Raw genomic sequence first — 207,952 nt, forward strand, 5'->3', positions numbered from 1 at the left:
GTTCAGCTCAGGTGCAGGTGCTGGCCCGGGTAGATCAGGTCGGCGTCCTTGACGATGTCCTTGTTGAGCGAGAACAGCTTGTGCCAGCCGCCGGACACGTGGTGCGCGGCCGCGATCTTGGCGAGGCTGTCGCCCTTGACCACGGTGTACTCGCCGTCGCCCTTGGGGATGGCGGTCGGCACGGCGTGCCGCGGGGTGCTGCGGGTGCTGTGCGTGGTGCCGGTGTGCGCGGTGGTCGAGGTGCCCGACGTCGACTTCGGGGTGGACGTGCTCGACGAGGACGTGCTCGACGAGGAGGTCGAGGACGACGACGAGCCGGACGGGTTGATGTCCGGGGACGGGCCGCCGGCGGTCAGGCCGCCGGCCGACGCGCAGGACCAGGCGCTCGGGCCCTGGAGGGCGAGCAGCTTCTCGGCGACGGCTATCTGCTGGTCCTTGGTGGCCAGGTCGGCGCGGGCCGCGTACTGCAGACCGCCCGCGGCCTCCCAGCTGGACTGCGAGAACTGCAGCCCGCCGTAGTAGCCGTTGCCGGTGTTGATGGACCAGTCGCCGCCGGACTCGCACTGGGCGACCTTGTCCCAGGTGGCGACCGAGGCGGCGGAGGCGGACGTGCTGGCGATCAGCGGAACGGTGATCGCGGTGCCGGCGACTCCGGCGAGCGTGGCGATGCGGACAAACCTCTTCGAGGCACGACGGTGCTTACCCATGTTGATATCAGCCCTCACCGACGCCTACGAGGTGAGCTGTCGGGTTCGGACGTGAGTTGCCCGGCCGGGCCGCCCCAGGCGGCGTATCGGCTTCACCCCGAGCCGGACCGTGCTGCCGCAAGGGCCGCGACGGTTGCTGTCCGTCGCCGCGGCGTGCGGCCGGTCCGGCGGAAGACCTTGGGTCCCCCGCTCCTGCCTGCGGCGCTTTCGCGTCGACCGTTCCCGTCGGGCGGCGGCAGGACTCGGCGTTCCGCTCCGGACGGGGCCCGCTGTGGCGAGCGGTAAGACGGTAAGCACACCGCGGCGGGTTCTTCAAACATTCCGATGCTGAGCGCCAACTGTGCCCGCGCGCTCGGCCGGTGGACATCGGCCCAGGTCGGAAGGGTGGCATTCGCGAGTTGACGGACAGCCGCCCGCCGCGGGGCGGGAGACCCTTGTCACATCGGCGGCGGCGGCCGGGAGTTGATACGTCCGGTTTGTCTTCCGGCCGCCACGCGCCTTTGCCTCACGCGAGGTTGAGGATCTGTCCCGGTTTGATGAGGTTGGGGTCGTCGCCGATGAGGTCGCGGTTGGCCTCGTACAGCGCCCGCCAGCCGCCCGCGACGTGCTCGGCGGAGGCGATGCCGGAGAGCGACTCGCCGGAGCCGACCCGGTAACCGCCGGCGGCCTTCCCGCCCGATCCGCCCGACCCTGCGTCCCCTGCGTTCCCGGACGACTTGGCGCGGTGGCCGCTCTTGGCGCCGCTGCCGGTCGCGGCGCCGACGGTCGAGAGCACCTCGGTCCGGGTCGCCCGGTCCTTAGCCGCCAGTTCCTCGTCGGTCGGGTCGTACGGCTTGCCGTGCCGGCCGGAGCCGGTGGTGGCCGAACCGTCGGTGGTGGTGGGGGTGGGGGTGGCGCTGGGGGTGCCGGAGCCGGTCGGGTCCGACGGGGTGGCCGGGTCCGAGGGGGTGGCCGGGTCCGAGGGGGCGGTCGAGCCGTCGGTCGTGGTCGGCGTGGGTGTCGCGGTCGCCGTGCCGGAGTCGGTCGGCGCGGTGGTCGAACCGGCGCTGGGCTGGATGCCGGTGGGGCCCGAGGGGTCGGGCGCCGGGGTGGTGCTCGGGTCCACGTCGGGGGTGGAGGTGTCGAGGAGCAGGCCGGTGGTGATCTCGCAGCCCGGCCAGGCGTTGGCGCCGAGGTCGCCGAGGACCTTCTCGGCCACGGTGATCTGCTGGTCGCGGGTGGCGAGGTCGGGACGGCTGGCGTAGGCGTCGCCGCCGTACTGGTCCCAGGTGGCCTGGGTGATCGCCAGGCCGCCGAAGAAGCCGTTGCCGGTGTTCGCGCTCCACGCCCCGCCCGACTCGCACTGGGCGACCTTGTCCCAGGTGCTCGCGCTGGCCGCCTGGGCGGAGCCCGCGCTGATCAGCGGAAGCGCGATGCCGACACCTGTCGCGGCGGCGGTTGCCACGGTCACCACTGCCGCCGGGGCCTGCCGGGGGCGTCGGTGCCGGCCGTTACCGGACGAGAGCATGCGGTCGCCTTTCGTTCAAGCCGTAGGCCGTTCGCTGCGCCCGGCCACGCGTCGTGCCATGGGCCGCGCCGTGAACGTCCTTGCGTTGACCGCAGAACGTAGCGGCCTTGGCCATGCGTCACAAGTCGATGTAGCGCTCATCACGTCGCGATCACGGCACTGACGCGGCGTCACTTCTCTTGCGGCGCCGCCGGGGTGAACTCCACCGGCAGCGTACGCAGCCCGCGCATGATCAAGCCGCCGCGCCAGCGCAGCTCGGCCGGATCGACGGCGAGCCGCAGGTCGGGCAGCCGGGTCAGCAGCGCGGCGAACGCGGTGCGCGCCTCCAGCCGGGCCAGCGGAGCGCCCAGGCAGTAGTGGATGCCGTGGCCGTAGCCGAGGTGCGGGTTGTCCCGGCGGGCGAGGTCGGGGGTGTCCGGCGCGGTGAACCTGGCCGGGTCGCGGTCGGCCGCCGCCAGCACCACCAGGACCGGGTCGCCCGCCGCCACGGCCCTGCCGCCGATCTCCAGCGGCTCGGTGGCGTACCGCCAGGTGGCCATCTCCACCGGGCCGTCGTAGCGCAGCAGTTCCTCGACCGCGGTCTCCAGCAGGTCGGTCTCGCCGGCGGCCAGCGCGTCCTGGAGGGCGGCGCGCTGGGCGGGGTGGGCGAGCAGGGTGTGCACGCCGTTGCCGATCAGGTTGACGGTGGTCTCGAAGCCCGCGAAGAGCAGGATGAACGCCATTGCGGCGGCCTCGTTCTCCGTCAGGTGCTCGCCGTGGTCGCTCGCCCGGATCAGCGCCGAGATCAGGTCGTCGCCGAGGTCGCCGCGCTTGCGGTGGATCAACTCCACCAGGTAGGCGCGCATCCGCTTCACCGCCCGGGCCACCCCGCCGCGCGGTCCGCCGCCCTGGCCGGGCACGGCGTGACGCACCATCATCCCGGCCCAGTCCCGGAAGTCGTCCTGGTCCTCCCGCGGCACCCCGAGCAGGTCGCAGATGGCGTAGATGGGCAGCGGGAAGGCGAACTCGTGGATGAGGTCGGCCTGTCCGCGGCCGGCGAAGGCGTCGATGAAGCCGTCGGTCAGCTCGCGCACCCGGGGTTCGAAGAGCGCCACGGTGCGCGGGGTGAACGCCTTCGACACCAGCCGGCGCAGCCGCGTGTGGTCGGGCGGGTCGATGTTGAGCAGATGCGTCGTCAGCTCGGCGGTCCGCTCCCCCGGGATGCCGGTCCGGCCCTTCGCCCCGGCCTCCCCGGCGTGGTGCACCGGGTTCTTGCTCAGCCGCCCGTCGGCCAGCGCCTGCCGCGCGTCGGCGTACCGCGTCACCAGCCACGCCTCCACGCCGCTCGGCAGCGTCGTCCAGCGCACCGGCGCGTGCTCCCGCAGCCACGCGTACGCGGGGTAGGGGTCGGTGGCGAACTCCCACGAGAACAGGTCCGGCGACGGCCGCGTCATATCGCTCACCCCCTGACGCTACCGGGGTGCCCGTCAGCCGGCGCGCCCCGGTACGACCCGGGCGGACGCCCCTGCCGCGGTCGCGTCACCGCAGGTCAGAGCGGTTCCCCGAGGAGGGATTCACCCTTTCGAGTGATCGATCTTCTTTTCGTCTGGGTACGCTTCTGGTACGCGCCACAATCCGTCGCATGGGAGCGCTGATGAGTACCGCAGCCGAAGGCGATCAGAGCACGGGCTTCACGTGGCCCATGCCTCCGTCCGGTGGGTGGACCGCGGATGACCTGGACAGCATTCCGGGCCTCCCGTCACACACCGAGATGATCGACGGAGGGCTGTTCTTCGTGAGTCCGCAGACCGATTTCCACATGGCTACGCTCTGGCTGCTGGAGTACGCCCTGCGAACACACGTACCGGAGGACCTCTACGTCGTCCGGGAGATGACAACGAAGCTCGGCGAGCGGGACCGACCGGAGCCGGACCTGATGGTAGTGCCGAGAAGTGCGCGGACCGGATCGAACCAGACGTCGTACGACCCCAAGGATGTCGTCCTTGCCGTTGAGGTCGTGTCCTCGGAGTCAGTGGACCGGGACCGCATCGTCAAGCCGCGCAAGTACGCGCGTGCGGGCATCAAGAACTTCTGGCGGGTCGAGCGCGACCAGAGCGGGGACCAGCCGATGGTCTTTGTCTACGAGTTGGACCCGAGCACCCGCACCTACGCGGTCAGCGGCATCTTCCACGACCAGTTGAAGGTGACCGTCCCGTTCCCCATCGCGATGGACCTCAAGCTGCCGTAGCCCGTACGAGGGGTCATGCCGTCGGCTCGCAAAGTGCCGCGCGCAGCGCCTCGCGGCTGAGGTGGTCGGCCTGGCGGGTGGTCTCCGGGAGGCGGTAGCGGGGGGCGAGGTCGAGGACGCGGGCGCAGGCGGTGGGCAGGTCGATGAGGTGGCCGGTGGAGACGTAGACCGGCTTGACGCCGGTGCGGGTGCGCAGCGCGCGGCCGACGACCTCGCCGTCGTCGAGCAAGTCGGCGTGGGCGCCGCGGTGCCCGGCGAGGGCGGCGGGGTCGTGGCGGCCGGTGAAGGGGGTCTTGGCGACGCCCGCGGTCGGCAGGCCGGTCAGCACGCCGAGGTGGCAGGCGAGGCCGAAGCGGCGCGGGTGCGCCCGGCCGTGCCCGTCGCACAGCAGCAGGTCGGGGACGGCCGTCAGCTCGCGCAGCGCGGCGACGAGGGCGGGCAGCTCGCGGAAGGCGAACAGGCCCGGCACATAGGGGAAGGTGGTGGCCGCGGTGGCGGTGGCGCGCTCGACCACCTCGAGGGTGGCGCTGTCGACGACCACGACGGCGGCCGCGACGAGGTCGCCGGTGCCGCGCCCGTCGCCCGCGTAGGCGACGTCGAGGCCCGCGACGAGACGGGGTGCGGCAGGGCCGGGGCCGCGGTGGTCGGCGAGCGGCCGCAGCCGGGCCTGGAGGGCCAGCGCCTCGGCCTCGTCGGCCGGCCAGGCGTAGGGGACGTCCACGCGCACCGGCGTCAGCCGCTCTCGGCGGTACGGTCCCGCGGTCCCGCCGCCTCCTGCGCCGCCCGCGCCGTCTCGGCCTCCTGGGTCGCCGCCCGGTAGCGGCGGGCGGCCTCCCGCAGCGCGCGCTCCGGGTCGAGGCCGGCCGCCTGGGCCGCGGCGGCCAGCGCCAGCAGCTGCGCGCCGAGCGCCTCCTCGCCGTCCGGCACGGGCCCTTCGGGCGCGGCGGGCAGCGGCAGCCGCGCCGCGCCCGCCCGGGCGGCGAGCTTCGCGGCGAGCGCGAGGGCGGGCTGCGCGAGCGGCACGCCCTCGGTGACGGACTGCCGCCCCTTCTCCGCGTGCTTGCGCCGCATCCAGATCTCCCGCACCTCCTGCGGGGTGTGCGCGGTCTCGTCGCCGAAGACGTGCGGGTGGCGGTGGACCAGCTTGGTGATCAGGCCGGCGGCGACGTCGTCGATGTCGTACGGGTCCTCGGGGTCGTCCGCGGCGATGGCCGCGTGGAAGGCGACCTGGAGCAGCACGTCGCCCAACTCCTCGCGGACCGCGGTCCGGTCGCCCTCCTCGATCGCCTCGACGAGTTCGTACACCTCCTCGACGGCGTACGGGGCGAGGTCCTCATGGGTGCGCACCGAGCTCCACGGGCACTCGGCCCTGATCCGGTCCATCACCTGCACCAGGTCGAGCAGGCGCGCGCCGGGCAGGTCGTACGACCCGGGCAGCAGCTCCAGTTCGGGCATCGCGACGCGGCCGGAGCCGCCCAACCGGGCCAGTTCGTCGGTGACGGCCCGGTCCGCGCCGGCGTCGGGCGGCAGGTACGCCACGGTGCGGCCGCCCGCGGTGGCGTCCACCAGCTGCTGCCCGGTGGGCGTCGCCGTCTCGACGGCGATCCCGGCCTGCCGCAGGTAGGGCAGTTGGGGGTGCTCCGGGTCGGCGCACAGCACGCGGTCGGCCGCGCGCAGCACCTGCCAGGCGGGCCAGGACAGCAGGCCGGGCGCGACCCGGTGGCTCATGGTGAGCAGCACCAGGCGTCCGGCGGGCACGGCGTGGGGTTCTTCGGTCACCCCACGAACGTACCTCGCGGCGCCGGGCGGACGGCGGGCGGCCCGTCAGGCGAGGCCGGTGGCCGCGGCGGTGTCCTCGGTGCCCGCCACCGGCGTCTTGTCGACCACCCAGGGGTTCTTGACCTTGCCGATGGACGCGCTCTTGCCGTCCCAGGCGCCGTACCGCGGGTTGATGTGCACATGGAGGGACTTGGCGGTCGTCACCATGTAGTCCTCCAGCGCCTTCTCACCGCCGTCGCTGCCGGGTTGGTAGCCGAGCGCCGAGATGATCTTCGTGATGCCGATCTTCTCGCGCAGGTAGCTGTCGATCTGGTCCGGCGGGGTGCCGTACTGCGCGAGCATGCCCGCCTCGTAGCTCTTGCGGCTGCCGCCGGCGAGTTGCCGCACCTCCGCGTCGTACTCCCGCTGCACCTCGCCCGCGGTCACCGTCAGGTGCTTGCCGGCGAGCGCCTTGTCGACGACCTGGTTCTGCACCATGACGTTGAGCACCTGGGTGGGCAACTGGGTGGCGGCGGCCACGGCCTGGGCGGCCTGCGGGTCGCCGCTCGCGGCCGTGCGCAGGTCGGCGACGCGCGCCTGCACGCTGGAGACGGCGATCCGCTGGTCGCCGACGACCGCGGCGGCGCCCGTGCGGTTGGGCCCGGACCCGCACGCGGTCAGGGCGGGCGACGCGAGCAGCAGTGCGACTGCGGCGGTGGAGACGGCGGCGGTGCGGCGGCGGACCATGTGTGCCTCCCGGCGGGTGACGGCGGAGCGCCGCGGGGAGGTCGTCCCCGCGTCCCGCGTCTCGCGTTCCTGGCGTGACGGATGATCGGGCACGAGGATATTGACCAACTGCGGCCGATATCCAGCACTGTGCACAACGTGATCCACGCCGGGAGGTCACCGCCTCGCCCGCCGGGCGCCTTGTGCTCCACCGTCCGGCCGCCGCTCAGCCGGCGGGCAGCGCCTCCTTCGGGCAGGTGCCGAGCACCTTGCGCATGGCCGCCTTCTCCGCCGAGCTGACCCACAGCCCGTACTTCTTTTTCACCGCGACCTGGCGGGCCACGTACGGGCAGCGGAAGGCGGTGTTCGGCGGCAGCCAGGTCGCGGTGTCGCCGTCGCTCTTGCGGCGGTTGGTGGACGAGTCGACGGCGAGCAGGTTCAGCGGGTCGTTGGCGAACTGCTCGCGGCGGTCCTTGGACCACTGCTGCGCGCCCTTCTGCCAGGCGTCGGACAGCGCCACCGCGTGGTCGATGTCCACCTTGCTGGCGCCGCGCTTGTAGACGATCCGCGTACCCGTGTACGGGTCGGCGAGGGTGCCGCCGGTCACGATGCAGTCCTTGGTGCCGACCCGGTAGGTCCGCTGGGTGAGGTCGCGGGTCAGTATGTCGTCGCGGGTGTCGCAGTGGTTGTGGTCCACGTCCGCCCAGGCGGGGCCGAACTGCTCGCGGGAGTAACCGGTCTTCGGGGCGCGGCCCTTGACCGTCAGGGCGTCCGCGGCGGCCAGTGCGCTGCCGGGGGCGGCGCTGGTGGCGGCGCTGCCGGTGGCGGTGGTGCCGCCGGTGGGGTCCGCGCCCTGGGTGGTGGCCTTGCATCCGGCGACCGAGAGCGTCGCGGCCGCCACCGCGGTGCAGGCCAGCAGCGCCTGCGTCGTACGTATCCCCATCACACACCTTCGAAGAAGTCGTCGGGGCGCCAACCGCCCCTGCCACCATGTCCCTTACCCCTGGACATGCCCCAACCAGGCGAGGGTACGGCGGACTTCCGCCGGGAAGGGGTGGTGGGGGCCGCGCACCCGCTCGGCGTCGTACAGCAGGCGGGTCAGCACGTCGTGGGCCGCCCGCCGGTCGCCGACGGACAGCAGCAGGTGCGCGATCCGCCGCCGGATCTCCAGCGGCGGCCCGGGGTCGGCGGACGCCCAGCTCTCGAAGTACGGCAGCAGGACGCGGTACTCCGACAGCGCCGTGGCCGCCTCGCCCAACTGCTCCAGGCACTGCGCCGCTTCGTAGCGGTACTGCAGGGCGGTGCGGTCCGCGCCGCCGTACTGCGAGGCGAACTCCTGGGACAGGCGGCGCAGTTCGGGCAGCGCGCGGCGGTACTGGCCGTCCTCCATCAAGGTGGCGGCGTACTGCCGGCGCAGGCTGCGCAGCACCGTGGAGTGCTCCCCGTGCTTCTCGGCGGCGGCCGGCAGCAGGGCGCCGAGCACGTCGACGGCCTGGGTGATCCGGCCCGCGGCCAGCAGCCGGCGCACCTCGTCGACGGCGGTGGCCAGGTCCGGGCCGGCGGACGCCACCGCGGGCGGGTGGGCGGGGCGTTCGGGCAGCGGCGCGGGCGCGGGCCGGTCCGGCCAGGGGGCGTGCGGGCGCAGGAACGGCCGGGTCGGGTCCATCGGGCCGAGCGGCGCGGCGCGGTCCCCGCCGGGCGGCGGCACCAGGGCGGCGAGCTGCCGGAAGGCGTCCTGGGCGTCCTGCGGGCGGTCCTGGGGGTCCTTGGCGAGCAGCCGCAGCACGAGGGACTCCAGCGGCTCGGGCACCTGGGAGCGGATGCGGCGCAGCGGCGTCGGGGGCTCGTAGAGGTGGCCGTGCAGCACGCCCAGCGCGGTGGGGGCGTTGAAGGGCACCTCGCCGCTGAGGAGTTCGTGCAGGACCGCGCCGAGCGCGTACAGGTCGGTGCGCGGGCCGACCGCACCGCCCATCGCCTGCTCGGGCGCCATGTAGGCGGGGCTGCCGATCGGGGTGCCGGTGTGGGTCAGCCGGGTGGTGTCGGTGTCCATCACGGAGGCGACACCGAGGTCGAGCACGGTGACGGTGCCGTCGGTCCTGATCATCACGTTCCGCGGTTTGAGGTCGCGGTGCACGATCGGGACGGCGTGCACCGCCGCCAGCGCCGCGCACAGCTGCGCGCCGACGGCGACCGCCCACGGCCACGGGTAGGGCGTGTGCCCGGCCAGGTGCGCGCCGAGGTCGATGCCCTCCACGAACTGCATGACGAGGTACAGCTCGTCGCCGTCGGCGCCGGCGTCATGGACGGTGACCAGGCCCGGGTGGTCGACCTGGGCGGTGACCCGGCACTCGCGGTCGAAGCGCTGCCGCAGCTCGGCCACGTTCTCCCCGCCGGCCACCTTGTCGGGGCGCAGCAGCTTGACCGCGACCCTGCGGTCCAGCCGCCGGTCGTACGCGGTCCACACCTGGCCCATGCCGCCCTGGCCGATGACCGCGGCCAGTTCGTACCGCCCGGCGATGAGCCGACCGGTCATCTGGCCGCCCCGCCCTCACCGCTGTCCTGGCCGGCGTCGCGCTCCTTGCGCAGGAAGTCGCTCAGCTCGTCGAGCTCGGCCCGCACCTGGTCGATGCGGGGCGCGGGCGGCGGCGTGGGGTGCGCCGGGCCCGGGGCGGGCGCCGGCGGCGGGGTCGGGACGTGCGTCGGCACGGGCGTCGGGGGCGGGGTGTTCGGGCGGTTCGTCGGCGGCGGGACGGCCGTGCCGACGGCGGGACCGGGGTACGGCTGGTGGGCCGGGTAGCCCTGCGCGTGCGGGGCCGGTATCGGGCCGGCGCCGCCGAAGCCGGTCGCGTACGGGTGCTGCGGCGGATAGCCGGCCGGGCCGGGCCCGCTGCGGCGGGCGGCGCTGTACCGGACGATGTCGGCGATCAGGAAGTACACCGCGCCGCCGAACATGCAGATCAGGATGAGGGTGGCGCCGAGGTCGGAGGCCATGTCGTCGTCATCCTGGGACACCCCGAAGCAGACGACGGCGAGCACGGCCATGGCGGCCGCCACCGCGAGGACCAGCCAGTCGGCGAAGCGCTTGCGCAGCACCGCCAGATACAGCATCGAGACCCAGGCGAGGAAGCCGAGGGTGATCACGGGCACGGCGGTGAGGATCACCCGCAGCACGACGGCGACCGCGGGGGCGGCGGGCTTGGGCCGCTGCGGCACCGGACCTGGGCCGTACATGTGGCTGCTCCTGGTTCGTCGGGTCACGGACGGCGGGCGGGGTCGCTCGACGTCCGCCGCCGCACGGGCAGCGGTGCGCCCGTGCGCCCACCCTTCCGGCGAACACCCTGTGAGCGTATCGGCCGCGGCGCGCGGCCGTCCCCCGCCGGCCCCGGACCTGTGGACAACTTCCCGCGGCATTGCTCAAGGGCGCGCTCGCGAGCGCGCGGGGCGGCGCCGGCACAGCGTCGTCCCGTATCTTTTCCGGCAGACCCGACCCACCCCGCTGCCGCTGGAGGACGACCATGGACAGGGCCGAGGCGGTCATCCCGGCACAGGGGGCCGACAGCGCCGCGCCCGGCGAGGCGCGGACCGGTGCCGCCGCCCGGCTGCGGCAGCACCTGTCCGGCGGCGGGGCGGACCCGTACGTGCTCGCGGTCGTCTTCTTCGCCGCCTACACCGCGCTGTCGGTGACCCGCTACCGGCAGCTGCTGACCATGTCCTGGGACCTGGGCATCTTCGAGCAGGCCGTCAAGTCCTACGCCCACCTGCACGCGCCGGTCGCCGACCTGAAGGGCCCCGGGTTCAACATCCTCGGCGACCACTTCAGCCCGATCACCGCGCTGCTGGCGCCCTTCTACCGGGTCTTCCCGACCCCGGTGACGCTGCTGGTCGCGCAGGCGCTGCTGTTCGCGGTGTCGGTGATCCCCGTGACGCGGGTCGCGGGGCTGCTGCTCGGGCGCGGCCGCGGGATCGCGGTCGGGGTGGCGTACGCCCTGTCGTGGGGGGTGCAGAAGGCCGTCCAGTTCGACTTCCACGAGATCGCCTTCGCGATGCCGCTGCTGGCGTTCTCCCTGGAGGCGGTGCTGCGTAGGCGGTGGGCGGCGGCGATGTGGTGGGCGGTGCCGCTGGTCTTCGTCAAGGAGGACATGGGGGTGACGGCCGCCGCGATCGGCGTGATCGTGTGGTGGCGCACCAGGAGCGGTGCGCACGCGCCGGACACGGGGTCGGGCACCGCGCCGGGCGGCGTCCCGGAGGCGACGGCGAGCGCGGCCGAGGACGGCAGCACGGGCGACAGCGGCGCGCAGGGCTCCCACGGGCCGCTGCCCGACTCCCTGCGCTTCGGCCCCTGGGCGCTCGGCCTGGCCGGCTTCGGCGTCGCCATGTCCGCGCTCGCCTTCGCCGTCATCATCCCGGCGTTCAACTCCACCGGCGGCTACGACTACTGGAACAAGCTCAACGGGAACGGCGCCCCGATGCCCGGCCACATCCCGTTCGACACCGCCCTGCACACCCTGCTGTGGATTCTGCTGCCCACCTCCGGGCTGCTGGCGCTGCGCTCCCCGCTGATCCTGGCCGCGCTGCCCACCATCGGCTGGCGGTTCGTCTCCCACGACGACCACTACTGGGGCACCGACTGGCACTACAGCGCCGTGCTGATGCCCGTGGTGATGCTGGCCCTGGTGGACGCCGCCGCCTCCGCCCGGCGCAGCCCGCGCCCCTGGCTTCGCTCCTACGCCTCCGGGCTGCCGGCGGCCGCGGCCGGCGCCGCCCTGGCGCTGACCATGACGCTCCCCCTGGAGTCGCTCGCCCACACCGCCACCTACAAGGTCGACGCCCGCACCAAGGCGATCGAGCACACCCTCGACAAGATCCCCGACGGTGCCACCGTGGAGGCGAACGTCGGCCCGATCAGCCACCTGGTGCACCGCACCACCGTGTACTGGGTGGGCGACACCGAGGGCGTCACCCCGCAGTACATCGCCCTCGACAACACCTCCGGCTGGGCCGGCGACCCGCTGACGTACGCCAAGCAGCTGCACCCGGCCGCGACCTACACCCTGGTCGGCGAGGACCAGGGGTACGTCGTACTGGCGCTGGCCGCGGGCACGAAGTAGCCGCCCCCGCGCGGCCGGTCAGTTGTCGAGCACCGTGGTCAGGAACTCCGCGGTCCACTGGAGCAGTTCGCGGCCCACCACCGGCTTCCCGCCGATCCGGGCGGTCGCCGGGCGGGGCACCAGCACCTGCTTGGTGGCCTGCCGGACGACCGAGCGCGGGTAGACCCGGCTCAGCCGCAGCTCCTGGGACTCGCGCAGCTCCACCGGCCCGAAGCGGATGTTGGCGCCCTGGAGGGTGATGTCGCTGACGCCGACCTTGCGGGCCAGTATCCGCAAGCCGGCGACCAGCAGCAGGTTCTCCACCGGCTCGGGCAGCTTGCCGTAGCGGTCGGTGAGCTCCTCGCGCACCGCCGCGATGTCCGCCTCGCTGGTGACGGCGGCGATCGAGCGGTACGCCTGGAGGCGCAGCCGCTCGCCCGGCGCGTAGTCGTGCGGGACGTGCGCGTCGACCGGCAGCTCGATCTTCACCTCCAGCAGCTCCTCCTCGGCCGCGCCGCCGTTCTCCATCGCGTTGCGGTAGTCCGCGACCGCCTCGCCGACCATCCGCACGTACAGGTCGAAGCCGACCCCGGCGATGTGCCCGGACTGCTCGCCGCCGAGCAGGTTGCCCGCGCCGCGGATCTCCAGGTCCTTCATCGCGACGTACATGCCCGCGCCCATCTCGGTGTGCTGGGCGATGGTGGCCAGCCGCTCGTGCGCGGTCTCGGTGAGCGGCTTCTCCGGCGGGTACAGGAAGTACGCGTAGCCGCGCTCCCGGGAGCGGCCCACCCGGCCGCGCAGCTGGTGCAGCTGGGAGAGCCCGAAGGTGTCGCCGCGCTCCACGATGAGGGTGTTGGCGTTGGCGATGTCGATCCCGGACTCCACGATGGTGGTGGACACCAGGACGTCGAAGCGCTTCTCCCAGAAGTCGACCACCACCTGCTCCAGCTGCGACTCCCCCATCTGCCCGTGCGCGGTGGCGATCCGCGCCTCGGGAACGATCTCGCGCAGCCGCGCGGCGGCCCGGTCGATGGACTCCACCCGGTTGTGGATGTAGAACACCTGGCCCTCGCGCAGCAGTTCACGCCGGATGGCGGCGCCGATCTGCTTGTCCTCGTACGGACCGACGAAGGTGAGCACCGGGTGGCGCTCCTCGGGCGGGGTGGTGATCGTGGACATCTCGCGGATGCCGGTGACCGCCATCTCCAGGGTGCGCGGGATCGGCGTGGCCGACATGGTGAGCACGTCGACATTGGCCCGCAGCTTCTTCAGCTGCTCCTTGTGCTCGACGCCGAACCGCTGCTCCTCGTCCACGATGACCAGGCCGAGGTCCTTGAACTTCGTCTCCGACGAGAACAGCCGGTGGGTGCCGATCACCAGGTCCACGCTGCCGTCCCGCAGCCCCTCCAGCACCGCCTTCGCCTCGGTCTCGCTCTGGAAGCGGGACAGGGCGCGGACGTTGACCGGGAACTGGGAGTAGCGCTCGGTGAAGGTGCCCATGTGCTGCTGCACCAGCAGGGTGGTCGGCACCAGGACCGCCACCTGCTTGCCGTCCTGGACCGCCTTGAACGCGGCCCGCACCGCGATCTCGGTCTTGCCGTAGCCGACGTCGCCGCAGATCAGCCGGTCCATCGGCACGGACTTCTCCATGTCCGACTTGACCTCGGCGATGGTGGTGAGCTGGTCGGGCGTCTCCGCGTACGGGAAGGCGTCCTCCAGCTCGCGCTGCCAGGGCGTGTCGGGGCCGAAGGTGTGGCCGGGGGCGGCCATCCGCGCGGAGTACAGCCGGATCAGGTCGGCGGCGATCTCCTTGACGGCCTTCTTCGCCCGCGCCTTGGTCTTCGTCCAGTCCGCGCCGCCCAGCCGGTGCAGCGAGGGCGCCTCGCCGCCCACGTACTTGGTGACCTGTTCGAGCTGGTCGGTGGGGACGAAGAGCCGGTCGCCGGGCTGGCCGCGCTTGGCCGGGGCGTACTCCACCACCAGATACTCGCGGGTGGCGCCCTGGACGGTGCGCTGCACCATCTCCACGTAGCGGCCGACGCCGTGCTGCTCGTGCACGATGTAGTCGCCGCCGGTGAGCGTGAGCGGGTCGATGGTCTTGCGGCGGCGCGAGGGCATCCGGCCCATGTCCTTGGCGGTGGAGCGCTGCCCGGACAGGTCGGTCTCGGTGAGCACCGCGACCTTCAGCGCGGTGTCCACGAAGCCGTGCTCCAGCGAACCGGTCGCCACGTGCACCACCGAGGGCGCCAGCTGCGCCGGGCCGGCCAGCTCCGGGTCCAGCCGGGCCGCGATCCCCTCGCCGCCCAGCACCTCCACCAGGCGCGCGGCCGGGCCGTGGCCCTCGGTGACGTAGACCGCGCGCCAGCCGTCGGCGAGCCAGCCCTTGGTGTCGGCGAGCGCGCGGGCGGTGTCCCCGCGGTACAGCTCCGGTGCGTGCATGCCCAGCCGCAGGGTGTCGCCGAACTCCGGCTCGGCGCCCCGCGCCGCGTCGCCGTACGCCCCGGCGGCCGCGCCCTCCTCGTCGGCTGCGAAGGGGCTCACCGACCACCACGGGGTGCCGAGCGTACGGGCGTGCTCGCGCAGGTCGGCGATGGACCACAGGGAGGCGGCGCCCAGGTCGATCGGCGCGGCGCCGCCGCCCGCGGAGGCGGCCCAGGACGCCTCCAGGAACTCCCGGGAGGTCGCCACCAGGTCAGCGGCCCGGGTGCGCACCCGCTCCGGGTCGCAGACCACCGCCATCGCGCCGGCCGGCAGCACGTCGAGCAGCAGCTCCATGTCGTCGACCAGCACCGGGGCCAGCGACTCCATGCCCTCGACCGCGATGCCCTCGGCGATCTTGCCGAGCAGCTCCTCCAGTTCGGGGTGCTCGGCCGCCAGGTCCGCCGCGCGCGCCCTGACCTCCTCGGTGAGCAGCAGTTCACGGCACGGCGGCGCCCACAGGCCGTGCTCGGCGACTTCCAGGGAGCGCTGGTCGGCGACCTTGAAGTAGCGGATCTCCTCGACCTCGTCGCCCCAGAACTCCACCCGCAGCGGGTGCTCCTCGGTCGGCGGGAAGACGTCCAGGATGCCGCCGCGCACCGCGAACTCGCCGCGCTTCTCGACCAGCTCCACCCGGGCGTAGGCGGCCGCCGCAAGCGCGTCGACCACCTCGTCCAGGTCCGCGGTGCCGCCGCTGCGCAGGGCCACCGGCTCCAGGTCGCCGAGCCCCTTGACCTGCGGCTGGAGCACCGACCTGATGGGTGCGACCACCACCTGGACCGGGTCGGCCGCCACGTCGTCCGCGTCCGGGTGCGCCAGCCGCCGCAGCACCGCCAGCCGGCGGCCCACGGTGTCGCTGCGCGGGGAGAGCCGCTCGTGCGGCAGCGTCTCCCAGGACGGGTACTCCACCACCGTGTCCGGCGGCAGCAGCGAGCGCAGCGCGGCGGCCAGGTCCTCGGCCTCGCGGCCGGTGGCGGTGACCGCGAGCACCGTACGGCGCGCGCGGGCGGCCAGCGCCGCGACCACCAGGGGGCGCGCGGCGGGCGGGCCGACCAGGTCGACCTGCGGCCGGTTGCCCGCGGCGGCGGACTCGACCGCCTCGGCGAGAGCGGTGTCCTCGACGACGACGTCGACCAGACCGTTCAGACTCATCAGGGTTCCGTCCCGAAAGGTGAGCAGAGCAACGCGAAGCGCCCGACACGTCGCACGGGCCGGGGGTCCTTCCAGCGTACGACGTACCGGTGACAGCCACCGCCCGACCGCTGCCGTCGGCGCCGTCCTGAGGGAGGGGCCTGCTACGTTGCGTAGCTTCGGGCCCGGCAGACCGGGCCCGGACAACCGAACACGGTGGGGAGGGACCTTGAGGAAGTCAGATCAGGGACACCGAAGAGGGTCACGGGGGGCACGCAGCGCGGCGGTGGCCGCGCTCGTGGCGGGCGCGCTGTCGCTGTCGCTGTCCGGGGCGGGGGCCGCGCAGGCCGAGCCGGGCGGCGGCAGGGCCGCGGGCAGCACGTCAGGCGCCGCGCACGGGACGCTCCAGGAGGACTTCGCGCGCGCCGCGCAGGAGTTCCACGTACCGCAGGGCCTGCTCATGGCGGTGGCGTACCACCAGTCGCTGTGGGACACGCACGCCGGAGCGCCCAGCACCACGGGCAACTACAACGTCATGGGTCTGACCCATGTGGACACCGCCGCCCTCCAGGCGGCGGGGACCGCGCCGGACACCGACGAGCGCGGCGCGGGCGGCAGCTCCGCCCCGGCCGCCACGCGCGCCAAGGCCGCCACCCAGAAGGCGAGCGGCCCGACGGCCGCCTACCGCACCCTGGACGCGGCGGCGAAGCTGACCGGCACCTCGCAGGCGAAGCTGCGCACCGACGCGGCGCAGAGCGTCCGCGGCGGCGCCGCGCTCCTCGCGCACTACGAGCGGCAGCTCGCCGGCACGCTGCCGGCCGACCCGGGGGCCTGGTACGGCGCCGTGGCGCGCTTCAGCCAGTCCACCGACGCCCAGGGCGCGGGGCAGTACGCCGACCGCGTCTACAGCACGCTGCGGGCCGGCGTGACGCGTACCACCGCCGACGGCCAGCAGGTCGCGCTCGCGGCCGAGCCGTCCGTGGCGCCGCAGACCTCAAAGCTGGCGGACCTGGGGCTGCCGTCGGCGACCGCGGAGGCCGCGCAGGAGACCCGGGCCGCCACCAAGGTCGCCGGTGCGCCCGCCGCAGCCGCGGCGAACCCGACGCCTGAGTGCCCGTCCGGCCTGACGTGCAACTACGTGCCGGCCGCCTACGCGCAGACCGACCCGAGCGACAAGTCGAAGTACGGCAGTTACGACCTGGCGAACCGCCCGGCCGACGGCAACACCATCAAGTACATCGTGATCCATGACACCGAGGGCAGCTACAGCAGCGCGCTCGGGATATTCCAGGACCCGAACCAGTACGCCACCCCGCACTACATCGTGCGCTCGTCCGACGGCCTGGTCACCCAGGTCGTGCAGACCAAGAACGTGGCCTGGCACGCGGGCAACTACTACGTCAACGCGCACTCGATCGGCATCGAGCACGAGGGCATCGCGATCTCCGGCGCGTCCTGGTACAGCGAGTCGCTGTACGAGTCGTCGGCCGCGCTGGTGCGCTACCTGGCGAACCGGTTCGGCGTGCCGCTGGACCGCCAGCACATCCTCGGCCACGACGACGTGCCCTCGCCGCAGACCGCCCAGCTGACCAGCATGCACTGGGACCCGGGCCCGTACTGGAACTGGTCGCACTACCTGGACCTGCTGGGCGCGACCCCTGGTGGCGGCGGCACCCCGGTGGTGGGCGGCGAGATCACCATCGACCCGCCGTTCACCTCGGCGAACGAGCCGGCCGTCACCGGGTGCAGCCCCGACCCGTGCACGGCGCAGCCGACCAGCTTCGTCTACCTGCGCACCTCGCCGTCCACGACGGCGGCGCTGATCGGCGACCCGGTGCTGGCGGCCGACAAGGTCGCCAACGGCACCACGCAGGCGGCCGACCTCACGGACAAGGCGGTCGCCGGGCAATCCTTCGTGGTGGCCGGCGTCCAGGGCGACTGGACGGCGATCTGGTACGGCGGCCAGAAGGCGTGGTTCTACAACCCCGGCGGCCGGTTCGCCGTCGCGAACGGCAGCACCGCGCGGCACGTGGTCACCCCGGCCGGCAGCAGCGCGGTCCCGGTGTACGGGCGGGCCTACCCGGAGGCGTCGGCGTACCCCTCGGTGATCGCCGACGTGGCGAGCCAGGCCACCCAGATCGTGGCGCCGCTGGGCTACACGATCCCGGCCGGGCAGTCCTACGTCGCCGACGACCCGGTGAACGCCGACTACTACTACGCGAAGAACATCGACCAGAGCGCGCCGGGCGACCAGACGCGGGTGGTGGGCAGCACCGTCTACTACCCGATCCGCTTCAACCACCGGCTCGGGTACGTCAAGGCGAGCGACGTCACGGCGTCCTCGGCGGTCACCCCGCCGGCCGGGACGTTCACCCCGGCGGGCCCGACCCGGATCATGGACACCCGCAACGGCACCGGGGTCGCCAAGGGCGCGGTCGGCGCCGGGAAGACGATCAGCCTCCAGGTCGCGGGCAGCGGCGGGGTGCCCAGCAGCGGGGTGACGGCGGTCGTCATGAACGTCACCGCGGTCAGCCCCACCACCACGGGGCACCTGATCGTCTACCCCGACGGCACCACCCAGCCGGGCACCTCAAGCCTCAACTACCCGGCCGGCCGCACGATCGCGAACCTGGTCGTGGTGCCGGTGGCGGACGGCAAGGTGGACTTCTACAACTCGGCCGGCAGCGTGGACGTCCTCGCCGACGTCACCGGCTACTACACCTCGTCGACCGGTGGTTCCCGGTTCGCCCCGGTCGGGCCCGCGCGGCTGATGGACACGCGCAACGGCACCGGCGGGGTGACCGGTCCGGTGGCGGCGGGCAAAACCGTTTCCCTCCAGGTCACCGGCGGCTCCACCGGTATCCCCGCGGACGGGGTGACGGCGGTGGTCATGAACGTCACCGCGGTCAGCCCCACCGCGACCGGGCACCTGATCGTCTACCCCGACGGCACCACCCAGCCGGGCACCTCAAGCCTGAACTTCCCGGCGGGCACCACCATCGCCAACCTGGTGACGGTGCCGGTGGTCGACGGAAAGGTCGACTTCTACAACTCGGCCGGCAGCGTGAACGTCCTCGCCGACATCACCGGCTACTACACCTCGTCGACGGATGGTTCGCTCTTCCACTCCACCGGGCCGACCCGGCTGATGGACACCCGCAACGGCACCGGCGGCACCAAGGGCGCCCTCACCGGCGGCAAGACCCTCACGCTGCCGCTCGCCGGGCACGGCGGGCTGCCCGCGAGCGGGGTGACGGCGGTGGTCATGAACGTCACCGCGGTCAGCCCGACCACCACCGGGCACGTCATCGTCTACCCCGACGGCGCGACCCGGCCGGACACCTCCAGCCTCAACTTCCCCGCCGGGCAGACCATCCCCAACCTGGTGGTGGTCCCGGTGACGGACGGCAAGCTGGACTTCTACAACTCGGCCGGCAGCGTCAACCTGCTGGCCGACATCACCGGCTACTTCACGTCCTGACCGCCCAGACACGCACGACACGGCGGCCCCGGCCACGCGAGGAAGGTTCGCGTGTCCGGGGCCGCCGCTTGGGGTGCCGTCCGGGGTGCGGGCCGGCGGGTCGCCGCCGGGCCGCCGCCGGGTCGCTCAGTCGGTGGCGATCGCGTTCAGCACGTTCATCCGCGCGGCCCGGAAGGCCGGCAGCAGCGCGGCCAGCAGGCCCACCACCGCGGACGCCAGAAAGACGATCACGATGGTGCTCCACGGGATGCGCAGGATGTGCAGCCCCTGGGTGGCCAGCACCTGCTGGGCGGTGGAGCCCCAGCCGAGGCCCAGGCCCAGGCCCACCAGCGCCCCGAAGAGCGAGATGACCACCGACTCCAGTCGGATCATCCGCCGCAGCTGGCGCCTGGAGGTGCCGATCGCCCGCATCAGGCCGATCTCCCGGGTGCGCTCCACCACCGACAGCGCCAGGGTGTTGACCACGCCGAGCACCGCCACGATGATCGCCAGCGCCAGCAACGCGTAGATCATGTAGAGCAGCTGGTTGACCTGGCTCTTGATCAGGTGCTTGTAGTCGGCCTGGTCGCGCACGTCGATCTGCGGGTAGGCGTGCGTCTTCGCCTTCAAGGACGCGTACGCCTCCTTCTCCTTACCGGAGACGGCCTTGCCGAACATCATGAAGTCGCCGGGCATCTTGTCGGCGGGCAGGTAGGCGCGCGCGGTGTCGATGCTGGTGAACAGGCTGCCGTGTTCCAGGGCGGTGTCGTCGCTGGTGACGGCGGCGACCTTCAGGTGCGCGGTGCGGCCGCCGACCAGGGCGACGGTCAGCACGTCGCCGACCTTGATGTGGTTGTCCTTGGCGAAGCCCTCCGGCACGGACATCGCGTCCTTGCCGTAGGCGTCCTGGAGCTTGCCCTGGGTGGTGGCGAGTTGTACGTCCTGCGGGTAGGTCGGGTCCGCGGCGCTGAGCTTCTCCTTGACCTGCTTGCCGGAAGGCGTGGTGAGGGTGGCGCTGACGAGGGTGTACTCGGTGAGGTGGTCGAGGTCCTTCGCCGATTTGATCGCCTTGGCGGCGGCCGGGGTGATGGGCTGCGAGGCGCCGCCCCCGACCTCGACGATGAAGTCCGCGCCGACCGACTTGTCGAGCTGGTCGGTGGCGGAGGCCACCATGGAGGAGCCGACCACCGACATCCCGGCCACCAGTGCCAGTCCGATCATCAGCGCGGAGGCGGTGGCGCCGGTACGGCGCGGGTTGCGCAGCGCGTTGCGCTCGGCGAGCCGCCCCATCGGGCCGAAGAAGCGCAGCACCACCGCGCTGACGGCGCGCACCACCACGCCGGCCAGCAGCGGGCCGACGACCACGAAGCCGACCAGGGACAGCAGCACGCCGATCCCGAGCAGGCCGCCGCCGGAGGACGCCTTGTCCGTGTGCGCGGCGGCGACCAGGGCGAACGCGCCCGCGGCGCACACCAGTACGCCGAGCGCGGCCCGGACCTTCCCGGCCCGGCCGTCGGCCGGGGTCCCGGCGTCGCGCAGCGCGGCCATCGGGGAGATCTTCCCGGCGCGGCGGGCCGGGATGTAGGCCGAGACCACCGTCACGACGACGCCGACGACCAGGCCGACGACAGGGGTGGTGGCCTTGATGGTCAGCTCCGAACTGTCCAGCTTCAGGCCGGCCTTGCCCATGAGCTTCATCAGCCCGACGGCCAAGCCGATGCCGCCGCCGATGCCGGCCACGGAGCCGACGGTGCCGAGCATCACCGCCTCGATCAGCACCGACCGGTTGACCTGGCGGCGGCTGGAGCCGAGCGCCCGCATCAGGCCGATCTCCCGGGTGCGCTGGGCGACCAGCATGGAGAAGGTGTTGACGATCAGGAAGACGCCGACCAGGACCGCGATCCCGGCGAAGCCGAGCATCGCGTACTTCATGAAGTTCAGGAAGCCGCCGACCTGGTCCTTCTCCTTCTTGGCGGTCTCGGCCGCGGTGTCGATCGTGTAGTTGGGCCCGATCGCGGCCTTCACGTTCGCCTTGAGCTGGTCGTTGGTGACGCCCTTGGCGGCGGTCAGGCCGTACCCGGTGTAGGCGTCGGTGCGGCCGAGCAGCTTGGCCTGCGCGACGGCGGTGTCCGTGTAGACCACCGCGGCGCCCGGGTTGGTCTCCTTGAAGGAGACGATGCCGGTGATGGTGACTTTGAACTCGCCGGGCTGCGCGATGACGCGCAGGGTGTCGCCGATCCTCAGGTGCTTGGCCTTGGCGGTGTCGGCGTCGATCACCGCGTCGTGGTCGGTGGCCGGCAGGTGGCCGGAGCTGAGTTCGACCGCCTTGGTCTCGGTGGTGTCCCAGTTGCTGACGATCGTCGGGGCGCCGGACGACGGGCTGATCTTGTTGTTGTGCGCATCGGCGACGGTGACTTCCTCGCTGGTCACGTCGGGCACCGCGGCGGCGACCCCGGTCACGTGCGCGAGCCTGGCCTGGAGGGAGGCCGGCAGGGTGTCCGGGATACCGGTGTCCTGCGCGTTCTTGACCTCCTTGGCGCTGACGGTGACGTCGGAGGCGGAGTTGCCGAAGAGCTTGTCGAAGGTGGCGGTCATGGTGTCGGTGAAGACCAGGGTGCCGCAGATGAACGCCACCGACAGCAGCACCGCGACACCGGACAGGGCCATCCGGCCCTTGTGCGCGAAGAAGTTGCGCACCGATGTCCTGAAGACGGTCACGAGGTCCTCCCGCGACCGTCGAAGGACTTCATCCGCTCCAGCACCGAGTCGGCGGTCGGGTCGGCCATCTCGTCGACGATCCGGCCGTCGGCGAGGTAGAGCACGCGGTCGGCGTAGGAGGCGGCGACCGGGTCGTGGGTGACCATCACGATGGTCTGGCCGAGGTCGTCGACCGAGCGGCGCAGGAAGCCGAGCACCTCGGCGCCGGCCCGGGAGTCCAGGTTGCCGGTCGGCTCGTCGCCGAAGATGATCTCCGGCCGCGCGGCCAGCGCCCTGGCCACCGCGACGCGCTGCTGCTGGCCGCCGGACAGCTGGGTCGGGCGGTGCTTGAGCCGCCCGGCCAGGCCGACGGTCTCCACCACCCGGTCCATCCACTCGCGGTCGACCTTGCGGCCGGCGATGTCCATCGGCAGCGTGATGTTCTCCGCCGCGTTCAGCGTCGGCAGCAGGTTGAACGACTGGAAGATGAAGCCGATCTTGTCCCGGCGCAGCCGGGTGAGCTTCTTGTCCTTCAGGTCGGTGATCTCGGTCCCGCCGATCCAGATGCGGCCCTCGCTGACCGTGTCGAGCCCGGCCAGGCAGTGCATGAGGGTGGACTTGCCGGAGCCGGAGGGGCCCATGATCGCGGTGAAGCGGCCGCGGGCGATGTCCACGTCCACCGCGTCCAGCGCGACCACGCGGGTCTCACCGGAGCCGTACGCCTTCGTCACTGCCCGGCCCGCGGCGGCAACGGCCGTGCGTTCTCCGCTGCCCCCGGCTGTGGGAACCGTCGTAGCCGTCGTCACTTCTGTCTCCCGTTGTTTGTTCTCGCTGGTGCGCGCGGCCGGCGTGGTCCGCGCGGCCGTCGGTCGCGGTGCGCCGGGCACCGGTCGCCTGATGCCCTTGAGCCTGCCGGAGCCGGTGTCGGCGGACAATGGTGGAACTATCCGTTCGCGGGGTGGGGTTATCCCCACCCCGCCGCGACGGCGAGGGGGTTCCAGCCCGCCCTTCGACGGTAGACAGCGCGGACGGCGCGATCGTCATCCGGCGGTACGAACCGGCGGGCGCCGCAAGTAGGTGTGTCCCCCTAGGGGTCTGCTACCCGAGGGGGACATGCGGCTCAGGGTCGGTGGCGCGGACCTGCTCCGACGGCCCGTCAGGAGTCGGCGCGCAGGGCCGAGACGCCCAGCTCGAGGGCGGCTTCGAGATGGGTGGTCCGGCCGGTCTGGAGCAGGATCGCCACGCCGCCCTGGACGCCTGCGAGCAGCGCCGCGGCGGCCTGTTCGGGGTCGGTGCCGGGCGCGGTCGCGCCCTGTTCGCGCATCGCCCGGATGCCGTCGGCGAGCCTGCGCTGCCACTGCTGGAGCAGCCGTGCGGTGACCTCGCGGGAGGCGGGCGTGGTCCGGGTCAGCTGCGTCATCAGCGTGCCCAGCGGGCAGGTCATGCCCTGCTCGCGGTAGCGGGCCAGCACCGCCTCGCGCCAGGCGTCCCATGCCGCCCAGGACGTCAGGTCGCTCAGGAACGGCTCCTGGTCGTGCAGCACCCGGTCCGCCTCGTACTGCGCGACGGCGTACATCAACTGCTCACGGCCGTCGGGGAAGTAGTGGAAGAGCTGGCTCTTGCTGGTCGCGGTCGCCCGGCACACGTCCTCCAGGGTGGTGGCGACCACGCCCCGGGCGCGGATCTCGGCGGCGGCGCCCTCGACGATGCGCTGCCGGGTGGCCCGGCCCTTCGCGGTGAGTTTCACCGGCTGCTGCGTCATGCCTCCAGCGTCGCACAGCACGGCGCCATTTGTGGACTTGCTGGTCCATTTTCTGGGTGCCACTCTCGACCACGCCGCCAGGGGGCACCGCCGGACACCGCGGAGCCCCGGGCGCGCCACACGACAGCGGCACCCAGGAGGAGAAGGTCATGGAACGGCGATTCGACGGCAGGACCGCCCTGGTCACGGGCTCGACCTCGGGCATCGGAGCAGAGGTGGCCCGCACGCTGGCCGCGCAGGGCGCGCTGGTCGTGCTCAGCGGGCGGCGGGCCGAGCGCGGCGAGGCGGTGGTGGAGGAGATCGAGGCGGCCGGCGGCCGGGCGGTGTTCGTGGCAGCCGACCTCGCCGCCGGCGGCGCGGCCGTACGGGGCCTGGCCGACGCGGCACTGGAGGCGGCCGGCGGCCGGCTGGACATCCTGGTCAACAACGCGGCGCAGCTGCTGGGCCTGCTCCCCACCGAGCAGACCGACGAGGCGACCCTGGACACCGCCTTCGCCGTCAGCGTGAAGGCCCCCTTCCAGCTCACCGGGCTGCTGGTGCCGGCGATGGCCGAGCGCGGCAGCGGCGCGGTGGTCAACATGGGCTCCATCAACGGCTCGGTCGGCATGGCCGACTCCGCCCTGTACAGCATGACCAAGGCAGCGGTGCACTCGCTGACCAAGTCCTGGGCGGCGGAGTACGGTCCGCGCGGCGTACGGGTCAACGCGGTCGCCCCGGGCCCCACCGAGACCGAGGGCAACGCCGCCCACGCGGACGTCATCGCACCCCTGCTGGCGGCGAGCCCGGCCCGCCGGATGGGCCGCCTGGACGAGGTGGCCGCCGCGGTGGCCTTCCTCGCCAGTGACGAGGCGACGCACATCCACGGGGCGATCCTGCCGGTGGACGGCGGCTTCACCGCGGTGTGAGCGGCGCGGGAGGCGCCGACAGCACAGGAGGTGCCGGCGGTGCGGGCCGCGCACGCGGGGCCGGGTCGTACGGGTTTCAGCCCATCGTCAGGCGCACCGGGCGTACCCCGCCGAGCAGGGCGGCCAGCGCCCGGTCGACGTCCGGGCCGACGTACCAGTCACCGGTGTGGTCCACCGCGTAGACCCGCCCGTCGGGGTCGATGGCCAGCAGCGCGCCGGACCCCGGCTCCTCGCCGAGCGGGCTGATCTCGGTCTCCAGCGCCCGCCCGAGGTCGCCGAAGGTACGGGCCAGGTGCAGGCCGCGCAGCGGGTCGACGACGACGGCGGAAGGCGCCACCTGGCGGCCGGGACCGGCCGCGGGCGGGATCTCCAGACCGCCGAACTCCGCCCACGCCTCGACCGCCGCCGGGAAGACCGCGTGCCGGTGGCCGCCCGGCGAGAGGTGCCCGCGCAGCCGGTCCGCCCACACCTCGGCCTGCTTGATGTCCCAGCGCCCCGGCTGCCAGCCGGCCGTGCGCAGCGCGGCGTCGACGCCCAGCGGGAAGCGGGTGCCGCCCGCCGTGCCCGCGCTCACGCGCCCGCCGCCGCGGGATCGAAGGGCCGCACCCCGAAGTGCGCGAGCAGGGGCGCGCAGGAGCGGCACGGCGGTGCGTAGCTGCCGTGCGCGGGGTCGCCGTCCTCGCGTATGCGGCGCGCGGTGAGCTTGGCGCCGCGCAGCGCCTTGCGCGCCTCGCCCTGGGTCAGCGGCCGGCGCGAGGCCCGCTTGCCGCGGTTCGCCTCGACCGCCGTCAAGTGCCGTGAGAGGAGCACCGGTTCCGGGCAGCGGCCGGTGAACCGTTCACGCTGGGCGACCGGGAGCGCGTCCAGGAAGTCCTGCACGATCGGGTGGAGCACGGGCGGCTGCTCGCCCTTGGCGCCGGTGCAGGTGAGCACCTCGTCCCGGATGGACAGCGCGGCCGCGATCGCGGGCAGGATGCCGTCCCGGCGGTGCCGCAGCACCGGGGCCGCCATCCCGTCGCGGGCAGCGCTCCAGCTCAGCCTGGGGTCGGCGGTGTCCGCCGCTGGTAGCCGAGTTGTCATATCCTGCCCCGTTCCGTCGTTCACCCGCCCCAAGGCGGCAGCTCCCCCGTCTGCCGGATCAGAGTGCCAAAGACGCCATCCGGGAGGGAAGCGGATCACGATGTGGCGACCCTTCTGTGTGGGCCATGTCACCGTCCTGTGACGTCACCGCCGTGCTTCGAACACGGAGCGCACACATCCGCCGCCGCGCCGTCGCCGTCGCGGGGCGGCCGTGCATGGCGGGAACGGGTGCGCCGCCGCGGGGAGGTCCGTACGGCGCCGCGGGCGCGGGGCGGTTCGCGCGGCGCCGGGCTGACGGGGCTTCATCGTGACCGTGCGGTGACCGTGTTGTGAGCAGCGCCATAGGCGGCGGGGCGGGCCTGGTGCCGTAGAGTCGCGCGGCAGCGGGCGGACGCCCGCGAGGGCCGGGCCGGGACGCCACGGACCGGACGCGGCGCGCGGGCAAGGGCGGCGCCGCGGCGCCGGGCCCGCACACGACACAGGGGAAGCCATAGATGCGGATACGCCCACGCCGTCGCCTACTGACCGGTAGCCGCAGGGTGCTGCCCGTGGCCGTCCTGGTGCCCGCGCTGGCACTCACCGCGGCCTGCGGCGGCGGCAAGAGCAAGGACAGCGGCAGCGCGGCGTCCAAGAAGCTCACCGGCTCGGTGATCACCGCGAAGGACGTGGACCATCTCAAGGTGGTGCCCGCGACCGATGACAGCCAGCTGCTGGGCGCCGAGCAGACCACCGATCCCGCGGCGTGCCAGCCGGTGGCCGACCAGTGGAGCCTGGAGCCGAAGCTCGCCAGGACCGTCTACACCGGCGCGCTGGTCACCGACACCGCGGCCGCGGAGGCGGGCGCGAAGACGATCTCGCTGGAGGTCGTGGCCTCCTACCGGGCCGGGCGCGCGAAGCAGGTGCTCGACCAGTTGTCGGCCGCGGTCGCCCAATGCTCCGGCTACAAGGTCACCCGCAACGGCCGGACATCGACCTTCACGGTCAAGAGCGTCCCCGCGTCCGCGGCGGTCGGCGGCACCTTCGGCGACCAGCAGGTGACCTACACCGTCTCCGACCCCGCGCTCGGCGCCTCCGGGATGGCGCTGGTCACCGTGGTCCGGGTCGGCGACTTCGTGGCGGCCTTCGAGACGGTGCGCGCGGACCACAAGACGGCGGCGCTGCGGGCGGAGATCGCGAGCAAGCAGGTCGACAAGCTGCGGGCGGCGGCCGCCACGAAGTGACCCCGGGCCGGGTCGGACAGGCCGCGCAGGCCGCCCCGCGGCCACCCCGGTCCTCCCCGGTCTGTCCCGGTCCGCCCCAGCTGGCTGCGCCGAAGCGGGCGATCGGGGCGAACCGGGCCGCGGGGAGCGAGTTATCCACAGGCGCGAGGACGGGACCCGCGGGGCTCTTGCACGACCCCCTAGGCTGTCGTCATCAGCTCAGACGCAGCAGGGGGCAATCGCCATGACCACAGGCCCGCAAGGGCTGGGATCACCTCCCGGACCCGCAGCCGCCGCGCGCACCGCGCCGCCCAACGCGGCCTACGCCGGACAGGTCGTGCACTTTCCCGACCCGATCCGGGCCGCCCGCCACCCGCAAGGCGTGTGGGTGGACGACGCGGGCTACCCCGACTTCTCGCCGTACGCCCGCGCGGCGGCCGAGATAGCCGAGCCGCCCGAGGGCTTCGGCGTGGACGAACTGCGCCTGACGGACTACGTGTCGGCCAACGCGGCGCTGCACGCCTCCGGCCACGAACTGTGGGGCAGCCTGTCGCCGGTCGCCACCCCGCACGGCTGGACCTGGCACCACGTCCACGGCAGCCGCCGGCTCGAACTGGTGCCGGTGGAGGTCAAGGCGCTGCTGCGGCACCACGGCGGCCTGGCCGCCTCCGTGGCCGACCACGCCAAGCGCGGCACCCGTCCGCTCCAGGAGACCCGCCCGGTGCACTTCGGGCTGCCCAAGGAGCCGGTCGCGGTCACCGAGCAGCAAGTGCGGGACGTCGAGGAGGAGTTGGGGTACCGCCTGCCCGGCTCCTACCGCACCTTCCTCAAGGCGGCCGGCGGCTGCGCCCCCAAGGGCGTCGCCCTCGACCCCGACCTCGGCCTGCTGCTCGACCAGCCGTTCTTCACCGTCCGCGACGAGGCGGCGACCAACGACCTGGTGTACGTGAACAAGTGCCTGCGCGACCACCTCACCAAGGACTACCTGGCGATCGGCTACATCCAGGGCGGCCTGCTCGCGGTGCGGGTGAAGGGCGAGGGCGCCGGCTCGGTCTGGTTCCTCGGTTACGACGACGCGCGCGACGGCGACCGCTGGGCCACCCCGGCCGAGCGGGTGGCCGAGCTGCTGCTGCCCTGCGGCGACTCGCTCGACGCCTTCCTGCTGAGACTGGTCGGCAATCCGCCCGAGTTGGACACGGTCGCGAATCTGATGGTCGACGGCGGCTTCGCCAGCGCCGCGGCCGTGGAGGGGTGAGACACATGGTCACTTTCGCGCAGGCACAGGAGCGCGCCGAGCGCTGGGTCAACGCGGACGTCCCCGCGTACGCGGCCCGCGAGGTCCACGTCCGCGAGTTCGACCTCGGCTTCGTGGTCTGGTCCGAGGCCCGGGAGGACGGCCCGTCCTCCGACGACGGAGCGGTCCGCGTGGTGATCGCCCGGGACAGCGGCGAGGCCACCTTGTGGCCGGCCCTGCCCATCGGCGAAGTCATCCGCCGCTACGAGGAGGAGTACGGCCAGGTGGCCAACGACGCGGTGCCCGAGCCGCCCCAGCGAGTCGACCTCGAGGCGACCTCGTTCCTGCTCAGCCCACCGCAGTGGCTCCAGGACGCCGCCGACCGGATGGGCATCCCCGACCGCCGGACGTCCGGGTCCGAATCCGGGTCCGGGTCCGGGTCCGGCTCCGCCAGCGGTGCCTCGGCCGACCCGGCACCGGCGCCCGCCGACGCCGCCCCCGCGGCGGGTGAACCCGAGCCCGCGTCCGTGCCCGCGCCTGCTCCGTCATCGGGTGGCCGCGTCGACTACCGCCGCCCCGACGACAGCGGTGCTCCGAACACCGGTTCTGCTGCTGGCCCCGCGGCTCCCGCGGCCGACGCGGCGGGCCCTGGCGGCTCGGAAGCGTCCGGCGGGTCGGGCCGCATCGACTACCGGCGCCCCGGCGACAGCGGTGCTCCGAACACCGGTTCCGCGGCCGACGCCCCGGCTCCGGCCCCGGTGCCCGCGCAGAGCTCGGGCGGCGGCAGTTGGGCCGGCAAGACGGTCAGCGACTCCGGTGAGGGCCAGTCCGTCCCGGTCCCCGAGACCGTCTTCGCGCCGCCGATCAGCGACGCCGACCTGCCCGACCGACAGCCGGCCGGTGCCGAGGCCAGGACGGAGCTGCTGCCCGGCGGGAGCGGGCTGCCGCGCACCATGCTCGCCCCCCAGCAGCAGGAGCCGCCCGCGCCGCCCCGGCCGGGAGTGCCGCACACCATCGGTGGTTCCGAGTTCCCGCCGCCCGGCGGCCCGTCGGTGCCGCTGCCGCCGCCGAGCGGGCTGGCGGGCCCGGCCGGCCCCGCCCCACTGAGTCCCGGCGCCGCCGACATCGCCGACCTGGAGACGTCGCGGGCCATGCCGCCCGGCCGCGGCCCCGCGCCGAGCCAGGGCACGCCGCCCCCGCCCCCCGCGCCGGCTCACAGCACCCCGCCCCCGCCGCCGTACTCCGGTCCCCCCGCGCCGGGCCAGGGCACCCCGCCGCCCCCGCCGTACTCCGGTCCCCCGGCGCCAGGTCAGGGCACCCCGCCGCCCCCCGCGGGTGGCAACCCGCACTACGCGGCCACGATGCTCGCCAGCCCCGGGACGCCCCCGCCCGGCGCCGGCGCGCCGCCCCCGCCGCCCGGCGCCGGCACTCCCCCGCCCGCGAGCAGCGACCCGCACTACGCGGCCACCATGCTCGCCGGCCCCACCCTGCCCCCGCCCGGCGCCGGCGCGCCGCCCCCGCCGCCCCCCGGCGCGGGCGCACCGCCGCCCGCGCCCGGCCCGGCCGCCCCACCGCCCCCGGCGGGCAACGACCCGCACTACGCGGCCACGATGCTCGCCGGCCCCGGCATGCCGCCGCCCGGCATGGGCACCCCGCCCCCGCCGCCGCCCGGCATGGGCGGCCCGGCGATGGGCCCGCCCGCACCGCCCGGATACGGCTATCCGCAGCAGGGCGCGGTGCCCACGGTCGGCCCCGGCTACATGGCGGTGCTGCGCTACCGCGGCCAGGACGGCAGCGAGCAGCAGCTCATCCGGCGCTCGGCACCGGGCACCCCGCACCCGGAGTGGCAGATCCTGCACGAGCTGCGGTCGTTGGGCATCCGTCCCGAGCAGGTGCTCGAACTCCACACCGAGTTGGAGTCCTGCGACCTGCCGGGGGGCTACTGCACCCGGATGATCCGGGAGACCTGGCCGCAGGTGCGGATCAGCCACACCGCGCCGTACGGGCGGGACCACGCGAGCCGCCGCCAGGGTGTGCAGCACCTCCTCACCCACCAGGGCGAGCTGCATCAGGTGGCCGGCGCGCCCGCCCGCCCGCAGCCGCAGCGGGTGCCGATGCCCGACCCGCACAGTGTGCTGCGGGTGCCGCCGGTGGGTCTGGACGTGATCGGCCAGGAGGTGGCGGGCGCGTTCGGCCCGCAGGGCGTGTTCCGGTTCGACCAGCGCGCGGTCTCCCGGCAGGGCGTGCCGGACATCGTGGCCCAGACGCTGGTGTGGGCCGGGCTGCCGACGGACTTCTCGCCGTTCTTCTGGGCGCAGGCCCAGCCCGGCCAGCCGGTGCCGACGCTCGCCGAGCTGGCCGCGCAGCGCGGGGTGCAGCCGGCCGCCGACGCCGGCTCGTACCTGGTGATGGGCAACGACTTCGGCCGCCAGCTGTGTGTGCAGTACGGCACCGCGCACATCGTCGCGGTGCCGTTGGAGGCGGGCCCGGGCGGGCAGCCGGCGCCGCCGCAGTTCGTCAACTCCAGCCTGCCGGAGTTCGCCCGCTGCATGGCGCTGCTCGGGCGGATGTGGCGGCTGCGGATCGGCCTGACGCCGGAGCAGGCCGGGCACTGGACGGTGGACTTCCAGGCGCAGTTGGCCGCGCAGGACCCGGCGGCGATCGCCTCGCCGGACAACTGGTGGTCGGTGCTGATCGAGCAGATGTGGGACGGGCTGCTGTAGGGGCCGTTCGCGCAGGGCGGGGAGCGGGTCGCTGAGGTGGCCCGTTCGCGGCCGTTTCGTGCGGGCCGGGTGGAAGGTGCGCCTTCCACCCGGCCCGTCCGTGTTTCCGGGGTAGAAGACAGTCCGGGCGGCGGAGACCGTCGGAGTGTCGAGGACCGTACAATTCGGTCATAAGCGATAAATGGGAACACGGGAACGGCCCGACGTCGCGAGGGGCAGTGGCCATGAGCAGTGATACGTCCGCATCGACGCAGAGTCCGGCGCGACCGCGCGAGCGGGAGGGGTTCGCGGCCGCGCGCGGCCGGGGCTACCGGCCGGACCAGGTGGACCGGTTCCTGGACGAGTTGTCGGAGGACCGCGACGCCGCGTGGGAGCGGGCGGCCCGGCTGACCGTCCTCGCCAACGAGATGGAGGCCGAGTGCAAGGCCCTGCGCCGCCAGGTCGCCGCGCTCGGGCCCACCGACTTCACCCGGCTCGGCGCCGGCGCGCAGGAACTGCTCCAGATGGTCGAGGAGGAGGCCGCCGCGGTGCGCGAACGCGCCGAGGTCGAGGCGCAGTACGCGAAGGACGCCGCCGACACCGCCCGCCGCACGCTCCAGGACGAGGCCCGCGCGGCCGCGTCCGCCCGGCTGGCCGCCGCCGAGGACCAGGCCCAGCAGGTCCTGGACGAGGCGTGCGGGCGCGCCGCGGAGATCCTGGGCGCCGCCCGCGCCGAGGCCGACGCCGTACGGGGCGAGGCCGGTGCGGCGCTCGACGCGATGCGGCAGCAGGTGGACCGGGACCGGGCGGCCGCCGAAGCGGAGCAGCGCGAGCGGACGGCGGGCATGGAGCAGGACCTCGCCGAGCAGCAGGCCGTGATCGACAGCCGGCTGTCCGGCCTGCTCGCCGACGCCGAACGGCGGCTGGCGCAGGCGCAGCAGGAGCGGGCCGACGCGGAGGCGGCGCTGCGGACGCAGCAGGCCGAGGCGGAGGCCCGGGCCGAGACGCTGATCGCGGAGGCCCGCAGCCATGAGGATCGGGTGCGCCGGGACGCGGAGCGGGTGCTGCGGGAGCACGAACTGCACCGCGACGAGGTACGCGCGCACCTCGCGCACATCCGCGCGACCCTCTCGGACCTCACCGGCCGCCCCTGACGCGCACCACGGCCCGCCGTTCCCGACCCGCACCGCGGTCCACCTGTTCGCGCCCCCGCCCGGGTGCCGCGGGGAAACGCCATACGAACCGCCGCACGAGCCGCCGCACCAACCGCCGTGCCGCGTCAGCCCGCCGTCGGGACCATCGCGGAGACGCGGAAGCCGCCGTCGGGCGTGGGGCCCGCGGCGAAGCCGCCCCCGTGGGCGGTGACCCGCTCCCGCATGCCGGTCAGCCCGTGCCCGCCGCCGGGGATCGCCGCGGCGGCCTGCTCGGCCGGGCCGTTGACGATGAGGACGGCCACCTCGGCCTCGCGGTAGGCGAGCCGCACCTGCGCCGTCGCCCCGGCCGCGTGCTTGCGCACATTGGTGAGCGCCTCCTGCACCACCCGGTACACCGTCGCCTCGATCCGCCGCCCGCACGGCCGCTGCTCGCCCTCGACCGACAGCTCGACGCCCATCCCGGCCGCCCTCGACTCCTGGACGAGCTGCGCGAGTTCGGCCAGGCTCGGCCCGGCGTCGGGCTCGTGGTCGGCGCCGGCATCCGCACCGGCCACCGCACCGGCCACGGGCGGCGCGGCGGGGGGCGCCGCGGACGGCCCCGGCTCCGAGCGCAGCACCCCGAGCATCTGCCGCAGCTCGGTCAGCGCCTGCCGCCCCATCTCCCCCACCAGCTCCGCGCTCTCCGACGCCTTCCGGCCGTCCTTGAGCGCCACCGCCTTCCACGCGGTCGCGTGCACCACCATCAGGCTCACCCGGTGCGCGACCACGTCGTGCATCTCCCGGGCGATCCGGGCCCGCTCTGCGGCACGGGCCCGCTCGGCCCGCTCCGCGGCCTTCTCGGCCAGCAGCTCGAGCTCGCGTTCCAGGCCGTCGGCCCGGTCCCGCAGGCTCTCCACCAGCCGGCGGCGGGCCCGTACGTACAGGCCGAAGAGCACCGGCGGCGCGATGAGGCCGGCCGCGACCAGGATCGAGATGGCCAGCACCAGCGGCAGCCCGAGCCGGCTGCTGGAGTGCCGGACGCTGGACTCGATGCTCACGAACGCGACGAGCATGGTGCCCAGGCCGCACATGCCGGCCAGCAGGGCCGTCAGCCGGCGCGGCACCTCGGACGCGGCCAGGGTGTAGAAGCCGACCAGCGACAGGATCAGGCCGGTCTGCGCGGGGGTGACCGCGATCGCCACCAGCACCACCGCGATCGGCCAGCGGCGGCGCAGCACCAGCGTGGCGCCCACCAGCAGCCCGACCAGCGCGCCCAGTCCGGTGGGGATGCCGACCTTCGCGGTGAACTCGGCGCCCTCGAAGGCGGACTCCAGGGCCGAGGCCGCCGCCAGCGACACGTCCAGCACGACACTGCGCCGCCTGGACCACCACCACAGGCCGGACCAGGCCCGTGCCTGTCCCGGCTCGGCCTCCTCGCCCGGTACGCGCGCCCCCGTCGTACTCATGGCGTCCAGCGTAGGCGGTGAGCGGGCGGTGGAGCCCGGGCGCCCCGAGTGTCCGCCTGATGGGCCGGGCGTCTCGCCGAGCGCCCCGAGACCTATCCTGGAGCGGTCGGACAGCGCGGTCCGCGAGTCCCCGTACCCCGAGTTCGTACCCACTCGTATCCCAAGCCGTCGCCCATTCCACTGCACAAGGAGCCGCACCTGTGAGCAGCGCCGACACCCCACCGGCCAGCAGCACCGCCCTGCGCGCCGACATCCGACGCCTGGGCGAGCTGCTGGGCGGCACGCTCGTCCGGCAGGAGGGCCAGGAACTTCTCGACCTGGTCGAGAAGGTACGCGCACTGACCCGCAGCGACGGCGAGGCCGCCGCCGCCCTGCTGGGCGAGACCGATCTGGAGACCGCGGCCAAGCTGGTCCGCGCCTTCTCCACCTACTTCCACCTGGCCAACGTCACCGAGCAGGTGCACCGCGGCCGCGACCTGCGCGCCCGCCGGGCCAACGAGGGCAGCCTGCTCGCCCAGACCGCCGACCTGCTCAAGGACGGCGACCCGGAGCACGTGCGCGAGAGCGTGCGCAACCTCAACGTGCGGCCGGTCTTCACCGCGCACCCCACCGAGGCCGCCCGCCGCTCGGTGCTCAACAAGCTGCGCCGGATCGCGGAGCTGCTGGACGAGTCCCCGGTCTCCTCCGGCGACCGGCGGCGCGCGGACCTGCGGCTGGCCGAGAACATCGACCTGCTGTGGCAGACCGACGAGCTGCGGGTGGTCCGCCCTGAGCCGGCCGACGAGGCCCGCAACGCGATCTACTACCTCGACGAGCTGCACGCCGTCGCGGTCGGCGACGTGCTGGAGGACCTGGCCGCGGAGCTGGAGCGGGTCGGTGTGCCGCTGCCGCCGCAGACCCGCCCGCTGACCTTCGGCACCTGGATCGGCGGCGACCGGGACGGCAACCCGAACGTCACGCCCGAGGTGACGTGGGACGTGCTGATCCTCCAGCACGAGCACGGCATCACCGACGCGCTGGAGCTGGTCGACTTCCTGCGCGGCGCGCTGTCGAACTCCATCCGCAACTCCGGCGCCAGCCAGGAACTGCTGGACTCGCTCTCCAACGACCTGGTGGCCCTGCCGGAGATCAGCCCGCGCTACAAGCGGCTGAACGCCGAGGAGCCCTACCGGCTCAAGGCCACCTGCATCCGGCAGAAGCTCGTCAACACCCGCGAGCGGCTGGCCGGCGGCACCGCCCACGTGCCCGGGCGGGACTACCTGGGCAGCACCGAGCTGCTGACCGACCTGCAACTGATCCAGGACTCGCTGCGCGCCCACCGCGGCGGCCTGATCGCCGACGGCCGCACCGACCGGACGATCCGCACGCTGGCCGCGTTCGGCCTCCAGCTGGCCACCATGGACGTGCGCGAGCACGCCGAGGCGCACCACCACGCGCTCGGCCAGCTCTTCGACCGGCTGGGCGAGGAGTCCTGGCGGTACGCCGACATGCCGCGCGACTACCGCCGCAAGCTGCTCGCCAAGGAGCTGCGCTCGCGCCGCCCGCTGGCGCCGAGCCCGGCACCGCTGGACGCGGCGGGCGCGAAGACGCTGGGCGTCTTCCACACCATCCGCGAGGCGTTCGAGCGGTTCGGCCCGGAGGTCGTGGAGTCGTACATCATCTCCATGTGCCTGGGCTCGGACGACGTGTTCGCCGCCGCGGTGCTGGCCCGCGAGGCCGGGCTGATCGACCTGCACGCCGGGGTCGCCAAGATCGGCATCGTGCCGCTGCTGGAGACCACAGACGAGCTGAAGATCGCCGACAAGCTGCTCGACGAGATGCTCTCCGACCCCTCCTACCGGCGGCTGGTGTCGCTGCGCGGCGACGTGCAGGAGGTCATGCTCGGCTACTCCGACTCCTCGAAGTTCGGCGGCATCACCACCTCGCAGTGGGAGATCCACCGCGCGCAGCGCCGGCTGCGCGACGTCGCGCACCGGCACGGGGTGCGGCTGCGGCTCTTCCACGGCCGCGGCGGCACCGTCGGCCGCGGCGGCGGCCCCTCGCACACCGCGATCCTCGCCCAGCCGTGGGGCACCTTGGAGGGCGAGATCAAGGTGACCGAGCAGGGCGAGGTGATCTCGGACAAGTACCTGATCCCCTCGCTCGCCCGGGAGAACCTCGAACTGACGGTCGCGGCCACCCTCCAGGCGTCGGCGCTGCACACCGCGCCGCGGCAGTCCGACGAGGCGCTGGCGCGGTGGGACGCGGCGATGGACATCGTCTCCGACGCCGCGCACACCGCCTACCGCGAGCTGGTCGAGGACCCGGACCTGCCGCCGTACTTCTTCGCCTCCACCCCGGTCGACCAGCTCGGCGAGCTGCACCTGGGCTCGCGCCCGTCCCGCCGGCCGGACTCCGGCGCGGGGCTGGACGGGCTGCGGGCCATCCCGTGGGTCTTCGGCTGGACCCAGTCCCGGCAGATCGTGCCGGGCTGGTTCGGTGTCGGCTCCGGCCTGAAGGCGGCGCGCGAGGCGGGCCTGGACGCGGTGCTGGAGGAGGCCCACGGCCAGTGGCACTTCTTCCGCAACTTCCTGTCCAACGTCGAGATGACGCTGGCCAAGACGGACCTGCGGATCGCCCGCCACTACGTCGACACCCTGGTGCCCGACGAGCTGAAGCACGTGTTCGCCACGATCGAGGCGGAGCACGAGCTGACGGTGCGCGAGGTGCTGCGGCTCACCGGCGAGTCCGAACTGCTCGCCGGGAGCCCGGAGCTGGCGCAGACGTTCCACATCCGCGACCAGTACCTGGACCCGATCTCCTACCTCCAGGTGACCCTGCTGGCCCGCCAGCGCGCGGCGGCCGCCCGCGGTGAGGAGCCGGACCCGCTGCTGGCCCGCGCCCTGCTGCTGACGGTCAACGGTGTGGCAGCGGGGCTGCGCAACACCGGCTGACCGCCCGGCGCGCGGCCTCGCCCCGCACCGGCCCGGGCGGCGGGCGGGGCGGGGCCGCGACCAGCGGCACTCCGCCTTTCCCGGGTGACGCGCGTAGCTAAAAATGCCGACCGGTAACTTCGGTCAAGGCGGCTCCATAACCCGGATGAGCCCCTACGCTTTTCAACAACGCCGGTGGGGGCCGGCGGGTATCAGGGGGCGAGACGCACGGGGTCCGGCGCCCGGGCAGGGACGGCGGTCCATGTCCGGGCGCCGGGCTCCCCGCGAGGCGGTTGCCCACCGCCACTTGGGGGAGCGCCGTGAATCGGGAGTGGTGTCCGTGGGTCGTATCCGGGTCCTCGTCGTCGACGACCATCGTATTTTCGCCGAGTCGCTCGCAGCCGCGCTCGCGGCCGAGCCCGACGTCGATGTGTCCGCCGCCGGCAGCGGTGCCGCGGCACAGCGCTGCCTGGACCGGGCGGCCGCCGACGGGCGGCGCTACGACGTCCTGCTGGTCGACGCGGACCTCGGCGCGGGTCAGCCCCCGCCGGTGACGCTGGCGGCGGTGCCGCCGGCCGTGCCGTCGCAGCCGCGGCCGCTGGAGCCGCGTGATCCGGTGCTCGACGGCCTCGCGCTGGTGGAGCGGATCAGGGCCGCCTACCCGGGGACCCGTACCGTGGTGCTCGCCGAGCGGGACGACCCGGTGCGCGCCGCGCGGGCCCTTCAGTCCGGCGCGTCCGGCTGGGTGGCGAAGGACTGCTCGCTGTCGCGGCTGCTCGCGGTGGTCCGCGGGGTGCTGCGCGACGAGACGCACCTGCCGCCGGCGCTGCTGACCGGGGTGCTGCGGGAGCTGACCGCGGCGCGCCGGCACCGTACCGAGAGCGAGCAGCTGGTGGAGTCGCTGACGCCGCGCGAGCAGGAGGTGCTGCGCTGCATGGTGGCGGGGCTGGGGCGCAAGGCGGTCGCCGAGCGGCTGTTCCTGTCCCCGCACACGGTCCGCACCCATATGCAGAACGTGCTGGGCAAGCTCGGGGTGCACTCCACGCTCGCCGCGGTCGCGCTGGCCCGGCGGGCCGGGGTGGGGCCGGTGGAGCTGCTGCCGTCAGCCGGGGACGTTGTCGAACGGCGCGGTTAGCTGCCGCAGCAGCCCGGCGAGTTCCACGCGCTGCCGGTCGGTGAGGTCGCCCAGGATCGCGCGCTCCTGGGTGAGCAGTCCGGCCAGCGAGCGGTCGGCGCGGTCCTGGCCCTGCGGGGTGAGCCGGACCAGCACGCCGCGCCGGTCGTTGGGGTCGGGCCGCCGCTCGACCAGCTGCTTCTTGGCGAGCCGGTCGATCCGGTTGGTCATGGTGCCGGAGGTGACGAGGGTCTGGGTCAGCAGCTGCCCCGGCGAGAGCTGATACGGCTCGCCGGCCCGGCGCAGGGCGGTCAGCACGTCGAACTCCCACGGCTCCAGCCCGTGTTCGGCGAAGGCGATCCGCCGGGCGCGGTCCAGGTGCCGGGCGAGCCGGCTGACCCGGCTGAGCACCTCGAGCGGCTCCACGTCGAGGTCGGGGCGCTCTCGGCGCCATGCAGCGACCAGCCGGTCGACCTCGTCCTCCATGCGCTCAGTGTAGTAGGTCTGTCGACATGAAGTCTCTTGACATCAAGATATCTCTGGGAGCAGTCTGAAGGTGAAGGGCAGAACCTTGCTCTCCGTTTTCGCCGGCTCCGCACCATCCAGGGAGTACGAACGATGCCAGCAGCTCCGACGTGGGACCCGTACCAGTATCTCCGGCACTCCACCCATCGCACCCGCCCCTTCCTCGATCTTCTCGCCCGGATCACCGACGTGCCCGGCGGCGACGCGCCCCGGATCGCCGACATCGGCTGCGGGCCGGGCAACGTGACGACACTGCTCGCCGACCGCTGGCCCGGCGCGCGCATCACCGGCTTCGACAGCTCGCCCGACATGCTCGAAGCCGCACGTGAACACGCCGGCCCGACCCCCGGCGGCGGCGCACTCGACTTCCGGCGGGCCGACGCGGCGGTGTGGACACCCGAGGAGCCGTTCGACCTGATCGTGTCCAACGCGGCGCTCCAGTGGGTGCCCGGGCACGCCGACCGCTTCCCCTCCTGGCTCGCGCACCTGACCCCCGGCGGCGTGCTCGCCTTCCAGGTGCCCGGCAACTTCACCGCGCCCAGCCACGCCCTGCTCGCCGAGCTGTGCGACACCCCGCGCTGGCGCGCCCGCCTCGAAGGACACGGCCGCCGCTACGTGCACATCCTCTCCCCCGCGGAGTACCTGGAGCGCCTGACCGAGATCGGCTGCACCGACGTGGACGCCTGGGAGTCCACCTACGTCCAGCTGCTCCAGGGCGAGGACCCGGTGCTGGACTGGACGAAGGGCACCGCGCTGCGCCCGGTGCTCACCGCGCTGGAGGACGACCCGGCCGCCGCCCGCGAGTTCGTCGCCCAGTACCGCGACCTGCTGCGCAAGGCGTACCCGGCCGGCCCGCACGGCACGGTCTTCCCGTTCCGCCGGATCTTCGCCATCGCCCGCGCCGGCGCCCCGGAGGCCACCCGGTGATCGTCGGCCTCGACCACGTCCAACTGGCCGCGCCGCCCGGCAGCGAACCGCGGCTGCGCGCCTTCTACACCGGCGTCCTCGGCATGACCGAACTGGCCAAGCCCCCGTGCTCGCCGGGCGCGGCGGCTGCTGGTTCTCGGCGGGCGGCGCGGTGCTGCACCTGGGCATCGAGGAGGAGTTCCGGCCGGCCCGCAAGGCGCACCCCGGCCTGCGCGTCGACCGCGTCCACGACCTCGCCGCCACCCTCAAGGAGCACGGCGCGCCGGTCGTATGGGACTACGACCTGCCCGGACACCTGCGGTTCCACACCGAGGACCCGGTCGGCAACCGGCTGGAGTTCCTGGAGCCGACCACCGTCTGAACCCTGACCGCTCCCCCTCCGGTCCGGCCCGGGCCGCCGCCGTGCGCGACGGCGGCCGGGCCGGGGCCGGTACGGGGGGTCAGTTGTTGTAGCGGCTCTGCGCGCGCTCCAGCCCCTCGGTCACGAGCTCCTCGACCGCGTCGGCGGCCCGGTCCACGAACCAGTCCAGCTCCTTGCGCTCGGCCGAGGAGAAGTCCTTGAGGACGAAGGCCGCCACGTCCATCCGCCCGGGCGGACGGCCGATCCCGGCCCGCACCCGCAGGTAGTTCGCGCCGAGCGACTTCGTGATGGACTTCAGGCCGTTGTGCCCGTTGTCACCGCCGCCGAGCTTGAGCCGCAGCGTGGGGTAGTCGATGTCCAGCTCGTCGTGGACCGCGATGATGCGGTCGGTCGGCACCTTGTAGAACTCCTTGAGCGCGGTGACCGGCCCGCCGGACAGGTTCATGTACGACATGGGCTTGGCCAGCACCACCCGCGCGCTCGCCGGGCCGGGCGGCCCGATCCTGCCCTCGACCACCTGCGCCTGCGCCTTGTGGGCCCGCTTGAACTTCCCGCCCATCCGCTCGGCGAGCAGGTCCGCCACCATGAAGCCGATGTTGTGCCGGTTGCCGGCGTACTCCGGCCCCGGGTTGCCCAGGCCCACCACCATCCAGGGCCCTGTGCTGTCGCTCATCCACATCTCCGAAAGCAGTCGCCGTACACCGTAGAACCGTAAGGGGCGCGCACCCTGGCCGGCGGTCCTTACACACCGCATGGACGCCGCATGGACACCGCACGCAAACGGCCGCCGCCGCACCCGGAGGTACGACGGCGGCCGACGCGATCTGGTTCAGCTCTCGTCCGCGGCGGGCGCCTCGGCGGCACCCTCGCCCTCGGCCTCGGTCTCGCCCTCGGCGGGCGCCTCGGCCTGCGCGGAGACGACCTGGATCACCACGGCGTCCTCCTCGGTGACCAGCGAGGTGCCCTTCGGCAGCGCCACGTCCTTCGCCAGGATGGACGCGCCCGCCTCCAGACCCTCGACGGAGACGGTGAACGCCTCGGGGATGTGGGTCGCCTCAGCCTCGACCGACAGCGTGTTGAGCACGTGCTCCAGCAGGTTGCCGCCCGGGGCCGGCTCGCCCTCGGCGGTGACCGGCACCTCGACGGTGACCTTCTCGCCGCGCTTGACGGCCAGCAGGTCGACGTGCTCGATGAAGCCCTTCAGCGGGTCGCGCTGCACGGCCTTGGGGATGACCAGCTCGGAGGAGCCGTCGATGTCCAGCGCGATCAGGACGTTCGGGGTGCGCAGCGCGAGCAGCAGCTCGTGGCCGGGGACCGTGACGTGCCGCGGGTCGGCGCCGTGGCCGTAGACGACCGCGGGGACCTGGTTGGCGCGGCGCACCCGGCGGGCGGCGCCCTTGCCGAACTCGGTACGCACCTGGGCGGGGATCTTCACTTCAGCCATGGGAATCAGCTCCTCGTAAGGGCGGGCAGTACGGTCGCCCGGCCGCGACGGGCCGATCCTGCACGAGGAGCGCGTCGATAACGGAGGTGCGGCGGACATGCGTCCGGGCCCTTCCCTCGCCGAGCAACCTCGACAGCGTAACGGTGGGAAGGGCCCGGAGCGAAATCCGCGGGCGCCCGGCAGGCGGGACGACGCTGTGCAGCGGCGACGGACTAGTGCGCGTCCTCGAAGAGCTTGGTGACCGAGCCGTCCTCGAAGACCTCGCGCACCGCGTTGGCGATAGTCGGCGCCATCGACAGCACGGTGATCTTGTCGAGGTCGGTCTCCGCCGGCGTCGGCAGCGTGTCGGTGAAGATGAACTCGCTGACCTTGGAGTTCTTCAGCCGGTCCGCGGCCGGACCGGACAGCACCCCGTGCGTGGCGGTGACGATGACGTCCTCCGCGCCGTTGGCGAACAGCGCGTCCGCGGCGGCGCAGATGGTGCCGCCGGTGTCGATCATGTCGTCGACCAGCACACACACCCGGCCCTTGACGTCGCCGACCACCTCGTGGACCTTCACCTGGTTGGCGACGTCCGGGTCGCGGCGCTTGTGCACGATCGCCAGCGGCGCGCCCAGCCGGTCGCACCAGCGGTCGGCGACCCGCACCCGGCCGGCGTCCGGGGAGACCACGGTGAGCTTGGCGCGGTCGACCTTCGCGCCGACGTAGTCCGCCAGCACCGGCAGCGCCATCATGTGGTCCACCGGGCCGTCGAAGAAGCCCTGGATCTGGTCGGTGTGCAGGTCCACGGTGAGGATGCGCTCGGCGCCCGCGGTCTTGAACAGGTCGGCCATCAGCCGGGCCGAGATCGGCTCGCGGCCGCGGTGCTTCTTGTCCTGCCGGGCGTAACCGTAGAAGGGCACGATCACGGTGATGCTCCGGGCGGAGGCGCGCTTGAGCGCGTCCACCATGATGAGCTGCTCCATGATCCACTGGTTGATCGGGCTGGTGTGGCTCTGCATCAGGAAGCAGTCGGCGCCGCGGGCCGACTCCTCGAACCGCACGTAGATCTCGCCGTTGGCGAAGTCGAAAGCCCGGGTGGGCACGAGCTCGACCCCCAGCTCGTGTGCCACCGCCTCCGCCAGATCGGGGTGGGCGCGGCCGGAGAAGAGCATCAGCTTCTTCTCACCGGTCGTCTTGATCCCGGTCACTGCACCGTCTCCTTGGTGTTCGACTGGTGTTCGGCACAGCGCCGCCCAGTGTCGGACGGGCTGGCGGAATTGTGTGCACCACACACGGTACGCCCCATCCGGCGCACCTGTGCACCTCACGTCCGGCCGATGAGACGACCCTCACTCAGTCCTGTGCGCCGGGCTCCTCGCCCTGCTGCTGTGCGCGTTCGGCCGCCTGCGCAGCGGCACTGCCAGGGCGCTTGCGGGCCACCCAGCCCTCGATGTTGCGCTGCTGGCCGCGGGCGACGGCCAGCGAACCGGAGGGCACGTCCTTGGTGATCACCGAGCCGGCCGCGGTGTAGACGCCGTCGCCGATCACCCGGGGGGCGACGAACATGTTGTCCGCGCCGGTCTTGCAGTAACTGCCGATGACGGTGTGGTGCTTGTGCTCGCCGTCGTAGTTCACGAAGACGGTGGCGGCGCCGATGTTGGTGTGGTCGCCGATGGTCGCATCGCCCACGTAGCTCAGGTGCGGCACCTTGGTGCCCTCGCCGATGGAGGCGTTCTTCATCTCGACGTACGTGCCCGCCTTGGCCTTCGCGCCCAGCTTCGCGCCCGGCCGCAGGTAGGCGTACGGGCCGACGGACGCCCCGGCGCCGATCTCGGCGTGGTCGGCGACCGCGTGGGTGACCCTCGCACCCGGCCCCACCGACGTGTCGGTGAGCGTGCACTCCGGGCCGACCTCGGCGCCCGCCGCGATGCTGGTGGCGCCCAGCAGCTGCGTGTTGGGGTGCACCAGCGCGTCGGGCTCCAGGGTGACGGTGACGTCGATCCAGGTGCTGGCGGGGTCCACGACGGTGGCCCCGGCGCGCATGGCCGCCTCCAGCAGGCGGTCGTTGAGCGCCCGGCGGGCCCGCGCGAGCTGCACCCGGTCGTTGACCCCGGCGATCTCGTGGTGGTCCGCGGCGACGTAGGCGCCGACCCGGTGGCCGGCGTCGCGCAGGATCGCCAGGGTGTCGGTGAGGTATTCCTCACCCTGCGCGTTGTCGGTGGTGAGCTTGCCCAGCGCCTCCGCGAGCAGCCGCCCGTCGTAGGCGTACACACCGGAGTTGATCTCCTTGACCGTGCGCAGCGCCTCGGTGGCGTCCTTCTGCTCGACGATCGCGGTGACCTGGCCGTCCGAGCCGCGCACGATCCGCCCGTAGCCGGTCGGGTCGGGCACCTGGGCGGTCAGCACGGTGACGGCGTTGCCCTCGGCGCGGTGCGCGGCGGTGAAGTCGGCCAGCGTCTCGGCGGTCAGCAGCGGCACGTCGCCGTAGGTCACCACCACGGTGCCGTCCACGGCGCCGCCGCCGCGGGTGAGTTCGGCCAGGCCCACGCGCACCGCGTGGCCGGTGCCGAGCTGCTCCTCCTGCACGGCGGTCAGCGCCTGCGGGTCCTGCTCGGCGAGGTGCGCGGTGACCTGCTCGCGCCCGTGGCCGACGACGACCACCAGGTGCTCGGGGTCCAGCGCGCGGGCCGCGGCGACGGCGTGCCCGATCAGCGAACGGCCGCAGATCGAGTGCAGGATCTTGGGGGTGGCCGACTTCATGCGGGTGCCCTCACCCGCGGCGAGGATGACGACGGCAGCCGGGCGGTTGGGGCTCACGCGGAGACTCCTCGGCTTGTGGGCTTCGGGTGGCGGACAACCGCAGCTTACCGAGGGGTGGGGGACTTCTCCCGATCCGCTCCGCCGCCAGGACTCGAACCCGGACTTAAGGCACCAAAAGCCCCAGTGCTGCCAATTACACCACGGCGGATCAACTCGACGCGGCAGCCCCGCAGTCGGGGCCCACCGGGCCGTACCGCACCCATCATGCCGTACGACACGGGGTGGACGCGACGCCGTTGTGGGGTAAAGATCCATTCTCAGGACCCCGCGAGGGAAGGTAACCCTTACCCGACCGGTCCTGTCGCCCGCCGGGCGCCGCTGCAATACTTACGGCGGCGTAGGTTGTGCGGCACGCGGCCCCCGCGCCGTGCAAGCGACTTTCCGACAACCTCTCCCACCAGCCCCTTTCAGTCCCCCTCCTCTGCACAAGGGACGCATATGACCACACAGACGGACGTGATCACCGAGGCCCGGGAACCCGGGCCCGCAGGACAGGGATCGCCGCTGCCCAGTGCCACCCGCGGCGGCGAGAGCAAGCGGTCCATCGAGCAGATCACCCTGCTGCTCTTCATCTGCATCCCCTTCGTGGCGCTCGCCGCGGCGGTCCCCCTGGCGTGGGGACGGGGGATGAGCTGGCTGGACGTCGGGCTGATGGTCGTCATGTACTTCCTCGGCTGCCACGGCATCACCATCGGCTTCCACCGGCACTTCACCCACGGCTCGTTCAAGGCCAAGCGCCCGCTGAAGGTGGCGCTGGCCATCGCCGGCTCGATGGCCGTCGAGGGCCCGATCGTGCGCTGGGTCGCCGACCACCGCCGACACCACAGGTTCAGCGACGCCGAGGGCGACCCACACAGCCCGTGGCGGTACGGCGAGACCGTCCCCGCGCTGCTCAAGGGCCTGTGGTGGGCGCACATGGGCTGGCTCTTCGACGAGGAGCAGACCCCGCAGCAGAAGTACGCGCCCGACCTGATCAAGGACCCGGCGATCCGCCGGATCTCCCGCGACTTCTGGCTGTGGACGGCGATCTCGCTGCTGCTGCCGCCGCTGGTCGGCGGGCTGGCCACCATGTCGTGGTACGGCGCGTTCACCGCGTTCTTCTGGGGGTCACTCGTCCGGGTGGCTCTGCTGCACCACGTCACCTGGTCGATCAACTCCATCTGCCACGCGGTCGGCAAGCGCCCGTTCAAGTCCCGCGACCGCTCGGGCAACGTGTGGTGGCTGGCCGTGCTGTCCTGCGGCGAGTCGTGGCACAACCTGCACCACGCCGACCCCACCTCCGCCCGGCACGGCGTGCTGCGCGGCCAGGTCGACTCCAGCGCCCGGCTGATCCGGTGGTTCGAGCTCGCCGGCTGGGCCTCCGACGTCCGATGGCCGGACGCCGCCCGGATCGCCGCCCGCCGCCAGGAGCCGGACCGCCAGGACGTCGACGCAGCGGCATGATGACCAGGTGAGCGACGGCGAGGACGGAAGAACGGCCCGGCACCCGGGTGCGGCGGCGGGGGCACGGCGCGCCCGGCGGGTGCGGATGACCGCGAAGGAGCGGCGCGAGCAGCTCCTCAGCGTGGGTCGGACGCTCTTCGCCGAACGGGGGTACGAGGGCACCTCGGTGGAGGAGATCGCGCACCAGGCGGGGGTCTCCAAGCCGGTCGTCTACGAGCACTTCGGCGGCAAGGAGGGGCTGTACGCGGTCGTGGTCGACCGCGAGATGCGCCGCCTGCTCGACATGGTGACCGGCGCCCTCACCGGCGGGCACCCCCGCGAACTCCTGGAACAGGCCGCGTTCGCCCTGCTCGACTACATCGAGCAGCACACCGACGGGTTCCGGGTGCTGGTCCGGGACTCCCCCGTCGCGCAGTCCACCGGCACCTTCGCCTCCCTGATCAGCGACATCGCCACGCAGGTGGAGGACATCCTCGGCCAGGAGTTCGACCAGCGCGGCTTCGACCCCAGCCTCGCCCCGCTGTACGCGCAGGCCCTGGTCGGCATGGTCGCGCTGACCGGCCAGTGGTGGCTGGACGCGCGCCGCCCGCCGAAGGCCGAGGTGGCCGCACACCTGGTGAACCTCAGCTGGAACGGCCTGTCCGGCCTGGAGCAGCGGCCGCGGCTGATCGGCCACCGCAAGAGCTGACCGCCCGCCGGTCCGGGCGGCGCGCACGGGCGGGCGGCGCCGTCAGCCGACGGTGCCGCCCGCCCGTGTGCGCGGTCCACGTGTCAGGGCGTGTCCCGCGTGCTCTGTGTTCCCGGGTGCTCTGTGTTCCCGGGTTCCCCGCGCTTCCCCGGGTTCCGCGCGTTCCCCCGAGCTCCCCCCGCTACCAGAGGCGGCGGGCCCCCGCCGACGGGGAGATGGCGAAGTGCCGCGACTGCGGGAGCGCCGCCGCCACCGCGTCGGTGACCCGCTCCAGGTCGCCCGCTTCGAGCAGCACGATCGCCGAGCCGCCGAAGCCGCCGCCGGTCATCCGGGCGCCGAGCGCGCCCGCGGCCAGCGCGGTGTCCACCACGAGGTCGAGTTCCGGGCAGGAGACCTGGAAGTCGTCGCGCAGCGAGACATGGCCGGCGGTGAGCACCGGGCCGATCTCGCGCACCCGGCCGGCGTCGCACAGCGCGAGCACCTCCTCGACCCGCTGGTTCTCGGTGACCACGTGCCGGGTCAGCCGGCGCAGCCGGTCGTCGGGCAGCGCCGCGAGCGCGTCGGCCAGGCCCTCGAAGGGCACGTCGCGCAGCGCGGGCAGGCCGAGCGCCGCGGCGGCGGCCTCGCACCCGGCGCGGCGCTCGCCGTAGGCGCCGTCGGCGTGCGCGTGCTTGACGCGCGTGTCCACCGCCACCATGGCCAGGCCCGCGGCGGCCAGGTCCAGCGGCACCTGCCGCTGGCCGAGGCCGCGCACATCCAGGTGGAGCGCGTGGCCGTCGGTGCAGCAGGCCGAGGCGGTCTGGTCCATCACGCCGACGGGCGCGCCCACGTAGGTGTTCTCCGAGGACTGGCACAGCAGCGCCAGGTCCTGCCGGGACATGCCCCGCACCCCGTGCAGTTCGGTGAGCGCCAGGGCGGTGACGACCTGGAGCGCCGCGGAGGAGGACAGGCCGCCGCCGACCGGGACGTTGCTGTCGTAGAGCAGGTCGGCGCCGCCGACGTCGTGGCCGGCCTGGCGCAGCGACCACAGCACGGCGGCCGGGTAGCGGACCCAGCCGGGGGTGGTGCCGGGGGCGAGGTCGGCGACGGCGAGTTCGACGACGCCGTCCTCCATGTCCGCCGAGCGCAGCCGCAGCAGGCCGTCGTCGCGGCGGGCGACCGCGGCGCGGGTGATGTGCGGCAGCGCGAACGGCATGGCGAGGCCGTCGTTGTAGTCGGTGTGCTCGCCGATCAGGTTGACCCGGCCGGGCGCCGCCCACCCGCCTTCGGGGGCGCGCCCGAAGGTGTCCTTGAACGCGGCCTCGAACGCGGCGGCGTCCGGCAGTGCGGAGTCGGTCATCGTATGTCGCCCTCCCCGAGCGATTGAGCGAAGTTCCATGCGTCGCGGACGATGCCGGCCAGGTCGGCGCGGCTCGGCTGCCAGCCCAGGCGCTCGCGGGCGCGGTCGGCCGAGGCGACCAGCACCGCCGGGTCGCCGGGGCGGCGCGGCTGCGAGACGGCCGGGATCGGGTGGCCGGTGACCTGGCGGACGGTCTCGATGACCTCGCGGACGGAGAACCCGTTGCCGTTGCCGAGGTTGCAGATCAGGTGCTCGCCGGCCGGTGCCTTGTCCAGCGCCAGCAGGTGGGCCTCGGCGAGGTCGGCGACGTGGATGTAGTCGCGCAGGCAGGTGCCGTCGGGCGTCGGGTAGTCCTCGCCGTAGATGGCGACGGACTCGCGGCGGCCCTGGGCGACCTGGAGCACCAGCGGGATGAGGTGCGACTCGGGGTCGTGGCGCTCGCCCTGCCGGCCGTAGGCGCCGGCCACGTTGAAGTACCGCAGCGAGACCGCTGACAGCCCGTGGGCGGCGCACTCGCCGGTGATCATGTGGTCGACGGCGAGCTTGGTGGCGCCGTAGGGGTTGGTCGGGGCGGTCGGCGCGTCCTCGGTGATCGGCACCGTCTGCGGCTCGCCGTAGGTGGCGGCGGTGGAGGAGAAGACGAGCTTGCGGACCCCGGCGGTGCGCATGGCGGCGAGCAGTTCGAGGGTGCCGGCCACGTTGTTGCGCCAGTACTTCTCCGGGTTGGCGACGGACTCGCCGACCTGGGAGGAGGCGGCGAAGTGCAGCACCGCGTCAAAGGAGCCGTCGAGCACCTTGCCCGCGTCCTGGATGCGGCCCTCGACGAACTCCGCGCCCTGCGGCACGCCCTCGCGTACGCCGGTGGACAGGTCGTCCAGCACCGTCACCTGGTGGCCGGCGTCGAGCAGGTAGGCGCCCACGACCCCGCCGACGTAGCCGGCGCCTCCGGTGACCAGCAGCTTCTTGGGGCGCGGGGTCCCGGTGGATTCGGTCACTTGGTGGCCACCTCTCGCAGTCGCTGGGCCGCGGCCTCCGGCGGCACGTCGTTGACGAACGCGCTCATGCCGGACTCGGAGCCCGCCAGGAACTTCAGCTTGCCCGAAGTCCGCCGGATGGTGAAAAGCTCCAGGTGGAGCGCGAACTCCCGGCGGTCGGGCGCGCTGAACGGCGCCTGGTGCCAGCCGGCGATGTACGGGGTGGGCGGCTGGTCGGGGCCGAAGATCCGGTCGAAGCGGCGCAGCAGCTCCAGGTACACGTACGGGAACTCCGCGCGCGCGTCCTCCTCGAGGCCGAGCAGGTCCGGCACCCGGCGGTTGGGGTAGAGGTGCACCTCGTACGGCCAGTGCGCCGCGTAGGGGACGAAGGCCGTCCAGTGCTCGCCGGCCAGCACGATCCGGCTGCCGTCGGCCCGCTCGTCGGCGAGCACGTCGTCGAAGAGGTTGCGGCCGGTCTCGGCGCGGTGCTCGGCCAGCGAGCGCAGCATGAGCGCGGTGCGCGGGGTGACGGACGGGTAGCCGTAGATCTGCCCGTGCGGGTGGGCGAGGGTGACGCCTATCTCCTCGCCGCGGTTCTCGAACGGGAAGACCTGCTCGACGCCGGGGTGCTGGGACAGGTCGCTGGTGCGGTCGGTCCACGCGTCGAGCACCAGGCGGGCGGCCTCGGGGGTGAGCTTGGAGAACGACGAGTCGTGGTCGGAGGTGAAGCACACCACCTCGCAGCGGCCCTTGTCGCCGGCGAGCGACGGGAAGCGGTTCTCGAAGACCGCGACCTCGTAGTCGGTGTCGGGGATCTCGGTCTGCCGTCCCTCGCGCGAGGGGCACAGCGGGCACTGGTCGGCCGGCGGGTGGTACGTGCGGCCCTGCCGGTGCGAGGCGATGGCCACGGTGTCGCCGAGCAGCCGGTCGAACCGGGTCTCGGAGGTGGTGGCCACCGGGTCGAGCGGGCGGTGGTCGACGGCGTCGCGGACCACGGCGTCGGTCGAGTCGTAATAGATCAGCTCACGGCCGTCCGCGAGCCTGGTCGACGTCTTCTTCACCTACGGCACCTCTTGCCACGATCACTCAACGCTTCCAACAGAACCGAACACAATGAATCACAACACAACAGCACAGTCAATGCCAGGGGCCGATGAACTCACACAGGTTCGTCTTCATGGGCGCGTGGGCTCGGGGCGGGGCACCGCGGGGCACAACCAAACAAAGCCGAACAGATCACGACGCAAAACGGCGAAACGACCGACGGGCAGGGGGCGTTCGGCGCCGGTCCGTACGGGTTTCCGGGCGTGACGGGCTGCGCGGGCGTTCTGCGTGCGGGCCTTTCGGGTACGGGAGCTGCGGGCGCCGGTGCTCAGGCGCCGGGCGCGCTCAACGCGCGGGGTCGTCCGCCGCGCGCTCCAGCAGCCCGGTCCGCGCCGCCAGCGCCGCCGCCTCCAGCCGGGAGCCCACGCCCAGCTTCATCAGCACCCGCTGCACATGCGTGCGGGCGGTGCTCGGCGCGATCCGCATGCCCGCCGCGATCACCCGGGTGTCCTCGCCCTCGGCGACGCGCACCAGCACCTCGACCTCGCGCGGGGTGAGCATCTCCAGCAGCCGGGCGCCCTCGTCGTCGGGCTGCCGGGCCGGGTTGAGCAGTTCGGCGAACGCGCCCTGGAGCAGCTGCTGCGCCACCGCCACCTCGCCGGTCCTGGCCTTGGCCATGGCCCGCTCGACGCCCTCGATCCGCTCGTCGTGCCGGACGTAGCCGGACGCGCCGGCGGCGAAGGCCGCGGCGATGCCGCGCGGGTCGGGCACCGGGCCCAGCACCACCACGGCCACCGTCGGCCGCTCCCGCTTGATCCGCGCGACCGTGTCGAAGGCGCCCGGCTCCGCGGGCGCCGCGGTGCCGAACAGGCAGACCTCGGGCGTCCTGCTGAGCACCAGGTCGGCAGCGCCCGCGGCCGGCGCCGCGGCGGCCAGCACGCGGTGCCCGCGCAGCCTCAGCGCCGAGGCCAGCGCCTCGGCCAGCAGCCGGTGGTCGTCGACCACGACGAGCCGTACACCCATCTCGGGTCTCCCCCATCCCCCGCGGCCCCCACGGCCGCCGGTACCGGTCCCCAGTCCATACCGCGACCGGGCCGGTCCCAACCGCACCCCGTGGTGCGGAAGCACGGGCCGCCGCGGGAACACCCGGTCGGCCGGCGCGCCCGGACGAGCCGGGCGCGCGTCGGTCAGCTGTACGTCACCAGGTATTTCTGGCCGGACTCGCCGGCGTAGACGGTCTTCGAGGCGAGGTAGAGGACGCCGTCGTGCCACACCAGGTAGCGGGAGTCGCCGACGGACTCCAGCCGCTGGTAGGCGTCGCTGCCGAGCGTGGCGTAGGTGCTGATCGCGCCGCTCGACGGGTCGAGGGTGACCAGCCGGCCCGCCTTGTCGTACTGCGGCTCCTCGTAGCCGAGGACCTTGCCGTCCTGGAAGCCGATGCCGGTGATGTCGTAGTTGCCGGTCGGCTTGGCGACCCACTTCTGCTTGCCGTCCGACAGGTTGAACGCCGCGATGCCGCTGAGCACGTTGCCGGAGCCGGAGGTGGCGCCGTCGAGCGTCAGGTAGACGGTGTCCTTGTCGACGAGCACGTTGTGCACGGACTGCACCTCGATGCCGTCGTCGTCGACGTGGTACTTCTTCGTGCCGAGCGAGACCCGCGACTGGAGCTTGCCGTCGACGAGCGAGGCCACGTCGGTGTAGGTGGTGTCCTCGGTGCCGAGCAGCACCACCACCGGGTCGGTGGAGACGACCGCGCTCACCCGCAGCCCGTCGGGCGCGTTCCAGGTCCACTTCGGGGCACCGGACTTGGCCGGGTCGACGACCTGCACCTTGTACGCGGCGTCGTAGTCGCAGTCCAGGACCGCGACGAACTGCGCGCCGCCGGCGTACCCGGAGTCGCGGCAGTTGTCGCCGCTGTCGCCGTCGCCGGCCTGCCACAGCTTCGTCTGGTCGCTGAGCTTGTAGCCGACGGAGCCCTCGCCCCAGGTGATGCCGACCGCGTCGCCGCTGACGGCCATCTCGGCGTAGGTGAACGTCGAGGTGGTGCCGGGCAGCGTCGCCGTCCACAGCGACTTGCCGGTGGCCAGGTCGATCGCCATGATCTTGTCGCACTTGGCGCCGTACTGGATGGCGGTCATGTCCTGGTAGGAGTCACGCGCCGCGGTGCAGTCCGAGCCGCCCGCCGCGGGGATCGTCCACGCCTGGGCGCCGGTGGTGGCGTCGTAGCCGACCACCTTGCCGATCTGGTTCTTCACCACGTACTTGTCGGTGAACCAGATGCCCAGCGAGTCCTTGAGGTTGTCCTTCTCCGCGACGGTGTCGGCGTCCTTGTCCCACTTGAAGTCCAGTTCGGACTTGTGCGCCGCGGTGGTCGGACCGCCGCTGGGGCCGCTGGAACTGGCCTGCGGGTCCGGGTTGTCCTTGCCGCCGCCCCTGGTCGCGAGGTACACGCCGCCGCCGATCACCAGCACCGCGGCCACCACGGCCGCCACGATGACGAACAGCTTGTTCTTCGACCCGCCGGTGCCGGGCCCGCCCGGCTGCATGCCGTACGGGGGCTGCCCGCCGTAGGGCTGCTGGCCGTACTGCGGCGGCGGGGCCTGCTGCGGGTAGCCGTACGGGCCCGGCGGGGGCTGCTGGCCGTAACCGGGCTGGCCGGGCGGGGGCTGCTGGCCGTAGCCGGGCTGGCCGTAGCCCTGGCCGGCGGCGGGCTGCTGCGGCGGCGGGCCGGGGTAGCCGTAGCCCGGGGCGGGCGCCGCCGGGGGCGGCGGGGGCGGGGGTTGAGGCGCCTGCTGCTGGGGGAACGCGGGCTGGGTCGGCGCCGCGTACGGGTTCTGGCCCGGGGGCGGCGGCGACGCGTAGGGGTTGTCCGGCTGCGAAGGGGGCGGCGGCACTGCCCCGCCGGAACTCCCGTACGGGGGCGGGTTGCCGGGGGGCGGGGGCGGCTGCGACATCAGCAGGTCCTTCTTCGGGCCGGGCGAAAGGGCGTGCGGGCTGCGGGCGTGCGGGGCGCGAAGCGCGGGCCATCCGCTCCGGTGCGGTCCGAACGGACACGGCGGCGACGGCCGCGGTCCGGGCGGACGCACTTCGGGCGAATGCGCTTCGGAGGAGCGGAAACTCTTTCTATCACCCGGCCCACTTGACGCCGCGGGCCGCCGCTGTTCCGTTATCAGCCCGCTACACGTCCCCCACCGATGCGGCAACTCCGGCCCGCTCCCGGGCACCCCGCGCGCCCGGCTACGCGTCCTCGGCCAGCTCCAGCCAGCGCGTCTCCAGGTCCTCCCGCTCCTCGCGCAGCGCGCGCAGTTCCGCGTCGAGCGCGGCGACCTTCTCGAAGTCGGTGGCGTGCTCGGCGATCTGGGCGTGCAGTTCGCCCTCGCGCTCGCCGACCTTGTCCAACCGCCGCTCCACGCGCTGGAGTTCCTTCTTCGCCGCGCGGGTGTCGCGGGCGGTGGCGCCCGCACCGGCGGCCGCGCCGGAACCGGCGGCGGCACCCGGCGCCGAACCGGCGCCGCCCGAGGGCCGGTTCGCCTGCTTCTGCCCGGCTGGCGGCGGCGCCGCGGCCGCCAGCAGGGCCTGCCGACGCTCCAGGTACTCGTCCACACCGCGCGGCAGCATCCGCAGCGTACGGTCGCCGAGCAGCGCGAACACCCGGTCGGTGGTGCGCTCCAGGAAGTACCGGTCGTGGCTGATCACCAGCATCGAGCCGGGCCAGCCGTCGAGCAGGTCCTCCAGCTGGGTCAGCGTCTCGATGTCGAGGTCGTTGGTCGGCTCGTCGAGGAAGAGCACGTTCGGCTCGTCCATCAGCAGCCGCAGGATCTGCAGCCGGCGCCGTTCACCGCCGGACAGGTCGCCGACCGGCGTCCACTGCTTCTCCTTGCCGAAGCCGAACCGCTCGCACAGCTGGCCCGCGGTCATCTCCCGGCCCTTGCCGAGGTCGACCCGCTGCCGTACCGACTCCACCGACTGCAGCACCCGCTGCGCGGGGTCGAGTTCGGCCACCTCCTGGGAGAGGTAGGCGAGTTTGACGGTGCGGCCCACCACGACCCGGCCGCGGGCCGGCTGCCGCTCACCGTCGCTGGCCGCCGCCTCGGCAAGGGCGCGCAGCAGCGAGGTCTTGCCCGCGCCGTTCACCCCGACCAGGCCGATCCGGTCGCCCGGACCGAGCTGCCAGGTGATGTGCTCCAGCAGCGTCTTGGGGCCCGCGGTGATCGTCGCGTCCTCCAGCTCGAACACGGTCTTGCCGAGCCGGGAGTTGGCGAACCGCATCAGCTCGGCGCTGTCGCGCGGCGGCGGCACGTCCTCGATCAGCGCGTTGGCCGCCTCGATCCTGAACCGCGGCTTGGAGGTGCGCGCGGGGGCGCCGCGGCGCAGCCACGCCAGCTCCTTGCGCATCAGGTTCTGCCGCTTGGCCTCCTCGGTCGCGGCGATCCGCTCCCGCTCGGCGCGCGCGAACACGTAGTCGCTGTAGCCGCCCTCGTACTCGTAGACGCTGCCGCGCTGCACGTCCCACATCCGGGTGCAGACCTGGTCCAGGAACCAGCGGTCGTGGGTGACGCAGACCAGTGCGGCGCGGCGGGCCCGCAGGTGGCCGGCGAGCCACGCGATGCCCTCCACGTCCAGGTGGTTGGTGGGCTCGTCGAGGACGATCAGGTCCTGCTCGCCGATGAGCAGCTTCGCCAGGGCGATCCGGCGCCGCTCGCCGCCGGACAGCGGGCCGATCACGGTGTCCAGGCCGTCCTGGAAGCCGGGCAGGTCCAGCGCGCCGAACAGTCCGGTGAGCACGTCCCTGATCCGCGCGTCCCCGGCCCAGTCGTGGTCCGGGCGGTCCCCGACGATCTCCTGGCGCACGGTCGCGGCCGGGTCCAGCGAGTCGTTCTGCGTGAGCACGCCCAGCCGCAGGCCGCCCTGCTGCGTCACGCGCCCCGAGTCCGGGTCCTCCAGGCGCGCCAGCATGCGCACCAGCGTCGTCTTCCCGTCGCCATTGCGGCCGACCACCCCGATCCGGTCCCCCTCGGAGACCCCGAGCGACACCCCTTCGAGCAGCATGCGCGTCCCGTAGGTCTTGCTGACGCTTTCGACATTGACGAGGTTGACGGCCACGGACGGCTCTTCCTTGGGGACGGTACGGGGGGTCTATGGGTGCGGGGCGGTGAGAGGCGGGGGTTACGGGGGGTCTGTGGGTGCGGGGGGCTCAGAGGCGGGGGATGCGGGGGTCTATGGGTGCGGGGACAGCGGGGTCAAGGGTAATGCGGGTGAGGGGCATGCCCCCGGGCCGGTCACGGGAGGACGGTGGCGCCCGGAGCCGGAGCGGCGGCGACCCGCGCGGACGTGCCGAGCGCGTCGGCGATCTTCACCGCGCCCGCCTCGTCCGCGGCGAGGAAGGCCACGGTCGGCCCGGACCCGGAGACGATCCCGGCCAGCGCCCCGGCCCCGCGCCCTGCGGCGATCGTGTCGGCCAGTGCCGGACGCAGGGACAGCGCCGCGTCCTGGAGGTCGTTGACCAGCACCCGGGCGAGCGCATGCGGGTCCCCCGCGGCCAGCGCGGCCACGAGCGCCGGGTCCGCGGCGGGCTCGGCCACCTCGCCGGCCAGATCCCCGCTGCCGCCCGCCCGGCGCAGCCGGTCACACTCCCGGTACACCTCGGGCGTCGACAGCCCGCCGTCGGCCAGCGCGAACACCCAGTGGAACGTACCGCTGACCTCCAGCGCGGTCAGCCGCTCCCCGCGCCCGACCCCGAGCGCGGCGCCGCCGAGCAGCGGGAACGGCACGTCGCTGCCGAGCTCCCCCGCGATCCGCAGCAGCTGCGGGGTCGGCGTGTCCAGCCCCCACAGCGCGTCGCAGGCCAGCAGCGCGCCCGCCCCGTCGGCGCTGCCCCCGGCCATCCCCCCGGCCACCGGGATGTCCTTGGCGATGTGCAGATGGACGTCCGGCTCGATGCCGTGGAGTTCGGCGAGCGCGATCGCGGCCCGCGCGGCGAGGTTCGTACGGTCCAGCGGGATGCCCTCGACGTCCCGCCCCTGCGCGGTGACCGTCAGCCCGTCCGCGGGCGCCGCGGTCACCTCGTCGTACAGGCCCACCGCGAGGAACACGTTCGCCAGGTCATGGAAGCCGTCCGGCCGCCGCCCGCCGACGGCGAGCTGCACGTTGACCTTGGCGGGCACACGGACGGTCACGGCGGTCACGATCAGATTCTCCTCGGTTCGTACGACATTCGAAGTTCGCGTCGGGCGGGGCGGGTCGGGTCGGGTCCGGGGCAGGTCCGGGGGCGCGGGGCCGTCACACCGCGCGGTGCTCGGCGATCGCCGCGAACTCCTCCACCGTCAGCGCCTCGCCGCGCGCCTGCGGCGGCACCCCCGCGGCGACCAGGGCCGCCTCCGCGGCCGCCGCCGACCCGGCCCACCCGGACAGCGCGGCCCGCAGCGTCTTGCGGCGCTGCGCGAAGGCCGCGTCCACCACGGCGAACACCTCCGCCCGGGTCGCCGTGGTCTTCGGCGGGTCGCGCCGCACCAGGGACACCAGGCCGGAGTCGACGTTCGGCGCGGGCCAGAAGACGTTGCGCCCGATCGAGCCCGCGCGCCGTACCTCCGCGTACCAGTTCGCCTTCACCGACGGCACCCCGTACACCTTGTTGCCGGGCGTCGCCGCGAGCCGGTCGGCGACCTCGGCCTGCACCATCACCAGCGTCCTGCGGATGCTCGGGAAGGTGGCGAGCATGTGCAGCAGCACCGGCACCGCCACGTTGTAGGGGAGGTTCGCCACCAGCGCGGTCGGCGGTGGGCCGGGCAGCTCGGCGAGGGCCATCGCGTCGCTGTGCACCAGCGTGAAGTCCCCGGCCCGCGCCGGCAGCCGCGCGGCGACGGTCGCGGGCAGCGCGCCCGCCAGCACGTCATCGATCTCGACGGCGGTGACCTTGCCCGCGGTCTCCAGCAGTGCCAGCGTGAGCGACCCGAGCCCCGGTCCGACCTCCGCCACCACGTCGTCCGGCCCGACCTCCGCGGTGCGCACGATCCGCCGTACGGTGTTCGCGTCGATCACGAAGTTCTGGCCGCGCTGCTTGGTCGGCCGCACCCCCAGCGCGGTGGCCAGCGCGCGCACGTCGGCCGGTCCGAGCAGGGCGCCGGGCGCTTCGGGGTCTGTCGTACTCACACCCGCAAGGCTATCCGCAGCCGTCAGTACCCGAAGACCCGCGCCGTGTTCCGGGCCACCGCCGCCGCCACGGTGTCCTCGTCCTCGCCCCTGGCCGCGGCCATCGCGCGCAGGGTGACCGGGATCAGGTAGGGCGCGTTGGGCCGCCCGCGGTGCGGCACCGGGGTGAGGAACGGCGCGTCGGTCTCCACCAGCAGCAGGTCCAGCGGTGCGGCGGCCACCGCGTCCCGCAGGTTCTGCGCCGACTTGTAGCTGACGTTCCCGGCGAAGGACATGTAGTAGCCGCGCTCGGCGCACAGCCGCGCCATGGCCGCGTCTCCGGAGAAGCAGTGGAAGAGCACCGTGTCGGGGGCGCCCTCCTCCTGAAGGATGCGCAGTACGTCGTCGTGCGCCTCCCGGTCGTGGATGACCAGCGCCTTGCGGTGCCGTTTGGCGATCGCGATGTGCCGGCGGAAGGAGTGCGCCTGGGCCTGCGCGCCGTCGGGCCCGGTGCGGAAGTAGTCGAGCCCGGTCTCGCCCACGCCCCGCACCTGCGGCAGCGCTGCCAGGGTGTCGATCTCGTCGAGCGCCGCTTCCAGGGCCGCCGTCCCGCCCGGCTCCCGGTCGCCCTGGCGCGACCAGTGGTCGGGGTCGCCGTGCACGATCCGGGGCGCCTCGTTGGGGTGCAGCGCCACCGCCGCCCAGATCTGCTCGTACTGCGCCGCGGTGCGCGCCGCCCAGCGCGAGCCCTCCAGGTCGCAGCCGACCTGGATCAGGGTCCGCACCCCTACCGCGGCGGCCGCCTCGAGTGCCTCCTCCACGGTGCCCGACTGCATGTCCAGGTGCGTGTGGGAGTCGGCGACCGGGACGCGCAGCGGCTCGGGGGCGGGCGCGGGCTCGGCGTTGTTCTTCGTCGGCATGCGTCCGATCCTAGGGAGCCGCGCGGCGGGCGGTCCGCGGCGGGGCGGCGTGCCCGCGGTGCAGCAGCGCGAGCAGCGACCAGTGGCGTACGTGCGGTGCGGCGGGCGGCTGCTCCTGCTTCGCTTGCGGGTGCGCGGCGCCCGGCGTGTGCGGGGCGCTCGACGTGTGCGCGGAGCTCGGCGTGTGCGTGTGCGTGTGCGTGTGCGCGTGCCAGCGCGACACCGCCTCGTCGACCTGGCCGGCGCGCATGATGCGCACCAGGTGGCCGCCGCAGTTCCCGCAGCTGGGCCGGGTCAGCGGCGAGGGGACCGCGGCGCCGTCGGCCAGGTACGTCACGTAGGGGCGGCCCGAGGTGTCGACATGGTGCTCGATCTCGTACGCCTGCTCCCAGCCGTGCCCGCAGCGCATGCACGCGAAGGAGTACGCCTCCCTGACGTTGGCCGGGTCCGTGCGCCCGGCAGCCCACCCGGCCGTACGCCCGTTTGCGGGCCCGCTTCCGATTCCGCTTCCGCTTCCGCCGGTGTCGCTCATGGCCACTCCTGGGCCCGCCGGACACCCTGCCCGACCGGGACTTCCCACCTACCAGCGAACGCCCGGCCGGGCCCGGCCGCAGCACTCCGAGACGAGACTTGGGTCAGATTTGGCGTGTTTGTGGGAGATCGGCGGGGTCGTCTTGCCCGGCCCTTCGTGTCAGCCGGGCCGCACGCCGGGTAAGCGCCGTATACGTCACCGGCGTGCTCGTACCCGCAGGTTCTTTAAGAGGCGGACCCGTGTCCGCGGGTTCTTTAAGGAGGCGGGCTCGTATCCGCAGGTTCTTTAAGGAGGCGGACTCCGCCCGCCTTCACGTCTTCGCGTGCTTGGCCGCCACCACCGCGTCGAACACGTCCCGCTTCGGCACGCCCGCCTCCACGGCGACCGCCGCGATCGCCTCCTTGCGGCGCTCCCCGGCCGCCTCCCTGGCCGCGACCCGCCGTACGAGCTCTTCGGGTGCCACGTCGCCCGGTTCCGGGGCGGGGGCGCCCTCGACCACCACGGTGATCTCGCCCCTCACCCGTTCGGCGGCCCAGCGCGCCAGCTCCGCGAGCGGGCCGCGCCGCACCTCCTCGTACGTCTTGGTCAGCTCCCGGCACACCGCGGCGCGCCGCTCGGCGCCGAACACCTCCGCCATGGCCGCCAGGGTGTCGTCGATCCGGTGCGGCGCCTCGAAGTACACGAGCGTGCGGCGGTCGGCCGCGACCTCCTTGAGCCTGGCCAGCCGCTCCCCCGGCTTGCGCGGCAGGAAGCCCTCGAAGCAGAACCGGTCCACCGGCAGGCCCGAGACCGCCAGCGCGGTCAGCACCGCCGACGGCCCCGGCACCGCCGTCACCCGTACCCCGCGCTCCACGGCGGCGGCCACCAGCCGGTAGCCCGGGTCGGACACCGACGGCATGCCCGCGTCCGTCACCAGCACCACCCGCGCGCCACCCTCCAGCGCGTCGGCCAGTTCGCCGGTACGGGCCGCCTCGTTCCCCTCGAAGTACGACACCACGCGGCCGGCCGGTTCCACGCCGAGCGCCTGGGTCAGCCGGCGCAGCCGCCGGGTGTCCTCGGCCGCCACGACGTCGGCCGCGGCGAGTTCGGCGGCCAGCCGGGGCGGGGCGTCCGCGACGTCGCCGATCGGCGTGCCGGCCAGGACCAGGAGGCCCTGCCCGGGGGCGGCCTCGGGCCGGACGACGGGGTGGGCCGGGCCTTCGGACGGGTCTTCGGCCCGGTCTTCGGACGGGCCTTCGGAGGGATCTTGGGACGAATCTTCGGAGGAGCTGGTCACGGACCGAGTCTAGGTGCGGCCTCGTACGCGGCCCGGCCCGCCGGCCCGCCCCGCGGACCCGGCAGACGGACCGGCGCGCGGATCACGCACACGGATCGCGCGCTCGGATTACCGGACAAAGCCGCCTCCCGGTGCGTACAGCTCATCGCAATCTCAGACGCTTTCCCTACGATGGCCCGGTGACGAGTGAGACCGTGGCGCAGGACCGTGCGCAAAAGGGCGTCCGGGCAACGGCGGAGCCGAGCGCGTGGGCGCGGCGGCTGCGGGGGTTCGGGCACGTCGGAACGCCCCGGACCGACACCCGCGAGCGCCTGGTCCCCCCGTTCCCCGAACCCGGGACCAGGATCTGGCAACGGCTCGGGCTGAGCCCGCGCCTGGCCCACCTGGCGGCGAAGTGGTCCGGCTGGCTCGGCCCCCTCCTGGTCGCCGTCCTCGCGGGCGGCCTCCGCTTCTGGCACCTCGGCAGCCCGCGCGCAGTCGTCTTCGACGAGACGTACTACGCCAAGGACGGCTGGTCGATGATCAAGTACGGCTACGAGGGCACGTGGCCGGACGGCAAGGTCTCCAACCCGCAGATCCTCGCGCACCCGCAGGTCATCCCGCTGTCCAAGATCGGCAGCTATGTGGTGCACCCGCCCGCCGGCAAGTGGCTGATCGGCGCGGGCGAGTGGGTGTTCGGCCTGAACCCCTTCGGCTGGCGCTTCATGACGGCCGTGGTCGGCACCCTGGCGGTGCTCCTGCTCTGCCGGATCGGTCGGCGGCTGTTCCGCTCCACCGCGCTCGGCTGCATCGCGGGCACCTTGATGGCGGTCGACGGGCTCGAGTTCGTGATGAGCCGCACCGCGCTGCTCGACCTGTTCATCATGTTCTTCGCGCTGGCCGCGTTCGGCTGCCTGCTGGTCGACCGCGACTGGTCCCGCGCCCGCCTGGCCGCGGCCCTCCCGGTGGACGGTGACGGCTTCGCCGGGCCCGACGACGCCGTCGGCTCCCGCCAGGGCATGGGCTGGCGCCCCTGGCGCGTCGCCGCGGCCGTGCTCCTCGGCCTCGCCGCTTCCAGCAAGTGGAACGGCATGTACTTCCTCGCCTTCTTCATGATCCTCACGCTGCTGTGGGACGTCGGCTCACGGCGCGTCGCCGGCTCCCGCAGCCCGTACCTGGCCGTCCTGCGCAAGGACTTCGGCTGGTCGGTGCTCACGATGCTGCCGATCGCCGTGGTCACCTACCTGCTCACCTGGACCGGCTGGTTCCTGTCCAGCGACGGCTACGACCGGCACTGGGCCGACGGCCGCGGCGGACTCTGGTCCTTCATCCCGGCCCCGCTGCGCAGCCTGTGGCACTACGAGCACGACGTGTACAAGTTCAACGTCGGCCTGCACACCTACCACCCCTACCAGTCCAACCCCTGGAGCTGGCTGGTCCTGGGCCGGCCGGTCTCGTACTACTTCGAGTCCCCGAAGATCGGGCAGGACGGCTGCACCGCCACCGAAGGCTGCGCCCGCGAGATCCTCGCCCTCGGCACCCCGCTGCTGTGGTGGTCGGCCTGCTTCGCCCTCGTCTACCTGCTCTACCGCTGGATCGCCCGCCGCGACTGGCGCGCCGGCGCGATCCTCTGCGCCGCGGGCGCCGGCCTGCTCCCCTGGTTCCACTACCAGGACCGCACCATCTTCTACTTCTACGCCGTCGCCTTCGTGCCCTACCTGTGCCTCGCGGTCACCATGATGATCGGCGCCTTCCTCGGCCCACGCGAAGCCACCGAGACCAGACGCATGTGGGGCGCCGTCGGCGCCGGCACCCTCGTACTCCTCATCATCTGGAACTTCATCTACTTCTTCCCGATCTACACGGGCATGACGATCCCCTACCACTCCTGGCAGGCCAGGATGTGGCTGGACTCCTGGATCTGACCGGCATCAGGTCATGACCTCTCCCCCTCCGGTCCTCAAGTCCTCTTGAGGACCAGAGGGGAAGAGGTGCTGAGGTGTTCAGATGCCGAGGTGCTGAGGTGCTGAGGTGCTGCCCTACTCGTCCGCGAGGGCGTTCGTGAAACCCGGGTTGCTGGGCAGGATGCCGCCGTCCACCGGGAGGGTGACCCCGGTGATCCAGGAGGCGTCCCGCGACGCGAGGAACGCGACGGCCGCGGCGATGTCGGCCGGCTCACCGATCCGTCCCAGCGGATACACCTCCGCGGCCTTGGCGAGCGATGCCTCGCGCCCCGCCCACGCCGGGGTGCGGATCGTGCCGGGCGCCACGAGGTTGACCCGCACCCCGTCCGGCGCCGCATGCACCGCGAGGGTGCGGGTCAGTGACACCAGGCCGGCCTTGGCCGCGCTGTAGGAGTGGTTGCCGAAGTACGACAAGCCGTTGACCGAACCGATGTTGACGATCGCGCCGCGCCGCCGGGGCGCGTTCATGAGGTGCGGAAGAGCGGCGCGCGAGCATCTCATCGCACCGCTGAGGGTGACATTGAGGTCGTGCTGCCACGACTCGTCAGTCTCAAGGGTGAAGTCGTCATGGTGCTCACCGCACGAGTAGGCGTTGTTCACCAGGACATCCAGGGTGCCGAACACGTCGACCGCGCGGGTGATCGCCGCGTCCACCGAGGCGCGTTCCGCGACGTCGCAGCGCACCGCCTCCGCCCGGCCGCCGTCCGCCCGGATCGCGGCGGCCGTACGCGACGCCGCCACGCCGTCCAGGTCGGCGATGAGCACCCCCGCTCCCTCGTCGGCGAATCTGCGCGCCGTCGCCTCACCGATGCCGCGAGCCGCCCCGGTCACCACCACGCCGTACCCGTCAAAGCGTCCAGTCACCCGTTCAGCGTAGGCACTGGCGAACCGCCCTGGCCAGAGCCTGGGCCCGGGGGTCCGCGGTGACGTTGCGCTGCAGCCCGTTGGTGACGTACGCGAAGCCGATCCCGCTCTCCGGGTCCGCGAAACCGAGCGACCCGCCGCGCCCCGGGTGCCCGAACGACCCCGCGACCAGCAGCGGCGAGGCCGGCCCGTGCAGCATGAAGCCCAGCCCGAAACGGGTGTTGACGACCAGCACCCGGTCCGGCCCGTCCGCCTCCATGGTGCGCGCCGCCGCCAGGGTGTCAGGGTCGAACAGCCGCCGCCCCACGCCCGTGGCCAAGCCGCCGCCGGCCCCGCCGTCCGCCGCTTCGGTTGTCGCTTCGGTTGTCGCTTCGGCCGTCACGTCGCCGAGCAGCGCCGCGTAGCAGCGCGCCAGCGACCGCGCCGTGGTGATGGTGCCCGACGCCGCCAGCTCGCCGGCCTGGTAGCCGGGGTCGTTCTCGTCCGGCGGCGGCGTGATCGCGGCGAACGCCCGGCTGGTGAGCGACTCGGGGTCGCCGTAGGCGTCCTTGACGCTGCGCTTCGGGCGGGCGCGCAGCCCGCCGGACGCGGGCGGCTCGGGAGTGCTGACGGGGCCGATCCGGCCGACGCGGTGCGCCTGGTCGTCGGGCAGTCCCATCCACAGGTCGAGGCCGAGCGGCCCGGCCAGTTCCTCGGCGACGTACCGGCCGATGCTCCGGCCGCTGACCCGCAGCACCAGTTCCCCGACCAGCCAACTGAACGTCTGCGCGTGGTAGCCGTGCTCGCGCCCCACCGGGAACAGCGGCGCCTGGGCGGCGACCGCCCGCGGCCCCGACACCCCGTCGACCGCCTCCTGCGGCGTGAGCGGCGTGTCCAGCGCGGGGACCCCGGCCCGGTGCGCCAGCACGTCCCGCACCGTCACCCGGTCTTTGCCCGCCGCCTTGAACTCGGGCCAGTACGTGTACACGGGCGCGTCGAGGTCCAACTGCCCGCGCTGGTGGAGCAGCAGCAGGCACACCGCCCCGACCCCCTTGCCCGCCGACCTGACGACCTGCGCGGTATCGCGCCGCCACGGCCCGCCGCCGTCGAAGCCCGTACGCCCGGCCCACAGGTCCACCACCGGCCGGCCGTCGTGGTAGAGCGCCACGGCGGCCCCGACGTCCCCGCGCCGCCCGAAGTTCTCCGCGAAGGTCTCCCGCACCGGCTCCCAGCCGTCCGCGACCGCCCCATGCACCGTCGTGGCGCCGTCCGCGCCTTCGTGCCCGCCGTACGCGTCCTGCGCGCCCTCGCCGCTCATCCTCCGTGCCCTCCCGGAACACACCCCCGCCCACCTGCCCCGTACCCCCCGATCGTACGAACCGGCGGCGGGCGGCACGCGACGGGCCCGCGGCGGGGCCGTCCCGGTCGTGGTGACCCGGGAGCGGCCCCACCGCGGGCCTGGTGGGGGGATTCGCCGCCTTACCTGCCGAGGACGGTCAGGAGGCTACGACAGCGGCGGGTACGCGTTCTGCAGGAGCTGGTGGAACTGTGCCGAGAACCAGTGGCCCGCGAGCGGCGAGTCCGGCAGGGCGCCGGTCGGGTTGTTGCCGTTGCGCGCGTTGCCGCCGTAGGTCGGGTCGCACATCTGGTCGAAGCCCTTGCCCTCGTCGTTGGCGATGGCCTTGCTCGAACCGTCCGACTCACCCGGGGGCTTGATCCACACGTAGGCGTCCAGCCCTGCGGCCGGGGCCGCGGTCGGGCGCTCGCCGATGCCGGCGCCGGACTGGTTGCACCAGTTGCCGGCGTGGATGCGCCGGTCGATCCGGCCGCCGTCCACATAGGTGTCGACGCTGGTGGTGGCACCCGGACCGGTGGGCCGCGCCGATCCGCCCCAGCCATTGCGGCCGGTGTCGATCAGCATCCCTATATTGCTGTCGAAGCCGACGCTGACCAGTTCGGTGCGCAGGGCGGTGGCGTACGACTGCTCGTCGACGTAGTTGTTCCAGTCGACCCACTTGGACTGCCGCACGGTCGTGCCGTTGACGCTGTCGGTCACCTTGAAGTTGGGCTCCACGGTGGCGCTGTAGTTCGCCGTGTTGGTGATGAAGCCCTGCACGTCGTGGACGGTCGCGCCACTGGTGGTGGCGGCCTTCAGGAACTCCTGCGCGGCGGGGACGAAGTTGCTGTCCCAGCCGAGCCACGCGTGGTGGCCGGCGTCGATGTAGTTGTAGGTGTTCGGCAGCGCGCCGAGCTTGGCGAGCGCGTAGCCGACGCCCTTCTCGTAGTTGCCGTTGGCCTTCATGGTGGCGCAGGCGGCCGTCGAGCCCGCCTCACCGCTGGCGTTGGTGACGATGTTCGGCAGCGAGTCCGGCTCGATGATGTTGACGATCCGGAGGTTCGCGTACGCCGGGTCCGACATGATCGACGTGATCGGGTCGATGTACTGCGTCTCGTACGTCGACAGGTCGTCCGGGCCCAGCTCGCCGTTGGAGGCGAGCGCGGAGCAGTCGCGGCCGGGCAGGTCGTAGATGACGAACTCGACCGTCAGCGGCTGGCCGCCCGCCTGCGCGACCGCCTCGTCGAGGTGGTCCTTGAGGCCCATGGCGCCGTCGGCACCGCCGATCGCGGCGATCCGGTCCAGCCAGACCGCGGTCGACTGGCCGGCGATCGCCGAGCCGCCGTCGGCGGACGCCTCCGCCGACCACTCCGGGTTGACGTACCCCTTCGCACCCACGTACGGGTTGTCCACCCGCTGGCCGTCGCCGCCCGTCGGCGGGGGGGTCGTGCTGCCGCCAGTGGTGCTGCCGCCGGTGGTGGTACCGCTGGTGGTACTACCGCCAGTGGTACTGCCTCCAGTGGTGCTGCCGGTGGTGCCGCCGCTGCCGGTGCCGCACGCGACGCCGTTCAGCGTGAACGCGGTGGGCACCGCGTTGGTGCCGCTGTACGACCCGTTGAAGCCGAAGCTGACCGTGCCGTTGGCGGCCAGCGCGCCGTTGTACGACAGGTTCGACGCGGTGACGGCCGCGCCGCTCTGGCTGATGTCCGCGCTCCAGCCCTGCGTCACCTTCTGGTTGCCGGCGAACGACCAGCCGACCTTCCAGCTCGTGGCCGCCGCGCCGTTGTTGGTGACCGTCACGGACGCGGTGAAGCCGCTGTCCCACTGGGACGACACGGTGTAGTCGACCGAGCAGGCGCTGGACGCCGCTTGGGCGGTGGTGCTGCTCAACGCCGCCGCCACAGCGCCGGAGGCGACGACGAGCGCCCCTGCGGCCAGTGCGGCCGTTCTCCTTCGAATGATCGGAACTGCCATGCGAACGACCCTCCATTGGGGGGATGGACCCTCGACACTCCGTCGAAAGGTCATGGGAGGTGGTGCCGTTGGTGCGTGGTGCAGTTACACGCTCTTAACGTGGGAGCGCTCCCATAGTGAGGAGCCTCCCTATCCCTGTCAATGCTTGAAACACAACCCGGGCACAGGCTCCGCAAGACCCCCAGCTCAGGGTCGCGTTGCTGCGGCGGGCGCGCACGGGCGATGTCGCGCACTCCGACCACCTGCCGTTGACATGCCGTCAAGTGATGTACAGAACCGCTTATTGACGTGCCATGGTGCTTCGACTGCTCGTACGGGTGACCGCTGGGGCCGTACAGGTGAGGTCGCAGACGCTGGGCAGCGGGCAGCGGGCACCGGGCGGCGAGGCGCAGTCACCTGAACGGGTGAGGTCGCATGGGGTGCGGGGCGCGGCAGCGCGAAGGGGGCGGGAGGGTGAACGCACATTCACCTGCTGTCGGGGCGGCCGTCCGCCGCCTTGGTGCTGCTCGCCGGGGAGGCCGGGGAACCGGTTCGTACGCAACCCCTTGCCGCGCCGACACGGTCGCGTAACGTGCTCCCCTGAGGTTCTACCGGCGAGTAAGGATGACCGAGGGAGCGGGCCGATGGCGCTGGACGCGGACGTCGTGGTGGTGGGCGCGGGGCTGGCCGGACTCGTGGCCACGGTGGAACTGGCCGAGGCGGGCCGCAAGGTGATCCTCCTCGACCAGGAGCCGGAAGCGTCCCTGGGCGGGCAGGCCTTCTGGTCGTTCGGCGGGCTGTTCTTCGTCGACTCCCCCGAGCAGCGCCGGATGCGCATCAAGGACAGCGCGGACCTCGCCTGGCAGGACTGGCTCGGCACCGCGGGCTTCGACCGCCCCGAGGACCACTGGCCGCGCCGCTGGGCGGAGGCCTACGTGCACTTCGCCGCCGGCGAGAAGCGCGCCTGGCTGCACGACCGCGGCCTGCGGGTCTTCCCGGTGGTCGGCTGGGCCGAACGCGGCGGCTTCCTGGCGACCGGCCCCGGCAACTCTGTGCCGCGCTTCCACATCACCTGGGGCACCGGCCCGGGTGTCGTCGCGCCCTTCGAGCAGCGGGTGCGCGACGCGATCGCCCGCGGCCGTGTCGAGTTGCGCGTCCGGCACCGGGTGACGTCCCTGACGAAAACCGACGGCGCCGTGGACGGCGTGGCGGGCGAGGTGCTGGCGCCGAGCGGCGTGGCCCGCGGCGTGGCCAGTTCCCGCGAGGTCGTGGACGACTTCGAACTGCGCGCCCAGGCCGTGGTGGTCACATCCGGAGGCATCGGTGGCAACCACGACCTGGTGCGCGCCGCCTGGCCGAAGCGTCTGGGCACCGCACCCGCCAAGCTGCTGTCCGGCGTCCCCGCGCACGTCGACGGCCTGATGCTCGGCATCACCGAGGCCGCGGGCGGCCGCCTCATCAACGGCGACCGCATGTGGCACTACACCGAGGGCATCGAGAACTGGAACCCGATCTGGGCCCGGCACGGCATCCGCATCCTGCCCGGCCCGTCCTCCCTGTGGCTGGATGCGACCGGCAAGCGGCTGCCGGTGCCGTATTTTCCCGGCTTCGACACCCTGGGCACCTTGGAACACATCATGAGCACCGGGCACGAGTACACGTGGTTCGTCCTCACCCAGAAGATCATCGAGAAGGAGTTCGCGCTGTCGGGCTCCGAGCAGAACCCGGACCTGACCGGAAAGAGCGTGCGCGAGGTGTTCAAGCGGGCGCTGCCGGGCGCCCCGGGGCCGGTCGAGGCGTTCAAGCAGCACGGTGTCGACTTCGTCGTCGAACGCGACCTGGGCGCCTTGGTGCGCGGCATGAACGCGATCACGGGCGACGGCCTCATCGACGAGGCCGCGCTGCGCGGCGAGATCGAGGCCCGCGACCGGGAGATCGCCAACACCTACACCAAGGACCTCCAGGTCACCGCGATCCGCGGTGCCCGCAACTACATCGGCGACAAGCTGGTGCGCACCGCCGCCCCGCACCGCCTGCTCGACCCGAAGGCCGGCCCGCTCATCGCGGTCCGGCTCAACATCCTCACCCGCAAGTCGCTGGGCGGCCTGGAAACCGATCTGGACGGCCGTGTGCTGGCCGGAGCCGCCCCCGGCGGCGAAGAGGGCGCGGCGGGCCGGGGCGAGCCTCTGGCGGGCCTGTACGCGGCCGGCGAGGCGGCCGGGTTCGGCGGCGGCGGGATGCACGGCTACCGGTCCCTGGAGGGCACGTTCCTCGGCGGCTGCCTGTTCTCGGGGCGTACGGCGGGGCGCGCGGCGGCTCGCGCCACGGCGTGAGCGCAAGTGCGTCCGTGCGCCGGGCGCGAGGCGATCCGCGCCCGGGCGCGCGGTATCCGTGTGGGGCGTACTGGTGCAGGGCGGGGGCGCGCGGCGGCGTGAAAAGTTGCCCGCCCCGCGGGCGCCCCGAACCATGGGAGGGGTGAGCGACGGCGCGTACCTCCGGTTCCCCCACCTGCACGGCGACCTGCTCAGTTTCGCCGCGGAGGACGACATCTGGGTGGCCCCGCTCGGGCCGCCGGGCAGCGCTCCCGGGCGCGCGTGGCGGGTGACCGCCGACCGCACCCGGGTCGGCGTGCCCCGCATCTCACCCGACGGCGCCTCCATCGCTTTCACCACCTGGCGCAGCCTGGACCCCGAGGTGTACGTCGTCCCCGTGGACGGGGGCTCCCCGCGCCGCCTCACCTACTGGGGCAGTTCCGACACCCGGGTGTGCTCCTGGACGCCTGACGGCCACATCCTCGCGGTCTCCTCACACGGCCAGCCGTTCGCCTATCACACCTGGGCGCACAGCGTGCCGACAGAGCACGAGCCCGGCGCCCCGCTGCCCTGGGGGCCGGTCTCCGACATCGCCGTGCACGACTGCGAGGACGGGGAGCGGCGCACCCTGCTGCTCACCGGCACCCCGCCGCACGAACCGCACGCCTGGAAGCGCTACCGCGGCGGTGCCACCGGCCGCCTGTGGCTGCACGGCGAGCGCCTGGTGGCCGAACTCGACGGTCACCTGTCGTCCCCGATGTTCGTCGCCGGACGCATCGCGTTCCTCTCCGACCACGAGGGCATCGGCAACCTGTACTCCTGCCGCCCCGACGGCAGCGACCTGCGCCGCCACACCGACCACGCGGACTTCTACGCCCGGTCCGCCGCCACGGACGGCAGCCGCGTCGTCTACCAGTGCGCGGGCGCCCTGTGGCTGGTCGACGACCTGTCCGCCGACGCCGCCCCCCGCCGCCTGGATGTGCGCCTGGGCGGGCCGCGCAGCGGCCGCCGCCCCTACCAGGTGCCGGCCGCCTCCAACCTCGACGGCCTCGCCATGGACCGCACCGGGCGCGCCAGCGCCGTCTGCGTGCGCGGCAGCCTGTACTGGCTCACCCACCGCGACGGCCCCGCCCGCACCATCAGCGACGTCCCCGGCGCCCGGGTGCGGCTGCCGGAGATGCTCGGCGACACCGGCCTGGTCGCCTACGTCACCGACATCGAGGGCGAGGACGGCATCGAACTCGCCCACCTGCCGGGGCACGCCTCCCGCGCCCTCACCCGCGGCCCCGAGAGCGTCGGCGACATCCCCGGCGACTATGCGGCCGACCTCGTCTTCGCCCCGCGCAACGGCGTCAGTGGCGACATCGCCGCCGATGTCGTCCCGGTCGGCGGGCCGGCCGTCACCGGAGCGGTCCGCTGGATCAGCGACCTCACCCGTGCGGGTGGGTCGGCGGGCGCGAAGGTGACGCCGGGCGAAGTCACCCGCCCGGGTGATACGGGCCCCCAGTCCTACGCCCCTGCCGGCGGCGACAGCGACCGGGGCGACGGCACCGACGGCGCCACAGGCCCGAGCCCCTTCGGCGACGCGCCCGACACCCCGCACGCGCGCTTGGCGGTCGGCCGCCTGGGGCGCGTCACGGAACTGGTCTCCTCGCCCGACGGCGCCGTCCTCGCCGTCGCCGCCCACGACGGGCGGCTGCTGCTGGTGGCGACCGGCGAGGGCGACCCCGACGACGAGTACGGTCCGCCCCGCCCGCCCGTCGCGACAGGCACCGTCGACGAACTCGTCCGCTCCACCAACGGCCCGGTCCGCGACCTCGCCTTCTCCCCCGACTCCGCGTGGCTGACCTGGTCGCATCCAGGCGTCGGGCGCTCGCTGCGGTCCATCAAGATCGCCCGGCTCACCGACCACACCATCATCGACGTGACCAACGGCCGCTTCGAGGACGAGCAGCCGGTCTTCACCCGGGACGGCCGCTACCTGGCCTTCCTGTCGTGGCGCGGCTTCGACCCGGTGTACGACGTGCACACCGGCGACCTGTCCTTCCCCCTGGGCTGCCGCCCCTACCTGGTGCCGCTGAACTCCGCGACGCCCTCGCCGTTCGCGCTGCGGGTCGACGGCAGCCCCGTCGGCAGCGGCCTGGACCCGGGCGAGGGCGGCAGCGACGGACCGGTCGTGGTGGAGGCTGAGGGGCTTCCCAGCCGGGTGACGCCCTTCCCGGTCCCCGCGTCGAAGTACAGCGCTCTGGAGCCCGTCCAGGGCGGTCTGGTGTGGCTTCGGTGGCCGATCTCGGGTGCGCTCGGCGAGACGTTCGTCAATCCGACCGACCCGTCGGCCCGCCCGAGCCTGGAGTACTTCAACCTCGGGAAGTCCAAGCGCGTCGAGCTGGTCCGCCACATGGACTGGTACGCCGTCAGCGGCGACGGCCAGCGCCTGGCCGTCTTCGACGAGGGCGAACTCGCCGTGCTGCCCGCCAACGAACGGGGCGACGACGACTCCACCGTCTACGTCGACATGCGCCGCATCCTGCACGAGGTGGAGCCGACCGCCGAGTGGCGCCAGTCGTACGCGGAGGCCGGCCGCCTCATCCGCGACTTCTTCTGGGCACCGGACATGTGCGGCGTCGACTGGCCCGCGGTCCTCGACCAGTACCGGCCGCTGGTCGAACGCGTCGCCACACCCGACGAGTTCGCCGACCTGCTGCGCGAGGTGCTCGGTGAGCTGGGCACCTCGCACGCCTACGTGCAGCCCGCCCGCCGCAACGAAGGCCCCCCGCACTACCAGCGGCCCATCGGGCTGCTCGGCGCCGACTTCCAGCGCACCAAGGAAGGCGACTGGGCGGTCGCCCGCATCCTGCCCGGCGAGTCGTCGGACTCCAAGGCGCGCTCGCCGCTGGCCGGCACGGGCATCCGCGAGGGTGCCGTCCTCACCCACGTCGACGGCCGCCGCGTCGACCCCCAAGCGGGCCCGTACCCCCTGCTGTCGGGCGCGGGCGGCACCAGCGTGGAACTCACCTTCTCCCCGCCCGGCGGCCGCGGCGCGCCCCGCCGCATCGCCGTGGTACCCCTCGTGGACGACCGTCCGCTGCGCTACCAGCACTGGGTGGCCAAACGGCGCAGCGTCGTCCGGCACCTCAGCGGCGGCCGCTGCGGCTACCTGCACATCCCCGACATGGGCGGCTCGGGCTGGGCACAGTTCAACCGCGACCTGCGCAAGGAAGTCGCCTACGACGCCCTGCTGGTGGACGTACGCGGCAACGCAGGCGGCAACATCAGCGAACTGGTCATCGAGAAGCTCACCCGCACGGTGCTCGGCTGGGACGTCACCCGCAACGCCCAACCGGTGTCCTACGCGGGCAACGCCCCGCGCGGCCCGGTCGTCGCGGTCGCCGACGAGGCCACGTCGTCCGACGGCGACATGATCACCGCCGCGTTCAAACTGCTGCGGCTCGGCCCGGTCGTCGGCCTGCGCACCTGGGGTGGCGTCGTCGGAATGACCGGCCGCCACCGCCTGGGTGACAACACCGTCATCACCGTCCCGATGAACGCCGCCTGGTTCGACGCCTACGGCTGGTCCATCGAGAACCATGGCGTCGCACCCGACATCGAGTGCCTGCGCACCCCGCTGGACTGGGCGGAAGGCAGGCACGGCCAACTCGCCGTCGCTGTCCGCGAGGCACTGTCGCTGCTCGGCGAACACCCGGCGGCGGTACCGCCCGACCTGTCGTCCCGCCCCAACCGCGCCCGCCCGCCGCTGCCCCCGCGCTCCTAGGGTGCGGACCAGCAACGCAGAAGGGGCGCCCGCAGGGGGCGCCCCTTCCGTGTCACGGCGTCCGCGCGCTGCGCGACGCCGGTGTCAGCTCAAGAACGTCAGGCCTGGTCGTCCTGGCTGCCGTCCTCGGACTCGCGGCCCATGCGACGCGACACCTGGTCCTCGAGGTCGGAACGGCGCTCCTGCGCCTCCTGGCGCATGCCGCGCTGGGCCTGCTCGGGGTTCTGAGCATCGGCGGACTTGTCCCGCCGGTCGCCACGCGCGCCCTTGGCCTGCTCGGCGTAGTCCTCAGCCTTGTCCTTGAACTGATCGAAAGCACCCATGGTGACTCCTCCTGTGGAGTTGGGGAATGGGGCCTCGACAAGAGTTACATGACCGGACACCCCTCGCATCCTGGACAAATAACCTCAGGTCAGCGCGCGGTTACAGCTACGGAGCGGTGTGGGCGGACGTCCTCGCCGACTCGTCCGCGGCGCCTCCCTTGCCGACCAGTCCGCGCCGTGCCCCCGGCGCGCGGTCCAGCGCCGCGCCGGCCCGGCGCATCTCCCGCTGCCCCAGCGCGCCGCCGATCACCGACGGAAGATAGCCGCGCACCGGTTGCATGCCGCGCAGCCACCACTGCGCGTACACGTGAGGCGAGCGCCGTACGATCCCGGCGACCAGCCGGTCAACCGCCGGTTCCAGGGGATACGTTCGGTTCGTCGGCCAGGGAAGCCGCGCACGCATGGTGCGCAGGGCGTCGTCCTCGTCGGCGCCGCGCACCATGTCGGTGTCGGTCCAACTCAGGTACCCCACTCCGACCTTGACACCCTTGGGGCCCATCTCGGCGCGCAGGCTGTGCGCGAACGCCTCGACCCCCGACTTGCTCGCGCAGTAGGCGGCCATCAAGGGTGCGGGGGTGATCGCCGCGAGTGATGCGATCTGCAGAAAATAGCCGTGCGAGTCGACGAGCGCCGGCAGGAACGCCCGCGCGGTCGAGATGCTGCCCAGCAGGTTGACCTGGATCACCCGATCGAAGGCATCGGGGTCGGACTCGAGGAACGGCCCTCCGGTGGCGACGCCCGCGTTGGCGACGGCGATGTCGATCCGCCCGAAGTGTGCGCGGACCTCCGCGGCCACTTCGGCCATCGCCGCCCGGTCGGTGACATCGGCGGTCCAACTGGCGGCCTCTCCTCCCAGTGACGCGGCGACGTTCTTCAGTTCGTCGGGCTCCAGGCCGACCAGCGCCAGCCGGGCGCCGCGCGCGGCGAGTTTGCGGGCGAGCAGTTCACCGACGCCGCGCGCCGCGCCGGTGACCACCACCACCCGGCCGTTCAACGACGTTGCGCTCATGCGCTCTTCTCCTCCACGCCGTCGGCCGCCACCCGGCCGGCCTCCACACCTTCGGGCGCCGCGGCGCCCGTCAGGTGATCGGACGCCATGCCACGTATCGCCGCTTCCACGCTGCCCGCGTCCTCCAGCGGCGTCATGTGGCCGCGGCCGGGCAGCTCGGTCACCCCGACGCAGTGCGGCAGCGCGGCGGCGATGCGGTACGTGTGCACCTTGGGAGTCAGTTTGTCGACAGTTCCGACGATGACGGCGGTGGGCGCGGTCAACTTGGGCACCTGGGTGTCCAGGTCCAGCGCGGCCAGCACCTTGCCCCACTCGGAACGCTGCCGCGGCCGGCAGGCGTGCACCATGCGCGCACAGGACGTCACCTGTTCGGGTGACGACCCCGGGCCCATCACCCCGTATTTCAGCGCCGCCTTGGCAGCCGGCGTCACCGGGCCCAGAGGCAGCCTGGAGACGAGGATCTGGCGGTGCAGTACGTCACGCAGCCAGCGGGCGCTCAGTCGCGGCGGCAACACCTGCGTCGTGCGGACCAGCCGGCTGCCGCCGGTGCTCACCAGCAGCACCGCGGCGGCGTGCTCGCGCACGGCGGGGCGGTCGGAGGCCGCCATGATCGTCATGCCGCCCATGGAGTGGCCGACGAGCAGCGCGCGCTCGCCCTTCGACAAAGTCGTCTCCAGTACGGCTTCCAGGTCGTCGGCCAGCATGCTCGTGTCGTAGCCCTCGCGCACCGCGGACGAGCCGCTGAGGCCGTGGCCTCGCTGGTCGTAGGCGATCAGCCGGAAGTCCGACGCCAGGGCGCGCACGACCGGCGCCCACAGCAGTGTCGAGCACGTCCACCCGTGCGCCAGCACCACCGGGGGCGCGTCGCTGCGGCCGTACTCCTCGACGTTCAGGCGGGTCCCGTCCGCGGATACCGCGGTCAGGGTCCTGCGCGGCTGGACCGCCTCGTACAGCGTCGTCATGACGCCACCTCCACAGCTCGCCCGGACGCGGGCCCGGCGATCGGCCGGCCCGCGGGTGCCAGTAGGTCGTACTCGGAGAGTTTCAACTGCTTGGTGGCGCGCCGGAACTCCGCCGTGGTGCCCGGCCAGGCCGTCGTGTTGCGGCCGTTGGCGTCCAGGTACCAGCTCTTGCAGCCACCGGTGTTCCACACGGTGCGCGCCGCACGGCGCTGCATCTCCTCGTTCCACGCGGCGACCGCCGCCGGTTTCGCATCCAGGGCGGCGGCGCCCGAACGCTCCAGCGTGCGCATGTAGTCCGCGACGTAGTTGAGGGACGACTCGATCATCAGGATCATCGAACTGTTCCCCAGGCCGGTGTTCGGCCCGATGATGAACAGGAAGTTCGGGAAGCCGTCGACGGTGCAGCCGCGCAGGGCGGCCATGCCGTTCTTCCAGTGCTCCTTCAGGCTGAGGCCGTCCGCGCCGATGACGCGGTCGCCGATCGGCATGTCGGTGACGTGGAACCCGGTCCCGAAGATGATCGCGTCGACCTCGCGCTCGGTGCCGTCGGCCGTGACCACCGACGACCCCCGCACCTCGGCGAGCGCCGAGGTGACCACCTCGGTGTTGGGCTGCGCGAGCGCCGGATAGTAGGCGTTGGACAGCAGGATGCGCTTGCATCCGATGGTGTAGTCCGGGGTGAGGCGAGCGCGCAGCCCAGGGTCCTTGACGGACCGCCTCAGGTGTCCGCGCGCGATCCGCTCGGCAGCCTTCATCAGCTTCGGCTGCTTCACGAACGCGCCGACCTGGAACTCCCGGATCAGCCACAGCACCGCCCGGCGCATCTTGGCGGTGCCGGGCACCGTGCCGTGCAGCCACCGCTCCGCCGCACCGATCGGACGGTCCACCCGCGGCATCACCCACGGCGGGGTGCGCTGGATGACAGTCAGCTTCCCTACTTCCGGCTGGATCGACGGCACGATCTGGATCGCCGAAGCACCGGTGCCGACCATGGCGACGCGCTTGCCCTTGAGGTCGAAGTCGTGGTCCCAGCGCGAGGAGTGGAACACGTTCCCGGGGAAGCTCTCGATGCCGGGCACATCGGGGATCTTCGGGTCGGACAGCGGGCCGGTCGCGGAGACCACGACATCGGCGGTCAACTCGCCGCGGGCCGTCTTCAGGTGCCAGTGCCGCGCCTCGGCGTTCCAGCGCGCCAGCTGCACCTCCGCGCCGAAGCGCAGGTGCTGCCGCAACCCGAAGGTGTCGGTGACCCGTTCGAGGTAGGCGCGGATGTGCTCCTGACCGGAGAAGGCCCGTGGCCAATCGGGGTTCGGGGCGAAGGAGAACGAGTACAGGTGCGACGGTACGTCGCAGGCGCAGCCCGGGTAGCTGTTGTCGCGCCAGGTGCCGCCCACCGCCTCCGCCCGCTCGAGGATCACGAAGTCGGTGATCCCCTCCCGACGCAACCTGACCGCGGCCCCCAGGCCGCCGAAGCCGGACCCGATCACCGCCACCCGCACGTGCTCGATGTCGTCGTCCATGGCACCGCCTCCCACGTCGCCAATCGCGCCAGCAATCACTGGCACAGTTGGACTGTAGGGCACCTACCGTTACCTCCGGTAGGGGTAGGTCCGGATTTCGCCCGCCCGGATCGCCGCGGAAAACCCCCGAAGCGCGCCTTGAACGCCGACTGGACGCCCGCAGGGCGTGATCCCGTCCAGGAACACCGCTGCCGGGCAACAGAAGGCGAGAGGGCTGCTCAGGGCGTTTTCCGCGCACCCTAGGCTGACCACGTGGACGACAACGAGACCGGGCCGCGCGAGTACCGCGTCGAGGAACTGGCCGAAGCAGCCGGCATCCCCGTCAGGACGCTGCGGTTCTACCGCGAGCGGCGCCTTCTTCCACCCCCGCGCCGCGAAGGGCGGATCGCCTGGTACTCCGAGGACCACCTCGCGAGGCTGCGCACCATCTCCGCCCTCCTGGAACGCGGCCACACCCTGGGCGGTATCGCCGAGCTGATCGCCGCCTGGGAGCAGGGCCGCACCCTGGACGGGGTCGCCGAACGCCTCGGGCTGGAAGGCGCGCTCACCTCCCCCTGGTCGGAGGAGACACCGGTAAGGCTCAGCCCCCAGGAACTCGCCGATTACTTCGGCGAAGACATCAGCCCGGAGAACCTGACCAACTCCCTGGAGATCGGATACATCGCGGTCGACGGTGAGTACGTCGTGCATGTCAGCCGCCGCCTGCTGGACGCCTCGGCCGCACTCGTCCGCGAAGGGGTGCCCCTGTCGGCGGTGCTGGCCGCCGGCCGCGAGGTACGCAGCCACGTCGACGCCATGGCCGACCTGTTCACCCAGGTGATCAAAACGCACGTCATCGGCGACCTGGGCGCCTTGACACCTGACGACGCCCACCGCATCACCGAGTCCTTGCACCGCCTTCGCCCGCTGGCCAAGAACATCGTCGACGCGGAGATGTCGCTCGCCATGGACCGCAGGGTGCGCGCGGAGATCGACACCTGGATGCGCAGCCACCCCGATCCGGCGGTCGGCGAGCATCCCGCCCCCGACCCCGCCGGCCAGGAGGCCTGACCCGGCCCCGCGAGCGTCGTACCGTACGACCTGAGAGAGTGGATAGGGCCCATCAATCAGGAGGTGCCCCGTGCAACAGCCTCATGACGCCAATGCCGAGCAGGCCATCCTGGGCCGCATCAGCAAGATGGTCTCCGATGAGAAGGCCCTGCGGGACCTGCTCGCGGAAGAAGGCGACGAGGGCGGGGACCAGCGCGAGCGGCTCGCCTCCCTGGAGCGCGAACTCGACCAGTGCTGGGACCTGCTGCGCCAGCGCCGCGCCCTGACCGAGGCCGGCGAGGACCCTGGGGGCGCCCGCGTACGGCCCTCCTCGACCGTGGAGGGCTACCGCTCATGAGCCGGGCCGCCGACAGCGACCTCACCGTCATCGACGTCCCCGCCGCCCACCGCTATGAGGCCCGCGCCGGCGACAACCTCGCCGGTGTCGCCTCCTATCTGCGCGGCGACTCGGTGATCGCGTTCGTCCACACCGAGGTGCAGGAAGGGTACGAAGGCCGCGGCGTCGGCTCGGCGCTGGCCCGGGCAGCCCTGGACGACGCGCGCGCCCGCGGGCTCGGCGTCCTGGCGATCTGTCCGTTCATCGACGGCTGGATCGGCAAGCATCCCGAGTACGAGGACCTGCGCCACACACCTGAGAGCAAGGTGGCGGACTAGCCACTCCAGGGGCGCGGTCCGCCTCCTGGGACTGGGATACGCGGGCCGCATACGGGGCCGTGCCGGTCGACCGCACGAAGGTCGGTGTCGGATTTCCGCCAGACCGACGCCCTGACGAGGGGCGACACTGGTCGTGTGCATACGGACTTCGACGCCTGCGTCCGCGCCGTGCAGTCGAAGGACTCCCGTTTCGACGGGTGGTTCTTCACCGCGGTGCTGACCACGCGTATCTACTGCCGGCCGAGCTGCCCCGCCGTACCGCCGAAGGCCGAGAACATGACCTTCTACCCCAGTGCGGCGGCCGCCCAGCAAGACGGGTTCCGCGCCTGCAAGCGCTGCCGCCCTGACGCGAGCCCCGGCTCGCCGCAATGGAACGAGCGAGCCGACCTCGTGGCCCGCGCCATGCGGCTGATCAGCGACGGCGTCGTCGACCGGGAGGGTGTGCCGGGCCTCGCGACCCGCCTCGGCTACAGCGCACGGCAGGTCGAGCGCCAACTGCTCGCCGAACTGGGCGCGGGCCCCTTGGCGCTGGCCAGGGCGCAGCGCGCGCAGACCGCTCGGCTGCTCATCGAGACGACGGCCATGCCGATGGGCGACGTGGCGTTCGCGGCAGGCTTCGCCAGCATCCGCACTTTCAACGACACCGTGCGGGAGGTGTTCGCCCTGTCCCCCGGCGAGTTGCGTGCCAGGGTCGCCAAGGGCCGGCCGGCGGCCACCGCGGGCTCGATCTCCCTACGGCTGCCGTTCCGCCGACCGCTCAACCCGGACAACCTCTTCGGCCACCTCGCGGCCACCGCGGTCCCCGGTGTCGAGGAGTGGCGCGGGGGCGCGTACCGGCGCACTCTGCGGTTGCCGCACGGCCCCGGTACGGTCGCGCTGCGGCCCCACCCCGACCACATCGGCTGCCTGCTGTCCCTCACCGACTGGCGCGATCTGGGCCAGGCAATCAGCCGCTGCCGCCGACTGCTCGACCTGGACGCCGACCCCCTCGCCGTGGACGCGCTGCTCTCCTCCGACCCGCTCCTTGCGCCCCTGGTCGCCAAGGCGCCCGGCCGCAGGGTGCCGCGTGTCGCCGACGGACCGGAGTTCGCGGTACGCGCAGTGCTCGGGCAGCAGATCTCGACGTCGGCGGCGCGCACCCACGCGGGGCGCCTCGTGACGGCGTACGGGGAGCCCGTCGCGGACCCCGGCGGCGGCCTGACCCACCTGTTCCCGTCACCCGAGACGCTCATCGAGCGCGCTCCCGAGTCCCTGGCGATGCCGCGGACCCGGAAAGACACCCTCACAGCCTTGCTACGCGCCCTTGTGGACGGCGAGCTCGACCTGGACGTGGGCAGCGACTGGCAGCGCGCCAGGGCCCGTCTCACGGCCCTTCCCGGCTTCGGGCCATGGACGGTGGAGAGCATCGCCATGCGCGCGCTCGGGGACCCGGACGCGTTCCTCCCGACCGACCTCGGCATCAGGAACGCGGCCCGCAACCTCGGCCTGCCGACCACCCCCGCCGCACTGACACGCCACGCCGCCGCATGGCAACCATGGCGCGCATACGCGACGCAGTACCTGTGGGCGACGGGCAGCCACCCGATCAACGTCCTCCCCGCCGACGACCACCCGACCATCGCAGTTTCCGCAAACCCACCCGCCGTTCGCAGCGCTTGAGTCACAGAAGGCACCACACCAATGAGTACCGCGACCACAAAACCGACAGCAACCACCGTTCACACCGTGGTGGACAGCCCCTGCGGTCTGCTGACGCTCGTCGCCCGGGAGGGTGAACTCAGCGGCCTGTACATGACCGACCAACGGCACCGACCACCGTCGGAGAGCTTCGGCCCGCGCGCCGACCTGCCGGCGTTCGACCGTGTCGAGGAGCAGCTCGCCGCCTACTTCGACGGCGACCTCAGCGCCTTCGACCTGCCACTGAACATGGCAGGCACGCCCTTCCAGAAGCGCGTGTGGGCAGCGTTGTGCGACATCCCGTACGGCCAGACCGCCACCTACGGCGAGTTGGCCGCGGCGATGGGCCACCCCACCGCCTCCCGCGCGGTCGGCCTGGCCAACGGCAAGAACCCGATCAGCATCATCGTGCCCTGCCACCGCGTCGTGGGTTCCGACGGCAGCCTCACCGGCTACGGCGGCGGCCTCACCCGCAAGCGGTGGCTGCTGGACCTCGAACGTGGCACGCAGCAGCCCACCCTGACGTGAAGTCACCCGCGCGGGTGACATGACGCCATCGTCCCCGCGCACGAGCAGGGGCCCGGTCGGCCGTATCGACCTACCGGGCCCATGGCTCAGTGCACTACGGCGGCAAGGCCGTCAGACCCGCACGCCCTCCAGGTCCTCGTCGTCGTCCGAGGACGCGACAAGGCTCGGGCGCTCGGCGAGGTTCTTGCGCAACTGCTCACCTTCGACGTCGACGTTGGGCAGCGCGCGCTCGAGCCAGCCGGGCAGCCACCAAGCCCACCGGCCCAGCAGCGCGAGCACCGCGGGCACGATCGTCATCCGCACGATGAAAGCGTCGAACGCGACCGCGATCGCCAACCCGAAGCCCATCATCTTGATCATCGATTCCGACGATCCGATGAACCCGGCGAACACACTGATCATGATGACCGCGGCCGCCGACACCACCCGCGCACCATGGGTGAAGCCCGTGACGACCGCCTGCCGCGGCGACTCGCCGTGCACATACGCCTCGCGCATCCGGGTGACCAGGAACACCTCGTAGTCCATGGCCAGCCCGAAGACCACGCCGACCATGAAGATCGGCATCATGCTCATGATCGGTCCGGTCTGTTGAACACCCAGGAGACCGGACAGCCAGCCCCACTGGAAGACGGCCACCACCGCACCGAGCGCGGCGAGCACCGACAGCAGGAAGCCGAGGGCCGCCTTCAACGGCACGAGCACCGACCGGAACACGATCATCAGCAACAGGAACGCCAACCCCACGACCAGCGCCAGATACGGCACCAGTGCGTCGTTCAGCCGCTGCGAGACGTCGATGTTCATCGCGGTGGTACCGGTGACGAGCACCTTGGCACCCGTGGAGTCGGCAAAGTCCTCCGCATGACCGCGGATGGTGTGCACCAGGTCCTCGGTCTGCGTGCTGCTCGGCTTCGACGCGGGCACCACGGTGAGCGTCGCCGTGTCCTTCTGCTTGTTGAACCCCGGGTCCGTGACCGTCTTGACGTCGGCGAAGCCCTCGATGGTCCGCTTGATCTCCTGCGCGGCGGACTCCGGCTGCTTGCTGTGCGCGGCATCGACGACCACGGTCAGCGGCCCGTTGAAGCCCGGCCCGAAGCCCTCCGACAGCATGTCGTACGCCCTGCGCTGAGTCGTGCTCACCGGCTGCGAACCGTCGTCCGGGAGCCCCAGTTCCATCCGGCTCATCGGAATGGCCGCGAGGCCCAGTGCCACCACCGCTGCGACAAGGAACGGCACTCGGCGCCGCACGACCAGCCGCGCCCAGCGCGTGCCCATGTTCGGCTTGTCGCTCGCGCTGGCACGGCCCTTGCGCACCTTGCGGGTGAGCACCTTGGTGCCGGCGAAGCCGAGCAGCGCGGGGATGAGGGTGAGCGCGATGAGCACGGCAAGCGCGACAGTGGCGGCCGCCGCCAGCCCCATCTTGGTGAGCATCGGGATGTTGACAACCGCGAGGCCGGCCAATGCGATCAGCACCGTGAGCCCGGCGAACACCACGGCGGAACCCGCCGTACCGACCGCCCGGCCGGCCGCTTCCTCGCCGTCCCGGCCTTCCATGAGTTCATGGCGGTGACGCGAGACGATGAACAGCGCGTAGTCGATGCCGACCGCCAGGCCGATCATCGACGCGAGTGTCGACGAGGTGCTCGACAGGCCGAGCGTCGTCGCCAAGGCAGTGATGGACGCGATACCGACCCCGACACCCATGATGGCGGTCAGAAGCGGCAGCCCGGCGGCGACCAGAGAACTGAACGTGATCAAAAGCACGACCGCCGCTATGCCGATGCCTATGACTTCGCTGTTTCCGGTCTCCGGCGATGCCTGGAGCGCGGTACCGCCCGTCTCGACGGTCAGCCCGGCGTCACGACCGTGCTGCGCCGCGTCCTCGATCGCGGTGTGGGTCGCGTCGGTGATCTCTGTCGACTTGGCGACATAGGTGACGGACGCGTAGGCCGTGGTGCCGTCCTTGCTGACGGCGTTCGCGGTGAACGGGTCCGCGACGGTCGCCTTCTGCGGGCTGTTCTTCAGATCCTCGACGACCTTCTCGACCGCCGCCTTGTTCGGTCCCGCGGTGATCTTCTGGCCGTTCGGCGCCTGGAAGACCATCCGTGCGGACGCACCGTCGGCATTGGTACCCGGGAAACGCTCGTGAAGCAGGTCGAAAGCCTGCTGCGCCTCGGTGCCCGGGACGGTGAAGTTGTCGGCAGGCGCGGACTTCGCGGTCACTGCTCCGACGCCGGCCAGGGCGAGCAGCGCCACCCACAGCAGGACGACGTAGCGCCGCTGCCGGAAGGAGAACCGGCCCAGTTTGTAGAGGAATGTGGCCATGGAGGCATGAGCTCCCGTCAGGAGGAGGGCGGACTTGGGCGTGTGGAACCAGCCCGACGACGAGAGCGGCGTGTCAGGTGGAGCGTGGCAAGTCGGTATGGAGGTACGAAAAATTCGGTTGTGCGGATGTGGTCAGGTCAGGTCAGCGGCCGGACGGACTTCACCGGCCGCCCATCGTGCCGCTCGGCTCAGGACAGGCCGAGCGCGGGGACGACCACCGCGTCGATGTATCTGTGGCTGTACTCCGGGTCGGGGTCGACGCCTTCGATGATGGCGCGGGTCAGCGCTCCCCCGAACAGCATGTGCGGCACGAAGTCGCGCGCCGGGTTGTTCGCGTCCAGCTCGCCGCGGTCCACCGCGCGCTGCACCAGTTCGGCGAAGCTGGCCAGCTCCGGTTCGATCAGCAGCTCGCGCAGGGCGCGGAAAAGCTCGATGTTCTGGAACGCCGCGTGCGACAGTCCTCGCATCAGTTCCTGGTCGCGCTTGACCTCGCCCTCGTCGTGCAGCCGCACGAGTTCGTGGAGGTCGCCCGCAAGGGAACCGGTGTCGATATCCGCGAGGGATACCGGCTTGCACTGCCGAAGCGCGGTCGCGACCAGTTCCGGCTTGCCCTTCCACTGGCGGTAGAGGGTCGCCTTGCTAGAGCGGGTACGGGCCGCGACGGCGTCCATGGTCAGCGCCTCGTAGCCGACCTCGCGCAACAGGTCGACCACAGCCTCGTACAACTCCTGCTCACGTTCGGGAGTCAAGCGGCTGCGCCGCGTAGAGGCGCCGGCTTCCGGCGACATGCCCTCTCCTCCCTGCGTGGTCGGTCGCGCCGATCATACGGACTCGCCGCACGGAACGAACGCGCTTCGAAACGATGTCGTACACCTAAGAGGGTAGACGGCCCGCAATCGAAACGCCACCGTTTCGATCGTGGGCCGTATCACGTCCCCTCCAGGCAACCGTCAAGCCCCCATCAGGCTGTTTCTTCGCGGAATGCCGACACATGAGCGCGCCATGCACGCATTCCGGTCGTTCACACCCCGTCGTCGACTCGTGCCCGACCGTCACGCCGGCAACGCGATCGTGTGCCCGGTGTGTTCGACCTTCGCACGCAGATACCTGACATTGGAGACCGAGACGTGGGCAGCGGTCGGGATCTGCTCGACGATCTCGACACCCAGGGTTGCGAGCTGCCGCGCCTTGTCGGGATTGTTGCTCAGCAGCCTGATGCCCCCGACCTCCAAGGCCGCGAGCATCTGCGCGGCAGCGGAGTAGTCACGTTCGTCCTCGGCCCGCCCGAGCGCGAGGTTCGCCTCATAGGTGTCGAGGCCGCCATCCTGCAGGGCATAGGCATCGAGCTTCGCGTAGAGCCCGATACCGCGCCCTTCCTGCCGCAGGTAGAGCAAGTAGCCGCCAGTAGCGGCGATCCGTTCCACCGACTCCCTCAACTGCGGCCCGCAGTCACAGCGCTCGGAGCCGAACACGTCTCCCGTCATGCACTCCGAGTGCGGACGCACCAAGGGCACCTCGGCAGCGCGGTAATCACCCAAGCCCAGCGCGAGATGCTCCTTGCCGTCGACCAGACCGGTGAACGTGTACACATCGGCGCCCGTCGCCCACCCGTCCGAGAACCGCAGCGGAATCCGCACCTTGGTACGGATGGTGGCGGCGGCCACTGCCGCGCCAGCGTTGACCGTCATCGCCACTCCCTCGCAAGATCTTGAACTCTCAAGCTCCCGCCTGGCGCTGAATATTTCCCCCGCCCGACGTGGCTCGGGTCACACCGCGAAGCCGCCGCCGTCTGGGGCCATGCCGCCACCGGTCACCGCGGTCGGTAGACGGCCACCGCGAAGGAAGCCGTTGTCTCGACGGCGTCACCCATGGCCGCGATACGGCCGACCAGTTCCTCAGGCCGCACGTGGTGGGCCGAAGGACCCATGGAGACGAGGTCGTGTGCTTCCTGGGCGGTCAGGCTCAGGCGGTACTCCAGTTCCTGCGCGCCGCCACCCTCGAACGTGAAGTGGGCGTCGAGCGTACGCGCGAGACGGTCCTCCTTCGACGCGTCGACCTCCAGCAGACCCGCCGCGCCGCGGAGTTCGGCCAGGTGCCGAGACGTCGGGGTGACCACCACCAGTGCGCCCTCCGGACGCAGAACACGCCGGAACTCGGAACCGTTGCGCGGCGCGAAGACATTGAGCACCACATCCGCCGCCCCGGAGCGCACCGGAAGCTCACGCCACACGTCCCACACGGCGGCCGCCGCCCGCGGGTGGGCACGAGCAGCCCGCCGCAGCGCGAACTTGGAAGCGTCCAGACCGAGCCCCACCGTCTCCGCGGCGGCGTCCAGAACAGCGGCGAGGTAGTAGCCGGTTCCCGCGCCCGCATCCAGGACGGTGCCGTGTGTGCCGCACCACCGGGAAGCGACGTCGGCCACGGCGCGGGCCAGCGGCGCATAGTGCCCTGCCCCGAGGAACACTTCCCGGGCGCCGACCATCGGCCCGGTGTCCGCCGTGCCGGCGCGCATGTCTCCCGTCAGGAGGCTGACGTAGCCCTGCCGCGCGATGTCGAACGTGTGCCGCCGGCCGCACCGCAAAGCGCCCGCCGACAGATGGAGCCCACCGCCGCAAAGGGGGCAGCGCAGTACGTCCAGGAGCCTGCGGCGCGGATCTCCGTCTTCGAACGCGCTCGGGGGCATGCTCTGTTCCTCGGCATCGGTCGTCATCAGTCAACGTTCCGTCGGCAGAGCCACGTGCTCGGCACGAGCCCGCGACAGCGACGGCGATACAGCCAAAACCACCGAGCCGGCTCCTGCGGGCCTCGCGAACCGACATCGGGGATTTTCCCATGCGGGCCCGGTGCGGCCGTCAGGGGGCCGCCTGAGGCCCCGGACGGGGGCTCGACGGAGATCCTCCAAGGTGACTCTCGGTCGATCACCGTGCGCAAGAACGCCGATACGGTACGCGAACACGTAAGGCCGAACTCCGGCGTGTCCACGAAGCTGCGGCCCTGCGAGCCCCGCCCCGGACGTCCGTGTGGCGCGTGGACATCCTGACGACGGAGCACATCAACGCCTGCCCAACGACTCGAAAGCCGCAAGCCGCGAGTCACGAGCGGACAAAAGCCCGTGGCCAAGCGACGGTTCACCACGGTGCAACTGCGATCCCGCCCCCAGGGGGTATTCCTCGCCATGCCCTGAAGAGCAGCGGTTCGGGTGTTGCTCGGCAGCCGGCGCTGGACACATCCACCACCTCGGCAGAGCCGTCAACGGGGTTGAGAGCCTGCCCGCAATAACCCGGAAACGATGAAATCCCGACCGATCGTCATGATCGGTCGGGATCTCTCCAACCACTCCCAAGTCAGCCCGAGAGCAGCTGTGTTGTTGTGGACCTGAGGGGATTCGAACCCCTGACCCCCTCGATGCGAACGAGGTGCGCTACCGGACTGCGCCACAGGCCCTTGCAACGAGGAAAACTCTAGCACCCCGCAGAGGGTGGTCGTGAACCGGTTATCGGCTGGTCCACGACGTTCACTCGTTGGCGGCGCGCGGGCGGTCGGGATCGGCGTACTGGTCGAACAGCGGCGTCCGGGAGCTGCGCGGGCGGCGCGCCGGAGGCTGCTGGGGGCGGGGCTCAGCCGTCCCCTTGGGCTGCTGGCCTTCGCGGCGCTCGTGGGGCTCCCGGGCAGCCGCGGCGTCGCCAGGCGTCGTACCGGAACGGGCCGAACTCCAGGTGCCGGGAGCACCGAGGTCGACACCCTCCGACGTACGGGGAGCGACAGGAGCGGTCACGTAGGTCGGCAACGGCACCGGAACGGGCGCCCAACCGTCCTCACCGGACTGCTGGGCGCGCTGCTGGTCGACCCACTCGGCGTGGTCGGTCTGCTCCACCAGGGCGCGGCGGTCGGCGGAACGGGGCGAGGGCGCAGGGGCGGGCGCCGGCGGCGGAGCCGGACGGGCCGCTTTGGGCGCGGGCACGGGGCGCTCGTCGCTTTCGAGGCCGCGGTCCGTCACCTGGGCGGCAGGTCGCGGTGCCCTGAGGCGTCGCGCAGCCTCGGCAGCCCGCCGCTGGTCGAGGCGCACCTCGTAGCGGCGGCGCTCCTGGCGGCGCATCTGGCCGATGTAGACGGTCAGCAGGACCGCCGGAATCGCCGGGACCCACAGCAGCTCGACGCCGCCGACGGCAGCGGCGATGGCGCCGGCCGTGAAGGCGAGGAAGAGCGAGGTGGTGATGCGGCGGCGGCGTGCGAGCAGTTGGGCGCGCTTGTCCTTCCCGCCGCCCGGGCCGGCCGCCGGGCCTGCCTGGGGTGCGGAACGGGCAACCGGGCGTCGCACCTCGGTCGCAGGCACGGCCAGCCCCCGGACGTCGACCGACACGTCCGGCTCATCCGGGTCGGCGTCGTCGTCCGGTGCATCGGCGTCGGGCTCGACGTTCTCACCGCGCGCCCTGGCGACGCGCCGCTCCATCGCCGCGCGCCCGGACAGCAGCCGGATGGCGGTGCTGAAGCGTTCCGTCGGACGCGCTTCGTTGAGCTCGTCCTGCCTACGGAGCCACATCGGCACCAGGTAGGCAGCCCAGGCCCCGACGATGACTGCGTAGATGAGGCCACTACTGCTCACGAGCTACACCGTAGGGGCGATCGAGACACGCCATTGGCAATTCGGCCCGGTGTGTCGCACGATCTGGCTGATAGATCGAGATTTTTGTGCGATCAGCGCCCCATCGCCTTTACTTTCGAACAATAGTCTTATTTTTGGGATGTGCTCGGCCTTGCTTGCCGCCACCGGTTGAGGAGGCCGTCGGGCACCTCTTCGGCAGTGAGCGCGTAGACGAGGTGGTCGCGCCATCCGCCGTCGATATGCAGATAGCGCGGACGCAGGCCCTCCTCCCGGAAGCCGAGCTTTTCGGCGACCCGGCGGCTGGGGCCGTTCTCGGGCCGGATGCACACCTCCACCCGGTGCAGTCCGACCCGCCGGAAGCAGTGGTCGACGGCAAGGGCGACGGACGTCGGCATCACACCGCGACCGGCGACCGCCTCGTCCACCCAGTAGCCGATGTGCGCCGAGCACATGGAGCCCCAGGTGATTCCGGCGACGGTCAGTTGACCCGCGAGCCGCCCCTGATAGTCGATGACGAACGGCAGCATGCGCCCCGCGTTCGCCTCACGGCGAAGGTGTCTGACCATCTGACGGTACGTGGGGCGCTGCACGACCTGCCCCGGCGGTGCGGGCGGCACGGTGGCCTCCCAGGGGCGCAACCAGTCGCGGTTGCGCCGGTTGACCTCACGCCATGCGCGCTGGTCGCGCATCCGGATCGGGCGGAGGGTGATGTCACCGTCCACCAACTCGGCCGGCCAGGACCCGTTCAGCTCGGTCTCCCAGTGACGGAATGCGGATCGTCGCCTGAGTGGCGATCCGGCTGCTCTTGAGGGTGATCGCCGCCGCGGATCTGGTCGACGGCATGTGCGACAAGCGGTGCGAGGACGGTGAGCCCGTCCTTCACCCCGCCGGTGGAGCCGGGAAGGTTCACCACCAGGGTGCGCCCTGCGACCCCTGCGACGCCACGTGAGAGCGCCGCGGTGGGCACTTTGCGCGTACCAGCGGCACGGATCGCCTCGGCGATGCCCGGCACCTCGTAGTCGAGCAGTGTCTTTGTGGCCTCGGGGGTGCGGTCGGTCGGCGAGAGCCCGGTGCCGCCGGTGGTGATCACCACGTCGTAACCGGCTTCCACTGCGGCGGCAAGCGCCTCACGCACGGGTTCCCCGTCGGGCACGACCCGGGGGCCCTCCGCGGCGAAACCCCACTCGGTCAGTGCCGCGACGATCAAGGGGCCGCCCCGGTCCTCGTACACGCCCGCTGCGGCGCGGTTCGACGCGGTGACGGCCAAGGCGCGCGGGCGGCCACTTGGCCGGTCGGCACCGTGTGCACTCATGACCGCCGCCAGTCACCGGACTTGCCGCCGGTCTTCTCCTCGACGCGGACATCAGTGACAACGGCGCCCTTGTCGACGGCCTTGACCATGTCGACGATGGTGAGCGCGGTGACCGTGACAGCGGTCAGCGCCTCCATCTCGACACCTGTGCGGTCGGTCGTCCTGACCGTCGCGGTGATCTCGACCGCCTGGTCGGTCACCTCCAGGTCGATCGTCACAGCGGACAGCGACAGCGGGTGACACAACGGGATGAGGTCGGGGGTGCGTTTGGCACCCATGATGCCGGCGACCCGTGCGACGGCGAGCGCATCGCCTTTCGGCAGCCCGTCGGCACGCAGGAGTTCGACAACCCGGGGCGCAACCAGGACGCGTCCCGTGGCACGCGCGGTACGTGCGGTGACGTCCTTCGCGGAGACGTCGACCATACGGGCTGCGCCTGCCTCGTCGACGTGGCTGAGGTGCTGCTGAGCGCTGCTCATCGTTCTCCTGGTGCGGTCGCTTGCGCAGACACCGTATCGGCCTGCTGCCGGGCACGGCGCGTTGGCCCGCAAGCCAGGATGCCAGTGCTAGTCGAGGACGACCACGTCGACTTCGCTGCCCGCGGCGAGCGAGGTGACCTCTTCCGGTACGACGATCAGCGCATCGGCGTACGCGAGTGCCTTGACCAGGTGGGACGCCGCACCACCCACAGGAGTGACGGTCCCGGACCGCTTGTCGTACTGCGCCCTCAGGAACTGCCGCCTACCGTCCGGCGAGTCCTCGATCGCGGTGGTGCAAGCCGCTTGTACGACCCGGCGGTGAACGTCAACCGCGCCCATGAGAGTGCGGATCACCGGTCGCGCGAACATCTCGAACGACACATAGGCGCTCACCGGGTTGCCCGGCAGCGCAAGGAGAGGAGTGCGTTCGGGACCGATCCGGCCGAACCCCTGCGGCTTACCCGGCTGCATGGCGAGCCTTCGGAAGTCGACGTGCCCGGCGGCATCGTCCGCGTCGTCGCCGAAAGAACCTCCCAATGACGTCAGCGCTTCCTTGACTACGTCGTAGGCGCCGACACTGACGCCACCACTGGTGACGATGACGTCGGCGCGGATGAGCTGGTCCTCGATGGTGGCGCGCAGCGTCTCGACCTCGTCGGCGACGGCCCCGACCCGGTACGCGATGGCACCGGCGGCCCTGGCGGCGGCGGTGAGCGCGAAGCTGTTGGAGTCGTGGATACGGCCCGGGGTCAACTCCTCACCCGGTTGGACCAATTCGCTGCCTGTGGAGACGATCACGACCCTGGGGCGCGGCCGGACGGTGACCGTTCCGCGGCCGATCGCCGCCAGGAGCCCGATCTGAGGTGCTCCGAGGACCGTGCCCGCCGCGAGCGCCAACTCGCCGGCTGTGACATCACTGCCGCGGGCCCGCACGAACTGACCCGCTTCCGGAGCCCTGTGCACGCGGACCTCGCCGCTGGCGCCTCCCGGGTCGTCGCCGAAGGCCGTCATGGAGTCGACCGGTCCGCCGCCTGTGCCGCCGTCGGTCCACTCGACGGGGACGACGGCCTCGGCTCCCTCGGGCAGCGGGGCGCCGGTCATGATGCGGGCCGCCTGTCCCGGGCCCACGGCGGGCGGCTCACCGCTGCCCGCGGCGATGTCGCCGATCACCTCGAGCACGGCAGGGTGCTCCCGGGTCGCCGCCTTGGTGTCGGCCACCCGTACGGCGTAACCGTCCATGGAGCTGTTCGGGAACGGTGGCAGCGACGTGGGCACCGTCACGTCCTCGACCAGTACGCACCCTTGGGCGTCGAGGAGTTGCAAGTCGATCGGGTCCAGCGGTGAGAGCTGCCCCAGGATGTTGTCCAGGTGCTCCGCGACGGACCACAGACGATCGACTCCGTGACTCACTCTTGCATCTCCTCATTGACGTACGAACGCAACCAGGCCCTGAAGTCGGGGCCCAGGTCTTCACGTTCGCATGCCAGTCGGACAATCGCACGCAGATAGTCACCTCGGTCGCCGGTGTCGTAACGGCGGCCGGTGAAGACGACGCCGTGCACGGGGCCGGCAACCGTCTCCTGGTGGGCCAACTCGCGAAGGGCGTCGGTGAGCTGGATCTCGCCGCCCTGGCCGGGCTGGGTCTTCTTGAGGACCTCGAAAACACCGGGGTCGAGTACGTACCGTCCGATCACGGCGTAGTTCGACGGCGCGTGTGCGGCTTTCGGCTTCTCCACCAGGTCGGTGACACGCACCACGTCGGAGTGAGCCGTCGGCACTATGGCGGCCGACCCGTACAGGTGAATGCTGCTCGGGTCGACTTCCATGAGCGCGACGACGCTCCCGCCGTACTGCTCCTGGACGTCGATCATCCGAGGCAGGAGCGGGTCGCGCGGGTCGATGAGGTCGTCGCCGAGCAGCACCGCGAACGGCTGGTCCCCTACGTGTGGCTCCGCGCACAGCACCGCGTGCCCCAGACCCCGCGGGTCGCCCTGGCGTACGTAGTGCATGGTGGCGAGGTCGCTGGACTCGCGCACCCTGGCGAGCCGGGAATCGTCGCCCTTGCGGCTGAGCGCCTCTTCGAGTTCGTAGTTGCGGTCGAAGTGGTCCTCCAGCGGCCGTTTGTTGCGCCCGGTGACCATCAGCACATCGGAGAGCTGTGCCGCGACCGCCTCCTCCACGACGTACTGGATCGCCGGCTTGTCCACCACCGGCAGCATCTCCTTGGGGGTGGCCTTGGTGGCAGGCAGGAACCTGGTGCCGAGTCCGGCCGCCGGGATGACAGCCTTGGAGATCCGGGTCCGCGTACGTGTACTCGTCATGCCGTGCACCATAGCGACGAAGAATGTGGAGAAGATGAAGAAAGAGTTGATTGCGGTTGATGGCCTTACCCAGAATTCGGTCAGAGTATGACTGCCGTTCCGATGCACAAGGCCGAGTTGCGCGCACGAATCCTGGAAGCCAGGCGCGCATTGACCGCGAGTGAACGCCAGGCGGCAGGCGCGGCGCTTGCCCAGAGGGTACGGGACTGGGCACCACTGGCAAGCCCCGGGACGATCGCCGCCTACGTCTCCACCGGCACCGAGCCCGGAACACATGATCTGATCAACGCCCTCCATGCCGATGGCACACGCGTGCTGCTCCCGGTGCTCCAGCCCGACAACGACCTCGACTGGGCCTGCTACGAGGGCCGGGACAGCCTTGCGAGGGCCTCACGGGGTCTTCTGGAGCCCACCGGAGACCTTCTAGGCCCCCAGGCCATCACCGCGGCGAACGCGGTGCTACTGCCCGGACTCGCCGTGGACCGGCGCGGGGTGCGCCTGGGCCGCGGCGGCGGATCATACGACCGGGTGCTGCAGCGCTTGGCCGCGGCTGACGTCCACCCCGCACTCGCAGTGCTGCTGTACGCGCACGAGGTGGTCGACACGGTTCCTTTCGAGCCGCACGACCACCTCGTCGACGCTGCCATCACCCCTGAGGGTGTCTCCCGGTTCCGTCACCCCGGGAGCGCGGCTACGGCGTGAGCGCCATCTTCGCCTTGGCGGCCTTGTCGACGCGCTTGTCGGAGTAGTACCAGGGCAGCAGCTTCCCGGCCGCCCACAGACTCGTCTGGTCGGTGTAGTGGGCGTTGAAGGCGTGGCCCGAGGCTCCTGTGAGGTTGATCCACCGGGACTTGTCGAAGTCCTGGAGGTTGACGATCATCCGCATGGAGGGCACCCACTCGACGTCGTACCCGCCGGCCGCGTTCCAGCCGGTGGCGTCGACGGCGGCCTCACCGCCGCTGAGCTGCCAGGGTCCGCGGTTCAGTATCGTCTTCAGGATGCCGGGGCCGTCGGTGCCCAGTGTCTGGTTCTTCAGCTCCAGCTTGTGCAGCCGGCCCCAGCTCCAGGTGTCTATGTCCTTGCCGAGCTTGGCGGTCAGTTCGTAGCGGGCGTCCTTCATGGCCTGCTGCAGCAGCTGGTCGCGGTCGCTGCGGTGCGACGCGTCCTGGTCGACGCCGTAGAACGCGGTGGTCGACATCGTCCACCACTGGCTGTTCGGCTCCTGGAGGATGTTGCGGACCACCTCGAACCAGCGGTCGCCGCCATCGGGCTGCGCCTCGTCGGCGTCCCGCTCGCCGCACTCCTCGACCGTCTTCGGCTTGCCGTCGAGGTCGTCGACGGGCCCCGTCGCCCCGACGGGAGGCACTCTCAGGCACTGCCCCTTGGGCCGCAGCTCCTTGGGCAGCTTGTTGCCGAAGGCCAGCTTCAGGACGTTGCGCCACACCGCGTTGAAGTAGGCGGCGGCAGCCGAGTCGGAGTCCTGGTTGTAGTCCCATCCCTCGAGCAGCTTCTGTGCGTCGCGCACATAGCTGCCCTTGTCGTTCTTTATGTTGATCTTCAGCAGGTAGGGCACGAGCAGCTTGGCGATCTCGCTGCTGTCGTCGTTCTGCATGGACTGCATGTCGTCCATGGAGATCTTGCCGCCGTCCTTGATCTTGGACGCGATGAGGTCGTTGATGCGCTGACTGCGCGTGCCGTAGTCCCAGTCGTCCGTCAGCAGGTAGGGGTACTTGCTCTGGTCGATGACGGCCTGGTTCGCGGTGACGATGTAACCGCTCGGCGGGTTGTACTCGTACGGCATCGCCTTGGTCGGGATGTATCCCTTCCAGTCGTAGTGCGAGTCCCAGCCGGGCACGGGGTAGGTGCCGTCGTCACCGGAGGCGCGCACAGGGACCTTGCCCGGCGCCTGGTAGCCGATGTTGCCCTTGGTGTCGGCGTAGATGAGGTTCTGCGACGGTACGGCGAAGTCCGCGGCCGCAGCGCGGAACTGGGTGAAGTTCGTCGCCCTGTCGAGCTCGAACACCGCGTCCATGGTCTTCGAGGGCTGCAGCGCGGTCCAGTTCAAAGCGACCGCATAGCCGCTGTTGACGCCGCCTGGGGGGTCCGTGACGGGCGCGGTCTCACCGACCGTACGCAGTTCGTCGCTGCGGTCGGAGATCACCGGACCGTTGTTCGTCTCCCGGACGGTGATCGTGCGCGACTTGCCGCCGGCGACCTTGATCGTCTCGCGCCGCGTCGTGAACGGCACCTGCTTGCCGTCGAACAGGTACGTCTTGGCGGTGACCTTCTCCAGGTAGAGGTCGGTCACGTCGGCACCCAGGTTGGTCATGCCCCACGCTATGTCCTGGTTGTGGCCGATGATCACACCGGGCATTCCGGAGAACGTGAAGCCGGTGACGTCGTAGGGGCACGACTTGCTCAATGTGCGGCAGTGCAGCCCCATCTGGTACCAGACGGACGGCAGCTGCGGCGCAAGGTGCGGGTCGTTCGCAAGCAGCGGTTTGCCCGTCGTCGTGTACTTGCCGGACACCACCCAGGAGTTCGAACCGATGCCGCTGCCGGTCGGGCCGAGCAACGTAGGCATCTGGTCGATGATCTGAGAAATACCGGCGAGCTGGGTGTCGACCGAGCTGCTGATGTTCTGGGGGCTGCTGGAACTCGTGGAGTCCTGCGAGTCGGCCGAATCCGCCGGGGTGTACGTCTTGGTGGTCGGGTCGACCGTCCCCGCCTCGACGATCGGCTGGTTACGGCTGTAAGGGTAATCCGGGTAGAGCTGCTTGATCTGCGCCTGGCTGAGGCGGCTCGTCATCAGGGTGCGGTCGATCTCGTCCTGCATGTTGCCGCGCAGGTCCCACGCCATGGCCTTCAACCACGCCACGGAGTCGACCGGCGTCCAGGGCTCCGGCTTGTAGTTGTTGCTCAACGACAGCGCGGCGTACTCCAGGGACAGCGAGGCGCCGCTGTGGTCCGCCAGGTAGGCGTTGACACCGTCGGTGTACGCCTGCAGGTACTCCTTGGTGGTGGCGTCGAGTTCGGTGTCGTACTCCTTCTGCGCGACACCGCGCCAGTCCAAGGTGCGCAGGAAGGCGTCGGTCTCGACCTCGCTCTTGCCGAACATCTCCGACAACCGCCCGGAGGTGAGGTGACGGCGTACGTCCATCTCGTAGAAGCGGTCCTGCGCCTGTACGTAACCCTGGGCGCGGAACAGGTCGTCGGGGGTGTCTGCGTACAGCTGCGGAATGCCGTTGGCGTCCCGGTCGACGTCGACCGGTGCGGACAGGCCCTTGAGCTTCAGGGAACCCGACGTCTGCGGGAAGGAGGCGCGCACTGTGCTGACGCTCCAGTACGACCCGTAGCCGAGGCCCGCCACGAGCAGGAGCACGACCGCAATCACGATGATGCGTAGGCGGCGGGACTTCTTCCGTGCGGGCATCGCTGTCCTTCGAGGGCAGGGTGGACCGGATGATCAAGTGCTGGTTGTGCAAGGGCAACCATAGGCGCACGGGCTGTGGCCGGGAGACCGGGCGTCCGGGTGACCATACAGCGGACCAGGGAATGTCAAGGGAGGGTAAATTATTAGGTAAGGCAACGAAGTTGAAAGGACCGGGCCCCTGACTGTCCACCACCTGAACGAGATCCTGCTGATCGGCGCCGCGGTCCTGCTGGTCGCCGTGGTCGCCGTGCGGCTGGCCTCACGAAGCGGCCTGCCGACGCTGCTTGTCTACCTCGGCATCGGCGTGATCATCGGACAGGACGGCCTGTTCGGCTTCACCTTCGACAATGTCCAGCTCACCCAAGTGCTGGGCTACGCGGCACTGGTGGTGATCCTTGCCGAGGGCGGTCTCGGCACCAAGTGGCAGGAGATCAAGCCCGCGGTCCCGGCAGCATCCGTCCTGGCCACCGTCGGATTGCTGGCGAGCGTGTTCGTCACCGCGACCGCCGCGCACTACCTGGTCGGACTGGGCTGGCGACAGGCGCTGATCGTCGGCGCCGTGGTGTCGTCGACGGATGCCGCGGCGGTGTTCTCCGTCCTGCGCAACATCTCGCTTCCCACTCGGGTGACCGGCGTCCTGGAGGCCGAGTCCGGCTTCAACGACGCCCCCGTGGTGATCCTTGTGGTGGCGTTCTCCTCAACCAGCCCCGTCGAGCACTGGTACCGGTTGCTCGGCGAGATAGCGCTGGAGCTGGCGATCGGTGCCGCCATCGGCCTCGCGGTGGGCTGGATCGGCGCGTACGGCCTCAAGCGCGTCGCCCTGCCGGCGTCCGGCCTCTACCCCATCGCCGTCATGGCCATCGCGGTGGCCGCGTACGCCGCCGGCGCCATGGTGCACGGGTCGGGCTTCCTCGCCGTCTACATCGCTTCGCTCGTCCTGGGCAACTCCAAGCTGCCGCACCGCCCCGCCACAAGGGGCTTCGCCGAGGGACTCGGCTGGATCGCGCAGATCGGATTGTTCGTCCTGCTCGGGCTTCTGGTGACACCGCACGAACTGGGTGACGACATCGTGCCCGCGATCATCATCGGGCTGTTCCTGACGCTGGTGGCGCGGCCTGCCTCGGTGGCCGTCAGCCTGCTGCCGTTCGGTGTCTCCTGGCGTGACCAGGTGCTGATGTCATGGGCCGGCCTGAGAGGCGCCGTGCCCATCGTCCTGGCGACCATCCCGATGGTCGCCGACGTCGCGGACAGCGAACGGATCTTCAACATCGTCTTCGTCCTCGTGATCATCTACACCCTGGTGCAGGGACCGACGCTGCCCTGGGTCGCCCGGCATTTGCACCTCGGCGACACGGACGGAGCCGACGCCGCCGATCTCGGCATCGAATCCGCACCCCTTGAACGTCTGCAAGGGCACCTGTTGTCGGTCGCGATCCCCGGCGGCTCGAAGATGCACGGCGTCGAAGTCGGCGAGCTGCGGCTGCCGCAGGGCGCCGCCGTGACGCTGGTGGTGCGCGACGGCAAAAGCTTCGTTCCGCAGCCGGCGACCATATTGCGCAGGGGTGACGAGCTGCTCGTCGTAGCCACCGACCCGGTGCGCGATGCGACAGAGGACCGCCTTCGCGCCGTCGGACGCGGCGGCAAGCTGGCGGGTTGGCTGAGCGGCGGCGGGTGACCTCGAGGCGCAGGAGGACAGGTCGCGGCTACGTATGATGAGGAGGTATTTGTCGAGTACGACCCCTGCCTGACGCAGGACCGGCGCGGGGTGCCCGCGCTGAGCGGACGGTCCTCGGCGCGAGCGCCTCCTATGGTGCGCACGCGCTACCAGGCGGCAGAAAGTCCGGAACGTGGCATCCAAGGTGCCGACATCTTCGTCGTCCCCCCTGCCTTCCTCGCCTTCCCTGAAGCCCCTGGCCACAGCTGCGCGGACGACGCCCGATGCGCGGACCGCGCAGAAGGCTCGCAGCACCGGGTACCGCGGGCTGCTTCGCACTCCTGGAGCATGGGCGTTCGTCCTGCCGGGATTCGCCGCGCGGCAGCCGTTCGCGATGCTGACCATCAGCATGGTGCTGCTCGTCCGGCACGCGACAGGCTCCTACGGGATGGCGGGCGCCGCAGCAGCCATCACCGGAGCCGCGAGCGCCCTGTGCGCTCCTCAGGGCGGCCGTCTCGCGGACCGGTACGGCCAACGCGCGGTCCTGCTGCCCGGGGCCGCCCTGCACACGCTGTCCGTGCTCGCCGTGGTCGTACTCGCGGTGTCCGGGGCGCCCGCCTGGGCGCTGCTCCTTACCGCCGTGCCCGCAGGCGCCACGGTCCCGCAGATCGGGCCAATGGTGCGGTCCCGCTGGTCCGTCGCCCTGGATGACCCCGCGTCGCCCCTGATGCAGACTGCGGCGGCCTTCGAGTCCGTGACGGACGAGCTCACCTTCGTGGTGGGGCCGGTCATCGCGACCGCGCTGTGCGCCTCCGTCCACCCGGCGGCCGGCCTGGTCGCCGAAGCAGGGTTGACCCTGGTCGGTGGCGCGCTCTTCGCCGCCCAGCGCCGTTCCGAGCCGCAGCCGCACCGGTCGTCGGCGGACGGCGGCGTCAAGCACGCCTCCGCGTTGTCGCTCCCTGGGGTGCAGGCGTTGGCGATCGCCTTCCTGGGTGTCGGGGCAGTGTTCGGGGGCATGCAGGTGTCGCTCGCCGCATTCACCCAGGAGATCGATCGGCCAGGCCTGAACGGTGTGCTCTACGGCGCCTTCGCGGCAGGCAACATGGTGTCCGGGGCGATCTACGGTGCCGTGTCCTGGCGCCGTACACCCCGCACTCGGCTCCTCGCCGCCTATATGGGTCTCGCGGCGGCCTGTGCCCCTCTTTGGGCCACGCACTCCCTGGCGCCGCTGAGTGTGCTGCCCTTGATCGCGGGTCTGTTCATCGCGCCCACGATCGTGACGGCGTACTCACTCGTCGACACCTTGGTGCCCCGGTCGGCGCGGACCGAGGCGTTCACGTGGCTCACCGGGGCGGTCGCTTTCGGTCAGGCGATCGCGGTGACCGTCGCAGGCCTGCTGACGGACGCACACGGTTCGTCGGCCGGCTTCGCGGTGCCACTGGTGGGCACGGTGACCGCGCTCGCGGTGCTGATCGGGCTGCGCGGGCGCCTGGCCCCTCCCCCCGCAGGGGCGAAGGCGACGGGTGGGATCGGTCACCGTCCGCCGGTCTCAGTGGACTGACGGCGGGAAATACTGCACTATTGAGCGTCGTTAGCACTCAACAAGTGAGAGTGCCAGGAGGAGCAAGTGCCGACGTACCAGTACCAGTGCACCGAGTGTGGCGAGGGCCTTGAGGCGGTGCAGAAGTTCAGCGACGACGCGCTGACCGAGTGCCCCAACTGCGGCGGACGGCTGCGCAAGGTCTTCTCGGCAGTGGGCGTGGTCTTCAAAGGCTCCGGGTTCTATCGGACCGACAGCCGCGGCTCCTCGTCGAGCAGCACCCCGGCGCCCAAGAGCAGCACCTCGGACACCAAGTCCACCGGCAGCAGCAAGCCGTCCACTCCGAGCAGCACGCCTGCCTCCGGCTCCTCCTCGTCGTCGAGCAGCGCGTCGGTCGCCTGACCGGCGCCCCGGCACGAGCGCGGCACTCGTAAGGCTCCGACGGCCCCCGCTGTCCACACAGCGGGGGTTCGTTGCGTCTTCGGCCCGATTAGGCTGCTCCCCATGGTCGAAAACAGCGGCGCGCAGACTCTGGCGGAGATCGGCGTCATCGGGGGATCAGGGTTCTACTCGTTCCTCGATCATGTGACGGAAGTCACTGTTGATACGCCCTATGGCGCGCCGAGCGACTCCCTGTTCGTCGGCGAGGTCGCAGGACGCCGGGTCGCGTTCCTGCCCCGGCACGGCCGCAAGCACCACCTGCCGCCGCACCGCATCAACTACCGCGCCAACCTGTGGGCCCTGGCGTCGGTCGGCGTACGCCAGGTACTCGGGCCCTGCGCGGTAGGGGGCCTGCGGACCGAGTACGGGCCCGGCACACTCCTCGTCCCCGACCAGCTGGTCGACCGGACCAAGAGCCGGCTTCAGACGTACTTCGACGGCGAGACCCGTGCCGACGGCCGGACACCCAACGTGGTGCACGTGACCTTCGCCGACCCGTACTGCCCTGTCGGCCGGCGCGCCTCGGTCGCCACCGCGAGGGCCGGCGGTTGGGACGCCGTGGACGGGGGAACACTGGTCGTCGTCGAAGGCCCGCGGTTCTCCACGCGCGCGGAGTCCCGGTGGCATGCTGCGCAGGGCTGGTCGGTCGTGGGGATGACGGGGCATCCCGAAGCGGTCCTCGCCCGAGAACTCGGTCTGTGCTACACCTCGTTGACGCTGGTCACGGACCTGGACGCGGGTGCGGACACCGGCGAGGGCGTCTCGCACGAGGAGGTCCTCGAAGTGTTCGCGGCGAATGTCGGGCGGATGCGTGACGTCCTCTTCGACGTGGTCGGGGCGCTGCCGGAGAGCAGCGAGCGGGACTGCCTGTGCGTCGATCCCCTCGGCGGGCAGGACGCCGGCATCGAGCTTCCCTGACTCCGTCCGCCGGGCGAGCGCGCGGGCGTCTGAGCACCGACGGCCGGTCCGGCCACCGGTTCAGCGGCCGGACCGGCAGCCGGTCCACGGTTCCTGGGCCCGCTGGAACTCCCGCGCCCGTCCGCCGGTTCCTCCCCCACCCGTGGAATCCGGGCGGGGGAGGCGGAGTTGCCGGGGTCCGACAGGGTTCGGCAGCGGTCAGGCGGTGGTGCAGGTGGCGGTGGGCCAGGTCCAGGTGCCGTTGGTCTGGAGCGTGATGCCCCAGGTGTTGCCGTTGCCGTTGGGGGTGGCGACGAGGGTTTGGGCGTCAGGGTAGGAGGCGCTGATGTTCCAGGTGGCGATGATCTTCTCGGGGGTGGGGACGTTCACGGTGACGCGCCAGGCGGAGGAGCCGCTGACAGCGATGCTGAGGTTGTAGCGGTCGCTCCACTGCTCGCCCGCCGTGAACTGTACGGTGCAGCCGCTGCCGCCGCCCCCGCCGGTGGTGCCACCGGTGGTGCCGCCGGTGGTGCCACCGGTGCTCGTACCGCCGGAAGTGGTGCCGCCGCCGCTGTCCACCGTGATGCTGGAGTTGCCGCTGCTCTGGTAGCCCTCGGTGGCGAGGATCATGTAGTTGAAGGTGCCGAGGTTCATGCCGTGGCTCGCCCAGGCGTCGAAGTGGTTGCCGGTGGTGATGGTGCCGCCGGTGCGCTTGGACTGCCGGACGCTCCAGTACTGGTTGAAGGTCGCGGTGCCGATGATGGAGGGGGCGTTGACCCGCTGGGTCTCGTAGATGTCGTACGTGCCCCCGTCGCTGGTGACGGTGCCCTTGTAGGTGCCGGTGGGCCGGTAGGTGCCGTAGTTGTCGACGATGTAGTACTCGACGAGCGGGTTGGTGGTCCACCCGTACAGCGACAGGTAGGCGTTGCCCGAGGGGTTGAAGCTGCCGGAGTAGTCGACGGCGCGGCGGCTGCCGGTGGCCCAGCCCTTGCCGGCCACGAAGTTGCCGCTGTTGCTCCAGGAGGTGCCGTAGGAGCCGCCGGCGCCGAGGTCCATCGAGGTGGAGCCGCCGCCGTCGGTCCAGAACGAGTAGTAGTAGCCGTTGTTGGTGCCGGTCTGGCTGGTAGTGATGATCGTGTCGGCGTTGGCGGTGCCCGGCAGGATCATCGCGGCCGCGGCGACGAGCGCGGCGGCGCACAGTGTGCCGAGCAGCAGGCGGAACAGGCCCGCTCTGCGGCCGTCCGGGCGGGGCGCGACGGCGCCGCCCGCGGGGGCTTCATGTGTCCGGTTCATCATGTGCGTGCTTCCTCCTTGTGAAGGCGTGGGGGTCAGGCAGCACGGCCCCGACGGAGCGACGGGCGCCCCGCGGTGACGGCGAACAGTGTTGAACCGGCCCATCGGACTGTCAACACTTTCGGCATGATTTACGAAAGAGTCGCCGCCAGTTCGACAACACGGCCGCGCCAATGTCCCTGATCAATGGCCGGATTGGACAGACGAGCCACGGCGGACGCGATCCGCGGTGCGCGAATGGCGCACTCGGTGTCGGGCTAAATTCTCGAAACTTTCGCCGATCTTCACGAAGATGCGACGGCACACCCCGAGTCGGTTCCCCGGACGCCCTCCCGCTCCCACACCAAACCGGCCGCGCGGCACGCGTCCGGTTTGGTGTGGGAGCGCTCCCGGCGCGAACACGACACGGCGGCAAGCCGCCAAGGACCCGCATTGACCGGCGGATCACCCGCGCTGGATTTTTGTGCTGGCCACTCCCCCCACACCACCCCCTCCGACAACGTTGCCGGCTTCCCCCGCCACCTCCGGGAGTCCTCTTGCCAGTCAGACCCATACCCGACCGGCCGGCCACCGCCCGGCCGCGCCCCGCCGCCGCGGCAGCGGCCGCCGCGCTCCTCGCCGTCCTCGCCGTCCTGGCGGTGCTGCTCCCCCAGCAGGCCGTCGCCATTCCGGCCTCCGCCGGGAGCGGCACTGCCAACGGTTCCAGCGCCAGCGCCAGCGCCGGCTCCGACTCCGGCTCCGGCACGGGCGCCGGCTCGGTCGGCGCCGAACCGGCCTGCGGCACCCCGCAGCCGGGCCACTTCAGCTGCTTCGCGCTGCGGCGTACCGACCGCACCCCCTCCCTCGGCGTGCGGCGCGACAGTTCGGGTGCCGCCGCGGCCCCGGACGGCTTCGCACCGGCCGACCTGCGCGACGCGTACGACCTGCCGGCCGACGGCGGCGCGGGCGCGACCATCGCGGTGGTCGACGCCTACGACAACCCCGACGCCGAGTCGGACCTCGCGGTCTACCGGGCGCAGTACGGCCTGCCCGCCTGCACCAGCACCGACGGCTGCTTCCGCAAGGTGGACGAGTACGGCGGCTCCGGCTACCCCGCCTCCGACGAGGGCTGGGCGTCCGAGATCGCGCTCGACCTCGACATGATCTCCGCGGTCGCCCCGCAGGCCCACATCCTGCTGGTGGAGGCCGACTCGGCCGGCTCGGACGACCTGGGCACCGCGGAGAACACCGCGGTCGGGCTCGGCGCGCAGTACGTCTCCAACTCCTGGGGCGGCTACGGCGACAGCACCGACGATCTCGCGTACGACTCCGCGTACTTCGACCACCCCGGCGTCGCGGTGGTCTTCAGCTCGGGCGACGACGGCTACGGCGTCAGCTACCCGGCGTCCTCGCCGTACGTGACCGCGGTCGGCGGCACCTCCCTGGTGCGCGACTCCAGCTCCCGCGGCTGGGACGAGTCGGTGTGGAACGGCGTCACGCAGGGCGCGGCCGGCCCGCACTGGGGCGCGGGCGGCTCCGGCTGCTCCGCGGTCGAGCCCAAACCGCCGGCCCAGTCGGCGGTCGACTGCGCCGGCCGCTCGGTCGCCGACGTCAGCGCGGTGGCCGACCCGGCCACCGGCGTCGCGGTCTACAACTCCTTCTCCGACGTGGGCTGGAACGTCTACGGCGGCACCAGCGCCTCCGCGCCGATCATCGCCGGGGTGTACGCACTGGCCGGCACCCCTGTCACTGGCACGTACCCGTCGTCGTACCCGTACGAGCGGTCCGGGTCGCTCAACGACGTGACCCGCGGCGACAACGCCAGTTGCGCGGACAGTTCACTGTGCGGCTACGGCACCACCCCGCAGTGCACGCCCGCTTACACCTGCCAGGCGCAGCCCGGGTACGACGGGCCGACCGGACTCGGTACGCCCGAGGGCACCGCGGCCTTCCGGCCCGGCCCGCACGGCACGGTGGGCGGCACCGTCACCGACTCGGCCACCAAGGAACCGATCGCCGGGGCCACGGTCTCGCTCGGGCAGTACAAAACGACCACCGACGCCAAGGGCCGCTGGACGCTGGACATCCCGGCCGGCTCCTACCCGCTGACGGTCACCGCGTTCGGCTACGCCGACGACGACGGCGGGACGGTGGACCTCGCCGACGGGGACGTGCTCACCAAGGACGCGGCGCTGACCGCGGTGCCCTCGCAGGCGCTGTCCGGCACGGTCAAGGACGGCGGCGGGCACGGCTGGGGCGTGTACGCGAAGGTCACCCTCGACGGGGTCCCCGGCACGGTCTTCACCGACCCGGCCACCGGGCACTACACGGTGAAGGTCCCCATGAACCGGACCTACACCCTGCACGCGACTGCCCTCTACCCCGGCTACAAGACCGCCGACGCCACCGTGGCGGTCGGCGCGGGGCCGAAGACCGCGGACCTGTCGCTGCCACTGAACACCACCGGCGCGCTGCCACCGGGCTACCAGGTCGCGTACCACGGCGGCGGGCTCCAGTCCTTCGCCAACTCCACGACCCCTGACGGCTGGACGGTGAAGAACAACACCGACGCGGGCGGCTGGCAGTTCGACGACCCGCTCAACCGCGGCAACCAGACGGGCGGCACCGGGCGGTTCGCCGAGGTCGACGACTACGCCCTGGGCTGGAAGGACGCCGACACCGAACTGATCAGCCCTTCGTACGACTTCAGTGCGGAGAAGGACCCGCAGTTGCAGTTCGACACCGCGCTGCCCGCGCTGTACCGGGTGGCGGGCCTCACCGCGTCGGTGGACGCGAGCACCGACGGCGGGTCGACGTGGACCACGCTGTGGCAGCACACCGATGTCGTGGGCGGGCCCGCGCACGAGACGGTGCCGCTCACCTCCTACGCCGGGAAGTCCTCGGTGCGGCTGCGGTTCCACTTCACCGGCTCGCTGACCGGCATCTGGCAGATCGACAACGTGGCCGTCGGCACCCCGACGCTGGTCACCCGCACCGGCGGGCTGCTGGCCGGGCAGGTCACCGACGCCAACACCGGTGACGGCGTGGTCGGCGCGACCGTCTCGTCCGCGGACGCGCCCTCGGACGCCGTGCACACCGTCGCCTCCCCCGGCGACCCTGCCGTCCCGGACGGCGTGTACTGGCTGTTCGCCGCCGCGGGCAAGCAGCAACTCACCGCCGGGCTACCGGGCTTCGGCTACCCGGACGTCACCGCGAAGGCCAAGGTGACCGCGAACGCCGTCACCACCGCGGACTTCGCACTGCACCCGGCCCAACTGCGCTACTCGGTCTCGTCGGTGGCCGCCGACGTGCCGTGGGGGGCCAGCCGGACCGTGCGGGTCCAGGTGAAGAACACCGGCGGCTCGCCGGCCACCTTCTCGCTCGGCGAGCAGGACCTCGGCACGGCGAAGCCGGCCGCCGCCGGGCCCGCCGTGCGCCGCACGGCGTCGGCGCTGACCCCCAACGGGCTGTTCACGGCAGCGCCTTCGAAGGCCGGAGCGGAGAACGGCACGAAGGACGGTACGAAGGCGGGCACGGCGGCCGGAGCGAGCGGCGGTGCGGGCCCGTCCGCCACCGCGCCGGCCGCGGACCAGGCGTGGCAGCCGCTCGCCGACCTGCCCACGGCCGTCTACGGCGGGCTCACCGCCGTGGACCAGGGCGTGCTCTACACCGGGCTCGGCGAGACGGCCGACGGCCGCTGGAGCAAGGACTTCTCCTCCTACGACCCGGCCACCGGCACCTGGAAGGCGCTCAGCAGCCCGACCACCGGCCGGATCTACCCCGCCTACGGCGTCATCCGCGGCAAGCTCTACGTCACCGGCGGCCGCGACGCCTCGGGCGCGGCCATCGCCGGCGGCGAGGTCTACGACCCCGCCACCGACACCTGGTCGCAGATCGCCGACCTGCCGCACCCCTACGGCGCACCCGGCTCGCTGGTGATCGGCGACAAGCTCTACCTCGTCGGCGGCTGCGACCTGCTCGGCTGCGGCTACAACGACGTGCAGGTCTACGACCCGGCCACCGACACCTGGTCGGCCGGCGCCCCCTACCCCGAGCCGATCTCCTTCTCCTCCTGCGGCACCGCCGACGGCATCGCGTACTGCGCCGGCGGCGCCTACCAGCCGGCCGACGGGGCGCCCACCGACACCGCCCACACCTACAAACTCGACCCCGGCACCGGCTCCTGGCAGCGGGTCGCCGACGCCCCGTTCGACTTCTGGGGCGGCACCGGCACCGCGGCGGGCGGCAACCTGCTGACGGCCGGCGGCCAGGTGATCAGCGCCTCGGCACTCACCAACGAGGTGCACCTGTACGACCCGGCCGACGACTCCTGGTCCGCGCTGCCGAACCTGGCGCAGCCACTGCTGGGCGCATCGTCCGCGCCGGGCTGGTACGTGACCGGCGGCGTGGTCGCGGGCAACATCCCGCAGGCGACCGTGCAGGAGCTGGCCGGCTACGGCCAGGCACACGGCGACGTGCCGTGGCTGGCGGCCTCGGCGAAGAAGCTGACGGTCAAGGCCGGCGGCTCGGTCACCGTCAAAATCACCCTGGACGCCAGTGCGCTGACCTCCGCGGACCTCGGCGACCACCGGGCGGCGCTGCTGGTCGACAGCGACACGCCGTACGGGTCGCCGTCGCTGCCGGTCACCATGTCCGTGGTGGCTCCGGCCGGTTGGGGGCTGCTCGACGGCACGGTCACCGGCCGCGCTGCCGACGGCACGACCGCGCCGCTGGCCGGCGCGGTGGTCGAAGTGAACTCCGCGCAGGGCGACTTCACCCTCACCACGGGCACGGACGGCAGGTACGCACTGTGGCTGCCGGCCAAGGACAACCCTCTCACGGTGATCGTGGCCGCCGCGGGCTACCGGCCCGCGACCAGCACCGTACGGGTGGTGGCGCAGGGGGCGGTGAGCGCGGACTTCACCTTGCCGCACCTGTGAGCGCGCCGGTCGGCTGAGCGCTCAGGTCCGCTGAAAGCTCAGGTCCGCTGAGCGCTCGGGCACCTTTGAACGCCCGGTCCGTGGAGCGCTCGGGCCTCGGAACACTCGGGTCCGTCGGGCGTTCCCGATCATGCAACACCCGCCCGGCCACGGGCGGTTCGCGGGGCCCGGACGGCTGCTGCTCAGCCGGCCGGGTCCCGCGGCGCTCCCGGCGGCTCCGGCCGCCACCACCCGCGGCTGGCGGCCAGCACCCCGGCCTGGAAGCGGCTCGCCGCGCCGAGCCGGGTGAGCAGCGCCTGCACCCGGCGCTGCACCGTGCGGTGGCCGATGCCCAGATGGCGGGCGATGGTCTCGTCGGCCATCCCCATCGCCAGCATCGAGATGATCCGCCGCTCCTCCTCCGTGACGAACTCGTTCGGCCCGACCGACGCCGGCCGGTCCGGCATGTACGGCTGGGCCTGCGCCCACAGCGACTCGAAGAGCGCCGAAAGCGCGTCGAGCAGCGCCGAGGGGTGCACCAGGATGCAGGAGTCCAGCACCTGCGGGGTGGCCAGCAGCGGGATCAGCGCAGCCTGGTCGTCGGCGATGATCAGCTTCATCGGCGCCTGCGGCAGGAAGCGCACCTCCTCGCCCGCGGCGATGTCCAGTTCGACCCGCTCCATCGCGCCGGGCACGTCCAACGCGTCGCGGCCGTGCAGGAAGCGGCTGCGCACGCTGCGGCCGCCGATCACCGTCGCGGAGTTCACCCGGGTGCCGTCGCGGGTCTCGGCGTAGGGCGGCGCGTCGATGCCGCGCAGCTCGCGCTCGGCGCGGTGGAACAACTGCTGGCCGCAGCGGGCCACGCCGTCGCGGCCGGTGATCACCTCGATCAGCGAGGCCGAGTCCCGGTCGCGCCGGGCGTCGCGGTGCCGCTCGGCGAGCCGCTCGATCAGCGCCCGCACCTGCTGGATGTCCCGTTCCCTGGCCAGCAGCAGCACCTCCAGCGCGTGGCCGGGCGGAAGCGCGGTGTACCCGGTCGGGGTGCCCGGCAGCCGGGAGATCAGCCCGCCGTCCTCCAGCCGGACCAGCGCCCCGGCGACCACGTCGGGCTCCAGCCCGGTCCTGCGGGCCAGTTCCTCGATCGGCAGGGGCGGGTTGTCGACCAGGGCGAAGTACAGCGCTTCGGCCGGCTGATCGAGTCCGAGAACTTCGAGCATGGCCACCTCCGCCCAAAAGGTAGCCCCAGCGCGCGACATGGTTGAACCCGGTACCTCAGCATCCCCGGCCCGTACCCGGTGTACCCGGTGCACCCGGTGCTCCTGGCCTGTGTCGGGCTGTGCCGGCCTGCGCCCGTGCGGAACATGGACCGGGACCGGGCGGACCTCGCCGGGTACGGCGGCGCCCCGATCCCGCAGTCGTCGCTCTTCATCGGCGGCAAGCTGGAAGACGTCACGAAGTCGGTTTTCCACCGGACACCGGTTGTCCACAGGGGTCGAAACAGCGCTGCGGGAAATGCGTCATCGTGGAGGGGCCGGCTCGATTCGGTCGGCGCCCTCTTTCCACGTAGGACGGTGTCGAGCGTGCCTTTCCCCAACTCTCCCACGGATTCCCCCGCATGCGTTCCCGACGAGCCCTATTCCAAGCCCTCGTCGGATACGCCTCGACCGTACGCGCCACCGCGCATCGTTGTGCCGGACTTTCCTCCGGTCTGCGCCGGCGGACGCGGTGGAGGAAGGTTCGGCGCGGCATTGCGCCGCATGCGCCGGCACCTTGCCACGGGGTTGGGTGTGCTGGCGGTGTTGGCCGCCGTGCTCTCGACTCACGGCACCTCCCCGCGACACGAGCGGGCCGCGCCACGCGGAACTCCGTCGACCGCGACCTCCTCGCCTCCAAGGCCCGCTGAGCAACTGGTGCGGGCGCCCGTACGGATCGCCGACTCGGAGGCGGCCGCCCTTCTGCGCCCTGGCGCGCGCGTGGACGTGCTCGCCGGTGCCCGGGTGGTGGCGTCACGTGTGACGGTCGTAGCGGTACCGCCCAGTCCGGCTCAGTCGCGGCAGACGGCCTCTGCCCCGCCGGAGGGCGCCGGTGCGGGCGACGGCGCGCTGATCGTGCTGGCCGTGTCCCGCCGTACGGCAGCGGCACTGTCAGGAGCAGCCGCGGCGTCTCCGTTGGGGGTGGCTCTGTGCTGAATCTGTTCGCGAAGGACCGTCGTACCGCTTCTTTCGCTGGCGCTCTCCATGACGCGTGTCGGTTCTCCACAGCGGCGCGAGAGGAGCACCCTGGCGCTTCCGCTCGGGTTCAGGGTGATCGGCATTCTCCGACGCATGGACGTGATCACCGTCGCCCCGGCCGGCTCGCCCGCCTTCAGAACTGTCGCGAACTGAGTGGCAGGCGGGCACGTCGATCGCCTCGTCGAAGCATTCGATATGAGGGACCGCGCTGGGTCCTGGTCCTTTCACAGAAGACCGTACGGGACAGCGGCCGTGCACACCTCGACCGTCCGCACCTCGACCGCACCGAAAAGGCCGCTGTTCCCACGGCAGACGCCCAGGCACTTCGGACCGGCGCGCTCACCGAAACGCAATGCGACGAGGCTGCCCCGGATGTCGCTCAGCACACCCACAGCCGCACACCGACGTCCGCTGAGCGCGTCAACCAGACCGCGCGGTGGCATGGACGCCTGTCCGGCGCGGCCGGGGAGATCGGCACCTCCGGCAGCGGGTCAGGGCTGGCTCAGATGTGGTGCGGCGGCTTCTCGTTGAGGAACCGGGTGAAGTCGTCGTCTGCCGTGTCCGCGGGTGCATCGCCCCAGCCGCGGTCGGTGTCGTCGGCCGATGGCCGGTCGAGCGGATCGTCGAAGACGAAGCCGGCACCTGCAGGCGTTGGCGCGCCACCGGAAGAGGGGCCGTCCGAGGAGGAGCCGACTTCCGGCCGGGAGCCCGACGGCAACGGCTCGCTTCCGGTCTCGTCGCCTGTGGTCATGGCACCAGGATACGGCTCTGCGCGGGACTCACGTGAGCAGCGCCCACCCAAGAGGGCGCGTAGAGATACCCCAAGTGTCCGTTTGGGGCATTCGGACGGATATACCTGGCCTCATGGACACTCCGAAGCAGAATCCGGCTCCGCCCGCAGCGTTCCCGCCCCGAAGCGGGCCCGCGCAGGTGCTGGACATCGACCGAAGCGACCACCAGTACCGTCGCTGGTTGAGCACTGCTGTGGCGAAAGTCCATGCCGACGCCAACAGGTCCGCCGATACCCATTTGCTGTCAGTTCCGCTCCCGGCGGACTGGGGCGTCGACCTCTATCTGAAGGACGAGTCGACTCATCCGACGGGCTCACTCAAGCACCGGCTGGCCCGGTCCCTGTTCCTCTACGCCCTGTGCAACGGCTGGATCAGGCCGGGGCGCCCGGTGATCGAGGCTTCGAGCGGCTCGACGGCGGTCTCGGAGGCGTACTTCGCCCGTCTGATCGGTGTCCCCTTTGTGGCCGTTATGGCCCGCGGGACAGTACGGGCGAAGGTGGACCTGATCGAGTTCCAGGGGGGCAAGTGCCACCTGGTGGACAACCCGAGCGAGGTGTACGAGGTAGCCGCCCGGCTGGCCAAGGAGACCGGCGGCCACTACATGGACCAGTTCACCTACGCGGAGCGGGCGACCGACTGGCGGGGCAACAACAACATCGCGGAGTCGATCTTCAGGCAGATGGCGTCGGAACGCCATCCGATCCCGACCTGGATCGTGGCGACGGCGGGGACGGGGGGAACTTCGGCGACGCTGGCCCGCTACGTGAGGTACGCGCAGGCGACGACGGGCATCTGCGTGGCTGATCCTGAGAACTCGGCCTTCTTCCCAGGTTGGCGGGACAGCGATCCGGACGTGACGACCGCGGCCGGCTCGCGGATCGAGGGGATCGGCAGGCAGCGGGTGGAGCCGAGTTTCGTGCCGGGCGCGATCGACCGGATGATGCGGGTTCCGGACGCAGCCTCGGTCGCTGCTGTCCGCGTCCTGGAGAGGCTCCTGGGGCGGCGCGCGGGGGCGTCGACGGGAACCGGTCTGTGGGCCGCGTTCCGGATCATCTCCCAGATGCGTGAGCGCGGCGAGCGCGGAAGCGTCGTCGGGCTGCTGTGCGATCCGGGAGAACGCTACGTGGAGAAGTACTACGCCGATGCGTGGCTGCTGGAGCAGGGCATGGACATCTCGCCGTATCTGGAGTGCCTGGAGAACTTCCTGCGTACCGGGCAGCTGGACAGTCCCGGCGCGGATGGCTCACGCGGCTGAACTTCCTTTCGGCCCGCGGTGGCCGCGTCAGTAGGTGGCGTACCGACACGCGCGCACGCCCACGTCTGGGTGGGTGTCAGACTCCCGTGGCGCCGAGGAGTGTGCCGACGGCGTAGGTGACGGCCATGGCGATGACACCGCCCGCGACATTGCGGAGGACAGCGGGTCGCGCCGGAGCGCCACCGAGGTCCGCGCTGATCCTGCCGCACGCGACCAGCGCGATGACCACGGACACGACGGTGACGGCCAGGCGCCAGCCCTGCGGGGGCAGCACGATGGCGAGCAGGGGCAGCAGGGCACCGACGGTGAAGGACACGAAGCTCGCCCATGCCGCATGCCAGGGGTTGGCGAGTTCGTCGGGGTTGATGCCCAGCTCGACGCGGGCGTGGGCGCCCAGCGCGTCGCGGGCGGTGAGCTGTTCGGCGACCTCTTGGGCGAGGTCGTGAGTGATACCGCGTTCTTCGAGCAGGCCGGTGAGTTCGGCGAGTTCGGCCTGGGGAGTCGTCGCGAGCTCTTCGCGTTCGACGGCAAGGGCCGCCCGTTCGGAGTCGCGCTGGGTGCTGACGGAGACGTACTCGCCGGCTGCCATCGACAGCGAGCCGGCGAGCAGCCCAGCGAGGCCCGCAGTCAGCAGCGCGGAACGGGAGTCGGTGGCTCCGGCGACGCCGACGACGATGCCGGCGGTGGAGACCACGCCGTCGTTGGCGCCGAGGACGGCGGCTCTCAGCCAGTTCAGGCGGGTTCCGAGACCGGTGTGGTGCGGCTCACCGGGGTGTTCACCACGGTGGCCGGACTTTTCCGGTGCGTCGGGTTCTTCGTCGTTACCGGCGCGGTCGTCGCTCATGGCAGGCAGCGTCTCATTCAGGGCCCGCCCGTGGGCAGCAGGACAGGCCGAACCCCGGCGCGGGGGGGGATGCACCGGGGTCCGGGTCTGTGGGTCACGCGGTGCGTGACGGTGGTGGTTACGCCGCTTCGTAGTCCAGTCCGGTGGCGCGGGCCATGCGCTTCAGGTCGGCCAGGGCGTGCTTCTCGATCTGGCGGATGCGCTCGCGGGTGAGGCCGTGTTCCTTGCCGACCTCGGTGAGGGTGCGCTCGCGGCCGTCCACGATGCCGTAGCGGGCCCGGATGATGGACGCGGTGCGGTCGTCGAGGCGGTCGATGAGGCCGTCGAGTTCCTCGCGGCGCAGCATGACGAGGACGGAGTCCTCGGGCGAGGGCGCGGCGCCGTCCTCGACGAGGTCGCCGAATTCGGTCTCGCCCTCGGCATCGACCGACATGTTCAGCGATACCGGGTCGCGTGCCCAGTCGAGGACGTCGGAGACCCGCTCGGGGGTGGAGCCGAGTTCCGTGGCGATCTCGGCGGGTTCGGCGTCGCGGCCGTTCTCGCGGTTGAATTCGCGCTGCACGCGCCGGATGCGGCCGAGTTCCTCGACGAGGTGGACGGGCAACCGGATGGTGCGGGACTGGTCGGCGATGGAGCGGGTGATGGCCTGGCGAATCCACCAGGTCGCGTAGGTGGAGAACTTGAAGCCCTTTGCGTAGTCGAACTTCTCGACCGCGCGGACCAGGCCGGCGTTCCCCTCCTGGATCAGGTCGAGCAGGGGCAGGCCGCTGCGCGGGTAGCGGCGGGCCACGGCGACGACGAGGCGCAGGTTGGAGCGGATGAAGATGTCCTTGGCGCGTTCGCCTGCGGCGACGAGCGCTTCGAGTTCCTCCCGCTTGGCGTCGCTGCCCGCGGACGCGGGAAGGTCGGCGTCGGCGGCGAGTATGCGCTCGGCGTAGACGCCCGCTTCGATGTCGCGGGAGAGTTCGACCTCCCGGGCGGCGTCGAGCAGCGGGGTGCGCGCGATCTCGTCGAGGTACATGCCGACGAGGTCGCGGTCGGCGACTTCCCCGCCTGCGGCGCGAACGCTGCTGGTCCCACCTGCTTGACGACGGGCGACGGCACGGGTTGCCATGCGTGCTCCCTTTCGAAGGTGCGGTCGGTCTGTTTGTCGGATGGGCTCAGCCGCCTCGCCGGTTTCCGCGTCGCGCGGCTTCCTCAGTTCTGCGACTGCCCCGTCCACTCTGGATAACGACTGGAATACGGACACAATTCCCATGTCGCCACCCGTTTTTTATGATCATGCAGTACCCTGTTTCGCCACACAGAGAGGCCGCACGGTGGCAGATCGTATGGACGTGCAGGTCGGGCCAGGCGGCGAGGCCGATCTGACGGCTCTGACGGACATCTACAACCACTACGTCCGCGAGACGGCCGTCACGTTCGATGTCACTCCCGTCACGCCCGGCGAGCGCCGCCCGTGGTTGCTCTCCCATCCGGAAGACGGCCCTCATCGGCTGATGGTTGCTCGGCTACCCGGTTCGGGCGGACGGATTCTCGGTTACGCGACCAGTAGCGCGTTCCGGCCGAAGGCGGCGTATGCGACGTCGGTGGAGACGAGCATCTATCTGGCGCGGGATGCGTGCGGGCGCGGTATCGGGACGTTGCTCTACGGGCGCCTTTTCGAGGCGCTGGCGGGCGAGGACGTGCACCGGGCGTACGCGGGCATCGCCCTCCCGAACGACGCCTCGTTGCGCATCCACGAGCGGTTCGGCTTCCGGCAGGTCGGCGTGTACGAGGAGGTGGGCCGCAAGTTCGGCGTCTATCACGACGTGGCGTGGTTCGAGAAGCGGCTCACCTGACCGCTCGCCCCCGGCGCCCGGCCTCCGGGGTGCCAGCCGACGAGATTCTTTGAACTCTCAACCGCATCGGATATCGTCGAGGCAGACGCTTGAAACTTCAAGGAGGTGCGATGACCACGGCGCCCCCCGAGCGCATGCCCGCGCTCTACCTCTCGCACGGCGCGCCGCCGCTGGCGGACGACCCGGTGTGGCCGGGCCAACTCGCCGCTTGGGCGGCCGATCTGCCCCGGCCGAAGGCCATCCTCATGGTTTCGGCGCACTGGGAGGAGGCGCCGCTGGCGATCGGCGCGATCAGCCGCGTGCCCCTGGTGTACGACTTCTGGGGCTTCCCCGAGCACTACTACCAGGTGACGTACGACGCCCCTGGCGCCCCGGCGCTCGCCGACGATGTGCGCAAGCTGCTGCGTGGCGCCGGCCGGCCGGTGCAGGACGTACCGGACCGCGGACTCGACCACGGGGCGTACGTGCCTCTGGTGGAGATGTTCCCGGAAGCCGACATCCCGGTGCTCCAGGTGTCGATGCCGACCTTGGAGCCGGAGAAGCTGATGGAGGTCGGGCGCCGGCTGGCGCCGCTGCGGGACGAGGGCGTGCTGATCGTCGGCAGCGGCTTCTTCACGCACAATCTGGCCGCGCTGCGGCATGCGGGCAGCGGACCGCCGAGTTGGTCGGCCGAGTTCGACGACTGGGGGCACCGGGCGCTCGGCGCCCAGGACGTCGATGCGCTGCTGGACTTCGAACGCACCTCCCCCTCCGGGCGGCTGGCGCACCCCCGGACCGAGCACTTCGCGCCGCTGTTCGTCACCCTGGGCGCCGCGGAGGCCGAACTCGGCAGCCAGCGCAGCGTCATCGACGGCTTCTGGATGGGGCTCGCCAAGCGTTCCGTCCAGTTCGGCTGAGCACGAGGACGCCACGCGTACGCGGTCGGCGTCCTCCTTGCGCACGACGAACGGCAGGTCCCCGCAGCTTCCGGAAATCCGGGGCTGCGGGGACCTGCCGTTCGTGGTTCGGCACCCTAGGGTGCCTGGTCGGGCGTCAGTGTGCGACGACCGGGATGGGGATGTCCTCGACGGAGTCGTCGCTGCCGGCACGGGTGCCCGTGTTCTGGACCCCGGCGTTCAGGAAGGTGAACGCGATCGCGGAGGCCGCCAGCAGGATGCCCATCGCCACGTAGATGGCGACCGAGTAGCCGTGCACCGCGCCTTCGTTGATCAGCAGCGGGTTCTTACGGTCGGCAGCCGTGTGGATGTGGCTGGTGGCCCAGGAGGTGGTCGCGCTGGCCGCCAGGGTGTTCAGCAGCGCGGTGCCGATGGAACCGCCGACCTGCTGCGAGGTGTTGACCATGGCGGACGCCACGCCGGCGTCCTCCGGCCGCACGCCGTAGGTCGCCAGGCTCATGGCCGGCATGAACGCCGTACCCATGCCCAGGCCCATGAGGACCAGACCGGGCAGCAGCACCTCGGCGTAGCTGGAGTCGACCTTGATCTGGGCGAGGATCGCCATGCCGATCGCGGCGACCAGGAAGCCGGGCGCCATCAGCAGCCGCGGGCGCACCCGCAGCATCAGGCGCGCGCCGATCTGGGTGGAGCCCACGATCATGCCCGCCACCATCGGCAGGAAGGCGAAGCCCGACTTGAGCGCCGAGTATCCCTGGACCTGCTGGAGGTAGTAGGTCAGGAAGAGGAACAGGCCGAACATGCCGATAACAGCCAGGCCGAGCGACAGGTAGATACCGCCGCGGTTGCGGTCGGTGACGACGCGCAGCGGCAGCAGCGGCGCCTTGACGCGCCCCTCGAGGTAGGCGAAGCCGGCCAGCAGCACGACGGCTGCCACGAACAGGCCCAGCGTCACAGCCGAGGTCCAGCCGTCGGTTTCGGCACGGCTGAAGCCGTAGACCAGGGAGATCAGGCCGGCGCTCGCGAGGACGACGCCCGGGATGTCGAGCCGGTTGCGGTTGCGCCCGGTGGCGGGCTCGTGGACGTACAGCACGGCACCGATGACAGCGACGATGGCGAACGCGATGTTGACGAAGAGCACCCAGCGCCAGTTCAGGTACTGGGTCAGGACGCCGCCGAGGATGAGGCCGACCGCCGCGCCGGCACCGGCGATGGCGCCGTAGACGCCGAACGCCTTGGCGCGCTCCTTGGCGTCGGTGAACATCACCGCGAGCAGCGACAGGGCGGCGGGCGCCAGGAGCGCGCCGAAGGCGCCCTGAAGGGCGCGGGCACCGTAGAGCATGGCCGGGTTGACCGCGGCGCCGCCGATGGCGGAGGCGGCCGCGAAGCCGAGCAGGCCGACGACGAAGGCGTTCTTGCGTCCCCACAGGTCGGCGATACGGCCGCCGAAGAGGAGCAGACCGCCGAAGGCGAGGGTGTACGCGGTGATGACCCACTGGCGGTCGCCGTTGGAGATGCCGAGCGCCTTCTGGGCGGACGGCAGCGCGATGTTCACGACGGTCGCGTCGAGCACCACCATCAGCTGGGCGAGCGCGATGAATATGAGCGCTGTCCAGCGCTTCGGATCAGGTTGGAGCTGTTCAGACATGAGTGGTCTCACAAAACGAGTTGCGGAGTGACAGGACGTGGGGACGTTTGTCAGCAAGCGGTCCGGGGCCGGATCGGCATCCAGGGGCCCGGGTCCGGCGTACAAGGGTGTTCATGCGGGGACGAGCGGTCTTCTTCGACGCCCGGTCGGCCGCCGTGCTGTCGGCCGTTGGTTGATGCGATCCACGAAGCGATCGGCACGAGGCGAAGTCGCCAACGGTAGTGCCCGCTGTGGGCGCGGGCGAACGGTTAATGGCAGCCTTGCAGGTCCTCCAGGGTCGCGGCGGTGCCCTCGAGCGTCGAGCGCGCCGGAGCACGCAGTCCGTCGAGGAAGAGTTGCAGGTGGCGTCGGACGAAGCGGTCGAAGCCGACGCAACCGCTGCCCGGCAGCGGCCGGGTCAGCTGCGTCAGCGCGACCGTCAGGTCGCCGACCGCGATGTCGCCGCGCACCTGGCCCGAGCGCTGGGCCCGGTCCAGGATCTCGGTGATCGCGTGCTCCATGCGCAGCGCTTCGGGCTCCACCGCGGGATCTTTGCGGTCGAACGCGGACGACAGCATGGGACACAGGGCACCTATGCGCTCCTCGGCCGCTTCGAAGGCGAAGCGCTGGAGTGCCGAGAGCGCGTCGGACTCCTCGGCGAGGGCGTCCTCGGCGCGCCGCGCGATACGAGCCATCACCGCCAGGGCGACCTGGCGGACGAGTTCGGCGCGGTCCGTGAAGTGGCGGTAGAGCGTGGCGTTGCCGACGCCGGCGCGGCGCGCCACCTCGTCCAGGGGTACGTCGGGGCCGAACTCCACGATCGCCTCGCGGGCGGCGTTCACGATCCGCTCGCGGTTGCGGGTGGCGTCGGCACGCAGCCTCGCGGCGCGCGGCTTGGCAGCGGCGGTGGTGGTGAGGTCGAGCGTCACGGCCAAGCTCCTTCCGGCGATCCGGTCCTGGTGTTGCACGGTGTACGCCGGTCCGAGCGGTCCGACGCCGAAACGGAGGCTGTCCCCGTTTGCGTACGCCTGGTTAAACGGGGAGTTGATCCCCGGATATTTCCCGCGCCAAAGTGACGCGCATCACATTGATCGAGCTATTTTATTGAACATTCAACGAAGCTCCCCTATGATGCGTCCATGGAGTGGCTGACCGAAGACGAGCAGGCGACCTGGCGGGCGTTCCTGCAGGCGACGACCCTGCTGGAGGATCATCTCGACCGGCAGCTCCAGCGGGACGCGGGCATGCCGCACATGTACTACGCGCTTCTCGCCACACTCTCCGAGACGCCCGAGCGCCGGATGAGGATGACCGAGCTCGCCGAGCGGACCAAGATCACCCGCTCCAGGCTGTCGCACGCGGTCTCGCGCCTGGAGGGCAACGGCTGGCTGCGGCGCGAGGACTGCCCATCCGACCGCAGGGGCCAGCTCGCCGTACTGACCGACGCCGGCCACGAGGAGCTGGTGCGGACCGCCCCCGGCCATGTCGCGGCGGTCCGCGCGGCGATCTTCGACCGGCTGAGCCCGGAGCAGGTGGAGCAGCTCGGCGAGATCTCCCGGATCATCGCGGACGGACTGCACCACCCGCCGGGCGCCGACCTGCCCTGGCGGCGCTGAAAGGCCGTCAGAAAGCGCCTGAGCGGGCTCCTGCGGCTCTTTCGTCCCGAAAGGGGACGGGGGTGCCTCTCGGGGCCGTACAAGCCGTCAGCGGCGCCCTGAGCGGGCCAGCCACCGGCCCTCGTGGCGGCTGACCTCGATCGGGCGGCCGAAGCACTCGGTCATCCGCTCGGCGGTGAGGACCTGCTCGGCGTCGCCGGAGGTGAGCACACGACCCTCCTTGAGGAGCAGCACGTGGCCGATCGCCGGCGACAGCTCCTCCAGGTGGTGGGTCACGGTGATCGTGGCCAGCGAGGTGCGTGTGGCCGCAAGGCGGTGCATGGCGTCGATCAGGTCCTCGCGGGAGGGCAGGTCGAGCGCGTTGAACGGTTCGTCGAGCAGCAGCAGCGACGGGTCGGCCATCAGGGCCCGGGCCACCAGGATGCGCGCCCGCTGGCCGCCCGAGCACACTCCGTAGGCGCGGTCGGCGAGTTCCTTGATCTCCAGTTCCGACAGCAGGGTGTGCGCGCGTTCGCGCACCTCGTCGTCGTACTTGCGCCACAGCGGCTGCACGGTGCCGGTGTGGCCGGTCAGTACGACGGTGTGCGCGGTGGCGTCCTGCGGCACCTTCTGCGCGGAGGAGACCAGGCCGATGTGGGCGCGCAGCTCGCGCATGTCGACCTGGCCCAGGCGGTGGCCAAGCACCTCGACCGAGCCCGTCGTCGGGTGCATGAGGGCGCCGATCAGCCGGAGCATGGTCGTCTTGCCGGCTCCGTTGGCGCCCAGCAGCGCCCAGTGCTCACCGGAGCGCACGGTCCAGTCGATGTCGTCGAGGATCACCTGGCCGGTGGTGTACCGGCGGACGCTGACCGCGTCGAGTGCCGCGACCACCGGCGGCGTGGAACCGGTCGTGTCCTTGCCGTTCGCTGCCATGGAGAAACGGTAGCTGTACGCACCATCGGCCTGCGGCGGCGTTCCGCGATGTGGATACGGTGCGGCCGGGTCACATCGGGGCGCCGCCCTGGGCGGTCGGGTCGGAAAGGCTCGCCGGCACGCCCCGCCGGTACAGCAGCAAGGTGACCACGAAGCCGACCGCGAAGAAGCCGGCCGACCACCAGTAGGCCACCGAGTAGCTGTGCAGCTGGGCCTGGGCCGCGACCCCCGCCGAGGGGCGCCGGGACGACGCGTAGCTGGTGGCCGCGCTGAGCGCCAGGGTGTTGAGCAGCGAGGTGCCGATGGAACCGCCCACCTGCTGCGAGGTGTTCACCATCGCCGACGCCACACCCGCGTCACGGGGCTTCACGCCCGCGGTGGCGAGGTTCATACCGGTGGCGAAGATCATGCCCAGGCCCGCGCCCAGCAGGAGCAGCGGCGGCAGCACATGGGCGGCGTAGGTGCTGTGCGCGTCGAGCGCCGTCAGCCACACCATGGCGCCGCCGCCCAACGCCATGCCGGTCGGGACGATCGGCTTCGCGCCGTAGCGCGGCACGAGGGCGTTCGTCGTGGTGACGGACACGATCATGATGACGGCGACCATCGGCAGGAACGCCAGGCCGGTCTTCACCGGCGAGTACAGCAGGGTGCGCTGCAGGTAGTAGGTCAGGAACAGGAACACTCCGAACATGCCGGCACCCGAGATGAACATCGCGAGGAAGGACGCGCCGCGGTCGCGGTCGCCCACCACGTGCAGCGGCAGCAGAGGTTGGCGGGCGCGTCCCTGCCACCACACGAAGGCGATCAGGAGCAGGCCCCCGGCGACCAGGAAGCCCCAGGTGCTGGTCGCGCCCCATTGGTGGCGTTCGGCGTTGGAGAAGCCGTAGACGATGCAGAACAGGCCGCCGGAGACCAGGAGCGTGCCGGGCAGGTCCAGGGCGGGGCGGTCCGGCGGGCCGCCCGCGTGCAGCAGCCGTGAGCCGCCGACGAAGGCGATCAGGGCGAAGAACAGGTTCACGTACAGGCACCAGCGCCAGTTCAGGTATTCGGTGAGCAGGCCGCCCAGCAGCAGGCCGACGGCGCCGCCCGCACCGGCGATCGCGCCATAGATACCGAACGCCTTCGCGCGCTCCTTGGGGTCGGTGAACGTCGTCGTCAGCAGCGACAGGGCGGCGGGCGCGAGCATCGCGCCGAACATGCCCTGCAGGGCGCGGGCGGCGACCAGCACCTCGAAGCTCCCGGCGGCGCCGCCGATGGCGGACGCGACCGCGAAGCCCACCAGGCCGATCAGGAACATCCGTTTGCGCCCGATGAGGTCCGAGAGCCGGCCGCCCAGCAGCAGCAGGGAGCCGAACGCGAGCGCATAGGCGGTGACGATCCACTGCCGGTTGCCGTTGCTGAAGCCCAGGGCCGTCTGGGCGGAGGGCAGCGCGATGTTCACGATGGTCGCGTCCAGGACGACCATCAGCTGTGCGAGGGCGATGACGCTCAGTACCCACCAGCGGTGGTTCGGACTGTCGACGAGGCTCGGACGTCGGCGGCGCTGGCTGCCGCCCTCCACGTCCGAGCCCGTGGAGCTGTCCTCGGTGCCACGGGCCATGAGGTGGTCTCCTTAGCGCGAATGCGCACCCCCCGGGGTTGCTTCCACGCTAGGCGGAGCTCCGGATGGCTGCCACGCGGGAGAGTGACGGCACCCTGCCACGGCGCCGGTCGTGCCGGTGTCAGGCGGGGCGCGGCAACCGGGCCCAACTGGGCGCCGCGGCCGGTGCCGCGAGGGGTCCGGGGAGCCGCCCGCGCCCGGGCCCCGTCCCGGGCGCGGCGGCAGTTCCTGCGTCCCCGGTCCTGCGGCCTACGGCCGGGGCGAGGACGCGGGGATCACCCGCGACCGCCATCGGGCGACCGTCCCGGGTGGCGATGACGGTCACGGAGCGGTCGGCCGCGCGGTGGCCGGTGCGGCGCGCGAGCGGGCCGCGGGTCAAGGGACGCACGGGCGCGATGCAGCCGCCGCGCGCGGAGGGGGTCGCTCCCGCCGCACTCCCGCATGCCCTGAGCAGCAGACGCACGTCCACCGGTGTGCCCTTCGTGTGACCCTGCCGCGTGAACCGGGCTTCGCCGGACCTACGGCATCGACAAAACGATCTTTAACCGGCGACTCCGCGCGCATAACCCGCTGTCACCCGGATGGCGCGGCTCGACGGGCGTGGTAGCGCATCCGCGTGTACGGCGAGGTCGGGCCATGGCGAGGCAGCAAGGGTGCAGGCGTGCCAGGTACGCCGGGTGTGCGGGCATTCGATCCGCTGATGTGCGTGATCGACGCGCAGGTCACCCGTACGGGGACGGCCGCGGCAGTTCACGTACGCACTAACAGCGCGCGCGGCGAGCGTGCTGAGGCCGTTTTCTGAAGTCGGAGGGTGCGGGGGCCGGGTGGTTCGGCGAGGCGGCGAAGGAGCGTACGGATGGCCGGCGACGCGGGCGGCGCGCGCTCCGGAGGCGACGGCCGGGTCCCCCTCGACGCGGAGGAGCTGGCGGCGCTGGACGCGCTGCGGGCACGCCTTCCTGCGCGCCACAGGCTGCGGTCGGCGATCTCGGCCGTGTTGATCACCCTGGCCGCGCTGATCGCGCCGCTGAGTGTGGTCGCCGTGTGGGTGGCGGACGACATGGCGGACACCGGCCGCTATGTGCAGACGGTCGCGCCGCTGGCGTCGAAGCCTGACGTCCAGGCGGCGGTGACCGCCAATGTCACCGACGCGATCATGCAGCGGATCGACATCGACACCCTGCTGTCTGAGGTGGCGCCGGACAAGCGGCCCGGCGTCAAGGCGGCCCTGGGGGCGCTGGGCGGTCCGATCACCGAGGGTGTCAGGAACCTTGTGCGCCAGACGGTCGCGTCGTTCGTGGCGAGTGACGCATTCAGGACTCTGTGGGTGCAGCTCAACCGCCAGGCGCACACGGCCTTCATCGGCGTCCTCACCGGGGACACCGGCAGCGCGGTGCGGGTGCGGGGGGACGCGGTGGAGCTGAACCTGGCGCCGGTCGTCGAGCAGGTGAAGAAGCGGCTGGTGGACGGCGGGCTCACAGTGGCGTCGCACATCCCGCAGGTGCGGGTGGAGTACACGCTGCTGGAGTCGGCGGATGTGCAGCGGGCCAGGACCGGCTTCCGGATACTGCAACTGGCCGGGAACTGGCTGCCCTGGATCACCTTGCTGCTGGCCGGCGGCGGGGTGCTGCTGGCGGCCCGCAGGCGGCGTGCGGTGGTGACGGCGGCGCTGGCGGTCGCGGCGGGCATCGCGGCGCTCGGTGTCGCGCTGTCGGTGTTCCGGATCGTCTACCTCGACCATCTGCCGACGAACATCGACCAGCAGGCGGCAGGGACGGTCTACGACCAGATGGTGCGCTTCCTGCGGGAGGCGGTGCTCATGCTGGTCGTGCTGGGCGTGGTCGTCGCCCTGGGTGCCTGGGTGAGCGGCGGCGGCCGGTGGGCGGTACGGGTCAGGGCGGCGTGGGAGTCGGGGATCGCGGCGGTCAGGCAGGCCGCCGGGGTGCGGGCCGTGCCGGTGGGGTCCTGGGTGCACCGGTACCGCCACCTGCTGCACTGGCTGGTGGTCCTGGCGGCGGCTGCCGTACTGGTGCTCTGGTCGTACCCGACCGGGATGGTCGTCTTCTGGATCGCGCTGGCGGCGCTCGGGGCGCTGGCGGTCGTGGAGTTCCTCGACGACCGCCGCCGACCGGGCGGGCCGAAGGGCAGCGCCGCTTAGCGCGTACGGGAGCGTCCGTGTGCCGGTGCGTTGCCCGCCGCACTGGGGGCGGTCAACCAGGCGCCCGGCAGGTCACTCTTACGAAGACGCGCGGGTGACCTGCCACGGGGCAGCCGTCGGCGAGGTCACTTGTCGACGGCGAGGGCCGCGAGCTGCTGCGCGAACGGCACCACTTCCATGTCGTCCGCCGCGGCCCGCTCCCCCGGGATGCCGCCGGCAGAGGACGCCGGGCGGTCCGGGCGCGCGCCCAGGAGGGCAGCCAGTTCGCCGGCGGCGCGGTCGACGCGGGCGGCCAGCGCGCCGTCGCCGCCCGAGGCCCAGTCCTCGGAGGCGGCGTACACCGCGGTGGGCACGACCACGGCCCGCAGGTAGGCGAACAGCGGCCGCATCGCGTGCTCCAGCACCAGGGAGTGCCGGGCGGTGCCGCCGGTCGCCGCGATCAGGACGGGCATACCGGCGAGGGCGTCCTTGTCGACGACGTCGAAGAAGGACTTGAACAGGCCGCTGTAGGAACCGGTGAACACCGGGGTGACGGCGATCAGGCCGTCGGCCGAGGTGACCGCCTCTATGGCGTCGCGCAGCCGGGGCGACGGGAAGCCGGTGACCATGTTCTGCGCGATGTCGTTGGCGAGTTCGCGCAGTTCGATCACCCGGACGTCCACGTCGGTGTGGCGCGTGGTGGCGTCCGCGAGGCGGTCGGCGAGCAGCCGGGTGGACGACGGCTTGCCGAGGCCCGCGGCGACCACCACCAGTTGCTTCGTCATGCGCGCACCTCCTTGTTGTCGGCCGCGGCGCCCGCGGTGTCCTGGCCACCCTGGTCGCGGCGGGCGACCAGGGCCTCGTGGGTGGGCCCGTCCGGCACCTGCGCCGGGCGCCCCTTCGCGAACTCCTCACGCAGCACGGGGACGACCTCCGCGCCGAGGATGTCGAGCTGTTCGAGCACCGTCTTCAGCGGCAGGCCCGCGTGGTCCATGAGGAACAGCTGCCGCTGGTAGTCGCCGAAGGACTCGCGGAAGGCCAGCGTCTTCTCGATGACTTCCTGCGGCGAGCCGACGGTCAGCGGGGTCTGCTCGGTGAAGTCCTCCAGCGACGGGCCGTGGCCGTAGACGGGCGCGTTGTCGAAGTACGGGCGGAACTCGCGCACCGCGTCCTGGGAGTTCTTCCGCATGAAGACCTGGCCGCCCAGGCCGACGATCGCCTGCTCGGGTGTGCCGTGGCCGTAGTGCGCGAAGCGGTCGCGGTACAGGCCGATCAGCCGCTTGAAGTGGTCCTTGGGCCAGAAGATGTTGTTCGCGAAGAAGCCGTCGCCGTAGTAGGCGGCCTGCTCGGCGATCTCCGGACTGCGGATGGAGCCGTGCCACACGAACGGGGGCACGCCGTCCAGCGGCCGGGGAGTGGAGGTGAAGGACTGCAGCGGGGTGCGGAAGCGGCCCGCCCAGTCCACGGACTCCTCGCGCCACAGCTTGTGCAGCAGCGCGTAGTTCTCGACGGCCAGCGGGATGCCCTCGCGGATGTCCTTGCCGAACCAGGGGTAGACCGGGCCGGTGTTGCCGCGCCCCATCATCACGTCGACGCGGCCGCCGGCCAGGTGCTGGAGCATCGCGAAGTCCTCGGCGATCTTCACCGGGTCGTTGGTGGTGATGAGGGTCGTGGACGTGGACAGGATCAGGTGCTCGGTGCGCGCGGCGACGTAGCCGAGCATGGTGGTCGGGGACGACGGCACGAACGGCGGGTTGTGGTGCTCGCCGGTCGCGAAGACGTCGAGCCCGACCTCCTCGGCCTTCAGCGCGATCGCGACCATCGCCTTGATCCGGTCGTGCTCGCTCGGCGTGCGACCTGTGGTCGGGTCGGTCGTGACGTCGCCGACCGTGAAGATTCCGAACTGCATCGCTCTCCCACCGTCCCATCTGGTTGATTGTTCAACCACGCGAACATTCCACCACACCGCGCTATTCCCGCGGACCCCACCCCCAGCCCCCGCGCCGGCGACCGTCCGCCCCGCGCCGCCCGCCGACGCGGTTTTCCACAGCCCCCGCACTTGTCCACAGGCCCGCTGTTCCGTGCTTGCGCGGGCGGCCGCGATCGGCGAGACTCGAAACCGAACGAATGGTCGGTTGGGAGGTAGCGATGACCGCAGTACCCGCGCGCGCCGCGGACCAGGACGACGGCCGGGGCCCGCAGGAGGGGGACGCCGAGGGGCAGCGTCTCCAGGCCGGCTTCGACGCGACGATCGACAGGGACCAGCGGATCGAGCCGCGGGACTGGATGCCGGACGGGTACCGCCGCACGCTCGTCCGGCAGATCGCGCAGCACGCGCACTCGGAGATCATCGGCATGCAGCCCGAGGGCGCGTGGATCACGCGGGCCCCGTCGCTGCGGCGCAAGGCGATCCTGTTCGCGAAGGTGCAGGACGAGGCCGGCCACGGGCTGTATCTGTACTCCGCGGCCGAGACCCTCGGCGCCGACCGGGCCGACCTGACCGAGCGGCTGGTCGCCGGCCGCCAGAAGTACTCGTCGATCTTCAACTACCCGACCCCCACGTTCGCGGACGTCGGCGTGATCGGCTGGTTCGTGGACGGCGCCGCGATCTGCAACCAGGTGCCGCTGTGCCGCAGCTCGTACGGCCCCTACGCGCGGGCGATGGTGCGGATCTGCAAGGAGGAGTCGTTCCACCAGCGCCAGGGCTACGAGTTGCTGCTGACGATGATGCGCGGCACCCCGGCGCAGCGCGCCATGGTGCAGGACGCGGTGGACCGCTGGTGGTGGCCGTCGCTGATGATGTTCGGCCCGCCCGACGGCGACTCGCCGAACTCGGCCGCCTCCATGGCGTGGAAGATCAAGCGGCACAGCAACGACGAGTTGCGGCAGCGGTTCGTCGACATGACCGTCCCGCAGGCGGAGAAGCTCGGTGTCACCCTGCCCGACCCGCAGTTGCGGTGGAACGAGGAGCGCGGGCGGCACGACTTCGGCACACCCGACTGGTCGGAGTTGCAGCGCGTGATAGCCGGCGACGGACCGTGCAACGCCGAGCGGGTGGAGCGGCGCACGACTGCCCACGAGGAAGGCGCCTGGGTGCGCGAGGCGGCCGCGGCCCATGCCGCGAAAAAGGCCGCCCGGGCGGCGGGCTCCGCGGCGGCGGACGCGGGGACACGGGAAGGGGCGGCGGCATGAGCGGCACCAAGGACGACAACCGGCCCGCCGGAAGCGGCACGGGCGCCGGCGCCGGCGCAACGGACGCTGCCGGCACCAAAGCCTCGGCGAGTACGGGGACCGGCGGCCCGGCACCCGCCGCCAAGGGCGGCTGGCCGCTGTACGAGGTGTTCGTGCGGGGCAAGCGCGGGCTGAACCACGTGCATGTCGGCTCGCTGCACGCCGCGGACGACACGATGGCGCTCACCCACGCCCGCGACCTGTACACCCGGCGCAACGAGGGGGTGTCGATCTGGGTGGTCTGCTCCTCGCACATCGCCGCCTCCACGCCCGACGGGAAGGACCCGTTCTTCGCGCCGAGCGCCGACAAGGTCTACCGGCACCCGACGTTCTACGACATCCCCGACGACGTTCCCCACATCTGACCGCGCGCCCGCGCAGTGAAGGAGGCAGACGCCATGGAGCACACCGAGACGGCCGACGACGACCACGTCTACCTCTCGCTGACCGAGGAACATGGCGGCGCGGACGCCCGCTGGGCGTTCGGCACCGGGTTCGCCGACCCGCTGCACGGCGTGGACACCGCACTGCCGGACGGCGTGGACGCGGCCACGCTCGCCGCCACGTGCCTCGCGCTGGGCGACGACGCGCTGGTCGCGGCCCAGCGTCTGGCCGAGTGGTGCACCCGGGCGCCGGAGCTGGAGGAGGAGGTCGCGCTGGCGAACATCGGCCTGGACCTGCTCGGACAGGCGCGGATGCTGTACGCCCGCTGCGGGCAGGTCGACGGCACCGGCCGCGGCGAGGACGCGTACGCGTACCTCCGCGGGCCGGCCGACTTCCGCAACGTGGCGCTCGCCGAGCTGCCCAACGGGGACTTCGCGTTCTCCGTCACCCGGCTGCTGGTCCTGTCGGCCTGGCGGCTGGCGCTGCTCGGGCGCCTGACCGGCGAGGCCGATCCGGTGCTCGCCGCCATAGCCGCCAAGGCCGTGCCCGAGCTGACCTACCACCGGCAGTACGCCGCGGACTGGGTGGTGCGGCTCGGCGACGGCACCGAGGAGTCGCACCGCAGGGTGCGGGCCGCGCTGGCGGACCTCGCGCCCTACCTCGAGGAGGTCCTCGCCGCGAGCGCCCCGGCCGGCGACACCGTACGCGAGGAGACGGCGGAGGTGCTGCGCCAGGTGCTCGCTGCCGCCGGTCTGGAGCTGCCCGAGCGGCCCGCGGCGCCCTACCGGGGGCGGCGCGGCGAGCACACCGTCCATCTGGCTCCGCTGCTGGAGGAGTTGCAGAGCGTGGCCCGCGCCCACCCGGGGGCGGCGTGGTGAGCGCCTCCACCCGGCTCGACGAGCAGCGGGCGCGCCGGATCGCGGCCGAGGTCCCCGACCCCGAGCTGCCGATGCTCACGTTGGCCGACCTCGGCGTACTGCGGGAGGTGCGCACCACCGAGGACGGCACGGTGGTCGCCAGCCTCACCCCGACGTACTCCGGCTGCCCGGCGCTGGCCGAGATGCGGGCCGATGTGGCGGCGCGGCTGCGGGCGGCCGGGTTCGGGCGCGTCGAGATCCGTACGGTGCTCGACCCGCCGTGGAGCACCGACCGGATCAGCCCCGAGGGCCGGCGCAAGCTGCGCGAGCACGGCATCGCGCCGCCGGGTCCCGCGCCGCGGCGGCCGGCCGGCCCGGTGCCGCTGGTGCTCGGCGCCACCCGGCGGGCCGTCCCCTGCCCGCGCTGCGGCAGCAACGACACGCGGCAGACGTCGGCGTTCTCGGCCACCGCGTGCCGGTCGCTGTGGCGCTGCGACGGCTGCCTGGAACCCTTCGAACACGTCAAGGAGTTGTGATGGCTCCCACCACCGAGGCCGCCGCGGAGACTGCGGCCACCACGGACGCTGCGGCCGCCACCGCTGCGGCGGCGGGCGGCACCGCGCGCGCCAGGCGGCGCCCCGCATTCCACACCCTGCGTGTGGCCGAGGTGCGGCCGCTGTGCGAGGACGCCGCGGCCGTCGGCTTCGAGGTGCCCGCCGAGCTGGCGGAGGAGTTCGCCCACCGGCCGGGCCAGTCGCTGACGCTGCGGCGGACGGTCGACGGGCGCGACGAGCGGCGCTCGTACTCGATCTGCTCGCCCGCGGGCGAGCCGCCGCGCATCGGGGTGCGGGTCGTGCCGGACGGCCTGTTCTCCTCCTGGCTGGTGCACGAGGTACGCCCCGGGGACATGGTCGAGGTGATGGCGCCGACCGGGGCGTTCACCCCCGACCTCGGCACCCCGGGCCACCATGTGCTCGTCGCCGCCGGTTCCGGCATCACGCCGATGCTGTCCATCGCCGAGTCCGTGCTCGCCGCCGACACCGTCTCGCAGGTCACCCTCTTCTACGGCAACAGGCGTACGGGCACGGTGATGTTCGCCGACGAGCTGGCGGACCTGAAGGACCTCCACCCGGCGCGCTTCCAGCTCGGGCACGTGCTGTCACGGGAGCCGCGCGAGGCGGACCTGCTCTCCGGACGGCTGGACGGGCAGCGGCTCGCCGCGCTGATAGCGGGCCTGGTCGACGTCCCCAGCGTCGACCACTGGTGGCTGTGCGGCCCGCACGGCATGGTCACCGATGCCCGGCAGCTGCTCGCCGGCCTGCACATACCCGACGAGCGGGTCCACCAGGAGCTGTTCTTCGCCGACGACGAGCCGATCACGCCGCTGCGCCACGCGGACGCCACCGCCAAGGGCCCGGTCAGCGAGGTCACCCTGGTCCTCGACGGCCGCACCACGACCACCGCCCTGCCCACCGGCACGACGATCCTGGACGGCGCCCAACGCACCCGCCCCGACCTCCCGTTCGCCTGCAAGGGCGGCGTCTGCGGCACCTGCCGCGCGAAGATCACCGAGGGCCGGGCCGACATGCGCCGCAACTTCGCCCTGGAGCCGGCCGAGGTCGACGCCGGATACGTCCTGACCTGCCAGTCCTTCCCCGCCTCCGACCGCCTCACCGTCGACTACGACGCATAGCGCGCGCCGCCGCCCGGCGAGCCGGGGCGGCGCGTTCGCCCGCCCGAACGGGGCTGGCCCGTTCGCAGGCGCGGGGCGGACTGGGTGTTGCCGCTCACTCATCCGGGTCTGCCGGATGGCGGGCCGTCGCGCTCTCGGCGATCTTGGGGAGCGTGCTGTCAGCGGCGGTCGAGGGCGGGGTGGAGTGCGGTGGGTGACGCGATCGGGCAGCAGCCCGCGTGCGCGCGGGGTGCCGGGCCGTGCGCTCCGCAGGTGTGGAAAGTCGGGAGCGGACAATGACGCCCCAGCACCAGGAGCCCGAGGGGGAACCCGCCTCGCGCTCCACTGCTTGGTGGACGCGCGGCAAGGAGCCCGACTACCGGGCCTCCCTCGCCAACGAGCGCACACTGCTGGCCTGGTCCCGTACGGCGCTGGCCTTCCTGGCCGCCGCGTTCGCCGTCGTCCATCTCACCGACGTCACCCCGCGCGCCCTGCGGCTGGCCATGGCCGGCTACCTCGTGGCCCTGGCGGGCGGTGTGACCATCGCCGGTTACGCCCAGTGGCGCTCCCGGCAGGCCCGGATGCGTGAGGGCCGCCCGCTGGGCCGCATCGTGGGCCCCGCCGTCCTCATGTCGGCGCTGCTGGTCCTCTCCGGCTTCGTCATCGCGGTCATCATCACCGCGTCATGACCACCGCGGACCGCCTGCGACGGCTGCTCGGCACGAGCGACGACACCACGCACGCCGACGCCGACGGCTTCCGAATGCCGTGCGCGCGGCAGGACTTGCGTTCCGGTGGGCTCGCAACCGCGCACGGGCGCGGCACGGGCACCGGCCGCGCCGTATCCCGGCCCACCGTCCGACCCGCCACCCCAACCTGCGGCGCCCGCCGGACCCCCGATCCGCTACCCTAGCGATCGAGCACTGCCCCAGTAGCTCAGGGGATAGAGCACGGCTCTCCTAAAGCCGGTGTCGCAGGTTCGAATCCTGCCTGGGGCACATCGCCGCCGACGACGGGCCGCCCATGAGGCGGCCGCCCGGGCGGCTGTCCAGGGGTCAGGCGCCGCCGGGGGGTATGCGCAGGCCGTCCAGGGTGAGGTCGAGCAGGCGCTCGGCCTGTTCGCGGTGTTCGGCGCCCGCCGAGGTGAGGGCGATGCCCTCCAGGGCCGTGCTGAGGTCGGTGGGGCGGATGTCCGTACGGATCACCCCGGCCTGCACGCAGGCGTCCATCAGCTGGGCGACCGCGGCCTGGACCAGTTCGCGGCTGTGGCCGTAGGGCATGGCGCCCGTCGCGACCATGGCCCGCAGCGCGTCGATCATGCCGTACTTGGCGGTGACGTAGTCCAGGAAGAGGCGCGTCCAGACGCGCAGCGCCTGCTCGGGCGGGTGGCGGGCCAGGAGTTCGGGGACGGCGTCGCACAGGCGGGCCACTTCGTTGCGGTAGACCGCCTCGATCAGCGCCTCCCGGGTGGGGAAGTTGCGGTAGAGGGTGCCGCTGCCGACGCCCGCCTCCTTGGCGATGCGCTCGAGGTGCGCGTCCAGCCCCTCGGTGGTGAAGACGCGTACCGCGGCGTCGAGGATCTTCTCCCGGTTCCGCCGCGCGTCGGCCCGCAGCGGCCGTGCTCCTTCGCTGGTCATCCCGTCTGCCGTCCCCTTCTTCCACTGCCTCGACTTGCCAAGTGGAGGCGTCCCCGCTTAGCTTACACAACCGGAGGCGCCCCCGTTTACGGCTCGGCGGCGCCACGACGCCGGACCGCTCGCGGCCCGGCCCGCGAGAGGACACCGATCATGTCGGGTATTGAACATATCGAGGGCATCGAGGGCATCGAGGGCAAGGTCATCGCGATCACCGGCGCCAGCAGCGGCATCGGCGAGGCGACGGCGGTCCACCTGGCCGCCAGGGGCGCCAAGCTGGTGCTCGGCGCCCGGCGTGCGGACCGGCTGAAGGCCGTCGTGGACGGCATCACGGCGAGCGGCGGCAGCGCCGTCGGGGTCGTCGTCGACGTCACCCGCCGCGAGGACCTGCGCCGCCTGACGGACACCGCCGTCGACCGCCACGGCCGCCTCGACGTCCTGGTCTCCAACGCCGGCACCATGGCCGTGTCCCCCTTCGACGACCTGCGCCAGGACGACTGGGACGCCATGGTCGCCACCCACATCACCGGCCTGCTCAACGGCATCGGCGCCGCCCTGCCGGTCTTCCGCCGGCAGCGCTCCGGCCACTTCGTCAACGTCGGCTCCACCGCCGCCTACGTCGTCAAGAGCCCCCAGGCGGTGTACGCGGCCACCAAGACGGCGGTCAAGGTACTCACCGAGGGCCTGCGCCAGGAGTCGGGCCCGGACCTGCGCGTCACTCTCGTCTCGCCCGGCTTCACCCACACCGAGGGCGTGGGCAAGGGGGCGTCCCCCGAAGCGGCGGCCGATCTGGTGCGGCAGCGCGACGAGATCGCGATGCCGCCGTCCGCGGTCGCCTCAGCGATCGGCTACGCCATCGGGCAGCCCGAGGGCGTCGACGTCAGCGAGGTCGTCGTACGGCCCACCGTGCAGGGCTGAAACGCCGCGGCGGCGCCCTCGGCCCGGACACCCACCGCCCACCGCCCGGCGCGTCCACCACCCACCGCCCGGCGCGCCCGCGCCCCTCCCCCGCCGCGGGCGCCGGCCCCCCTATAGCCGGCGCCGGGCCATGACCACCAGCCCCGGACCGACCTGCTCGTCCGCGGGCAGGCGCAGTTCGGCGACCGGGTGCAGCCCGGCCTCCTCGATCAGCCGCACGTAGTCCGCCGGCCGCCACTTGTGGGTCGTCCAGCGGACGGGGACGCCGCCGTACGCCTCGGTGCGCGCCGCGTCCTCGTCGCCGACGTGCGTCGCGGTGATGAGGTACCCGCCGGGCTTCAGCGCCCCGGCGAAGTGGGCGAACACCTGAGGGAGGATCGCCCGCGGGAGGTTGAACAGCGACCACCAGCCGAGCAGGCCGCCGAACGACGCCTCCGCCAGGTCGAGTTCGGTGGCCGAGGCGACCTCGAAACGGCAGCGCGGGTACAGCCGGCGGGCGTTGGCGACCATCCGCGGGGACAGGTCCACCCCGGAGACGTCGAGGCCGCGCTCGGCGAGGTAGCCGGTGACGGTGCCGGGCCCGCAGCCGACGTCGAGGACGGGGCCGAGATCGCCCACGGAGTCGGCGAAGGCGTCGATCGCCGCCTTGAGCCACGGGTGGCGGCGGATGTCGCCGAGCCCGGTGGTGCGCACCATGCGGGCGTAGTTGTCGGCGACCTTGTCGTACGAGTCGCGGACCGCGTCCAGGTCGGCCGGCCGGTCGATCCGGCGCCCGTCGCGAGCCGGCCCGCCCCTCGCACCGGACCCGTCGCGCTGCTCGCCGATCCCGTCCGTACGGTGCTCATCCGTACGGTGCCCATCCGTACGGCGTCCGTCCGTACAACGCCCGTCCGTACAACGCCCGTCCGTACGCCGCCCGTCCTTACGCTGCTCATCCGTATGCCGCTCGTCCCCGCGGCGTTCACTGTGCTGTGGGCTCATCAGCCCACGATAGGACGGCGCCCCGACGCCATCAGCGTCCGCAGCATCCGCCGCCCAGCGACCGCAGGCCGGGGTTCGCGTCGTACATCGCCGCGGCCAAGGCCATCAACTCGGAGCCGACGTGGTCGCGTTCGGAGGCGAGCCAGCGGCCGCCCCGTCGGCGAAGGACAGTTCCGGGTCGCCCTTGAAGAAGTCGCGCAGCAGGCCGGCTACAACGGCACCCTGACCGTCGTCGCCCAGGACGTGACCGGCCCGGCGGTGGCAGCACCGGGCCGCGAACACCGGCTGAGCGGCCGTACGGCCGCCGCCCGTACGTCCCGCGCGTCGTAAGGGCGGCCCGGCGAACTGCCCCCGCCCGCCCTGCAAGCTCTTTCGGCAAGCCGCAGAAATCTTTTGTCAGGGACATTGACGTGACGGGTGTGACGGCAGCAAGCTCCTGCGCGGAGCCCGGCTGCCCCGGGCTCCCCTCTCGCCGGCGGCCTGGCGCGTGGCCGCCTTCACAGGGCACCGGTGTGCCCACCGACTGAAGGAGCCGCCCATGAGATCCCGGGTCCTCAACGGCGTCCTCGCCGCGGTCGTCTGCGCGGCGGGGCTGGTCGCCGCCGCGCAGACCCCGGCGAGCGCGACACCGCCGGGCACGAAGGACGTCACCGCGACGCTCTTCCAGTGGAACTGGAACAGCGTCGCCGGCGCCTGCACCAACCAGCTCGGCCCGGCCGGCTACGGCTATGTGGAGGTCTCCCCCGCCACCGAGAACATCCAGGGCAGCCAGTGGTGGACCTCCTACCAGCCGGTCAGCTACAAGTTGCAGAACCGGCTCGGCACCGAGGCGGAGTTCCAGAAGATGGTCAGCACCTGCCACGCGGCGGGCGTGAAGGTCATCGCGGACGCGGTGGTCAACCACATGTCCGCCGGCTCCGGCACGGGCACCGCCGGCACCTCGTACACCAAGTACAACTACCCCGGCTACTACGAGGACCAGGACTTCCACACCTGCCGGCAGGACATCAGCAACTACCAGGACCGCTCGAACGTGCAGAACTGCGAGCTGGTCGGGCTCGCGGACCTCGACACCGGTAGCGACTACGTCCGCTCCACCATCGCCGCCTACCTCAACCACCTGCTGTCGCTGGGCGTCGACGGCTTCCGGATCGACGCGGCCAAGCACATCGCCGCGAGCGACCTGGCCGCGATCAAGGCCAAGTTGAGCAACCCGAACGCCTACTGGGCGCAGGAGGTCATCTACGGCGCCGGGGAGGCGGTCCAGCCCACCGAGTACGAAGGCACCGGCGATGTCGACGAGTTCCAGGGCGCGTACGAGCTGAAGCGGATCTTCACCTCGGAGAAGCTCTCCTACCTCAGCCAGTGGGGCCCGTCGTGGGGCGCGGGCTACCTGCCCAGCGCCGACGCCCGTACCTTCGTGGACAACTGGGACACTGAGCGCAACGGCTCGACCCTCAGCTACAAGGACAACGCCACCTACACGCTGGCCAACGTCTTCCTGCTGGCCTGGCCGTACGGCTCACCGAACGTGTACTCCGGCTACGAGTTCTCCGACACCGACGCCGGCCCGCCGAACAACGGGCAGGTCAGCGCCTGTTACAGCGACGGCTGGAAGTGCCAGCACGCCTGGCCGCAGATCGCGCACATGGTGGGCTTCCGCAACGCGGTGGCCGGCACCGCGGTGACGAACTGGTGGGACGACGGCGGCAACGCCATCGCGTTCGGGCGCGGCAGCAAGGGCTTCGTGGCGATCAACCACGAGAGCGGCTCGCTCACGTCGACCTTCACCACGTCGCTGCCGGCGGGCACGTACTGCGACGCCCAGCACAGCGGCACCTCCTACTCCGTCGGCTCCGACGGGAAGTTCACCGCGACGATCGGCGCCGGCGACGCGGTGGCGCTGTACGTGGGCGGGCCCTGCTGACCCGTCCGCCCCCGCGGTCGAGCCGACCGCAACCGAGCCCACGTGCCCGGTCGTACCCCGGTTTCCGGGGTGCGGCCGGGCACGTTCGCGTGGGTGCCGCGAACTTCCCCGCAGGGAGCATCGATGGAAAGTTTTAGAAAGTCAAGACGAGCGGTTGCAGGTCATCGTTGCTGCCCGAAGCCTTGACAAGCCTGGACGGAGGGTCGTTACTTCTCTCCAAGCGATGAGAAGAGAAAGTTATGGAAAGTCGTACTGAAGGAGTCCTCGTGGCCGGTGGTGCGTCGCAGACCCGCGAACGGGCGGGCACAGCGCGGGAGGCGCGAGCCGCGGCTTCGGGCCGCACCGGGCGCAAGGCGCGGCACGGGCCGCGCCGCCTCGGGGACGGGCCGGTCGCGCTGCTGTTCCTGGCGCCGGTGCTGATCGGCTTCGCGGTGTTCTACGTGTACCCGGCCATCCGCGGTGCGTACTTCTCCACGACCGACTACAACCTGCTCTCCAGCCCGCACGGGGTGGGCACGGCCAACTACTCGCGGCTGCTGCACGACCCGCTGTTCTGGAACTCGCTGAAGGTCAGCGCCTACTACGTGGTCCTCAACGTCGGCGGGCAGACGGTGCTGGCGGTGGTGCTGGCCGGGCTGATGTTCCGGCTGACCCGCTCGGTGGCGATCCGGGTGATGCTGCTGCTGCCCTGGCTGGTGCCGAACGTCACCGTCGGGCTGCTCTTCCTGTGGCTGTTCGACGCCGACCTCGGCCTGGTCAACCACGTCCTGGGCTCGGTGGGCATCGGCACCCACGGCTGGTTCACCTCGACCACCTGGGCGATGCCGACCATCGCGCTGACCAACACCTGGGCGTACACCGGCTACACCGCGCTGTTGCTGTACGCGGGCATGCTGCAGATCCCCGACCCGATCTACGAGGCCGCGCTGCTGGACGGCGCCGGGGAGCTGCGGATGTTCTTCCGGCTCACCCTGCCGCTGATCCGGCCGGTGCTCGCGCTGGTGCTGGTGGTGTCGGTGATCGGCTCGTTCCAGATCTTCGACACGGTCGCGATCACCCCCAGTCCCGGCGGTCCGGTCAACTCCACCCGGGTCATCTACTACTACATCTACGAACTGGCCTTCAAACACTTCGAAATGGGCTACGCCAGCGCGGTCGCGATGACGCTGGTCCTCATCCTCGGCGTGCTGACCATGGTGCAGATGCGGCTGCTGCGCGCATCGCGCTCGGACCTGGCCTAGGAGGACCGACGATGCCCCAACGCTCCACCGTCCCGCGCCTGCACCCCGGCCGGGTGCTCGCCTGGACCGTCCTGGTCGTGGCGCTGCTGCTGACGGTCTTCCCGTTCTACTGGATGCTGCGCACCGCGCTGACCCCCGCGCACCAACTGCTCTCCGACAACACCGGGTTGTGGCCGCACCACGCCACGCTGATCAACTTCCGCCGGGTGATCGGCCTGACCAGCCTGGCGCAGAACCAGGCCGCCGGCGGGTCGGGCGCGCAGCTGAACTTCCTGCTCTACCTGCGCAACTCGCTGATCTACTGCGCGCTGATCGCCACCGTCCAGACGTTCTGCTGCGCGATGGCCGGCTACGCGCTCGCCCGGCTCCGCTTCCGGGGCCGCGAGTTCCTCTTCACGCTCTTCGTGCTGTCGCTGATGGTCCCGCCGATCTTCACGCTGCTGCCGAACTTCGCGCTGATGAAGAACCTCGGCTGGCTCGGCTCGTTCGCCGGCATGGTCGCGCCGACGCTGCTGATGACGCCGTTCTCGGTGTTCTTCCTGCGCCAGTTCTTCCTGTCGATCCCGCGCGAGATCGAGGAGGCGGCCACCATCGACGGCGCGGGCCGGTGGCTGCAGTTCTGGCGGGTGATCGTGCCGATGAGCCGCGGGCCGCTGTTCACCATCGGCCTGATCACGGCCGTCTGGGCCTGGAAGGACTACCTCTGGCCGCTGCTGGTCGGGCCCGACCCGAGCACCCGGGTGCTGACCGCGGGGCTGGGGATCTTCCTCCAGCAGTCGCCGAACACCGCACCGGACTGGACCGGGCTGATGGCCGCGTCCGTGCTGACCGTGGTGCCCGTGGCACTGCTTCTCATCTTCTTCGGCAAGCGGCTGGTGGAGTCCATGGGCTTCACCGGCATCAAGTAAGGAAGGAACGAATCTCCATGAGACGCAACGTCCGTGTCGCGGTCGCCCTCTTCGCCGCCGCCCTCCCCGTCGGTCTGACGGCCTGCTCCAGTGACTCTTCCGGGGGCGGCAACGGCCCGGTGACCCTCAACTACGCACTGTGGGACAGCTCCCAGCTGCCCGCCTACCAGGCGTGCGCGACGGCCTTCACCAAGGCCAACCCGGATATCAAGATCAAGATCACCCAGACCGCGTGGGGCCAGTACTGGACCAACCTCACCACCGAGATGACCGCGGGCAACGCGCCGGACGTCTTCACCGACCACGTCGCCTACTACCCGAACCTGGTGAAGAACAACCAGATCCTGGACATCTCGCAGCAGGTCGCCGCCGACCACGTCGACCTGTCGCAGTACCAGAGCGGCCTGGCCGACGCCTGGGTCAAGGACGGCAAGCGGTACGGCCTGCCCAAGGACTGGGACACCGAGGCGATCGCGTACAACACCACGCTGGCCGCCAAGGCCGGCTACACCGCGGCGGACCTGGCCAAGCTGACCTGGAACCCCGACGACGGCGGCACCTTCGAGAAGTTCATCGCCAAGATGACCGTCGACACCAGCGGCCGCAACGGCCTGGACCCGAAGTTCGACAAGAAGCACGTCAAGACCTACGGCATCGAGCTGACCTACGACGACGGCTCCACCGGGCAGAGCAGCTGGGGCAACCTCGCCGCCGAGGCGGGCTTCACCTTCCTGGACAAGAACCCGTTCGGCACCAAGTACCACTACGACGACCCGGCGCTGGCCAAGACCATCGACTGGATGGCGAGCCTGGCGAAGAAGGGCTACGCCCCGGCGTACGACAAGAACTCCAGCCTCGGCCCGGACGCGGTCCTCAACGCCGGCAAGGCCGCGACGACGATGACCGGTTCGTGGAACATCAACACCTACCTGGGCTCCACCGCCACGCAGAAGTTCGCGTTCGCGCCGCTGCCGGTGGGCCCGACGGGCCGCAAGACCTTCATCAACGGGCTGTCCGACGCGATCTACGCCGGCACCAAGCACCCCGACCAGGCGTGGCAGTGGGTGAAGTTCCTCGGCTCGACCGGCTGCCAGGACATCATCGCCGCCAAGGGCGTGGTCTTCCCGGCGATCAAGACCGACAGCGCCAAGGCGCTGGCCACGCACCAGAAGGCCGGGCAGGACGTGAAGGTCTTCACCGACGAGGCCGCCGCCTCGGGCGGCACCTTCACCTACCCCATCACCGACCACGCCGACCAGGTCACGCAGGAGGTCCAGACCGACCTGGAGCGGGTCTGGCTCGGCCAGTCGGACGCCACCGCCGCGCTGAAGAAGGCGCAGAAGGCCGTCGACGGGTACTTCTCCCAGCCCTGACCGCACCTTGATCTCCGCTGCCACGACGCACCCGTGACCGGGCCGGGGCCGCCGTCCCGACCACGGCGCCCCGGCCCTCCCCCGAAGCGAAGGGACCCCATGCCCCACCTCCTGGACCTCGGTCCACTGCACATCCCCGCGCAGCTCAGCGGCCCGCCGCAGCCCGTGCCGGGCGGCCTGCTGCTGCCCGCGGGCCGGGTGGCCCTGCTGCACGGCCTGCCCGACGCCCAGGTCTACCGCCACGGCTGGAACTCCTGGAGCCCCTCCGGCTGGCGCGCGATGGACGAACCGCCGCTGCGCATCGCCAACCCGATCCGCCGCCTCACCGCCGACGACACCGTCTGGGACGAGGAGGGCCGCCACCACTCCGCCGCGGTGACCGCGCTCACCGCGGGCGACGGCAACGTCCTGCTGCTCGGCTCGCTCGGCCTGGACGTGCCGCGGCTGAGCGTGGACCGCGACACCGTCACCGGCTGGTACGAGGGCGACGGCGCCCCCTGGTTCTGCGGCTACGGCCCCGAGTTGGAGGTCTTCGCCCGCTACGCCGAACTGCTCGGCGAGCACCTGGGCCGCACCGGCCGCCGGGCCGGCAACGTCTGGTCGAGCTGGTACGCGTACTACGAGGACATCGACGAGCGCACCCTGCACGCGAACCTCGCGGGGCTGGCCGGGCTGCCGTTCGACGTGTTCCAGGTCGACGACGGCTGGGAGCGGATCGTCGGCGACTGGGAGCCGAACGCCAAGTTCCCCTCGGGGATGGCCGATCTGACCGCGCGGATCAACGACGCCGGGCTCACCGCCGGGCTGTGGATAGCGCCCTTCATCGCCCGGCCCGAGTCGCGCGTGGTCAGGGAGCGGCCGCACCTGTTCCTGTCCGACGCCAACGGCGTTCCGGTGCCGGCCGGCTACAACTGGGGCGGCCCGTACCACGCGCTGGACGTCACCCTGCCCGAGGCGCGCGAGCACCTGCGGCAGATCATCGAGACCGTGGTGGGCTGGGGGTTCCGCTACCTCAAGCTGGACTTCGTCAACGCCGCCGCCATCACCGCGCGCCGCCACGACCCCTCGGTGGGCCGCGAGAGCGCCTACCGCGACGCGATGCGGCTGATCCGCGAGACCGCGGGCGACGACGTCTACCTGCTCGGCTCGGGCGCGCCGGTGCTGCCCTCGCTGGGGGTGTGCGACGGCATCCGGGTGGGGCCCGACGTCGCCCCGTTCTGGACCAACTACGCCACCGAGGACCCCTCCGACGCGACCGCGGAGAACGCCCTGGTCGCCTCGGTGAACCGGCTGTGGCTCAAGGGACTGGTCGAACTCGACCCGGACGCGGCGTACTTCCGCGACAAGCAGAGCCTGCTGACCGCGGCCCAGCGCCGGATGCTGGTGGACCTCGCGCACGTCTGCGACTTCCGGGCCACCTCCGACCCGCCGGCGTGGCTGGGCGACACCGAGCGTGCGGCGCTCGCCGACTTCCTCGGGTCGCGGCCCGCGGTCCGGCAGTTGGACCGCTACCGGTTCGCGATCGGGTCGCAGGAGGTGGACTTCACGGCGGCCGCGCTGCGCCAGGGGGACTGACGGCCGTGAGATGGCGGCCGTGAGCTGACGGCCGCCGCCTTACGGCTGTGAGGTTATGACTGCGAGCTGGCGGCTGTGAACTCACGGCCGTCAGGTAACAGGGGGCGATTCTTCCGGGGTCGGGCCGGATGGCACCAGGGCGCGCCGTGCACCGCGGCGGTGCGCCCCGTTCACTGCGATGTTCACTGCGATCGACCAACGGAGGTCGACACGATGCACCTACGCACGAGACCGACCGGGGCCACCAGGGCGCGCCTGGCGATGGCGCTCGCGGCGCTGTTCGCGCTGCTGGCCGCGGCTCTGACCGGCACCCACGGCGCGGCGGCGGCCACGCCGGTCGCCGGCGGCGCCCCGGCCCGCCCGGCGGCGCCCGCCTCCCCGGACCCGTCCCTGACCGACCACCAGCTCACGTACGCGGCAGGGCCCCTGGACAACCCCGACAAGGGCCTGGCCGTGTACTACAACGCGGGCAGCGACCAGAACACCGGCTACCCGCACAGCCTGACCTGGAGCTACTTCCCGCTGAACGCGGTGATGACCGACGCGGGCGACTGCACCAAGCTGGACTGGTCGCCGGTGGAGAAGATGCTCAACGAGACGGCGTCGTACGGGAACACCGCCGCGATCCGGTTCTACCTGGACTACCCCGACGGCAACCCGACCAACGGCATGCCCGCGTGCTGGAACGGCAAGGTGCCGACCAACAACGACACGTACTGGAACACCCAGAGCCCGGACTACAACAACGCGTACCTGCTCAGCTCGCTCCAGACGTTCATCGCGGCGTTCGGCGCCAAGTACGACGGCGACCCGCGGATCGGCTTCATCCAGATGGGCCTGATCGGCTACTGGGGCGAGTGGCACACCTGGCCGGAGAACGGCACCGGCGGCTACGCGGACTTCATGGCCACCGACGCCAACGCCGCGCTGATCGTCAAGGCGTACGCGAACGCGTTCCACACCACCAAGATCGAGGTCCGCTACCCGACGTCGGGCGGCGGCGCCGCGAACGACCTCGACGTCGGCTACCACGACGACTCGTTCTGCTACCGCGAGGGCAGCCCGCTGGCGGGCATCACCCTGCCGCAGTCCATGGGCGGGGCGGACTACTCGCAGCTCCAGTACGCCCTGAACGAGGGCGTGGAGAACAAGTGGATCACCGACTCCATGGGCGGTGAGGTGCGCCCGGAGATCCAGGGCTCGGTCTTCGGCACCTGGGGCACCGGCGCCAGCGGCGACAACGACGACATCAAGGCGTGCATCGAGATGGAGCACACCACCTGGAAGCTCGACCAGGGCAGCACGTCCTACAGCGCGAGCGACGCCGACGTGGGGGCCGCGGTCCGCGAGATGGGCTACGACTTCACCGTGCCGGACGCGTACTACGACAACTCCGTGTCGGGCACCACGAAGATCGGCGTGAAGATCTCCAACGACGGGGTGGCGCCCATCTACCACCCCTGGACCGTACGGCTGGGCCTGAAGGACTCCTCGGGGAACGTCGTCAAGACCTGGGACACCTCCTGGGACCTGACGAAGGTCATGCCGCTGAAGATCCGGGCCTACCCGGACTGGAACAAGGGCAGCGACCCGACGTACCTGGACTACGGCTACCCGGAGTACTTCGACACCAGCGTGGACACCTCGTCCGTGGCCGCCGGCTCGTACCAGCTGGTGATGGACGTGGTGAACCCGCTGTCCGCGGTGAGTTCGGCCGCCAAGCCGCTGCGGTTCGCCAACGCCACCCAGAACGCCGACGGCTGGCTCGGGCTCGGCTCGATCGCCGTGGGCTCCGGCTCCACCGGCGGCAACGGCGGCGCCACCTCGTACGAGGCGGAGGCCGCCGGCAACACCCTGGCCGGCGGCGCGACCGTCGCCGACTGCACCGGCTGCTCCGGCGGCCGCAAGGTCGGATACGTCGGCAACGGCGCCACGCTGACGTTCAACGGCGTGGCCGGCGGCAGCGGCGGTGCCACCAAGGTGACCGTCGCCTACACCAGCGCCGTCGCCCGTACCTTCCAGGTCAGCGCCAACGGCGGCACCCCGGTGAGCGTCACTGTCACCCCGACCGCCGACTGGCAGACCACGGCGACCGCCACCGCGACCCTGAACCTGGCCGCGGGCAGCGCCAACACCGTCACCATCGCCAATCCCGGCGACTGGGCACCCGACATCGACCGCATCACCGTCGGCTGACCGGCCGGGGCGCCGGCCGCGGTCCCTGACGCGGACCGCATGGCCGGCGCCCCGCTCGGCGTACCCTGAATGCCGCCTTTCCCACCGCACCGCTTTCGCACCACACCGCTTTCCCACCGCACCACGACCACGCCACACACCGACGACACAGCCGGAGGAGGACGGGAGCATGACCGACATCGTGCTGACCGGCGCGGGCAACGTGAAGATGACCCGGCGCATCCTGTCCGACCTGTTCCTCGTCCCCGCCCTGGCCGGGACGCTGCGCATCCGGCTGCACGACATCGACCCCGACCGGCTGGACACCGCGCTCACCCTGGCCCGGCAGCTGGACGCGGAGGCCGGCGCCGGCGCGGTGATCGAGACGTACACCGACCGCCGGGCCGCGCTGTACGGCGCCGACCACGTGGTCTGCCAGCTCAACGTCGACAGCTACGACACCGCGCTGCGGGACTTCGAGATCCCCGCCCGGCACGGGCTGCGCCAGACCATCGCCGACACCATCGGCATCGGCGGGATCTTCCGCGGGCTGCGCACCATCCCGGTCATGGTGGGCCTGGCCCAGGACATGGCCGAGCAGTGCCCCGACGCCTGGCTGCTGAGCTACACCGACCCGCTGGTGATGACGCTGTGGGCGCTGCGCGAGGTCACCGGCATGAGCCGGGTGGTCGGCCTGTGCCACGCCGTGCGCGACACCCACGCCTACCTCGCCGACGTGGTCGGCCGCGACTTCGAGGACCTCACCTTCCAGACCGCGGGCCTGACCCACCAGGCGTTCGTGCTGCGCTTCGAGGCCGGCGGCCGGTCGCTCTACCCGGAGCTGGAGGCCGCCGTGCGCGCCGACCCGAAGCTGGGCCGGCATGTGCGGATGGAGATGTGGCGCCGGTTCGGCTACTTCCCCACCGAGTCCAGCGAGCACGCGGCCGAGTACGTCCCCTGGTTCCTGCGCCACGACGAGGAGGTGGCCCGGCTGGGCATCCCCGTCGGCGAGGAGCTGGGGCGGCTGGGCCAGCGGCTGCACGCGTACGAGGAGATCCGCCGCGGGCTGGCCCAGGGCCGGCCGATGCTGACGCGCTGGCAGGACCCGGAGATCGCCTCCGAGGTGCTGCGCGCGCTGATCACCGGCGAGCCGCGCCGGGTGAACCTGACGCTCCCCAACGAGGGGCTGATCCCCGCGCTGCCGGCCGAGTGCTTCGTCGAGGTGCCCGCCGACGTCGACGCCACCGGGATCACGGCCGCGCCGATCGACCGCTACCCCGCGCAACTGGCCGCCCTCAACCGGGCCTACGTCAACGTCGCCGAACTGACCGTGCGCGCCGCGCTGGACGGCGAGCCCCGCCATGTGCGGCACGCTGCGATGCTGGACCCGAACACCGCGGCGACGCTCCCGCTCGCCGCGATCGCACAGCTCTGCGACGAGATGACCGAAGCACACCGCGACCTGCTGCCTGCCGGTCTCGCGGACCGGAAGGGCCAGGCGTGACGAACAACCATGAGCCGATGCCGGCCGAGGTCCGCCGTGAGCGGATGCTCACGCTGGTCCAGGAGCAGGACTTCGTACGGATCGCGGCCCTCGCCGAGGCGTTCGGCGTCTCGGTGGTCACCGTCCGCGGCGACCTGGACGCCCTGGAGGAGCACGGCCTGATCCGGCGGGTCCGCGGCGGCGCCCGGGCCGCGCCGCTGGAGAGCGGCAACGAGCCGTCCTACGAGCAGTCGCTGGGCTCGGCCGCGCTGGAGAAGGCCGCGATCGCCAAGGCGGCGGCGCGGCAGGTCGGCAGCGGCCAGTCCATCGTGGTGGACGCCGGCACCACCACGACGTTCTTCGCCCGCGAGCTGGTCGCGCGCCGCGACCTGACCGACCTGATGGTGTTCACCAACAGCACCAGCGTCGCCCACCAGCTCGAACCGGCCATCCCGCGCTTCACGGTGGTGCTGTCCGGGGGGACGCTGCGCCCGTTGCAGCGGTCGCTGGTCGACCCGATGGGCGGGCGCATCCTGGAGCACATCCACGCCGACACCGCGTTCCTGTCGTGCAGCGGCATCCACCCCGACACCGGTGTCACCAACATCAACATCCAGGAAGCCGAGATGAAGGTCAGGATGCTGCGGGCCACCACCCGGCACATCCTGCTCGCCGACTCCACGAAGCTCGGCCGCACCGACCTCGCGCCGGTCTGCCCGCTCAGCGACCTGGACCTGCTGATCGTCGGCGACAACGCGACCGAAGCGCAGCTGGCCCGGCTGCGGGAGTACGGACTGACGGTGGAGCTGGGCGAGTTGACGGACTGAGCGGGGCGGGCCGCCGGGGCAGGGGCCGAGGCCGGGGACGGGGACGCCCGTGGCGGGGCCCGGCAGGCGTCAACCCGCCCGCGGTCAGCGGTCCTCGTGGGTGATGGCGGCGACCGGGACGTCGAGCACGCGCGCGCAGCGCAGGATCGTCTCGTCGCTGGCGCCGGCCAACCCGCGCTCCAGCCGGGAGAGATGGCCCCGGTCCAGGCCGGTCAGGGCCTGCATCCGCCGAAGGCTCATCTTCCGAGCAGTGCGAAGTGCCCTGATTGCCGCGCCGTTCGGTCTCACGTCTCGAAAGTATCCGCCCGCCACCCCGCCCGCAAGCCAAGCAGATCAAAAATAAGAGCCTTAAGAGCTTTGGCATGGGACTCGGGTACATTCGCACGAGCTTCCGTGCCACCATCTCGCGCAACCAATGGGCGAGTTCCGGCCGTATCGGCCGCAGGTCGAGGGCTCGGAAGATGGCTGCGTGGTTGCGTGCAGTGCGGCATGATGTGGGCCATGGACGGAGATTGGTTGCGGCTGGGCGGTGTCATCCGGGCAGCACGCAAGCGCAAGGGACTCAGCCAGGTACGTCTCGGGGACTCGATCGGCGTGAAGCGGACCGTCATCCAGACGATCGAGCGCGGGCACGAGTTCCAGAGCGTCACGGCGACCCTGCGCGACATCGAACGCATTCTGGAGTGGGGCCAGGGCTCGATCGAGCACATCCTCGACGGCGGCGAGCCGCTGCCCCCGGACTCCCCCAACAACCGCTACTACACCCGGCACGTCCGGCCGGAGGCCGGCGGCGAGCTGCCGGTGCGGATCTCCCGCGCGCTCGCCGAGGGCGTCACCCTGGACACCGCGATCGTGGCGCTGTCGCCCAACACCGAGATGGTCGTGGTGGTCAAGGGCAAGCCGGACGCCACCCACGACCAGATCGAGGCGGCCCTCGCGGCGTGGGAGAAGCGCGGCGGACACCTGGACCGGCTGCGGGAGATCGCCGACGGCGGGGAGGGCTGACTCCCAGGCGCCCGTACCCCCGCCGAGCCCGCCGCCCGGCGCGCACGTCGTAGCCTGGCAGTGCGCAATGGGCGGGCCCGACCGGGAAACCGCCCGGTCAGGACGGTAGAAGCGGGGAGTCACCATGGCGCGCAGGCCGGGCCGCCGGGCACCCGCGGCACCCCTGGAGCAGCGCGAGGGCATCGACCCGGTCCGGGTACGGCTGCCGGGGCCCGGCGCGGCGGACGGCGCCACGGGGCAGGGGCGAGGCCAGGAGCAGCCGCCCTGGACGACCGTCGGCGGCTACCTGCTGGCCCGCTACGGGCCCGCGGTCGGCCGGGAGCGGATCGAGGCGATGCTCGCGGCGGGCGCCTTCGTCACCGCGGACGGCCCGGTGCGTTCCGGCACCCCGTACGTGCCCGGCGCCTTCGTGTGGTTCCACCGCGACCGGCCGCCGGAGCCCGCGGTGCCCTTCCCGGTCGAGGTGCTCCACCGCGACGAGCGGATCGTGGTCGCGGACAAGCCGCACTTCCTGGCCACCACCCCGCGCGGCAGCCATGTCACCGAGACCGCGCTCGCCCGGCTGCGCCGCGACCTCGGCCTGCCCGACCTCACGCCCGCGCACCGGCTCGACCGGCTGACCGCGGGCGTGGTGCTGTTCGTCGTACGCCCCGAGGACCGCGGCGCCTACCAGACGCTCTTCCGGGACCGCCGCACCCGCAAGGAGTACGAGGCGGTCGCGCCGTACGACCCGGCGGTCGCGCTGCCCGCCACGGTCCGCAGCCGCATCGTCAAAGAACGCGGGGAGATGGCGGCGCGGGAGGTGCCGGGGCCGGAGAACGCGGTGAGCACCGTGGAGCTGGCCGAGCACCGCGGCGGGCTCGGCCGCTACCGGCTGCGGCCCCTGACCGGCCGCACCCACCAGCTGCGCGTGCACATGCACGCGTTGGGCCTGCCTTTGCTCAACGACCCGATCTACCCGGCGGTGCTACCCGAGGACCCGGCCGACCCGTATGCGCGGCCGCTGCAACTGCTCGCGCGCACCCTGGAGTTCACCGACCCCCGGACCGGGCGCGAGCTGCGCTTCGACAGCGCGCGCCGGCTGGCCGCGTGGCCGCCCGCGGACAGCTGAGCGGCGCCGCGCCGGGCGGTGGGCGGCGCCGCCGGTACGGTCCGGCTCAGGCCGCCCGCGGGTCCGGCTGGAGCACCGCGAAGAACGCCCCCTCGGGGTCCCTGAGCAGCGCGATCCGGCCGATGCCGGCGACGTATGTGCTGGGCATCAGCACCGTCGCGCCGTGCGAGGAGGCGGCGGCCACCACCCCGTCGGTGTCGGAGACGCCGAAGTACGGCTGCCAGTAGCACAGGCCGTCCGGCAGTTGCTCGGTGGTGAGCTGCATGATGCCGCCGTGCGAACCGGCCTGTCCGCCGCCGGAGCGGGCGACCACCGTGTAGACGCCCGTGTTGCCGGCCAGCGGCATGTCCGTGGTCTCCCAGTCGAAGACGGTGCGGTAGAAGCCCGTGGCCTGCGCCGCGTCCGTCGTGTAGAGCTCGGCCCAGCACAGGCCGCCCGCGCCGGTGCGGTCCAGGCCCTTGACGGCGCCCGGCTCGTAGGCCGCGAACTCGGCGCCGGACGGGTCGCAGTAACCGGCGATGCGGGTGCCCCCGCCGATGTCCAGCGGGGCGAACCGCACGCTGCCGCCCGCCTCCTCGACGGCCTTGGTGGTCGCGTCGGCGTCGGCGGTCTCGAAGTAGAGCGTCCAGGCGGAGGCGGCGCCCTCGTCGGTGATCGGGCCGAGGCCGGCGACGCTCTGACCGTCGAGCTCGAACACGCCGTACCCGCCCGCGTCGGGGCCGGCCGGCCGGAACTCCCAGCCCAGCAGCGCGCGGTAGAACGCGGCGGCGCGCAAGGTGTCGCGGCTGCCGAGGTCGATCCAGCTCGGTGCGCCGGGCACGTAGTCGTTGGTGAGCATGGTGCGGTCCTCCGTGGGCGTGGTCGTGGGCCTCAACGTATGCGTGAAGGTATGCCCGCGCACTGTGGTCCGCGCCACCGGCCGGGCCCGCGGGAAGCTCGTACGGAATGCGCCGGGTGTCCGGTTCCGTGGGATATGCAGCTGATCCGGCCGCTGTGTACTCCCTCACACTCAGCATCGCACCCCGCGCGGGCGTGCGCCGTTCGTGCCAGGTCACGGCAGGGCGGACGGTTTCGCGCCGGCGCGCACCGGGTACGCCCGGTGGTCAATCGGTTCGGCATTGTCAGTGGCGCGGTCTAGGGTGGATCACATGTTTGGGGGCACTCTCGATCAGGCGAACGCCGCACTGCGCGCTTACGTGCAGGCGCACGGCGACCGGCCGTGGACGGCCGAGCAGCTCGCGGAGCTGGCGCGGCTGCGCGCCCAGTGGACGGCCGCGGCGCGCGGCGTCCGGCTGGAGATACGTCCGGTGTCCGGTCCGGTCTCCGGCGCCGCGGTGGTCACCGCGGCTTGAAGCGAGACTCCGCGCGCGGACACGTGCGCGGGCACGCGGTCCGGCTCAGAGGTGCGCGAGGGCGTGCGGGGGGCGCAGGGCGTCGGTACCGGGAGCGGGCTCGGCGGTGTCGCTGCCGAGTCCGGTGATCCGGTTGCCGGCGTCGACATGGACCACGGCCGGGCGTAGCGCGCGGGCCTCGGCGTCCTCGACCTGCGCGTAGCTGATGAGGATCACCAGGTCGCCGGGGTGCACCAGATGGGCGGCGGCACCGTTGATGCCGATGACGCCCGAACCGCGCTCGCCCTCGATCACATAGGTCTCCAGCCGGGCGCCGTTGGTGATGTCCACGATGTGCACGAGCTCGCCCGGCAGCAGGTCCGCGGCGTCCATCAGATCGGCGTCCACGGTCACCGAACCCACGTAGTGCAGATCCGCCTGGGTCACGGTGGCCCGGTGGATCTTGGACTTGAACATGGTGCGCAGCACGACGTCGCCTCCTGGCGGGTGAGTGGGTCGCGTTCCCTGGCGGGATACGCGCCGTCGCCTCCAGGGTAGGGCCGCCCGCGGCGGACCCGGCCGGGGGGCCGGGCTGAGTGCCGAAGATCTCAGTGCCCGACCCGGGCCGCACCAGCCGCTGGGAATACCCCTAGGGGGTATAAGGTTGACGGTGGTGGGGACGGACGATCCGCCCACCGGGCCGCGCGCGACAGACCGCGGCCGCACCTGCGGTACGTGTGACGCGTACCCGTGGAGGAGGAGCACAGCATGAGCGAGGCCGTCTACTCGGTGTCCGGGATGAGCTGCGGGCACTGCGAGTCCGCGGTGAGCAAGGAGGTCGGCGCGATCCCCGGTGTCACCTCCGCGACCGCCGTGGCGAGCAGCGGCCTGCTGACGATCGCGTCGGAGCGGCCGCTCGACGACGAGGCGGTGCGCGCGGCCGTGGACGAGGCGGGCTACGAACTGGTCGGCCGCGCCTGAGCGGATGGCACCACCGGCGGCCGGCCCCGCGCCGGAAGCACCGGGAGCGCCGGAAGCGCCGCACGGGCCGGCCGGACGACGAGCCGAGGAGCAGCAGGGAGCGAGCAGTGGCAACCAGCACGGCACACCCGCACAGCGGACCCGCGCAGAACCGGGTGGAGTTGGCGATCGGCGGCATGACCTGCGCGTCCTGCGCCGCCCGGATCGAGAAGAAACTCAACCGGATGGACGGGGTCACCGCCAGCGTCAACTACGCGACCGAGAAGGCCAGGGTCGAGTACGCGGGCGGTGTGGCGGTGGACGACCTCATCGCGACGGTCGAGGCCACCGGGTACACCGCCGAACTGCCGCCGCCCCCTGCCGCCCCGGCGCCCACGGCCGGTCCCCGCGCCGCGGACGGCGGCGACCCGGCCGCCGCCCCCGACACCGAGCTCACCACGCTGCGCCAGCGGCTGACCACCGCGGTCGTCCTCGGCCTGCCGGTGGTCCTGCTGTCGATGGTGCCCGCGTGGCAGTTCACCAACTGGCAGTGGCTCGCGCTGACCCTCGCCTCGCCCGTGGTGGTGTACGCGGGCTGGCCCTTCCACCGCGCCGCGCTCACCAACGCCCGGCACGGCGCCGCCACGATGGACACCCTGGTGTCGGTCGGCACCCTCGCGGCCTACGGCTGGTCGCTGTGGGCGCTGTTCTTCGGTACGGCCGGCCACCCCGGCATGAGCCACCCCTTCGCGTTCACCGTCTCCCGCGGCGACGGCGGCAGCCAGATCTACCTGGAGGCGGCCGCCGGGGTCACCGCCTTCCTGCTCGCCGGACGCTACTTCGAGGCCCGCGCCAAGCGCCGCGCCGGTGCCGCCCTGCGCGCGCTGCTCGAACTCGGCGCGAAGGACGTGGCGGTGCTCCGCGACGGTGCCGAGGTCCGGCTGCCGATCGGCGAGTTGGCGGTCGGGGACCGCTTCGTGGTGCGGCCGGGCGAGAAGGTCGCCACCGACGGGGTGGTGCGCGAGGGCGGCTCCGCCATCGACGCCTCGCTGCTGACGGGCGAGTCCGTGCCGGTCGAGGTCGGCCCGGGCGACCCGGTGGCCGGCGCGACGGTGAACGCGGGCGGCCGGATCGTGGTGGAGGCCGTCCGCGTCGGCGCCGACACCCAACTCGCCCGGATGGGCCGGCTGGTGGCGGACGCGCAGAGCGGGAAGGCCGCGGCGCAGCGGCTCGCCGACCGGATCTCCGCGGTGTTCGTGCCCGCGGTGATCGTGCTGGCGCTCGGCACGCTCGCGGTCTGGTTCGCACTCGGCGAGGGGGCGACGGCGGCGTTCACCGCGGCGGTCGCCGTGCTGATCATCGCCTGCCCGTGCGCGCTCGGCCTGGCCACGCCCACCGCGCTGCTCGTCGGCACCGGGCGCGGCGCCCAACTCGGCATCCTCATCAAGGGCCCCGAGGTGCTGGAGTCCACCCGGGCGGTCGACACGGTGGTGCTCGACAAGACCGGCACGGTCACCAGCGGCGCGATGGCGCTGACCGGCGTCCATGTCGCGGCCGGTGAGGACGAGGAGGCGGTGCTGCGGCTGGCAGGCGCCCTGGAGCACGCCTCCGAGCACCCGGTCGCCCGCGCGGTCGCGGCCGGTGCCGCCGAGCGGCTCGGTTCCCTGCCGGCCGTCGCGGACTTCGCCAACGTGCCGGGGCTCGGCGTGCAGGGCGTCGTCGACGGTCACGCCGTACTCGTGGGCCGCGCACGGCTGCTGCGCGCGTGGGCGCAGGAACTGCCGGCGGAGCTGGCCGCGGCCTCGTCCGCCGCGGAGGAGGGCGGGGCCACCGCGGTCGCCGTCGGCTGGGACGGGCGCGCCAGGGCGGTGCTCACCATCGCCGACACGGTCAGGCCCAGCAGCCAGGAGGCGGTCGGCCGGCTGCGTGCGCTCGGCCTGCGGCCGGTGCTGCTGACCGGGGACAACGCCCGGGTCGCGCACACCGTGGCCGCGCAGGTGGGGATCGCCGCGGCGGACGTCCACGCGGAGGTGCTGCCCGAGGAGAAGGCGGCCGTCGTACGGCGGTTGCAGGAGCAGGGCCGGGTGGTGGCGATGGTCGGCGACGGTGTCAACGACGCGGCCGCGCTCGCGCAGGCGGACCTCGGGCTGGCGATGGGCACCGGCACCGACGCCGCCATCGAGGCGGGCGACCTGACCCTGGTACGGGGCGACCTGCGGGTGGCGGCGGACGCGATCCGGCTGGCGCGGCGCACCCTGGCCACCATCAAGGCGAACCTGTTCTGGGCGTTCGCCTACAACCTCGCGGCGATCCCGCTGGCCGCGGCCGGGCTGCTGGACCCGATGATCGCGGGGGCGGCGATGGCCTTCTCGTCGGTCTTCGTGGTGGCCAACAGCCTGCGGCTGCGCCGGTTCAGGCCGCTCGGCTGAGCGGGGGCGGCCCGGTCGGCCGTATCGGCCGTATCGGCCGTATCGGCCGTGCGCGAACGGCCCGTTGACGTGCGACGTCCCCCGTCCCGCCGGTGACTGCCGGCGGGGCGGGGGACGTTCGCGCGGGCGCTGCTCAGAAGTGGGTGAGCTTCGCGCCGAAGCCGGGCTCCGACAGGTCGCTGCCGAGCGCCACCGGCACCGTCGTACGGGCCGCGCCGGTTCCCAGGCTGAGCGTGCCCACCTCGGTGCCGGCCGCGGCGTGGTGCGGCACACCGCCGTCGGCCGCGGTGAGCGTCAGCTCCTGCTTCATGCCCGCCCAGCCGATCGCGGTGAGGTCCTTGGTGGTGACGATCGGCGTGCTGCCGCCGAGTCCGTCGTCCACGGTGCCGACGACCGTGCCCTTCTTGACCACCGTCGCCGAGCCGAGGCCGCCCTGCACGGACTCGATCAGCGCCTGGCTGCGGGTGAGCGCGGTCTGGAGGCTGTCGTCCACCGTGGTGCCGCCGCGCTGCTGGAGCACCACGCCCAGCACCAACTGCTGCTTGCCGTCGACCGTCTTGTGCGCCGCCCACATCAGCGCGCCCCCGGCCGGGGTGCTGGAGCCGGTCTTGATGCCGACCACGCCGACCTTCACCAGGTCGTTGTTGTTGTTGTAGATGCGGCCGACACCGGGGATGTCCACGTTCGGCAGCGCGACCACCGAGCGGAACACGTCGTTCTTCATCACCTCGCGGGCCAGCTTGAGCTGGTCGACCGAGGTACTGACCGTGGTCTCCTCGATGCCGCTGGCGCCGGTGTACGTGGTCTGCGCCATGCCCAGCCGCTTGGCCGTCGCGGTCATCTTCGCGACGAACGCCTCCTGCGTGCCGGCGTCCCAACGGGCCAGCAGACGGGCGATGTTGTTGCCCGACGGGATGAGCAGCAGTTGCAGCATCCGCCGTTCGTCGAAGCGCTGCCCCTCCTTGACCGGCGCCGTCGACTGGTCGTCGGAACCGGCCTCCTTCGCCGCCTGGGCGTCGACCGTGATCGTCGGCCCGCCCTGACTGCCGCTCAGCGGGTGGTCGTGCAGGATCACGTACGCCGTCATCACCTTGGTGAGGCTGGCGATCGGCACGGGCGTCTGCTTGCCGTGCACCCCGAGCGAGCCCAGCCCCTCCACCTCGGCGACGGACTGGCCCTCGGACGGCCACGGCATGGTCCGGGTCAGCGGAGTGCCGGAGAAGGTGAACGTCGGGGAGGCGGTCAGCGTCAGGTGCGGCGACGGCAGCGGGCGCACCGCCTGGACCACCACGAAGACGACCGCGAGCAGCACGACCAGCGGCGTCCAGATCTTGAACCGGCGCAGCACCGTGCGCAGCGGGGTCTCCGGCGGCGGCGGGGTGTTGGTCAGTTCGGCGAGCAGTTTCAGCGGCTGCTTGTCGGGCGGCAGCGGCAGCGGCATGCGGCGGGTGCCCTGGGGTCCCTCCGGCTCGCGGACGGTGGCGCCGTCGGAGGCACCGCCCTCGTCCGCGGGCTGCCCGGCCGGTTTCGCGGCCGGCTCGGCGGCCGGTGCGTCGGCCGGCTTCCCGGCGGGCTTGGCGGGCACGGCAGGAGGCAGCGGCGGGGGCGGCGGAGCGGCCTGTGCGCGCGTCGGACGGCCGGGGGCGCCGAAGACCACCGTGGAGTCCCCGGAGGGCCTCTGACGGCCGCCCTGGGGGCCCTCGGGCCACTCCGCGGGGATGTCCGAGACGAGGGGCTTCACGGTCGGGCCGGGACGCTTCGGGGCGTCCTCGTCGGCGGACGGGCTTTCACCGTCCTGGGCGCCGTCCTTCCGGGAGCTCTCGGCGTCCGTTCGGGTGGCAGGGCGGGCCTCGGCATCGGCATCCGCACTCGCATCGGAGTCCGCGGCGGACTCCGTGGCGGGCTCGGGCGCGGTGCCGGCGGGGGGCTCCTCGGCAGCGGCGTCAGCGGCGCCGTCCGCGTCGGCGGAACCGCCCTCGTCCTCGGCAGCGGCAGCAGCGGTCTCGTCCGCACCGCTCTCCGCGGTCGCGGCCTCGGCGTCCTCATCCGCCTCGGCGTCCGATGAACCGTCCTCCTCGACGCGGGCGTCTTCGGAGGTGTCCTCCCCGACGACCCCGTCCGCCGATTCGTCGGCAGCCCCGTCCGCCGCTTCGTCCGCGGTCTCGCCCGGTTCCGCCTCCGGTTCGCCCGAACCGGGCCCAACCCCATCCGACCCGCCCGTACCGGAAGTCGCGGCAGCCTCCCCGGCCCCTTCATTCCGGTCACGATTCGGTTCCGTTTTCCCGTGCTTCTCCTGTGCCGTACGGGGCGCAGGAGGCGCGGCGGGGGGAGCAGGATCGGTCACGGTGTCCACGTCGGCTACGTCATCTGTCGTAGCCGCGGCGCCCGTCGGCGTACGTCCGGACGCCCGATCCGCCGACGCCGCGGGCCCGCTGTCGGCGTCGGGGTGCGGACGGGGCTCCGATCCGGCGTCCTCGATGTCGTCCTGCGTGTGCGCACCTGGGGTATCGGCCTCACCCTCCGCGGCCGGGCGCCCCGCGCCGCCCTCGGCCACCCGGGCCTCCGCAGCCTCCGGAGGCAGTCGGAACACCGCCAGCCTCGGATCTTTGGCCGGGCGGATACCCGGCTCCCCCGACGTCTCGTGCTGCTGCTCCCTGCCGGGGGCGTCGCCCGCCACGCAGACCTCCTCCACACATCGTGATGACTCATGCACACACTCGGGCAAAAACGCGCAGACCTTGTGCCCTTAGCGGTCTTGGACTACACAGGCAAGTGTCCCGCGAGAAGGACGCGGTCCGTCTGCGACACCCCATCCCCCCCGTAGACGAGAACGACATACCACCCGGTTCCCGTCGATATGGAAAAGGCACTCTCGACAGGCCCGTGTGAGAGGCGTCACCCTGTCATTCATCCACGCGGGGAGGCATGGATGGGCAAGAGCCGCAGAACAATTCCGGAAGAGCTGTTGCTGCTCGCCCTGGACCCGACCACCGGGACCACGGCGCAGCCGCAGTCGCTCGACCTCGGCCTCGCCGGGGCCCAGCTCGTCGAGCTGGCCCTGGCCGGACGGATAGCCCCTGACGGGGATCGTATAGCCGTGGTGCACCCACGGCCGACAGGAGATCCGACTCTGGACTCCGCGCTCGAACTGCTGCGACGCCGTGGCAGTCCGGTGCGGGCCGTCCACTGGATCGGCGGGCCCCGGCTGGGGTTGCGCCAGACGTATCTCGCACACCTGGAGCGGTGCGGCATGGTGCACGCCGTACCGGGTCAGATGTGCGGGGTGCTGCCGACCACGCGGTACCAGGCGACCGACAGCGCGGTCAGCCGGGAGATCAGGGCCCGGCTGGACAACGCGATCCGCACCGGCGTACCGCCGGACCCGCGGACCGCCGCGCTCGCCGCGCTCGCCCATGCCGTGGGCCTCGGCAAGCACCTGTACCCGGGCAACGAGGGCCGGTCGTCGCGATCGCGCCTGCGTGACCTGATCAGGTACGACCCGATGGGCGGTCTCGTGGCGCACGCCGTCATGGACGTGCAGAACGGGGTGGCGGCACAGCCCAAGCGGCCGCCGGCCCAGGCACAGCGCTCCGCGGGGCACAGCGGGATGGCACGGGCCGGAGCCCGGTGATCCGACCGGCAACGGGCCGACAGCATATGTCGTTCACACGACACAGAGTACACAACTTGTCGCTACCCGTGCACATCGCGGGGTGACATGGCGCGCGGGGTGGCGGCATTCCGGAGGTGTTCCGGTTCCGCCACCGCCCCGTGCGCCGCCGTGTCCGCGCCAAGTAGCGTGCCATGACTGCAAGGTTGTCCGTCCATTCGCCAGCGCGGTGATGACCGGTGGTGGCAGGCTGCTGACCATCAGTACGGTTCAGCGTGGAGGTGCAGTCCCTGTGGTCGCGAACGTGAACCCCACCGTCAGGCGCCGCCGGCTGGGGTCGGAGCTGCGCAAGCTCCGCGAGCAGAAGGGGATGACGGCCGAGGAGGTCGCGGCCCGGCTGCTGGTCTCCCAGTCGAAGATCAGCAGACTCGAGAACGGCCGCCGCAGCATCAGCCAGCGCGACGTGCGCGACCTGTGCGGCGTCTACGGCGTCGAGGACGTGCGGATCGTCGACTCGCTGATGCAGATGGCCAAGGAGTCCCGGCAGCAGGGCTGGTGGCATGCCTTCGGCGACATCCCGTACAGCGTCTACATCGGGCTGGAGACCGAGGCGGCGAGCCTGCGGGTCTTCGAACCCCAGGTGGTGCCGGGCCTGTTGCAGACGCCCGCGTACGCCGCCGCGATGATCGCGGGGAACCTGCCCGAGGCGTCCGGCGAGCAGGTCGAGAAGCGGGTGAGCGTGCGGATGCGCCGCCAGGAGCGGATCACCGACCCGGAGGCGCCGCTGCGGATGTGGGCGGTGATCGACGAGGCCGCGCTGTGCCGCCGGGTGGGCGACGACCATGTGATGCACGAACAGCTGCTCCGGCTGGTCGAGTTCAGCCACCTGCCGCACGTCACCGTGCAGGTGCTGCCGTTCGACGCAGGCGCGCACCCGGGGTTGAGCGGGCAGTTCGCGGTCCTGGAGTTCACCGACACCACGGACGCGACCGTGGTGTACCTGGAGGGCGTCAACAGCGACCTGTACCTGGAGAAGGACACCGACGTCCAGGCGTACAGCGTGATGTACGAGCATCTGCGGGCGCAGGCGCTGAGCGCCGAGCTGACCCGGGCCTTCATCACCGAGGCGGCCGCGCGCTACGCATGACGGCGAGGTGGTGGGGAGGCAGAATACGCCCTTGCCCAGTCACTGCGGAACCTTTGCCGGGGATATGCCATCCGGATGGGTGAACGCCCCCTCCTCTGGCCGAAGTTGACCGGTAGCGTCGAAGACGTCAGTCAGTGGCGTGGCTACCGCGCCGTCCTCACCAGTACAGACCGGAGCAGAGATGGCTATCAAGCTGGGCAGCACCCCCGCCTGGATCAAGTCCTCGCGTTCGACGGGCAACGGCGCTTGCGTCGAGGTCAAGTCGCCCGCCGTGGAAGCCGTGGTGGTCCGTGACTCGAAGGACCCGCAGGGTCCGGTGCTCACCTTCTCCCCGCAGGAGTGGACGTCCTTCGTCGCCGACGTGGACGGCGGAGCGTTCGACCTGCGCTGACGCCGTCCGCGCAAGCGTCGCTCACACCGCAGAGGGGCCCTCTCGACTGGCCGCCGTCCTGGCCGAGAGGGCTCGCTCCATGTGTGGCAGGTCACTTCGCGGCGGGCGTACCGAACTCGCCGAACCCCCCTGACTCCGCGGGCCGTTCGGCGGGTTCCGCCGCTCCCTCGGCGTCCACCTTCGCGATGAGCGCGTCCCGCTCCGGGGTGTCCTCCGGCTTGATCCAGCCGATCACCACGAACAGCACCAGCGAGACCGCGACCGGGCCGGCGATCTGGTACTGCAGCGGCACCCCGCCCGACACCGCGTCGTTGACCGGGTAGTTGAGCAGGTAGAAGGCGAGCAGGCCCAGCGCCCAGCTGGTGAGCGCCGCGGTGGGGCCGGACCTGCGGAAGCGTGCCATCAGGCCCAGCATGAACGGGATGGCGATCGGCCCGACCAGCCCGGCCACCCACTTGATCACCACGGTGATGATGTCCTTGAAGGTGGGCGAGTTCACCTGCGTCGCCACCGCCATGGACAGCCCGAGGAAGACCAGCGTGGTGGTGCGCGCCGCGATCAGGCCGATCCGGTCGCTCCAGGTACGGGCTCCCTTGGCGACCGCGGGTGCGATGTCCCGGGTGATCACCGCGGAGATCGCGTTGGCGTCCGAGGAGCACATCGCCATGGTGTGCGAGAAGAACCCGACCACCACCAGGCCCAGCAGGCCGTGCGGCAGCAGCCGTTCACTCAGCAGCGCGTAGGAGTCGGACGCGTCGGCCTTGTTCGCGTGCACCAGCAGGGGCGCGACCCACATCGGGAAGAAGAGCACCAGCGGCCAGACCAGCCACAGCGCCGAGGAGAGCATCGCCGAGCGCGTGGCCGCGCGGGCGGAGGGCGTCGCCATGTAGCGCTGCGCCTGGTTCCACATCCCGCCGTTGTACTCGAAGGTCTTGATGAACAGGTACGCGAGCAGGAAGACGGTCGTGTACGGGCCGGCGGTGGGGTGGCCGTGGTGGTGCAGCTCGGGCTCGTCCCAGACGTTCCAGACGCCGCTGATCCCGCCGATGTGCCGCAGCGTGGCGACCAGCATGGCCAGCCCGGCGATCAACTGGATGACGAACTGCCCCAGTTCGGTGAGCGCGTCGGCCCACAGGCCGCCGACCGTGCAGTAGACCGCGGTGATCGCGCCGGTGATCACGATGCCCTGGGTGATCGTGATGCCGGTGAAGACCGACAGCAGGGTGGCGATCGCGGCCCACTTGGCGCCGACGTCCACGATCTTCAGCAGCACCCCGGACCAGGCCAGCGCCTGCTGGGTGGTGAGGTTGTACCGGTCCTTCAGGTACTCCAGCGGCGAGGCGACGTGCAGCCGGGAGCGCATCCGGTTCAGCCGCGGCGCGAAGAGCTTGGCGCCCAGGCCCACCCCGATCGCGATCGGGAAGGCCCAGGTGGCGTAGGACGTGAAGCCGTACTGGTAGGAGATGCCCGCGTAGCCGGTGAACATCACCGCGCTGTAGCCGGACATGTGGTGCGAGATGCCGGACAGCCACCAGGGCATCCGGCCGCCGGCCGTGAAGTAGTCGCCGACGTCGTCGACGCGATTGTGGGACCACAGGCCGATCGCCACCATCACGCCGAAGTACGCGATGAGAACGGTCCAGTCGAGACTGTTCATGTCCCCTCCCGGGGGTCCGCCTGGTGAACGTGAGGCACTTCGCCGTACCGCTCGCTCGGGCGGGTCGCCCCCTTGCGGGAGTGGGGACTTCGGGGATTGAACCCTTGCTGCGGCGAACCGGTCAAGGGCTCCGTCGTTCACGAACCTGAACCCAGGTCAGAAAGCCGAACGATTTTACCTCTTCTTTGCCCAACTTGGCATTGTGACGACCCGTCTGCCGAACCGACGATGAGCGGGCACTTCGCCGGACGTCCGCATTCCCGCGCCCCGGCGGCGCGGCACGACGGAACGGCCGCCCGGAACGCGGGAGTTCCGGGCGGCCGCAAGGGAGGGAGAGCACGGGCGCGGGGCCGCGGCACGACCCCGCGCGGCGCGTCAGGCGGGTGTGCGGAACACCTCGGCCAGCCGCGCGAGGCCCTCGGCGATCTGCGCCGGGGTGTGGGTGGTGAACGACATCCGCAGCGCCCCCGGGTCCGGGTCGGCGGCGAAGAACGGCGCCCCGGGCACGTAGGCGACGTCGTGGCCGACCGCGACGCGCAGCAGCGCGGTGGCGTCGTGGCCGCCGGGCAGCCGCACCCACACGAACATGCCGCCCTCGGGGCGGTTCCAGGCCGAGCCGGCCGGCAGCGCGTCCGGCAGCCCGGCCAGCAGCGCGTCGCGCCGCGTACGGTAGGCCGCGCGCACCCGGTCGAGGTGCGCGTCCAGGTCGTTGTCGGCGAGGTAGCGGGCCACCGCCGCCTGGTCGACGGTCGAGGTGTGCAGGTCGGCCGCCTGCTTGGCGATCACGCAGGCCCGGCGGAATCCGGCCGGGGCGCGCAGCCAGCCCAGCCGCAGCCCGGGCGCCATCACCTTGGAGAAGCTGCCCAGCAGCACGGTGCGGTCGGCCGCGGCCTCGTACGACGCGATCTGCGGCTGGTGCGCGCCCTCGAAGCGCAGCTCGCCGTACGGGTCGTCCTCGGCGATCCACAGCCCGTGCCGCGCGGCGGTCCCGGCGACCGCGCTGCGGCGGTCGGCGGGGAGCGTACGGCCGGTGGGGTTCTGGAAGTTGGGCACCAGGTAGAGCAGCTTGGGCCGCTCGCGCACGACCAGCTCCTCCAGCGCGTCGGGCAGCACCCCGTCGGCGTCGGTGGGCACCGGGACCACCCGGGCGCCGGCGAAGCCGAAGCACTGGAGTGCGGCGAGGTAGGTCGGGTTCTCCACCAGCACGGTGTCGCCCGGCTCCAGCAGGGCGGTGGCGATCAGGCTCAGCCCCTGCTGCGACCCTCCGGTCACCAGCAGCTCGTCGGGGTCGGTCGGCAGTCCGCGCCGGGCCAGGCGTGCCGCGATCGCGCCGCGCAGCGCCGGGTCGCCCTCGCTGGTGGAGTACTGGAGCACCGTGCCGGGGCGCTCGGCGAGCACCCGGTCGTACGCCCGGCGCAGCCCCTCGGCGTCGAACAGCTCGGGCGCGGGCAGCCCGCCGGCGAAGGAGATCACCTCCGGGCGCGCGGTCAGCGCGAGGATCTCGCGTACCGGCGACGCACCCACCGAGCGTGCGCGGCCGGCGAGTTCGGGGAGTGCTCCGCGGAGGCTGGTCGTCATGGCGTGCAGCCTACGAAGAATCGTTGTGGTGTCCAGGTACTTTCCACGATGCGGGCGGTGGGCCCGGACGGCGGCCGCGCAGGGCGCGACAGGCGGGGTGGCAGGGGCGGCGGGGGCGACTGGGGCGGACCGGGAGCACCGGAGGCAACGGGGGCCGTCAGGACGGCCGGAGGGCGGTCAGGAGGCGGGGTAGCGGTCCAGCCAGGCCGGGCTGGCGCCCGCGGGGCCGTGCAGCGCCGGGGACTGGGTCATCTCCATGGCGAAGTCGTCGGCGAGTTGGAGGATCGTGGCCCGTCCCTCCAGCTCCGCCGTCCAGGCCGGCGGCAGTGCGGTCTCGCCGTGCTGGACGCCCAGCAGGTTGCCGCAGATCGACCCGGTGGAGTCGCTGTCGCCGGAGTGGTTGACGGCCAGCAGCAGCCCGTGCCGGACGTCCTCGGCGACCAGCGCGCAGTACACCCCGATCGCGAGCGCCTCCTCGGCCGTCCAGCCCTCGCCCAGCGCCTCGACGCGCTGCGGGGACGGCATGCCCTGCCGCACCGCGCCCAGGGCGCCCTGGAGGGCGTCGGTGGTCTCCTGGTGGCCGGGGCGGGTGCCCAGCAGGGCGAGGGCGTGCTGCACGGAGCCGTCCAGCGCCTCGCCGCGGGCCAGGCCGTGCACGATCACCGCGAAGGCGCCCGAGGCGAGCTGCCCGGTGGGGTGGCCGTGGGTCTGGGCGGCGCACTCGACCGCGAGCTGGAAGACGAGTTGCGGCTCCCAGCCGACCAGCAGGCCGAACGGCGCCGAGCGCATCACCGCACCGCACCCCTTGGAGCCGGGGTTCTTCGGCTCCTCCAGGGTGCCCATCCGGTCGTCGGACAGGCCGCTGAGGCAGGCACCGCCGGGCGCGCGGCGCGCGTACAGCCACTCCTCGCGGGCCAGCCAGCCGCTGTCCCGGCGGCGCTCGTCGGGGCCCCACTCGTTCTGGGTGGCCGCCCAGCGCAGGTAGGCGCGGTGGATGTCGGTCGGCGGGTGCCAGGCGCCGGTGTCCCGGCGGACCTGGGCGCGGATCAGGCCCTCGACGGTGAACAGCGACATCTGGGTGTCGTCGGTGATCGCGCCGCGCCTGCCGTACGCGGGGACGTAGTCGGTGACCCCGTCGGCGCCGTGGCTGTCGAGGATGGCGTCGAGCGACTCGAACTCCACGCCGGCGCCCAGCGCGTCGCCGATCGCGCCACCGAGCAGGCAGCCGCGTACCCGGCTGCGGAAGTCCTGTTGCTGCGCGCGTCCCCAGACAGCGGTCAAAGCGCTCTCCTTCGAACATCCCCCGATCCGATCCGTGCTGCGCCGCACGATATCCGACGAAACCGAGAGCGGAAGGGGGGCCGAGGGTAGGTGCGGGCTTGTCCGCGATGGGCCGTCTTTTCCGACGTTTTCCGGGGTTTGCGGTGGTTCGGGGTGGGGGAGGTGAGGTATGTGGTTCGGTTGGGGTGTGTGGCGGGCGGTCGGTGGAGGGGCCATGCGGGAGCTGTGCGGGGGCGGTGGAGCGGCGGTGAGCGGGCGGTGGAGAGCCGGTGAGGGCGGGGCGGGCGGCGCCCGGGTGCGCGGGTCGCCGCTCGTCTCCTGTCAGTGCCTCGCCGGGGTCCTGCCGGTGTCCCTGACCGGGTCCCGCCGGTGTTCCGCCGGGCTCAGCTGCGGGCGGTGCTGAACACCCCGACGGCGTTGGCCACCGGGCGCTCCGCGACGCCCGAGGGGTTGTTGCGCACGATGGCGGCCGGGTCGCCGGGGCCGCGGGTGACCAGCGTGGTGGAGCCGCCCCCGTCGAGGTTGACCGCGTCGTCGGCGCCGGCCCGCCGCATCACGTCGGCGACCTCGGCGACGGTCAGGCCGGGGTCGGCGGCCGCGGTGCCGTCGAGGGCGAGCAGGTAGAGCGTGCGGCCGCCGGCACCGAAGCCCGCGGCGGTACGGACCGCGGCGGTCTTGGTGTCGAGCCCGGGCAGCGGGTCGCCGTCGCGCAGCACCGTGAAGCCGCCCACCGCGAAGGTGTAGGGCACATGGGAGGCGGCCGGGGCCAGGTGCTCGGCGACGTCCGCGCGGTCGCCGACGCGCAGCGCGCGCAGGGTGTCGGCGCCGGCGTCCCGCCCGACGAGCACGGTGCTGCCCGGGGCGATCGCGCCCTGCCCGGGGGTGTCCGCCGCGGCGGTCACCCGGCCGTGGCGGACGGTCACCTCGTAGGTGTCGGTGCTGCACGCCGCGGCACGGGAAGTGTCGGAGCCGCAGACGGCGCGCTCGCGGGAGACGGTGCCCCAGCCGGCCGTGTAGGCGCCGATGCCGCCCTCGGGCAGGGCGTACTGGTTGAAGCCGCCGAGCGGGTAACTGCCGTGCGCGGTGCGGACGCTGCCGGCCAGGGTGAGCCGGTCCAGCCGGGCCCTGCGGTCCACCCCGACGCCGAGCACGTCCCGGGTGGTCCCGCCGGGCGGCATCGCCGGGCCGAAGCGCTGCGCGTCGGGCACCGCCGCCTTCAGCGCCCGGCCGCCGGAGATCTCCGGCCCGTCGGACGAACCGGTGGGGGCGACCCCGGCGTGCTCCTCGGTGATGTTGAAGAAGTCGCCGTTGACCGCGGCCACCGCCCGGGCGGAGTCGGCGAGTTGGGAGACCGGCGCGCGCTCGGCCACCGCACCCGGCGTCAGCAGGTCCACCCGCACCCGCGGGTCCGCCAGGTCGACGGTGAGCAGGTAGCCCGTCACGGCGCCCTTCCCGCCGTCCACCGAGAACTGGCCGTACGTCACCCCGCGCGCCACCTGCTCCACCCGGGAGTACGGCAGGCCGCCGCCTTGTGCGGCCGCCGCCGACGCTCCCGCCAGGCTGCCGGCTAGTGCGCCGAGCGCGGCGACCGCCGCGCCGCCGGCCCGCAGCCCGAGCCGCGCCTTCGTGTGTGCCCCTTGTGCCCCTGCGCGACCGCCCACCGTCGTCCCCTCTGCCGCTCCTCGGACCGCAACTCATTTGCTTCGCACAGGACTTCACCACCCCGGCGCGGGCCGCACGGTGAACCACGAGGAACCGGGCGGCGGCGCCGCCGCGAATTCACCCCCGCCGGACACAGGCCGGACCCGCGCCGACCGTGGCCATCCGGCGCCGGCGGACGGCCCACGTACGGCGGTCCGCCGGAATGCACTTGCAACCGCCCGCCCTCACCCGTACGGCCCAGCCGCCCCACCGATCCCTCGGCTTTCCGCCCCCGTCCGCACAGGGCGCGGCCACGCGCGCGTCACCCGGGGGCGCGACCGTGGAGGCCATGGACCGACGAGATGTGCTGAAGCTCTCCGCGAGCGCGGGTGCGGCCGGCGTCCTTACGCTGGCCCCCGTGGACTTCGCCGCCGCCTCGGACTCCGGCGCGGACCCCGGCTCCGGCCGGGGCACCGCGGCCGCCGTCACCCGTACGCTCAGCGGCCATCTGCCGACGGGCACCGCCGACTTCGTGTACCTGCCGCTGAAGGTGCCCGGCGGGACACGGCAGATCGACGTGTCGTACACCTACGACCGGCCGGCCGTGCCGGCCGGCGTCCTCGGCAACGCCTGCGACATCGGCATCTTCGACCAGCGCGGCACCGACGTGGGCGGCCGGGGCTTCCGCGGCTGGTCGGGCGGCGCACGCACGGAGTTCTCGATCAGCGCGGAGCAGGCGACGCCCGGCTACCTGGCCGGCCCGGTCGAGGCGGGCACCTGGCACGTGGTGCTCGGCCCGTACACGGTCGCGCCCCAGGGCCTGGACTACTCGGTGACCGTCACCCTCACCCCGGGCGAGCCCGGCACCACCCCCGCGCCCGACTACCCGCCGGAGCAGGTCCCCGGCCGCGGCCGGGGCTGGTACCGCGGCGACTGCCACCTGCACACCGTGCACTCCGACGGCAAGCGCACCCTGGAGCAACTGGCCGCGCTCGCCCGGGCGGCGAAGCTCGACTTCATCAACTCCAGCGACCACAACACCTCCTCCGCGCACCCGCTGCTGGGCCCGCTGGCCGGCGACGACCTGCTCATCCTGACCGGCGAGGAGATCACCACCCGCAACGGCCACTACCTCGCCATCGGCGTGGACGGCGGCGAGTGGATCGACTGGCGCTACCGGGCGCGCGACGACGCCTTCGACCGCTTCGCCCGGCAGATCCGCCGGGCCGGCGGCATCGTGGTGCCCGCCCACCCGTACGGCACCAGCCTGGCCAGCCAGTGGAAGTTCGGTTACGACAACGTGGACGCCATCGAGGTCTGGAACGGCCCCTGGACCGCCGACGACGAGGCGTCCCTGCTCACCTGGGACAACCTCCTCACCGGCGCCGCCCGCCGCGGCGACGGCCAGTGGGTGCCCGCGATGGGCAACTCCGACGCGCACCGCGACCCCGACGTCGTCGGCCTGCCGCAGACCGTGGTGCTCGCCGACGGCCTCGACCGCCGCTCGCTCCAGGCCGGCATCCGCGCCGGCCACTCCTGGATCGCCGAGAACGCCGACGTCCGGCTCGCCTTCTCCGCATCCGGCCCGCACGGCGAACACGCGGGCATCGGCGAGCGGTTGGCGGTCGCCGACGACGCCGATGTGACCGTCCGCCTCGAGGTCGGCGGGGTGCCCGCCGACTGCGTACTGCGCCTGCTCACCGACGAGGGCCCCACCGTCACCCAGGCCCTGCCCGCCTCCGGGGTCCTGGAGTGGACCACCACCGCGTCCTACTCCTCCTACGTACGTGCCGAGGTGCGCCACCCCGCCGGGTCCGGCGACACCTCCGGGCTCCCCGGACCCGCCGCCGCCCTCACCAACCCGATCTGGCTCGGCCGGGCGTAGGGCCTGCCACCGGCCGGCCCCTTCCTGCTTCCTGCCGCCCGCCTTCCGCGGCGCCGCGCACCCCGCACCCCGCGCGGCGCCGCACCCGTATCCGAACCCGGGCCACGGGCACGCGGGCAGGCACGCGGGCACACGGGCACGCAGGAGCACGGGCACGCGACCGCTACACCGTGACGCGAATGGGCAGCAGGATGCGCCACACGGCGTCCTCCACCCCGTGCACCGCGGCGATCCAGCCGACGTTCTCCTCGTCGGTGCCCAGCCGTACGGCCTGCGCCAACTCGTCCATCACCTCGGCGAGATCGGCGTGCGACATCGCCGACTCCATCCGGCCGCCGACCGCGCCGTCGTCGTGGTAGCGGTAGTAGGCGGGCGCACCGCGCAGCACACCCACCGGCCGCCAGTGCTGCGCCAGCCGCCAGGCGGGCTCGCCGGAGACATGCAGCCCGTCCGCCTCCACCACCTCGACCCGCGTCCGGTCCACCGCGAGCGGTGTCCAGGTGTCGGTGCCGGTGAGCACCATCGCCGGGTCGCAGCGCAGCGCGGCGTGCGCCACCGACTTGGTCGCGCCCGGCGCGGACAGCACGAGCGGCACCGCGGCCATCCCCGCGTACAGGCAGCCGAGGAACGCGCCCGCGAGGTCCGGCCCTTGCGGGTACACGAGCAGGACGCGGCTGCCCGGCTGGAGCGCACGGCCCAGTCGCGCGGCGACGGCCCGGGCCCGGCGGTCCAGCTCGGCGAAGCTGCACCCGGCGGTCCCGGTCAGGGGCGCAAGGTCGCCGTAGGGCAGTGCGGGGATGCCCTGCGGCTGCTGCTCCGCCCGCTGCCGCAGCAGCGGACCGGGCAGGCGCCCGTTCTCGCCCGGGGTGCCGCGGAAACCACCGCCGCGCCCGCGCCGGGGCCGGCTGTGCTTCCCGCCACCGCGGGTCACCGTGTCCGTCCCGGAGGGTGCGGGCGGTACGGGTCCCGTCCCCGGGAGCGTGGATGTCCTGTGCAGCGACGGCCAGGAGAGCACCGCACCGAACACAGATGATCTTTCCCCGCGCAAACCGGCCGAAACCGAGGAATCCGCCGAATCGTTTTTTCCGGACACCCGCACGTCCTCGTCACCCATCCGCTCGCAGGACACACACAGGTGTGAACCCGTCCCACACAACACAACCTCCGCGCACGCACAGACAGAACCTCGAATTCGGCCCAACATTCGGCCCAAGGCCGGATCGGCGCCATGCACGGGGTGACCTCGGCCGCCCGACACGGCAAACTGGCACGGACGGGGCCGAACTCTCGGCTCCGCATGTCATGCAGAGAACTGTTCCGTCCAGCGATGAACGATAGATATACGCGCGGAGCGCCAGGCCCGGGGACGCGCCCGGCCGGTGCGCATGGGCGATCCAGGGGGCAGACGATGGAGAGCAGCACGGAACCGGGCGGCCTGCGCTACGCGGTTCTCGGCCCGGTGCGTGCCTGGCGCGGCGACGAGCCGATCGCCACCGGGGCACCACAGCAGCGGGCCGTGCTCGCCGCACTGCTGCTGCGCGGCGGCCGTACCGCCTCCGCACCGGAGCTGCTGGACGCCCTGTGGGGGGAGAACCCGCCCAACACCGCGCTCGCGGCGCTGCGTTCGTACGCTTTCCGGCTGCGCAAGGCGCTCGGCCCCGAGTCGCTGGTCACCGATTCGGGTGGATACGCGCTGCGGGTCGGACCGGACGACCTGGACTACGCCGTCGTCGAACGCCTGGCCGCCGGCGCGGAGAAGATCCGGGCGACCGACCCGGAGAAGGCCCGCAGCCTGCTGAAGTCCGCGCTGGAACTGTGGCACGGCGAGCCGTTGGCGGGCCTGCCCGGACCGTACGCGGAGACGCAGCGCTCCCGGCTGATCGAGTGGCTGGTGGGCCTGTCGGAGACCAGTCTCGAACTCGACCTGGAACTGGGCGCGCACGCCGACGCCGTCTCCGAACTCACCGCGCTGTCCGCCCAGCACCCGCTGCGCGAGCGGCTGCGCATCCTGCTGATGCTCGCGCTGTACCGCAGCGGCCGGCAGGCCGAGGCGCTCGGCGTCTACGCCGACACCCGCCGCCTGCTCGCCGAGGAACTCGGCATCGACCCCTCCGCCGAGCTCAGCGACCTGCACCAGCGCATCCTGGAGGCCGACCCGGACCTGGCCGCGCCGGCCACCGAGGTCGCCGCGCCGCCCGAGGTCGCCCGGCCCGCGCAACTCCCAGCGAGCGTCCCCGACTTCACCGGCCGCCGCGCCGCCGTCGCGGAGTTGGGCAGCCAGCTGACACTCGCCACCGAACAGGGGCGGGACGGCGGGGTGATGGCGGTCTCCGCCGTGGCCGGGATCGGCGGCGTCGGCAAGACCACGCTCGCCGTGCACGTCGCGCACGCCGTCCGCGACGCTTTCCCCGACGGGCAGTTGTACGTCGACCTGCAAGGCACCGAGCCGCGCCCGGCCGAACCCGAGGCCGTACTCGGCGCGTTCCTGCGGGCGTTGGGCGTGCCCAACCCCGCCATCCCCGACTCGCTCGCCGAGCGCGCCGCGCTCTACCGCTCCACCCTCGACGGCCGCCGCGTCCTCACCTTGCTCGACAACGCCTACGACGCCGCCCAGATCCGGCAGTTGCTCCCGGGTACGCCGGGCTGCGCGGCCCTGGTCACCAGCCGGATGCGGATGGTCGACCTGGAGGGCGCGCACCTGGTCGACCTCGACGTGATGTCGCCGGAGGAGGCGCTGCGGCTCTTCGGCCGGATCGTCGGCGAGGAGCGGATGTCCGGCGAACGGCAGGCGGCGCTCGCGGTGGTGGGCGCCTGCGGCTTCCTGCCGCTGGCGATCCGGATCGCCGCCGCCCGGCTGGCCGCGCGCCGGACCTGGACGGTGTCCGTACTGGCCCGCAAACTCGCCGACCAGCGGCGCCGGCTGGACGAGCTGCGGGCGGGCGACCTCGCCGTCAAGGCCACCTTCGCCCTCGGCTACGGGCACCTGTCACCCGAACAGGCCCGCGCCTTCCGGCTGTTGTCGCTGCCCGAGGGCCCGGACATCTCGCTGGACGCGGCGGCCGCCGTCCTGGACCTCGACCCGTACACGGCCGAGCAGCTGCTGGAGACGCTGGTCGACATAAGCCTCATCGAGTCGGCCGCGCCCGCGCGTTACCGCTTCCACGACCTGCTGCGGCTGTACGCCCGCGAGTGCGCCGAGCGCGACGAGACCGAGCAGGCACGCTGCTCGGCGCTGTCCCGGCTGCTGGACTTCTACCTCGCCTCGGCCGAGGCGGTCTACGCGCTGGAGAACCCCGGCGACCGGGTGCTGGACCACCTCGCCGGCACCTCGCGCCCGGGCCTGTCCTTCGACTCCCGCGACGCCGGGCTGGAGTGGCTGTTCGCCGAGGCGCAAGTGCTGCTCGCGGCGGTCGAGCAGTCGGCCGGCGAGGGCTGCGGCGGCCTGATGCGCAAGGCCGCCGACCTGCTGTGGGCGGCCCAGGACCTGATGGAGTCGGGGATCTACGCGCGCCAATACGAGCAGGCCGCGCACGCCGTCGTGGCTACCGCGAACACCTGCGGGGACGCGCTGGTCGAGGGCCGGGCCCGGGTGCTCGTCGCCCAACTGCTGCGGATGACGGCCCGGTTCACCGCCGCGGACGAGGAGGCGCGGCGCGCGATGGTGGTGGGGCTCGCCGCCGAGGACCCCGTCACCTGCTGCTACGCGCCGAACCTGCGGGGCATCATCGCGCACCAGGCGCAGCGCTTCGACGACTGCACGGAGTACCACGAAGCCGCCCTGGAGGCGTTCCGCGCGGACGGCAACCGGCACGGCGAGGCGTCGGCCCTGAGCAACCTCTCCCGGGCCCAGTTGAGCCTCGGCGACCCCGACGCGGCGGTCAGCACGAGCCGGCAGGCGCTGGCCATCTACCGCGACCTGAACGTCGGATTCCGCCTCGGCAACGGCCTGTACGCGGTCGCCGTCGCCCTGACCGCGGCCGACCGCGCCGACGACGCGGTGGCGCGGCTCAACGAGGCGCTGGAGATCTTCCGCGACGCACGGCAGCAGTTCTGGGAGGGCATGACGCTGTACCGGCTGGCCGAGGCGCACCGCGCGGCCGGGCGCAGCCTCCAGTCGGCCGCCGCGGCCGAACAGGCCCTGGTCATCCAGCGCGAGGTGGGCGGCGAGTGGCGCACCGCCAACGTCCTGACCGTCCTCGGCCGCGCGCTCGCCGACATGGGCCAGCTCGTCCGGGCGCACGCGTGCTGGCACGACGCGCTGGGTATGTACGCGGCGCTCGGCTCCCCGGAGGCCGACGAGGTACGGCAGTTGCTCGGTGAGGACTCCGCGCCGTCGGTGATCCGGATGGCGGGCTGACCGCTGCGGGAGCGGCGGGGCTGTCCCGGCCGGCGGCGACCGTCCGGACGACCGGGGCCGAAGTGGCGCCAGGGGCGGGCCGGAACCGGTGGGCACATCCCTCTGAACGGCAACTCGTCGATACCGTTTATCGGTTGATTATCGGCGCCTGCCACGATTCGATTCACCGCACGAGCCGCCCGCCCGGTGATGCACGGGGGTCGTCGCCGGGTGGGCTTCACCACAGCAGTCCCCAAGTGCAGGAGAACGACCATGACTACCGACAACCAGCAGACCGAGTCGACTGATCCTGTACCGCCGACCGCGCCGACCGCCGCCGCGGTCGACCCGGACAACTGGCACACGGAGGGCACGACCGAGGACGCGGTGGACGGTCTGCTGGCGGACGAGTCCACGCCCAAGAAGCCCGCTCTCGTCAAGCCGAACAACTGGCACACCGAGTCCGAGCCCGCGAACTGATCCGCGCGAGGCGCTCCGCCCGGTACGGAAACGGGGTGCCGGGGCTGGCCGCCCGACGCGGACATGGTCCCGTAAGCCTGGGGATGGGGGTCTCCAGGCCTGCGAGAGAAAAAAGGGGGAACCGCCCGGAAGGGGGGCAGCACGAGCCGGCTCAGGGGGCCGGCTCACTGCCCGGGCGGCAGGTCGGCCGCAGCGCGGAGGGGGCGCTGCGGCCGACCTGCGTGTGCCCGCCTGCGTGTGCCCGCCTGCGGGCGCCGGGCCGCGTGTCCGACCTGCGGGTTCCGATCTGCGTGTACCGCCCCCCGCCCCCGCCCGCGCCTGTGCCGTCCCGCCACCCGCTCGCCTGGCACGGCTGCCGCGCCCGGCGTACCGTCGGCCACGTGGGGGCCGAGTGAGCGACACGAGGCGGTGGCACCCCGATGGTCCGCAACATCCTGGGGTCACTGCTCGCGCTCGCAGGAGCGGCGGCCGCCGTCTGGTGCCCCTTCCGAGCCTGGTACGACGGCCGTCACGGGTCCGGCATCCGGGTCGACGACCTCTTCACGGGGGTCGGCGTCACCGATCGTGACGCGGCCCTGCTCGGCTCCCTCTTCCTGCCCATGGGCTTCGCCGCGCTGCTGACGCTGCTGGGTGTGCTCTCCCAGTCGTGGGCGGCCGTGGGGCTGGCGGGGTGCCTGGTGCTGGGTGTCACGGTGCTGTGGATGGTGCGGCAGGCGCAGTTCGCGGGCGGGCCGGCCGCCGGGGGTGGCGGGCTGGGCTCGGGTGCGGGCATCGCGGTCGGCAGCGGGCTGCTGCTGTTCGCCGGCGCTTTCTTGTTCTCGGGGCTGCGCCGCGCCCGCTACGGCAGCCCCGATCAGGAACTCCCGCCGGACGCGGTGGCGTCCGGCGAGCCGCTGTCCCGGGACGAGGTGCCCGAGCCGTGAGCGGGCTGCTGCGCGGGCTCGGCACGGTCAGGCGGTAACCGGTCAGGCCGTCAGGCGGTCAGGCGGTCAGGCCGGAAGCCTCAGGCCCGGCGGGAGCTCGAACCGGTGCCCTTCGCCGCGTCCAGGGCGTACACGCAGCGGTCCTTGGAGCAGGCGTAGACCACGCCGTCGGCGGTGACCGGCGAGCCGGTGATCTCGCCGCCGGTCTCCAGCCGCCAGCGCAACTGGCCGCCTTGCGCGTCCACCGTGTACAGGCAGTGGTCCTTCGATCCGAAGTGCACCCGGCCGTCGGCGACCGCGGGCGACCCGGTGATCTCGTTCTGCGCGGCGAACCGCCAGCGCGGCGCCCCGCTCACCGCGTCCAGCGTGTACAGGGCGCTGCCCGCGCCGAGGTGGACCCCGCCGGCGGCGACCACCACCGGCTCCAGGGACTGCCGCGGCTCGGTGGCGACCCGCCAGCGGTCCCGGCCGTCCGCCGGGTCCAGCGCGTACACCGTGCCGAGGTGGTCGGCGACGTAGATCCCGCCGCCGGTCGGGCCCGGGCCGGGTACGTGCGCGGGCGGTGCGAACATCACCGCGGGCGCCTCGAAGTGCCAGCGCTCCGCGCCGTTACGCGCGTCGAGGGCCAGTACGCGGGTGCCGGCGGTCAGGTGGACGACGCCGTCGGCGACCACCGGCCGGGTGACCACGGAACCGGCAGCACCGGGCTCGCCCACCGGATACGACCACAGCTCGGCGCCGCTGAGCGTGTCCACCGCGTGCAGCAGGCCGCCGCCCTGGTAGTAGACCACCCGGTCGGCGATGGCCGGCCCGGCATCGGGGGACTCGAACTCCGTCTGCGCCCCGGCCCGTTCCCACCGCAGGGTGCCGCGCTCGGCGTCCCACGCCTGCACCACGCCGCCGCGGATGCCGGTCACGACGGTGCCCGCGTCGGCCTGCGCGGCGTACACCCAGCCGTCGATCGGGGTACGCCACCGCTCGCCGCCGTCGGTCGCGCCGAGCGCGAAGAGGCTGGGCCCGTCCGAGGCGTGGATGCGGCCGCCGGCCACCGCCATCGTCCAGGCCACGTCCCGGGTCTTGAACTGCCGCCGCCCGCTGGCCACGTCGAGGGCGTGCACCTCGAAGGACGTGACGTACAGCAGGCCGCCGGCCACGACGGGGGTGCCCCACACGTCGTTCGACATCCGGAACCGCCACGGCCGCCACTCCCCCGGCGGGCCGGCCGGCCGCGGCATGCCGGCCACGGACGCGGGCGGGGCCTCCGCCTGGTGGTGGGTGCCGCCGCGGGGGCGCACCCACTCGGTGCCGGGCACCGGTCCGGCCGTGGCCTTGAGGTCGGCCGCCCGCGCCAGCCGCAGCCCGGGCCCGATCGGCGCGGACCCGGCGAGCTGGACGGACGCGGCCGCGTGCTGCGGAGCGGGGCTGCGGGGCGGCTGCTGCGGGCGGGGCGGCGACGTGGGCGGCGGCGGCAGCAGCCCGGACTGCTGCTGCCCGGGGCCCTGCGGGGCCGCCGGCGGTACGGGCGGCCGGCCGCCGGGGGCCCTCGGCGGCACGGGCACCTGCGGGCCGGAGACCTGTGCGCCGGGCTGGCGGGCGGGGCGGCCGCCGTTCTGCACCGGCCCGATCCGGCTGCGGTGCCGGTCCTCGATCAGGGCGACCGCGCCGGGCGGCAGCCAGGCGGAGGCGGTGCCGGTGTCGTCGCCGCCGGAGGAGAACAGGTGCGGGGCGAGCTGCGCCTGGAGGTCGGCGGGGGTGGGGCGCTCCTCGGCCTTCATCCGCATGCAGGACTCGATCAGCGGGCGCAGCTCCTCGGGCAGCCCGGTCACATCGGGGCCTTCGCGCAGCAGCATGAAGACGGTCTCGACCGGGTTGGCCCCGTGGAAGGGCGCGTGCCCGGTCGCGGCGAAGACCAGGGTGGAGCCGAGCGAGAAGATGTCGCTGGCGCCACGCACGCTGCGGGAGTCGCGGGCCTGCTCGGGCGACATGTAGGCGGGGGTGCCGACGGCGACGTTGGTCATCGTCAGCCGGGTGTTGGACACCCCGGAGGCGATGCCGAAGTCGATCACCCGGGGCCCGTCCTCGACGACCAGGACGTTCGACGGCTTCATGTCCCGGTGCACCAGGCCCGCGGCGTGGATCGACTGGAGCGCCTCGGCGATCCCGGCGGCGAGCCAGCGCACGCCCTGGGCGGGCAGCGGGCCGGACTGGTTGACGATCTCTTCCAGCGAGGGCGCGGGGACGTACGCGGTGGCGAGCCAGGGCACGGCGGCCCGCGGGTCGGCGTCGACGACGGCGGCGGTGTAGAACCCGGACACCGCGCGGGCCGCCTCGACCTCACGCGTGAAGCGCACCCGGAAGAGCTGGTCCTCGGCGAGCTCCGCGCGCACGGTCTTGATCGCCACGCGCCGACCGGAGGCCGAGCGGGCGAGATAGACCAGCCCCATGCCGCCGGCGCCGAGCCGTCCCAGCACCTCGAAAGGGCCGATCCGTCTCGGGTCATGCTGCGTAAGCTGCTCCACCACTTGCCCTGCCACCTCCCCGTGCCCGCGGTGTCCGCGGGCCGTTCCCCGTGCTTCCCGGCCTCGTCCGGCCGGTCGCTGGCTCCCGTGCCAGGGTACGGACCCGATTCTTCCTGGGATGGGCGCCGGTTGCGAACCCGCGGCCTTCACGACACGCCCGGTAAGCGAAGTCGTTATCATCCGCTCCCGCGCACACGGCGGCCATCCGCCGCGCCGGGCCGGCTCCGGCAGGCGGGCACGCGGGGGCTGCGGCGGGGTGCTAGCGGCCGGGTATGGCGTCCGACCGCCGCTCCGGGTCGATCACGGCGAACCGCGCTCCCTGGTCGTCGGCGACGATCGCGGTGCGGCCGTAGGGCGAGTCCGTGGGCTCGACCAGCACATGGCCGCCCAGCCGGCGCACCGTGGCCGCCGCGTCGTCGCAGTCGCCGACCGCGAAGTAGACCTGGTAACCGACCGGGGCGTCCTCGGCGGGGCCGCCCAGTCCCAGCCGGCCGAGCGAGGGGTTCTCGGCGCCGGGCACGGACCACACCTTGTAGTCGAAGTGGGCGCCGTCACCGACCTGCTGGGACTCGAATCCGAACACTTCCTCGTAGAAGGAGTCGACGGGACCGGTGTCCCGCGTGTGGTTCTCCGACCAGGCGTAGGCCCCCGGCTTGCCGACCAGGCCGAAGCCCTCGTGTCCGCCGGGCTGCCAGAGTCCGACGAAGGAGCCGCCCGGGTCGACGACGCCGGCCATCACTCCGGCGTCCGGCACCGGGTCCGGCCCGAAGGCGACCTGGCCACCGGCCGCCCTGACTTTCTCGGTGGCAGCGGCGGCGTCGGCGACGGCGAGGAAGACGCCCCAGGCGGGGGGCACCGACGGCTCCCTCCGCTCCATCAGGGCGGCGACCTTCACGCCGTCCCGCAGGGCCATCGTGTAGTGGCCGAACTCCTCGCCCTGGTCCTGGAAGGTCCAGCCGAGCAGTTCGCCGTAGAAGGACCGGCCCGCGGCGAGGTCGGGCAGTGAAGCGTCGGCCCAGCAGGGGGCGCCTTCTCCGAATGCCGACATGATCAGTTCCTCTCCTCTCCGCGCGATGGCCCGCGGCGTGTCCGCGACATGCTGTCGGCGCCACCGTCATCAGTGATCTTCCCCACTACGCGCGCTTCAATTCGAACATATGGTCAATTATTCGAGCGCCCGACTCCGGGGGTTCAAAACACCCATTTGCCACAATACCGCCGCGCTTCGCTGAGGCTCCCGGGGCGCGAGAAAGCGCCGTTGAACTGGAGGTTCGCCAAGCGGAACGAGTGCGTCCCCGTTTGCACGCCGCCAAATCGCGCGCCGATCACGGGTCGGTAAACTGACGGCATGACAGGACAAGTTCGCACCGTCGACGGCCGTGTTGCGGGCCGCCGCGGGCAGGCCACGCGGCAGAAGCTGCTGGACTGCCTCGGCGAGATGCTCAGCACGTCGCCGTACCGGGATGTCAAGGTGATTGACGTCGCCCGGATGGCGGGCACCTCCCCCGCAACGTTCTATCAGTACTTCCCCGACGTCGAAGGCGCCGTCCTCGAACTCGCAGACGAAATGGCCAAGGAGGGGGCGAGCCTGACCGAACTGGTCGCGGGCCGCTCCTGGGTCGGCAAGTCCGGCGCGCAGGCCGCGGACGAACTCGTCGACGGCTTCCTGTCCTTCTGGCGGAGGAACGACGCCATCCTGCGGGTGATCGACCTCGGTGCCGCCGAAGGCGACAAGCGCTTCAACCGGATTCGCACCCGCATCCTCAACTCCGTGACGGGCTCGCTCACCGAGTCCATCAAGGAACTGCAGAGCAAGGGCAGGGTCGACAAGCAGGTCAGCGCACCGGCCGTCGCCGGCTCGCTCGTGGCCATGCTCGCCGCCGTCGCCGCCCACCAGAAAGGTTTCACCGGGTCCGGCGTCAAGCAGGCCGACCTGAAGCCGAACCTGGCGCTGCTGGTGCACCTCGGTGTCACCGGGAAGAAACCGCCGAAGTAGCCGCGGCTCAACGCCGGCCGCTGCCACGGGCGTTCGGCCCGCACGCGCCAGTCCTGCCGCAACACCACGCCCCGACGCGGGCGCCACGAGGTCTCGGGGGAGGCCGCCGGCGCCCGCGTCGTCGCGTTCCGCGCACCGTACGCGCGCGGCAGCGGCCGGACGAAGCCCAGGCGGCGCCCGGGACCGGGGCCCCGGTGCGGGCCAAGTGGCAGGTGCCATAGGGAAGGTGGGCAAGGGGGCAGGGGGGCAGGTGGGCTGGGGGCAACGCCCCATGCCGCTCGACCGGCATCGGGGGTTACGCTCGCACCCGCCCGCAGGAACGCACCTGCCGGCTGTCACCGCCTTGCTCCCGACAGACGTACCCAGGCTCCAGGAGTGCCCCCATGGCCGACCCCACGACCGCCACCGACCGGGTCCCCCCACCCACCGCCGCACCCGACGCGATCGTCATCGGCGCCGGACCCGGCGGACTGGCCGCGGCCGCGGCCATGCGTCAGCAGGGGCTGCGGCCGCTCGTGGTGGAGCGCGCGGAACAGGTGGGGGCGTCCTGGCGCGGCCACTACGACCGGCTGCACCTGCACACCACACGGCGGCTGTCCGCTCTGCCGGGGCTGCCCATCCCGCGCCGCTACGGCCGCTGGGTGAGCCGCGACGACGTGGTGCGCTACCTCGAGTCCTACGCGGAACACCACGAACTCGAGATCGCGACCGGCATCGAAGTCGGCCGCGTGGTGCGCAAGAACGGGGGCTGGGAACTGCCCGCGACCGGGGGCCGCGTCCTGTCCTCGGCGGTGGTCGTGGTGGCGACGGGCCACAACCACAGTCCGTACATACCCGACTGGCCGGGACGGAACACCTTCCCCGGTGATCTTCTGCACGCCTCCCGCTATCGCAACGCCGCCCCCTACACCAGGCGGGACGTGCTCGTGGTCGGCGTGGGCAACACCGGCGCGGAGATCGCCGTCGACCTGGCGGAGGGCGGGGCCGGGCGGGTGCGGCTGGCGGTGCGGACGGTGCCGCACATCCTGCGCCGCTCCACGTTCGGCTGGCCCGCGCAGGCCAGCGGCATCGTCTGCCGGCGGCTGCCGACGCGGCTGGTGGACCGCCTCGCGCCGTACGTCGCGAAGGCCGGCGTCCCCGACCTGTCGGCGTACGGTCTGCCCCGGCCCGTGACCGGGCTGTACTCGCGGGTGCGCGAGGGCTCCATCCCGGTGCAGGACGTCGGCCTGATCGCGGCGGTCCGATCGCGCCGGGTCGAACCCGTCGCGGCCGTCGCCGAGTTCGACGGCGGCACGGTGAAGCTCGCCGACGGCTCCGGGATCGAGCCGGAGGCCGTGATCGCCGCGACCGGCTACCGGCGGGGCCTCGAACCGCTCGTGGGCCACCTCGGCGTGCTCGACGGCCGCGGCCGTCCGGTGGTGCACGGGGCCAGGACGCCCGCGAACGCGCCCGGGCTGTACTTCACCGGGTTCACCAATCCGATCAGCGGGATGTTCCGGGAGATGGCGATCGACGCCCGCCGTATCGCGCGCGCGGCCGCACGCGCGCGGTAAGGGGGGTGTGCGCGGCCCGCGCCGGGCAGGCCCCGCGCACGGCGTTCGGCCAAGCGGGTGAACTCGGCACGAATCGGAACTAGAACTGAAATTCGGGGCGTTCAGACAGTAACCGCCACCACGGGCGCGGCGACCGGCCGGTGGCGGACGACCAGGGACATCAGCGCGGCCACCGCGCACAACGCACCGGAGGTGTACCAGACGACGTCGTAGGAGCCGAGCGCGTCACGCGCCACCCCGCCGAGGTAGGCGACCAGGGCCGCACCGATCTGGTGCGCCGCGAGCACCCAGCCGAAGACGATCGCGCTGTTCTCGCCGTAGTGCTCACGGCACAGCGCGACCGTCGGCGGCACCGTCGCCACCCAGTCCAGGCCGTAGAAGACGATGAACAGCACCATCGAGGGATGGATGGTGTCCGAGAACAGCATGGGGAGGAACATCAGCGACAGTCCGCGAAGTCCGTAGTAGATCGCGAGCAGCCGCCTCGGCGACAGACGGTCGGTGAGCCATCCGGAGGCCACCGTGCCCGCGATGTCGAACATCCCGATGACGGCGAGCAGGGACGCCGCGGTCGTCACGGGCAGCCCGTGGTCGTGCGCGGCGGGCACGAAGTCGGTCTTCACCAGGCCGTTGGTCGACGCACCGCAGATCGCGAAGCTGCCGGCCAGCAGCCAGAAGGTACCGCCGCGTGCCGCGTGGAGAAGGGCCCGCAGCGCACGCCCGGCCGCCCCGGTGACCGGTGCGGGTTTGGGGACGAACTCCGCCGCGCCGTACGGAGCCACGCCCGCGTCGGCGGGGTGGTCGCGCAGCAGCAGCCAGACGAAGGGCACGACGGCGAGCGCCGCGAGGCAGACCGTCGCGGCGGCGGGACGCCAGCCGTGGTGCTCGGTGATCCACGACAGGAGAGGGAGGAAGACCAGTTGGCCGGCCGCGCCGCCGGCCGTGAGGATGCCGGTGACCAGACCGCGGCGGGCGACGAACCAGCGGTTGGCGACAGTCGCGGCGAACGCGAGCGCCATCGAACCGCTGCCCAGGCCCACCAGGACGCCCCAGCACAGCACCAGTTGCCATGCCTGGGTCATCGAGATGGTGAGTCCGGCACCGAGCGCGATCGTCAGCAGCGCGCAGGCGACGACGCGCCGGATGCCGAAGCGGTCCATCAGCGCGGCGGCGAACGGCGCCGTCAGCCCGTACAGCGCGAGGTTGACGGAGACCGCGAGGCCGATCGTGGCGCGCGACCAGCCGAACTCGCTGTGCAGCGGGTCGATCAGGAGTCCGGGAAGGGAGGCGAACGCGGCGGAGCCGACGATGGTCACGAAGGTGACGGCGGCGACGGTCCAGGCACGGTGCGGGCGGGCGCGGCGGCGCGGTCCGGCGCCGCCACCGGGCGGGGCGGGTGCCGTGGTCGCTGCCACGGTCGCGGAAGTGCGGGATGTCTGCGTCACGTTGCTCAGTGTCGGAGGCGCGTTCCCCGGCGACGAGTGGCCCGAGGGCCATGGTGTGAAAGGATCGGGCCATGGCGATATCTCCGGCGCCGGGGCGGGCGCGGGTCTTCGGGGACAGCGGGCGGCACCGGGTGGCGGTGTTCGTGCTCGACGGCGTGATCCCGTTCGAACTCGGCATCCCGCTGCGGATCTTCGGGGCCGCGAGGCGTCCGGAGCAGGACCCGGGCCACGCGGGGCTGTACGAGGTGGTGACGTGCAGCGTGCGTCCGGGCGCGGTGCGGACGGACGCGGACTTCGCGATCACCGTCGAGCACGGCGTTGAGGCGCTGGCCGAGGCGGACACGGTGGTGGTGCCCGCGTCGCACGAGTGGGGCGAGGTCTACGAGGAGGGCCGGCTCGGCGACGAGCTGGTGGCGGCGTTCGACGCGATCCGGCCGGGCGCGCGGGTGGTGTCGATCTGCACGGGATCGTTCCTGCTGGCGGCGGCGGGGCTGCTGGACGGGCGGCCGGCGACCACGCACTGGAGCAGCGCGGCCCACTTCCAACGGCTCTTCCCCCGGGTGCGGGTGGACCCGGACGTGCTGTACGTGGACGACGGCGACGTGCTCACGTCGGCGGGGGTGGCGGCCGGGATCGACCTGTGCCTGCACATCGTGCGGCGGGACTTCGGCAGCGCGGTGGCGAACGGGGTGGCCCGGCGGACCGTGGTGCCGCCGCACCGGGAGGGCGGTCAGGCGCAGTACGTGCGGCGGCCGCTGCCCGAGCCGCAGTTGGCGGGCACCGAGCGGGCCAGGGTGTGGGCGCTGGAGCGGCTGGCGGAGCCGGTGACGTTGCGGCAGCTCGCGGAGCGGGAGGCGATGAGCGTGCGGACGTTCACGCGGCGGTTCCGGGAGGAGGTGGGGATGAGCCCGGGGCAGTGGCTGACGCAGCAGCGGATCGAGATGGCGCGGCAGTTGCTGGAGTCGACCGACCTCGGGATGGACCAGGTGGCGCGGCAGGCGGGGTTCGGCACCGGGGCGTCGCTGCGACAGCACATCCACAGTGCGCTGGGGGTGTCCCCGACGGCGTACCGGCGCACGTTCCAGGCGGCGTCGCGCGGCTGAAGGGCGGTCTGCGGCCGGGCGGTTGGTGTGGAGGAGCGGGGTGGGGCGGGGCGGGGCGAGCCAGGTCAGGTGAGGAGCGCGCCGGCGGTGGAGCGGTCGACCTCGCACCAGATCTGCTTGCCCGCGCCTTCGGGGTGCCAGCCCCAGCGGTCGGCGAGGCCGTCGACGAGTTCGAGGCCGCGGCCGCCGGTCTCGTCACGGTCGGCGTGGCGCGGGGCGGGCGGAAGGACGCTGGCGTCGGCGACCTCGACCCGTACCGGGGCGGCGGGCGCGGTCGGGAAGAGCATGCGCAGCACCGCCGGGCAGCCGGTGTGGACCACGGCGTTGGTGACGAGTTCGGAGATGAGCAGGAGCAGTGTCTCGGCGACCGGTTCGTCGGCTCCTATCCCGGAGCCCACCAGTCGCGACCGCGCCCAGCGCCGGGCGCGCCCGACCTCCGCCGGGTCGACCCCGACCTCCAGTTGCATCTGAAGCATCTGCACTGCTCACACCATCCGAACCGGCTGACCCGACGCCTCGCGCCTGCCTGCCGTCACCGTATGTGACACAGGCGTCACCAAGCTTGGCCGGATGACCGGTTGACCGACAAGCGCTTCGGGCATATTCACCCGCGGGAGGGCCGACGTACCGCATACTGCGCCCCGACCCCGGCCGGGAGACGCGCAGCCAGGCACGTCACCGCTCCGGATGGTCGGAGCGGCCTCCTGCGGAAGCCTGGAACGTACGCGCACCCGATGGAGGTTACCCGAGGACCACCCGGACTCCACCGCCTGACAAGTCACGCATCGGACACAACCCGCCGCGGACGCTCCGTGATCACCGCCCCAGCCTCGCCCATGCACTACTCATAAGCGACAAATGCCTCGTAAGCGACTTCGCTGAAGAGGGTGAAGCGCACCTCGGTGACGGAGGTGGGTGTCGCGCGCACGGTCTGTACGGCGATGCGGGCGCCGTCGTCGATCGGCCAGCCGTAGACCCCGGTGGAGATGGCGGGGAAGGCGATGGTGGCGGCGCCGAGTTCGTCGGCCACGCGCAGCGACTCCCGGTAGCAGGAGGCGAGGAGTCCGGAGCGGTCCTCGTCCGGCTGCCAGACCGGCCCGACGGTGTGGATGACCCAGCGCGCGGGCAGCCGGCCGGCGGTGGTCGCGACGGCCTGGCCGGTGGGCAGGCCGCGGCCGTAGCGCGACGCCCGCAGGTCGCGGCAGGCGGCCAGGATCTCGGAGCCGCCCTTGCGGTGGATGGCGCCGTCCACACCTCCGCCGCCGAGCAGGGAGGAGTTCGCGGCGTTGACCACCGCGTCGACCGGCGCCTCGGTGATGTCGCCGCGTACGAAGGTGAGTCGGGTCATGGGCCCATCCTCGGGCACCCCGCGCCGCGGATGCACCGGTTTTCCCGCCGCTCCGGCGCCCGGGCCCGGTTCAGGTTCCGGCCCGGTTCCGGTTCAGGGCCGGTTCCGGTTCAGGCGGACAGCGGCCGGGCGGTGTCGTCGGTCGCCGCGTCCAGGTCCGGGTAGACCTCGAACAGCCGCCGTACGCCGAGCGCGGCCAGCACCCGGTTGACGTGCGCCTCCCCACCGTGGCCGGCGGCGGCCTCGGCCCCGCCCGCCGGTCCGGGCTGGGCACCCTCCTGCGGCAGCACGATCCGCAGCCGGCCCGCGCACGACCGCATGAGCCGGCGGGCGCCGATCAGCACGCCCACCCCGCTGGAGTCGCAGAAGCGTACGCCGGCGAGGTTCAGCACCAGACTGCGCCGGCCGTCGGCGACCGCCTCGTGCACCTTCTGCCGGACCGCGGGCGACGAGGTCAGGTCCATCTCCCCCGCGACCGTGACCACCGCCCAGCCGTCCCGCTCGGCCTGGGTCACCAGCACCGGTACCCACCTCGCCTCGCCGTCGACTCGGATTCTCCCGTCCTACGACCCTATGCCCGCTCCCGGTCGTGACCCCGCAATCTTCTGGTCACACCCGGATAACGGACGGACAGGAGCGGTCACATCCGGTGTCAGGTTGGTGCAAAGCCGCGTACACCCTCCCGGGTGCCGGGTAACGTCGGACCGGCAGGTGCCCGCGCCCCGCCGTGGATACGGCGCACGACGGCGCGGAGCCGGGCCGGGCCGAGCACGGCCCGGGCAGGCCGGGCACGACCGAGCAGGACCGGACAGAGCGAGACAGGGCAGAGCAGGCAGCGTACGGGCCGGACGGAGCAAGGGGGCCAGAGCATGGCGACACCCGCACCGCCGCGCTGGGACCGCAAGATGCAGCAGCGGCTGGCGCGGGGCGAGGAGGCGGCGCTCGGTGAGCTGTACGACCGCTACGCCTCCCTCGTCCACGGACTCGCGCACCGGGTGACCGACGACGACCGGGCCGCGGACCAGATCACCCGCGAGGTGTTCGGGTACGTCTGGGAGAACCCGGACGCCTACGAACCGCGGTACGGGTCGCTGCGGTCCTGGATCGCGGCGCTCACCCAGCGCCACGCGGTGCACCGCCTGCGGCAGTACGAGCACGGCGGCAGCGCCAACCCCGACGTGGTGGAAGCGCGCGTGCGTGAGGCGAACACCGCGGCCCGCGCCGACTTCATCGTGACGTCGATGCCCGCCCCGCTGCGTACGGCGCTCGAACTCGCCTACCGGGAGCGGCTGGACTACCGCGCCGCGGCGGCCGACCTCGGGGTGAGCGAGGACGAGGCGCGCCGGCGGCTGCGGCTCGGCCTCCAACTGCTGTCCACCGCGATGGAGCCCGAGAACCCGCCCGAGCCGCCGTTCGACGCGGACGGCGCGCGGGGCGATCGGTGAGCGGGCCGATGTACCGCGACGGCGACGGGCCGCCCGACGACGACGCCCGCGACGGCAACGGCTCGGGCGGCGATGAGCGCCTCCCCCGCGTCCCTGCCCAGCGCGACCAGCAGGACCCCCGACGCGGCCTGTCCTACGGGCGGCAGCCGGCCGACTCCACCGCCGAGGCCGCCGCCGGGGGCTCCGCCGAGGCCGAGGCCGTGCTCCCCTCCTGCGGTTCGGCGCTGCCGGCCGAATCCCCGGAGGTCTCCGAGCCGCCCGACGCGCCGGCCGCGCCGGCCGAACTCCCTCTCCCACGTGTCAGCCCCGGAACGGCCTCGTCCATGACCAGCGTCCGCATGCCGCAGCCGTACGACCACGGCACCCTCAAGTCACTGCTCGGCGCCTGGGCCCTGGCCGCCTGCTCGCGCGACGAGACCCTCGCGGTCGAGGTGCACCTGACGGACTGCGCGGCCTGCGCCGAGGAGGCGCTGCGGCTGCGGAACGCGGTCGGGCTGCTGCACCAGGACGAGTCGCTGGACCTCGACCCGCTGCTGCGGGCCCGGGTGCTCGAAGGGTGCCTGGGGCGGCGCCCGGCGCGTATCCCGGTGCCGGAGTGGGCCGGGCCCTATGACGCGGAGACCGCCCGGCTGGACGCCTTGCTGCGCGACCTGGGCGACGGCTACTGGACCGAGCCGGTGCGGTTGCAGTGGTTCGACGGCGCCCCGGTGACCCGGCAGTTCACCGTCGGGCAGGTCATCGCGCACCTGATCGCCGTGGACGGGCTGGTCGGCCGCGCCCTCGGGCTGCCGCAGCAGGGCGTCGACACCGCCGCCGAGGACGCCACCGAGCGGTACGGCCTGGACCGCCCGCGCCCGGTGCGCCTGGACGGCGCCGCCGAGGAGGTCGAGCTGCCCCGCTCGCCCGTCGAGCGCACCGACGCGCACTGGGCCGCCCACCGGCACCTGCCGGGTGCGACACTGCGCCTGCTCTGGCGCGAGCAGAGCCACCGCCTGGTGCGCACGGTCGCCTTCGCCGGCGAAGGGGTCGCCGGTCTGCCGGTGGACTACGGCGACTTCGAGCTGCCCTTCCAGGACGCCTTCGTCGACCGCGCCTTCGCGTGCTGGACGCACGCCGCGGACATCGCCGAGGCGGTCGACTACCCGTACGGCCCGCCCGCCGGCAGCCATCTGCGGCGGATCATCCGGCTGACCGCGGACAAGCTGTCGGATGTGCTCGCCGCGCGGCGCAGAGCCGGGCTGGCCACCTCGCCGTCCCGGCTGGTCGCCGCGGGCTCACCCGGGCGTTCGCTGAAGCTGGAGATCGAGGGCGAGGGCGGCGGTGAATGGCTGCTGGCGCTCGACTCGCCCGGCGCGGTCCCCTCGGCCGACCACCAGGTGGCGCACGTGGTCATGGACAACCAGGAGTTCTGCCGGCTCGCCACGGGGCATGTGGTGCCCGAGGATGTGGCGGCGGGCTCAGCCGGTGACCGCGCGGCCGTCCGGGACGTGCTGTACGCGACGGCCTCGCTGTCCCGGATGTAGGGGCGGCCCGAAGTCCTCAGGTCCTCAGGTCCTCAGGAGGACATGATCTCAGCTCCTCGTGTCCTCCTGGCCGCTCCCGCTACGCGAACACCACGGTCCGGCGGCCGTTGAGCAGCACCCGGTGCTCGCTGTGCCACTTCACCGCGCGGGCCAGCGCCTGGCACTCCACGTCCCGGCCGATTGCGACCAGCTGCTCCGGCGTGACCTCGTGGCCGACCCGCTCGACCTCCTGCTCGATGATCGGACCCTCGTCGAGGTCGGCGGTCACGTAGTGCGCGGTCGCGCCGATCAGCTTCACCCCGCGGTCGTGGGCCTGGTGGTAGGGCTTGGCGCCCTTGAAGCTCGGCAGGAAGGAGTGGTGGATGTTGATGATCCGCCCGGACAGCCGCCGGCACAGGTCGTCGGAGAGGACCTGCATGTAGCGGGCGAGGACGACCAGTTCGACGCCCTCCGCCGCCACGATCTCCAGCAGCCGCGCCTCGGCCTCGGCCTTGGTGTCCTTAGTGACGGGGATGTGGTGGAAGGGGACGCCGTAGGACTCGGCGAGGGCGCGGAAGTCGGTGTGGTTGGAGACCACCGCGGCGACCTCGACCGGGACCGCGTCGGTACTGGCGCGGAAGAGGAGGTCGTTGAGGCAGTGCCCGAACCTGCTCACCATGAGCACGATCCGCATCCGCTCCGCGGAGGGGTCGATGTGCCAGTCCATGTGGTAGGCGTCACCCACCGCCGCGAAGCTCGCCCGCAGCTTGTCGGCGGTCACCTCGGGCTCGGCGGAGAAGTGCACGCGCATGAAGAACAGCCCGGTGCCCTGGTCGCCGAACTGCTGGCTGTCGACGATGTTGCAACCGGTCATGAAGAGGTAGCTGGAGACCGCGTGCACGATGCCCTGCTTGTCGGGGCACGACAGCGTGAGGACGTACTGCGGCGGCTGCGACTGCTGTTCGTTCACGCCGCCAGCCTGGCACAGCGCGGCGCCCGGCGGAGCCGTTGTCCGGCACACGGACCTGATCACGCCGACCACCCGAGGCCGATCCCCGGAGGAAGATCCCGGGCGGCCGATCCCCGGGGGACGATCCCGCGAGGGGCCGTCACGCCGTCCGGTTGTAGATCGCCAGGATCTCCAGCGTCCGCGGCGGGGCGTCCGGGTCCTCGCCGTCCGACGACGCCATCCGCACGTGCGCCTCGCGGGCGGCGGTGACCGCCTCCGGCCACGCCGGGTGGTCGAGGTAGGCGACCGCGGGGGCGTCGGCGCCCACCTGGTGCAGGATCTTCAGCACCCGCAGCACCGCGACGTCCACGAGCGCGGCCTCCTGCGCGTCGCGGAAGATGGTGCCCACGTACTTCTCGGCGGACCAGTTGTCCAGCCAGGTGTCCTCGACCAGGCGGTAGACGGCGTCGGTGACATCGCCGTATCCCTCGCGTCCGGTCCGCCACACCTCCATCTGGAAGACGGGGTCGCTGATCATGTGCAGCGCCGAGCGCACATTGCTGCGCCAGCGCCACCACGGCATGTCGTTGAGGGGCATGCCACCCATCGTGGAGGAGTGACGGGCACGACGGGAAGACTTCTCCGAACCTTGCACAGCGCACGATCGTACGCACCCGGCCGGCGGCACCTGTAATTCACCTGAAAGTGGCCGCTCATTGGCATCCGGGCACCCCCGAGTTGGGACGGAAGCGGAATCTTCTCCTGATATGACTGACCGCCGCTCGGGCGCGCTGCGACGTGCCGCCGTCCCGCTGCTCGCCGTGTCCGCGCTGGTCAGCGGGTGCGGCGTCATCCCAGGCGGCTCGGATGGCTCATCGGGCCCGATCGTGGTGATGACATGGGCGCCGGTGGGCACCAGTGCCACGAACATGCCGGGCATGCTGGGCATGGCCAAGGCGGTCGAGACCTACGTCAACGACCAGGGCGGGCTGCACGGCCGCAAGTTGAAGGTGCTCACCTGCAACGAGCGCAACGACGCGGTCGCCGTCACCGACTGCGAGAAGAAGGCCGCAGACGCGGGCGCGGTCGCCGTCGTCGGGTCGTACAGCGAGGAGGGCAGCAGCTTCGTCTCGGCGCTGGAGGGCGACGACATCCCCTACATCGGCGGCTACGGGATCACCGAGGACGAGTACCAGAGCCTGATGTCCTACCCGGTCAACGGCGGGCTGCCCGCGCTGCTGGCCGGCAGCGGGCTGCAACTCGCGCAGACCTGCAAGAAGGTCGCCCTGGTACGGCCGGACTCGATCACCGGCGACCAGTTCCCGATCTTCCTCGACCAGGGGCTCGAGGCGGGCGGCAGGAAACCGGTCGAGGACATCCTCGCCAAGGACACCTCGACCGACTACACCGACGCCGCCACCGAGGCGGTCGGCGACGACAAGGCGACCACCTGCGTGTCCGCGGTCCTCGGCGACCACACCAGCACCTTCTTCGACTCCCTGCGCCGGGTCGGCGACGAGCAGCCGAAGGTGCAGCTGTCCTCGGTGATCGGCAGCGTGCAGCAGTCGGTGGTGGACGCCAGTGGCGGCGCCAAGAGCCCGCTGGAGGGCGCGAAGATCGCCGACTGGTACCCGCCGGCGTCCGACCCGAAGTGGGACGAGATGAAGTCGGTGATCACCAAGTACGCCTTCGGCGACGACACGATCGACGTCGCCGACCCCGGGGTGCAGACCACGTGGATCGCCTACCAGGTCTTCACCAAGGTGGTGCGCGCGATGGACGACGGCACGAAGATCGACGCGGCGAGCGTACGGCGGGCGATGGACGCCACCACGAAGCTGTCGACCGGCGGCCTGACCCCCGACCTCGGCTGGACCGACGCCGACCTGCTGGGCGTCCCCGACCACCCGAGGATGGTCAACGCGGACATCGTCTACCAGCAGGTCCGCCAAGGCCGCCTGGTGCAGGCGCAGTCGGGCTTCGTGAACGTCACCAAGACGCTCAAGCCGTCGTCGTACGCCCCGCTGCCGCGCGACGGCGACTGAGGCGGTCCGCCCCCGGGCGGCCTGGGCGATCAGCGCCTGTCAAAGCCGTCAGCCACCAGAGCCGTCAGAGCCGTCAGAGCTGGGTGTACTGCCGCTGGGTGAGGCCGTATTTCTGGGCGATCGCGTTCCACAGCTTGACCGCCTTCTTCTTCTCGGCGGTCGCGGTGCCGCTCTCGCGGTCGCCGGCGGCGGTCTCGGTGGTGTTCTTGGCGTGGCCGCCGTGGCAGACCTTCTTGTTCTTCTGCGCCTGGCCGGCCCAGTTCGCGTAGTGGGTGTCGGCGGCGGAGGACGCCTGCCACGCCTTGGTCAGCGCGGTGCTCAGCGCCTCGTGGTCGGCGAGCTTGTCCAGTTGGAGCTTGCCGAGCTGGGTGACCAGGGCCTTGCGCTTGGTGGCGGCGGTGTTCAGGTCGCTCGCGGCACCGGACAGATCGCTGCACCCGCGGATCGACGCGACCGCGCTCACCACGGAGCTGCGGCTGGCGTCGCTGGTGCTCAGCAGGGAGTCCAGCGCGGACGCCTGCTGCTTGGCGACGGCGTCCACGGTGTCGGTGGCACCGGGCTGGGCGTCCGCGGAGGTGCCGGCCTGCGGCGTGGCGCTGGAGGAGTCGGCCACGGTGCCGGTGTTGCCGCCGCCCCCGCCGGAGCTGAGCAGCGCGCCGACCACCAGGCCGGCCACCACGCACCCGGCGACCACGATGCCGATCAGCGCCTTGGGCGACAGGCCCCGCTTGCGGCCGCCGTCGTCGTAGCCGTAGCCGCGCTCGGCGCCGTAACCGGGGTCCTGCGGGCCGCCGGCAGGGCCCTGCGGGTAGCCGGGACGGGCGGGCTGGCCGCGGTCCGGCGGCTGGATGATGCGCGGCCGCATCGGCGCCGGGCTCGGCACGTCGTTGCGGAAGAGGTGGTCGTAGTCGCTGTCGTGCCCGGGGCCGGACGCGGGCGACTCCTCCTCGAACCCGCCGTACTGGACGGGGGGTTGCTCCTGGCCGCCGTACGAGGGGCCGCCGGCGGCCGGGTACTGGTCGTAACCGGCGGGCTGCCCGTACGGCGCCTGGCCGTACCCCTGCTGGTCGTAGCCGCCCTGGCCCTGGGGCCCTTGGGGGTCCTGGTGGTCCTGGAAGAAAGGCAGTGCCTGGGTCGCGTCGGCCGCGCCGGGGTCGGCTATGTGCGCGGCCGGCGGGGCCTGGTGCGGCTGCTGGTGCGGCTGGTACGCCGGAGGTGCCTGGGGCGGCAACGGCGGCATCTGCGGTACGGGGTCGCCGCCGGGGTAGGGCGGCAGCATCTGCGTCGCGTCCGCCGGTTCGGGGGCGCCCGGGGCCGCGGGCAGCGGCATCGGGCCGGGACCGGCCGGAGGCAGGCCGTGCGGGGCGTGCGGGCCTTGCGGGTCGCCGCCCGGGTACGGCGGCAGCATCTGCGTCGCGTCGGCCGGCTCCACCGCGCCGGGCGGGACCGCGCCCTGGCCGTCGGGCGCGCCCCACGGGGTGCCGCCGGCCGGCTGGACGTGCTCGCCGTACGACAGCGGCGGCTGCTGCCGGCCCGCGGGGAGTACGACGCCCCGGTACGCTTCGGGCGAATCCTCGCCGCGTCCGCTGCTGTGCATCGCCGCCCCACTCCTGACTCTGGCCTACCGTGCAAACCGTCGGCCCACGCTACCGGGTCCCGCCAGGTGCCGCCCACGCACCCGAACGGGTGAGCGTCACCTCACACTTGGGCGGGCGGGCGGCCGGCGGCGCCGCGGTCGGCCCGGGCGGGCCTGCGCAGCGCTTTGGCCGACGCGTGGGCCCGGGGTGTCGGTCCGGTAACGATTCGGTGCACACCGGCCGGCGGTGCCGCTATTTCACCTTCAGGCCGCCTCCAGTTCGTCCAGCCGGACGTGGAAGGCGCGCACCACCGGTTCGGCGGCGAAGGGCTCCAGCCGGCGGCGGAAGTCGTCCAGGTACTCCGCGCCGCGGTTGGAGCGCAGGCCCGAGAGCAGGGTGACGGCCTGCTCCCCGGTGTGGCAGGCCGCGTCCAGTTCGCGCTGCTGCACCTGCGTGTCGGCGAGCAGCAGCAGGTCGATGGCGCGGCGGCGGGCCCGGCCGGCCGGGTGGGCGGCCAGCGCCTCCTGCGCGCGGCGGGCGGCCGCGTCGGCCTGGCCGAGGTCGCGGTGGCAGTGCGCCAACTCGTCGGCCAGGTAGGCGCGGTCGAAGTGCGCGATCCACGCCGGGTCCTGGTCCGGGTCGGAGCGGTCCATGGCCTCCAGTGCGAGCCCGGCGACGGTGGCGAAGGTGCGGGCGTCCCCGAGCAGGGCGTGGCCGCGTGCCTCGGCGGCGTGGAACATCGCCTCGGCGGTGGCGGTGACCTGGCCGCGGGCGCCTTCCTGGGCGGCGCGGGCGAGTTGGGCGATCTCGCGGGGGTTGCCGAGCGAGGCGGCGAGGTGGCTCATGCTCGCGGCCAGGATGTACCCGCCGTACGCGCGGTCGCCGGCCGCCTGGGCCAGCCGCAGCGCCTGGATGTAATACCGCTGGGCGAGGCCGGGTTGGCCGGTGTCGACCGCCATGTAGCCGGCCAGTTCCGTCAACCGGGCGACGGCGGAGAACAGTTCGCGCCCCACCGACTCGCGGTAGCTGCCGGCGAGCAGCCCGGAGACCACGCTGTTGAGGTAGTGCACGACCACCGGGCGGACGTGGCCGCTGCCGAAGCGGTGGTCGAGGTCGGTGAGAGCCTGGGTGGTCGCCTTGACCGCCTCGACGTCCGACATGCCCACGCGGGCCCCGCCGTTGCGCGCCACGCCCTGGTCGGGGCGGGTGATCAGCCAGTCCCGGCTGGGCTCGACGAGCGCGGAGGCGGCGACGGTGGAGCCGGTGAGGAAGTCGCGCCGGCCGACGTCGCTGCGCCACAGCTCGCAGACCTGCTCGATCGCGCCGAGCACGGTGGGGGCGAAGTGCAGGCCGATGCCGGTGGCGAGGTTCCGCCCGTTGGCCATGCCGATCTCTTCGATGGAGACCGCGCGGCCGAGCTTGCGGCCGAGCGCCTCCGCGACGATGCCCGGGGCGCGTCCGCGCGGCTGCTGGCCGCGCAGCCAGCGGGCCACGGACGTCTTGTCGTACCGCAGGTCGAGGCCGTGTTCGGCCCCGCACATGTTCACCCTGCGCGCCAGGCCGGCGTTGGAGCAGCCGGCCTCCTGGATCAGTGCCTGGAGCCTCTCGTTCGGCTGCCGCGCCACGAGTGGTCGTGCGGCCATCGATCCCCCCTTGTCGTCCTTAGTGAGTGTTTCTTCCCCAACCTCCGCCGATGAACCCCGCATTGGCGGCAATTCACCTGTTTCGGCCGGCTCGTGGCGCCGGGCCGGGCCGGGGTGTGCCCGCGGTCGGCCGGTGCTCCTTCGTTTGATACCCGGTTCCGGCCCGGGGCGCCCGTACGCGCCCCCGCGGATGCTTCCGTGCGCCCGGCGGTGAGCCACGGCCGGCGCCCCGTAACCCCGGCCCCGCGGGGCAGTTGTGCAGCGCGTGGACGACGCCCTCCCGCTGCCGGGCCAGCTCAGCGGCACGCACCTGCTCGACGCGGCGGTCTCGTACGCGCGGTGGCGGCACTGGGAGGTACTGCCCGGCACGTGGCTGGAGGCCGACGCGGGGGGCGCACCGCGCTGTTCGTGTGCCTCGGCGGCGTGCCCCTCCCCGGGCGCGCACCCGGCCCGGGCCGACTGGGCGGTCCGGGCGAGCGGCAGTGCCTCGGAGGTGCGCCGGATGTGGGACCGGCAGCCCCGCGCGTCGGTGCTGCTGGCCACCGGCCGCGGTTTCGACGTGCTGGAGGTGCCGGAGAGCGCGGGCTGCCACGCGCTGGCCAGGACCGAGCGGATGGACGTGGAGCTCGGCCCGGTGATCGCCGCGCCGACCGGGCGAATGGCGTTCTTCGTGCTGCCCGGGGCGCGCGCGAAGGCGCCCGGACTGCTGGCCGCCCTCGGCTGGCTGCCGGGCGCGCTCGACCTGACGGTGCGCGGCGAGGGCGACTGGGTCGCGGCCCCGCCGACCCGGATGGGCAGGGGCGGCCGCGCGCAGTGGGTGCGCCGCCCGACGGCCGCGAACCGGTGGCTGCCGGATATCGGCGCGCTGCTGAGTCCGCTGGCGTACGCGTGCGGGCGCGCGGCGGCGGAGGCCCGCGCGGTGCGTTGAACGGCGTCGGCGCCCGGCCGATGACCGTGAGTCACCCGCCTGACGGGACGTCGAACGGTCACCGCACGAAATGGCCCGCTACGGGCGGGTCTTCCCGCGGCGTGCGCGGCTGTCCCTGCGGCCGTCCCCCGTGGCCGTCCCCGCGACGACCCGACCAGCCGTCACTGTCAGTGGTCGCACATAGGGTGTCCGTACACGGGACGGCGCGGCCGGGCAGCCGGCGCGGCGTGCGGTGGCCGTGGACGGGGATCGGTGGTCGGTGGACGGGGAGCGCGGAGAGGTGCGGTGCGATGGGCGAGGAGCGCGGTGCGGGGCCGGAGGCGGACAGCCGCCGGCTGCCGTCGTATTACGGGGACCGGTCCGCCCAGGCGGGCGGGGCCGCTTACGGAGCCGGGCCCGGCGTCGGTGCTGCGGCCGGGCCGCCGCCCGCGCTGCTGGTGCGCGGCCTGCGCAAGCGGTTCGGTGACCAGGAGGCCGTCGCGGGCATCGACCTGGAGCTGCCCGCCGGCCGCTTCGCCGGTCTCGTGGGGCCGAACGGGGCGGGGAAGACCACGACCCTGTCGATGGTGACGGGGCTGCTGCGCCCGGACGAGGGGCTGGTGCGGATCGTCGGCCGCGACGTGTGGAGCGACCCGGTCGACGTGAAGGCGCGGATCGGCGTGCTGCCGGAGGGGCTGCGGCTGTTCGAGCGGCTGTCGGGCCGCGAACTGCTCACGTTCACCGGGCGGCTGCGCGGGCTGCCGGTGAAGGACGTGGACCTGCGCGCCACCCAACTGCTGGACGTGCTGGACCTGTCGGGTGCGCAGCACAAGCTCGTCGTGGACTACTCGACGGGCATGCGGAAGAAGATCGGCCTGGCCGCGGCCTTGCTGCACAACCCCGAAGTCCTCTTCCTGGACGAGCCGTTCGAGGGCGTCGACCCGGTGTCGGCGCAGGTGATCCGCGGGGTGCTGGTGCGGTACACCGCCACCGGCGGCACCGTGGTGTTCTCCTCCCACGTGATGGAGCTGGTGGAGAGCCTGTGCGACTGGGTCGCGGTGATGGCGGCCGGCCGGATCGTGGCGCACGGCGCGCTCGCCGAGGTGCGCGGCGAGGCGGCGACGCTCCAGGACGCGTTCTTGTCACTGGTCGGCGCCGACCGCGGCTCCGGCGGGGACCTGGACTGGCTGGGCGGGGGCGCGAAGTGACCCGCGACGACGCCCGTGCCACCAGCGCCCCGCTGCCGCAGCCCCTGCCTCCCGAGGCGCCGCGCACCGCCCCGACCGGCACCCGGCCCGGCGCCCCGTCACAACCCTCTCCCACCGCTGCCCCTGCCGGCGCATCACCCGCCGCGCCTGCCGCCCCTTCCCCCGCTCCCCCCGCCGCAGACCGCGCCGCCCCTGTCACCGCGACCTTCGTCCGCCTCAAACTCGCTGTGCTGCGCAACGGGGTCCGGCAGTCCACCGGCCGCACCGTCAGCTGGTGCCTCGGTGTCGGCCTCGCCCTGCTGTGCGCGCTCGCCAATGGCGCGGGCATGATCGCGCTGCGCGGCGACGCGTACGCACCGGCCGCCGCGACCACCCTCGTCACGGCGGTGGCCATCGGCTGGACGGTGATGCCGCTGTTCTTCTTCGGCGGCGACGACACCCTCGACCCGACCCGGCTGGCGATGCTGCCGCTGCGGCCCCGCCCGCTCGTCACCGCGCTGCTGGTGTCGTCCCTGGTCGGTCCGGGCCCGCTGTTCACGCTGCTGATCGGCGCCGGTTCGGTGGCGGCCCTCGCGCACGGCGCGGCCGCCGTCGTCGTCGCGGTGCCCGCGGTCGTCCTGCTGCTGGCGGTGTGCGCGGCCGCCTCCCGGGGCGTCGCGGCGGCCAACACCCGCCTGCTGACCAGCCGCAAGGGCCGCGACCTCGCCCTGCTCAGCGGGCTGGTCGTGGCCGTCGGCGCGCAGCTGGCCAACCTCGCGCTCAGCTCGCTCTCCTCCCACCACGGCCTGCACCGGGTCACCTCCGTCGCCTCGGTGCTGCGCTGGGTCCCGCCGACCTCGGCCGTCGACGCGGTGCGCTCGGTCTCCACCGGCGCCTACGGGCAGGCCGCCGCCCAACTCGCGCTCGCGGCGGCCCTGCTGGCGGTCCTGCTGCGCTGGTGGTACCGCTCGCTGGACCGGCTGATGATGTCGCCGGACTCCTCCACCCTCCAGCCCGCGGCCGGCGGCACCGAACGCAAGGGCGGCCGCCGCCCGCTGCTGTCGCGGCTGCTGCCCGAGCGGATACTCTCCGGCCGCACCTCCACCGTGATGGAGCGCCAGTTCCGCTACGTGGGGCGCGACCCCAAGCTGCGCGCGTCCTGGGCGACCGGGCTGGCGGTCGGCCTGCTGCTGCCGCTGGTCGCGGTCGTCCAGCACGGCTCGGTCTACCAGTGCCTGTGGACCGCCGGACTGCTCGGCATGCAGATGTACAACCAGTTCGGGATGGACCACTCCGCGTTCTGGACCGTCGTCGCGACCACCGCCACCCGCAAGGAGGCCGAAGCCGAGCTGCGCGGCCGGGCCCTGATGCTCACGGCCGTCGCCCTCCCGTACGTCACGGTGGTGACGTGCGCGACCGCGCTCCTGCTGGGCCGGGCGGGCACCATCCCCGAAGTGCTCGGCATGGCCTACGCGTTCCTCGGCGCGCTGATCTCCACCGGCGGCTACGCCAGCGTCCGCTTCCCGTACGCGGTCACACAGGACAACGCGTTCGGGAACGCCGCGCCCGGCAACGGCTCGATGGTGGCGTTCAACGCGCTGGGCGGTTCCGTGGTCGCGTCCGCGTTCTGCCTGCCGGTGCTCGGCCTCGATCTCGCGCTGCACCTGACCGGCCACCACGCCCTGCTGTGGACGGTGCTGCCGCTCGGCGCGGTGTACGCGGCCGCGCTGTCGGTGGCGAGCCTGCGGTTCACCGCTCCCCGGCTGCTCGACCGGCTGCCGGAGATCCTCAGCGCGGTGGCGGTGCCCTGAACCGGCCGCGCACCGACGGCCGGGCACCGGACCCCGGGGCGGGCCGGCCCACCGGCCCGCCCCCGCACGTCAGTTGGCGATGCTGCCCCGCCAGGTCGGCATCAGCTCGTCCAGCAGCGCCTCGACCCGCGGCGGCATGCCCCGGCCCGGACCGCTCTCCGCCGCCCGGGCGAACAGCGCCGAGGCGGCCGCCTCCAGCCGGCCGGCGTCCCCGGTGGCGTTGGCGGCCCGCAGGTAGGCCAGCCACAGGCGCTCGTCGTCCGGCGAGATCGCCATGCCGGTCTCGATCGCGGCGACCGCCGCCTTCGGCTTGTTCGCGTCGAGGTGCAGCGAGGACAGCGCGAGCGCGATCTCCGCGACCAGCACCGGGTGCTGGGCGTCCACGATCTCGTGGCCGAGCCAGGCGTAGCGGCCCGGCGCCCGGTCCTCGAAGAGCCGCCCGCGGGCGAGCGACAGCGCGTCGGTGAGCAGCCGGCGGCGGGCCACCGGGTCGCCGGCCGCCCGCCCCTCGGTGGCCTCGTGGTGCAGCGTCTGGAGGACGTCCCAGTCCGAGACGACCGACGTGCTCAGCACGATCCGCCCGGTGGTGTCGATGGTCAGCCGCTCCCCGCCGTCCGGGTCGGTGCCCAGCCACTCCCGCAGCCGGCCGATGAGCGCGTCCCGCACGTCCTCGGTGACCCCGCGCGGCCACAGCGCGGACGCCAGCACCCGCGGGTGCACGCCCTCGCGGTGCAGCAGCAGCAGCGCCAGCGCCTCGTGCAGCAGATCGCTGCGCTCCCGGTCGGGCGCGTCGATGCCGACCACCTCGAACGGGCCGAGCAGCCGCGCGTACACCCCGGGCCGGCCCTGGTCGCTCAGGTCCACCAGGAACGGCGGCGCGTCCGGGCCCGGGTCGTCGCCGCCCGCCTCCGCGAACAGCCGCAGCACCGACTCGTACTGCGCCTTCGGCAGCAGCTGGGCCTTCATGTCCAGGCCGAGCAGCGGCGCGAGCAGCCGCCCCGCCGGGGTGATCTCCAACTCCCATGCCGCGCCCGGCAGGTCGTTGCGGCTGGAGCCGATCAGGTAGCCGATGCCCAACCGCCCGGAGTCCGCGGCCAGTTCCGCCAGCCGCTCCGCCTCCTCCGGCGTGGGCTCGGCGGCCAGCAGCACCAGATGCGGCGCCCACTGGGTGTGCTGGGCCCGGCCGGTACGGCCGGTGAGCACACTGTCCTGGCCCGCGGTGCGCAGGGCGCCGACGCGCTGCCGCGTCTCCGCGGCCATCAGCTCCACGGCCTCGGCGACCGTGGCGATGTGCCGCACCCGGGCGGGCGCCAGCGCGGTGAGGTCCTGGGCGAAGCCGACCAGCGTCACCGTCATCCGGTCCGACCAGCCGTTCGTCGCCAACTCCGCGGCCACCGAGCCGAGTATGGCCTCGCGGTCCGGCGCGGCGCCGCTGAGGGCCACGATCCCGGGCACCGCCTCCAGGTTGAGCAGCAGCCGCGCGCTGTCCAGGGTGCCGAGCACCGCGAGCCCGGGGTAGGGCGCCGCGGCCGAGGAGTCCACGTCGTCGACCAGCGCGGCCCGCTCCAACTGCCAGAACGTCTCGTCCTGCCCGGTGTGCCAGGGCGCCGGCGGTTCACCGTCCGGCCAGGCCAGTTGGAGGTGCAGGGCGTCGTCGGTGAGCCAGGCGGCGTACACCACCGGCAGCTTGCGGCCGTCCGCGTCGAGCCGTGCGGACAGCGAACGCAGCGCCCGGTCCAGGAAGTCGACCGCGTCCTGGTCGGCGCCGATGCGCAGCGCGTCGGCGACGTCGGCCTCCGCGCCGGTGGGAGTGCGCGGGGTGCGCAGCGCGCCCGCGGACAGCGACTGCCACAGTGCGGTGCGGCGCCGCCGGCCGAGCGCGGCGAGCAGCCCGGCGGCCAGCAGCGGCGCGCCGATCAGGGCGTCGGACAGGTCGAAGCCGTGCGAGGCCGACATCCCGGTGACCACCTCGCTCGCACCGGCCGCCGCACCCTGGTGGGTGCCGCCGCCCGAGCCGCCCGTACCGCCGGAGCCGCCCTGCTCCCCGGCCGGGGTCTGGTGCGCGGCGTGCGCGCCCTCGGCCGCGGTGTCCTTGGCGCCGCCGTGCTGGGCGTAGTGCAGGATGTCGGGCGCGGTGTGCGGGGCGGCCACCGGCATCTCGACGAGGTCGCCGCCGTGCGCGTCGGCAGGCATCTCCAGCACCCAGCCGGGCCGGATCAGGCTCGCCTGCGACAGCTGCGAACCGTCGGGCTGCACCCGGTCCTTGTTGAGCTGGTAGATCTCCTTGTAGCGGCGGCCGTCGCCGAGGTGGCGCTGCGCGATCTCCCACAGCGAGTCGTGGTGGCGGCCCTCGGGCGGGTTGATCCGGTAGAACTTCGTGGCCTGCTGCGTGGACTGCCCGCCGCCCTGCGCGCTGGAGCCGCCCGTCCCGGTCTGGTGCTGCACAGCGGTCTGGTGGGTCGTCTGCTGGCCGGGCGTCGCCTGGGCGGTGGCGGCCACCCCGGGCCGCGCCTGGCTCTCCATCGAGTGCTGCTGGCCGAGTTGGGCCAGGCCCGGCACCAGGCCCGCGGTGCTGACGCCGATCAGCAGCAGCGCGGCGATCAACTGGCGGGCCAGCAGCTGGCTCGGGCCGCTGCCCGGCACGCGCGTCGGCATGCCGACCCCGGACACCGCCGCCTTCGCCTCCACCAGCACGCACGCGGTGAACTGCGCCCACGCCACCCACACCAGCACCGCCAGCGTGTTGACGAACGTCTCGGAGGTGATCGGCTGTTGCAGCACCTCGGAGTCGAAGTGGTGCGGGAAGGGCGAGCCGATGTACACCAGCAGCGCCGCGGGCACCGCCACCACCAGCACCAGCAGCGCCAGGAACGCCCCGAAGGCCCGCAGCAGGTCGCCGAACGTACGCTGCCTGCGCGGCTGTCGGGGCGCTCCCCCGCCGTGCTGTGCCCGGTTACGTCCCGTGGCGGTCGTGCGTGCCATGGCTGCTTCCTCTGCCTTCGGTGGTGCTACGGGTCCTTGTCGTACGTACGACGGTGCGCGCTTCGCCTGCCGTGCTCGCGGTCAGGGGCCGGTGATCGACACGGCGTCCGCCCGGCCCTCGACGGTGATCGAGTCGTGGTAGAAGAAGCCGCTGAGGATCGGTCTGTAGGTCACGTACACCACCACCTCGACCCGGTCGGGCCCGGTCGGCGGCGTCGGGCAGCCGGAGCGGCGCCAGTCGCCGGCCGGCAGGTTGACGTCGCGGGCGAACTGCTGCACCCGGGCGGTGCACTGCTGGTAGTTGATGACCGGCTGGGCGCCGCTGGCCTGGGCGTTGCGCAGCGCGGCCACATCGATGTCCTGGGCGGCGTACCGCGCGGCCTGCTCGGCGATGTCGGCGGCGCGCTCGCGCTTGGCGATGGACAGCCCGCCGTCCACCACGAAGGCGGCGAGTGCCATGAACACCAGCGCGAAGATCACCACGGCGGCGGCGCCCGAGCCGCGGTCGTCGCCGCGCAGCGCCCGCAGCCGGGCGGTGAGGGTACGGCCGGCCGCGGTCGCGCCCAGCCGTTTCACCGTGGCCGTCGTCGCCGCCTGCGCCGTCGCTGCCGTCGTCACGTCCATCGCCGTCACGTCCATCGCCGTCACGTCCGTCGCCGTCACGTCCGTCGCCGTCACGTCCGTCGCCGTCCTCATGTCGCCGACCTGCGGTACGGGTCGAGCGGGGACGCCGACGTGGAGGTGACGGTCTTGTTGATGGGCAGCCCGAGGAAGCTCAGGCCCCGCACGGTGCAGGTGACCTGGATCGTGAAGAGGGTGTCGGGCTGGAAGCTGGTGTCGCCGACCGCGGTGACCGTCGCCGGCGCCGCGCAGGTGCCGTCGAGGTCGTCGTGCGCGGCCTTGACCGCCTGCTGCATCGCCTCCGAGCGGCTGTGCTCGATCGATCCGGCGCGCGCGGCGTCGCGTGCCGCGCCGTCCACCGCCCCGCGCCCGTCGACGAGTTGGCCGAACGCGACCAGCATCAGCACGAACATGATGATGATCGGGGCGAGGATGACCACCTCGATGGTGGACAGCCCCCCGTCGCCGCGCGCCCGCCGGGCGGCCGCGGCGCGTGCTCTGCGCGCGAACTCCATTCCCCTCATCCCCCGTTGTCCGGCACGAACCGCTCGACCGGACCCGACGACGTCTCGTTCACCCTGAAGGAGAAACCGGGCAGCGGGAAGACCTTGGGCACCGTCGCCGTCACCCGGACCCGGACCGTCTCCGCGTCCTGCGGGTCACGGCTCGGCGAGACCTGCGGGTCGATCAGCAGTTCCGGCCCGAGCTGGCTGATGTAGTCGCTCGCGGCCTTGCTCGCGTCACCGGACCAGTCCTCGCCGGTCGCGGCCTCGTCCCGCGCCTTGCGGGCGCCCGCCCGAGCGGCGGCCTGCGCGACGTGGTCGGCGAAGTAGTACATGCCGAACTGCACCGTCGCGAAGATCATGAAGAACAGCACCGGGGTGAGGAGGACGAACTCGATCGCGGTCATCCCGCGGTCGCCGCCGGCCCGCCCCGGCGCCGCCGCGCGGCTGCCCACGCCGCTGTCGCCGTGCGCCGCGTCGAGCCTGCGGCGCACGGCGCGGCGCAGGCTGCGGGTCGTCCGTCCCATCGCTGCTCTCCCCCGGTCCGCCGATCAGCAGCCGTTGTCGCCGTTGGTGTTGGCGATGCAGTTGCTGACGCCGTTGGCCTTGCTGTTCAGGGCGTTCTTGATGATGACGCCGACCGCGGCGACGATGGCCACCACGATCGCGGAGATCACCACCCACTCGACGGCCGAGGCGCCGCGGGACAGGTCGTCCTCGTTGCGGACGCGGTCGATCCGCGCGCGCAGGTAGGTGTGGAGGAAGCTCAGGCCGGGGTCGAAGGAAGTCAGTTTGTCCATGCGGTTCATGGCTCGGTCCTCTCGGTGGACGGTCGTCGGTGGGGCGGCACGGTGGTGATCAGACCTGGAAGACCCGCATCGCGGCGGGGTAGATCAGGAAGACGAGGAAGCCGGCGGCCAGCAGCATCTGGGCGACCAGCATCGACTGGGACTGCTCACCCGCCTGGCCCTCGATCTCGGACAGTTCGCGGTGGCGCATCGTCTCGGCGCGCGAGGCCAGCGAGTCGCGGACCTTCGCACCGTCGTCGGCGACGAGCGCGAGGGTGACACCGAGGTCCTGCAACTCCTCGATGCCGAGTTCGTCGCCGAGCCGGCCCAGCGCGACCCACTGGCTGGTGCCGGTGATCCGGGCGTCGGCGAGGCAGTTGCGGATACGCATCAGCGCCCAGCCGTCGCTGATCTCCGCGGCGGCCATCAGCGCCTCGGGCAGACCGCGACCGCCGGCCAGGTTCATCGCGACCAGGTCGAGGTAGGCGCCGATCACCCGCCGCAGGTCCTTGCGCTTGGTCGCGGCGTCGCGCCGTACCTCCAGGTCCGGCAGCAGGAAGAACACCGCGGCGAAGAGCAGCGCCAGCCAGACCGGGATGATCGGGTTGACGCCGAAACCGACCTCCGCCGCGACCGCGAACACCGCCGGGCCGAAGACGACACCGGCCGCGGCCAGCACCGTCTTGGTGGCGAGGAACGCCTCCCAGCTGCGGTCCAGCACCGCCAGGTCGGCGCGCAGCGAGCGCTGCTCCCAGCCCTGTTGGAGGTAGAAGGCCGCGATCCGCTGCCCGAGCCGGGCGCGCCAGCCCTCGGCCGCGTCGGTGGCGGCGGCGCTGTCGGTGGTGACGCCGGCGGCGCGCAGCGCGTCGATCTGCGCGATGGTGGAGACCGCGCTGCGCCGGGTCGGCGTCAGCGCCCGGACCAGGGCGAAGACGCCCAGGCCGAAGACGCCGCCGACCAGGCACGCGAAGACGATGGTGGTGGTCATCGGTTGCCGGCCCCCTGTCCCGGCACGGCCGGACGGCCCTGCGCTCCGTAACCCTGCGGGCCCTGGGCACCTTGGGCGCCTTGGGCGCCGTAACCCGGTGTGCCCTGCGGCCCTTGGGGGCCGTAACCCGGCGCGCCCGGCGCGCCCGGCGCGCCCGGACCACCCAGTGCGCCCGGTGCCCCCGCGCTCCCCGGTGCCGCAGGTGCGGCCGGTGCGGCCGGTGCGGCAGGTCCACCCGGCCCGCCCGGTCCGGCGGTGGCGCCCGGCGCCCCCGCTCCGCGGTACCCGCCCTGCACCGCGCCCGGCGCCTGCTGGGGTCCGCCGCCGTACGGTCCGCTCTGCCCGCCGGGCGGACCCTGCCGGCCGACCGCGCCCTGCGGGCCGGACGGGAACTGCCCGACGACCGGCTGCTGGGCGACCCGCTCGGGGGCGTGCACGAGGAACCGGTCCGGGGTCTCGATCTTCGACAGCTTGCGCAGCCACCAGAAGCCGGCCGCGAACAGCAGGCACACGATGGCGAGCATCAACTGCCCGACGGGCGTGCCGTACGGCTTGACGAAGCCGCGGTTGAAGACGGCCAGGCCCAGCACGAACACCACGGAGACCACGACCACGATCTGCACGCTGCGCCGGGTGCTGGCGCGCTGCGCCATGACCCGCTGGCGCATGTCCACTTCCTCGCGGGAGGACTTCGCCAGCGCGCCGAGCACGTCCCGCAGACCGGGGCCGCGCAGCCGGGCGTTGAGGATGAGGGCGGCGATGATGATGTCGGCGGACGCGTCGTTGATCTCGTCAGCGAGCATCTGGAGCGCGTCGGGCAGCGGCCAGCGCGCCCGCAACCGGTCGACGAGGGACTCCAGATGGACCCGCAGCGCGGGTGCGGCGGCCCGGGCGGAGGCCGGAATGGCCTGCTCCAGGCCGACCGCGCCGGCGATGGTGTCGCGCAGCGACTCCGTCCAACCGGCCAGCGCCTCCACCCGCTTCATCGCGGCGCGCTCCTCCGAGGCCCCGCCGAAGAGCCGGTCCCAGGCGAAGACGAGCACCGCGGTGGCCGCGCCGAGCACCAGCCAGCGGGTGACGGCGAGGACCGCCAGGCCGACCACGATCGCGATGGAGCCGCGCTGGGTGAGGAACCGGCCGATCTCCGAGGCGCGTTCGGCGCCGGACTGCCCGGGGGCGGTCGGTTTCGGCGCCCAGCCGCGCATCGCCGCGATGAACAGCGCGATGCCGCCGCCGCCCACCGCCCCGGCGAGCAGCCCGTAGAACGCGGTCATCGAGAAGAAGCCGGACATCACCGCCACACCCCCGTGGGCTGGTAACCGTGGGCGAGCAGTTCGTCGAGGCAGGAGATGGGCGCGTGCGGCAGCGCCACACCGGCGTCCGGGTGCTCGGCGAAGATCTCGCTGGAAAGGACCCGGCCGTCCACGCCGTTCACCTCGCGGACGGAGGTCACGACGCGGCGCAGGGTGCCACCGCGCTGGAAGTCGTTGCGGCGCTGGATGAAGACCACGAAGTCGATGGCGCCGGCCACCAGCATCTGCGACGCCTCCACCGGCAGCCGCTCCTGCGCCTGGAGCGCGTAGGTGGAGATGCGGTTGAAGACCTCGGCGGAGCCGTTGGCGTGGATCGTGGACAGCGAGCCGTCGTTGCCCTGCGACATGGCGTTGAGCATGGTGACGATCTCGTCGCCGAGCACCTCGCCGACGATCACCCGGGAGGGGTTCATGCGCAGGCTGCGGCGGACGAGTTCGGCCATCGAGATGGCGCCCAGGCCCTCGGAGTTGGGCAGCCGCTCCTCGAACGCCACGACGTTGGGGTGCAGGTCGGGGAACTGGTCGAGGCCGAGTTCCAGGGCGCGTTCGACGGTGATGAGGCGCTCGTGCGGCGGGATCACGTTGGCCATGGCCCGCAGCAGCGTGGTCTTCCCGGCGTTGGTGGCCCCGGCGATCATCAGGTTCTTGCGGGCTAGGACCGCCGCGGATAGGAACGAGCCGACCTCGGGGGTGACGGTGTTGTTGCCGATCAGGTCGGCGAGGAAGACCTTGCCCAGGCGCGCCCGGCGGATGGACAGCGCGGGCCGGCGGGTGACGTCCATGACGGCCGAGAGCCGGGAGCCGTCGGGCAGCCGCAGGTCGAGCTGCGGGTTGGCGGTGTCGAACGGGCGCGAGGACAGACCGGAGTAGGCGCCCAGCACCTGGATCAGCTCGATGAGTTCCTCGTCGGTCTCCGCGACCGGCTCGACCTGCAACTCCCGGCCGTCGGAGTAGCCGACGAAGACCTGGTCGCAGCCGTTGATGTCGATGTTCTCGACCTCGGGGTCGTCCAGCAGCGGCTGGAGCCGGCCGACGCCGAAGAGCGCGGCGTGCACCGCTGCGGCGTACGCCTCCTCCGCGTGGGCGTCCGGCGGGGTGCGGCCGACGGCGATCTCGGCGCGCGCGTACGCCTCGAGTATCTGGGCGATGATCGCCCGGGCGAAGTGCCGTTCGTCCTCCGGCGACATCGCGGTACGGGCCGCCACCTGGTCCAGCCGCCGCTGCTCGGCGATGCGGTCGCCCGCCTCCTGCCGGAAGCGCTTGACCAGCGAGTGGTCGACCTCGCTCATCGCAGGACCCCGTACCGCTGCGGCACGTCGGCGGTCACCTGGCGGGCCGAGCGGATCAGCAGCGACTTGTCGAGGCGGCCGCGGCGCCGGCCGCTGAGCATCTCGGCGCCGGCCGGGTCGTCCGCGAGGGTGCCGACCACCCGGGCGGAGATCTGCGAGGCCACCAGCATCTCGTTGACCTGCGCGGCGAGTTTGGCGCTGTGCCCGGTGTCGGCGACGAGCAGCACGCCGATCGGCGGGTAGCCGAGCGCGGCGGCACCGCGCTGCGAGCCGTGCAGTTTCGCCGACAGCGCGCCGGCGCGGTCCCTGACCCGGGCCAGGTTCTCGGGCGCGCTACGGGCGACGAGCAGCACCAGCGCGGCGTGCGGCAGCAGTTCCAGACTCGGCGAGTCCGGGCCGAGGCGGCCGCAGTCGGCGATCACGTCGGCGGCGCCGTTCGGCGACTCGGCGAGCGTCGCGAACGCCTGGCCGAGCACCGGCCACAACCCGGCCAGACCCGCGGCCTGTTCGGGCCCGGCCAGGCCCACGAGTACGTCGAGCCCGCCGACCAGCGGCTGCGCGTGGTCCCACAACTGCTCGGCGGCCAGGCCGTGCCGGGCGGTGGCGGCCAGCGACAGCAGGCCGGAGTTGGGGTTGAGCACCCCGCCGTGCGCGCCCGTCGAACGGTAGACGAGGTCGCCGCCGGCCGGGTCGGCCTCGGCCAGCAGCACGCGGCGCGGCCATACGGCGGCCAGCGCCAGTGCCGTGGTGGTGACGCCTGGGGAGCCCTTGTCCGCTGCGATTGCGATCAGTGCCATGTTGTCTGCCTCGTCCGTGCCTGGTCCGCGCCGCTGGTTCAGTGCTTGCTGGGGACGAGCACGAGGGAGACGTCGCCCGCCGCGGAGGCGGTCGCCAGCGCACCGGCGTCGGCGGCGTCCGCGATGACCGTGATGGTCTCGCTGCCGTCGCCGAAGCTGCTGTTGCTGCCCGTGTCGATGTCCTTGATGACGAGGTTGCCGCTGATCGGCTCGGCGCCGCCGGTGCTGCCGGACGAACCCGACGAACCCGACGAGTCGCCTGAGGACTTGACGTCGTTGCCGACCAGGTACGCCGCCACGGTCAGCCCGTCGGCCAGGCCGCTGGGGAACTGGCCCTTCTTCAGGGACAGGCCGACCAGCGTCTTGCCGGCCGCGAGCACCTCGGACTTCTGGGTGATCATCGAGTTGACGACGATCGACCCGCTGGTCAGGTTGGTCGCGGCGCGCCAGTTGCTGGCGAGGTCCTCGCGCTGGTTCCACCGGATGTACTTGACGTCGGTGCCGTCCGCGACCATGACCTCGCGCATCGCCGACAGCGGGATCTTGTCGCCGACCGCGACGTCGGCGGTGACCTCCACGACCGACACCTTGTTGCCCGCGCGCAGCACCATCACGGTGGCGCCGAGCGCGCCCACCAGGATCAGCAGCACCGCCAGCGCGGCCAGCGCGGGTTTGCGCTCGCGCGGCGCGACCGGCAGCCGGCTGCCGACGGCGGGTCCGTTCAAGTTGGGTGCGGGAACGGACTGACGGCCACTGCCGCCGCCCGCGGCGGAACGTTCCCTGGTTTTCACTTCACTGCCCCCGAGCCGGCGCTTCGCATCAGCCATTTCGGCCACCCGGGGCAGTTCCGTCGCTCTCCCGTCCGGCGACGACCCCGCAGGCCGATGTCAAGTCACCGCACGCTATCAGCGGGCAACAAATGCCCTCAAGGCGTGGCCCGTGACAACCCGCATACAGCATGGCAACAGAACGAAACGGGGTCCGTTCGCCGGCGGTCGACTGTGCCGCCGGTCCGTTGTCCCGCTGCCCTGTTTCGGAACGATCGGAACTACCGGAAACGATCCATGTTGTACATCTTGGCGTCGCCCGGCGTGACCTTCTCCGGCAGCTTCTTGATCTCGGCGTCGATCACCGGGACGAGCCGGCCGAGCAGCGTCTGGATCGTGCCGTGCCGGCCCTTGACATCGGCGCCCCAGGTGTCGGCCGCGGTGCCGACCCAGACGTTTCCGCCGCCCATGTCCGAACACGTCGTCTTCAACGGCTCCTTGAGGGTGCCGAGGTCCCGGATCAGCTGGGTCTTCAGGTTCTGCAGGTCGGTGATCGCCGGATTCGGCACGGTCGCCTGCGGATTGCTGTCGTTGCTCCCCATCGTGTTCTCCCCCGTGTGTTCGCGACCCTTCGGCCTCTATCGTATCTGCCAGCCCCCGCAGGAGGACGAGGACCACGTGACGAACAACACCGCCGACAACGACAACGACATCGCACTCACCCCGATCTCCGTGCCCGACCCCGCCGCCCGTGAGCGCGCCAGGCGCCGCAGGAAGGTGCTCGCCGTCGTGGGCGCCGTGGTCGTGGTGGCCGGCGGCATCACGTGGTGGGCGGTCGCCGCGAACGGCGGCGACAGCAAGCCGGTGAAGCACACCGCCGTGATCCCGAAGGCGTTCGGGGCGTACACGGAGGCGAAGGACGGCGACACCGAGTGGACGGCGCTGTCGAGCGTCAACACCGACCCCGCGAAGGGCGAGGCGCACCTCACCTACCGCGCGGCCGGCGGCCGGGCCGCGGTGATCACCGTCCGCCTCGACCCGCCGGACTTCACCGCCGACGACGGAACTCGAACCGGCCCGGGTTCCGAGAGCGAGACGAAAAATCTCCTGGGGGTCGACAAGGACCAGAAGATCACCAGCTACCCGGCCGGGAAGCAGGACGGCAAGGTCCAGTGCGCCGACACCACGGGGGCCGGCCGCACCATCACGACGTGTGCCTGGCAGTCCGAGGCCGCCGAAATCACCTACAGCCCGGTGCTGGACCACCGCACCGTCAAGGACCAGCCGCAGGCCGTCACCGACTTCCGGGCCTTCCTCGACGCGCTGAAGATCGAGCCCGTCGGCAAGAGCGGCTGACTCGTCCGCTGAGCGGGCCACCGGCCGCCCGGCGCACCACCGGGCGGCCGTCTGCGCGCGGCCGGCTCACTCCGCCAGGTGCTGGAACTGCTGCCCCTGCGTGAAGCCCCGGGAATCCACGTGGTTGACGATCGCCGGGTCCATCAACCAGTTGGTGTACGCGGTGCGTTGACGTGTCGTCATCTTGTCGATGTCCATCACGGTGCCGTCGGACGCGAGGAAGTTGTCGGCCGGCGCCTTGATGTAGCCCTTCGGGTCGCCGGTGTACGTCTTCGCCGGCCCGTTCCTCGGGTGGATCGTGACGGGCGCGGTGACGTCGGACGAGAAACCACCGCCCGAAAGCTGGGCGTTGGCCTCTTTCTGGTACTCGTTCTGCCAACTCACGTCGAGTTCGGAATCGTTGATCTGCTTGTACTTGGCGGCCAGGCCCGGTGCGTCCTCCGGGTCCACGTGAATAGCGTTCTTGGCGTAGTCGATGATCAGGTCCTTCGCCGTGCCGCCGAGTTCCGTGGCCTTCTCGGTGCCGAGCTCCATGATGGCGCTGCTGCCACCGGTGGCACCGGCCTCCACCGCGGAAGCCGCCCAGTCGATCATCGTGTCGCGGGCGCTGTTGACGCTTTCCGCCCAGTCGTCGGCGTCCGTCTCGATCGAGCCCTTGGCGTACTCGAACGCGCTGCTGTACGCCTTCATCATCATGCCGCGCTGCATGGCGCGGTAGTCCTGGGCGTGCTCGGTGGTGTCGGACTTCGCGCTGCCGACCTCGTTGGTGATCTGGGTCCGGAAGGCGTCGAACAGCGCGCTCTCCTGGCCGGCGACGGTGGGGTTGCGCGCCGACTCGTTGAGCAGCGCCTGCCACAGCGGCGCGCCCACCTCCAGGCCGGGGCGACCGGGGTCCTGCCCGTCGAGGAACGCCTTCTGGTCCCACTGCGACATCTTCTCGGTGAAGCCGCCCTTGGTGGCGTCCGCGCCCCACAGCTTGTTGCCGCTCGGCGACGTGATCCCGTAGACCATGTCGCTCCAGTTGGCGGTGACCAGCTTGCCGTAGTAGACGTCGATCGGGTCGTACGGGTGGATCTTGCTCGAATCACCGTTCTGGTGGCGGTAGTTGTCCATCATGATGCGGGCGGTGAGCTTCTCCGCGAGCGGCCGGTTCGTCGCCTTGAGGTCGATCGTGCCGGCCGACATCAGGTCCGCGAACGCCTGGGCACGGGCGGGTGGTTGGCCGAGGTCCCAGGGGCCGTGCGGATAGATGATCGTCTGCATCGTGTCGTAGTTGTGGTCCATCCACTCACCCGACGCCTCGGCGTTCTTGCCGATCGCGTTGAACAGCTGGGTGTAGTGGTCGTCGGCGAAGACGCCCTTGTCGAGGCCGGAGCTGTTCATGAACTCGCTGCCGTTCTTCGACGGGTCCTTGTCGAAGACGCGGTCGCCGAGCGCGACGAGGTAGTCCTTGTCCTGCGAGCCGCCCGGCAGCAGCGAGGTGAGGTAGTCGGCCCGGAAGACACCGCGCGGGTCCTTGAAGTTGTCGAACCACTTGCTCCAACTCGCCTGCTTCTGCTGGGCGGTCTGGCCCTCGTAGGCGACCTTGGTGAAGGTGCCGAAGGTCTTGGCGATGACGTCGCGGTCGTGCTTGGCCTCGTCCGGGTGGTCGCCGTACCGGCCGTAGAAGTTGTCGTCGGCCATGTCGTTGGTGAGCTGGAGCAGGTTCTTCGAGCCGAGCTGGTTGTAGAACGCCTTGAGGTAGTCCGGGTCGTCGGAATGGGCGCTCAGATCGGCGAACAGGTCCTCGGACGGGTCGTCGCCCTTCTTGAGCGCGTCGTTGTACTTGTCCGCCAGCGCCTTGCCGTCCTTCTGCGACTGGGCGGTGGTGTTCACCATGCTGTCGTCGATGCTGACCATGCCCTTGTGGTCCGGGTACGGCTTGTCCGCGGCGATGGCCAGGTGGTAGCGGCGGGTGAGCATCGGCATCTGGTCGTCCAGCCAGCCGCAGATGCCGATGAGTTGGGTGAGAGAAGAGGAGTCGAGTCCCTTTTCCTCGAACTGGTACTTGTACGAGGACGCGGTCGACCGCAGCAGGTCCTTGTCGCTCTTGAACGAGCTCGTCATCTTCTGCAGGCCGTCCGGATCTATCCCGGAAAACCCCATCCGCTTCTCCTCCCGTGTGTACTTCGCCCCGGTTCGCCGACCGCTCGAGCCGCGCGGGCGGCCCCGCCCGTGCGACCTGGGTGCTCCCGGCCCGGGCCCCGTGTCAGGAATGAGGATCGCACAGGGCAGCGGAACGGTTCCGTGCCGCGGAAGTCGGCGCCGCCGCCGTACCCCGCGGAAACCCGGGCAGGCCCGGCCGTGCCCCCTCCGCTGCCCGACGGGGCTTACCCGGGGTTTCCGCGGGCCTATAGCCTCGTGGCAGCAGTGGACGGTTAATGGGAACAGGCACAGCGAATGCAGGGCCCGGTCCGGGCCTACGGGGAGGGGCACAGCCATGCGCGTGACCGTGACGGTCGTACAGCAGGGCGTCGACGCGCAGGACGTCCTGATCACGGCCGACGACTCCGCGAGCGCGGGCGACGTCGCACTGGCGCTGGCGCAGTCCGTGGGCGCGGTGGCCCACGAACCGGCCGGGCACGGCGGGGGCGTGGTCGTCCAGTTCCCCGGGCAGTACCAGAACGGGGGCCGGCCCGACGCGGCCGGCGGGTGGGCCGGCCGGCCCGCCGACCCCGCTCCCGCCGCCGTGCCGGTGCTGTGGGCGGACGGTGTGCCCTGCGACCCGCAGGCGCAGGCGCAGTCCGTGCTGCGCGACGGCATGCGCGTCACCGTCGACGACTCGATCGGCCCGTTCATGCGCACCGGCGAGCCGTCCGGGCGCTACGAGGTGCGGGTGTGCGCCGGGCCGGGCGCGGGCCGGGTGGCGCGGCTCGGTGTCGGCACCGCGACCATCGGCTCGGCGCCGAACAGCACGGTCGCCGTGCAGGACCCGTCCATCCCGCCGGCCGCCGCGCGGGTCTCGGTGGCCATGGACGGCACCGTGCTGCTGACCGGCGCGCCCGGCGCGGGCCTGACGCTGGAGAACGAGCCGGTGGAGGCGGAGCGGCCGTGGCCGCTGCGCGCACAGCTCAAGGCCGGCGACTCGGTGCTGGTGCTGGACCGGCCGAGCGCGCCGGACGCCCACCTGTCGCCGATGGGCGAGGGCGGACTCGCGTACAACCGGCCGCCGCGGCTGACCGCGCCGCCGCCCCGGCAGCTGCTGTACGTACCGCAGAAGGACGCCAAGACCGACCGGGCCCGCTTCCAGGTGCTCACGCTCATCGCGCCGGTCGTGGTCGGCGTGACGATGTACTTCATGGTGCACCAGATCTACATGCTGCTGTTCTGCGCCATGAGCCCGGTGATGATGGTCGGCCAGTGGATCAGCGACAACCGCGCCGGCAAGCGCAAGAACCAGGACGCGGCGAAGAGCTACAAGGCCGCGATGGCCGAGTACGAGGAGAGCCTGGAGAACGCCAGGCTCTCCGACCAGCGCGAGCGGCGGGCCAACTACCCGGACGCCGCCGAGATCCTGCTCTTCGCGACCGGCCCGCGCCGCCGGCTGTGGGAGCGGCGACTCACCGACCCCGACGCGCTGCGGCTGCGGATCGGCGTCGCCGACATGCCCGCCGACATCGAGCTGCGCCCCAAGGGCCGGACGGCCGAGGACGCCGTACCGCCGGAGCCGCCGCTGGTGTACGACGTGCCGCTGCCGCTGCCGGTCCCGGAGATCGGCGTGGTCGGTATCGCCGGTGAGCGGGCCCGGGCGCTGGGCACCGTCCGCTGGCTGGTGTCGCAGGCCGCGGTGCTGCACAGTCCGCGGGACCTGTCGATCGTGGTGCTGTCCTCCGCGCCCGACGCGGCGCGGTCCTGGAACTGGGCGCACTGGCTGCCGCACCTGACGCCCCAACAGGGCCAGGACTGCGTGGCGTTGATCGGCACCGACCAGGAGGCGGCCGGCCGCCGGGTCAACGAACTCCTCCAGGAGCTGGGCCGGCGCAAGGCCGACACCCTCGCCAACCAGGGCGGCCGGCTGCGGCCGGACCCGTTCGTCCTGGTGGTGCTGGACGGTGCGCGGCTGCTGCGCCGGATGCCGGGTGTGCCGCAACTCCTCCAGGAGGGCCCGCAGTTCGGCATGTTCGCACTGTGCGTCGACGAGGACGAGCGGCTGCTGCCGGAAGAGGTGCGGCTCGCGGTGTGCTGGTCGCCGCACGCGGCCAGCCGGCTGCACCTGCGCGGCGGCGGGCTGGAGCGCCTCGGCGAGGTGCTCGCCGACCAGGTCGGCCCGGAGTGGTGCGAGCTGGTGGCCCGTTCGATGGCGCCGGTGCGCGACGTCAGCCGCGACGACGCGGACAGCGCGCTGCCGACGTCCGCGCGGCTGCTGGACCTGCTGGGCATGCCCGACCCGGTCGGGGAGCAGGTGGCCGGGATCTGGCAGCGCGGCGGTTCGACCACGGCGGCGCCGATCGGCGTCGGCGCGGACGGCACCTTCGTGCTGGACATCCGCAAGGACGGGCCGCACGCGCTGGTCGCCGGCACCACTGGCGCGGGCAAGTCCGAGCTGCTCCAGACGATCATCGCCTCGCTCGCGGTCGCCAACCGGCCCGACGCGCTCAACTTCGTGCTGATCGACTACAAGGGCGGCAGTGCCTTCCAGGACTGTGCGCGGCTGCCGCACACCGTCGGCATGGTCAGCGACCTCGACGCGCACCTGACCGAGCGCGCGCTCGCCTCGCTCGCCGCGGAGTTGCACCACCGCGAGACGATCCTGTTCAACGCGGCCACCAAGGACATCGAGGACTACAACGACGCGCGGCGGATGCGGCCCGACCTGGAGCCGATGCCCCGACTGGTGCTGATCATCGACGAGTTCGCCTCCCTGGTGGCCGAACTGCCGGACTTCATCGCCGGTCTGGTCGACATCGCCCGCCGCGGCCGTTCGCTGGGCGTGCACCTGGTGCTGGCCACGCAGCGGCCCGCGGGTGTGGTCAGCGCCGACATCCGCGCCAACACCAACCTGCGGATCGCGCTGCGCGTCACCGACGCCGACGAGTCCCGGGACGTCATCGACGCGCCCGACTCCGGGGCGATCGCCAAGTCCACGCCCGGCCGCGCCTATGTGCGCTCCGGCGCCCAGTCGCTGGTCGGCGTGCAGTCCGCGCGGATCGGTGGCCGCCGCCCGGCGGTCGGCCAGGAGCGCGCCAAGGCCGCGGTGGTACCGCTGGGTTGGCAGTCGCTGGGCCGCCCGATGCCGCGCGGCGGGCAGGCGGAGGCGGACGACGGCACCATGGTCACCGACCTCGCGGTGCTGGTGGACGCCATCCGCGACGCGTCCGACCTGCTCAACTTCCCCGCGCCGCGCAAGCCGTGGCTGGACCCGCTGCCCGAGCGGATCGTCACCGAGGAACTGCCGCCGCCGGCCGCCGCCGGGTCCGGCGATGTGCCGCCCATCGGCTACGGCATCACCGACCTTCCCGCGCAGCAGGCCCGCGCCCGGCTCGCGGTCGACCTGGTGCACGGCGAGCACGTGCTGATCGCCGGCGGCCCGCGCTCGGGCCGCTCCACCGCGCTGCGGACGATCGCCGGCGCGCTCGCCCGCGACACCGCGCCGACCGACGTGCACCTGTACGCCATCGACTGCGGCGCCAACGCGCTGCTGCCGCTGGTGGCGCTGCCGCACTGCGGCGCCGTCGTCACCCGCGACCAGCCCGAGCGGCTGTCGCGGCTGCTGGACCGGCTGTCGGCGGAGGTGTCGCGGCGGCAGCAGCTCCTGGCCGTCAAGGGCGCCTCCAGCGCCGCCGAGCAGCGGGCGATGGCGGCCACCCCGGAGGAGCGGCTGCCGTGGATGGTGCTGCTGCTCGACAACTGGGAGGGCTTCACCTCGACCTTCGAGTCGTACAACTACGGCAAGCTGATCGAGGGCGCCATGCGGATCTTCCGGGAGGGCGGATCGGCCGGGCTGAAGGTCGTGATGACCTCGGACCGCTCCGGCTTCCTCGGGGCGATCTCCTCGGTCTTCCCGGACAAGCTGGTGCTGCGGATGGCCGACCCGAACGACTACGGCAACGGCGGGCTCGCCCCGCGCGACGTGCCGAAGAACATGCCGTCCGGGCGGGCGCTGCGCCCCACCGACCACGGTGTGCAGGAGAACCAGGTGGCACTGCTGGCCGCCGACCCAGCCGGCCAGGCACAGGTGGAGGTGCTGCAGCGGATCGGCCGGCAGGCGACCGAGCGGATCGGCCGGGTCGGGCGGCTGCCCCGGCCGCAGCGGCCGATGCGGGTGGACGCGCTGCCGCCGCGGATGACGCTGACCGACGCGATGGCGCTCGACCCGGACTTCCGGCCGTCCTCGCCGCTGTGGGCGCTGATGGGCGTGGGCGGCGACGAGTTGGCACCGGTCGGCATCGACCTGGAGGAGGCCGGGCCGGGGTTCGTCATCGCCGGGCCGCCGAAGTCGGGCCGCTCCACGGCGCTGATCACGGCTGCCCGGTCGCTGCTCGCCAACGGCACTCCGGTGGTGCTGGTCACCCCGCGCCGCTCGCCGCTGCGCGAACTGGCCGACGCACCTGGGGTGTTGGGCCTGCTGACGGGCACCGAGTCGACTGCGGACGAGCTGACGGAGCTGACCGCGAAGGCGGCCGGGGAGAAGTTCGTGGTCGTCGTCGACGACAGCGAACTCCTCTACGAGAGCATGCTGGAGACGGCGTTGGAGGAGGTCGTCAAGAGCGGTATGGACGGTGACCACGCGCTGATCGCGGCCGGGTCGTCGGACTCGATGAGTTCGCAGTACCGCGGTTTCGTGGTGGAGGCGCGCAAGTCGCGCAACGGGCTGCTGCTGTCGCCGCAGACCGGCTCCGAGGGCGACCTGTTCAACGTCCGGTTGCCGCGGGACATCGGCGGCGGCCCGCTCGGCCGCGGTGTGCTGATCCGCGGGGGCACGATCATGCAGATCCAGGCGGCCCAGCCGGCGTAGCCGCCGGGCCGGCAGAGCGAAAAAGGGCCGGGGGGTTGGGGAGGGATTCTACGACCCCGC

The 207,952-nt window shown here is 72.5% G+C and carries 163 protein-coding genes, 3 tRNA genes and 2 pseudogenes; 72 read left to right on the top strand and 96 right to left on the bottom strand.

Annotated elements, in window-relative coordinates:
* Positions 1-2: 2 nt before the first annotated feature.
* From AC3ERT_RS12120 to AC3ERT_RS12130, 3 genes are all read right to left on the bottom strand, one after another.
* Positions 3-707: a transglycosylase family protein gene (locus AC3ERT_RS12120; RefSeq protein WP_335971074.1), complete on the bottom strand. Its 705-nt coding sequence runs from the start codon at positions 705-707 to the stop codon at positions 3-5.
* A gap of 505 nt (positions 708-1,212) precedes the next feature.
* A complete protein-coding gene (locus AC3ERT_RS12125) occupies positions 1,213-2,214 on the bottom strand; it encodes a transglycosylase family protein (protein ID WP_435173950.1) in 1,002 nt (333 codons plus the stop codon).
* A gap of 170 nt (positions 2,215-2,384) precedes the next feature.
* Positions 2,385-3,647, bottom strand: coding sequence for a cytochrome P450 family protein (locus AC3ERT_RS12130; protein WP_335971295.1), 1,263 nt, complete (start codon positions 3,645-3,647; stop codon positions 2,385-2,387).
* Between the two features lie 248 nt (positions 3,648-3,895).
* Between AC3ERT_RS12130 and AC3ERT_RS12135 the strand changes: the two genes are divergently transcribed.
* Entirely contained in the window at positions 3,896-4,441 is a 546-nt protein-coding gene (locus AC3ERT_RS12135) for a Uma2 family endonuclease (RefSeq protein ID WP_435174062.1), read from the top strand.
* 13 nt (positions 4,442-4,454) lie between these two features.
* Here AC3ERT_RS12135 and AC3ERT_RS12140 read toward each other — a convergent pair whose 3' ends face one another.
* The 6 genes from AC3ERT_RS12140 to AC3ERT_RS12165 all read right to left on the bottom strand — a co-directional run bounded on the left by AC3ERT_RS12140 (position 4,455) and on the right by AC3ERT_RS12165 (position 10,156).
* Positions 4,455-5,168 (bottom strand): endonuclease V, encoded by a 714-nt coding sequence (locus AC3ERT_RS12140; protein ID WP_435173952.1) that lies wholly within the window; start codon positions 5,166-5,168, stop codon positions 4,455-4,457.
* A gap of 5 nt (positions 5,169-5,173) precedes the next feature.
* Complete coding sequence (locus tag AC3ERT_RS12145; RefSeq protein ID WP_335971293.1) at positions 5,174-6,169, bottom strand: nucleoside triphosphate pyrophosphohydrolase; 996 nt, start codon at positions 6,167-6,169, stop codon at positions 5,174-5,176.
* Between the two features lie 96 nt (positions 6,170-6,265).
* A complete protein-coding gene (locus AC3ERT_RS12150) occupies positions 6,266-6,946 on the bottom strand; it encodes a SurA N-terminal domain-containing protein (protein WP_335971067.1) in 681 nt (226 codons plus the stop codon).
* 205 nt (positions 6,947-7,151) lie between these two features.
* Entirely contained in the window at positions 7,152-7,868 is a 717-nt protein-coding gene (locus tag AC3ERT_RS12155) for an HNH endonuclease family protein (protein ID WP_335971065.1), read from the bottom strand.
* Positions 7,869-7,922: 54 nt separating this feature from the next.
* The gene (locus tag AC3ERT_RS12160; protein WP_335971063.1) at positions 7,923-9,458 is read right to left on the bottom strand and encodes a serine/threonine-protein kinase; all 1,536 of its coding nucleotides are present in this window, start codon (positions 9,456-9,458) and stop codon (positions 7,923-7,925) included.
* Positions 9,455-10,156, bottom strand: a complete 702-nt coding sequence (locus AC3ERT_RS12165) for a hypothetical protein (protein ID WP_435173955.1) — start codon at positions 10,154-10,156, stop codon at positions 9,455-9,457. Before AC3ERT_RS12165 ends, AC3ERT_RS12160 begins: the two co-directional genes overlap by 4 nt.
* 284 nt (positions 10,157-10,440) lie before the next feature.
* On the opposite strand from AC3ERT_RS12165, the gene AC3ERT_RS12170 reads away from it, so the two are divergent.
* Complete coding sequence (locus AC3ERT_RS12170; protein ID WP_435173957.1) at positions 10,441-12,033, top strand: DUF2079 domain-containing protein; 1,593 nt, start codon at positions 10,441-10,443, stop codon at positions 12,031-12,033.
* An 18-nt stretch (positions 12,034-12,051) separates the two neighbouring features.
* Here AC3ERT_RS12170 and mfd read toward each other — a convergent pair whose 3' ends face one another.
* On the bottom strand, positions 12,052-15,642 hold the full coding sequence (gene mfd / locus AC3ERT_RS12175) for a transcription-repair coupling factor (protein ID WP_435173959.1): 3,591 nt from the start codon (positions 15,640-15,642) through the stop codon (positions 12,052-12,054).
* A 265-nt stretch (positions 15,643-15,907) separates the two neighbouring features.
* Between mfd and AC3ERT_RS12180 the strand changes: the two genes are divergently transcribed.
* Positions 15,908-19,102 carry an N-acetylmuramoyl-L-alanine amidase gene (locus AC3ERT_RS12180; protein WP_435173960.1) on the top strand — a complete coding sequence of 1,065 codons (3,195 nt, stop codon included), beginning with the start codon at positions 15,908-15,910 and terminating at the stop codon, positions 19,100-19,102.
* A gap of 126 nt (positions 19,103-19,228) precedes the next feature.
* On the opposite strand, the gene AC3ERT_RS12185 is transcribed toward AC3ERT_RS12180, so the two are convergent.
* The 3 genes from AC3ERT_RS12185 to AC3ERT_RS12195 all read right to left on the bottom strand — a co-directional run bounded on the left by AC3ERT_RS12185 (position 19,229) and on the right by AC3ERT_RS12195 (position 23,540).
* Entirely contained in the window at positions 19,229-21,799 is a 2,571-nt protein-coding gene (locus AC3ERT_RS12185) for an ABC transporter permease (protein ID WP_435173962.1), read from the bottom strand.
* Positions 21,796-22,584, bottom strand: coding sequence for an ABC transporter ATP-binding protein (locus tag AC3ERT_RS12190; protein ID WP_335971051.1), 789 nt, complete (start codon positions 22,582-22,584; stop codon positions 21,796-21,798). Before AC3ERT_RS12190 ends, AC3ERT_RS12185 begins: the two co-directional genes overlap by 4 nt.
* Positions 22,585-22,934: 350 nt before the next feature.
* Positions 22,935-23,540 (bottom strand): TetR/AcrR family transcriptional regulator, encoded by a 606-nt coding sequence (locus AC3ERT_RS12195; RefSeq protein WP_435131176.1) that lies wholly within the window; start codon positions 23,538-23,540, stop codon positions 22,935-22,937.
* Between the two features lie 149 nt (positions 23,541-23,689).
* Between AC3ERT_RS12195 and AC3ERT_RS12200 the strand changes: the two genes are divergently transcribed.
* Entirely contained in the window at positions 23,690-24,445 is a 756-nt protein-coding gene (locus AC3ERT_RS12200; protein ID WP_435131178.1) for an SDR family NAD(P)-dependent oxidoreductase, read from the top strand.
* Between the two features lie 76 nt (positions 24,446-24,521).
* Here AC3ERT_RS12200 and AC3ERT_RS12205 read toward each other — a convergent pair whose 3' ends face one another.
* Positions 24,522-25,019, bottom strand: coding sequence for an SUKH-3 domain-containing protein (locus tag AC3ERT_RS12205; protein WP_435173964.1), 498 nt, complete (start codon positions 25,017-25,019; stop codon positions 24,522-24,524).
* A complete protein-coding gene (locus AC3ERT_RS12210; RefSeq protein ID WP_435131180.1) occupies positions 25,016-25,525 on the bottom strand; it encodes a YwqJ-related putative deaminase in 510 nt (169 codons plus the stop codon). The genes AC3ERT_RS12205 and AC3ERT_RS12210 overlap by 4 nt, the downstream gene beginning before the upstream one ends.
* A gap of 548 nt (positions 25,526-26,073) precedes the next feature.
* Between AC3ERT_RS12210 and AC3ERT_RS12215 the strand changes: the two genes are divergently transcribed.
* From AC3ERT_RS12215 to AC3ERT_RS12230, 4 genes are all read left to right on the top strand, one after another.
* Positions 26,074-26,745 carry a hypothetical protein gene (locus AC3ERT_RS12215; RefSeq protein WP_435173966.1) on the top strand — a complete coding sequence of 224 codons (672 nt, stop codon included), beginning with the start codon at positions 26,074-26,076 and terminating at the stop codon, positions 26,743-26,745.
* A gap of 223 nt (positions 26,746-26,968) precedes the next feature.
* Positions 26,969-27,979: an HNH endonuclease gene (locus AC3ERT_RS12220; protein ID WP_435131184.1), complete on the top strand. Its 1,011-nt coding sequence runs from the start codon at positions 26,969-26,971 to the stop codon at positions 27,977-27,979.
* Between the two features lie 5 nt (positions 27,980-27,984).
* Positions 27,985-30,681 (top strand): SUKH-4 family immunity protein, encoded by a 2,697-nt coding sequence (locus tag AC3ERT_RS12225; RefSeq protein ID WP_435173968.1) that lies wholly within the window; start codon positions 27,985-27,987, stop codon positions 30,679-30,681.
* 224 nt (positions 30,682-30,905) lie between these two features.
* Positions 30,906-31,814: a DivIVA domain-containing protein gene (locus AC3ERT_RS12230; protein ID WP_435173970.1), complete on the top strand. Its 909-nt coding sequence runs from the start codon at positions 30,906-30,908 to the stop codon at positions 31,812-31,814.
* Between the two features lie 125 nt (positions 31,815-31,939).
* Here AC3ERT_RS12230 and AC3ERT_RS12235 read toward each other — a convergent pair whose 3' ends face one another.
* A complete protein-coding gene (locus AC3ERT_RS12235) occupies positions 31,940-33,259 on the bottom strand; it encodes a sensor histidine kinase (protein ID WP_435173972.1) in 1,320 nt (439 codons plus the stop codon).
* A gap of 200 nt (positions 33,260-33,459) precedes the next feature.
* Here AC3ERT_RS12235 and ppc point away from each other — a divergent pair, with 200 nt between their 5' ends.
* Positions 33,460-36,192 (top strand): phosphoenolpyruvate carboxylase, encoded by a 2,733-nt coding sequence (gene ppc / locus AC3ERT_RS12240; RefSeq protein WP_435173974.1) that lies wholly within the window; start codon positions 33,460-33,462, stop codon positions 36,190-36,192.
* Positions 36,193-36,511: 319 nt separating this feature from the next.
* Positions 36,512-37,306, top strand: a complete 795-nt coding sequence (locus AC3ERT_RS12245) for a LuxR C-terminal-related transcriptional regulator (protein ID WP_335971035.1) — start codon at positions 36,512-36,514, stop codon at positions 37,304-37,306.
* Here the strand turns inward: AC3ERT_RS12245 and AC3ERT_RS12250 are convergent.
* Entirely contained in the window at positions 37,274-37,771 is a 498-nt protein-coding gene (locus AC3ERT_RS12250) for a MarR family winged helix-turn-helix transcriptional regulator (RefSeq protein ID WP_335971034.1), read from the bottom strand. The genes AC3ERT_RS12245 and AC3ERT_RS12250 overlap by 33 nt on opposite strands.
* 132 nt (positions 37,772-37,903) lie before the next feature.
* Here AC3ERT_RS12250 and AC3ERT_RS12255 point away from each other — a divergent pair, with 132 nt between their 5' ends.
* Both AC3ERT_RS12255 and AC3ERT_RS12260 read left to right on the top strand, forming a co-directional pair.
* Positions 37,904-38,737 (top strand): trans-aconitate 2-methyltransferase, encoded by an 834-nt coding sequence (locus tag AC3ERT_RS12255; RefSeq protein WP_435173976.1) that lies wholly within the window; start codon positions 37,904-37,906, stop codon positions 38,735-38,737.
* A pseudogene (locus tag AC3ERT_RS12260) lies at positions 38,734-39,098 on the top strand (VOC family protein). Before AC3ERT_RS12255 ends, AC3ERT_RS12260 begins: the two are co-directional and overlap by 4 nt.
* 79 nt (positions 39,099-39,177) lie before the next feature.
* On the opposite strand, the gene pth reads toward AC3ERT_RS12260, so the two are convergent.
* The 5 genes from pth to AC3ERT_RS12285 form a co-directional block, all read right to left on the bottom strand.
* Positions 39,178-39,771: an aminoacyl-tRNA hydrolase gene (gene pth, locus AC3ERT_RS12265; RefSeq protein WP_335971027.1), complete on the bottom strand. Its 594-nt coding sequence runs from the start codon at positions 39,769-39,771 to the stop codon at positions 39,178-39,180.
* A gap of 156 nt (positions 39,772-39,927) precedes the next feature.
* Positions 39,928-40,542 (bottom strand): 50S ribosomal protein L25/general stress protein Ctc, encoded by a 615-nt coding sequence (locus tag AC3ERT_RS12270; RefSeq protein ID WP_335971025.1) that lies wholly within the window; start codon positions 40,540-40,542, stop codon positions 39,928-39,930.
* A gap of 212 nt (positions 40,543-40,754) precedes the next feature.
* A complete protein-coding gene (locus AC3ERT_RS12275) occupies positions 40,755-41,732 on the bottom strand; it encodes a ribose-phosphate diphosphokinase (RefSeq protein ID WP_335971024.1) in 978 nt (325 codons plus the stop codon).
* Between the two features lie 145 nt (positions 41,733-41,877).
* Positions 41,878-43,341 (bottom strand): bifunctional UDP-N-acetylglucosamine diphosphorylase/glucosamine-1-phosphate N-acetyltransferase GlmU, encoded by a 1,464-nt coding sequence (glmU, locus tag AC3ERT_RS12280; protein ID WP_335971022.1) that lies wholly within the window; start codon positions 43,339-43,341, stop codon positions 41,878-41,880.
* Positions 43,342-43,420: 79 nt separating this feature from the next.
* Positions 43,421-43,492, bottom strand: a tRNA-Gln gene (locus AC3ERT_RS12285).
* Positions 43,493-43,782: 290 nt separating this feature from the next.
* Between AC3ERT_RS12285 and AC3ERT_RS12290 the strand changes: the two genes are divergently transcribed.
* Together AC3ERT_RS12290 and AC3ERT_RS12295 are read left to right on the top strand one after the other, a co-directional pair.
* Entirely contained in the window at positions 43,783-44,787 is a 1,005-nt protein-coding gene (locus AC3ERT_RS12290; protein ID WP_335971020.1) for an acyl-CoA desaturase, read from the top strand.
* A 7-nt stretch (positions 44,788-44,794) separates the two neighbouring features.
* On the top strand, positions 44,795-45,475 hold the full coding sequence (locus AC3ERT_RS12295; protein WP_435131195.1) for a TetR/AcrR family transcriptional regulator: 681 nt from the start codon (positions 44,795-44,797) through the stop codon (positions 45,473-45,475).
* Positions 45,476-45,656: 181 nt separating this feature from the next.
* On the opposite strand, the gene galK is transcribed toward AC3ERT_RS12295, so the two are convergent.
* The 11 genes from galK to rsmI form a co-directional block, all read right to left on the bottom strand.
* Positions 45,657-46,814 carry a galactokinase gene (gene galK / locus AC3ERT_RS12300; RefSeq protein WP_335971018.1) on the bottom strand — a complete coding sequence of 386 codons (1,158 nt, stop codon included), beginning with the start codon at positions 46,812-46,814 and terminating at the stop codon, positions 45,657-45,659.
* Positions 46,811-47,809 (bottom strand): UDP-glucose 4-epimerase GalE, encoded by a 999-nt coding sequence (gene galE / locus AC3ERT_RS12305; protein WP_435173978.1) that lies wholly within the window; start codon positions 47,807-47,809, stop codon positions 46,811-46,813. The genes galK and galE overlap by 4 nt, the downstream gene beginning before the upstream one ends.
* Complete coding sequence (gene galT / locus AC3ERT_RS12310; protein WP_435173980.1) at positions 47,806-48,849, bottom strand: galactose-1-phosphate uridylyltransferase; 1,044 nt, start codon at positions 48,847-48,849, stop codon at positions 47,806-47,808. The genes galE and galT overlap by 4 nt, the downstream gene beginning before the upstream one ends.
* Positions 48,850-49,177: 328 nt before the next feature.
* Complete coding sequence (locus AC3ERT_RS12315) at positions 49,178-49,855, bottom strand: helix-turn-helix transcriptional regulator (protein ID WP_335971014.1); 678 nt, start codon at positions 49,853-49,855, stop codon at positions 49,178-49,180.
* A gap of 164 nt (positions 49,856-50,019) precedes the next feature.
* Positions 50,020-51,786, bottom strand: coding sequence for an outer membrane protein assembly factor BamB family protein (locus AC3ERT_RS12320; protein WP_435173982.1), 1,767 nt, complete (start codon positions 51,784-51,786; stop codon positions 50,020-50,022).
* 283 nt (positions 51,787-52,069) lie between these two features.
* Entirely contained in the window at positions 52,070-53,935 is a 1,866-nt protein-coding gene (locus tag AC3ERT_RS12325) for an ABC-F family ATP-binding cassette domain-containing protein (protein WP_435131202.1), read from the bottom strand.
* 176 nt (positions 53,936-54,111) lie between these two features.
* Positions 54,112-55,020 carry a 4-(cytidine 5'-diphospho)-2-C-methyl-D-erythritol kinase gene (locus AC3ERT_RS12330; RefSeq protein WP_435174064.1) on the bottom strand — a complete coding sequence of 303 codons (909 nt, stop codon included), beginning with the start codon at positions 55,018-55,020 and terminating at the stop codon, positions 54,112-54,114.
* A 91-nt stretch (positions 55,021-55,111) separates the two neighbouring features.
* Complete coding sequence (gene rsmA / locus AC3ERT_RS12335; protein WP_335971008.1) at positions 55,112-55,981, bottom strand: 16S rRNA (adenine(1518)-N(6)/adenine(1519)-N(6))-dimethyltransferase RsmA; 870 nt, start codon at positions 55,979-55,981, stop codon at positions 55,112-55,114.
* 23 nt (positions 55,982-56,004) lie between these two features.
* Complete coding sequence (locus tag AC3ERT_RS12340) at positions 56,005-56,880, bottom strand: TatD family hydrolase (protein WP_435131204.1); 876 nt, start codon at positions 56,878-56,880, stop codon at positions 56,005-56,007.
* A gap of 10 nt (positions 56,881-56,890) precedes the next feature.
* Complete coding sequence (locus AC3ERT_RS12345) at positions 56,891-57,412, bottom strand: hypothetical protein (protein ID WP_435173984.1); 522 nt, start codon at positions 57,410-57,412, stop codon at positions 56,891-56,893.
* Positions 57,413-57,722: 310 nt separating this feature from the next.
* A complete protein-coding gene (gene rsmI, locus AC3ERT_RS12350) occupies positions 57,723-58,559 on the bottom strand; it encodes a 16S rRNA (cytidine(1402)-2'-O)-methyltransferase (protein WP_435131338.1) in 837 nt (278 codons plus the stop codon).
* A gap of 323 nt (positions 58,560-58,882) precedes the next feature.
* On the opposite strand from rsmI, the gene AC3ERT_RS12355 reads away from it, so the two are divergent.
* Positions 58,883-60,592, top strand: a complete 1,710-nt coding sequence (locus AC3ERT_RS12355; protein ID WP_435131340.1) for a dolichyl-phosphate-mannose--protein mannosyltransferase — start codon at positions 58,883-58,885, stop codon at positions 60,590-60,592.
* Positions 60,593-60,706: 114 nt separating this feature from the next.
* On the opposite strand, the gene AC3ERT_RS12360 is transcribed toward AC3ERT_RS12355, so the two are convergent.
* The 3 genes from AC3ERT_RS12360 to AC3ERT_RS12370 all read right to left on the bottom strand — a co-directional run bounded on the left by AC3ERT_RS12360 (position 60,707) and on the right by AC3ERT_RS12370 (position 64,784).
* A complete protein-coding gene (locus AC3ERT_RS12360) occupies positions 60,707-61,495 on the bottom strand; it encodes an SDR family NAD(P)-dependent oxidoreductase (protein WP_435131207.1) in 789 nt (262 codons plus the stop codon).
* 4 nt (positions 61,496-61,499) lie between these two features.
* Positions 61,500-62,792 carry a serine hydrolase domain-containing protein gene (locus AC3ERT_RS12365; protein ID WP_435173986.1) on the bottom strand — a complete coding sequence of 431 codons (1,293 nt, stop codon included), beginning with the start codon at positions 62,790-62,792 and terminating at the stop codon, positions 61,500-61,502.
* 186 nt (positions 62,793-62,978) lie between these two features.
* A complete protein-coding gene (locus AC3ERT_RS12370) occupies positions 62,979-64,784 on the bottom strand; it encodes a glycoside hydrolase family 6 protein (protein WP_435173988.1) in 1,806 nt (601 codons plus the stop codon).
* Positions 64,785-65,407: 623 nt separating this feature from the next.
* On the opposite strand from AC3ERT_RS12370, the gene AC3ERT_RS12375 reads away from it, so the two are divergent.
* Complete coding sequence (locus tag AC3ERT_RS12375) at positions 65,408-67,096, top strand: FAD-binding dehydrogenase (protein ID WP_435173990.1); 1,689 nt, start codon at positions 65,408-65,410, stop codon at positions 67,094-67,096.
* 133 nt (positions 67,097-67,229) lie between these two features.
* Positions 67,230-70,847: a S41 family peptidase gene (locus AC3ERT_RS12380; RefSeq protein ID WP_435173992.1), complete on the top strand. Its 3,618-nt coding sequence runs from the start codon at positions 67,230-67,232 to the stop codon at positions 70,845-70,847.
* Positions 70,848-70,945: 98 nt separating this feature from the next.
* Here AC3ERT_RS12380 and AC3ERT_RS12385 read toward each other — a convergent pair whose 3' ends face one another.
* From AC3ERT_RS12385 to AC3ERT_RS12400, 4 genes are all read right to left on the bottom strand, one after another.
* Complete coding sequence (locus tag AC3ERT_RS12385; protein ID WP_335970996.1) at positions 70,946-71,170, bottom strand: hypothetical protein; 225 nt, start codon at positions 71,168-71,170, stop codon at positions 70,946-70,948.
* A 106-nt stretch (positions 71,171-71,276) separates the two neighbouring features.
* Positions 71,277-72,179 (bottom strand): SDR family oxidoreductase, encoded by a 903-nt coding sequence (locus AC3ERT_RS12390; RefSeq protein ID WP_435173994.1) that lies wholly within the window; start codon positions 72,177-72,179, stop codon positions 71,277-71,279.
* Positions 72,176-73,141, bottom strand: coding sequence for an alpha/beta fold hydrolase (locus tag AC3ERT_RS12395; protein WP_335970994.1), 966 nt, complete (start codon positions 73,139-73,141; stop codon positions 72,176-72,178). The genes AC3ERT_RS12390 and AC3ERT_RS12395 overlap by 4 nt, the downstream gene beginning before the upstream one ends.
* Positions 73,138-74,661 (bottom strand): flavin-containing monooxygenase, encoded by a 1,524-nt coding sequence (locus tag AC3ERT_RS12400; RefSeq protein ID WP_435173996.1) that lies wholly within the window; start codon positions 74,659-74,661, stop codon positions 73,138-73,140. Before AC3ERT_RS12400 ends, AC3ERT_RS12395 begins: the two co-directional genes overlap by 4 nt.
* 252 nt (positions 74,662-74,913) lie before the next feature.
* Here AC3ERT_RS12400 and AC3ERT_RS12405 point away from each other — a divergent pair, with 252 nt between their 5' ends.
* From AC3ERT_RS12405 to AC3ERT_RS12425, 5 genes are all read left to right on the top strand, one after another.
* Positions 74,914-75,711, top strand: coding sequence for a MerR family transcriptional regulator (locus tag AC3ERT_RS12405; protein ID WP_435173998.1), 798 nt, complete (start codon positions 74,914-74,916; stop codon positions 75,709-75,711).
* 70 nt (positions 75,712-75,781) lie between these two features.
* The gene (locus AC3ERT_RS12410; protein ID WP_335970991.1) at positions 75,782-76,048 is read left to right on the top strand and encodes a DUF2630 family protein; all 267 of its coding nucleotides are present in this window, start codon (positions 75,782-75,784) and stop codon (positions 76,046-76,048) included.
* Positions 76,045-76,365, top strand: a complete 321-nt coding sequence (locus AC3ERT_RS12415) for a GNAT family N-acetyltransferase (protein ID WP_335970989.1) — start codon at positions 76,045-76,047, stop codon at positions 76,363-76,365. The genes AC3ERT_RS12410 and AC3ERT_RS12415 overlap by 4 nt, the downstream gene beginning before the upstream one ends.
* A gap of 135 nt (positions 76,366-76,500) precedes the next feature.
* Entirely contained in the window at positions 76,501-78,024 is a 1,524-nt protein-coding gene (locus AC3ERT_RS12420; RefSeq protein WP_435174000.1) for an AlkA N-terminal domain-containing protein, read from the top strand.
* Between the two features lie 21 nt (positions 78,025-78,045).
* Positions 78,046-78,570 carry a methylated-DNA--[protein]-cysteine S-methyltransferase gene (locus AC3ERT_RS12425; protein WP_435174002.1) on the top strand — a complete coding sequence of 175 codons (525 nt, stop codon included), beginning with the start codon at positions 78,046-78,048 and terminating at the stop codon, positions 78,568-78,570.
* Between the two features lie 111 nt (positions 78,571-78,681).
* Here AC3ERT_RS12425 and AC3ERT_RS12430 read toward each other — a convergent pair whose 3' ends face one another.
* The 11 genes from AC3ERT_RS12430 to galU form a co-directional block, all read right to left on the bottom strand.
* Positions 78,682-80,898: an MMPL family transporter gene (locus AC3ERT_RS12430; protein WP_435174004.1), complete on the bottom strand. Its 2,217-nt coding sequence runs from the start codon at positions 80,896-80,898 to the stop codon at positions 78,682-78,684.
* Between the two features lie 188 nt (positions 80,899-81,086).
* Positions 81,087-81,686 (bottom strand): TetR/AcrR family transcriptional regulator, encoded by a 600-nt coding sequence (locus tag AC3ERT_RS12435; RefSeq protein WP_335970985.1) that lies wholly within the window; start codon positions 81,684-81,686, stop codon positions 81,087-81,089.
* A 264-nt stretch (positions 81,687-81,950) separates the two neighbouring features.
* Entirely contained in the window at positions 81,951-82,586 is a 636-nt protein-coding gene (locus tag AC3ERT_RS12440) for a GTP cyclohydrolase II (protein WP_435174006.1), read from the bottom strand.
* Positions 82,587-82,708: 122 nt separating this feature from the next.
* Positions 82,709-83,581: a putative RNA methyltransferase gene (locus AC3ERT_RS12445; protein ID WP_435174066.1), complete on the bottom strand. Its 873-nt coding sequence runs from the start codon at positions 83,579-83,581 to the stop codon at positions 82,709-82,711.
* 687 nt (positions 83,582-84,268) lie between these two features.
* Positions 84,269-84,342 (bottom strand) — tRNA-Ala (locus tag AC3ERT_RS12450).
* Between the two features lie 70 nt (positions 84,343-84,412).
* Positions 84,413-85,501: a divisome protein SepX/GlpR gene (gene sepX, locus AC3ERT_RS12455; protein ID WP_435174008.1), complete on the bottom strand. Its 1,089-nt coding sequence runs from the start codon at positions 85,499-85,501 to the stop codon at positions 84,413-84,415.
* A gap of 128 nt (positions 85,502-85,629) precedes the next feature.
* The gene (locus AC3ERT_RS12460) at positions 85,630-86,250 is read right to left on the bottom strand and encodes a GNAT family N-acetyltransferase (protein WP_335971279.1); all 621 of its coding nucleotides are present in this window, start codon (positions 86,248-86,250) and stop codon (positions 85,630-85,632) included.
* Positions 86,247-86,813, bottom strand: coding sequence for a MogA/MoaB family molybdenum cofactor biosynthesis protein (locus AC3ERT_RS12465; RefSeq protein WP_435131233.1), 567 nt, complete (start codon positions 86,811-86,813; stop codon positions 86,247-86,249). The genes AC3ERT_RS12460 and AC3ERT_RS12465 overlap by 4 nt, the downstream gene beginning before the upstream one ends.
* The gene (gene moaC / locus AC3ERT_RS12470; RefSeq protein ID WP_435131235.1) at positions 86,810-87,292 is read right to left on the bottom strand and encodes a cyclic pyranopterin monophosphate synthase MoaC; all 483 of its coding nucleotides are present in this window, start codon (positions 87,290-87,292) and stop codon (positions 86,810-86,812) included. The genes AC3ERT_RS12465 and moaC overlap by 4 nt, the downstream gene beginning before the upstream one ends.
* A gap of 87 nt (positions 87,293-87,379) precedes the next feature.
* A complete protein-coding gene (gene glp, locus AC3ERT_RS12475) occupies positions 87,380-88,702 on the bottom strand; it encodes a molybdotransferase-like divisome protein Glp (protein ID WP_435131237.1) in 1,323 nt (440 codons plus the stop codon).
* Positions 88,699-89,613 carry a UTP--glucose-1-phosphate uridylyltransferase GalU gene (gene galU / locus AC3ERT_RS12480; protein WP_435131239.1) on the bottom strand — a complete coding sequence of 305 codons (915 nt, stop codon included), beginning with the start codon at positions 89,611-89,613 and terminating at the stop codon, positions 88,699-88,701. The genes glp and galU overlap by 4 nt, the downstream gene beginning before the upstream one ends.
* 102 nt (positions 89,614-89,715) lie before the next feature.
* Between galU and AC3ERT_RS12485 the strand changes: the two genes are divergently transcribed.
* Complete coding sequence (locus tag AC3ERT_RS12485) at positions 89,716-90,315, top strand: 5-formyltetrahydrofolate cyclo-ligase (protein WP_435174010.1); 600 nt, start codon at positions 89,716-89,718, stop codon at positions 90,313-90,315.
* On the opposite strand, the gene AC3ERT_RS12490 is transcribed toward AC3ERT_RS12485, so the two are convergent.
* Positions 90,305-93,046, bottom strand: a complete 2,742-nt coding sequence (locus AC3ERT_RS12490) for a penicillin acylase family protein (protein ID WP_435174012.1) — start codon at positions 93,044-93,046, stop codon at positions 90,305-90,307. The two genes, AC3ERT_RS12485 and AC3ERT_RS12490, sit on opposite strands and share 11 nt — an antisense overlap.
* A gap of 178 nt (positions 93,047-93,224) precedes the next feature.
* On the opposite strand from AC3ERT_RS12490, the gene AC3ERT_RS12495 reads away from it, so the two are divergent.
* The 4 genes from AC3ERT_RS12495 to AC3ERT_RS12510 all read left to right on the top strand — a co-directional run bounded on the left by AC3ERT_RS12495 (position 93,225) and on the right by AC3ERT_RS12510 (position 97,599).
* Positions 93,225-94,721, top strand: coding sequence for a potassium/proton antiporter (locus AC3ERT_RS12495; protein ID WP_435174067.1), 1,497 nt, complete (start codon positions 93,225-93,227; stop codon positions 94,719-94,721).
* Positions 94,722-94,956: 235 nt separating this feature from the next.
* Positions 94,957-96,261, top strand: coding sequence for an MFS transporter (locus AC3ERT_RS12500; RefSeq protein WP_435174068.1), 1,305 nt, complete (start codon positions 94,957-94,959; stop codon positions 96,259-96,261).
* A 66-nt stretch (positions 96,262-96,327) separates the two neighbouring features.
* On the top strand, positions 96,328-96,642 hold the full coding sequence (locus AC3ERT_RS12505; RefSeq protein ID WP_435174014.1) for an FmdB family zinc ribbon protein: 315 nt from the start codon (positions 96,328-96,330) through the stop codon (positions 96,640-96,642).
* Between the two features lie 102 nt (positions 96,643-96,744).
* On the top strand, positions 96,745-97,599 hold the full coding sequence (locus tag AC3ERT_RS12510) for an S-methyl-5'-thioadenosine phosphorylase (protein ID WP_435174016.1): 855 nt from the start codon (positions 96,745-96,747) through the stop codon (positions 97,597-97,599).
* A 198-nt stretch (positions 97,600-97,797) separates the two neighbouring features.
* Here the strand turns inward: AC3ERT_RS12510 and AC3ERT_RS12515 are convergent, their stop codons facing one another.
* Positions 97,798-98,745 carry a glycoside hydrolase family 11 protein gene (locus tag AC3ERT_RS12515; RefSeq protein WP_435174070.1) on the bottom strand — a complete coding sequence of 316 codons (948 nt, stop codon included), beginning with the start codon at positions 98,743-98,745 and terminating at the stop codon, positions 97,798-97,800.
* Positions 98,746-99,407: 662 nt separating this feature from the next.
* Between AC3ERT_RS12515 and AC3ERT_RS12520 the strand changes: the two genes are divergently transcribed.
* A complete protein-coding gene (locus AC3ERT_RS12520) occupies positions 99,408-103,790 on the top strand; it encodes a carboxypeptidase regulatory-like domain-containing protein (protein ID WP_435174018.1) in 4,383 nt (1,460 codons plus the stop codon).
* Positions 103,791-103,972: 182 nt separating this feature from the next.
* Here the strand turns inward: AC3ERT_RS12520 and AC3ERT_RS12525 are convergent, their stop codons facing one another.
* Both AC3ERT_RS12525 and AC3ERT_RS12530 read right to left on the bottom strand, forming a co-directional pair.
* Complete coding sequence (locus AC3ERT_RS12525) at positions 103,973-104,986, bottom strand: helix-turn-helix domain-containing protein (RefSeq protein ID WP_335970968.1); 1,014 nt, start codon at positions 104,984-104,986, stop codon at positions 103,973-103,975.
* Positions 104,987-106,502: 1,516 nt separating this feature from the next.
* The gene (locus AC3ERT_RS12530) at positions 106,503-106,751 is read right to left on the bottom strand and encodes a hypothetical protein (RefSeq protein ID WP_435131251.1); all 249 of its coding nucleotides are present in this window, start codon (positions 106,749-106,751) and stop codon (positions 106,503-106,505) included.
* A 113-nt stretch (positions 106,752-106,864) separates the two neighbouring features.
* On the opposite strand from AC3ERT_RS12530, the gene AC3ERT_RS12535 reads away from it, so the two are divergent.
* Positions 106,865-108,046 (top strand): PLP-dependent cysteine synthase family protein, encoded by a 1,182-nt coding sequence (locus AC3ERT_RS12535; protein WP_435131252.1) that lies wholly within the window; start codon positions 106,865-106,867, stop codon positions 108,044-108,046.
* 76 nt (positions 108,047-108,122) lie between these two features.
* Here AC3ERT_RS12535 and AC3ERT_RS12540 read toward each other — a convergent pair whose 3' ends face one another.
* Together AC3ERT_RS12540 and AC3ERT_RS12545 are read right to left on the bottom strand one after the other, a co-directional pair.
* The gene (locus tag AC3ERT_RS12540; RefSeq protein ID WP_435131254.1) at positions 108,123-108,890 is read right to left on the bottom strand and encodes a VIT1/CCC1 transporter family protein; all 768 of its coding nucleotides are present in this window, start codon (positions 108,888-108,890) and stop codon (positions 108,123-108,125) included.
* Between the two features lie 118 nt (positions 108,891-109,008).
* On the bottom strand, positions 109,009-110,004 hold the full coding sequence (locus AC3ERT_RS12545; RefSeq protein WP_335970960.1) for a sigma-70 family RNA polymerase sigma factor: 996 nt from the start codon (positions 110,002-110,004) through the stop codon (positions 109,009-109,011).
* Between the two features lie 217 nt (positions 110,005-110,221).
* On the opposite strand from AC3ERT_RS12545, the gene AC3ERT_RS12550 reads away from it, so the two are divergent.
* The gene (locus AC3ERT_RS12550; protein ID WP_335970958.1) at positions 110,222-110,731 is read left to right on the top strand and encodes a GNAT family N-acetyltransferase; all 510 of its coding nucleotides are present in this window, start codon (positions 110,222-110,224) and stop codon (positions 110,729-110,731) included.
* A 110-nt stretch (positions 110,732-110,841) separates the two neighbouring features.
* Entirely contained in the window at positions 110,842-111,627 is a 786-nt protein-coding gene (locus AC3ERT_RS12555) for a dioxygenase family protein (RefSeq protein ID WP_435174020.1), read from the top strand.
* Between the two features lie 136 nt (positions 111,628-111,763).
* Here AC3ERT_RS12555 and AC3ERT_RS12560 read toward each other — a convergent pair whose 3' ends face one another.
* Together AC3ERT_RS12560 and AC3ERT_RS12565 are read right to left on the bottom strand one after the other, a co-directional pair.
* The gene (locus AC3ERT_RS12560) at positions 111,764-113,272 is read right to left on the bottom strand and encodes an MFS transporter (protein ID WP_335970956.1); all 1,509 of its coding nucleotides are present in this window, start codon (positions 113,270-113,272) and stop codon (positions 111,764-111,766) included.
* 248 nt (positions 113,273-113,520) lie between these two features.
* Positions 113,521-114,180, bottom strand: a complete 660-nt coding sequence (locus AC3ERT_RS12565) for a TetR/AcrR family transcriptional regulator (protein ID WP_335970955.1) — start codon at positions 114,178-114,180, stop codon at positions 113,521-113,523.
* Positions 114,181-114,390: 210 nt separating this feature from the next.
* Here AC3ERT_RS12565 and AC3ERT_RS12570 point away from each other — a divergent pair, with 210 nt between their 5' ends.
* A complete protein-coding gene (locus AC3ERT_RS12570; protein ID WP_435131259.1) occupies positions 114,391-114,867 on the top strand; it encodes a MarR family winged helix-turn-helix transcriptional regulator in 477 nt (158 codons plus the stop codon).
* A gap of 87 nt (positions 114,868-114,954) precedes the next feature.
* On the opposite strand, the gene AC3ERT_RS12575 is transcribed toward AC3ERT_RS12570, so the two are convergent.
* Entirely contained in the window at positions 114,955-115,779 is an 825-nt protein-coding gene (locus AC3ERT_RS12575; RefSeq protein ID WP_335970952.1) for an ABC transporter ATP-binding protein, read from the bottom strand.
* 70 nt (positions 115,780-115,849) lie between these two features.
* Positions 115,850-117,379, bottom strand: coding sequence for an MFS transporter (locus tag AC3ERT_RS12580; protein WP_335970951.1), 1,530 nt, complete (start codon positions 117,377-117,379; stop codon positions 115,850-115,852).
* 856 nt (positions 117,380-118,235) lie between these two features.
* Between AC3ERT_RS12580 and AC3ERT_RS12585 the strand changes: the two genes are divergently transcribed.
* Positions 118,236-119,534, top strand: a complete 1,299-nt coding sequence (locus tag AC3ERT_RS12585; protein WP_435174022.1) for a hypothetical protein — start codon at positions 118,236-118,238, stop codon at positions 119,532-119,534.
* A gap of 125 nt (positions 119,535-119,659) precedes the next feature.
* On the opposite strand, the gene AC3ERT_RS12590 is transcribed toward AC3ERT_RS12585, so the two are convergent.
* Together AC3ERT_RS12590 and AC3ERT_RS12595 are read right to left on the bottom strand one after the other, a co-directional pair.
* Positions 119,660-120,298: an FMN reductase gene (locus tag AC3ERT_RS12590; protein ID WP_435174023.1), complete on the bottom strand. Its 639-nt coding sequence runs from the start codon at positions 120,296-120,298 to the stop codon at positions 119,660-119,662.
* Positions 120,295-121,422, bottom strand: a complete 1,128-nt coding sequence (locus tag AC3ERT_RS12595) for an LLM class flavin-dependent oxidoreductase (RefSeq protein WP_435131265.1) — start codon at positions 121,420-121,422, stop codon at positions 120,295-120,297. The genes AC3ERT_RS12590 and AC3ERT_RS12595 overlap by 4 nt, the downstream gene beginning before the upstream one ends.
* A 239-nt stretch (positions 121,423-121,661) precedes the next feature.
* Here AC3ERT_RS12595 and paaA point away from each other — a divergent pair, with 239 nt between their 5' ends.
* The 7 genes from paaA (at position 121,662) to AC3ERT_RS12630 (ending at position 126,655) form a co-directional block, all read left to right on the top strand.
* Entirely contained in the window at positions 121,662-122,705 is a 1,044-nt protein-coding gene (paaA, locus tag AC3ERT_RS12600; RefSeq protein WP_435174025.1) for a 1,2-phenylacetyl-CoA epoxidase subunit PaaA, read from the top strand.
* A gap of 137 nt (positions 122,706-122,842) precedes the next feature.
* The gene (paaB, locus tag AC3ERT_RS12605) at positions 122,843-123,109 is read left to right on the top strand and encodes a 1,2-phenylacetyl-CoA epoxidase subunit PaaB (RefSeq protein ID WP_435174071.1); all 267 of its coding nucleotides are present in this window, start codon (positions 122,843-122,845) and stop codon (positions 123,107-123,109) included.
* A gap of 33 nt (positions 123,110-123,142) precedes the next feature.
* Positions 123,143-124,006, top strand: a complete 864-nt coding sequence (paaC, locus tag AC3ERT_RS12610; protein ID WP_435174027.1) for a 1,2-phenylacetyl-CoA epoxidase subunit PaaC — start codon at positions 123,143-123,145, stop codon at positions 124,004-124,006.
* Positions 124,003-124,521, top strand: a complete 519-nt coding sequence (gene paaD / locus AC3ERT_RS12615; protein ID WP_435174029.1) for a 1,2-phenylacetyl-CoA epoxidase subunit PaaD — start codon at positions 124,003-124,005, stop codon at positions 124,519-124,521. Before paaC ends, paaD begins: the two co-directional genes overlap by 4 nt.
* On the top strand, positions 124,521-125,678 hold the full coding sequence (gene paaE / locus AC3ERT_RS12620; RefSeq protein WP_435174031.1) for a 1,2-phenylacetyl-CoA epoxidase subunit PaaE: 1,158 nt from the start codon (positions 124,521-124,523) through the stop codon (positions 125,676-125,678). The genes paaD and paaE overlap by 1 nt, the downstream gene beginning before the upstream one ends.
* A 275-nt stretch (positions 125,679-125,953) precedes the next feature.
* A complete protein-coding gene (locus AC3ERT_RS12625; RefSeq protein WP_335970938.1) occupies positions 125,954-126,346 on the top strand; it encodes a YidH family protein in 393 nt (130 codons plus the stop codon).
* A 236-nt stretch (positions 126,347-126,582) separates the two neighbouring features.
* Positions 126,583-126,655 (top strand) — tRNA-Arg (locus AC3ERT_RS12630).
* 57 nt (positions 126,656-126,712) lie between these two features.
* On the opposite strand, the gene AC3ERT_RS12635 is transcribed toward AC3ERT_RS12630, so the two are convergent.
* Positions 126,713-127,294, bottom strand: a complete 582-nt coding sequence (locus tag AC3ERT_RS12635; RefSeq protein ID WP_435174033.1) for a TetR/AcrR family transcriptional regulator — start codon at positions 127,292-127,294, stop codon at positions 126,713-126,715.
* Between the two features lie 177 nt (positions 127,295-127,471).
* On the opposite strand from AC3ERT_RS12635, the gene AC3ERT_RS12640 reads away from it, so the two are divergent.
* Positions 127,472-128,209, top strand: coding sequence for an SDR family oxidoreductase (locus AC3ERT_RS12640; RefSeq protein WP_435174073.1), 738 nt, complete (start codon positions 127,472-127,474; stop codon positions 128,207-128,209).
* Positions 128,210-128,320: 111 nt separating this feature from the next.
* Here AC3ERT_RS12640 and AC3ERT_RS12645 read toward each other — a convergent pair whose 3' ends face one another.
* On the bottom strand, positions 128,321-129,190 hold the full coding sequence (locus AC3ERT_RS12645; RefSeq protein ID WP_435174035.1) for a methyltransferase domain-containing protein: 870 nt from the start codon (positions 129,188-129,190) through the stop codon (positions 128,321-128,323).
* Between the two features lie 538 nt (positions 129,191-129,728).
* Here AC3ERT_RS12645 and AC3ERT_RS12650 point away from each other — a divergent pair.
* From AC3ERT_RS12650 to AC3ERT_RS12685, 8 genes are all read left to right on the top strand, one after another.
* Positions 129,729-131,117 (top strand): alpha-amylase, encoded by a 1,389-nt coding sequence (locus AC3ERT_RS12650; RefSeq protein WP_435174037.1) that lies wholly within the window; start codon positions 129,729-129,731, stop codon positions 131,115-131,117.
* Between the two features lie 266 nt (positions 131,118-131,383).
* Positions 131,384-132,358, top strand: a complete 975-nt coding sequence (locus AC3ERT_RS12655) for a carbohydrate ABC transporter permease (RefSeq protein ID WP_335970913.1) — start codon at positions 131,384-131,386, stop codon at positions 132,356-132,358.
* An 11-nt stretch (positions 132,359-132,369) separates the two neighbouring features.
* Positions 132,370-133,266 (top strand): carbohydrate ABC transporter permease, encoded by an 897-nt coding sequence (locus AC3ERT_RS12660; RefSeq protein ID WP_335970910.1) that lies wholly within the window; start codon positions 132,370-132,372, stop codon positions 133,264-133,266.
* Positions 133,267-133,283: 17 nt separating this feature from the next.
* Entirely contained in the window at positions 133,284-134,639 is a 1,356-nt protein-coding gene (locus AC3ERT_RS12665) for an ABC transporter substrate-binding protein (RefSeq protein WP_335970908.1), read from the top strand.
* Between the two features lie 99 nt (positions 134,640-134,738).
* Positions 134,739-136,214, top strand: a complete 1,476-nt coding sequence (locus AC3ERT_RS12670; protein ID WP_435174039.1) for a glycoside hydrolase family 36 protein — start codon at positions 134,739-134,741, stop codon at positions 136,212-136,214.
* A 213-nt stretch (positions 136,215-136,427) separates the two neighbouring features.
* The gene (locus AC3ERT_RS12675) at positions 136,428-138,410 is read left to right on the top strand and encodes a DUF4832 domain-containing protein (RefSeq protein WP_435174041.1); all 1,983 of its coding nucleotides are present in this window, start codon (positions 136,428-136,430) and stop codon (positions 138,408-138,410) included.
* 169 nt (positions 138,411-138,579) lie between these two features.
* Complete coding sequence (locus AC3ERT_RS12680; RefSeq protein ID WP_435174043.1) at positions 138,580-139,893, top strand: family 4 glycosyl hydrolase; 1,314 nt, start codon at positions 138,580-138,582, stop codon at positions 139,891-139,893.
* Positions 139,890-140,699 (top strand): DeoR/GlpR family DNA-binding transcription regulator, encoded by an 810-nt coding sequence (locus AC3ERT_RS12685; RefSeq protein ID WP_335970899.1) that lies wholly within the window; start codon positions 139,890-139,892, stop codon positions 140,697-140,699. Before AC3ERT_RS12680 ends, AC3ERT_RS12685 begins: the two co-directional genes overlap by 4 nt.
* 84 nt (positions 140,700-140,783) lie before the next feature.
* Here AC3ERT_RS12685 and AC3ERT_RS12690 read toward each other — a convergent pair whose 3' ends face one another.
* On the bottom strand, positions 140,784-141,011 hold the full coding sequence (locus tag AC3ERT_RS12690) for a helix-turn-helix domain-containing protein (protein WP_435131284.1): 228 nt from the start codon (positions 141,009-141,011) through the stop codon (positions 140,784-140,786).
* A gap of 189 nt (positions 141,012-141,200) precedes the next feature.
* On the opposite strand from AC3ERT_RS12690, the gene AC3ERT_RS12695 reads away from it, so the two are divergent.
* Together AC3ERT_RS12695 and AC3ERT_RS12700 are read left to right on the top strand one after the other, a co-directional pair.
* The gene (locus AC3ERT_RS12695; RefSeq protein WP_335970896.1) at positions 141,201-141,704 is read left to right on the top strand and encodes a helix-turn-helix transcriptional regulator; all 504 of its coding nucleotides are present in this window, start codon (positions 141,201-141,203) and stop codon (positions 141,702-141,704) included.
* Positions 141,705-141,828: 124 nt separating this feature from the next.
* Positions 141,829-142,815: a pseudouridine synthase gene (locus AC3ERT_RS12700; RefSeq protein ID WP_435174044.1), complete on the top strand. Its 987-nt coding sequence runs from the start codon at positions 141,829-141,831 to the stop codon at positions 142,813-142,815.
* Between the two features lie 46 nt (positions 142,816-142,861).
* On the opposite strand, the gene AC3ERT_RS12705 is transcribed toward AC3ERT_RS12700, so the two are convergent.
* The gene (locus tag AC3ERT_RS12705; protein WP_435131288.1) at positions 142,862-143,653 is read right to left on the bottom strand and encodes a VOC family protein; all 792 of its coding nucleotides are present in this window, start codon (positions 143,651-143,653) and stop codon (positions 142,862-142,864) included.
* 310 nt (positions 143,654-143,963) lie between these two features.
* On the opposite strand from AC3ERT_RS12705, the gene AC3ERT_RS12710 reads away from it, so the two are divergent.
* Positions 143,964-144,167, top strand: coding sequence for a hypothetical protein (locus AC3ERT_RS12710; protein ID WP_335970890.1), 204 nt, complete (start codon positions 143,964-143,966; stop codon positions 144,165-144,167).
* A gap of 45 nt (positions 144,168-144,212) precedes the next feature.
* On the opposite strand, the gene panD is transcribed toward AC3ERT_RS12710, so the two are convergent.
* Positions 144,213-144,635, bottom strand: a complete 423-nt coding sequence (gene panD / locus AC3ERT_RS12715) for an aspartate 1-decarboxylase (RefSeq protein WP_435131290.1) — start codon at positions 144,633-144,635, stop codon at positions 144,213-144,215.
* Positions 144,636-144,914: 279 nt separating this feature from the next.
* Here panD and AC3ERT_RS12720 point away from each other — a divergent pair, with 279 nt between their 5' ends.
* Both AC3ERT_RS12720 and AC3ERT_RS12725 read left to right on the top strand, forming a co-directional pair.
* Positions 144,915-145,127 carry a heavy-metal-associated domain-containing protein gene (locus AC3ERT_RS12720; protein WP_335970887.1) on the top strand — a complete coding sequence of 71 codons (213 nt, stop codon included), beginning with the start codon at positions 144,915-144,917 and terminating at the stop codon, positions 145,125-145,127.
* A gap of 176 nt (positions 145,128-145,303) precedes the next feature.
* Positions 145,304-147,535: a heavy metal translocating P-type ATPase gene (locus AC3ERT_RS12725; protein WP_435174075.1), complete on the top strand. Its 2,232-nt coding sequence runs from the start codon at positions 145,304-145,306 to the stop codon at positions 147,533-147,535.
* Positions 147,536-147,668: 133 nt separating this feature from the next.
* On the opposite strand, the gene AC3ERT_RS12730 is transcribed toward AC3ERT_RS12725, so the two are convergent.
* Entirely contained in the window at positions 147,669-150,212 is a 2,544-nt protein-coding gene (locus tag AC3ERT_RS12730) for a D-alanyl-D-alanine carboxypeptidase family protein (protein WP_435174046.1), read from the bottom strand.
* A 252-nt stretch (positions 150,213-150,464) separates the two neighbouring features.
* On the opposite strand from AC3ERT_RS12730, the gene AC3ERT_RS12735 reads away from it, so the two are divergent.
* The 3 genes from AC3ERT_RS12735 (at position 150,465) to AC3ERT_RS12745 (ending at position 152,683) form a co-directional block, all read left to right on the top strand.
* On the top strand, positions 150,465-151,166 hold the full coding sequence (locus AC3ERT_RS12735; protein ID WP_335970882.1) for a GOLPH3/VPS74 family protein: 702 nt from the start codon (positions 150,465-150,467) through the stop codon (positions 151,164-151,166).
* Between the two features lie 271 nt (positions 151,167-151,437).
* Positions 151,438-152,292, top strand: coding sequence for a helix-turn-helix domain-containing protein (locus AC3ERT_RS12740; RefSeq protein WP_335970881.1), 855 nt, complete (start codon positions 151,438-151,440; stop codon positions 152,290-152,292).
* Positions 152,293-152,473: 181 nt separating this feature from the next.
* Positions 152,474-152,683, top strand: coding sequence for a DUF397 domain-containing protein (locus tag AC3ERT_RS12745; protein WP_335970879.1), 210 nt, complete (start codon positions 152,474-152,476; stop codon positions 152,681-152,683).
* 91 nt (positions 152,684-152,774) lie between these two features.
* Here AC3ERT_RS12745 and AC3ERT_RS12750 read toward each other — a convergent pair whose 3' ends face one another.
* The 4 genes from AC3ERT_RS12750 to AC3ERT_RS12765 all read right to left on the bottom strand — a co-directional run bounded on the left by AC3ERT_RS12750 (position 152,775) and on the right by AC3ERT_RS12765 (position 158,809).
* Positions 152,775-154,340, bottom strand: coding sequence for a sodium:solute symporter family protein (locus AC3ERT_RS12750; protein ID WP_435174048.1), 1,566 nt, complete (start codon positions 154,338-154,340; stop codon positions 152,775-152,777).
* A gap of 375 nt (positions 154,341-154,715) precedes the next feature.
* Positions 154,716-155,918, bottom strand: a complete 1,203-nt coding sequence (locus AC3ERT_RS12755) for an aminotransferase-like domain-containing protein (RefSeq protein WP_435174050.1) — start codon at positions 155,916-155,918, stop codon at positions 154,716-154,718.
* A 177-nt stretch (positions 155,919-156,095) separates the two neighbouring features.
* The gene (locus AC3ERT_RS12760; protein ID WP_335970873.1) at positions 156,096-157,199 is read right to left on the bottom strand and encodes an ADP-ribosylglycohydrolase family protein; all 1,104 of its coding nucleotides are present in this window, start codon (positions 157,197-157,199) and stop codon (positions 156,096-156,098) included.
* 383 nt (positions 157,200-157,582) lie between these two features.
* Positions 157,583-158,809 (bottom strand): phosphodiester glycosidase family protein, encoded by a 1,227-nt coding sequence (locus tag AC3ERT_RS12765; RefSeq protein WP_435174076.1) that lies wholly within the window; start codon positions 158,807-158,809, stop codon positions 157,583-157,585.
* A gap of 380 nt (positions 158,810-159,189) precedes the next feature.
* On the opposite strand from AC3ERT_RS12765, the gene AC3ERT_RS12770 reads away from it, so the two are divergent.
* Positions 159,190-160,725: a CehA/McbA family metallohydrolase gene (locus AC3ERT_RS12770; protein WP_435131298.1), complete on the top strand. Its 1,536-nt coding sequence runs from the start codon at positions 159,190-159,192 to the stop codon at positions 160,723-160,725.
* A gap of 163 nt (positions 160,726-160,888) precedes the next feature.
* On the opposite strand, the gene AC3ERT_RS12775 is transcribed toward AC3ERT_RS12770, so the two are convergent.
* On the bottom strand, positions 160,889-161,656 hold the full coding sequence (locus tag AC3ERT_RS12775; protein ID WP_335970867.1) for an AMP-binding protein: 768 nt from the start codon (positions 161,654-161,656) through the stop codon (positions 160,889-160,891).
* A 477-nt stretch (positions 161,657-162,133) separates the two neighbouring features.
* On the opposite strand from AC3ERT_RS12775, the gene afsR reads away from it, so the two are divergent.
* The 3 genes from afsR (at position 162,134) to AC3ERT_RS12790 (ending at position 166,464) form a co-directional block, all read left to right on the top strand.
* Positions 162,134-165,082 carry an SARP-family global regulator AfsR gene (afsR, locus tag AC3ERT_RS12780; RefSeq protein ID WP_335970865.1) on the top strand — a complete coding sequence of 983 codons (2,949 nt, stop codon included), beginning with the start codon at positions 162,134-162,136 and terminating at the stop codon, positions 165,080-165,082.
* Positions 165,083-165,334: 252 nt separating this feature from the next.
* Complete coding sequence (locus AC3ERT_RS12785; RefSeq protein ID WP_335970863.1) at positions 165,335-165,541, top strand: hypothetical protein; 207 nt, start codon at positions 165,335-165,337, stop codon at positions 165,539-165,541.
* Between the two features lie 419 nt (positions 165,542-165,960).
* Positions 165,961-166,464: a hypothetical protein gene (locus AC3ERT_RS12790; RefSeq protein ID WP_435131299.1), complete on the top strand. Its 504-nt coding sequence runs from the start codon at positions 165,961-165,963 to the stop codon at positions 166,462-166,464.
* Between the two features lie 80 nt (positions 166,465-166,544).
* On the opposite strand, the gene afsK is transcribed toward AC3ERT_RS12790, so the two are convergent.
* Entirely contained in the window at positions 166,545-168,986 is a 2,442-nt protein-coding gene (gene afsK, locus AC3ERT_RS12795) for a protein serine/threonine kinase AfsK (RefSeq protein WP_435174052.1), read from the bottom strand.
* 256 nt (positions 168,987-169,242) lie between these two features.
* Entirely contained in the window at positions 169,243-170,031 is a 789-nt protein-coding gene (locus tag AC3ERT_RS12800) for a VOC family protein (protein ID WP_435131303.1), read from the bottom strand.
* 300 nt (positions 170,032-170,331) lie between these two features.
* On the opposite strand from AC3ERT_RS12800, the gene AC3ERT_RS12805 reads away from it, so the two are divergent.
* A complete protein-coding gene (locus AC3ERT_RS12805; protein ID WP_335970856.1) occupies positions 170,332-170,979 on the top strand; it encodes a TetR/AcrR family transcriptional regulator in 648 nt (215 codons plus the stop codon).
* 383 nt (positions 170,980-171,362) lie between these two features.
* On the top strand, positions 171,363-172,532 hold the full coding sequence (locus AC3ERT_RS12810) for a flavin-containing monooxygenase (RefSeq protein WP_435131305.1): 1,170 nt from the start codon (positions 171,363-171,365) through the stop codon (positions 172,530-172,532).
* A 101-nt stretch (positions 172,533-172,633) separates the two neighbouring features.
* On the opposite strand, the gene AC3ERT_RS12815 is transcribed toward AC3ERT_RS12810, so the two are convergent.
* Positions 172,634-173,977, bottom strand: coding sequence for an MFS transporter (locus AC3ERT_RS12815; protein ID WP_435131306.1), 1,344 nt, complete (start codon positions 173,975-173,977; stop codon positions 172,634-172,636).
* Positions 173,978-174,048: 71 nt separating this feature from the next.
* On the opposite strand from AC3ERT_RS12815, the gene AC3ERT_RS12820 reads away from it, so the two are divergent.
* On the top strand, positions 174,049-175,080 hold the full coding sequence (locus AC3ERT_RS12820; RefSeq protein ID WP_435131307.1) for a GlxA family transcriptional regulator: 1,032 nt from the start codon (positions 174,049-174,051) through the stop codon (positions 175,078-175,080).
* 65 nt (positions 175,081-175,145) lie between these two features.
* On the opposite strand, the gene AC3ERT_RS12825 is transcribed toward AC3ERT_RS12820, so the two are convergent.
* The 3 genes from AC3ERT_RS12825 to AC3ERT_RS12835 all read right to left on the bottom strand — a co-directional run bounded on the left by AC3ERT_RS12825 (position 175,146) and on the right by AC3ERT_RS12835 (position 176,943).
* Complete coding sequence (locus AC3ERT_RS12825) at positions 175,146-175,562, bottom strand: ATP-binding protein (protein WP_335970851.1); 417 nt, start codon at positions 175,560-175,562, stop codon at positions 175,146-175,148.
* Between the two features lie 359 nt (positions 175,563-175,921).
* A complete protein-coding gene (locus AC3ERT_RS12830) occupies positions 175,922-176,428 on the bottom strand; it encodes an O-acetyl-ADP-ribose deacetylase (RefSeq protein WP_435131309.1) in 507 nt (168 codons plus the stop codon).
* Positions 176,429-176,538: 110 nt separating this feature from the next.
* Positions 176,539-176,943, bottom strand: coding sequence for an STAS domain-containing protein (locus tag AC3ERT_RS12835; protein WP_435131352.1), 405 nt, complete (start codon positions 176,941-176,943; stop codon positions 176,539-176,541).
* A gap of 354 nt (positions 176,944-177,297) precedes the next feature.
* Between AC3ERT_RS12835 and AC3ERT_RS12840 the strand changes: the two genes are divergently transcribed.
* Both AC3ERT_RS12840 and AC3ERT_RS12845 read left to right on the top strand, forming a co-directional pair.
* Positions 177,298-177,873: a sigma-70 family RNA polymerase sigma factor gene (locus AC3ERT_RS12840; RefSeq protein WP_335970848.1), complete on the top strand. Its 576-nt coding sequence runs from the start codon at positions 177,298-177,300 to the stop codon at positions 177,871-177,873.
* 8 nt (positions 177,874-177,881) lie between these two features.
* Positions 177,882-179,396, top strand: a complete 1,515-nt coding sequence (locus tag AC3ERT_RS12845) for a hypothetical protein (RefSeq protein ID WP_435174077.1) — start codon at positions 177,882-177,884, stop codon at positions 179,394-179,396.
* 79 nt (positions 179,397-179,475) lie between these two features.
* Here the strand turns inward: AC3ERT_RS12845 and purU are convergent, their stop codons facing one another.
* Both purU and AC3ERT_RS12855 read right to left on the bottom strand, forming a co-directional pair.
* Entirely contained in the window at positions 179,476-180,345 is an 870-nt protein-coding gene (purU, locus tag AC3ERT_RS12850; protein ID WP_335970845.1) for a formyltetrahydrofolate deformylase, read from the bottom strand.
* A 139-nt stretch (positions 180,346-180,484) separates the two neighbouring features.
* A complete protein-coding gene (locus AC3ERT_RS12855) occupies positions 180,485-180,931 on the bottom strand; it encodes an SCO4402 family protein (RefSeq protein WP_335970844.1) in 447 nt (148 codons plus the stop codon).
* A 160-nt stretch (positions 180,932-181,091) separates the two neighbouring features.
* On the opposite strand from AC3ERT_RS12855, the gene AC3ERT_RS12860 reads away from it, so the two are divergent.
* Positions 181,092-182,369: an ABC transporter substrate-binding protein gene (locus tag AC3ERT_RS12860; protein WP_435131310.1), complete on the top strand. Its 1,278-nt coding sequence runs from the start codon at positions 181,092-181,094 to the stop codon at positions 182,367-182,369.
* 73 nt (positions 182,370-182,442) lie between these two features.
* On the opposite strand, the gene AC3ERT_RS12865 is transcribed toward AC3ERT_RS12860, so the two are convergent.
* Together AC3ERT_RS12865 and AC3ERT_RS12870 are read right to left on the bottom strand one after the other, a co-directional pair.
* Entirely contained in the window at positions 182,443-183,966 is a 1,524-nt protein-coding gene (locus AC3ERT_RS12865) for a hypothetical protein (RefSeq protein ID WP_435131311.1), read from the bottom strand.
* A gap of 243 nt (positions 183,967-184,209) precedes the next feature.
* Complete coding sequence (locus AC3ERT_RS12870) at positions 184,210-185,589, bottom strand: NsdA family TPR-like regulatory protein (RefSeq protein ID WP_435174053.1); 1,380 nt, start codon at positions 185,587-185,589, stop codon at positions 184,210-184,212.
* 265 nt (positions 185,590-185,854) lie between these two features.
* On the opposite strand from AC3ERT_RS12870, the gene AC3ERT_RS12875 reads away from it, so the two are divergent.
* From AC3ERT_RS12875 to AC3ERT_RS12885, 3 genes are all read left to right on the top strand, one after another.
* Positions 185,855-186,517, top strand: coding sequence for a bifunctional DNA primase/polymerase (locus AC3ERT_RS12875; protein WP_435174054.1), 663 nt, complete (start codon positions 185,855-185,857; stop codon positions 186,515-186,517).
* A gap of 290 nt (positions 186,518-186,807) precedes the next feature.
* Positions 186,808-187,704: an ABC transporter ATP-binding protein gene (locus tag AC3ERT_RS12880; protein ID WP_435131313.1), complete on the top strand. Its 897-nt coding sequence runs from the start codon at positions 186,808-186,810 to the stop codon at positions 187,702-187,704.
* Between the two features lie 227 nt (positions 187,705-187,931).
* On the top strand, positions 187,932-189,494 hold the full coding sequence (locus AC3ERT_RS12885; protein ID WP_435131315.1) for a transporter: 1,563 nt from the start codon (positions 187,932-187,934) through the stop codon (positions 189,492-189,494).
* A gap of 69 nt (positions 189,495-189,563) precedes the next feature.
* Here AC3ERT_RS12885 and AC3ERT_RS12890 read toward each other — a convergent pair whose 3' ends face one another.
* The 11 genes and pseudogenes from AC3ERT_RS12890 to AC3ERT_RS12940 form a co-directional block, all read right to left on the bottom strand.
* Positions 189,564-192,476: an AfsR/SARP family transcriptional regulator gene (locus AC3ERT_RS12890; protein WP_435174056.1), complete on the bottom strand. Its 2,913-nt coding sequence runs from the start codon at positions 192,474-192,476 to the stop codon at positions 189,564-189,566.
* A gap of 81 nt (positions 192,477-192,557) precedes the next feature.
* On the bottom strand, positions 192,558-193,172 hold the full coding sequence (locus AC3ERT_RS12895; protein WP_435131318.1) for a TadE/TadG family type IV pilus assembly protein: 615 nt from the start codon (positions 193,170-193,172) through the stop codon (positions 192,558-192,560).
* Complete coding sequence (locus AC3ERT_RS12900; protein ID WP_435131319.1) at positions 193,169-193,612, bottom strand: TadE/TadG family type IV pilus assembly protein; 444 nt, start codon at positions 193,610-193,612, stop codon at positions 193,169-193,171. Before AC3ERT_RS12900 ends, AC3ERT_RS12895 begins: the two co-directional genes overlap by 4 nt.
* 5 nt (positions 193,613-193,617) lie before the next feature.
* On the bottom strand, positions 193,618-194,127 hold the full coding sequence (locus AC3ERT_RS12905; protein WP_435131320.1) for a TadE family protein: 510 nt from the start codon (positions 194,125-194,127) through the stop codon (positions 193,618-193,620).
* A 24-nt stretch (positions 194,128-194,151) separates the two neighbouring features.
* Positions 194,152-194,400 carry a hypothetical protein gene (locus AC3ERT_RS12910; protein ID WP_335970825.1) on the bottom strand — a complete coding sequence of 83 codons (249 nt, stop codon included), beginning with the start codon at positions 194,398-194,400 and terminating at the stop codon, positions 194,152-194,154.
* A gap of 58 nt (positions 194,401-194,458) precedes the next feature.
* Positions 194,459-195,376 carry a type II secretion system F family protein gene (locus AC3ERT_RS12915; RefSeq protein ID WP_335970823.1) on the bottom strand — a complete coding sequence of 306 codons (918 nt, stop codon included), beginning with the start codon at positions 195,374-195,376 and terminating at the stop codon, positions 194,459-194,461.
* 308 nt (positions 195,377-195,684) lie between these two features.
* Positions 195,685-196,668, bottom strand: a pseudogene (locus tag AC3ERT_RS12920) (type II secretion system F family protein); the annotation flags it as partial.
* Positions 196,668-197,978, bottom strand: coding sequence for a TadA family conjugal transfer-associated ATPase (locus AC3ERT_RS12925; RefSeq protein ID WP_335970822.1), 1,311 nt, complete (start codon positions 197,976-197,978; stop codon positions 196,668-196,670). The pseudogene AC3ERT_RS12920 and the gene AC3ERT_RS12925, both read right to left, overlap by 1 nt.
* Entirely contained in the window at positions 197,975-198,775 is an 801-nt protein-coding gene (locus tag AC3ERT_RS12930; protein ID WP_435174058.1) for a hypothetical protein, read from the bottom strand. The genes AC3ERT_RS12925 and AC3ERT_RS12930 overlap by 4 nt, the downstream gene beginning before the upstream one ends.
* Before the next feature lie 38 nt (positions 198,776-198,813).
* On the bottom strand, positions 198,814-199,500 hold the full coding sequence (locus AC3ERT_RS12935) for a hypothetical protein (protein WP_435131323.1): 687 nt from the start codon (positions 199,498-199,500) through the stop codon (positions 198,814-198,816).
* A 323-nt stretch (positions 199,501-199,823) separates the two neighbouring features.
* The gene (locus AC3ERT_RS12940) at positions 199,824-200,144 is read right to left on the bottom strand and encodes a hypothetical protein (protein WP_335970816.1); all 321 of its coding nucleotides are present in this window, start codon (positions 200,142-200,144) and stop codon (positions 199,824-199,826) included.
* A gap of 76 nt (positions 200,145-200,220) precedes the next feature.
* Between AC3ERT_RS12940 and AC3ERT_RS12945 the strand changes: the two genes are divergently transcribed.
* The gene (locus AC3ERT_RS12945; RefSeq protein ID WP_435174060.1) at positions 200,221-200,898 is read left to right on the top strand and encodes a hypothetical protein; all 678 of its coding nucleotides are present in this window, start codon (positions 200,221-200,223) and stop codon (positions 200,896-200,898) included.
* Between the two features lie 66 nt (positions 200,899-200,964).
* Here the strand turns inward: AC3ERT_RS12945 and AC3ERT_RS12950 are convergent, their stop codons facing one another.
* Positions 200,965-203,043 carry a DUF6571 family protein gene (locus tag AC3ERT_RS12950; RefSeq protein WP_335970812.1) on the bottom strand — a complete coding sequence of 693 codons (2,079 nt, stop codon included), beginning with the start codon at positions 203,041-203,043 and terminating at the stop codon, positions 200,965-200,967.
* 334 nt (positions 203,044-203,377) lie between these two features.
* On the opposite strand from AC3ERT_RS12950, the gene AC3ERT_RS12955 reads away from it, so the two are divergent.
* On the top strand, positions 203,378-207,892 hold the full coding sequence (locus AC3ERT_RS12955; protein ID WP_335970810.1) for an FtsK/SpoIIIE domain-containing protein: 4,515 nt from the start codon (positions 203,378-203,380) through the stop codon (positions 207,890-207,892).
* The last annotated feature ends 60 nt before the right edge of the window (positions 207,893-207,952 follow it).

The organism is Actinacidiphila sp. bgisy145, from assembly GCF_057708125.1.

Excerpts from the sequence above, each read along its gene's own strand:
- AC3ERT_RS12120 (WP_335971074.1), bottom strand. The coding sequence starts at position 707 with ATGGGTAAGCACCGTCGTGCCTCGAAGAGGTTTGTCCGCATCGCCACG.
- AC3ERT_RS12125 (WP_435173950.1), bottom strand. The coding sequence starts at position 2,214 with ATGCTCTCGTCCGGTAACGGCCGGCACCGACGCCCCCGGCAGGCCCCG.
- AC3ERT_RS12130 (WP_335971295.1), bottom strand. The coding sequence starts at position 3,647 with ATGACGCGGCCGTCGCCGGACCTGTTCTCGTGGGAGTTCGCCACCGAC.
- AC3ERT_RS12135 (WP_435174062.1), top strand. The coding sequence starts at position 3,896 with ATGCCTCCGTCCGGTGGGTGGACCGCGGATGACCTGGACAGCATTCCG.
- AC3ERT_RS12145 (WP_335971293.1), bottom strand. The coding sequence starts at position 6,169 with ATGAGCCACCGGGTCGCGCCCGGCCTGCTGTCCTGGCCCGCCTGGCAG.
- AC3ERT_RS12150 (WP_335971067.1), bottom strand. The coding sequence starts at position 6,946 with ATGGTCCGCCGCCGCACCGCCGCCGTCTCCACCGCCGCAGTCGCACTG.
- AC3ERT_RS12155 (WP_335971065.1), bottom strand. The coding sequence starts at position 7,868 with ATGGGGATACGTACGACGCAGGCGCTGCTGGCCTGCACCGCGGTGGCG.
- AC3ERT_RS12160 (WP_335971063.1), bottom strand. The coding sequence starts at position 9,458 with ATGACCGGTCGGCTCATCGCCGGGCGGTACGAACTGGCCGCGGTCATC.
- AC3ERT_RS12165 (WP_435173955.1), bottom strand. The coding sequence starts at position 10,156 with ATGTACGGCCCAGGTCCGGTGCCGCAGCGGCCCAAGCCCGCCGCCCCC.
- AC3ERT_RS12170 (WP_435173957.1), top strand. The coding sequence starts at position 10,441 with ATGGACAGGGCCGAGGCGGTCATCCCGGCACAGGGGGCCGACAGCGCC.
- mfd (WP_435173959.1), bottom strand. The coding sequence starts at position 15,642 with ATGAGTCTGAACGGTCTGGTCGACGTCGTCGTCGAGGACACCGCTCTC.
- AC3ERT_RS12195 (WP_435131176.1), bottom strand. The coding sequence starts at position 23,540 with ATGACGCAGCAGCCGGTGAAACTCACCGCGAAGGGCCGGGCCACCCGG.
- AC3ERT_RS12200 (WP_435131178.1), top strand. The coding sequence starts at position 23,690 with ATGGAACGGCGATTCGACGGCAGGACCGCCCTGGTCACGGGCTCGACC.
- AC3ERT_RS12210 (WP_435131180.1), bottom strand. The coding sequence starts at position 25,525 with ATGACAACTCGGCTACCAGCGGCGGACACCGCCGACCCCAGGCTGAGC.
- AC3ERT_RS12220 (WP_435131184.1), top strand. The coding sequence starts at position 26,969 with ATGACCACAGGCCCGCAAGGGCTGGGATCACCTCCCGGACCCGCAGCC.
- AC3ERT_RS12225 (WP_435173968.1), top strand. The coding sequence starts at position 27,985 with ATGGTCACTTTCGCGCAGGCACAGGAGCGCGCCGAGCGCTGGGTCAAC.
- AC3ERT_RS12230 (WP_435173970.1), top strand. The coding sequence starts at position 30,906 with ATGAGCAGTGATACGTCCGCATCGACGCAGAGTCCGGCGCGACCGCGC.
- AC3ERT_RS12235 (WP_435173972.1), bottom strand. The coding sequence starts at position 33,259 with ATGAGTACGACGGGGGCGCGCGTACCGGGCGAGGAGGCCGAGCCGGGA.
- AC3ERT_RS12250 (WP_335971034.1), bottom strand. The coding sequence starts at position 37,771 with ATGGAGGACGAGGTCGACCGGCTGGTCGCTGCATGGCGCCGAGAGCGC.
- AC3ERT_RS12255 (WP_435173976.1), top strand. The coding sequence starts at position 37,904 with ATGCCAGCAGCTCCGACGTGGGACCCGTACCAGTATCTCCGGCACTCC.
- pth (WP_335971027.1), bottom strand. The coding sequence starts at position 39,771 with ATGAGCGACAGCACAGGGCCCTGGATGGTGGTGGGCCTGGGCAACCCG.
- AC3ERT_RS12270 (WP_335971025.1), bottom strand. The coding sequence starts at position 40,542 with ATGGCTGAAGTGAAGATCCCCGCCCAGGTGCGTACCGAGTTCGGCAAG.
- AC3ERT_RS12290 (WP_335971020.1), top strand. The coding sequence starts at position 43,783 with ATGACCACACAGACGGACGTGATCACCGAGGCCCGGGAACCCGGGCCC.
- galK (WP_335971018.1), bottom strand. The coding sequence starts at position 46,814 with ATGACCGACTCCGCACTGCCGGACGCCGCCGCGTTCGAGGCCGCGTTC.
- AC3ERT_RS12315 (WP_335971014.1), bottom strand. The coding sequence starts at position 49,855 with ATGGGTGTACGGCTCGTCGTGGTCGACGACCACCGGCTGCTGGCCGAG.
- AC3ERT_RS12320 (WP_435173982.1), bottom strand. The coding sequence starts at position 51,786 with ATGTCGCAGCCGCCCCCGCCCCCCGGCAACCCGCCCCCGTACGGGAGT.
- AC3ERT_RS12340 (WP_435131204.1), bottom strand. The coding sequence starts at position 56,880 with ATGCCGACGAAGAACAACGCCGAGCCCGCGCCCGCCCCCGAGCCGCTG.
- AC3ERT_RS12345 (WP_435173984.1), bottom strand. The coding sequence starts at position 57,412 with ATGAGCGACACCGGCGGAAGCGGAAGCGGAATCGGAAGCGGGCCCGCA.
- AC3ERT_RS12365 (WP_435173986.1), bottom strand. The coding sequence starts at position 62,792 with ATGAGCGGCGAGGGCGCGCAGGACGCGTACGGCGGGCACGAAGGCGCG.
- AC3ERT_RS12370 (WP_435173988.1), bottom strand. The coding sequence starts at position 64,784 with ATGGCAGTTCCGATCATTCGAAGGAGAACGGCCGCACTGGCCGCAGGG.
- AC3ERT_RS12375 (WP_435173990.1), top strand. The coding sequence starts at position 65,408 with ATGGCGCTGGACGCGGACGTCGTGGTGGTGGGCGCGGGGCTGGCCGGA.
- AC3ERT_RS12380 (WP_435173992.1), top strand. The coding sequence starts at position 67,230 with ATGGGAGGGGTGAGCGACGGCGCGTACCTCCGGTTCCCCCACCTGCAC.
- AC3ERT_RS12385 (WP_335970996.1), bottom strand. The coding sequence starts at position 71,170 with ATGGGTGCTTTCGATCAGTTCAAGGACAAGGCTGAGGACTACGCCGAG.
- AC3ERT_RS12390 (WP_435173994.1), bottom strand. The coding sequence starts at position 72,179 with ATGAGCGCAACGTCGTTGAACGGCCGGGTGGTGGTGGTCACCGGCGCG.
- AC3ERT_RS12395 (WP_335970994.1), bottom strand. The coding sequence starts at position 73,141 with ATGACGACGCTGTACGAGGCGGTCCAGCCGCGCAGGACCCTGACCGCG.
- AC3ERT_RS12400 (WP_435173996.1), bottom strand. The coding sequence starts at position 74,661 with ATGGACGACGACATCGAGCACGTGCGGGTGGCGGTGATCGGGTCCGGC.
- AC3ERT_RS12415 (WP_335970989.1), top strand. The coding sequence starts at position 76,045 with ATGAGCCGGGCCGCCGACAGCGACCTCACCGTCATCGACGTCCCCGCC.
- AC3ERT_RS12425 (WP_435174002.1), top strand. The coding sequence starts at position 78,046 with ATGAGTACCGCGACCACAAAACCGACAGCAACCACCGTTCACACCGTG.
- AC3ERT_RS12430 (WP_435174004.1), bottom strand. The coding sequence starts at position 80,898 with ATGGCCACATTCCTCTACAAACTGGGCCGGTTCTCCTTCCGGCAGCGG.
- AC3ERT_RS12435 (WP_335970985.1), bottom strand. The coding sequence starts at position 81,686 with ATGTCGCCGGAAGCCGGCGCCTCTACGCGGCGCAGCCGCTTGACTCCC.
- AC3ERT_RS12440 (WP_435174006.1), bottom strand. The coding sequence starts at position 82,586 with ATGACGGTCAACGCTGGCGCGGCAGTGGCCGCCGCCACCATCCGTACC.
- AC3ERT_RS12445 (WP_435174066.1), bottom strand. The coding sequence starts at position 83,581 with ATGCCCCCGAGCGCGTTCGAAGACGGAGATCCGCGCCGCAGGCTCCTG.
- AC3ERT_RS12465 (WP_435131233.1), bottom strand. The coding sequence starts at position 86,813 with ATGAGTGCACACGGTGCCGACCGGCCAAGTGGCCGCCCGCGCGCCTTG.
- moaC (WP_435131235.1), bottom strand. The coding sequence starts at position 87,292 with ATGAGCAGCGCTCAGCAGCACCTCAGCCACGTCGACGAGGCAGGCGCA.
- galU (WP_435131239.1), bottom strand. The coding sequence starts at position 89,613 with ATGACGAGTACACGTACGCGGACCCGGATCTCCAAGGCTGTCATCCCG.
- AC3ERT_RS12485 (WP_435174010.1), top strand. The coding sequence starts at position 89,716 with ATGCACAAGGCCGAGTTGCGCGCACGAATCCTGGAAGCCAGGCGCGCA.
- AC3ERT_RS12490 (WP_435174012.1), bottom strand. The coding sequence starts at position 93,046 with ATGCCCGCACGGAAGAAGTCCCGCCGCCTACGCATCATCGTGATTGCG.
- AC3ERT_RS12510 (WP_435174016.1), top strand. The coding sequence starts at position 96,745 with ATGGTCGAAAACAGCGGCGCGCAGACTCTGGCGGAGATCGGCGTCATC.
- AC3ERT_RS12515 (WP_435174070.1), bottom strand. The coding sequence starts at position 98,745 with ATGATCCTGCCGGGCACCGCCAACGCCGACACGATCATCACTACCAGC.
- AC3ERT_RS12525 (WP_335970968.1), bottom strand. The coding sequence starts at position 104,986 with ATGCTCGAAGTTCTCGGACTCGATCAGCCGGCCGAAGCGCTGTACTTC.
- AC3ERT_RS12530 (WP_435131251.1), bottom strand. The coding sequence starts at position 106,751 with ATGACCACAGGCGACGAGACCGGAAGCGAGCCGTTGCCGTCGGGCTCC.
- AC3ERT_RS12535 (WP_435131252.1), top strand. The coding sequence starts at position 106,865 with ATGGACACTCCGAAGCAGAATCCGGCTCCGCCCGCAGCGTTCCCGCCC.
- AC3ERT_RS12540 (WP_435131254.1), bottom strand. The coding sequence starts at position 108,890 with ATGAGCGACGACCGCGCCGGTAACGACGAAGAACCCGACGCACCGGAA.
- AC3ERT_RS12545 (WP_335970960.1), bottom strand. The coding sequence starts at position 110,004 with ATGGCAACCCGTGCCGTCGCCCGTCGTCAAGCAGGTGGGACCAGCAGC.
- AC3ERT_RS12550 (WP_335970958.1), top strand. The coding sequence starts at position 110,222 with ATGGACGTGCAGGTCGGGCCAGGCGGCGAGGCCGATCTGACGGCTCTG.
- AC3ERT_RS12555 (WP_435174020.1), top strand. The coding sequence starts at position 110,842 with ATGACCACGGCGCCCCCCGAGCGCATGCCCGCGCTCTACCTCTCGCAC.
- AC3ERT_RS12560 (WP_335970956.1), bottom strand. The coding sequence starts at position 113,272 with ATGTCTGAACAGCTCCAACCTGATCCGAAGCGCTGGACAGCGCTCATA.
- AC3ERT_RS12570 (WP_435131259.1), top strand. The coding sequence starts at position 114,391 with ATGGAGTGGCTGACCGAAGACGAGCAGGCGACCTGGCGGGCGTTCCTG.
- AC3ERT_RS12575 (WP_335970952.1), bottom strand. The coding sequence starts at position 115,779 with ATGGCAGCGAACGGCAAGGACACGACCGGTTCCACGCCGCCGGTGGTC.
- AC3ERT_RS12580 (WP_335970951.1), bottom strand. The coding sequence starts at position 117,379 with ATGGCCCGTGGCACCGAGGACAGCTCCACGGGCTCGGACGTGGAGGGC.
- AC3ERT_RS12585 (WP_435174022.1), top strand. The coding sequence starts at position 118,236 with ATGGCCGGCGACGCGGGCGGCGCGCGCTCCGGAGGCGACGGCCGGGTC.
- AC3ERT_RS12590 (WP_435174023.1), bottom strand. The coding sequence starts at position 120,298 with ATGACGAAGCAACTGGTGGTGGTCGCCGCGGGCCTCGGCAAGCCGTCG.
- AC3ERT_RS12595 (WP_435131265.1), bottom strand. The coding sequence starts at position 121,422 with ATGCAGTTCGGAATCTTCACGGTCGGCGACGTCACGACCGACCCGACC.
- paaA (WP_435174025.1), top strand. The coding sequence starts at position 121,662 with ATGACCGCAGTACCCGCGCGCGCCGCGGACCAGGACGACGGCCGGGGC.
- paaC (WP_435174027.1), top strand. The coding sequence starts at position 123,143 with ATGGAGCACACCGAGACGGCCGACGACGACCACGTCTACCTCTCGCTG.
- paaE (WP_435174031.1), top strand. The coding sequence starts at position 124,521 with ATGGCTCCCACCACCGAGGCCGCCGCGGAGACTGCGGCCACCACGGAC.
- AC3ERT_RS12625 (WP_335970938.1), top strand. The coding sequence starts at position 125,954 with ATGACGCCCCAGCACCAGGAGCCCGAGGGGGAACCCGCCTCGCGCTCC.
- AC3ERT_RS12635 (WP_435174033.1), bottom strand. The coding sequence starts at position 127,294 with ATGACCAGCGAAGGAGCACGGCCGCTGCGGGCCGACGCGCGGCGGAAC.
- AC3ERT_RS12645 (WP_435174035.1), bottom strand. The coding sequence starts at position 129,190 with ATGAGCCCACAGCACAGTGAACGCCGCGGGGACGAGCGGCATACGGAT.
- AC3ERT_RS12650 (WP_435174037.1), top strand. The coding sequence starts at position 129,729 with ATGAGATCCCGGGTCCTCAACGGCGTCCTCGCCGCGGTCGTCTGCGCG.
- AC3ERT_RS12660 (WP_335970910.1), top strand. The coding sequence starts at position 132,370 with ATGCCCCAACGCTCCACCGTCCCGCGCCTGCACCCCGGCCGGGTGCTC.
- AC3ERT_RS12665 (WP_335970908.1), top strand. The coding sequence starts at position 133,284 with ATGAGACGCAACGTCCGTGTCGCGGTCGCCCTCTTCGCCGCCGCCCTC.
- AC3ERT_RS12670 (WP_435174039.1), top strand. The coding sequence starts at position 134,739 with ATGCCCCACCTCCTGGACCTCGGTCCACTGCACATCCCCGCGCAGCTC.
- AC3ERT_RS12675 (WP_435174041.1), top strand. The coding sequence starts at position 136,428 with ATGCACCTACGCACGAGACCGACCGGGGCCACCAGGGCGCGCCTGGCG.
- AC3ERT_RS12680 (WP_435174043.1), top strand. The coding sequence starts at position 138,580 with ATGACCGACATCGTGCTGACCGGCGCGGGCAACGTGAAGATGACCCGG.
- AC3ERT_RS12695 (WP_335970896.1), top strand. The coding sequence starts at position 141,201 with ATGGACGGAGATTGGTTGCGGCTGGGCGGTGTCATCCGGGCAGCACGC.
- AC3ERT_RS12700 (WP_435174044.1), top strand. The coding sequence starts at position 141,829 with ATGGCGCGCAGGCCGGGCCGCCGGGCACCCGCGGCACCCCTGGAGCAG.
- AC3ERT_RS12705 (WP_435131288.1), bottom strand. The coding sequence starts at position 143,653 with ATGCTCACCAACGACTACGTGCCCGGCGCACCGAGCTGGATCGACCTC.
- AC3ERT_RS12710 (WP_335970890.1), top strand. The coding sequence starts at position 143,964 with ATGTTTGGGGGCACTCTCGATCAGGCGAACGCCGCACTGCGCGCTTAC.
- AC3ERT_RS12720 (WP_335970887.1), top strand. The coding sequence starts at position 144,915 with ATGAGCGAGGCCGTCTACTCGGTGTCCGGGATGAGCTGCGGGCACTGC.
- AC3ERT_RS12725 (WP_435174075.1), top strand. The coding sequence starts at position 145,304 with ATGACCTGCGCGTCCTGCGCCGCCCGGATCGAGAAGAAACTCAACCGG.
- AC3ERT_RS12735 (WP_335970882.1), top strand. The coding sequence starts at position 150,465 with ATGGGCAAGAGCCGCAGAACAATTCCGGAAGAGCTGTTGCTGCTCGCC.
- AC3ERT_RS12745 (WP_335970879.1), top strand. The coding sequence starts at position 152,474 with ATGGCTATCAAGCTGGGCAGCACCCCCGCCTGGATCAAGTCCTCGCGT.
- AC3ERT_RS12750 (WP_435174048.1), bottom strand. The coding sequence starts at position 154,340 with ATGAACAGTCTCGACTGGACCGTTCTCATCGCGTACTTCGGCGTGATG.
- AC3ERT_RS12755 (WP_435174050.1), bottom strand. The coding sequence starts at position 155,918 with ATGACGACCAGCCTCCGCGGAGCACTCCCCGAACTCGCCGGCCGCGCA.
- AC3ERT_RS12770 (WP_435131298.1), top strand. The coding sequence starts at position 159,190 with ATGGACCGACGAGATGTGCTGAAGCTCTCCGCGAGCGCGGGTGCGGCC.
- afsR (WP_335970865.1), top strand. The coding sequence starts at position 162,134 with ATGGAGAGCAGCACGGAACCGGGCGGCCTGCGCTACGCGGTTCTCGGC.
- AC3ERT_RS12785 (WP_335970863.1), top strand. The coding sequence starts at position 165,335 with ATGACTACCGACAACCAGCAGACCGAGTCGACTGATCCTGTACCGCCG.
- AC3ERT_RS12790 (WP_435131299.1), top strand. The coding sequence starts at position 165,961 with ATGGTCCGCAACATCCTGGGGTCACTGCTCGCGCTCGCAGGAGCGGCG.
- AC3ERT_RS12800 (WP_435131303.1), bottom strand. The coding sequence starts at position 170,031 with ATGTCGGCATTCGGAGAAGGCGCCCCCTGCTGGGCCGACGCTTCACTG.
- AC3ERT_RS12805 (WP_335970856.1), top strand. The coding sequence starts at position 170,332 with ATGACAGGACAAGTTCGCACCGTCGACGGCCGTGTTGCGGGCCGCCGC.
- AC3ERT_RS12810 (WP_435131305.1), top strand. The coding sequence starts at position 171,363 with ATGGCCGACCCCACGACCGCCACCGACCGGGTCCCCCCACCCACCGCC.
- AC3ERT_RS12820 (WP_435131307.1), top strand. The coding sequence starts at position 174,049 with ATGGCGATATCTCCGGCGCCGGGGCGGGCGCGGGTCTTCGGGGACAGC.
- AC3ERT_RS12830 (WP_435131309.1), bottom strand. The coding sequence starts at position 176,428 with ATGACCCGACTCACCTTCGTACGCGGCGACATCACCGAGGCGCCGGTC.
- AC3ERT_RS12840 (WP_335970848.1), top strand. The coding sequence starts at position 177,298 with ATGGCGACACCCGCACCGCCGCGCTGGGACCGCAAGATGCAGCAGCGG.
- AC3ERT_RS12845 (WP_435174077.1), top strand. The coding sequence starts at position 177,882 with ATGTACCGCGACGGCGACGGGCCGCCCGACGACGACGCCCGCGACGGC.
- AC3ERT_RS12855 (WP_335970844.1), bottom strand. The coding sequence starts at position 180,931 with ATGGGTGGCATGCCCCTCAACGACATGCCGTGGTGGCGCTGGCGCAGC.
- AC3ERT_RS12860 (WP_435131310.1), top strand. The coding sequence starts at position 181,092 with ATGACTGACCGCCGCTCGGGCGCGCTGCGACGTGCCGCCGTCCCGCTG.
- AC3ERT_RS12865 (WP_435131311.1), bottom strand. The coding sequence starts at position 183,966 with ATGCACAGCAGCGGACGCGGCGAGGATTCGCCCGAAGCGTACCGGGGC.
- AC3ERT_RS12870 (WP_435174053.1), bottom strand. The coding sequence starts at position 185,589 with ATGGCCGCACGACCACTCGTGGCGCGGCAGCCGAACGAGAGGCTCCAG.
- AC3ERT_RS12880 (WP_435131313.1), top strand. The coding sequence starts at position 186,808 with ATGGGCGAGGAGCGCGGTGCGGGGCCGGAGGCGGACAGCCGCCGGCTG.
- AC3ERT_RS12890 (WP_435174056.1), bottom strand. The coding sequence starts at position 192,476 with ATGGCACGCACGACCGCCACGGGACGTAACCGGGCACAGCACGGCGGG.
- AC3ERT_RS12895 (WP_435131318.1), bottom strand. The coding sequence starts at position 193,172 with ATGAGGACGGCGACGGACGTGACGGCGACGGACGTGACGGCGACGGAC.
- AC3ERT_RS12900 (WP_435131319.1), bottom strand. The coding sequence starts at position 193,612 with ATGGAGTTCGCGCGCAGAGCACGCGCCGCGGCCGCCCGGCGGGCGCGC.
- AC3ERT_RS12905 (WP_435131320.1), bottom strand. The coding sequence starts at position 194,127 with ATGGGACGGACGACCCGCAGCCTGCGCCGCGCCGTGCGCCGCAGGCTC.
- AC3ERT_RS12910 (WP_335970825.1), bottom strand. The coding sequence starts at position 194,400 with ATGGACAAACTGACTTCCTTCGACCCCGGCCTGAGCTTCCTCCACACC.
- AC3ERT_RS12915 (WP_335970823.1), bottom strand. The coding sequence starts at position 195,376 with ATGACCACCACCATCGTCTTCGCGTGCCTGGTCGGCGGCGTCTTCGGC.
- AC3ERT_RS12925 (WP_335970822.1), bottom strand. The coding sequence starts at position 197,978 with ATGAGCGAGGTCGACCACTCGCTGGTCAAGCGCTTCCGGCAGGAGGCG.
- AC3ERT_RS12930 (WP_435174058.1), bottom strand. The coding sequence starts at position 198,775 with ATGGCACTGATCGCAATCGCAGCGGACAAGGGCTCCCCAGGCGTCACC.
- AC3ERT_RS12940 (WP_335970816.1), bottom strand. The coding sequence starts at position 200,144 with ATGGGGAGCAACGACAGCAATCCGCAGGCGACCGTGCCGAATCCGGCG.
- AC3ERT_RS12950 (WP_335970812.1), bottom strand. The coding sequence starts at position 203,043 with ATGGGGTTTTCCGGGATAGATCCGGACGGCCTGCAGAAGATGACGAGC.
- AC3ERT_RS12955 (WP_335970810.1), top strand. The coding sequence starts at position 203,378 with ATGCGCGTGACCGTGACGGTCGTACAGCAGGGCGTCGACGCGCAGGAC.